214 protein-coding genes and 3 tRNA genes (1 of these 217 only partly in view) are annotated in these 230,686 nt (G+C 32.9%); 90 read left to right on the top strand and 127 right to left on the bottom strand.

Going from position 1 to position 230,686, the window contains the following annotated elements:
• Positions 1 to 147 precede the first annotated feature (147 nt).
• Genes ABD011_RS02550 through ABD011_RS02540 form a run of 3 tightly spaced genes read left to right on the top strand, consistent with a single transcriptional unit; the run spans position 148 to position 1,791 of the window.
• Complete coding sequence (locus ABD011_RS02550) at positions 148 to 699, top strand: GNAT family N-acetyltransferase (RefSeq protein ID WP_343795529.1); 552 nt, start codon at positions 148 to 150, stop codon at positions 697 to 699.
• Positions 680 to 1,030 (top strand): hypothetical protein, encoded by a 351-nt coding sequence (locus ABD011_RS02545; protein WP_131506281.1) that lies wholly within the window; start codon positions 680 to 682, stop codon positions 1,028 to 1,030. Before ABD011_RS02550 ends, ABD011_RS02545 begins: the two co-directional genes overlap by 20 nt.
• A 56-nt stretch (positions 1,031 to 1,086) precedes the next feature.
• Positions 1,087 to 1,791: a hypothetical protein gene (locus ABD011_RS02540; RefSeq protein ID WP_343795526.1), complete on the top strand. Its 705-nt coding sequence runs from the start codon at positions 1,087 to 1,089 to the stop codon at positions 1,789 to 1,791.
• A 1-nt stretch (position 1,792) separates the two neighbouring features.
• Here the strand turns inward: ABD011_RS02540 and ABD011_RS02535 are convergent, their stop codons facing one another.
• Positions 1,793 to 2,260 carry a CBS domain-containing protein gene (locus tag ABD011_RS02535; RefSeq protein ID WP_134198420.1) on the bottom strand — a complete coding sequence of 156 codons (468 nt, stop codon included), beginning with the start codon at positions 2,258 to 2,260 and terminating at the stop codon, positions 1,793 to 1,795.
• Positions 2,261 to 2,375: 115 nt separating this feature from the next.
• On the opposite strand from ABD011_RS02535, the gene ABD011_RS02530 reads away from it, so the two are divergent.
• Both ABD011_RS02530 and ABD011_RS02525 read left to right on the top strand, forming a co-directional pair.
• On the top strand, positions 2,376 to 4,679 hold the full coding sequence (locus ABD011_RS02530; protein WP_343795524.1) for a M28 family peptidase: 2,304 nt from the start codon (positions 2,376 to 2,378) through the stop codon (positions 4,677 to 4,679).
• A gap of 67 nt (positions 4,680 to 4,746) precedes the next feature.
• Entirely contained in the window at positions 4,747 to 5,433 is a 687-nt protein-coding gene (locus tag ABD011_RS02525; protein WP_134198418.1) for a hypothetical protein, read from the top strand.
• A gap of 10 nt (positions 5,434 to 5,443) precedes the next feature.
• Here the strand turns inward: ABD011_RS02525 and ABD011_RS02520 are convergent, their stop codons facing one another.
• Positions 5,444 to 5,974: a hypothetical protein gene (locus ABD011_RS02520; RefSeq protein ID WP_131506287.1), complete on the bottom strand. Its 531-nt coding sequence runs from the start codon at positions 5,972 to 5,974 to the stop codon at positions 5,444 to 5,446.
• 153 nt (positions 5,975 to 6,127) lie between these two features.
• On the opposite strand from ABD011_RS02520, the gene ABD011_RS02515 reads away from it, so the two are divergent.
• Positions 6,128 to 7,087: an NAD-dependent epimerase/dehydratase family protein gene (locus ABD011_RS02515; protein WP_343795521.1), complete on the top strand. Its 960-nt coding sequence runs from the start codon at positions 6,128 to 6,130 to the stop codon at positions 7,085 to 7,087.
• A 57-nt stretch (positions 7,088 to 7,144) separates the two neighbouring features.
• Here the strand turns inward: ABD011_RS02515 and ABD011_RS02510 are convergent.
• The 3 genes from ABD011_RS02510 to ABD011_RS02500 form a co-directional block, all read right to left on the bottom strand.
• Positions 7,145 to 7,218 (bottom strand) — tRNA-Asn (locus ABD011_RS02510).
• A gap of 74 nt (positions 7,219 to 7,292) precedes the next feature.
• Positions 7,293 to 8,636: an RIP metalloprotease RseP gene (gene rseP, locus ABD011_RS02505; RefSeq protein ID WP_343795519.1), complete on the bottom strand. Its 1,344-nt coding sequence runs from the start codon at positions 8,634 to 8,636 to the stop codon at positions 7,293 to 7,295.
• A gap of 72 nt (positions 8,637 to 8,708) precedes the next feature.
• The gene (locus tag ABD011_RS02500; RefSeq protein ID WP_343795517.1) at positions 8,709 to 10,646 is read right to left on the bottom strand and encodes a M1 family metallopeptidase; all 1,938 of its coding nucleotides are present in this window, start codon (positions 10,644 to 10,646) and stop codon (positions 8,709 to 8,711) included.
• Positions 10,647 to 10,741: 95 nt separating this feature from the next.
• Here ABD011_RS02500 and ABD011_RS02495 point away from each other — a divergent pair, with 95 nt between their 5' ends.
• From ABD011_RS02495 to feoB, 3 genes are all read left to right on the top strand, one after another.
• Positions 10,742 to 11,413 carry an SCO family protein gene (locus ABD011_RS02495; protein ID WP_131506290.1) on the top strand — a complete coding sequence of 224 codons (672 nt, stop codon included), beginning with the start codon at positions 10,742 to 10,744 and terminating at the stop codon, positions 11,411 to 11,413.
• A 72-nt stretch (positions 11,414 to 11,485) separates the two neighbouring features.
• On the top strand, positions 11,486 to 11,716 hold the full coding sequence (locus ABD011_RS02490) for a FeoA family protein (protein ID WP_129759668.1): 231 nt from the start codon (positions 11,486 to 11,488) through the stop codon (positions 11,714 to 11,716).
• On the top strand, positions 11,713 to 13,815 hold the full coding sequence (gene feoB, locus ABD011_RS02485; RefSeq protein ID WP_129759669.1) for a ferrous iron transport protein B: 2,103 nt from the start codon (positions 11,713 to 11,715) through the stop codon (positions 13,813 to 13,815). Before ABD011_RS02490 ends, feoB begins: the two co-directional genes overlap by 4 nt.
• A gap of 194 nt (positions 13,816 to 14,009) precedes the next feature.
• Here feoB and ABD011_RS02480 read toward each other — a convergent pair whose 3' ends face one another.
• The 3 genes from ABD011_RS02480 to ABD011_RS02470 form a co-directional block, all read right to left on the bottom strand.
• Positions 14,010 to 14,543: a hypothetical protein gene (locus tag ABD011_RS02480; RefSeq protein ID WP_343795513.1), complete on the bottom strand. Its 534-nt coding sequence runs from the start codon at positions 14,541 to 14,543 to the stop codon at positions 14,010 to 14,012.
• 34 nt (positions 14,544 to 14,577) lie between these two features.
• Entirely contained in the window at positions 14,578 to 16,605 is a 2,028-nt protein-coding gene (locus ABD011_RS02475; protein ID WP_343795511.1) for a S9 family peptidase, read from the bottom strand.
• A gap of 63 nt (positions 16,606 to 16,668) precedes the next feature.
• Positions 16,669 to 17,325, bottom strand: coding sequence for a metal-dependent transcriptional regulator (locus ABD011_RS02470; protein ID WP_343795509.1), 657 nt, complete (start codon positions 17,323 to 17,325; stop codon positions 16,669 to 16,671).
• Positions 17,326 to 17,416: 91 nt separating this feature from the next.
• On the opposite strand from ABD011_RS02470, the gene ABD011_RS02465 reads away from it, so the two are divergent.
• The 5 genes from ABD011_RS02465 to ABD011_RS02445 all read left to right on the top strand — a co-directional run bounded on the left by ABD011_RS02465 (position 17,417) and on the right by ABD011_RS02445 (position 23,864).
• Positions 17,417 to 19,666, top strand: a complete 2,250-nt coding sequence (locus tag ABD011_RS02465; RefSeq protein WP_343795507.1) for a TonB-dependent receptor — start codon at positions 17,417 to 17,419, stop codon at positions 19,664 to 19,666.
• A gap of 132 nt (positions 19,667 to 19,798) precedes the next feature.
• Complete coding sequence (locus ABD011_RS02460; protein WP_343795505.1) at positions 19,799 to 20,710, top strand: metal ABC transporter solute-binding protein, Zn/Mn family; 912 nt, start codon at positions 19,799 to 19,801, stop codon at positions 20,708 to 20,710.
• Positions 20,710 to 21,444, top strand: a complete 735-nt coding sequence (locus tag ABD011_RS02455) for a metal ABC transporter ATP-binding protein (protein ID WP_343795503.1) — start codon at positions 20,710 to 20,712, stop codon at positions 21,442 to 21,444. The genes ABD011_RS02460 and ABD011_RS02455 overlap by 1 nt, the downstream gene beginning before the upstream one ends.
• Before the next feature lie 139 nt (positions 21,445 to 21,583).
• Entirely contained in the window at positions 21,584 to 22,711 is a 1,128-nt protein-coding gene (locus ABD011_RS02450) for a metal ABC transporter permease (protein ID WP_343796770.1), read from the top strand.
• Complete coding sequence (locus tag ABD011_RS02445) at positions 22,704 to 23,864, top strand: metal ABC transporter permease (RefSeq protein WP_343796768.1); 1,161 nt, start codon at positions 22,704 to 22,706, stop codon at positions 23,862 to 23,864. The genes ABD011_RS02450 and ABD011_RS02445 overlap by 8 nt, the downstream gene beginning before the upstream one ends.
• Before the next feature lie 72 nt (positions 23,865 to 23,936).
• Here ABD011_RS02445 and ABD011_RS02440 read toward each other — a convergent pair whose 3' ends face one another.
• On the bottom strand, positions 23,937 to 24,716 hold the full coding sequence (locus ABD011_RS02440) for a TerB family tellurite resistance protein (protein WP_129759681.1): 780 nt from the start codon (positions 24,714 to 24,716) through the stop codon (positions 23,937 to 23,939).
• A gap of 191 nt (positions 24,717 to 24,907) precedes the next feature.
• On the opposite strand from ABD011_RS02440, the gene ABD011_RS02435 reads away from it, so the two are divergent.
• The 4 genes from ABD011_RS02435 to ABD011_RS02420 all read left to right on the top strand — a co-directional run bounded on the left by ABD011_RS02435 (position 24,908) and on the right by ABD011_RS02420 (position 27,241).
• The gene (locus ABD011_RS02435) at positions 24,908 to 25,318 is read left to right on the top strand and encodes a BrxA/BrxB family bacilliredoxin (RefSeq protein ID WP_129759682.1); all 411 of its coding nucleotides are present in this window, start codon (positions 24,908 to 24,910) and stop codon (positions 25,316 to 25,318) included.
• A gap of 87 nt (positions 25,319 to 25,405) precedes the next feature.
• Positions 25,406 to 26,143, top strand: a complete 738-nt coding sequence (locus ABD011_RS02430) for a lysophospholipid acyltransferase family protein (RefSeq protein WP_343795499.1) — start codon at positions 25,406 to 25,408, stop codon at positions 26,141 to 26,143.
• Positions 26,140 to 26,796: an HD domain-containing protein gene (locus tag ABD011_RS02425; protein WP_131506300.1), complete on the top strand. Its 657-nt coding sequence runs from the start codon at positions 26,140 to 26,142 to the stop codon at positions 26,794 to 26,796. The genes ABD011_RS02430 and ABD011_RS02425 overlap by 4 nt, the downstream gene beginning before the upstream one ends.
• The gene (locus ABD011_RS02420; RefSeq protein ID WP_343795496.1) at positions 26,783 to 27,241 is read left to right on the top strand and encodes a GNAT family N-acetyltransferase; all 459 of its coding nucleotides are present in this window, start codon (positions 26,783 to 26,785) and stop codon (positions 27,239 to 27,241) included. Before ABD011_RS02425 ends, ABD011_RS02420 begins: the two co-directional genes overlap by 14 nt.
• On the opposite strand, the gene ABD011_RS02415 is transcribed toward ABD011_RS02420, so the two are convergent.
• Positions 27,238 to 28,119, bottom strand: coding sequence for an AraC family transcriptional regulator (locus ABD011_RS02415; RefSeq protein ID WP_262732377.1), 882 nt, complete (start codon positions 28,117 to 28,119; stop codon positions 27,238 to 27,240). The genes ABD011_RS02420 and ABD011_RS02415 overlap by 4 nt on opposite strands.
• A gap of 211 nt (positions 28,120 to 28,330) precedes the next feature.
• On the opposite strand from ABD011_RS02415, the gene ABD011_RS02410 reads away from it, so the two are divergent.
• Positions 28,331 to 28,942, top strand: coding sequence for a hypothetical protein (locus ABD011_RS02410; protein WP_129759687.1), 612 nt, complete (start codon positions 28,331 to 28,333; stop codon positions 28,940 to 28,942).
• Positions 28,943 to 29,011: 69 nt separating this feature from the next.
• Here ABD011_RS02410 and ABD011_RS02405 read toward each other — a convergent pair whose 3' ends face one another.
• Positions 29,012 to 30,085, bottom strand: a complete 1,074-nt coding sequence (locus ABD011_RS02405) for a PA0069 family radical SAM protein (RefSeq protein ID WP_343795492.1) — start codon at positions 30,083 to 30,085, stop codon at positions 29,012 to 29,014.
• Between the two features lie 222 nt (positions 30,086 to 30,307).
• Here ABD011_RS02405 and ABD011_RS02400 point away from each other — a divergent pair, with 222 nt between their 5' ends.
• The 3 genes from ABD011_RS02400 to ABD011_RS02390 all read left to right on the top strand — a co-directional run bounded on the left by ABD011_RS02400 (position 30,308) and on the right by ABD011_RS02390 (position 32,049).
• Positions 30,308 to 30,658 carry a hypothetical protein gene (locus ABD011_RS02400; protein ID WP_343795490.1) on the top strand — a complete coding sequence of 117 codons (351 nt, stop codon included), beginning with the start codon at positions 30,308 to 30,310 and terminating at the stop codon, positions 30,656 to 30,658.
• An 86-nt stretch (positions 30,659 to 30,744) separates the two neighbouring features.
• Complete coding sequence (locus ABD011_RS02395; RefSeq protein WP_343795488.1) at positions 30,745 to 31,443, top strand: SIMPL domain-containing protein; 699 nt, start codon at positions 30,745 to 30,747, stop codon at positions 31,441 to 31,443.
• A 93-nt stretch (positions 31,444 to 31,536) separates the two neighbouring features.
• Complete coding sequence (locus tag ABD011_RS02390) at positions 31,537 to 32,049, top strand: hypothetical protein (protein ID WP_343795486.1); 513 nt, start codon at positions 31,537 to 31,539, stop codon at positions 32,047 to 32,049.
• A 25-nt stretch (positions 32,050 to 32,074) separates the two neighbouring features.
• Here ABD011_RS02390 and ABD011_RS02385 read toward each other — a convergent pair whose 3' ends face one another.
• From ABD011_RS02385 to ABD011_RS02350, 8 genes are all read right to left on the bottom strand, one after another.
• The gene (locus ABD011_RS02385) at positions 32,075 to 32,857 is read right to left on the bottom strand and encodes an enoyl-CoA hydratase/isomerase family protein (RefSeq protein WP_343795484.1); all 783 of its coding nucleotides are present in this window, start codon (positions 32,855 to 32,857) and stop codon (positions 32,075 to 32,077) included.
• Between the two features lie 2 nt (positions 32,858 to 32,859).
• Entirely contained in the window at positions 32,860 to 34,317 is a 1,458-nt protein-coding gene (locus tag ABD011_RS02380) for a sensor histidine kinase (protein ID WP_131506307.1), read from the bottom strand.
• Positions 34,318 to 34,394: 77 nt separating this feature from the next.
• The gene (locus ABD011_RS02375) at positions 34,395 to 34,943 is read right to left on the bottom strand and encodes a CopD family protein (protein WP_343795481.1); all 549 of its coding nucleotides are present in this window, start codon (positions 34,941 to 34,943) and stop codon (positions 34,395 to 34,397) included.
• Complete coding sequence (locus ABD011_RS02370; RefSeq protein ID WP_343795479.1) at positions 34,943 to 38,032, bottom strand: WD40/YVTN/BNR-like repeat-containing protein; 3,090 nt, start codon at positions 38,030 to 38,032, stop codon at positions 34,943 to 34,945. The genes ABD011_RS02375 and ABD011_RS02370 overlap by 1 nt, the downstream gene beginning before the upstream one ends.
• A gap of 50 nt (positions 38,033 to 38,082) precedes the next feature.
• Entirely contained in the window at positions 38,083 to 39,435 is a 1,353-nt protein-coding gene (locus ABD011_RS02365; RefSeq protein WP_343795477.1) for an MATE family efflux transporter, read from the bottom strand.
• Positions 39,436 to 39,443: 8 nt separating this feature from the next.
• The gene (hemH, locus tag ABD011_RS02360) at positions 39,444 to 40,463 is read right to left on the bottom strand and encodes a ferrochelatase (RefSeq protein ID WP_343795475.1); all 1,020 of its coding nucleotides are present in this window, start codon (positions 40,461 to 40,463) and stop codon (positions 39,444 to 39,446) included.
• A 9-nt stretch (positions 40,464 to 40,472) separates the two neighbouring features.
• Positions 40,473 to 41,069, bottom strand: coding sequence for a hypothetical protein (locus ABD011_RS02355; RefSeq protein WP_129759696.1), 597 nt, complete (start codon positions 41,067 to 41,069; stop codon positions 40,473 to 40,475).
• 45 nt (positions 41,070 to 41,114) lie between these two features.
• Complete coding sequence (locus ABD011_RS02350) at positions 41,115 to 42,014, bottom strand: helix-turn-helix transcriptional regulator (RefSeq protein WP_129759697.1); 900 nt, start codon at positions 42,012 to 42,014, stop codon at positions 41,115 to 41,117.
• Positions 42,015 to 42,207: 193 nt separating this feature from the next.
• Between ABD011_RS02350 and hemA the strand changes: the two genes are divergently transcribed.
• Genes hemA through hemB form a run of 7 tightly spaced genes read left to right on the top strand, consistent with a single transcriptional unit; the run spans position 42,208 to position 49,397 of the window.
• Entirely contained in the window at positions 42,208 to 43,473 is a 1,266-nt protein-coding gene (hemA, locus tag ABD011_RS02345; protein WP_131506313.1) for a glutamyl-tRNA reductase, read from the top strand.
• Positions 43,466 to 45,055 carry a hydroxymethylbilane synthase gene (gene hemC / locus ABD011_RS02340; protein ID WP_343795470.1) on the top strand — a complete coding sequence of 530 codons (1,590 nt, stop codon included), beginning with the start codon at positions 43,466 to 43,468 and terminating at the stop codon, positions 45,053 to 45,055. The genes hemA and hemC overlap by 8 nt, the downstream gene beginning before the upstream one ends.
• Before the next feature lie 54 nt (positions 45,056 to 45,109).
• On the top strand, positions 45,110 to 46,171 hold the full coding sequence (gene hemE / locus ABD011_RS02335) for a uroporphyrinogen decarboxylase (RefSeq protein WP_129759700.1): 1,062 nt from the start codon (positions 45,110 to 45,112) through the stop codon (positions 46,169 to 46,171).
• Positions 46,164 to 46,922, top strand: a complete 759-nt coding sequence (locus tag ABD011_RS02330; RefSeq protein ID WP_262732390.1) for an EI24 domain-containing protein — start codon at positions 46,164 to 46,166, stop codon at positions 46,920 to 46,922. The genes hemE and ABD011_RS02330 overlap by 8 nt, the downstream gene beginning before the upstream one ends.
• 2 nt (positions 46,923 to 46,924) lie before the next feature.
• Entirely contained in the window at positions 46,925 to 47,464 is a 540-nt protein-coding gene (locus tag ABD011_RS02325; RefSeq protein WP_343795468.1) for a GNAT family N-acetyltransferase, read from the top strand.
• A 10-nt stretch (positions 47,465 to 47,474) separates the two neighbouring features.
• On the top strand, positions 47,475 to 48,377 hold the full coding sequence (gene hemF / locus ABD011_RS02320; RefSeq protein WP_343795467.1) for an oxygen-dependent coproporphyrinogen oxidase: 903 nt from the start codon (positions 47,475 to 47,477) through the stop codon (positions 48,375 to 48,377).
• Between the two features lie 27 nt (positions 48,378 to 48,404).
• A complete protein-coding gene (hemB, locus tag ABD011_RS02315) occupies positions 48,405 to 49,397 on the top strand; it encodes a porphobilinogen synthase (RefSeq protein ID WP_343795466.1) in 993 nt (330 codons plus the stop codon).
• A gap of 2 nt (positions 49,398 to 49,399) precedes the next feature.
• Here hemB and ABD011_RS02310 read toward each other — a convergent pair whose 3' ends face one another.
• Entirely contained in the window at positions 49,400 to 50,116 is a 717-nt protein-coding gene (locus ABD011_RS02310) for a GLPGLI family protein (protein ID WP_343795465.1), read from the bottom strand.
• Between the two features lie 83 nt (positions 50,117 to 50,199).
• Between ABD011_RS02310 and ABD011_RS02305 the strand changes: the two genes are divergently transcribed.
• Both ABD011_RS02305 and ABD011_RS02300 read left to right on the top strand, forming a co-directional pair.
• Complete coding sequence (locus tag ABD011_RS02305) at positions 50,200 to 51,321, top strand: CNNM domain-containing protein (RefSeq protein ID WP_129759706.1); 1,122 nt, start codon at positions 50,200 to 50,202, stop codon at positions 51,319 to 51,321.
• On the top strand, positions 51,321 to 51,794 hold the full coding sequence (locus ABD011_RS02300) for a methylated-DNA--[protein]-cysteine S-methyltransferase (protein ID WP_343795463.1): 474 nt from the start codon (positions 51,321 to 51,323) through the stop codon (positions 51,792 to 51,794). Before ABD011_RS02305 ends, ABD011_RS02300 begins: the two co-directional genes overlap by 1 nt.
• Here the strand turns inward: ABD011_RS02300 and ABD011_RS02295 are convergent.
• Complete coding sequence (locus ABD011_RS02295) at positions 51,791 to 52,225, bottom strand: cupin domain-containing protein (RefSeq protein WP_343795462.1); 435 nt, start codon at positions 52,223 to 52,225, stop codon at positions 51,791 to 51,793. The two genes, ABD011_RS02300 and ABD011_RS02295, sit on opposite strands and share 4 nt — an antisense overlap.
• 72 nt (positions 52,226 to 52,297) lie before the next feature.
• Here ABD011_RS02295 and ABD011_RS02290 point away from each other — a divergent pair, with 72 nt between their 5' ends.
• From ABD011_RS02290 to ABD011_RS02280, 3 genes are read left to right on the top strand one after another with little or no spacing between them, the layout of a single operon-like run.
• Entirely contained in the window at positions 52,298 to 52,906 is a 609-nt protein-coding gene (locus ABD011_RS02290) for a TetR/AcrR family transcriptional regulator (protein ID WP_343795460.1), read from the top strand.
• A gap of 44 nt (positions 52,907 to 52,950) precedes the next feature.
• Positions 52,951 to 54,102, top strand: a complete 1,152-nt coding sequence (locus ABD011_RS02285) for a serine hydrolase domain-containing protein (RefSeq protein WP_343795456.1) — start codon at positions 52,951 to 52,953, stop codon at positions 54,100 to 54,102.
• A gap of 3 nt (positions 54,103 to 54,105) precedes the next feature.
• Positions 54,106 to 54,819 (top strand): 3'-5' exonuclease, encoded by a 714-nt coding sequence (locus tag ABD011_RS02280; protein ID WP_343795454.1) that lies wholly within the window; start codon positions 54,106 to 54,108, stop codon positions 54,817 to 54,819.
• Positions 54,820 to 54,882: 63 nt separating this feature from the next.
• On the opposite strand, the gene ABD011_RS02275 is transcribed toward ABD011_RS02280, so the two are convergent.
• Positions 54,883 to 60,654, bottom strand: a complete 5,772-nt coding sequence (locus tag ABD011_RS02275) for a reprolysin-like metallopeptidase (RefSeq protein WP_343795452.1) — start codon at positions 60,652 to 60,654, stop codon at positions 54,883 to 54,885.
• Positions 60,655 to 60,868: 214 nt separating this feature from the next.
• Between ABD011_RS02275 and ABD011_RS02270 the strand changes: the two genes are divergently transcribed.
• Positions 60,869 to 62,560 (top strand): ABC transporter ATP-binding protein, encoded by a 1,692-nt coding sequence (locus tag ABD011_RS02270; RefSeq protein ID WP_343795450.1) that lies wholly within the window; start codon positions 60,869 to 60,871, stop codon positions 62,558 to 62,560.
• A 383-nt stretch (positions 62,561 to 62,943) separates the two neighbouring features.
• Here ABD011_RS02270 and ABD011_RS02265 read toward each other — a convergent pair whose 3' ends face one another.
• The 7 genes from ABD011_RS02265 to trhO all read right to left on the bottom strand — a co-directional run bounded on the left by ABD011_RS02265 (position 62,944) and on the right by trhO (position 70,556).
• Positions 62,944 to 63,597 carry a 3-oxoacid CoA-transferase subunit B gene (locus tag ABD011_RS02265; protein ID WP_131506325.1) on the bottom strand — a complete coding sequence of 218 codons (654 nt, stop codon included), beginning with the start codon at positions 63,595 to 63,597 and terminating at the stop codon, positions 62,944 to 62,946.
• A 2-nt stretch (positions 63,598 to 63,599) separates the two neighbouring features.
• Entirely contained in the window at positions 63,600 to 64,301 is a 702-nt protein-coding gene (locus tag ABD011_RS02260; protein WP_129759713.1) for a CoA transferase subunit A, read from the bottom strand.
• A 72-nt stretch (positions 64,302 to 64,373) separates the two neighbouring features.
• Positions 64,374 to 66,704: a penicillin-binding protein 1A gene (locus ABD011_RS02255; protein ID WP_343795447.1), complete on the bottom strand. Its 2,331-nt coding sequence runs from the start codon at positions 66,702 to 66,704 to the stop codon at positions 64,374 to 64,376.
• Between the two features lie 2 nt (positions 66,705 to 66,706).
• On the bottom strand, positions 66,707 to 67,207 hold the full coding sequence (locus ABD011_RS02250) for a gliding motility lipoprotein GldH (RefSeq protein WP_486323397.1): 501 nt from the start codon (positions 67,205 to 67,207) through the stop codon (positions 66,707 to 66,709).
• Positions 67,191 to 68,363 carry a PSP1 domain-containing protein gene (locus tag ABD011_RS02245; RefSeq protein ID WP_343795443.1) on the bottom strand — a complete coding sequence of 391 codons (1,173 nt, stop codon included), beginning with the start codon at positions 68,361 to 68,363 and terminating at the stop codon, positions 67,191 to 67,193. Before ABD011_RS02245 ends, ABD011_RS02250 begins: the two co-directional genes overlap by 17 nt.
• 117 nt (positions 68,364 to 68,480) lie before the next feature.
• Positions 68,481 to 69,485: a radical SAM protein gene (locus tag ABD011_RS02240; RefSeq protein ID WP_343795441.1), complete on the bottom strand. Its 1,005-nt coding sequence runs from the start codon at positions 69,483 to 69,485 to the stop codon at positions 68,481 to 68,483.
• Positions 69,486 to 70,556: an oxygen-dependent tRNA uridine(34) hydroxylase TrhO gene (gene trhO, locus ABD011_RS02235; protein WP_343795439.1), complete on the bottom strand. Its 1,071-nt coding sequence runs from the start codon at positions 70,554 to 70,556 to the stop codon at positions 69,486 to 69,488.
• A 383-nt stretch (positions 70,557 to 70,939) separates the two neighbouring features.
• Between trhO and recA the strand changes: the two genes are divergently transcribed.
• The 4 genes from recA to ABD011_RS02215 all read left to right on the top strand — a co-directional run bounded on the left by recA (position 70,940) and on the right by ABD011_RS02215 (position 74,568).
• Positions 70,940 to 71,944, top strand: coding sequence for a recombinase RecA (recA, locus tag ABD011_RS02230; RefSeq protein ID WP_131506330.1), 1,005 nt, complete (start codon positions 70,940 to 70,942; stop codon positions 71,942 to 71,944).
• A gap of 108 nt (positions 71,945 to 72,052) precedes the next feature.
• A complete protein-coding gene (locus ABD011_RS02225) occupies positions 72,053 to 72,460 on the top strand; it encodes a membrane lipoprotein lipid attachment site-containing protein (RefSeq protein WP_343795436.1) in 408 nt (135 codons plus the stop codon).
• A gap of 30 nt (positions 72,461 to 72,490) precedes the next feature.
• A complete protein-coding gene (locus ABD011_RS02220) occupies positions 72,491 to 73,033 on the top strand; it encodes an RNA polymerase sigma factor (protein WP_129759721.1) in 543 nt (180 codons plus the stop codon).
• Positions 73,033 to 74,568: a hypothetical protein gene (locus ABD011_RS02215; protein WP_343795434.1), complete on the top strand. Its 1,536-nt coding sequence runs from the start codon at positions 73,033 to 73,035 to the stop codon at positions 74,566 to 74,568. Before ABD011_RS02220 ends, ABD011_RS02215 begins: the two co-directional genes overlap by 1 nt.
• A 77-nt stretch (positions 74,569 to 74,645) precedes the next feature.
• Here ABD011_RS02215 and ABD011_RS02210 read toward each other — a convergent pair whose 3' ends face one another.
• Positions 74,646 to 75,386 carry a lysophospholipid acyltransferase family protein gene (locus tag ABD011_RS02210; protein ID WP_131506334.1) on the bottom strand — a complete coding sequence of 247 codons (741 nt, stop codon included), beginning with the start codon at positions 75,384 to 75,386 and terminating at the stop codon, positions 74,646 to 74,648.
• A 111-nt stretch (positions 75,387 to 75,497) separates the two neighbouring features.
• On the opposite strand from ABD011_RS02210, the gene trpS reads away from it, so the two are divergent.
• Positions 75,498 to 76,466 (top strand): tryptophan--tRNA ligase, encoded by a 969-nt coding sequence (gene trpS, locus ABD011_RS02205; RefSeq protein ID WP_343795431.1) that lies wholly within the window; start codon positions 75,498 to 75,500, stop codon positions 76,464 to 76,466.
• Here the strand turns inward: trpS and dprA are convergent.
• A complete protein-coding gene (gene dprA, locus ABD011_RS02200; protein ID WP_343795429.1) occupies positions 76,463 to 77,566 on the bottom strand; it encodes a DNA-processing protein DprA in 1,104 nt (367 codons plus the stop codon). The two genes, trpS and dprA, sit on opposite strands and share 4 nt — an antisense overlap.
• 105 nt (positions 77,567 to 77,671) lie before the next feature.
• Here dprA and ABD011_RS02195 point away from each other — a divergent pair, with 105 nt between their 5' ends.
• Positions 77,672 to 78,610: an HU domain-containing protein gene (locus tag ABD011_RS02195; RefSeq protein WP_262732411.1), complete on the top strand. Its 939-nt coding sequence runs from the start codon at positions 77,672 to 77,674 to the stop codon at positions 78,608 to 78,610.
• A 56-nt stretch (positions 78,611 to 78,666) separates the two neighbouring features.
• On the top strand, positions 78,667 to 79,176 hold the full coding sequence (locus ABD011_RS02190; protein ID WP_129759727.1) for an acyl-CoA thioesterase: 510 nt from the start codon (positions 78,667 to 78,669) through the stop codon (positions 79,174 to 79,176).
• Positions 79,177 to 79,269: 93 nt separating this feature from the next.
• Here the strand turns inward: ABD011_RS02190 and ABD011_RS02185 are convergent, their stop codons facing one another.
• From ABD011_RS02185 to ABD011_RS02085, 21 genes are all read right to left on the bottom strand, one after another.
• Complete coding sequence (locus ABD011_RS02185) at positions 79,270 to 80,448, bottom strand: murein hydrolase activator EnvC family protein (protein WP_343795425.1); 1,179 nt, start codon at positions 80,446 to 80,448, stop codon at positions 79,270 to 79,272.
• 43 nt (positions 80,449 to 80,491) lie between these two features.
• Complete coding sequence (gene lolB1, locus ABD011_RS02180; protein WP_343795423.1) at positions 80,492 to 81,265, bottom strand: lipoprotein insertase outer membrane protein LolB1; 774 nt, start codon at positions 81,263 to 81,265, stop codon at positions 80,492 to 80,494.
• Between the two features lie 15 nt (positions 81,266 to 81,280).
• Entirely contained in the window at positions 81,281 to 82,645 is a 1,365-nt protein-coding gene (locus ABD011_RS02175; RefSeq protein WP_343795421.1) for a tetratricopeptide repeat protein, read from the bottom strand.
• An 86-nt stretch (positions 82,646 to 82,731) separates the two neighbouring features.
• The gene (locus ABD011_RS02170) at positions 82,732 to 83,748 is read right to left on the bottom strand and encodes a sugar phosphate nucleotidyltransferase (RefSeq protein ID WP_343795419.1); all 1,017 of its coding nucleotides are present in this window, start codon (positions 83,746 to 83,748) and stop codon (positions 82,732 to 82,734) included.
• Positions 83,749 to 83,815: 67 nt separating this feature from the next.
• On the bottom strand, positions 83,816 to 84,130 hold the full coding sequence (locus tag ABD011_RS02165) for a GIY-YIG nuclease family protein (RefSeq protein ID WP_343795417.1): 315 nt from the start codon (positions 84,128 to 84,130) through the stop codon (positions 83,816 to 83,818).
• Positions 84,131 to 84,166: 36 nt separating this feature from the next.
• Positions 84,167 to 84,601 (bottom strand): dUTP diphosphatase, encoded by a 435-nt coding sequence (dut, locus tag ABD011_RS02160; RefSeq protein ID WP_129759731.1) that lies wholly within the window; start codon positions 84,599 to 84,601, stop codon positions 84,167 to 84,169.
• The gene (locus ABD011_RS02155; protein ID WP_343795415.1) at positions 84,598 to 86,028 is read right to left on the bottom strand and encodes an oligosaccharide flippase family protein; all 1,431 of its coding nucleotides are present in this window, start codon (positions 86,026 to 86,028) and stop codon (positions 84,598 to 84,600) included. The genes dut and ABD011_RS02155 overlap by 4 nt, the downstream gene beginning before the upstream one ends.
• Positions 86,029 to 86,080: 52 nt before the next feature.
• Positions 86,081 to 86,539 carry a hypothetical protein gene (locus ABD011_RS02150; RefSeq protein ID WP_134198374.1) on the bottom strand — a complete coding sequence of 153 codons (459 nt, stop codon included), beginning with the start codon at positions 86,537 to 86,539 and terminating at the stop codon, positions 86,081 to 86,083.
• A gap of 24 nt (positions 86,540 to 86,563) precedes the next feature.
• The gene (locus tag ABD011_RS02145; RefSeq protein ID WP_343795412.1) at positions 86,564 to 87,064 is read right to left on the bottom strand and encodes a hypothetical protein; all 501 of its coding nucleotides are present in this window, start codon (positions 87,062 to 87,064) and stop codon (positions 86,564 to 86,566) included.
• 152 nt (positions 87,065 to 87,216) lie between these two features.
• Positions 87,217 to 88,077: an ATP synthase F1 subunit gamma gene (atpG, locus tag ABD011_RS02140; protein WP_129759735.1), complete on the bottom strand. Its 861-nt coding sequence runs from the start codon at positions 88,075 to 88,077 to the stop codon at positions 87,217 to 87,219.
• A 36-nt stretch (positions 88,078 to 88,113) separates the two neighbouring features.
• On the bottom strand, positions 88,114 to 89,694 hold the full coding sequence (gene atpA / locus ABD011_RS02135; RefSeq protein WP_134198372.1) for a F0F1 ATP synthase subunit alpha: 1,581 nt from the start codon (positions 89,692 to 89,694) through the stop codon (positions 88,114 to 88,116).
• Positions 89,695 to 89,723: 29 nt separating this feature from the next.
• Positions 89,724 to 90,260, bottom strand: a complete 537-nt coding sequence (gene atpH / locus ABD011_RS02130; RefSeq protein ID WP_343795409.1) for an ATP synthase F1 subunit delta — start codon at positions 90,258 to 90,260, stop codon at positions 89,724 to 89,726.
• 61 nt (positions 90,261 to 90,321) lie between these two features.
• Complete coding sequence (locus tag ABD011_RS02125; protein WP_129759738.1) at positions 90,322 to 90,816, bottom strand: F0F1 ATP synthase subunit B; 495 nt, start codon at positions 90,814 to 90,816, stop codon at positions 90,322 to 90,324.
• An 81-nt stretch (positions 90,817 to 90,897) separates the two neighbouring features.
• Positions 90,898 to 91,104, bottom strand: coding sequence for an ATP synthase F0 subunit C (gene atpE, locus ABD011_RS02120; RefSeq protein WP_007647348.1), 207 nt, complete (start codon positions 91,102 to 91,104; stop codon positions 90,898 to 90,900).
• Between the two features lie 19 nt (positions 91,105 to 91,123).
• Positions 91,124 to 92,206 carry a F0F1 ATP synthase subunit A gene (atpB, locus tag ABD011_RS02115; protein ID WP_129759739.1) on the bottom strand — a complete coding sequence of 361 codons (1,083 nt, stop codon included), beginning with the start codon at positions 92,204 to 92,206 and terminating at the stop codon, positions 91,124 to 91,126.
• A 123-nt stretch (positions 92,207 to 92,329) separates the two neighbouring features.
• On the bottom strand, positions 92,330 to 92,731 hold the full coding sequence (locus tag ABD011_RS02110; RefSeq protein WP_129759740.1) for a hypothetical protein: 402 nt from the start codon (positions 92,729 to 92,731) through the stop codon (positions 92,330 to 92,332).
• Positions 92,715 to 92,987, bottom strand: coding sequence for an AtpZ/AtpI family protein (locus tag ABD011_RS02105; protein ID WP_343795399.1), 273 nt, complete (start codon positions 92,985 to 92,987; stop codon positions 92,715 to 92,717). The genes ABD011_RS02110 and ABD011_RS02105 overlap by 17 nt, the downstream gene beginning before the upstream one ends.
• On the bottom strand, positions 92,932 to 93,339 hold the full coding sequence (locus ABD011_RS02100) for a bactofilin family protein (RefSeq protein WP_410504191.1): 408 nt from the start codon (positions 93,337 to 93,339) through the stop codon (positions 92,932 to 92,934). Before ABD011_RS02100 ends, ABD011_RS02105 begins: the two co-directional genes overlap by 56 nt.
• Before the next feature lie 37 nt (positions 93,340 to 93,376).
• The gene (gene porW, locus ABD011_RS02095; RefSeq protein WP_343795395.1) at positions 93,377 to 95,920 is read right to left on the bottom strand and encodes a type IX secretion system periplasmic lipoprotein PorW/SprE; all 2,544 of its coding nucleotides are present in this window, start codon (positions 95,918 to 95,920) and stop codon (positions 93,377 to 93,379) included.
• A 105-nt stretch (positions 95,921 to 96,025) separates the two neighbouring features.
• Positions 96,026 to 96,733: an ABC transporter ATP-binding protein gene (locus ABD011_RS02090; protein WP_131506348.1), complete on the bottom strand. Its 708-nt coding sequence runs from the start codon at positions 96,731 to 96,733 to the stop codon at positions 96,026 to 96,028.
• A 12-nt stretch (positions 96,734 to 96,745) separates the two neighbouring features.
• Positions 96,746 to 98,227, bottom strand: a complete 1,482-nt coding sequence (locus ABD011_RS02085; protein WP_343795392.1) for a DUF5687 family protein — start codon at positions 98,225 to 98,227, stop codon at positions 96,746 to 96,748.
• A gap of 102 nt (positions 98,228 to 98,329) precedes the next feature.
• Here ABD011_RS02085 and ABD011_RS02080 point away from each other — a divergent pair, with 102 nt between their 5' ends.
• Positions 98,330 to 99,385, top strand: coding sequence for a 2Fe-2S iron-sulfur cluster-binding protein (locus ABD011_RS02080; protein WP_343795390.1), 1,056 nt, complete (start codon positions 98,330 to 98,332; stop codon positions 99,383 to 99,385).
• A gap of 106 nt (positions 99,386 to 99,491) precedes the next feature.
• Here ABD011_RS02080 and ABD011_RS02075 read toward each other — a convergent pair whose 3' ends face one another.
• Positions 99,492 to 100,517: a glycosyltransferase family 9 protein gene (locus ABD011_RS02075; RefSeq protein WP_343795388.1), complete on the bottom strand. Its 1,026-nt coding sequence runs from the start codon at positions 100,515 to 100,517 to the stop codon at positions 99,492 to 99,494.
• A gap of 25 nt (positions 100,518 to 100,542) precedes the next feature.
• Positions 100,543 to 101,151, bottom strand: coding sequence for a DUF4254 domain-containing protein (locus ABD011_RS02070; protein ID WP_131506351.1), 609 nt, complete (start codon positions 101,149 to 101,151; stop codon positions 100,543 to 100,545).
• A gap of 71 nt (positions 101,152 to 101,222) precedes the next feature.
• Between ABD011_RS02070 and upp the strand changes: the two genes are divergently transcribed.
• Entirely contained in the window at positions 101,223 to 101,882 is a 660-nt protein-coding gene (gene upp, locus ABD011_RS02065) for a uracil phosphoribosyltransferase (RefSeq protein ID WP_129759968.1), read from the top strand.
• On the opposite strand, the gene ABD011_RS02060 is transcribed toward upp, so the two are convergent.
• Positions 101,871 to 102,797 (bottom strand): DUF6427 family protein, encoded by a 927-nt coding sequence (locus ABD011_RS02060; RefSeq protein WP_343795385.1) that lies wholly within the window; start codon positions 102,795 to 102,797, stop codon positions 101,871 to 101,873. The genes upp and ABD011_RS02060 overlap by 12 nt on opposite strands.
• 79 nt (positions 102,798 to 102,876) lie before the next feature.
• Between ABD011_RS02060 and ABD011_RS02055 the strand changes: the two genes are divergently transcribed.
• Positions 102,877 to 103,104: a DUF6341 family protein gene (locus tag ABD011_RS02055; RefSeq protein ID WP_343795383.1), complete on the top strand. Its 228-nt coding sequence runs from the start codon at positions 102,877 to 102,879 to the stop codon at positions 103,102 to 103,104.
• On the opposite strand, the gene purD is transcribed toward ABD011_RS02055, so the two are convergent.
• Entirely contained in the window at positions 103,099 to 104,370 is a 1,272-nt protein-coding gene (gene purD / locus ABD011_RS02050) for a phosphoribosylamine--glycine ligase (protein ID WP_343795381.1), read from the bottom strand. The genes ABD011_RS02055 and purD overlap by 6 nt on opposite strands.
• A gap of 84 nt (positions 104,371 to 104,454) precedes the next feature.
• On the opposite strand from purD, the gene ABD011_RS02045 reads away from it, so the two are divergent.
• Genes ABD011_RS02045 through ABD011_RS02035 form a run of 3 tightly spaced genes read left to right on the top strand, consistent with a single transcriptional unit; the run spans position 104,455 to position 108,025 of the window.
• Positions 104,455 to 105,774: a phenylacetate--CoA ligase family protein gene (locus tag ABD011_RS02045; RefSeq protein ID WP_343795379.1), complete on the top strand. Its 1,320-nt coding sequence runs from the start codon at positions 104,455 to 104,457 to the stop codon at positions 105,772 to 105,774.
• On the top strand, positions 105,771 to 106,865 hold the full coding sequence (gene wecB / locus ABD011_RS02040) for a non-hydrolyzing UDP-N-acetylglucosamine 2-epimerase (protein WP_343795377.1): 1,095 nt from the start codon (positions 105,771 to 105,773) through the stop codon (positions 106,863 to 106,865). The genes ABD011_RS02045 and wecB overlap by 4 nt, the downstream gene beginning before the upstream one ends.
• Positions 106,865 to 108,025, top strand: a complete 1,161-nt coding sequence (locus tag ABD011_RS02035; RefSeq protein ID WP_343795375.1) for a glycosyltransferase family 4 protein — start codon at positions 106,865 to 106,867, stop codon at positions 108,023 to 108,025. The genes wecB and ABD011_RS02035 overlap by 1 nt, the downstream gene beginning before the upstream one ends.
• Here ABD011_RS02035 and ABD011_RS02030 read toward each other — a convergent pair.
• The 4 genes from ABD011_RS02030 to ABD011_RS02015 all read right to left on the bottom strand — a co-directional run bounded on the left by ABD011_RS02030 (position 108,022) and on the right by ABD011_RS02015 (position 112,194).
• Positions 108,022 to 109,383 carry an undecaprenyl-phosphate glucose phosphotransferase gene (locus tag ABD011_RS02030; protein WP_343795373.1) on the bottom strand — a complete coding sequence of 454 codons (1,362 nt, stop codon included), beginning with the start codon at positions 109,381 to 109,383 and terminating at the stop codon, positions 108,022 to 108,024. The two genes, ABD011_RS02035 and ABD011_RS02030, sit on opposite strands and share 4 nt — an antisense overlap.
• A 1-nt stretch (position 109,384) precedes the next feature.
• On the bottom strand, positions 109,385 to 110,371 hold the full coding sequence (locus ABD011_RS02025; RefSeq protein ID WP_343795371.1) for a UDP-glucuronic acid decarboxylase family protein: 987 nt from the start codon (positions 110,369 to 110,371) through the stop codon (positions 109,385 to 109,387).
• Between the two features lie 3 nt (positions 110,372 to 110,374).
• On the bottom strand, positions 110,375 to 111,685 hold the full coding sequence (locus ABD011_RS02020; protein ID WP_343795369.1) for a UDP-glucose dehydrogenase family protein: 1,311 nt from the start codon (positions 111,683 to 111,685) through the stop codon (positions 110,375 to 110,377).
• Between the two features lie 134 nt (positions 111,686 to 111,819).
• The gene (locus ABD011_RS02015) at positions 111,820 to 112,194 is read right to left on the bottom strand and encodes a hypothetical protein (RefSeq protein WP_343795367.1); all 375 of its coding nucleotides are present in this window, start codon (positions 112,192 to 112,194) and stop codon (positions 111,820 to 111,822) included.
• 212 nt (positions 112,195 to 112,406) lie between these two features.
• Here ABD011_RS02015 and ABD011_RS02010 point away from each other — a divergent pair, with 212 nt between their 5' ends.
• The 3 genes from ABD011_RS02010 to ABD011_RS02000 are packed head-to-tail and all read left to right on the top strand — an operon-like array spanning position 112,407 to position 114,960.
• Positions 112,407 to 113,495, top strand: a complete 1,089-nt coding sequence (locus tag ABD011_RS02010; RefSeq protein ID WP_343795365.1) for a glycosyltransferase family 4 protein — start codon at positions 112,407 to 112,409, stop codon at positions 113,493 to 113,495.
• 6 nt (positions 113,496 to 113,501) lie between these two features.
• A complete protein-coding gene (locus tag ABD011_RS02005; protein ID WP_343795363.1) occupies positions 113,502 to 114,317 on the top strand; it encodes a glycosyltransferase family 2 protein in 816 nt (271 codons plus the stop codon).
• Positions 114,286 to 114,960, top strand: a complete 675-nt coding sequence (locus ABD011_RS02000) for an acyltransferase (RefSeq protein WP_262732435.1) — start codon at positions 114,286 to 114,288, stop codon at positions 114,958 to 114,960. Before ABD011_RS02005 ends, ABD011_RS02000 begins: the two co-directional genes overlap by 32 nt.
• An 18-nt stretch (positions 114,961 to 114,978) precedes the next feature.
• Here ABD011_RS02000 and ABD011_RS01995 read toward each other — a convergent pair whose 3' ends face one another.
• The 21 genes from ABD011_RS01995 to ABD011_RS01895 all read right to left on the bottom strand — a co-directional run bounded on the left by ABD011_RS01995 (position 114,979) and on the right by ABD011_RS01895 (position 135,245).
• Complete coding sequence (locus ABD011_RS01995; RefSeq protein WP_338732250.1) at positions 114,979 to 115,806, bottom strand: sulfotransferase domain-containing protein; 828 nt, start codon at positions 115,804 to 115,806, stop codon at positions 114,979 to 114,981.
• Entirely contained in the window at positions 115,775 to 117,001 is a 1,227-nt protein-coding gene (locus tag ABD011_RS01990; protein WP_343795356.1) for an O-antigen ligase family protein, read from the bottom strand. The genes ABD011_RS01995 and ABD011_RS01990 overlap by 32 nt, the downstream gene beginning before the upstream one ends.
• Positions 116,985 to 118,088 carry a DUF1972 domain-containing protein gene (locus ABD011_RS01985; protein ID WP_343795354.1) on the bottom strand — a complete coding sequence of 368 codons (1,104 nt, stop codon included), beginning with the start codon at positions 118,086 to 118,088 and terminating at the stop codon, positions 116,985 to 116,987. Before ABD011_RS01985 ends, ABD011_RS01990 begins: the two co-directional genes overlap by 17 nt.
• On the bottom strand, positions 118,085 to 119,191 hold the full coding sequence (locus ABD011_RS01980) for an O-antigen ligase family protein (RefSeq protein ID WP_343795352.1): 1,107 nt from the start codon (positions 119,189 to 119,191) through the stop codon (positions 118,085 to 118,087). Before ABD011_RS01980 ends, ABD011_RS01985 begins: the two co-directional genes overlap by 4 nt.
• Positions 119,192 to 119,355: 164 nt before the next feature.
• A complete protein-coding gene (locus ABD011_RS01975) occupies positions 119,356 to 120,225 on the bottom strand; it encodes a sulfotransferase family protein (RefSeq protein ID WP_343795350.1) in 870 nt (289 codons plus the stop codon).
• Entirely contained in the window at positions 120,218 to 120,784 is a 567-nt protein-coding gene (locus ABD011_RS01970) for an acyltransferase (RefSeq protein ID WP_343795348.1), read from the bottom strand. The genes ABD011_RS01975 and ABD011_RS01970 overlap by 8 nt, the downstream gene beginning before the upstream one ends.
• Positions 120,781 to 122,094, bottom strand: coding sequence for a flippase (locus tag ABD011_RS01965; RefSeq protein WP_343795346.1), 1,314 nt, complete (start codon positions 122,092 to 122,094; stop codon positions 120,781 to 120,783). The genes ABD011_RS01970 and ABD011_RS01965 overlap by 4 nt, the downstream gene beginning before the upstream one ends.
• 83 nt (positions 122,095 to 122,177) lie before the next feature.
• Positions 122,178 to 122,726 (bottom strand): hypothetical protein, encoded by a 549-nt coding sequence (locus ABD011_RS01960; protein ID WP_343795344.1) that lies wholly within the window; start codon positions 122,724 to 122,726, stop codon positions 122,178 to 122,180.
• Between the two features lie 15 nt (positions 122,727 to 122,741).
• Positions 122,742 to 123,995 (bottom strand): sulfate adenylyltransferase subunit CysN, encoded by a 1,254-nt coding sequence (gene cysN, locus ABD011_RS01955; RefSeq protein ID WP_343795342.1) that lies wholly within the window; start codon positions 123,993 to 123,995, stop codon positions 122,742 to 122,744.
• A gap of 64 nt (positions 123,996 to 124,059) precedes the next feature.
• Positions 124,060 to 124,965, bottom strand: coding sequence for a sulfate adenylyltransferase subunit CysD (gene cysD, locus ABD011_RS01950; RefSeq protein WP_131506372.1), 906 nt, complete (start codon positions 124,963 to 124,965; stop codon positions 124,060 to 124,062).
• Positions 124,962 to 125,561 carry an adenylyl-sulfate kinase gene (gene cysC, locus ABD011_RS01945; RefSeq protein WP_343795338.1) on the bottom strand — a complete coding sequence of 200 codons (600 nt, stop codon included), beginning with the start codon at positions 125,559 to 125,561 and terminating at the stop codon, positions 124,962 to 124,964. The genes cysD and cysC overlap by 4 nt, the downstream gene beginning before the upstream one ends.
• A 1-nt stretch (position 125,562) precedes the next feature.
• Positions 125,563 to 125,991, bottom strand: coding sequence for a DUF2061 domain-containing protein (locus ABD011_RS01940; RefSeq protein WP_262732445.1), 429 nt, complete (start codon positions 125,989 to 125,991; stop codon positions 125,563 to 125,565).
• Positions 125,992 to 126,786 carry a 3'(2'),5'-bisphosphate nucleotidase CysQ gene (gene cysQ / locus ABD011_RS01935; protein ID WP_343795336.1) on the bottom strand — a complete coding sequence of 265 codons (795 nt, stop codon included), beginning with the start codon at positions 126,784 to 126,786 and terminating at the stop codon, positions 125,992 to 125,994.
• Complete coding sequence (gene rfbD / locus ABD011_RS01930; RefSeq protein WP_343795334.1) at positions 126,779 to 127,636, bottom strand: dTDP-4-dehydrorhamnose reductase; 858 nt, start codon at positions 127,634 to 127,636, stop codon at positions 126,779 to 126,781. Before rfbD ends, cysQ begins: the two co-directional genes overlap by 8 nt.
• Entirely contained in the window at positions 127,633 to 128,178 is a 546-nt protein-coding gene (gene rfbC / locus ABD011_RS01925) for a dTDP-4-dehydrorhamnose 3,5-epimerase (RefSeq protein WP_343795332.1), read from the bottom strand. The genes rfbD and rfbC overlap by 4 nt, the downstream gene beginning before the upstream one ends.
• Positions 128,175 to 129,044, bottom strand: coding sequence for a glucose-1-phosphate thymidylyltransferase RfbA (gene rfbA / locus ABD011_RS01920; RefSeq protein WP_262732449.1), 870 nt, complete (start codon positions 129,042 to 129,044; stop codon positions 128,175 to 128,177). The genes rfbC and rfbA overlap by 4 nt, the downstream gene beginning before the upstream one ends.
• Positions 129,041 to 130,105, bottom strand: coding sequence for a dTDP-glucose 4,6-dehydratase (gene rfbB / locus ABD011_RS01915; protein WP_343795327.1), 1,065 nt, complete (start codon positions 130,103 to 130,105; stop codon positions 129,041 to 129,043). Before rfbB ends, rfbA begins: the two co-directional genes overlap by 4 nt.
• Entirely contained in the window at positions 130,086 to 131,138 is a 1,053-nt protein-coding gene (locus tag ABD011_RS01910) for a hypothetical protein (RefSeq protein ID WP_343795325.1), read from the bottom strand. Before ABD011_RS01910 ends, rfbB begins: the two co-directional genes overlap by 20 nt.
• Before the next feature lie 12 nt (positions 131,139 to 131,150).
• Complete coding sequence (locus ABD011_RS01905) at positions 131,151 to 132,845, bottom strand: DUF6909 family protein (protein ID WP_343795323.1); 1,695 nt, start codon at positions 132,843 to 132,845, stop codon at positions 131,151 to 131,153.
• 31 nt (positions 132,846 to 132,876) lie between these two features.
• On the bottom strand, positions 132,877 to 134,379 hold the full coding sequence (locus ABD011_RS01900; RefSeq protein WP_343795321.1) for a GH3 auxin-responsive promoter family protein: 1,503 nt from the start codon (positions 134,377 to 134,379) through the stop codon (positions 132,877 to 132,879).
• The gene (locus tag ABD011_RS01895; protein WP_131506383.1) at positions 134,379 to 135,245 is read right to left on the bottom strand and encodes a M23 family metallopeptidase; all 867 of its coding nucleotides are present in this window, start codon (positions 135,243 to 135,245) and stop codon (positions 134,379 to 134,381) included. Before ABD011_RS01895 ends, ABD011_RS01900 begins: the two co-directional genes overlap by 1 nt.
• A 115-nt stretch (positions 135,246 to 135,360) precedes the next feature.
• On the opposite strand from ABD011_RS01895, the gene ABD011_RS01890 reads away from it, so the two are divergent.
• Positions 135,361 to 135,546, top strand: coding sequence for a twin-arginine translocase TatA/TatE family subunit (locus tag ABD011_RS01890; RefSeq protein WP_129759781.1), 186 nt, complete (start codon positions 135,361 to 135,363; stop codon positions 135,544 to 135,546).
• Positions 135,547 to 135,595: 49 nt separating this feature from the next.
• On the opposite strand, the gene ABD011_RS01885 is transcribed toward ABD011_RS01890, so the two are convergent.
• From ABD011_RS01885 to ABD011_RS01875, 3 genes are all read right to left on the bottom strand, one after another.
• Positions 135,596 to 136,576, bottom strand: coding sequence for a DUF4837 family protein (locus ABD011_RS01885; protein WP_335972984.1), 981 nt, complete (start codon positions 136,574 to 136,576; stop codon positions 135,596 to 135,598).
• Between the two features lie 17 nt (positions 136,577 to 136,593).
• Entirely contained in the window at positions 136,594 to 138,171 is a 1,578-nt protein-coding gene (locus tag ABD011_RS01880; protein WP_343795316.1) for a LysM peptidoglycan-binding domain-containing protein, read from the bottom strand.
• 115 nt (positions 138,172 to 138,286) lie between these two features.
• Positions 138,287 to 139,474: a phosphoglycerate kinase gene (locus ABD011_RS01875; protein ID WP_343795314.1), complete on the bottom strand. Its 1,188-nt coding sequence runs from the start codon at positions 139,472 to 139,474 to the stop codon at positions 138,287 to 138,289.
• A gap of 122 nt (positions 139,475 to 139,596) precedes the next feature.
• On the opposite strand from ABD011_RS01875, the gene ABD011_RS01870 reads away from it, so the two are divergent.
• Positions 139,597 to 140,751: a DNA polymerase III subunit gene (locus ABD011_RS01870; RefSeq protein ID WP_343795312.1), complete on the top strand. Its 1,155-nt coding sequence runs from the start codon at positions 139,597 to 139,599 to the stop codon at positions 140,749 to 140,751.
• Between the two features lie 17 nt (positions 140,752 to 140,768).
• Here ABD011_RS01870 and ABD011_RS01865 read toward each other — a convergent pair whose 3' ends face one another.
• The 9 genes from ABD011_RS01865 to ABD011_RS01825 form a co-directional block, all read right to left on the bottom strand.
• Positions 140,769 to 141,611: a DUF4249 family protein gene (locus tag ABD011_RS01865; protein WP_343795310.1), complete on the bottom strand. Its 843-nt coding sequence runs from the start codon at positions 141,609 to 141,611 to the stop codon at positions 140,769 to 140,771.
• 4 nt (positions 141,612 to 141,615) lie between these two features.
• The gene (locus tag ABD011_RS01860) at positions 141,616 to 143,991 is read right to left on the bottom strand and encodes a TonB-dependent receptor (RefSeq protein WP_343795308.1); all 2,376 of its coding nucleotides are present in this window, start codon (positions 143,989 to 143,991) and stop codon (positions 141,616 to 141,618) included.
• 201 nt (positions 143,992 to 144,192) lie between these two features.
• The gene (locus ABD011_RS01855; protein ID WP_343795306.1) at positions 144,193 to 145,086 is read right to left on the bottom strand and encodes a LytTR family DNA-binding domain-containing protein; all 894 of its coding nucleotides are present in this window, start codon (positions 145,084 to 145,086) and stop codon (positions 144,193 to 144,195) included.
• Positions 145,087 to 145,176: 90 nt separating this feature from the next.
• On the bottom strand, positions 145,177 to 145,692 hold the full coding sequence (locus ABD011_RS01850) for an OmpH/Skp family outer membrane protein (protein ID WP_129759792.1): 516 nt from the start codon (positions 145,690 to 145,692) through the stop codon (positions 145,177 to 145,179).
• 217 nt (positions 145,693 to 145,909) lie between these two features.
• A complete protein-coding gene (locus ABD011_RS01845) occupies positions 145,910 to 146,761 on the bottom strand; it encodes a class I SAM-dependent methyltransferase (RefSeq protein WP_343795304.1) in 852 nt (283 codons plus the stop codon).
• Between the two features lie 71 nt (positions 146,762 to 146,832).
• Positions 146,833 to 147,039, bottom strand: a complete 207-nt coding sequence (locus tag ABD011_RS01840; protein ID WP_343795302.1) for a hypothetical protein — start codon at positions 147,037 to 147,039, stop codon at positions 146,833 to 146,835.
• A 259-nt stretch (positions 147,040 to 147,298) separates the two neighbouring features.
• Positions 147,299 to 149,176 (bottom strand): tRNA uridine-5-carboxymethylaminomethyl(34) synthesis enzyme MnmG, encoded by a 1,878-nt coding sequence (mnmG, locus tag ABD011_RS01835; protein WP_343795300.1) that lies wholly within the window; start codon positions 149,174 to 149,176, stop codon positions 147,299 to 147,301.
• A gap of 63 nt (positions 149,177 to 149,239) precedes the next feature.
• Positions 149,240 to 149,659 carry an rRNA maturation RNase YbeY gene (ybeY, locus tag ABD011_RS01830; RefSeq protein WP_343795298.1) on the bottom strand — a complete coding sequence of 140 codons (420 nt, stop codon included), beginning with the start codon at positions 149,657 to 149,659 and terminating at the stop codon, positions 149,240 to 149,242.
• Positions 149,652 to 153,056 carry a DUF4175 family protein gene (locus ABD011_RS01825; RefSeq protein ID WP_343795296.1) on the bottom strand — a complete coding sequence of 1,135 codons (3,405 nt, stop codon included), beginning with the start codon at positions 153,054 to 153,056 and terminating at the stop codon, positions 149,652 to 149,654. Before ABD011_RS01825 ends, ybeY begins: the two co-directional genes overlap by 8 nt.
• A gap of 119 nt (positions 153,057 to 153,175) precedes the next feature.
• Here ABD011_RS01825 and ABD011_RS01820 point away from each other — a divergent pair, with 119 nt between their 5' ends.
• Positions 153,176 to 154,219, top strand: a complete 1,044-nt coding sequence (locus tag ABD011_RS01820; protein ID WP_343795294.1) for an alkane 1-monooxygenase — start codon at positions 153,176 to 153,178, stop codon at positions 154,217 to 154,219.
• A gap of 52 nt (positions 154,220 to 154,271) precedes the next feature.
• Positions 154,272 to 155,786 (top strand): glutamate--tRNA ligase, encoded by a 1,515-nt coding sequence (gene gltX, locus ABD011_RS01815; protein WP_343795292.1) that lies wholly within the window; start codon positions 154,272 to 154,274, stop codon positions 155,784 to 155,786.
• A gap of 48 nt (positions 155,787 to 155,834) precedes the next feature.
• On the opposite strand, the gene ABD011_RS01810 is transcribed toward gltX, so the two are convergent.
• Complete coding sequence (locus tag ABD011_RS01810; RefSeq protein WP_343795290.1) at positions 155,835 to 156,518, bottom strand: hypothetical protein; 684 nt, start codon at positions 156,516 to 156,518, stop codon at positions 155,835 to 155,837.
• Positions 156,519 to 156,655: 137 nt separating this feature from the next.
• On the opposite strand from ABD011_RS01810, the gene ABD011_RS01805 reads away from it, so the two are divergent.
• On the top strand, positions 156,656 to 157,585 hold the full coding sequence (locus ABD011_RS01805) for an SPFH domain-containing protein (RefSeq protein ID WP_343795288.1): 930 nt from the start codon (positions 156,656 to 156,658) through the stop codon (positions 157,583 to 157,585).
• Between the two features lie 31 nt (positions 157,586 to 157,616).
• On the opposite strand, the gene ABD011_RS01800 is transcribed toward ABD011_RS01805, so the two are convergent.
• The 4 genes from ABD011_RS01800 to ABD011_RS01785 form a co-directional block, all read right to left on the bottom strand.
• The gene (locus ABD011_RS01800) at positions 157,617 to 157,823 is read right to left on the bottom strand and encodes a hypothetical protein (RefSeq protein ID WP_131506399.1); all 207 of its coding nucleotides are present in this window, start codon (positions 157,821 to 157,823) and stop codon (positions 157,617 to 157,619) included.
• A 54-nt stretch (positions 157,824 to 157,877) separates the two neighbouring features.
• Positions 157,878 to 159,032 carry a GNAT family N-acetyltransferase gene (locus tag ABD011_RS01795; RefSeq protein ID WP_343795285.1) on the bottom strand — a complete coding sequence of 385 codons (1,155 nt, stop codon included), beginning with the start codon at positions 159,030 to 159,032 and terminating at the stop codon, positions 157,878 to 157,880.
• A 62-nt stretch (positions 159,033 to 159,094) separates the two neighbouring features.
• Positions 159,095 to 159,577 carry a DUF1761 domain-containing protein gene (locus tag ABD011_RS01790; RefSeq protein ID WP_129759803.1) on the bottom strand — a complete coding sequence of 161 codons (483 nt, stop codon included), beginning with the start codon at positions 159,575 to 159,577 and terminating at the stop codon, positions 159,095 to 159,097.
• A gap of 68 nt (positions 159,578 to 159,645) precedes the next feature.
• Positions 159,646 to 161,649 (bottom strand): glutamine--tRNA ligase/YqeY domain fusion protein, encoded by a 2,004-nt coding sequence (locus ABD011_RS01785; RefSeq protein ID WP_343795282.1) that lies wholly within the window; start codon positions 161,647 to 161,649, stop codon positions 159,646 to 159,648.
• Positions 161,650 to 161,774: 125 nt separating this feature from the next.
• On the opposite strand from ABD011_RS01785, the gene ABD011_RS01780 reads away from it, so the two are divergent.
• The 4 genes from ABD011_RS01780 (at position 161,775) to ABD011_RS01765 (ending at position 163,827) form a co-directional block, all read left to right on the top strand.
• Positions 161,775 to 161,984, top strand: a complete 210-nt coding sequence (locus ABD011_RS01780; protein WP_343795280.1) for a zinc ribbon domain-containing protein — start codon at positions 161,775 to 161,777, stop codon at positions 161,982 to 161,984.
• A 66-nt stretch (positions 161,985 to 162,050) separates the two neighbouring features.
• Entirely contained in the window at positions 162,051 to 162,416 is a 366-nt protein-coding gene (gene folB / locus ABD011_RS01775; RefSeq protein ID WP_129759805.1) for a dihydroneopterin aldolase, read from the top strand.
• Between the two features lie 91 nt (positions 162,417 to 162,507).
• Positions 162,508 to 162,578: transfer RNA gene (locus ABD011_RS01770), tRNA-Cys, on the top strand.
• 199 nt (positions 162,579 to 162,777) lie between these two features.
• Positions 162,778 to 163,827, top strand: a complete 1,050-nt coding sequence (locus ABD011_RS01765) for a T9SS type A sorting domain-containing protein (protein ID WP_343795278.1) — start codon at positions 162,778 to 162,780, stop codon at positions 163,825 to 163,827.
• A 79-nt stretch (positions 163,828 to 163,906) separates the two neighbouring features.
• Here the strand turns inward: ABD011_RS01765 and ABD011_RS01760 are convergent, their stop codons facing one another.
• From ABD011_RS01760 to ABD011_RS01740, 5 genes are all read right to left on the bottom strand, one after another.
• A complete protein-coding gene (locus ABD011_RS01760) occupies positions 163,907 to 164,581 on the bottom strand; it encodes a LysE family translocator (RefSeq protein ID WP_129759806.1) in 675 nt (224 codons plus the stop codon).
• 45 nt (positions 164,582 to 164,626) lie between these two features.
• The gene (locus tag ABD011_RS01755) at positions 164,627 to 165,301 is read right to left on the bottom strand and encodes a head GIN domain-containing protein (protein ID WP_343795275.1); all 675 of its coding nucleotides are present in this window, start codon (positions 165,299 to 165,301) and stop codon (positions 164,627 to 164,629) included.
• An 89-nt stretch (positions 165,302 to 165,390) separates the two neighbouring features.
• Complete coding sequence (locus ABD011_RS01750) at positions 165,391 to 165,690, bottom strand: heavy metal-binding domain-containing protein (RefSeq protein WP_129759808.1); 300 nt, start codon at positions 165,688 to 165,690, stop codon at positions 165,391 to 165,393.
• A gap of 1 nt (position 165,691) precedes the next feature.
• A complete protein-coding gene (rnr, locus tag ABD011_RS01745) occupies positions 165,692 to 167,881 on the bottom strand; it encodes a ribonuclease R (protein ID WP_343795273.1) in 2,190 nt (729 codons plus the stop codon).
• A gap of 160 nt (positions 167,882 to 168,041) precedes the next feature.
• The gene (locus ABD011_RS01740; RefSeq protein WP_343795271.1) at positions 168,042 to 169,871 is read right to left on the bottom strand and encodes a leucine-rich repeat domain-containing protein; all 1,830 of its coding nucleotides are present in this window, start codon (positions 169,869 to 169,871) and stop codon (positions 168,042 to 168,044) included.
• A 667-nt stretch (positions 169,872 to 170,538) separates the two neighbouring features.
• On the opposite strand from ABD011_RS01740, the gene rpiB reads away from it, so the two are divergent.
• From rpiB to ABD011_RS01725, 3 genes are read left to right on the top strand one after another with little or no spacing between them, the layout of a single operon-like run.
• Positions 170,539 to 170,973: a ribose 5-phosphate isomerase B gene (gene rpiB, locus ABD011_RS01735; protein WP_129759810.1), complete on the top strand. Its 435-nt coding sequence runs from the start codon at positions 170,539 to 170,541 to the stop codon at positions 170,971 to 170,973.
• Between the two features lie 26 nt (positions 170,974 to 170,999).
• On the top strand, positions 171,000 to 171,911 hold the full coding sequence (locus ABD011_RS01730) for a cation diffusion facilitator family transporter (protein ID WP_335972942.1): 912 nt from the start codon (positions 171,000 to 171,002) through the stop codon (positions 171,909 to 171,911).
• Entirely contained in the window at positions 171,911 to 172,357 is a 447-nt protein-coding gene (locus ABD011_RS01725; protein WP_343795268.1) for a GNAT family N-acetyltransferase, read from the top strand. Before ABD011_RS01730 ends, ABD011_RS01725 begins: the two co-directional genes overlap by 1 nt.
• A 1-nt stretch (position 172,358) precedes the next feature.
• Here the strand turns inward: ABD011_RS01725 and ABD011_RS01720 are convergent, their stop codons facing one another.
• The 5 genes from ABD011_RS01720 to ABD011_RS01700 all read right to left on the bottom strand — a co-directional run bounded on the left by ABD011_RS01720 (position 172,359) and on the right by ABD011_RS01700 (position 177,767).
• The gene (locus tag ABD011_RS01720) at positions 172,359 to 173,198 is read right to left on the bottom strand and encodes an OmpA family protein (RefSeq protein WP_131506409.1); all 840 of its coding nucleotides are present in this window, start codon (positions 173,196 to 173,198) and stop codon (positions 172,359 to 172,361) included.
• Between the two features lie 68 nt (positions 173,199 to 173,266).
• Positions 173,267 to 174,901 (bottom strand): S41 family peptidase, encoded by a 1,635-nt coding sequence (locus tag ABD011_RS01715; RefSeq protein WP_343795265.1) that lies wholly within the window; start codon positions 174,899 to 174,901, stop codon positions 173,267 to 173,269.
• A 7-nt stretch (positions 174,902 to 174,908) separates the two neighbouring features.
• Complete coding sequence (rnpA, locus tag ABD011_RS01710) at positions 174,909 to 175,283, bottom strand: ribonuclease P protein component (RefSeq protein ID WP_343795263.1); 375 nt, start codon at positions 175,281 to 175,283, stop codon at positions 174,909 to 174,911.
• 3 nt (positions 175,284 to 175,286) lie between these two features.
• Positions 175,287 to 176,891: a S8 family peptidase gene (locus tag ABD011_RS01705; RefSeq protein ID WP_343795261.1), complete on the bottom strand. Its 1,605-nt coding sequence runs from the start codon at positions 176,889 to 176,891 to the stop codon at positions 175,287 to 175,289.
• An 18-nt stretch (positions 176,892 to 176,909) separates the two neighbouring features.
• A complete protein-coding gene (locus tag ABD011_RS01700) occupies positions 176,910 to 177,767 on the bottom strand; it encodes an MBL fold metallo-hydrolase (protein ID WP_343795259.1) in 858 nt (285 codons plus the stop codon).
• Between the two features lie 146 nt (positions 177,768 to 177,913).
• On the opposite strand from ABD011_RS01700, the gene ABD011_RS01695 reads away from it, so the two are divergent.
• Entirely contained in the window at positions 177,914 to 179,734 is a 1,821-nt protein-coding gene (locus ABD011_RS01695) for a cation:proton antiporter (protein WP_129759818.1), read from the top strand.
• On the opposite strand, the gene lepA is transcribed toward ABD011_RS01695, so the two are convergent.
• Positions 179,731 to 181,527, bottom strand: a complete 1,797-nt coding sequence (lepA, locus tag ABD011_RS01690; protein WP_129759819.1) for a translation elongation factor 4 — start codon at positions 181,525 to 181,527, stop codon at positions 179,731 to 179,733. The two genes, ABD011_RS01695 and lepA, sit on opposite strands and share 4 nt — an antisense overlap.
• A 141-nt stretch (positions 181,528 to 181,668) precedes the next feature.
• On the opposite strand from lepA, the gene ABD011_RS01685 reads away from it, so the two are divergent.
• Positions 181,669 to 184,086 (top strand): outer membrane beta-barrel family protein, encoded by a 2,418-nt coding sequence (locus ABD011_RS01685; RefSeq protein ID WP_343795255.1) that lies wholly within the window; start codon positions 181,669 to 181,671, stop codon positions 184,084 to 184,086.
• On the opposite strand, the gene ABD011_RS01680 is transcribed toward ABD011_RS01685, so the two are convergent.
• The gene (locus tag ABD011_RS01680) at positions 184,083 to 185,198 is read right to left on the bottom strand and encodes a TolB family protein (RefSeq protein WP_343795253.1); all 1,116 of its coding nucleotides are present in this window, start codon (positions 185,196 to 185,198) and stop codon (positions 184,083 to 184,085) included. The two genes, ABD011_RS01685 and ABD011_RS01680, sit on opposite strands and share 4 nt — an antisense overlap.
• A gap of 41 nt (positions 185,199 to 185,239) precedes the next feature.
• On the opposite strand from ABD011_RS01680, the gene ABD011_RS01675 reads away from it, so the two are divergent.
• Positions 185,240 to 186,466: a M28 family peptidase gene (locus ABD011_RS01675; protein WP_343795251.1), complete on the top strand. Its 1,227-nt coding sequence runs from the start codon at positions 185,240 to 185,242 to the stop codon at positions 186,464 to 186,466.
• Between the two features lies 1 nt (position 186,467).
• A complete protein-coding gene (dusB, locus tag ABD011_RS01670; RefSeq protein ID WP_129759822.1) occupies positions 186,468 to 187,460 on the top strand; it encodes a tRNA dihydrouridine synthase DusB in 993 nt (330 codons plus the stop codon).
• A gap of 13 nt (positions 187,461 to 187,473) precedes the next feature.
• On the opposite strand, the gene ABD011_RS01665 is transcribed toward dusB, so the two are convergent.
• Together ABD011_RS01665 and rbfA are read right to left on the bottom strand one after the other, a co-directional pair.
• Positions 187,474 to 188,676, bottom strand: a complete 1,203-nt coding sequence (locus tag ABD011_RS01665; RefSeq protein ID WP_343795249.1) for an ABC transporter permease — start codon at positions 188,674 to 188,676, stop codon at positions 187,474 to 187,476.
• Positions 188,677 to 189,069, bottom strand: coding sequence for a 30S ribosome-binding factor RbfA (gene rbfA / locus ABD011_RS01660; protein WP_129759824.1), 393 nt, complete (start codon positions 189,067 to 189,069; stop codon positions 188,677 to 188,679).
• Positions 189,070 to 189,151: 82 nt separating this feature from the next.
• Here rbfA and mce point away from each other — a divergent pair, with 82 nt between their 5' ends.
• The 6 genes from mce (at position 189,152) to ABD011_RS01630 (ending at position 196,882) form a co-directional block, all read left to right on the top strand.
• Positions 189,152 to 189,556, top strand: coding sequence for a methylmalonyl-CoA epimerase (mce, locus tag ABD011_RS01655; RefSeq protein WP_343795246.1), 405 nt, complete (start codon positions 189,152 to 189,154; stop codon positions 189,554 to 189,556).
• 82 nt (positions 189,557 to 189,638) lie between these two features.
• Positions 189,639 to 189,712 (top strand) — tRNA-Ile (locus ABD011_RS01650).
• 280 nt (positions 189,713 to 189,992) lie between these two features.
• A complete protein-coding gene (locus ABD011_RS01645) occupies positions 189,993 to 191,231 on the top strand; it encodes a DUF58 domain-containing protein (protein WP_343795244.1) in 1,239 nt (412 codons plus the stop codon).
• Positions 191,228 to 193,888, top strand: coding sequence for a transglutaminase-like domain-containing protein (locus tag ABD011_RS01640; RefSeq protein ID WP_343795242.1), 2,661 nt, complete (start codon positions 191,228 to 191,230; stop codon positions 193,886 to 193,888). The genes ABD011_RS01645 and ABD011_RS01640 overlap by 4 nt, the downstream gene beginning before the upstream one ends.
• A gap of 9 nt (positions 193,889 to 193,897) precedes the next feature.
• Positions 193,898 to 194,908 carry an AAA family ATPase gene (locus ABD011_RS01635; protein WP_343795240.1) on the top strand — a complete coding sequence of 337 codons (1,011 nt, stop codon included), beginning with the start codon at positions 193,898 to 193,900 and terminating at the stop codon, positions 194,906 to 194,908.
• Positions 194,909 to 194,911: 3 nt separating this feature from the next.
• On the top strand, positions 194,912 to 196,882 hold the full coding sequence (locus ABD011_RS01630) for a hypothetical protein (protein ID WP_343795238.1): 1,971 nt from the start codon (positions 194,912 to 194,914) through the stop codon (positions 196,880 to 196,882).
• On the opposite strand, the gene ABD011_RS01625 is transcribed toward ABD011_RS01630, so the two are convergent.
• Entirely contained in the window at positions 196,883 to 198,709 is a 1,827-nt protein-coding gene (locus ABD011_RS01625; protein ID WP_343795236.1) for a sodium:solute symporter family protein, read from the bottom strand.
• 619 nt (positions 198,710 to 199,328) lie between these two features.
• Between ABD011_RS01625 and ABD011_RS01620 the strand changes: the two genes are divergently transcribed.
• On the top strand, positions 199,329 to 199,520 hold the full coding sequence (locus ABD011_RS01620) for a PID-CTERM protein-sorting domain-containing protein (RefSeq protein WP_129759831.1): 192 nt from the start codon (positions 199,329 to 199,331) through the stop codon (positions 199,518 to 199,520).
• Here ABD011_RS01620 and ABD011_RS01615 read toward each other — a convergent pair whose 3' ends face one another.
• Positions 199,521 to 200,114: a riboflavin synthase gene (locus ABD011_RS01615; protein WP_343795234.1), complete on the bottom strand. Its 594-nt coding sequence runs from the start codon at positions 200,112 to 200,114 to the stop codon at positions 199,521 to 199,523. It lies immediately after the preceding gene.
• A gap of 59 nt (positions 200,115 to 200,173) precedes the next feature.
• Here ABD011_RS01615 and pdxA point away from each other — a divergent pair, with 59 nt between their 5' ends.
• The 8 genes from pdxA (at position 200,174) to ABD011_RS01575 (ending at position 206,947) form a co-directional block, all read left to right on the top strand.
• Complete coding sequence (pdxA, locus tag ABD011_RS01610) at positions 200,174 to 201,220, top strand: 4-hydroxythreonine-4-phosphate dehydrogenase PdxA (RefSeq protein ID WP_343795232.1); 1,047 nt, start codon at positions 200,174 to 200,176, stop codon at positions 201,218 to 201,220.
• Between the two features lie 72 nt (positions 201,221 to 201,292).
• Positions 201,293 to 201,832, top strand: coding sequence for a YceD family protein (locus ABD011_RS01605; RefSeq protein ID WP_129759834.1), 540 nt, complete (start codon positions 201,293 to 201,295; stop codon positions 201,830 to 201,832).
• A gap of 8 nt (positions 201,833 to 201,840) precedes the next feature.
• On the top strand, positions 201,841 to 202,044 hold the full coding sequence (rpmF, locus tag ABD011_RS01600) for a 50S ribosomal protein L32 (RefSeq protein ID WP_129759835.1): 204 nt from the start codon (positions 201,841 to 201,843) through the stop codon (positions 202,042 to 202,044).
• Between the two features lie 181 nt (positions 202,045 to 202,225).
• A complete protein-coding gene (locus ABD011_RS01595) occupies positions 202,226 to 203,221 on the top strand; it encodes a beta-ketoacyl-ACP synthase III (RefSeq protein ID WP_343795229.1) in 996 nt (331 codons plus the stop codon).
• Positions 203,222 to 203,258: 37 nt separating this feature from the next.
• Positions 203,259 to 203,747: an acetyl-CoA carboxylase biotin carboxyl carrier protein gene (accB, locus tag ABD011_RS01590; protein ID WP_131506428.1), complete on the top strand. Its 489-nt coding sequence runs from the start codon at positions 203,259 to 203,261 to the stop codon at positions 203,745 to 203,747.
• Positions 203,748 to 203,838: 91 nt separating this feature from the next.
• Positions 203,839 to 205,191 (top strand): acetyl-CoA carboxylase biotin carboxylase subunit, encoded by a 1,353-nt coding sequence (accC, locus tag ABD011_RS01585; protein WP_131506429.1) that lies wholly within the window; start codon positions 203,839 to 203,841, stop codon positions 205,189 to 205,191.
• 193 nt (positions 205,192 to 205,384) lie between these two features.
• Positions 205,385 to 206,497 (top strand): NAD(P)/FAD-dependent oxidoreductase, encoded by a 1,113-nt coding sequence (locus ABD011_RS01580; RefSeq protein WP_343795226.1) that lies wholly within the window; start codon positions 205,385 to 205,387, stop codon positions 206,495 to 206,497.
• The gene (locus ABD011_RS01575; protein WP_343795224.1) at positions 206,498 to 206,947 is read left to right on the top strand and encodes a 3-oxoacyl-ACP synthase; all 450 of its coding nucleotides are present in this window, start codon (positions 206,498 to 206,500) and stop codon (positions 206,945 to 206,947) included.
• Here ABD011_RS01575 and ABD011_RS01570 read toward each other — a convergent pair.
• From ABD011_RS01570 to ABD011_RS01530, 9 genes are all read right to left on the bottom strand, one after another.
• A complete protein-coding gene (locus tag ABD011_RS01570) occupies positions 206,931 to 207,851 on the bottom strand; it encodes an ABC transporter ATP-binding protein (protein WP_343795222.1) in 921 nt (306 codons plus the stop codon). The two genes, ABD011_RS01575 and ABD011_RS01570, sit on opposite strands and share 17 nt — an antisense overlap.
• A 69-nt stretch (positions 207,852 to 207,920) precedes the next feature.
• The gene (locus tag ABD011_RS01565) at positions 207,921 to 210,323 is read right to left on the bottom strand and encodes an FG-GAP-like repeat-containing protein (protein ID WP_343795220.1); all 2,403 of its coding nucleotides are present in this window, start codon (positions 210,321 to 210,323) and stop codon (positions 207,921 to 207,923) included.
• An 18-nt stretch (positions 210,324 to 210,341) separates the two neighbouring features.
• Entirely contained in the window at positions 210,342 to 211,697 is a 1,356-nt protein-coding gene (locus ABD011_RS01560; protein ID WP_343795217.1) for an Ig-like domain-containing protein, read from the bottom strand.
• 85 nt (positions 211,698 to 211,782) lie between these two features.
• Positions 211,783 to 213,882 carry an FG-GAP-like repeat-containing protein gene (locus ABD011_RS01555; RefSeq protein WP_343795215.1) on the bottom strand — a complete coding sequence of 700 codons (2,100 nt, stop codon included), beginning with the start codon at positions 213,880 to 213,882 and terminating at the stop codon, positions 211,783 to 211,785.
• 24 nt (positions 213,883 to 213,906) lie between these two features.
• Entirely contained in the window at positions 213,907 to 215,013 is a 1,107-nt protein-coding gene (locus ABD011_RS01550) for a hypothetical protein (protein ID WP_343795213.1), read from the bottom strand.
• Positions 215,014 to 215,119: 106 nt separating this feature from the next.
• On the bottom strand, positions 215,120 to 216,109 hold the full coding sequence (locus ABD011_RS01545) for an aspartate-semialdehyde dehydrogenase (RefSeq protein WP_131506437.1): 990 nt from the start codon (positions 216,107 to 216,109) through the stop codon (positions 215,120 to 215,122).
• 136 nt (positions 216,110 to 216,245) lie between these two features.
• Complete coding sequence (gene mscL / locus ABD011_RS01540; protein WP_129759847.1) at positions 216,246 to 216,647, bottom strand: large-conductance mechanosensitive channel protein MscL; 402 nt, start codon at positions 216,645 to 216,647, stop codon at positions 216,246 to 216,248.
• Positions 216,648 to 216,710: 63 nt separating this feature from the next.
• Complete coding sequence (gene alr, locus ABD011_RS01535) at positions 216,711 to 217,817, bottom strand: alanine racemase (RefSeq protein ID WP_343795211.1); 1,107 nt, start codon at positions 217,815 to 217,817, stop codon at positions 216,711 to 216,713.
• Complete coding sequence (locus ABD011_RS01530) at positions 217,810 to 218,457, bottom strand: thymidine kinase (RefSeq protein WP_129759849.1); 648 nt, start codon at positions 218,455 to 218,457, stop codon at positions 217,810 to 217,812. The genes alr and ABD011_RS01530 overlap by 8 nt, the downstream gene beginning before the upstream one ends.
• Before the next feature lie 102 nt (positions 218,458 to 218,559).
• On the opposite strand from ABD011_RS01530, the gene ABD011_RS01525 reads away from it, so the two are divergent.
• Positions 218,560 to 219,294 (top strand): hypothetical protein, encoded by a 735-nt coding sequence (locus tag ABD011_RS01525; protein ID WP_343795209.1) that lies wholly within the window; start codon positions 218,560 to 218,562, stop codon positions 219,292 to 219,294.
• Here ABD011_RS01525 and ABD011_RS01520 read toward each other — a convergent pair.
• Positions 219,291 to 222,680, bottom strand: a complete 3,390-nt coding sequence (locus tag ABD011_RS01520; RefSeq protein ID WP_343795207.1) for a DUF7933 domain-containing protein — start codon at positions 222,678 to 222,680, stop codon at positions 219,291 to 219,293. The genes ABD011_RS01525 and ABD011_RS01520 overlap by 4 nt on opposite strands.
• 91 nt (positions 222,681 to 222,771) lie before the next feature.
• Here ABD011_RS01520 and rsmI point away from each other — a divergent pair, with 91 nt between their 5' ends.
• Positions 222,772 to 223,443, top strand: a complete 672-nt coding sequence (gene rsmI, locus ABD011_RS01515) for a 16S rRNA (cytidine(1402)-2'-O)-methyltransferase (RefSeq protein ID WP_129759852.1) — start codon at positions 222,772 to 222,774, stop codon at positions 223,441 to 223,443.
• A 41-nt stretch (positions 223,444 to 223,484) separates the two neighbouring features.
• Positions 223,485 to 224,057, top strand: a complete 573-nt coding sequence (locus ABD011_RS01510) for a uracil-DNA glycosylase family protein (RefSeq protein WP_343795204.1) — start codon at positions 223,485 to 223,487, stop codon at positions 224,055 to 224,057.
• A gap of 454 nt (positions 224,058 to 224,511) precedes the next feature.
• Here the strand turns inward: ABD011_RS01510 and ABD011_RS01505 are convergent, their stop codons facing one another.
• The 3 genes from ABD011_RS01505 to ABD011_RS01495 are packed head-to-tail and all read right to left on the bottom strand — an operon-like array spanning position 224,512 to position 226,403.
• Positions 224,512 to 225,279: a toxin-antitoxin system YwqK family antitoxin gene (locus tag ABD011_RS01505; RefSeq protein WP_343795202.1), complete on the bottom strand. Its 768-nt coding sequence runs from the start codon at positions 225,277 to 225,279 to the stop codon at positions 224,512 to 224,514.
• Positions 225,280 to 225,290: 11 nt separating this feature from the next.
• Positions 225,291 to 225,803, bottom strand: coding sequence for a hypothetical protein (locus ABD011_RS01500; RefSeq protein WP_134198292.1), 513 nt, complete (start codon positions 225,801 to 225,803; stop codon positions 225,291 to 225,293).
• 9 nt (positions 225,804 to 225,812) lie between these two features.
• Complete coding sequence (locus ABD011_RS01495) at positions 225,813 to 226,403, bottom strand: carboxymuconolactone decarboxylase family protein (RefSeq protein WP_129759856.1); 591 nt, start codon at positions 226,401 to 226,403, stop codon at positions 225,813 to 225,815.
• A gap of 133 nt (positions 226,404 to 226,536) precedes the next feature.
• Here ABD011_RS01495 and ABD011_RS01490 point away from each other — a divergent pair, with 133 nt between their 5' ends.
• The 5 genes from ABD011_RS01490 to ABD011_RS01470 form a co-directional block, all read left to right on the top strand.
• The gene (locus tag ABD011_RS01490) at positions 226,537 to 226,959 is read left to right on the top strand and encodes an OsmC family protein (RefSeq protein ID WP_335972875.1); all 423 of its coding nucleotides are present in this window, start codon (positions 226,537 to 226,539) and stop codon (positions 226,957 to 226,959) included.
• 2 nt (positions 226,960 to 226,961) lie between these two features.
• Positions 226,962 to 228,650, top strand: coding sequence for a single-stranded-DNA-specific exonuclease RecJ (gene recJ, locus ABD011_RS01485; RefSeq protein ID WP_343795199.1), 1,689 nt, complete (start codon positions 226,962 to 226,964; stop codon positions 228,648 to 228,650).
• 308 nt (positions 228,651 to 228,958) lie between these two features.
• Positions 228,959 to 229,882, top strand: coding sequence for an OmpA family protein (locus ABD011_RS01480; protein WP_343795198.1), 924 nt, complete (start codon positions 228,959 to 228,961; stop codon positions 229,880 to 229,882).
• A 58-nt stretch (positions 229,883 to 229,940) separates the two neighbouring features.
• The gene (locus ABD011_RS01475; protein ID WP_131506447.1) at positions 229,941 to 230,300 is read left to right on the top strand and encodes a hypothetical protein; all 360 of its coding nucleotides are present in this window, start codon (positions 229,941 to 229,943) and stop codon (positions 230,298 to 230,300) included.
• A gap of 110 nt (positions 230,301 to 230,410) precedes the next feature.
• Positions 230,411 to 230,686, top strand: the 5' portion of a protein-coding gene (locus ABD011_RS01470; RefSeq protein WP_134198287.1) for an MFS transporter. It continues 1,011 nt past the right edge of the window; the window shows 276 of its 1,287 coding nt (coding positions 1-276); its start codon is at positions 230,411 to 230,413; its stop codon lies off the right edge, out of view.

The following is a 230,686-nucleotide window of genomic DNA, read 5'->3' as shown; positions in this document are numbered from 1 at the left end:
TAATTCGACACTGCAAATATGAAACAGATACCAAAATTTATTCGGTTATTAACTGTTTAAATTCGTTTGTAAATGTTTGTAGTCGTTTGTAAACGAATAATTTGTATATTGTATACAAGCTAAATCGCTATTAATAATCACTTATAAATGAAAGCATTATTAGAAACTGAACGTTTAATTCTAAGAGAGATATTACCTACTGATATTGAAGGTATGTTTGAATTAGATTCTAACCCAATAGTCCACAAATACTTGGGCAATAAACCTGTAAAGACCAAACAGGATTCAGAAAAAATAATACAATCCATTATAAAACAATACGAAGAAAGAGGAATTGGTCGTTGGGCTGCTATTGAAAAATCTACAGGAGATTTTATAGGTTGGTCAGGGTTAAAACTTAATACAGGTGAAAAAGATTCTTTAAACGGAAAACAAGATTTTTATGATATTGGTTATCGCTTTATTCCTCGATATTGGGGAAAAGGTTACGCAACCGAATCGGCTATTGTTGCATTAGATTATGGCTTTAAAGTAAAACAATACAAAACCATTGTAGGAGTTGCTCTTACAGATAATATTGGCTCAAATAAAGTGCTTCAAAAAATTGGATTACAACATATTGAAGTTTTTGATTGTGAAGGCGAAAAAGCCTCTTGGTATGAATTAAAACTAAACGATTATGAAAAAAACTTGTCCTGAATGTGGTGAGAAAATAGTTGGCAGAATTGATAAAAAATTCTGTAGCGATGCTTGTCGGAATTCATATAATAACAGAGTGAATAAAGACAGTAAAAACTTAATACGAAACACCAACAACCGACTTAGAAAAAACTACAGAATTCTTGAAGCACTAAACCCTGAGCAAAAAACTAAAACCTCGAGAGCAAAACTTATTGAAAAAGGGTTTGACTTTAATTACATAACAAGTATTTATACAACCAAAGCAGGTACTGTTTATTACTTTGTTTACGACCAAGGCTACTTACCCATTGAAGGCGACTACTATGCACTGGTAAAGCGAGAAAGTTAAACTGTAACATTTAAAGTAAATGTCCAACTAATAGTGTATTCAATAATTAAATTTTCATGCTTCCATTTTTATCAACCTCACCATTTCTAATTATAGGCATTGTTATTCTTATTCTTAGTATAATTGGAATAACATCATACTACTTCAGTTCAAAACAAACTATACTACGAATTTTAGCAAAGACACCTTATAAACCTGTAAGTAGTTTTAAAAGCAATGAATTTGTTAAGGTAAGTGGTAAAGCGTTGCATGTTCAAAACCCTTTGATTGCTCCACTTAGTAAAAGAAAGTGTATTTTCTATTATATTAAAATTGAACAGAAGAAAAGCAATGGCAAAAATTCGTATTGGAGAACCTTAATTGAAGAAGAGCGATTTCAGGATTTCTTTATTGAGAGTAATGGCAATATGGTTATTATTAAGCCAACTCAACATCCAAAAAACTATAAAAGTCATTTAGTAATTGACAAGAAAACATCTTCAGGTACTTTTAACAATCCTACTCCAGAATTTGAATCTCTTTTAAAAAGGTATAATATAGACTCAACAGGGTATTTTGGATTCAATAAAACGCTTCGTTACAAAGAAGGTATAATTGAAATTGGAGAAACCATAACGGTTGCTGGAATAGTAAAATGGAAAAACCTTAGCGAACCTATTCCTGAATATAACTACTCCAAAATAGCAACTTTAGAAAGTGATGTTAAACAAAAAATTATAATTACAGATTTGCCTGAAACCGTGAACTTTAAAAGACATTAAATTACTTCCAGTTATGTCCTTTTAACTGCATTGCTGCTTTTAAAATATCCTTTTGGCTAATTTGACCTACTAGCTTACCGTTTTCAACAATAGGAAAACGACGCCTTTTAGAATTTAAAAATTTATTAGCAGCATCAAACACGTTCATGTTGCCATCTATAGTCTCAACATCTCTTATCATGCGCTTTTCAACATTGTCTTGAGCCATTGGCATATTGTAATATCTGCTATCACTTATTTGCTTTAGGCAATCTCCTTCTGAAATTATACCTACAAGTTCGTTTTTATCATTAACCACAGGTCCTCCAGAAATCTTATTTCGTATTAAAGATTCGATAACTTCTTCAACTGACTGTTCTGGTTTAAAAGTTATTAAACTGGTTGACATGTAATCGCTCACTTTTAACTGTGTGCTTTCAGTAGCGTTAATTTGTTGCTTTCTGGCACCTTGAAAACTCTTAATTCCCATAACTAATTATTAATAATGTTAGTCTTAAATTTACTGATTTAAAACGACTTAACCTAACTATATTTTTATAGGAAATAATTTTGTAAATTTAGAAGACTAACTAACACGCTTTCCTATGTTTAAAAAAATTATAGCTTTTCTACTCTTAATTATTGCTATTTATTGGAGCTTTTCTGCCCTAATGCCTAACAAAATAAGTCAGCTAGATGCCAATGACAATACCTTTTCTACACAACGTGCATTGGTTCATTTAAAAGAAATATCAAAAGCACCTCATTATGTTGGTTCTCCCGAACACGAAAATGTAAGAAACTATATTATTGAAGAATTAGAAAAATTAGGTTTAGAAACTCAAGTTCAAGACGGTTACAGTTACAATAAAAAATGGGGAAGCTTAACCAAACCTAAAAACATTTTAGCAAGACTAAAAGGGACTGATAACTCCAAAGCGCTTATGCTACTTACACATTATGATAGTAATCCGCATTCATCAATTGGATCTAGTGATGCTGGATCTGGTGTGGTAACAATTTTAGAAGGGTTAAGAGCTTACCTACACGAAGGTAAACAGCCTAAAAATGATATTATTATTTTAATTTCTGATGCTGAAGAATTAGGACTTAATGGAGCTGAACTGTTTGTAAATAATCATGCTTGGGCAAAAGACATTGGTTTAGTATTAAATTTTGAAGCCAGAGGAAGTGGAGGGCCAAGTTACATGCTTATTGAAACCAATGGAGGCAACCAAAATATGGTTAAAGGTTTTATTGAAGCCAACCCTAAATATCCTGTAGCAAACTCACTCGCATATAGCGTTTATAAAAAACTACCTAATGATACTGATCTCACTATTTTTAGAGAAGATGGAGACATTGAAGGCTTTAATTTTGCATTTATTGACGACCATTTTGATTACCATACCGCTTTAGACAATTATGAACGCTTAGATAGAGAGACACTGGAGCACCAAGGCAGTTATTTAATGCCTCTACTCTACTATTTTAGTGATACTAACTTAAATAATTTAAAAAGTGATGTAGATGACGTCTATTTTAATGTACCGCTATTTAAAACTGTAAACTATCCTAATACATGGATTTTTCCAATGCTTATTATTGCCATTGTATTATTTATTGCATTGGTATTTTATGGTATTAAAAAAAGAATGCTTAACTCAAAACATATGCTTATTGGTATTTTACCAGGAATTGCTGCTTTAGTTATTAATGGAGTAATTGGGTACTTTGGATGGAGTGTTTTAAAAGCAATATATCCTCAGTATAATGAAATACTACATGGTTTTACTTACAATGGTTACATCTATATTTTAGCATTTACCTTCCTTTCGGCAGGTGTGTGTATGTGGTTGTACAACAAAGTGTACAAACCCGAAAATACTGCAAGCTTGGTTGCTCCTCCTCTACTGCTCTGGATAGTTATTTCAGCAGTTATGGCTTTTGAACTTAAAGGTGCTAGTTTCTTGATTATTCCTGTGTATTTTGGTTTAGTGAGCTTATTTATTCTTGTAAGACAAAAACACCCTAACTTAATTTTAATGGCACTGTTGCTGTTTCCTGCATTAATGATTTTATCACCTTTTGTAAAAATGTTCCCTGTAGGATTAGGCCTAAAAACTATTATTGCTACTACTCTTTTAGTGTCGCTTATATTTTCACTTTGTATCTCGCTATTTGGGTTTTCTAGATATAAAAATAGATGGTCTTACTTATTGTTTTTCTTAGCTATTTGTTGCTTTATTTCAGCACATTTAAAATCTGATTTTAATGAAGAACGTCCAAAACCAAATAGTTTGGTTTACATCTTAGATAGCGACAAAAACGAAGCTGTTTGGGCTACTTACGACAATATTTTAGACCCTTGGACTGAAAGCTACCTTACTGACAATCCAGACCATATAGATTCACTGTCAAAATTCACCATTGCCAGTAAGTATAAAACTCAATTTACGTTTACTAAAAAAACTAACATTAAACCCTTAAAACACCCTTACATTGATGTTAAAAAGGATACTATTGTAGATGGTAAAAGAGAAATAAAACTATTTATTTCACCTCAACGAAATGTGAATAGATTGGAGCTATTTTCTGATTCTACCAACGTGTTTTTATCCTTTAACGTTAACGGTTACACTATTCCTAAAGCTGAAAGTGAAACCTATGTTTTTGAAAACAGAAGGTTCAATAGGCTATTTAGTTATTTTGTTGCAGATGATAAATTTTTAGAACTTGAGTTTACTGTTCCTGAAAATCAAAGCACAAAAATTGATTTACTTGAAGCCTCATTTGATATGTTAGATAATCCTCTATTTAGAGTTCCAAAACGTCCTGCAGACATGATTCCAAAGCCATTTGTATTAAATGATGCTGTGGTTATTAAAAAAACCATACAAATTGATTAAATATTAGCAAGTTTTTAAGACCTATTCCCATATATTTTTATAGTTTTAACGCTTTAAATTTTATGACATGAAAAAGTTTTTACTTCTATCTATAACAATGATTGCTCTTAGTGCAAGCGCGCAAACTAAGTCTGAGCTTGAAAAACATTTTGAAAAGTATTACAAGCAAATGACAGCACAAGGTGATATTCAAGGCATTATAAATGCCATGACTCATTTAGACGTACTTAACCCTACTCAGGCAAGAAAAGACACATTGGCATACGTTTATGCTTCTGAAGGAAGACACCTAGAAGCATTAAACACTATTGGTATTGATAAAAACCCAACAGACTCTAATATCAATGTAGAAGTAAAAGCATTATCCTTAAAAGCACTTAATCAACCTAAACGCGCTTTAGAGCATTATGAAGTCCTTTTTCAAAGACAAGCAAATGCGTATTTAGCTTATGAAATTGCCGATTTAAAAATTCAGTTAAACGATTTAGCTGGAGCAAAAACAGCTATTGAATATGGGTTAACCAATGCAACTAGCGATATGAAGCGCACTTACTACGAAATGCAAACACCTTATCAAGTATCATTAAGTGCTGCTTTAACTTACTTAAGAGCAATATTAATTTTTAACGAAGACAAAGAAGCGAATACTAATGAGGCTGTAGCTGTATTAAACAGAGCTTTAGCTACTGATCCAAACTTTAATTTAGCTAAAATTAGTAAAGAGGCTTTACAAGCAAGAGCTGCTAAGGAGTAAATAAGTTTTATTAAAGCGGCTTCTCAATATTATTTGCATCCAGTTCAAACTTCTTGTTGATTTGAAAGTTGAGATTGGACATAGCAACCAAAACCTCTTTAATATTCATTAAAACCTCTTCCTTTGGGATATTTGTTAATTCAATTGTATTGTTAAGCTTTAGAATTTTTGTTTCCAAAGCAGTAACTCTAGATTTTATAATATCTGTATCAACATTTTCAGGTGTTTCTTCTTTAAGTTGAAATACAAATGATTTAACTATAGAATCGTTAGCTGAAAAGAAAGACAAATCACCTTTTTTTAAAAACTCAACCTGCGTATTAAGTTCATGAAGTTTTTGCCAATCCATGATTTTAGTTTTAGAAGCATTACTTAAAATATAATCATCAAAAGCTAATGCTTCAATGTCATTTGAGCTTATTTTATTTGTATCTTCTGTTTTTACATCATCTGTTGTTTGTAATTCTTTTTTTGATCTAGAATTACAACTAAGCATAATAACACAACAAATGAGTAATAGTATATGGCTTAAAGCACGCATAGTATTTCTTATAGGTTTTAATGCAACAAGGTGTAAATATAACTAAACTTGATGGTTTAAACATTAGTATAAAATTAGAGAATAATTTTTTGTTTTAAGTTTTAGGTACTCTTTATTCTTATTATTTTTGAACGAACAAATAATTTCAAAAAAATGCCAAAGATTTTAGTAATTGGTGCATGTGGACAAATTGGTTCTGAGTTAACTTCAAAACTAAGAGAAACCCATGGAAAAAATAATGTTATTGCTAGCGATATTAATTACAACAATTTAGATGTTGTCAACTCTGGTGTTTTTGAAATTGTCGATGCCCAAGATTATGCTTCAGTTAAAATTTGTGTTGAAAAACATCAAATAGACACCATATATCTTATGGCTGCTATGTTGAGTGCTACTGGAGAAAAATATCCTATGAAAGCTTGGGATTTAAACATGAACTCACTGTTTCATGTATTAAATCTTGCTAAAGAAGGTTTTATTAAAAGTGTATTTTGGCCTTCTAGTATTGCAGTCTTTGGACCAACAACACCTAAGGACAACACACCTCAATACACAGTAATGGAACCAACAACAGTTTATGGTATTACAAAACAAGTTGGTGAGCGTTGGTGCGAATATTATAATAGCAAATATGGTGTTGATGTTAGAAGCATAAGATACCCTGGAATTATTAGTTGGAAAACATTACCTGGTGGTGGAACAACTGATTATGCCGTTGAAATTTACCATAAAGCAATTACTGACAAAAATTACGAGTGTTTTTTATCTGAAAACACAGAGCTTCCAATGATGTTTATGGACGATGCTATTGAGGCTACGGTAAAATTAATGCAAGCACCTGCTGAAAACATCAGTATTCGTTCTTCATATAATTTAGCAGCTATCAGCTTTACTCCTAAAGACATTTATAGCGCAATTAAAAAACATATTCCTGATTTTGAAATATCATATAACCCAGACTTTAGACAACAAATTGCTGATAGTTGGCCAAAATCTATTGATGACTCTGAAGCTAGAAAAGACTGGAATTGGAACCATACCTTTGATATGGAAAAAATGACTTCTGAAATGATCACCCAACTACAAAAGAAGTATCAGAGTTCTGAAAAATAATTATTAAGAAATAGTATTAAATAAAAAATCCCATCGAAATCGATGGGATTTTTTTTGCTCCTCCTCTTGGGCTCGAACCAAGGACCCTCTGATTAACAGTCAGATGCTCTAACCAACTGAGCTAAGGAGGAGTGTTTCTTTTCGCTTTTGCGAGCGCAAATATATGTTATTTTTTAATTTCAACAAATTTATTTGAAAAATATTTCTATTTAAATAATGCTTTAAAGATATCATTACCGTTAGCAAATAATACTAAAGCAATAAGAATGAAGAAACCAACCATTTGAGCACGCTCTAAAAACTTTTCACTTGGTTTTCTTCCTGATATCATTTCATAGAGTAAAAACATTACATGACCTCCATCTAAAGCTGGTATTGGCAATAAATTTAATACACCCAACATAATTGATAGAAACGCTGTAAGCGCCCAAAAATCTTGCCAGCTCCAAGTGTCTGGGAACACGTCGTAAATAGCCTTAAAACCTCCTACACCTTTATATGCTCCTGTTTTTGGATTGAATATTTTTTTAAGCTGTTCGCCATAACTAGCAACTTGGTCTTTAAACTTTAATAGTCCTGCTCCAAAACTTTCACCAAAAGTGTAATCGGTCTTAACGATATCATAATAGCCTAAGCGTTCTAAGTCATTAAGATCCCCTCCTGCTTTAATTTCAAATTTACCGTCTTCAACCTTAAGCGTCTTTGTTAATTGTTGACCATCTCTTAAAATACCAACATCAATTGTCTTGTGTGTTGCAGTTAAAGAATCCATTATTGCATCATACTGGTCATAATACTTTAAAGATTTTCCGTTTAAAGAAACAATAACATCTTTAGGTTGTAAACCTGCAGAAGCGTTTACAGATGTATCAGGAATTTTTTCTAAGATAAAAGGATAGCGTAACGAGAAAAAACTCTTGCTTTCACTAGAACTGAATTGACCTAAAAAATCTTCAGGAAGCACAACTTCTTTAGTCTCGTTACCACTTAAAATTGTAAGTTTTTCAGCAGAAATAATTTTTCTTCTTATTTGTGATACAGTTTCAATCTCTTCGTCATTGATAGCTATAACCTTATCCCCTGTTTTTATTCCTAAGTCTTTTAATATTGGGTTAGTCACCATGTAACCATCCTTCACACTACTTGATGTAATATCAATATCACCATAAGCTAATGAAATAAATACATAAATAACGTAAGCCAAAATAAAGTTAACCGTTACACCACCAAGCATAATAATTAAACGTTGCCATGAAGGTTTAGATCTAAACTCCCAAGGTTGTGGTGGTTGTGCCATTTGCTCCTTGTCCATGCTCTCATCAATCATTCCTGAGATTTTAACATAACCTCCTAGTGGCAACCAACCAATACCATAAACAGTCTCTCCTATTTTCTTTTTAAATAACGAGTATTTTACATCAAAGAATAAGTAGAATTTTTCTACTCTGGTTTTAAATGCTTTTGCTGGTATAAAGTGTCCTAATTCGTGAAGCACGATTAGAAGTGAAAGACTCAATAAAAATTGAGATATTTTAATTACAAACTCCATGTATCTCTTAAAAAATTAAGCCACAAAAATAACTTTTTAACCGCATTTTGAAAACATTATGTAAACTATTCATTAGTTTTTTAACACAGATTTATTAATTATTCCTTCGTTGGTTTGAAGTTGAACAAAAAGTAATCCTGTTGAAAAAGGAGTTGTGTCAATTATGGAAGTCCATTCGCTATTGTACAATAGTTGACCCAAGGCATTATAAACCCTTACTTCTTCTACTTGTAAAAAGTCAGGTTTTTTTATGTTTAACGTTTCAGAAACTGGACTCGGATAAATAAGTAGTTTATTATTAAAAGCTTCTTCGTTAATGCTCAATGACACTGTATTGTTTCTTGAAATTAAATCGGCTTCAGGATCAAAAATAACAGTATCTACAATAAAATTAACGCTCTCATTGAAGACTTGATTGTTTATTGTGTTATCTAGTACTAAATCAAGCGTCTCACCTTCAGTCCCAATTAATCGAATAGGTACTGGAGCTTCAAAAAACGATACTGATGCATGACTTTGGGTTTGGCTAATTTCAATATCTATTTCTGTAGTTGACTGTTGCGTACAGTTTATGGTGTAACTAGGGTATCCTTCGTTATATAACCAGTCGCTAAAAAACTCTGTTAGGTCTTGCCCACTGGTGGTTTCGATAATATTAATAAAATCTGCTGTTTTTGCATAGTCATAAGCATGGTCTTCATCTACTAAATAAGTTTGAAGTCCTCCAAAAAACTCAGTATCTCCAAGTTTTTTTCGTAGCATGTGCAATACCATTGCGCCTTTATTATAACTTAATCTACCACTAAAAATCCTACCAACAGTTAACGTGTCGGTATCTGATAAATACACAGCTCCATCAGGTGCTGATGTAATGGAATTTGTGCGTTGCTGTTTCCAAGTTCTAAAAGCATCATTACCGTCTAACTCATCAATTATAATTCCTGATAAGTAAGTCGCAAAACCTTCATTAAGCCAAATATCTTTCCAGCTACCACAAGTTATTTTATTTCCAAACCATTGGTGTGCTAGCTCGTGTGCAATAAGATTTCTGCTAAAATTTCCCATAAATGAAACCGTTGTATGTTCCATTCCACCTCCCCAACCAAACTGAGCATGACCGTATTTTTCGTCAGCAAAAGGATATTCTTCAAATAAATCAGAAAAAATATTCATTATATCAACAGTAACTGGAGTACTAGCTTGAGCGCTTGCTAAGTTTTCAGGAAACACATAATTGACAATATCAAATGGGTTACCATTGTTAGATACTGTATGCGAATACACTTCATAATTAGTAACCGCAATTGCTATTAGATATGCAGGAATTGGGTGACGATGCTTATATAGTGTGGTTTTATCGCTTCCGTTTGTGGTTTGACTTATTTCCAAACCGTTTGACACAGCAACATATGCTTCGTTTGAAGGATTAAATTGAGGCGTTGTTAAATACACATCAACAGAGTCTATCTTATCAATTAAATCTTGTTTACAAGGCCACCAACCTTTAGCTCCATAAGGCTCGGATAATGTCCATATTATTGGGTCTCCATTATGAGTTGTTTGTTCAAAAGAACCAAACCCAGAACTTATGGGATTACCAGAGTAACTTATAGTCAAAGAATCTAGCACACCTGCATTTTGTACAGCAGGAAGTGTAATTATGAGTTCATCATCAGAGTTTTGTGTATACGATAATGTATTACCATTATGTAACACTTGCGAAACGGTCATGTTATCAGCAAGGTCAAAAGTAATTTCGGTTAACGCTTCTTTAGCTTCAAAATAAGTGGTGACATCTCCTGAAATAAATGACACCGAAGGGTCAACATTTAATTCTAATCTATGATATTTTAAATCATAATTACCTGTATTGAGATTTGCTCTGTAGAACATTTGGTTGAGCGCTGCTTTGGCTTCAGCTTCTCTAATAGTGTTCAAAGTTTCATTAAAATCTTGCCCAAAAGCAGTAATTGAAAGGACAAAAAACAGGTAAGGTAAAAATGTTCTCATAGCTTTAATTTATCATGTTAAAAATACCACTTTTATGGGTATTGTGTCGTATTTTTGTATTCAAATCTTACGTTTTCACCTCAAAATCAAGCAAAATGCTGTCTTTTTTTAAAGAATACAAATTTTTCGGAATTGTTTTATTAATCGTTTCGGCAATTATAATTTCAATATTCTATTCTATTTTAAAACCTAAAAAAGTACTTCCTATTTATCAACCTGCAATGGTGAATTATGAAATGGTTGACAGCACTATTCAGCACCAAAAAAAGTATCATAAAATTGCAGACTTTTCCTTAACAAATCAAAACGGACAAACCATAACCCAAAACGATTACAAGGATAAAATTTATGTGGCGGATTTCTTTTTTACAACCTGTCAAACCATTTGCCCAATAATGACAGACCATATGTATAAAATACAAAAGGAAATAATTGATGATGATGAAGTAATGCTATTATCGCATTCGGTTACTCCAAAAATTGATTCTGTTGCGCAGTTAAAACGCTATGCAAAACAAAAAGGCGTTAATGACAAAAAATGGAACTTGGTAACAGGTGACAAAAAGCAAATTTACGAGCTTGCTAGAAAAAGTTACTTAGCAGTTAAAACCGTTGGAAGTGGTGATGAGTATGATATGATTCATACCGAAAACTTTATGCTTATTGACAAAAAACGCCAAATAAGAGGTTTTTATGATGGTACAAAACCTGAAGATATTACACAATTATTAGAAGACATTGAAACATTAAAGCAGGAAAAACCTTAGATTTTTGTTAAGCATTTTTTTACCCTGAATATTTCTCTTATTTTTGCTTCTTTAAAATCAATCTAAATAAGCTTGCAACACACTATAGCACATTTAAAACGTGGTCAAAAAGGAATTATAAAAGATGTTTCATCTGTTCATATTCCTTTAAAATTATTGGAGATGGGTTGTTTACCTGGTAATAGTGTAGAGCTGTTACATGTAGCGCCTTTTTCGGACCCAATGTATTTGAATATTAATGGATCGCATTTAGCTATTAGAAAAGAAACTGCTGTTCATATTTTAATTGATATTGTTATATGAGTAAGCAAATTAACGTAGCGCTTATTGGTAATCCCAATACAGGAAAAACATCAGTTTTTAATGCCTTAACAGGACTCAACCAAAAAGTTGGTAATTATCCAGGAATTACTGTCGATAAAAAAGAAGGTGTTTGCAAACTGCCTCGTGGTGTAAAAGCCCATATTATTGACCTTCCTGGAACTTATAGCTTAAACGCCTCTTCACTAGATGAAAATGTAGTTATTGAGCTACTTTTAAACAAAAACGATAAAGATTTTCCTGATGTAGCTGTTGTTGTTAGCGATGTTGAAAATTTAAAGCGTAACCTTTTATTATTTACCCAAATTAAAGACTTAGAAATACCAACTATTTTGGTAATTAACATGTCTGACAGAATGGATTATAAAGGTATTTCTTTAGATATTGAGTATTTAGAAAAAGAGCTTAACACAAAAATAGCACTAGTGAGTACCAGAAAAAATACTGGTATTTCTGAGCTTAAAACGCTCATTTCAGATTATAAAAAACTATCTACAAAGGGATGTTTAAACGCTTCTGAAATTGACAAAGCCTATTTTGAAAACCTTCAAAATGCATTTCCAGATCAGCTACTATACAAACTTTGGTTAGTCATTACACAAGATGTTAATTTTGGCACTGTTGAAAGACAAGAGTTTGATAGTTTAGAAGATTTTAAAACCAAAAGTAAAGCCGATTTAAAACGACTTCAGCAAAAGGAAACCATTAAGCGCTATCAGTTTATAAACAATGTGCTTAAAAAAGGACAAACCATAGACCTTAAAAACGCTAAGGACCTTCGTATTAAACTAGACAGGATTTTAACGCACAAAGTTTGGGGTTATGTAATTTTCTTTGCCATTTTACTATTAATGTTCCAAGCGGTTTATAATTGGGCAGCTTACCCAACCGATTTGATTGATGAAGGGTTTGCTACTTTAGCCGATTGGGTAAAAAACACCTTACCTGAAGGCGTATTCACAAATTTATTAGCCGAAGGTATTATTGCAGGAATAGGTGGTATTATGGTATTTATTCCACCTATTGCATTCCTCTTTTTCTTTATTGCTCTACTAGAAGAAAGCGGTTACATGAGTCGCGTTGTATTTTTAATGGATCGTGTAATGCGTCGTTTTGGACTAAGCGGAAAAAGCGTAGTGCCTTTAATTTCAGGAAACGCTTGTGCTATTCCTGCTGTTATGGCTGCAAGAAATATTGAAAGCTGGAAAGAACGTCTAATTACCATATTGGTTACACCTTTTACAACGTGTTCTGCACGATTGCCAGTGTATGTTATCATTATTGCTTTGGTTATTCCAGACGGACGTTTCTTAGGTTTAAGCTACCAAGCATTAACCCTAATGTCTTTATATATTATTGGTTTTTTAACTGCTATATTTTCGGCTTATATATTAAACAAAGTGCTGAAAATAAAGAGCAAATCCTACTTTGTGGTTGAAATGCCTAGTTATAAATTTCCTTTGTTGAAAAATGTAGGGTTGACCGTTTTGGAAAAAACCAAAACCTTTGTATTCGAAGCAGGTAAAATCATTTTAGCCATTTCTATTGTATTGTGGTTTTTAGCTTCGTATGGTCCTGGAGAACGATTTAACGACGCTGAAAACATAGTAAAAACTGAAAGCCCTCAACTTTCTGAAGACGAATTGAATGATAAAATTGCTGCTCATAAACTAGAGTATAGCTATATAGGTATTGTTGGTAAAACCATTGAACCTGTAATTAAACCATTAGGTTACGATTGGAAAATTGGTATTGGGTTAGTCACTTCTTTTGCAGCTCGCGAAGTTTTTGTGGGAACACTTGCCACGATTTACAGTGTTGGTAGCGCCAATGATAACGAAGATGAAGACACCATAAAAAACAAAATGGCTGCCGAAACACACAACGATGGCACAAAAGTATTCACGCTAGCTTCAGGGATTTCTTTATTGTTGTTTTATGCCTTTGCAATGCAATGTATGAGTACATTAGCTATAGTAAAACGAGAAACTAATTCTTGGAAATGGCCAATGCTACAACTTATAACTATGAGTGCTTTTGCGTATATTGTTGCTTTATTGGCATTTCAATTTTTAAAATAAGATGAACGATACTATTCAAAACATATTGGTTTTTGTTACATTAGGAATCGCTATATTATTTTTGGTCAAAAAATTTATTTGGAAGCCAAAAAAAGCGACAACTAAATCTTGTGGCAACAGCAATTGTGGCTGCAGTTAACGGTCAGTATAAGAAACTTAGAGCAAGTTGATAAGTGCTCTTCGTTTTTGGTTTATTACCTATCTAAATACACATAAGTTGTATCTAATTCGTATTTATATTTTGTTTCATTGAATTTAAACTTTGTAACAGATAGTTTTGATGGGTTATATGGCTCTATTTCCTCATAGGATTTAACACTTATAAAACCATTATTTTCCACTTCAAATTCAGCACCTTTAAGATAATCCATAAAGACCAATTTATAATAGTTCTGATTTTGATTTAAAAAGATACCATAGATACAACCTCCAGTTCCGCAAGCTCCTAAATAAACCATAATATCGTTTTTTCCATCAGCATTAAAATCTTCGTTCTTATAAGGTTCAGTTTTAGCAGTGCTATCTGGCAATTCAAAGTCAGAATTTTTAGGAGGAATAATTTTAACCAAATTTTCACTATTTATCTCATTAAGAGTAAATAAATGCTCATTTTTATTTATGGATTTGTCAGTTTGCTTAAAATTTGAAATATCTGTGTTTTCTTTCTGTCCTTTTTTAGTTTGACAAGAAAATAAAAACAAAAATATTAGTACTATTGAAGTTTTCATTTCTTCTTAGTGTTTTTCAATTATTGCCAACTAACTATTTATTATACTTCTTCAACCACGCCAAAGTATGTGCTACTTTACTAATCAAGTTACTAGGCTTTGCAGCAATATTGTGATACGATTCAGGAATTTCAACCAAAACAGTTTCTATCTTACGTAACTTTAAAGCATGATATAATTGTTTGGCTTCACTAGGTGGTGTTCGTAAATCGTTCATCCCAACCATAACCATTGTTGGTGTTTCAATATTTCCTACTAAAGAAATTGGTGAAAACTTCCAATAGTTTTCAAAGTTTTCCCAAGGATGTCCTGGATAACGTGTGTCTTTGTAATAAAAATAGTTGTCAGCAACCAACGTTTTACTAATCCAATTCATTACAGGTTTTACCACAACCGCTGCCTTAAAACGATTGTTCATTCCTATCATCCACGCAGTCATAATTCCTCCTGCACTTCCTCCAGTTACAAACAATTGGTCGTTATCTGCAATGCCTTTTTCAACTAAATAATCCACACCATCCATCACATCGTTATAGTCTTGTCCAGGATAATTGTTCTTCAATAGATTCCCGAATTCCTCACCATAGCTTGTACTTCCTCTAGGGTTTGGATAAAACACCACATAACCATCTGCTGCGTACAATTGAATTTCAGCTGTAAAACGATCACCATAGTTTAAAATCGGTCCTCCATGATTTTCGACCAATAACGGATAGCTTTTAGAAGCATCATAAAAAGGTGGCTTTACAATCCATCCTTGAATATCTCTTCCATCAAACGTCGATTTGTACCACACTTCCTCTACCTTACCAAGTTGTCTGTGTGCTAAAACATCAGCATTTAAACCAGTAATGAGTTTTGGTGTTTTTTTATTTTGAATTACAGCCAATTCTGCAGGATATTCTGGTCGTGTTTGCGTGTAAGCAATAACACCTTTATTTGACACCGAATACGAACCAGACGCATAAGGTCTTCCTAAAGTTGTACCTCCAACATTATCAGTAAGTTTTGAAATTTTTCCTGAGGTTGTAATGTAACCTATTTTGGTATTTCCTTTTTCATCATACATAAAGTACAAGCCTTTTCCTGAAGTGTCCCAAGTAATATCTGAAACGCTTTCATCCAAGCCAGAAGAAATAATTCTTCGATTGCTTCCATCAGTATTCATTAAATGCAAAACCGTATTTTGATGGTCTTGAACTTTGTCTAAATAGCCTAAAAACGCAACGGTTTTTCCATCAGGTGATACTTTTGGCGAATAATCTGGTCCATCTTGAGTAGTTAAAGCGGTTATCTGTTGGGTATTCACATTCACTTTATAGACTTCGCTATTTCTAAATCTATATTCCCAATCGTCTACTCTATTTGCAGAGAAGTAAATCTCTTTTCCGTTAGGTGAAAACGACAAACTTCCTCCATGACTGTAATCTCCTGATGTTAATTGACGTGCTGTTCCGCCTTCGGCAGAAATCATAAAAATATGTGTAAAGCCTGTTGGCATATAACCTCTACCATCAGCTTCGTGTTTTAATCTGTCTGTAATTCGAGCTGGTTCAGCCCATTTAGCGCCTTTAGGTTTTGATGGCATTTGTGCTACAACAGGTGGTTTTTCATCAACAAACATGGTAAATGCTATTTGTGAACCATCTGGTGACCAAGTTAGGTTTCCTGGTGATTTTTCTAATTGTGATAATTTGGCAATTTGACCAGAACTTACCCAATACATATAAATTTCGGCACCTTCATCGGTAGAACTCACAAACGCTATACGATCTCCACTTGGCGACCATGCTGCTTGTGACTCTCCTACTTCTCTAGAGGTTAATTTTCGATGTGATGTTCCGTCAGTATTAATAATCCAGAGGTTGCCTCTAGAATTATCTTTCATAATATCAAATCCGTTTCTTCGGTAAACAATTTGTGTACCATCAGGTGAAATTTGCGGATCACTAACCCATTCTAATTCAAAAACATCTAAAGGTTGAAATGGTATTTTTTCGTTTTGCGCATAACTAGTGATGATGCTAAACGTCAAGAATAAAAGAAATTGAAGACGATACATAATTAAGTTTTGAAAATTGATTTGTGAAAATACTAATAAAAAAACACTTCCGTAAATACGTGATTAGGCTTGATTTAAAAACAAGTTTTTTGCGACATTTTGAGATACTGTTATTTCTGAAGAATTGAGTCTAATCTTCAAAGAATTATCATAGGTTTCTTTATGGACAACGGTAATTTTTGTACCTAGAGAAATGCCATTAAGGTCTAAATATTTTAAAAAATCAGATGACGAATCATTGACACCTACACATTTATAGGCTTTCCCAATTTGTGCTTGCGATAATAATATTTTTTCAAAATCTTTAAAGTTTCCGTCTTGATCAGGAATTGGATCGCCATGTGGATCGTGTGAAGGAAATTCCAAAAAAACATCAAGCTCTCTTATTAATTTATCAGACTTAATATGTTCTAGTTGCTCAGCAACTTCATGGACTTCGTCCCAAGTGAAATTTAGCTTTTCAACCAAAAACACCTCCCAAAGTCTGTGTTTTCTTATAATGCTAATTGCTACTTTTTGACCTTCTTTGGTTAATGTGACACCTTGGTATTTTTTGTAATTCACATACGCTTTTTCCGATAGTTTTTTCACCATATCAGTCACCGAAGAGGCTTTGGTGTTCATGACTTCTGCAATTGCATTAGTGCTCACATTTAAGGCTCCATTTTCTCCTAAATGATAAATGGCCTTTAAGTAGTTTTCTTCTGTTCTAGTATTCATCTTAACAAAGATAAAAAAAGAATCATTTAATTTTATTTTTAGATTTGTCTAAATTTTATTTTACCTTTGTTTAAAATTAATACAAATACTAATGAAAAAAAATATACTCTGCTTATTTTGCTTGTTTATATCTTTCAATTCATTTGCTCAAAATATCAAAGGAACGATCTCTTCTGAAGGCGAACCGCTTTCATTTGTAAACGTCTATTTAAAAAATACAACCAAAGGCGCTGTAAGTAATGAAAATGGCACCTATACTATTACCAATGTTTCACCAGGAAACTATACTATAATTGCATCATTTACTGGGTTTCGGTCTGAGAGTAAGTCAATAACTATTTCCAATAGTGATGTAATTGTGAATTTTGATTTGAGTCTTTCTGAATCTTTAAATGAAGTTGTTGTTACAGGAACGCTTAAACCTGTAAACCGATTGGAAAGTCCAGTTCCAGTTGAAGTGTATTCTCCTACGTTTTTAAAGAAAAACCCAACTCCAAATATTTTTGAAGCACTACAAAACGTGAATGGTGTTAGACCTCAATTAAACTGTAATGTCTGCAACACTGGCGATATTCATATTAATGGATTGGAAGGTCCTTACACATTAGTGCTTATAGATGGTATGCCAATTGTAAGCGGACTCTCAACTGTTTACGGCTTATCAGGAATTCCAAACTCATTAATTGAACAAGTTGAAATTGTTAAAGGTCCAGCGTCTTCTCTTTATGGAAGTGAAGCTGTTGGTGGTTTAATAAATATTATCACCAAGTTGCCTGAAAATACTTCAAAATTATCGGCAGATGGTTTTGTAACAGGTTGGGGCGAAGCCAACATCGACCTTGGCTACAAAGCTATTATTGGAGAAAAAACAACAATGCTACTAGGGACCAATTACTATAATTACTCCAACCCAATCGATAATAACAACGACAATTTTACTGATGTCACACTACAAGATCGAATTTCAATATTTCAAAAATGGGATTTTAAACGCAGCAACAATCGTAAATTTTCATTAGCAGGTCGCTATTTTTATGAAGATCGTTGGGGAGGCGAAATGCAATGGAATCCAAGTTACAGAGGCGGAAACGACGTTTATGGCGAAAGCATATACACTTCACGCTTTGAGATTATTGGAAATTATCAACTTCCTATTAAGGAAACCGTTAACCTTCAGTTTTCATATTCCGATCATGATCAAAATTCGGTATATGGAGATACTCCATATCTGGCAAAACAGCGCATCGGATTTGGGCAATTGGTTTGGGACACATCTTTAAACCATCACAATATCTTAATAGGTGCAGCAGCGCGATATAATTTCTACAACGACAACACCACAGCAACCCTTAATGCCGATGAAGTAACAATACCTTCAATTTTTGCCCAAGATGAAATTTCGCTTAGCTCAAAACAAAAGTTACTTTTAGGTGCACGTTATGATTACGATAAACGTCATGGCTCTATATTTACACCAAGAATAGCTTACCGTTACAAGCCTACCGAAAATGATATTTTTAGAGTGAATGCAGGAACAGGATTTCGTGTTGTAAACCTTTTCACTGAAGAACATGCAGCACTAACAGGCGCTAGAGATGTAATTATTGAGGAAACACTTAAACCTGAAAAATCATATAACGTTAATCTTAACTACCTCAAAAAATTATACACCAAAAATGGGTTTATATTTACATTTGACGCATCGCTTTGGTACACACATTTTACAAATGCTATATTGCCAGATTATGACACCAATCCAAACCAAATTATATATGATAACCTTGATGGACACGCAACCTCTAAAGGGGCTAGCTTAAACATTGATGCGGTTTTTGGCAATGGCATTAAAGCTCTTTTAGGTGTTACTCATCAAGATGTTTCACAAACCGAAAACGACGAAACCATTGATCAAATTTTAACTGAAAAATTCTCAGGTACTTGGGCATTATCTTACAAACACTATAAAACCAACCTAACTTTAGATTACACTGGGAACATTTATGGCCCAATGCGATTACCAACGTTAGGCGATTTAGACCCTAGAAATGACAAATCACCAACATGGAGTGTACAAAATATTCAATTAACGTATGATGGCATTAAAAACATAGAGCTTTATGCTGGCATTAAAAATCTTTTAAATTGGACTCCAAACAAAGGAGAACCATTCATTATTGCAAGATCACACGATCCCTTTGATGAAAATGTTGATTATAATCCTGACGGAAGTGTTATGGCTACTTCTGAAAACCCTTATGCATTAACATTTGACCCATCCTATGTTTATGCTCCAAACCAAGGACGTCGTTTGTTTTTTGGAATGCGGTTTCAATTAAATTAAAAATTTGAATTGGTAATTCAAGCCACCTGAAGATGACTGCAAACACGACCGCATCATCTTCAGGTTTTTATATACAAAAACACTAATAGCACAATGTTTTCTTAAAAACATATATTTATCTAAATTTAAAAAATGAAAAAGTTAGCACTCTTAATACTCCTACTTATTTCTTTTACAAGCTGTAAAAATGAAAAGTCAACAGATGGTAAACTCAATGTGGTTACCACAACAACCATGATTACCGATTTGGTTAAAAACATTGGTGGAGATAATATCAACCTTCAAGGATTAATGGGAAGTGGTGTCGACCCTCACCTTTACAAAGCAAGCGAAGGCGATGTTACCAAATTGGTAAATGCTGATATTATTTTTTACAACGGATTGCATTTGGAAGGTAAGCTCGTTGAAGTCTTTGAAAAAATGGAACGAAGTGGAAAAACGCCAATTGCCTTAACTGATGTCATTGACAAATCTACCTTAATAGGTTCCGACTATTTTGCTTCAAATTACGATCCTCACGTATGGTTTAATATTGATTACTTTATCAGCTTTGGAAGTGAAGTGTCAAGGGTTTTACAAGAAAAAGATCCTGAAAATGCCCAACTGTATGAGGAAAATTGGCAAAACTACTACAAGCGTCTTTTAAGCCTAAAGTCTGATATCACATTAAAGATTGAGGAATTACCAAGAGAAAAACGCTTTTTAGTAACAGCTCATGATGCCTTTAATTACTTTGGAAGGTCTTACAATTTTGAAGTTGTTGGCCTACAAGGACTCTCAACAGCAACTGAAGCTGGTGTTCAAGATGTTCAAAAATTATCAGCTTTTATTATTGAAAAAGGCATTAAGGCTATATTTGTAGAAAGTTCAGTACCCAAACGTACCATTGAAGCACTCCAAGCCGCAGTAAAATCTAAAGGTCACAATGTGGAAATTGGAGGCACTTTATATTCTGATGCGCTTGGAAATACTGGAACTAATGAAGGTACTTATATTGGCATGTTTGAGTATAATGTAAATACTATTGTTAATGCGTTGAAATAATGAAAAAAATAGCTGTACAAGTCGATGATTTAACGGTTGCTTATAACTACAAACCTGTACTTTGGGATATTGATTTAGAAATTCCTGAAGGTGTTCTTATGGCTATTGTTGGGCCAAATGGCGCAGGAAAATCGACACTCATCAAAGCCATATTGGGTATTTTAAAACCTATTGCTGGTAGTGTTTCCATTTATGGAAAACCTTACGAGAAACAACGTGATTTGGTTGCTTATGTGCCTCAAAAAGGAAGTGTAGATTGGGATTTCCCAACAACAGCTTTAGATGTTGTCATGATGGGAACTTATGGCAGTTTAGGCTGGATAAAACGTCCTGGTCAAAAAGAAAAAAAAGCAGCTCTTGAAGCTTTGGAAAAAGTAGGTATGTTGCCTTTTAAAAATAGACAAATTAGTCAGTTATCTGGAGGACAACAACAGCGTATTTTTTTAGCACGAGCTTTGGTGCAGGACGCTTCCATATATTTTATGGATGAACCTTTTCAAGGTGTTGATGCCACTACTGAAATTGCCATTATCAATATTTTAAAGGAATTGCGAAAAGCAGGAAAAACCGTTATCGTCGTGCATCACGATTTACAAACGGTTCCTGAATATTTTGATTGGGTAACTTTCTTAAATGTGAAAAAAATTGCCACAGGTCCTGTTAAGGATATTTTTAATGATGACAACCTGACTAAAACCTACGGCATTAATTATAAAGTGAGTATACAAGAGTAATATTAAAAACTGTCATCCTGAACTTGATTCAGGATCTAAAATTAATGGATTCCGCATCAATACTTTGACAAGCTCAGTGTGATATTGCGGAATGAAAAAAAACAAAAACTAATGTCTAACCTCTAACAACAAAATCCCAATAGACTTTCTAGAATACATAGAACTCGTAATTAACGATTACACCTTAAGAACCATCACACTTGGAACCGCAATTCTTGGTGCTGTTACTGGTATGTTGGGTAGTTTTGCTGTACTCCGAAAACAAAGTTTACTTGGAGATGCTATTTCCCACGCTGCCTTACCTGGAATTGCAATCGCTTTTTTAATTACTGGAGCAAAAGACAGCAATACGCTCTTGTTAGGTGCTTTAGTAAGTGGGTTACTTGGCACGTTCTGGATTAGAGGTATCATTACCAAAACACATTTAAAATCGGATACTGCGTTGGGATTGATTTTGTCCTTGTTCTTTGGTTTTGGAATGTTATTGCTCACCTTTATTCAAAAACAACCCAATGCCAATCAAGCTGGATTAGACAAATACCTGTTTGGTCAAGCGGCAACCTTAGTGGAAAGTGATGTGTGGTTAATGGCTATCGTGACTGGACTGTGCTTATTGGTGCTTTTACTCTTTTGGAAGGAATTCAAAATATTATTGTTTGATAAAGACTATGCAAAAACATTAGGTTTCAACACCAAAACCATTGACATCCTAATTACGAGTTTTATTGTTTTAGCTATTGTTTTAGGCTTACAAACTGTAGGTGTGGTTTTAATGAGTGCTATGTTATTAGCACCTGCTGCTGCTGCAAGACAATGGACCAATAGCTTGAGTAAGATGGTGCTTTTAGCTGCTATTTTTGGCGCCTTTTCAGGAGTGTTTGGTACTGCCATTAGCGCAAGTCAGAACAACCTATCTACTGGTCCTGTTATTGTTATTGTAGCATCAGTGTTTGTTGTTGTGTCTTTTATCTTTTCTCCAAGCAGAGGATTACTATTTCGACAAATCCGATTTATTGCCAATAGACGCGATTTGGAACAGCAAAAAACCTTGGCCTTTATGTACCATATTGCTGAAACCCATGAAGATATTTCGCATCCACACACAATTAAAATCTTGAATAACTTCCATGGGTTTACACGTAAAACACTGCAAAAACTGGTTGATAAAGACTATGTTACTATAGATGGTACGATGTGGAGTTTAACCCAAAAAGGGTTTGAAAAAGCCGCTAACCTGTATAACCAACAACACAAAACCGATGAATAGCGCTCAAATTGAAATACAGCTCATTGCCAGTTTGGTTGCTGTGGCTTGTGCCATTCCTGGAACATTTTTAGTGCTTCGAAAAATGGCAATGATTAGCGATGCTATCAGTCATTCTATTTTACCAGGAATTGTAATTGGATTTTTCATAACACAAGACCTCAACTCGCCATTGCTCATTTTGTTAGCAGCCATCACAGGAATTATTACAGTAGTTTTGGTTGAGCACATTCAAAAAACAGGTTTGGTGAAAGAAGATACTGCTATTGGATTGGTGTTTCCTGCTTTGTTTAGTATTGGTGTGATCATGATTGCCAAAAATGCCAACGATGTGCATTTGGATGTAGATGCTGTACTTTTGGGCGAATTGGCTTTTGCGCCTTTTGACAGACTTTTTATTGCAGGAACTGATGTTGGTCCAAAATCGTTATGGATTATTGGCGCTATTCTACTTATTACCTTAGGGTTACTTTTTGCTTTTTTTAAAGAACTAAAAATAAGTACCTTTGATGCTGGATTAGCCGCTTCACTCGGGTTTTCTCCTGCTTTAATTCATTATGGACTAATGACTGTGTCTTCGGTAACTACTGTTGGTGCTTTTGATGCTGTTGGTGCTATTTTAGTTGTAGCTTTAATGATTGCACCTGCTGCAGCTGCCTATTTAATAACAACCGACTTAAAGAAAATGCTCTTACTCGCTATAATATTTGGTGTATTTAGTGCTATTTCTGGCTATTGGTTTGCACATTGGTTGGATGCCTCAATTGCGGGCTCAATAACAACTATGCTAGGTTTACTTTTTTTAATCGTGTACTTGTTTGCACCAAGTAAAGGTTTAATAGCAGTAATGTACCGAGAAAAACAACAACGTATTGAAGTGTCTTTACTTACATTTTTACTGCATTTAAAAAACCATGACGATATTGAAGAACGTCATGTCAATCACCTCAACGAACATATCAATTGGCAAAAAGTGCGCAGTAAAACCGTATTGGATTTGGCCCAAAAGAACAATATGATTGAAATTAACAACAAGATTGTTTCACTTACATCAAAAGGCGACGAGTTTACTTCAAAAGCAATTGATTATATTATCACAAACGAAGATGCCCAAATTGAAGACATGAAAGATGATTTCTTTTTGTTTAGAGGTTGATTATCATTTAGAGCGTAGTAAAGAATTACTACTTAAAATCGAAACCGAAAACGAAATCGCTCTTCAATACATTTAAAATCGTTTTTCCTTTTGTAGCTTTTCATACGCTTCCTGTACACGTCTAAACTTCTCTTCAGCTCCTTTTTGGTGTTCTTCTCCTAGATGCGCTACCCTGTCAGGATGGTATTTTTTTGCCATTTTACGATAGGCAGCTTTAATTTCATCAACAGTAGCATCTTTAGTGATTTCAAGTATTTTATAAGCACTATCTGTACTGTTGTAAAACATGGCTTTAATACTTTCAAAATCGCGTGAACTAATGCTTAAATACCCTGAAATGGTATAAATTTGTCTTACTTCATCTTCAGTAACGTGTCCATCAGCTTTTGCTATTCCAAATAAAAAATGAAGTAGTTGCAAACGCGACGCATGATCCATCATACTGCGTATTTGCATACAAACTTGTCTTGTAGAAATATTCTGCTTACTAATACTTTTAAAGAGTCTAAACGCATTATTTGCTCGGTCTTTACCATACATATTGGTAAACTGTTGCCTTACAAAATCCAGTTCTCTTTGGTCTTGGTTACCATCGGCTTTTATAACTATAGACGCTAAAATGAGTAGACTTACTTCAAAATCGCCAGATTGTGTTTGTTTTGGTGCCTTAGTTGGTCTTGAGCTATAACGACCTTGTCTTGTACGTTTTGGTTCACTTTGTCCTAAAAGCGGACCACCATTGCCATTGGTCATAGCATCAACAATACTACCTAAAGCTAAACCTACAATTGCTCCTATTGGACCTCCAACAGACCAACCAATTGAAGCTCCAATCCATTTTGAAAAACTCATATGTGTATTTTAATTTTATAAGGGACTCAAATATACTATAGTTAGTAGTTTTTTAACAGCTTTTGTTACTGAAATTACCCATTGAAAACCTAAATGGTTCTATTTATTCTAACAACTACAATCTGTCGATTGCCTACTATTTTTCCGTATCTTTGCACAATAAATTATTAATCTTATAAAATTTACGATATATGTATCCAGCAGAATTAGTAAAACCAATGCGCGAAGATTTGACCAATGTTGGTTTTGAAGAATTACATACTGTTGAAGCTGTTGATGCTGCTTTAGCAAAAAAAGGAACAACTTTAGTAGTTGTAAACTCGGTTTGTGGTTGTGCTGCAGCAAATGCACGTCCAGGAGCTAGAATGAGTTTACAAAATGCTAAACGTCCTGATCACTTAGTAACTGTTTTTGCAGGTGTAGATAAAGAAGCTACTGATAAAGCTAGAGCTTACATGGTTCCTTTTCCTCCAAGTTCTCCAAGTATGGCTTTATTTAAAGATGGTGAATTGGTTCATATGTTAGAGCGTCACCACATTGAAGGTCGTCCAGCTGACATGATTGCTGACAACCTAGTTGATGCTTATAACGAGCACTGTTAATTTGCTACAACATTAAAGAATTATGAAAAAACCACGATATAGTCGTGGTTTTTTTGTGCATACATTTCATTGAATTACTTTTGTAATATGACAAAACTTTTTGCCTACCCTTTAACGGTTATTTACTTTATACTGTTTGGATTAACGCTAGTTATTTTTCATCCAATACAATGGCTGTGTCTTAATGTATTTGGATATAAAGCTCATAAGATAAGTGTAGATTGGTTGCAGTTTTTCATTATGAGATGCCTTAATGTTTTAGGTACTCGTTTTTCGTTTTCCAATCCGTTTCAAATTAGCAGCAACCAACCAGTTATTATTGTTGCTAACCACCAAAGTATGTACGATATTCCTCCTTTAATTTGGTACATGCGAAAACACCATGTAAAGTTTATTAGCAAGAAAGAATTAGGTAAAGGCATCCCAAGTGTATCGTTTAATTTACGTCATGGTGGTTCTGCATTGATTGACCGAAAAAACCCAAAACAAGCCATAAAAGCTATTGAAGATTTTTCGCACTATATTGAAACCACCAAGCGTGCAGCTGTGATTTTTCCTGAAGGGACAAGAAGTAGAACTGGAACACCAAAACCTTTTCAAAGAAAAGGACTACTTACTTTGTTTGAGCATATTCCTTCTGCAACCATAGTTCCTGTAACCATAAATAACTCATGGAAAACCTTGCGTTATGGTAAATTTCCAATGGGACTTGGAGCTCATATTACGTTTACTGTTCATGAACCTATAATTTTAAGCGACAGTAAAGACCATATTGCACTTATTAACAATATTGAACAGACTATAACTTCTTCAATAAAATCATGACTAATCAACAAATAATTGACGCTACTAAAGCTTATGTAAAAGAGACTCTTAAAAATGCCGAAGGTGGTCATGATTGGTTTCATACCTTAAGAGTATACAACAATGCTGTATTGATTTCTAAAAAAGAACCTGTTGATGATTTTGTAGTACAACTTGGAGCATTACTACATGATATCGCTGATAGTAAATTTCATAATGGAGATGAAACTGTGGGTCCTGAAATGGCAAGAGTATTTTTGTTTGAGTTAAATGTTGATTCTTTAATTATTGAGCATGTTGTAAATATTATAAAACACATTTCCTTTAAAAACTCCCTAAGTGGAAACACTGAATTTACATCTAAAGAATTACAAGTTGTTCAGGATGCTGATAGGTTAGATGCCATTGGAGCTATTGGTATTGCACGCTGTTTTAATTATGGTGGTTTTAAAAACAGACCGTTGTTTGACCCTTCAATACAACCCAACATGAACATGACCAAAGAGGAATACAAAACCTCTGCAGCACCTACAATAAATCATTTTTATGAAAAGCTATTGTTGTTAAAAGACAAAATGAATACCAAAACAGGACAACAAATTGCCTCTAAAAGACATCAATTTATGGAAACCTATCTAGAGCAATTTTATGCAGAATGGGATGGAGAACGCTAAATTTACTTTTAAAACACTAGAAGGCATTCCTTCTAAAAATAACTTAAACGCAATTTTAACCGTTTATAAATCTGTTTTTGAAGACTATAATATCGATTTTTTTAACGACAGAATTCACCAAAAAGAAGACCTATTAACTCTACTTTGTTATCATCAAAAGCAATTAATTGGTTTTAAAATAGGTTACAAGTATAACGCTACTACTTTTTACAGTTGGGTTGGTGGCGTTTTACCAGATCACAGAAAAAATGGTATTGGAAAACAACTATCGCAATTGCAAGAACAAGTTATAAATCGCAAAGGTTATAATACGTTAAGAACCAAATCCATGAATCGTTTTAAACCTATGATGATTTTAAACCTTAAAAATGGCTTTGACATTAAAAGTGTTTACACAAATGAAACTGGTCAAACCAAAATAGTGTTTGAAAAGCAGCTTAATTAATTGTGGATAATACGTTTTACTTCGCCTCTATATTTTGATGCACTTTTACCTGTTACTTCCTTAAAGACTTTATTAAAGTGCGAAAAGTTATTGAATCCGCACTCATAACACACATCAGTAATGCTAATTTGACTTTCAGAAAGTAGCTTGGTAGCATGCACTACTCTATACTCATTAACAAACTTTGTAAAGGTTTTTCCTGTTACCTTTTTAAAGTATCTACAAAACGCAGGTACTGTCATACTCACTTTATCAGCAATTTCATCTAAGCTTATGTGCTCAGTAAAATTTTGATTGACATGTTTAAAAATGATATCAATTTTTGCACTATCCTGAGCTTCGGTTTCAAAAGCAAACCCATCAGCATTTAAAAGTGTATAATCTTCGGCTTTAGCTAAAGTGTGTAAAATTTCAAGTAGAACCAGTATTTTTTTAAATCCTTCCTTTTTAGCAAACCTTTCAATTTTATCGCCTAACTTTTTCTTGGTTTTAACTCCAAACAAAATACCTTTCTTAGAACGTTCAAACAAATTATTAATACGTTCCATTTCAGGAATATTAAAAAAATGTGTTCCTAAAAAATCAGGTTTAAATTGAATTAAAGTTTGTGAACCGTTAATGGTTAAACGGTCAGTAAATCCATTATGAGGTAAGTTGGGACCAATTAACAGTAATTGACTGTTATTAAAATACGATAAGTGATTACCTATATGACGCTTTCCTTTTCCTTTGTTTACGTAAATAAGTTCAATTTCAGGATGAAAATGCCAAAACGGTTTTACTTCTTCTTGAAACGTGTAGTTTTCATGTCGTCTCACAAAAATGGAACTTCCAAATTCTGGACTAATTTTTTCGAGTGTAGGTTTTCGTGTTATCATACCCATAACTTTCAATGCAAAATTACAAGTAATGAAATTAAAAACCTATTTAAAATTACCTCAATTATATACTATTTTAACAACCTATAGTTATAGTGTTGTTAATAGAGTTAATTCTGTATATAAATTGGGAAAAATCGATGTTTTTAAACCTTGCGTTTCAGTGTACTTTTGAAGTGTCCAAAATTATTAACCTAAATATTTATATGTCATGAAAAAAGCAATTAAAAACAGTATCGTTATGGTAGCTATTATTGCTGCCATGGTAACCAACGCAAATGCAACTGCTACTTTAATAGTTGGTAAGGAGAAAAAAACAATGTTAGCATTAGACGATGTTAAACAAGGACAGCAACTATTAATAAAAGATGTTAATGGTATTATACTATATAAAGAAACCATAAACGCAACAGGAACATACAATAATTTGTTTGACCTTACTCAGCTTCCTAATGGAGATTACTTTTTTGAGTTGAACAAGGATGTTGAAATTAATGTCATTCCGTTTAAAGTTGTAGAAAACAGAGTAGAATTTAACAAGAGTTTAGAGTCTAAGGTCTTTAAACCAATTTTGAGAATGGAAGACAACCGTTTGTTTGTATCAAAGTTCTCGTTAAACAATGCGCCTTTAAGTTTAGAAATTCATTATGCAAATAATGAAGCTACTCATAAAGATTTTGAATTAATCTATTCTGAAAACATAGATAGCACTTCTCAAATTTTTGAACGTGTTTATAAATTAATGAAGGGTAACACAGGAGATTACAAAGTTGTAATAAAAACAGATGGAAGAGAGTTTACCCAAACCGTAAAAATGATTTAAATTGATTATTTAAATAATGTTAGAATGTTAGTTAGTAAAGCGGCAAACCTTTGGTTTGCCGCTTACTTTTTAAAACAACTTTAACTGTCCGTCTTTATACTGCTCATGCAGTTCAGTATTCAACTTAGGCATAGCCTTGTCTTTAAAGTATTTTTTTCTTGCTAATCGCACTAGCATATTTATTTGTTCAGCTATTTTGCCCTCTCCTCTCATTCGTGTTCCATAACGCGAATCGTTGAGATTACCACCATGGCAACTTTCAATTTGGTGCAATACTTTATCAGCTCTGTCTGGTAGTGTTTTTTTAATCCAATCGGCAAAAATCTCACCAATAGCTCCATTTAATCGTACAATGGTATGCGCTATAGACAACGCTCCAGCGTCAGACACTGCTTTTGCCAATGGTAAAATTTCATGACTATTTATAGACGGAATTATAGGTGCCAACATCACATTTACAGGAATATTGTTTTGTGATAACACTTTTAACGTTTCCAAACGCTTTTTTATTGTTGCTGTTCGTGGCTCTAAAACGCGTCTTGTAGTTTCTGACAATGAGGTAATGGATATATTAACGTTGATTAGATTGTCTTTTGCCAAGGCTTTTAAAAGTTCCAAATCTCTTAATATTAATGCGTTTTTAGTAATAATTGCCACAGGATGCTTGTATTTTAAAAACACCTCTAAACACTGCTTTGTAAGTTCAAACTCTTTTTCAGCAGGTTGGTAGCAATCCGTATTACCAGACATTACAATAGGATGCGCTTTCCAGCTTTTCTTTTTTAGTAGTGCTTCTAGAAGTTTAGGAGCATCTTTTTTCACCAAAATGCGACGTTCAAAATCCAATCCTGCACTATAACCCCAAAACTCATGACTGTTTCTGGCGTAGCAATAAATACAACCATGTTCACAACCTTGATACATGTTCATTGAAAACGCCATACCAACATCTGGACTCTCAACTTTATTAACGATGGTTTTAGGAAATACAGGTAAGTAAAGTGTTTTGTTTTTATCGGCTTCTTCTCCTTCTCTAGCACAATATTCTAAAAAATCGTCTCGGATTTCATGACTGAGTTCAAAGAATTTATTGTGCACGTTTAGTTGCGCACCACGTCCTTTTATGGTGGGTTTTGGGTTCATATCAGTAAAGTATAAAGTGAGTACTTAAAAAAGTGGTGACTTAAAATTAGGGATTAATTGTCCTTAAAACTGTTAAAACCAAAATGGGTTATTAACAAACAGGAAAAAGAGTATTAAATCACTTATACTCTTGAATTTATAAAATAAATAGTCGAAATTCGTAGAGAAGTGGATAAGAGAACGTAATCTTATCTGTGAGTTATGTTCGATTAAAAAAATCTTATGAGAATATTATTTTTAAAATTATTATTGATTAGTCCTTTAATTGGATTCTCTCAATCTGAAATATCCGAAACCACAATTGATTCTGTTAGTTTTAAAGTCAAGGTAAACCTCAAAAATGCAACTAAAGATGGTATTTATTTGAAAGGTTACGTTGTAAATATCCCATTCGAAGACTTAAAAAAGCTTGATGGAAAAACAATTGAGGTTAATGGAATTGCAACAATTGAGAAGAGGCTAGAAAATGACATAACTCAGTACGACAAAAATGGAAATAAGATAATTAAACAAGGAAGAAGTCGAGATACAAAGCATATCCAAAAGCCAAAATACCATATAATTAAGGAGTAAAACAGTATTTAACCAGAACCTTTAACCAAAAACCATCCTGTATTTATCAATAACCAATAGTTAGTAACCATTAAAACAAAACGCAAATGAAAATTAAGTTAGCATTATTTACTTGTTTAATCTTCTTGGGATTAAATCTTTCTGCACAGGAATCGAAATTTATTGAAGTAACAGGGAGCGCTGAAATGTTAATTGAACCAGATGAATTTATTTTCATTATCGGAATCGAAGAATATTGGAAAGAGGAATTTGAAAAGAATAAAGATTTCGAGGATTATAAAAATAAGGTTAAAATAAGTGAAATTGAGGGACAACTTATAAAGACCTTAAATGATCTAGGAATTAAAACAGAAGATATAAAGTCAACAGAAGTTGGAAATTATTGGAGATACAGAGGGAAAGAATTGTTGATAAGTAAAAAGCTAGAAATTTCATTGACTGATTTTAAGCACATAAACAAGATTATTTCTAAACTCGACAGAAAAGGAATTGACTATATGCAAATTGGAGAACTTAAAAATAAAGAGCTTGTTAAATATCGTAAAGAAGTGAAAGTGCAAGCTTTACTTGCTGCAAAAGAGAAAGCTAAATATCTTTTAGAGGCAATTGACAAAGAACTTGGAGATATAATTTCAATTACTGAATTAAACTCAGATAATTATTTTTGGAGACCTACATTGTCGACAAGTAATGTTATGTTGAATTCAAGTGAAAATCCAGAAGCTGAAAATGACAAAAAAATCAAATTGAGATTTGAAATTAACGCAAAATTTGGAATAAAATAACGGTTGCCAACAACAATGTATGACCACAATCTTTAACCAAAAACTATTGTATATTTATCAATAACCAATAGTTGGCAATAAGCTGAAAAATAAATGAATAAAGTTTATTACGCTAAAAAAGGATTATACGTCGGAATTACTGCAATTATTTGTGCTTTTTATTTTTTTGCACCAACTCTTTTTACTTTTAAAAGTTCACTAATCGAACAAAACGGAGAGATTGAAAATTTAAAAACTTATTATACTCAAGTAGAAGATTCAAGAGGCTCAAAAAGCATTAAATCTGAACTTAAATTCACACTCAATTCGACACAAAGTATTTATATTCTAATGAAAAATATTGGGCAAAGTAGATATTATGAAAGATTCGAAAAATTAGAAAAACAATTAAAGAAATCGGAAAGAGCTACAGTATGGATAAAAAAAAATCAAAAAGAGGATTATAAACCAATAGTTTTTCAAATAGCTGATAGAAATGGAAAAATACTTTATGATTTTGAGGAATCGAAGTCTCATTCAAAATTCGGATTTAGAATTTCTATCGGACTAGGGATTTTTGGAATCGGATTGTATTTAAGACATAGATATATGAAAAAATCTAGCTAACAAAAATCAACTCATTATCACTAAACTACTTCCCAGGAAAATCAGCTTTACGCTTTTCTAAAAATGCGGTAGTTCCTTCGGTGAAGTCTTCGGTTCCAAAGCAGTTACCAAATTCTTCAATTTCAACAGCAAAACCATCAACACCATCTTTAAAATTGGCATTTACAGCTTTAATAGCTTTACTAATTGCTACAGAGGAATTTCGCATAATTTTACTTGCAATTTTTTCAGCTAATGGCAATAAGTCGTCTTGTGTAGTGACATGGTTTACCAAACCATAGTTTAAGGCTGTTTGCGCATCAATCATACCAGCAGTCATTACCAACTCCATAGCACGACCTTTGCCAATAAGTTGCGGTAAACGTTGCGTACCACCATAACCAGGAATAACACCAAGAGAGGTTTCTGGCAAGCCCATTTTTGCATTGTCGCTCGCTACTCTAAAATGGCAAGCCATTGCCAACTCTAGTCCGCCACCAAGCGCAAAACCGTTAACTGCTGCGATAACTGGAGTAGATAGGTTTTCAACAAAATCGAACAATAATTCTTGTCCTTTTTGTGCCAATTTGCTTCCGTTTTCAACATCAAAATGCGCAAACTCACTAATATCAGCTCCTGCAACAAATGCCTTTTCACCACTTCCTGTAACTATAATAACTCTAACTGCTTTATCCTTATCAGCAGCATCAAAAGCCTCGTGAAGCTCTTGTATAGTTGCTTTGTTTAAAGCATTGAGTTTGCTAGGTCTGTTTATGGTTATTTGTGCAATACTGTTATTGACTTGAAAAAGAATATTTTGGAAATCCATGGTTATTGTTTTGGAAAAGACACTTTAAAAGTGGTGCCTTTATTTTTTTGTGTTGTAAAGGTAATATTTCCTTTATAAGTTTCCACAATGTTTTTTACCATTGCTAATCCAAGACCCATTCCGCTTGACTTAGTCGTAAATTTTGGTTCAAAGATTTTCTCTTTATTTTCTTCGGAAATACCTACACCATTATCAGATATTGTGATAAGCACCTGGTCTTCAACCTCTGAAACATTCACCACAATTTTCTTATCCTCTTGCTCTTCAGGAATGGCTTGAGTACCGTTTTTTACAAGGTTTGTAATAACTCTTATAAGTTGGGTTCTATCAAATTTAGCTTTAATAACTTCTTTATCATAACTAAAATGAATGTACTCTTCACTAAAAATATCCAGTGCTAGCTTAGTAATTTCAACCACATTAAGTACTTCATTCTTTTGAGCTGGCATTTTAGCAAAGTTTGAAAACGCCGAAGCTATAGAACTCATGGTATCAATTTGCTGAATAAGTGTTTTACTGTATTCATTCACTTTTTTATCGATATCAGGATCGTTGGCATCAAACTTACGCTGAAAACTTTGTACACTCAAACGCATTGGAGTTAACGGGTTTTTAATTTCGTGAGCTACCTGTTTTGCCATTTCTCTCCAAGCTTGTTCTCGCTCGCTAGTGGCTAGTTTTACTGCACTTTCTTCGAGTTCGTCAATCATACTATTGTACGATTTTACAAGTGTTTCAATTTCTTCGCTAGAGGACGCTATTTCAATTTTTTTGTTTCGCTTTTCCAGTCGTGTTTCATTCATTTTATCACTTATGGTTTTAAGTGATTTTGTAATGTATTTTGACAGCAAATACGCCAATCCAATAGCAATAAGTAGCATAACCAAATAGGCATACGACAAACGCTCTAAAAACTCTCTAAGCTCTTTGTTTAAAAAATCGTCGTCTTCAAGATAAGGTAAATTCAATATAGCTAAAGGCTTGAACTTAGTATCTGTAATGTAAGAGTAAGACGATTGATAATTCTTTCCGTTTTCAACACGTTTAATTACATATCTATGTTCGGCAGTATTAGAAATAGCATTCAGTATTTCAACATCAATACATTTAGTTATAGTATCGTTTTTTGAAAAGCTTTCTTTAGAACTTTTTAGTATAGTTCCATCTAAATCATAAAGGTTAATTTGCAATTTATGAATGGTAGCAATCTCATGGATTTTTTCCTTAAATATCAACGGAATATTCTCAGTATTTACAGGATAAGTAGTTTCTTTAATGGTGAAGTCAATACTACTTTTTATGTTTTCTTCTTTACGCTCTAGTCGTTCTTTGTGATAGTCTTGAGCTTCTTCATTATACTGATAAATGGTAACAATTGCTATTAAAATAGAAGCCAATAATACCAATAGTATCATGGCTATAAAAATTCTAAATCGTAAGGAGAGTTTTTTTAGTTTCATGTAATAGCTTGTGAAGCTAAAGATAACAATAATCGCACCAAACCACCTAAGGTGTTTTAAAAAACAGAAAAATGCATTTAAGTTCTCCTATTTTTTTCTCTAATGCGCTTGTACATTTTAAATCCTAGCATTAAAAGTATTGCTAAAACCACCAAACCTATAACACCAAAAACCCAAGAAATAGCGTTTTTTAAAATGACTAAAAACACCACAGCAAAAAGGATAAATGTTGCTCCTTCATTCCATAATCGCATAAAATTAGAGGTCTTCCTAATATCGTCTTGCTGCAACTGTTTGTAAAACACATGCGTTTTATAATGATAGATAAAGAGCAACACTACAAATGTTAGTTTTACATGCATCCAAGGTTGTTGTAACCAACTTGGTATGAGTATAAGCAACCAAACCGCAAAAATGGTAGCTAAAATAGCTGAAGGCCATGTAATGATGGTCCATAATCGTTTGGTCATTAACTTGAGTTGTTCAGAAAGAATTTCCTTTTCAGGAGATGGTTTTTGAGACGCTTCAATATGATACACAAACAATCTAGGAATGTAAAACAAACCTGCAAACCAAGTGACCACAAAAATGAGGTGTAATGCCTTTATGTAATTATAATATTCCATTAATCTTCAACAAATAGATAATTTAATTGTTTTTCGTTAAACGCTGTATTAAAAGCGCTGATTTCAGTATTTATTAATTGATTAAACGCATCTAATTGTACATTGATTTTTTTAGTCAATTCATTTTTTACAGCTACATCCTGATCAGTTGGTGCAAAATCTCCCATACCAACTAAGGCATTAAGGTGTCCCAGCTTGTTTGTTAGTCTTATTGGGAAGTTTAAAGGGTCTTGTCCACTTCTATTTTGAGTTTGATATAATGCTTCTTCAATTTTAGTAAAGTCTTCTTTTAGTTTTTTGGCAGCTTCTAGCAACTCTTTTAAATCATCATTTCCTTTATATTGCGTTTCAAAGGCTGTGAGCTGTTCTTTTATGTTTCTTATTTTTTTAATGGACTTATGTGCTTTGTCCATAGTTTTATTCACATCAGTAATAAAATCAAACTGTTTTTGCATATCTGCCTGTGAACTTTCAGCTCTTGGGTCAGCAACAATATTGAATGTTTGGGAAGTAACATTGCTGTTTACATTTAAGCTTACCTTATAAGTTCCTGGTATTGCTCTTGGACCATCAAGACTTGCCCACCATAAAATCATATCATCTAGTTTTTCGGCTCCATCGTATGTCATGTCCCAAACAAACTGGTTCATTCCTTCTTTAACTTCTAATGTATTTTTCTTTTTGTTTTTAGTAGAAAACGAATTGATAGTATCTCCTTTTTGATTGAAAAACGTCAAAGACACCTCATCGTTTTCTTTATCATATTTGTTTAAATCAAAATAGGTCATTACTCCATTAGGATGATTTGTTCCTGCTGTTTTACTTCCTGTTCTATAACCAGCACTCATCCTATAGGTGTCTTTTGGTTTGAATAATTTATTTCCTTCGGAAGAAGAACCATACAGTTGATGTAACACTGTTAAATCATCAATAATCCAAAGGCTTCGTCCTTGAGTTGCAACAATTAAATTATTGTCTTTTATCGTCAAATCTGTAATAGGAACGATAGGAAGATTTAACTGAAATGGTTGCCAGTTTTTTCCATCATTAAACGAAATATACATTCCTGTTTCTGTTCCTGCATACAGCAATCCTTTTTGTTTTGGGTCTTCTCTAAGAACTCTGGTAAAATGTTCTGAATTAATTCCATCAGTGATTTTTTTCCAAGTTTTTCCGTAATCGGTTGTTTTATACAAATAAGGTGTGAAATCTCCTGTTTTATACTTTGTACCAGCAACATAACATGTACCAGCATCAAAAGCACTTGGTTCAATACTGTTAATCATCATCCATTCAGGCATTCCCTTAGGTGTAACATTTTCCCAGCTTTTTCCTCCATCTTTGGTAACATGAATTAATCCATCATCACTACCAACCCAAAGCAAACCTTCGGTAATTGGAGATTCTTGAGCAGCAAAAATGGTACAGTAATATTCTACCGAAGTATTATCTTGAGTAATAGGTCCTCCTGAAGATTTTAATTTTTCAGGATCATTTCGTGTTAAGTCAGGACTTATAATATCCCAAGATTGCCCTTCATTTTCAGTAACATGAACATGTTGGGAAAACGTGTATAGTCGGTTAGGATTATGCTTAGAAAACAGTATTGGAAAATTCCATTGAAAACGATATTTCATACCTTCAGCTCCATGTCCCATTGGGTTATCAGGCCATACGTTTATAGCTCTTACAGTACCTGTTTTATGATTTAATCGTGTTAAAAATCCGTCATAACTTCCACCATAAACTATGTCGTTATCTTCTGGGTCTACTGCAATATGAGCCGATTCTCCACCAGCAGTTGACTCCCAATCATCTTCAGTAATATATCGTCCATCTGTTCTATGCGAAATTCTTACTGTAGAATTGTCTTGTTGTGCTGCATAAATACGATACGGAAAATGATTATCGGTTGTAACACGATAAAATTGTGATGTTGGCTGGTTGTGATAGGTGCTCCAGGTTTCTCCTCCATCATAAGTTACCTGAGCTCCTCCATCGTCTCCAATAATCATTCTATTTGGATCTTCAGGTGCTATCCATAAATCATGATGGTCTCCATGTGGTGCATTATGCGAACTAAACGTTTTACCTCCATCAGTACTTTTATGATATCTTACGTTTAGTACATATACCACATCTACGTCTTTGGTATCAGCATAAACTCTAGTATAATACCACGCTCTTTGTCGCAAGTTTCTATCACTATTAACTTTAGTCCAAGTTTCTCCTCCATTATCACTTCTATACAAACCGCCTTGATCTTTATTTTCAACCATAGCCCAAACACGTTGATTGTTTATTGGCGATACTGACACTCCTATAATACCTAAAGTACCTTCGGCAAAGCCTTCATTGATTGATATTTCTGTCCAGGTTTCACCTCTATCAGTACTTTTCCAAAGCGCAGATCCTTCTCCACCTGAACTTAAGCTATAAGGCGTTCGTTGTACATTCCATGTGGAAGCATATAAAATTCTAGGGTTGGTTGGGTCAATCAATAAGTCGACAACTCCTGCTTGGTTGTTAGCAAATAAGGTTTTTTTCCATGTTGCTCCACCATCTGTACTTTTATAAACACCTCTTTCTTGGGTTGGTTTATAGATGTTACCCAACACACCTGCATAAACGATATTATGGTTTGTTGGATCTACAGCAATTCTTGGTATATGACGAGACGTTTTTAATCCTGAAGATGTCCATGTTTTTCCTGCATCAACACTTTTCCAAATACCATATCCTGAAGATACATTACCACGAACGGTTTTTTCTCCTCCACCAACATATATCACGTTTGGGTCACTTTTAGATACTGTAATGGCTCCTATACTTCCACCAAAAAAACCATCGGAAATATTTTCCCAGCTTCGTCCTCCATCTTTTGTTTTCCAAATTCCTCCTCCTGTTGCTCCAAAGTAATATAGATTAGGTTGGTTTGGTACACCTGTTACTGCTGCACTTCTTCCTCCTCTAAAAGGACCGATTAAACGATACTCTAAAGCAGAAAAATCAGATTGTTCAAAATCTTGAGCATTAAAATTTAAGGTTGTAAAAACTAGACATAGCGAAAACAGAAAAGAGCGTTTCATTTTGGTTGGTTTTAATATCAATGTGGACTAAAAATAATAATTAAATACGGTTAATTAGATTCTGACACCAATTTTAACTTGACTTCACGATGTAAAAAATAGGCTGTAACCAAGGTAGATAACACATCAGCAATTGGAAATGACATCCACACACCTAATTCTCCATAAAACTCTGGTAAAATAAATATCAAAGGAATAAAGAAAAAGCCTTGTCGTGTTAAGGTTAATAATAATGCTGGAGTCGCTTTTCCTATAGCTTGAAAATACGCTGCTCCTATCAACTGTACTGCAATTATTGGTGTTGCAGCAAATACCCAACGCATTGCACTAGGTGTTTGCTTAATAACTTCAGCATCGTGCGTAAATAATCTTGTAATAAACTCAGGAAATACCATAAGCAACACAAAAACCATTGTTGCTAAAATTACTGCATATTTAATAGCTGTATTAATGGTTTCTCTAACTCTACTGTAAGCTAATGCACCATAATTATAGCCTGCAATAGGTAAAAATCCTTGTGTAATACCATACACAGGAAAAAGCGCAAACATGAGCATTCTACCAACTATAGCATAGGCTGTTACCGAAGTTTCTCCTCCTAAATTGAATAATATGTTATTCATAAACAAGTAAGTAATACTCACCACAGCTTGTCTTGCTAAAGTGACAAATCCAAGCGAACCAATTTCTGAAATTATATTTTTTTGCAACCTAAAATGTGATAGGTTTATTTTTAATTCGGAGTGTTTAGAAAAGAAAAACCAAATAATAAACCCTAAACATAAAACATAAGATCCTGTAGTAGCCCAAGCAGCTCCTTGCATGCCAAAATCTAAAACATTAATAAATACATAGTCTAGAATAAGGTTTCCAACAGAAGGAATCATCATTGCATACATGGCAAATTTAGGTTTACCTTCTGCTCTTATGACAGTGTTTCCCATCATGCTCAGTGCTAAAAATGGCACTCCATATAGCACAATTGTGTAGTAAATTTTAGCAGGTTCAAAAATAGCTCCTTTACCTCCAAAAGCAGGAATAATACTATCTACATAAGCTAATCCAAAAACTGCTAAAGTTGAAGTAAATAAAAGCGTTAAAGTTATTTGGTTACCAAAGGTTTTTAAGGCTTTTTCTCTATTATCAGCTCCTAACGCTCTTGATATTATTGAAGAACCTCCTACTCCAATACTCATTCCTAGAGCTGCAATAAAAAATGATACAGGCAATACTACATTAATAGCAGCAATAGCAATAGAGCCAATCCAGTTTCCAACAAATATGGTATCTACTAAAATATTTAAAGACATTACCAATATACCTATTGATGCTGGTACAGCTTGTCTAATCAACAGCTTACCTATAGGTTGTGTCCCTAAATCTGTAGCTTTTATTTTAGCCATTCATTGCTTTAATTTTTACTTACCCAAGTATTAATCCATTTAGACAATAGCTCAACAAACTCTTTATCATCGTTTAAACAAGGAATTGTAGTAAATTCTTCGCCTCCCATTTCATGAAAAATCTCTTCACCTTCCATAGCAATTTCTTCAAGAGTTTCTAGACAATCACTAACAAACGCTGGTGTAACAATAGCCATATTTTTAGTGCCTTGTTTTCCCATTCTTTCAATAGTTCGGTCAGTATAAGGTTGCAACCATGGGTCAAATCCTAATCTCGATTGAAACGATGTTAAGTAAGTACCTTCTTTAAGTTGTAATTTTTCAGCAACTAATCGTGTAACTTCCAAACATTGATGTCTATAACAAAACTCATGCGCTTTTGATGGTGTAACACAACAGCTTCCATCAATTTTACAATGTGATTTTGTGACATCTCTTTTTCTGATATGACGTTCAGGAACACCATGATAAGAAAACAATATGTGTTCAGGGTTTTTATCTTTTAAATGAAATTGAATAGAGTTTGAAAGTACCTCAATATAATCTGGCTTATTGTAAAATGCAGGAACAGATTCAATCTTTAAATTTGGAAAAAATTCCTTTTGAAGTTCATCAACCAAAACCGTAATTGTTTCGGTAGTTGCCATTGCAAACTGAGGATACAAAGGAAATAGTAACACCTCATCAACACCTTTATCTACCAACTCTTGCAATCCTTTTTTTATAGTCATACTTCCATAACGCATTGCTAATGCAATAGGAATATCAGTATGCTGTTGAATTCCTTTTTGTAAACGTTCAGAAATTACAATAAGTGGAGAACCTTCTTCCCACCAAATCTTTTTGTAAGCAGCTGCTGATGCCTTTGGTCTTGTTTTTAAAATAATTCCTTTTACTAAAGCTGCTCTTGCAGGATAAGGAATATCAATAACACGTTCGTCCATTAAAAACTCACCCAAATACTTTTTTACGTCTTTTGGGTTTGGACTATCAGGAGAACCTAGATTTACAAGTAAAACGCCTTTCATAAATCAATTTTAATTATTTAGCAATTGTGTTCTAACGGTTTCTGGAACAATTTTGTCCACTAACATTTTAAGTGCATCGTCATTGCCTAAAAACTTCCATCCTTGATATTGAGGATCGTTAATCGCATACATTGTTGCACTCATTTTTATAATTAACGACATAGTGTCTAAATCATCAGTAACATTATCTTCACCAAATTGGGTTTGCATGGTGGATTTCATAAACATTAAAAATCCTTTTTTGTCTTCTTGGGTTTGGTTGTCTTCGGTTAAGAAGGTCATTTTCATTTTACTATCATAAAAAACGGCTGCGTATGCAATATCATCCACTTCCATTTTATCTGAAATTTTAGTAATATCATTAGCCAAAAATTCAATACGCATATCTTTAGCGTTAAACATTTGTTCCATACCTAATTTCATTTGAGCTCTTGGAGCCATATCAAATATTTTTGGATACATGTAGTCTAAAACACCATCAAAATTTTGAGTGGTCATATTGTTGAAATACACATTGACTTCTTTGGTGATTACCTCTTTATGAGATTGAGAAAATGTTGAAAAAGATATAAGGTAAAAAAGGGCAAGCGTTAAAAAGTGCTTCATTATTAAATTTGTTTTTAGCAAAAATACGACAGTATTATTCAAGTTTTAGGTTAATGACATTAAATACTTTTTTGGAGTTGTTCCATACTTTTTCTTGAAAGCTGAAATAAAATGGCTTGCAGTACTGTACCCAACTTTAAGTCCTACTTCGTTAACATTATTGTTTCCTGACTCTAGTAGTTTTCTAGCAACTTCCATTTTATAATCAAACAAAAAACTAAAAACTGAATCACCATAAATTTCTTTAAAACCTTCTTTTAGTTTCTTTAAGCTAAGTTGAATTTCATCAGCTAACTCTTGCAGTGTAGGAGGCTCTGTCATACGAGCAATAATGATATCTTTAGCTTTTCTAATTTTTATCACATTGGTTTCATCTACCAAAAATGGACATTGTTCAATATTTGCATCTTCACTTCTATTGAAATACAAACTTAAAAGTTCATAAGCTTTCCCTTTAAAGTAAAGGTTTTTGATTGACTTATTAAGGTTGTAATGAATAAGCTGAGTTAACACAACAGCCATTGATGGTGTAATTTTTCCATCTTTATAATACTTTTTATCCTTGTTATCATCACTTAGAAACGTAATATAATCGGCTTCTTGAGAAAACAAGCTATGGAATTTTTTAATAGAAATTAAAACCGAAACCAACCAACTATCAGGATTACTTTTAAGGTGAATAGGCAAATCGCGTTGCGGATTATAAAGCAACAACGAATTTTCATCTTTAATCTCTAAGGTGTAATTTCCGTTGTTAAAAATAAAATTACTTGAGCCTTTTAAACAAAAGTGAAATTGTATAAAACTACTATCTATTTCTCGCTCAAGTGTTTCAACCTCATCATTATTGTTTTGATAGGTAAGCACATAAAAATCTTTATCAATTTCAACTTCGTTAAAAGACCCTTTAGCGATATTTTTTATGGTATTAAAACTTGAATTCATTTTAATATTATTTAGATTGATTCTAAACTAAAAGCTTTAAAAGCGCTGTTAATTCTACAAAAATATGACAATTATCACATTTTATTAAAAAACTACGTTAAAAAACCACAAGCGATACTTATTGTTCTTTGAGCGTTATTTTTTTGTCGATGATACTTATATTTTTGTTTTCATATTTTTCCAAATAGATTTAATGGAATACAATAATAAATCAAAGACGACCTACTTTTATGCTATTGGCTTAAGCTACAAAAAGGCTGATGCTGAAATTAGAGGACATTTTAGCTTAGACGAACAAGGTAAGCAAGCCTTGTATCAACAAGCTAAAATCAATGGAGTTGAAAGCTTAATAGTTATTTCTACATGTAACAGAACCGAAATTTACGGTTTTGCTGAACATCCATACCAATTAATAAAATTGCTTTGCGACAACACAAAAGGTACTGTTGAAGAGTTTCAAAACGTTGCCTATATCTATAAAAACACCGAAGCTATTTCTCATATTTTTAGAGTAGGTTGTGGACTGGACAGTCAAATCCTTGGTGATTTTGAAATTATAAGCCAATTAAAAGTTAGCGCAAAATCTGCTAAAAAAGAAGGGTTGCTTAACGCCTATTTAGAGCGTTTGGTAAATGCAGTAATACAAGCCAGTAAACGTATTAAGACCGAAACTGATATTTCTTCAGGAGCAACATCGGTTTCTTTTGCTTCAGTGCAATATATCTTGAATAATGTAAGTGATATTTCAAACAAAAACATATTGCTTTTTGGAACAGGAAAAATAGGTAGAAATACTTGCGAAAACCTTATTAAACATACCAAAAACGAGCACATTACATTAATTAACCGAACAAAAACCAAAGCCGAAGAAGTTGCTGGAAAGTTTAATGTGTTGGTTAAAGATTATGCTAATCTTCAAGAAGAAATAAACGCATCTGACATATTAATTGTAGCAACAGGAGCACAAAACCCAACGGTTGACAAACACTTAATACAAAGCAAAAAACCTTTGTTAGTTTTAGATTTATCTATCCCAAAAAATGTTGACAGTAATGTAAAAGACTTGAGCAATATTACATTAATACACCTCGACGATTTATCTCAAATTACTGACGAAACGCTTGAAAAGCGCAAAGGTCAAGTTCCTTATGCCGAAACCATTATAGAAGAGATTAAAATTGAATTCAATAATTGGCTAGAAACAAGAAAATTTGCACCAACCATAAAAGCATTAAAACACAAGCTCAACGATTTTAAAATTGCTGAACTAGATTCGCAACGTAAAAAATTAGTCGATTTTAATGAAGCACAAGCTGAACTCATCAGCAACAATATTATTCAAAAAATAACCAATCATTTTGCACATCATTTAAAAGATGATGGCATTTCTACCATTGAAAGCCTTGAATTAATTAAAAAAGTATTTCAGTTAGAAGAACCTTCAAAAAACCATGTCTAAACTCATTAGAATTGGAACTCGCGATAGTGAACTTGCACTGTGGCAAGCCAAAACTGTACAACAACAACTAGAACAATTAGGACACAAAACTGTACTTGTACCTGTAAAGTCAACTGGCGACTTAGTGCTTGACAAACCATTGTATGAGCTAGGAATCACTGGTGTTTTCACTAAAACATTGGACATTGCTATGCTTAATGGAGATATTGACATTGCTGTTCATTCTTTAAAAGATGTACCAACAATTTTACCTAATGGTATTGTACAAGCTGCTGTTTTAAAACGTGGTAATACTAAAGATCTTTTGGTATTTAAAAACAACGAAGAGTTTTTATCACAAAAAGAAGGTGTTATCGCAACAGGAAGTTTACGCAGAAGAGCGCAATGGCTTAACCGCTATCCAACTCACAACGTTGTAGATTTAAGAGGAAATGTAAATTTAAGACTTCAAAAACTTGAAGACAACGATTGGAATGGAGCCATTTTTGCTGCTGCAGGATTAGGACGATTAGGGATAAGACCTGAAACTTCAATCAATCTAGACTGGATGATACCAGCTCCAGCACAAGGTGCTATAATGGTAGTTGCATTAGATGATGACGAAGAAACTAAAGCCATTTGCCAACAAATAAACCACGAAGACACTGAAATATGCACCACTATTGAACGTCAGTTTTTAAGACTACTAGAAGGTGGTTGCTCTGCTCCAATTGGCGCATTAGCAGTTATCAAAAACGAAGAAGTTCATTTTAAAGGTGTATTGTTAAGTCCTGACGGAAGCAAAAAAATTGAAGTTTCACGTTCAGAAAAATTAGGCAACCATCATGACATTGCACAATATACAAGCGATTATATTATTGAGCGTGGTGGCAAACGTCTTATGGATGATATTAAACATTCAGGCAAACCTACAAACATATATTCTACCAAGTCTTTAACCGAAGACCAGCGTTTTCTATTTAATGAAAATTTAGTGGTCGAAAGCAACGATGCTATTAAAATTAGCTTGAATAGAATTCCGCCTACTGTTTTAAAATCACCAATAGAAAATGTGATTATCACTAGTAAAAATGCAGTAGAAGCTATTTTAACCAATTGTCCAGCTGAAGAATTAAAATTTAAAAACATTTATTGTGTTGGTCGTCGTACCAAGCGATTAATAGAGCAAAGAATAGGAAAAGTTACCCATTCTGAAAAGAATGCTAAAGCTTTAGCTGAATATATGGTTGAATTTATGAATGGTGCTGAAGCTACATTCTTTTGCAGTGACATAAGACTTGAAGATTTACCAAATATTTTAAGCGAGCACCAAATAAAACTTAACGAAGTTGAAGCCTACCAAACAAAATACGATGCTTTAAAAGTTGATAAGGCTATTGAAAGTGTCATGTTTTATAGCCCTTCAACAGTAGAGAGTTTTGTACAGCAAAACACCGCCGAAGTTGTTGCGTTTTGCATTGGAGAAACCACAGCTAAAGAAGCACAAAAGCATTTTAAAGATGTTCGTGTTGCAAAAGTGCCAACTGTTGAAAGCGTTATTGAATTGGTGAATGAGTATTTCCTGCGAAAGCAGAAATCTTAAAAACATAAAATTACAATTAAACTAAATTCCTGACAATCCAGGAATAACATAAATATGGAAAACAACATTAATAAGATACCTTCTTCCGAAGGTATTCGCAACGATTTATTCTTAAGAGCATTAAAAGGAGAAACTGTTAACCGTCCTCCTGTATGGATGATGCGTCAAGCAGGACGTTATCTTCCTGAATTTATGGAAATAAAAGCTAAGTACGACTTCTTTACACGTTGCCAAACACCTGAGTTAGCAAGTGAAATTACCGTACAGCCTATACGCAGATATGGTATGGACGCTGCCATTTTGTTTTCAGATATTTTGGTTATTCCTCAAGCTATGAACATTGAGGTACAAATGAAACCTAATTTTGGTCCGTATTTACCTAATCCGGTTCGCTCTCAAAAAGATGTCGATAATGTTATTGTTCCTGACGTAACCATTGCATTAGATTATGTTTACCAAGCTATAAAAGCCACCAAAGAAAAGCTAAACAACGAGATTCCTTTAATAGGTTTTGCGGGTTCTCCTTGGACCATTTTATGTTATTGTGTACAAGGTCAAGGCAGCAAAAACTTTGATAAGGCTAAAGAATTTTGTTTTACCAATCCTATTGCTGCGCATCAATTACTTCAAAAAATTACCGACACTACTATTGCTTACTTAAAAGAAAAGGTAAAAGCAGGTTGTAATGCAGTTCAAGTATTTGATTCTTGGGGAGGCATGTTGTCTCCTGTAGATTATCAAGAATTTTCTTGGCAATATATTCAACAAATTATTGACGCGTTAAAAGACGATGCTCCTGTTATTGCCTTCGGAAAAGGTTGTTGGTTTGCGCTTAATGAAATGTCAAAATCTGGTGCTTCGGCTTTAGGAGTAGACTGGACATGTTCTGCTAAAAATGCACGCTACCTAACAGGTGGAAATATTACACTACAAGGAAATTTTGATCCTTCAAGATTATTGTCTCCTCCTGCAGAAATTAAAAAAATGGTGCATCAAATGATAAATGAGTTTGGAAAGGATAAATATATCGTAAATTTAGGTCATGGTATACTACCAAACATTCCTTTAGATAATGCTAAAGCGTTTGTTGATGCAGTAAAAGAATATCATGTTTAAAAATATAGCAAAAGGCATACAAGCATACTTTGGAGCTTTGGGTTTAATTTCAAAACTTAAGCTCTGGAAGTATTTTGCTATTCCTATGGCTATTAGCTTATTTACAGCAATAGTTATAGGACTTTCTGCTTATGGGCTTTCTGATAATTTAGGGTTTTACATCTCAAAAATTTGGGTTTGGGATTGGGGAAAAGAAACTTTTACTACAATTAGTAATGTTATAGGTGGTCTTACTATTATTGTTTTAGGGCTTATTTTATACAAGCATATTATTATGGCATTGTCTGCGCCTTTTATGAGTCCTGTGTCTGAAAAAATTGAAGCTTACTTACTTAATATTGAGGAGCATTCTCATAGAAACACTTCGTTTAAGGAGCAACTGTGGAGAGGTATTAGAATTAACCTCAGAAACCTATGTATGGAACTCTTACTTACCATTCCTATTCTTCTTATAAGTTTTATTCCAGTAATAGGATTTTTGTCTAGTATTATATTGTTTTTAGTACAAGCCTACTATGCTGGATTTGGAAACATGGACTACACCTTAGAACGTCATTTTAAATATGGGGAAAGTTTACGTTTTGTTCGTAAAAATAGAGGTGTTGCCATAGGTAATGGTATTGTGTTTATGCTGTTTTTGTTAATTCCTGTTTTGGGAGTTATTTTGGTATTACCGTTTTCGGTTACAGCAGCTTCAAAAGAGACCGTTTCTATTTTAAAAGCCAATAATCATATTTCATCAAACGCTTAAAAATGGTATTGGTTACTGACATATTTAGATTAGAAACGTTACAACCCTCAGACGCTTCAAACTTAAGCCGATTAATGATTTCTAACGGAAAACGATTTCAAAAGTATTTACCAATAACACTATCTCAGAATATTTCTGAAGACGCTTCAAAAGACTATATCAAAAAAAAGAATAGTGAAATACAGAATAAAACCGAATTCACTTTTGCCATAAAAGACAGAGACTCTAATGCTATTGCTGGCTTAGTGATTTTAAAACACTTGGATTATCAATCTAAATTAGGTGAATTCGCATATTGCTTAGGAAGCAAATATTCTGGTAATGGCTGGATGACCAAAAGCATTAAAGCAGTAACAGATTTTGCCTTTTCAGAATTACAATTAAACACGTTGCAAATAGTAGTACATAAAACTAATACCGAAAGTGTAAATGTCGCTGAGCGTTCTGGATTTACTTGGGTTAAAACCTTACCAAAAGAGTATGTTTCTGGGAAATCTACTCTAGATATGGAACTTTATGAATTGCATAAAGACGCCATTTAAAAGAATAATTATGAAAGATAAATTCTATCAATATATACAAGATTTACAAAATACTATCACCTCAAAACTCGAAGCTATTGATGGTGTTGCTCAATTTAAAGAAGACCTTTGGAAACGACCTGAAGGTGGTGGAGGACGCACTCGTGTTATTGAAAATGGAGCTGTTTTTGAAAAAGGTGGCGTAAATATTTCTGCTGTTCATGGTGCTTTACCAGAGAGCATGCAAAACTATTTTGGCGTAAAAGATGCCGACTTTTTTGCTTGCGGATTGAGTTTAGTGCTTCACCCAAAAAGCCCAATGGTTCCAACGGTTCATGCCAATTGGCGATACTTTGAAATGTATGACCAAAACGGAAATATTGTTGACCAATGGTTTGGTGGCGGACAAGATTTAACACCATACTATCTCTTTGAGGAAGACGCAAAACATTTTCACCAAACTTGTAAAACGGCTTGCGACAAACACAATGCAGAGTTTTACCCAAACTACAAAGCACGATGTGATGAATATTTTTACAACACACATCGTAACGAAGCACGTGGTATTGGTGGGTTATTCTTTGATTATTGCAAAGCAACAGATGAAATGAACATGGAAAATTGGTATGATTTTGTAACCGAAGTTGGCAATAGCTTTTTAAAAGCTTACGTTCCAATTGTTGAAAAACGCAAGCAGCTACCATACACTGAAACTCAAAGAAATTGGCAAGAAATAAGACGTGGTCGTTATGTAGAGTTTAATTTGGTGCACGATAAAGGCACGTTGTTTGGACTAAAAACAAATGGTCGTATTGAAAGTATCTTAATGAGCTTACCACCTCATGTGCAATGGATTTATGACCATCATCCTGAAACAGGAAGTGAAGAAGAAAAACTAATTAAAGTATTACAAAACCCTAAAAATTGGGTTTAAAGAGCTTACAACTTAAAACTTATACTTATGTTCCCACTAAGAAGAAACCGAAGACTTAGAACCAACGAAGCTATTCGAAGCCTAGTTAGAGAAACTATAATTTCACCAAATGATTTTTTAGTACCACTTTTTGTGGTTGAAGGTAAAGGTGTAAAAGAAGAAATTGCTTCTATGCCAAATTACTTTAGGTATAGTTTAGACCTTTTGGAGAACGAGGTTAAAGAACTGTGGCGTTTAGGCTTAAAATCGGTATTGTTGTTTGTAAAAGTTCCTGAAAACCTTAAAGACAACAAAGGTACGGAAGCGTTAAACCCTAACGGACTTATGCAACGTGCTATAAAAACAGTTAAAAACGCTTGTCCAGACATGTTGGTAATGACAGATGTTGCTTTAGACCCTTATTCTGTTTATGGACATGATGGTATAATTGAAAACGGTGTTATTCTTAATGATGAAACTGCTGATGTTTTAGCTGAAATGAGCTTATCACACGCTGAAGCAGGCGCAAATTTTGTAGCACCAAGCGACATGATGGATGGTCGTATTTTAACCATTCGCGAAGCTTTAGAAGATAATGGGTTTACAGATACTGGAATTATGAGTTATTCTGCTAAATATGCTTCGGCATTTTATGGACCATTTCGTGATGCTTTAGATTCTGCTCCTGTGGATATTCAAAATATTCCAAAAGACAAAAAAACCTATCAAATGGATCCTGCTAACCGTTTTGAAGCCATTAGAGAAACCGAAATGGATATTGATGAAGGTGCTGATATTGTTATGATAAAACCAGGTTTATGTTATTTGGATATTGTTCGCGAAATCAAAAATGAAGTGGATGTTCCTGTTGCTGTATATCAGGTTTCTGGTGAATATGCTATGCTTAAAGCTGCTGCTGAAAAAGGCTGGTTAGACCACGATGCTGTTATGATGGAGCAAATTACTGCCATAAAACGCGCTGGTGCAGATGTTATAGCCTCTTATTTCGCTAAGGATGTTGTGAAAATTTTGAATAAGTAATATTATTCTTTAGAAAATATCGCTTTACCTAGTTTTCTGTATTCAGCTTCTTGCATGAGCTCGCCTTCAACTGGTTCTTCTATAATTTCATATTCATTGTTTTCTAAATCGATGTTTGTGGCTTTAATTAAAAACCTATTTCGTTTTGCTTCCAAAACCAATCCAGGTAAACCATTAATTCCTTGTGGTCCATGTTTTACGTTAAGCTCAGGAGCATACCATGCTTCAAGTTTAGAGTCTTCTGATACAGCTTTATAACAAACATATCCTAAAATTTCCTTAGTCTCTTTTGTGAGTTCCCAAGGCTTTTCTTCGTATTTAATACGCTTACGCTCAAAATACACATCTTTCTGTGAAATATTCCAATCCCTACTCCAATCGGTATAGTATAACGATTCTCCTCCTGCAAAAATCCAAGTTAAGTTTAAGTTAGCCTTTGAAATAGTTATTTGACCATCAGTAGTATTCCATCCAGGAATTTCAATTTTAGGCTCTACAGAGTACAACGCAATACTATCGTTAAATACTAAATATGCTTCAACAGGATGCGACCCATGAATGAGTTGTAATGCGTCATATTTAGCTTGGTCTTTTATGTCTTCGGTAGGTTTTTTAATACTATCTTTATTCATAGTAGCCAAATAGGTAACCTTCCCTTTGGTTTGAGATACTATTGCTCCTGAAGTCAAAAACAATAAAATATAAAGCAGGTTTTTCATACTTCAATTTATGAAAAATAATTTAACCCTTAATTTAAATATTCTATTTCGTAACTTCGCATTAATCAAACTAAAACACACTAATGGGTTTACTCATACTTTACGCTCTCGTATCTATTTTCTTTTCCTTTTTATGTTCAATACTAGAAGCTGTGCTTTTGAGTGTTACACCAACGTTTATTAATATTAAAAAGAAAGAAGGCAAAGCCTATGCGCTTACTTTAGAAACCTTTAAAAAGGATGTTGACAAGCCACTTATTGCTATACTTACACTTAATACTATTGCGCATACTGTAGGTGCAATTTTAGTTGGTGTACAAGCCAAAGTTGCTTATGCCGAACTCTACGGAAGCAACCCTAGTACTGTTTTTGGACTAACAATTACCGAAGATGTAATGGTTGGTATTGTATCTTCTATAATGACGGTTTTAATTCTCGTAGCTTCTGAAATTATACCAAAAACCATTGGTGCAACTTACTGGAAACAACTTGCAAACTTTACCGCAAAAGCCTTAAACGTTTTAATTTTTCCATTAAAATGGACAGGAATTTTATGGTTATTACAACTTACCACAAAACTTATTGGTGGCAAAGGTCATGGTAGTGTTTTAAGTAGAGAAGGTTTTCTTGCAATGACTGATATTGCGCACGAAGAAGGTGTTTTTCATGAATCTGAAAGTAAAGTAATTAGAAATCTTTTGACCTTTAAAAACGTAATGGCAAAAGATGTAATGACGCCTAGAACTGTGATTAAAACAGAAAATGAAAACACAACTATCTCGTCTTTTTTTGCTGAAAACCACAACATTCGCTTTTCAAGAATTCCAGTATACACTAACGATCCTGATAATATTACAGGATTAGTTTTAAAGGACGATGTCTTTAAAGAAATGGCCTTTGATAATGGAGACAAAAAGCTGTCTGACATTAAACGAAACATTATTATAGTGGGTCGCAGCCTGCCAATTCCTGATCTTTTTGAAAAACTTATTGAAAGTAAAAACCATATGGCATTGGTAGTTGATGAATATGGAAGTGTAAGTGGTTTAGTAACCCAAGAAGATGTTATTGAAACTTTACTTGGTTTAGAAATAATGGACGAAAGCGATAATGTTCCTGACCTACAATTACTTGCAAGAAAAAGTTGGGAAACAAGAGCAAAACATCTTGGACTTTTTGAAGATACTAAAGACGACAACCAATAATGGAAGCCTGTATCATCAAAACACCTTTGGGTTACACCAAAATAACTGGTAATAATGATGGTATTGCAAGTGTAACGGTTTTAAATTCTGAAGAGCAAATCTCTGATATTATTCCTGAGTCTTTAGAAGACTGCGTGTATCAACTCAACGAATATTTTGAAGGCAAACGACAAGTTTTTGATTTAAACTTAAATCCTCAAGGTACCGATTTTCAAAAAACAGTTTGGGAAGCTCTTTTAACTATTCCGTATGGAAAAACGATGTCTTACCTTGAACTTTCAAAACAACTTGGAGATGTTAAAGCCATTAGAGCTGTGGCTAATGCTAATGGTAAAAATCCGTTATGGATTATTGTACCATGTCACCGAATTATAGGAACTGATGGTAGTTTAACAGGTTATGCTGGAGGACTTCATAGAAAACAATGGCTTTTAGAACACGAAAGTCCTTATAAACAACAATCATTGTTTTAGAGCTTAAGATACATATCAAAATCAGCAGCTTTCTCAATAACTGTTTTAATTACACTTTCAGAAACTGAATCCTTTTGAGCGTTTTGTTTGTCAACTGAAATTCCCACAAATTCAAAAAATCCTCGAAAGCCTTTTGGACTATGGATATTAACCCATTTACAAGTTTTATCTGTTTTATTTGAAAACGTATGAACAGTTTTTGGAGGTAAATCAATTAAATCACCCGGTTTTGCAATTTTAACATCTCCATTCAACATAAATTCCATTTCACCTTCAGTAATTAAAAAAGTTTCTGACAACTTATTGTGCATATGTGGTGGTGGACCTTGTGTATGCGCTGGTGTTTCGCCAACAGAAAAATCATAATCTCCTGTAGTTTCATAATTAGTTACCTTATGCCCTAATACCCAAAACGTTTCAATTGCTTTCATTTCGTGAGATTTTTGTCTCACAAATGTATTTTCTTTTTTTGAGTTTTCAAAATTTTATGAGATATTTGTCTCATGAATAATTTTTCTCTCAATACTGGAAGACAATCTCAAAAGAAAAAGACGCGTCAAAATATTTTAGAAACAACACAAAAATTACTTTCCAAAGGTCAGAAATTCACATTAGAAGATGTTGCTAAACACTCCAACACATCAAGAGCAACTGTATATCGCTATTTTTCTAATATAGATATATTGTGTTCTGAAGCGAGTATTGATATAAATACAAAATCTCCAGAAACTCTATTTGAAGAATGCAAACATTTACCACTAACTAATCAAATTTTATACATACAGGATTACTACAATCAATTGTCTATAGATAATGAAGTGGCTTTTAGAAAATATTTAAGCATCTATCTAAAAGAAGACTTTTCAGATACTAAAAAATCTATTAGAGGAGCTAGAAGAACAGCAGCACTTGAGCTTGTGTTAAACCCTTATAAAAAACAATTAGGTAAAGATTATAAAAATCTAATTGTTTCTGCGACAGCTTTAATGGGAATAGAGTCTTTAATAACAACTAAAGATGTCTGTCTTCTTAAAAATAGTACTGCTAAAAAAACTTTGAGTTGGGCATTAGAAACTTTGTTAAAAAACTTTGACCTTAAAAAATTAGAATAATTATATATTGATTTTAGTATATTTATAATCAATAAAACTTATAAATGAAATTCCTCAAAAAACTCCTTAAATGGGTTGCTATTCTATTTGGCTTACTCATAATTACACTTTACGTCACTGACACTGATTACCTTTTAAAAGCTGTAAGAACCATTTACATGAAAGGTCATACAACCGCATATCTAGAAGATTACAAACATTTCGACAATAAACCTCTAGATATTGGAACACCTCAGCCTTGGCCAAATCACAAAGACTATAACTCAGTAAAAGAAACTGAAACCCTTAAAAATGTTAATGCTCAAAACGGTACGATTGCTTACGTTATTATAAAAAATGACAGTATTTGGTTTGAAAACTATTATGATGGTTTTGATGAAGATTCTAAATCCAACTCTTTTTCTATGGCAAAAAGTTATGTGTCTGCTCTACTAGGAAAAGCGATTATGGATGGTTACATAAAAAATCTTGATCAACCTGTTTGCGATTTTATACCAGAATTTTGTGAAGGCGATGCTGCAAAAATGACCGTTGGTGACTTATCTAGTATGGCTTCAGGAACCAACTGGGACGAACGTTACTACTCCCCTTTTTCAATAACTACTCGTGCGTATTTTGATGACGATTTAACCAAGGTTATGACTGGCTTAAAAGTAGTTAGAGAACCTGGTACATCTTATAAATATGCCAGTGGTGATACTCAAATGCTAGCTATTGCAATAGAACGTGCATCTGGAAAAAAATTATACGACTATCTAACCGAAAGTTTTTGGAAACCTTTAGGTAGCGAAAACCAAGCGCTTTGGCAAGTAGATAGTGAAGACCATGATTTAGTAAAAGCCTATTGTTGTATAGCAAGTAATGCTAAAGACTTTGCAAGAATGGGTAAATTGTATAAAGATCATGGCAAATGGAATGGAAAGCAGTTATTGGATTCGGCATTTATAGCTAAATCTATTACGCCTCGTTTTACTGAAAGCCCAGAGTATGGATATGGATGGTGGCTAAAAACAGTTGGCGATAAACACTTTTTTATGATGCGTGGTCATCTAGGACAATATGTTATTGTTGAACCAAATGATAATGTTATTATAGTTCGTTTAGGACACTCTAAAGGCCCTGGAGATGCTGTAGCGTCTTTTACACCTGATATTTCAGCGTATATTGATGAAGCCTATAAAATGTTAGAACAATAAATTATGATTAGTAAACTAAATCTTGAAAACATTCTCTTTTTGGATATTGAAACTGTTCCAGAGACACCTCGTTTTTCAGATTTAGACGATACTAAGCAAGCTCTTTGGGAAGCAAAATCGAGATATCAAAGACAAGACGAATACACTGCTGAAGAATTTTATGATCACGCAGGAATTTGGGCAGAGTTTGGTAAAATAGTTTGCATATCAGTAGGCTATTTTAAAATGCAAGGAGATGTTAGAACCTTTAGAGTAACCTCTTTTCATGGTGATGAAATCAAAATTTTAAAAGATTTTAAAAATTTATTGATTACTCATTTTAGTCAAAACAAGCATTTGCTTTGTGCTCATAACGGAAAAGAATTTGATTTTCCTTACATAGCAAGACGAATGATTATTCATAATATAGAATTACCCTATAAACTCAACCTTTTTGGGAAAAAACCTTGGGAAGTACCTCATCTAGACACTCTTGAACTTTGGAAATTTGGTGATTATAAAACCTATACTTCTTTAAAACTTTTAACCAATGTTTTAGGTATTCCTTCTCCTAAGGATGATATTGATGGTAGTGAAGTTTACAGAGTGTATTATGAAGAAAATGATATTGACCGAATTGTTACTTATTGTGAAAAAGATACAATTGCAGTTGCGCAAATATTACTTCGATTGCGTGGTGACGAACTGCTGCATGATAACGAGATTATTCACATTTAAAAAATTGTGAAAAATAAAAAAGTCCGAATTTTAAATTCGGACTTTTTTGTTGGTAGACTTATTTTACTCTTTAATAAATCGTTTTACAACAATTTTATCTTCAATAGTAAACCTAACTTGATAAACAGCTCCTTTTAAATTTGAAACGTCAATTTTATTGTTGACTACCTCTCCTTTAGCTACTGTTTGACCAATAGTATTGTAAATTTCATATGCAATATTGTTATGACTAGTTTGAATATTTAACACATTACTTTTTACTGGGTTAGGATACAATTTAATATCATCAAAAACATCTGCTATATCTTCTCCTTTTGAAGTCTCAGTTTTAGCACTTGTTGCTGTTGTTAAATTAATAGCATCTATTGCTAAATCGGCTTGCCAAGTACTAGCTACAAATCTGTTAAAGCGTAATTGAATACTTTCACCAATATATGCAGATAAGTTTACCGTTTGCGATTGCCAAGAGTTACCTTGATTACCTGATTGACTCCATAGACTAGTCCAACTAGCTCCATTGTCATTACTAACTTCTAAGTCAATAGTTCCCATATCAGCAGCTCCATACATGTGATATTGAAAACTAAACGAAGCTGATACAACTGCACTTAAATCAAAACAAGGTGATGTAATAATTGCTCGTTTATTAGGGTAACCCGTATTTTGACCCGAAGCCTCAACATAGATATAGTAAGACCCTTGAGCAGCACTTGATGGTCCTGTACCACTAGATGGAGTTCCATTTGCATCAACTGTCCAATCTAAATCGTCAGAAGAAGATTGACTCCAAGCTCCAATTGTGTTTTCAAAACTTTCAGAATAAGGATAAGAGCTAATACCACTAACACAACCGTTACCTCCTGTGCTTCCACTTTCAGATAAACTAACATCATCAACAGCAACATCAGCTTGCCATGTTCCGCCCACAAAACGATTAAAACGTAATTGAACTGCTGAACCTACATAACTTGAAAGGTCTACACTAGCAGTTTGCCATGCATTTCCTTGGTTTCCTGATTGATTCCAAATACTACTCCAAGAATTTCCACTATCAGTACTAATTTCTAAATCAAGAGTTCCCATATCAGCAGCTCCATACATATGATATTTAAAACTAAACATAGCATCAGATAAACTACTTAAGTCAAAACAAGGTGAGTTTAATATTGCTCGTTGATTTGGATAGTTAGGGCTAGAAGCCTCAACATACACATAGTAAGATCCTTGGAAAGCGCTTGAAGGTCCTGTATTGCTTGACGGTGTTCCATTTGCATCTACTGTCCAGTTAACATCATCGTTAGTTGATTGTGTCCATGCACCTAAAGTATTTTCAAACCCTTCGGTATAAGGGAAAGACGAAATTCCTCCTGAACAGCCATCAGGTGCTTCGGTTACAGTAACAGTTCTAGTAACTTCTGCAGCGGCATTACCTGCAGCATCACTAACATTATACGTTACTACATAAGTACCAACAGAACTTGTATTTACCACATCTCCTCCAATAACAATATTTGCTGTAATATCGCCATCAACATTATCAGTAGCAGTAGCTCCTAACTCACTATATGTTGAACCCTCAACTAGATTAATTGCTGAAGCTCCATTAAGTGTTATAACAGGCGCAACTGTATCTGGTCCTGAACCTTGAATCACAACTGTATAATCTTCAACTTCACCATAGGTAAACGACTCACATGCAGTTGGAACTCCATTATATTTCATAGACACACGCATTCTTGTTGCGTTTTCTACTGCATTTGTTGGAATAGTAAATGTTCCCGAAACTGGTGTTGTTTGTGTTGGCGATTGTGTCCACACTTGTTCTCCTGCATCATTAAAATCTCCATCTCTATTGTAATCTATCCATACCGAATATGCTTCGTTATAGGTTGTTCCTGTCCAAGTTGGTGTTACAGTAATTGTATATTGACTTCCTTTAGTTAAGGTTGTTGATATACTTGTAAAATCTGAATAGAACTGAGCACCTGAGCTATTGTCAATTGTGTTTAGCTGTACTCTACTTATGTATTCATCGTTTACATTTGTACTTGCAGAGGAACAGTATGTAATCTGTACATCTTGAGTAGTAACATTAACTGTATTACTTTGCGAAGACATATTTCCAGCTGCATCTAACGCAGTAACATAAAACGCATACGTTGTGTTAGGACTCAATCCATTTGCTTGATAGCTTGTTGAAGGCGTAGATGCTATTAAACTTCCATCTTGATAAACATTGTAAGCAGTTACACCTACATTATCTGTTGAAGCATTCCAGCTTAAATCTGTTGATGTGTCAGTTGTATTTGATGCAGATAAACTTGTAGGTGCTGTTGGTGCCTGAGTATCTGGAGGACTTAAAGTAGTTACATTTGCTGTATTACTAGCACTAGATTGATTACCTGCTAAATCAAAAGCAACCACATAAAACGTATAAGTTGTACTAGCTGTTAATCCTGTAACTTGATAGCTTGTACTAGTAACTGTAGCTATTACACTTCCGTCTTGATACACATCATACCCTGAAACACCTACATTATCAGTTGAAGCATTCCAACTTAAATCTGTTGTAGTTTGAGTTGTATTGGACGCTGTTAAACTTGTTGGTGCAGTTGGCGCTTGAGTATCTGGTTGTACTAACGTTGTTACATTAGCTGTATTACTTTGTGAAGAGGTGTTACTTGCAGCATCAAATGCAGCTACATTAAAACTATACGATGTTTCTGGTGATAAGCCTACAGCTTGATATGTAGTTCCTGAAACTGTTGCAATATTAACTCCGTCTTGGTATACATAATATCCAGTAACACCAACATTATCAGATGAAGCGCTCCAGCTTAAATCTGTTGTGGTTTGTGTTGTATTAGAAGCTACTAAATTTGTTGGAACTGTTGGTGCTTGTGTATCTGGTGGGTCTAAGGTAGTTACATTAGCTGTATTACTATTATTCGATTCATTTCCTTCAGCATCAAAAGCAACCACATAAAACGCATAAGTTGTACTAGCCGTTAATCCTGTAACTTGGTAATTTGTACCAGTAACTGTTGCTATTACGCTTCCATCTTGATAGACATCATAACCTGTAACTCCAACATTATCGGTTGAAGCATTCCAGCTTAAATCTGTTGTAGTTTGAGTTGTATTGGACGCTGTTAAACTTGTTGGTGCACTAGGAGCTTCAACATCTGGTCCTGAACCTTGAATCACAACTGTATAATCTTCAACTTCACCATAGGTAAACGACTCACATGCAGTTGGAACTCCATTATATTTCATAGACACACGCATTCTTGTTGCGTTTTCTACTGCATTTGTTGGAATAGTAAATGTTCCTGAAACTGGTGTTGTTTGTGTTGGCGATTGTGTCCACACTTGCTCTCCTGCATCATTAAAATCTCCATCTCTATTGTAATCTATCCATACCGAATAAGCCTCATTATACACAGTTCCTGTCCAAGTTGGTGTTACAGTAATTGTATATTGACTTCCTTTAGTTAAAGTTGTTGATATACTTGTAAAATCTGAATAGAACTGAGCTCCTGAGCTATTGTCAATTGTGTTTAGCTGTACTCTACTTATGTATTCATCGTTTACATTTGAACTTGTAGATGAACAGTAGTTTAATTGCACATCAGTAGTTGTGAAATTAATAGTACTACTATAAGACGATGTAGCGTTATCAGGACAGACACTTCTTAGTCTTGCATCATACTGCGTTAATGTAGCTAAACCAGATAAGTTAGTAGATACTCCATTTACAGATAAGGTTGTCCATGTTGACGCTCCAGTTTCCCTATACTGAACATCGTAAGACGCTCCAGGAACTGCATCCCAGCTTAATGTTGCTGAGTTAGAGCCTATATTTGATGCTGATAACCCAGTTGGAACTGTTGCATTACAAACCACTTGTCCTGCAATTGTAAAGTTGCTGTTTGAGATATCAAAAAATATATTATTTGAGCCTCTAACCATAACTCTGTTTTGATTTCCTTGGTTATTAGGAACTATAATATCATGTGAACCATCGTTTGGAACACCAGATGCTAACGAAATTGGATAAGTGTCTCCGCCATCAGTAGATAAGAAAATATCAACATTAGCAGCATTAACTCCGTTTCCGGTTGTACCTGCAACATCCCAAGTTACAGTTTGAGTTGTACCTGCATTCCATGTAACATTTGTATTTGGTGAGTTAACCACAAATGGTCCTGCGTTACTGTTTACAGAAACAACCATGTCGTCACTATTATTAGTTCCTCCTCCTATTTGATTATCTCTAACGGTCAATCTAAAATTTAAAGTTCTTGCTACATTAGGTACCGCTTCCCATTGCCACGATGTATTACCTGCTTTTATGGTAGATAATCTTGGAAAGTATCTTTTATTGTCAGTTGTTGGGTTATATGATCTAAACGCAACTCCACTCGTTGCATTAACACTTGGATAAGTTGTAGATGCATTGTTTTCATCATACTGTTCCCAGCAATAGGTTAGTACATCTCCAGAATCAGCATCGGTTGCTGAACCTTCTAATACAAATGGAGTTCCTCTTGGAATAGTATAATTAGCTCCCGCATTTACAACCGGAACAGCATTACCTGTATTTGTATTTGTTTGGCAACTTGTAGATTTAATATAGTCTGTCACCTGCTCAATTGAAACTGCATGGAAATAAGGGTCGCTATTTGATTGTACGTCTGTTGCACCTGTAATTCCTGCATAACCCATAATTGTTGAACCACTTCCTGGTTCCATTTGTGCATTTGTGCCTTCATTTCCATTGAAAGTCCAAGTGTGATTTGCTCCAAACTGATGTCCAATTTCATGAGCAACATAATCAATATCAAAAGGATCTCCTTCAGGATCAGTTCGCGATGTAAATGCACTACCTTTTTGACCATTTACACAAACACAACCTATACATCCTGCGTTTCCATTATTAGAAGCTCTTGCAAATAAGTGACCTATATCATAATTAGATTCTCCTATTACACTAGTAAGGGTAGACTGTAACTGACTGTTATAACTTCCATTACTATATGGGTCAGTATTAGCGTTTGTATAGATTACGTCATCATTATTGCCAATTAAAACCATATTGACATTAAAATCGTTTTCAAAAACACCATTAACTCTAGTCATAGTTGCGTTTATTGCTGCCAATGCTGAAGCCTTTGTTCCACCATGATATTGTGTGTACTCTCCAGTAGCAGAAACCGCAAGCCTATACGTTCGTAGTATACCATCATCGGCATTTCTCATAGCCATTTGAGGGTTTTGACCATTTAAACTAGAGTTCATTTGTGCTGTAACTTCACATTCAAAATCATCTGAAAAATCAATTTTATCTGCTCTTTTATAAACCGTATAATATGATAAATCGTCAGTTATAGCTTCAATAAATGTTGCATATTTATCAGCAGCTAATCGCATAGATTGAAAGCCTAAATGAGAAACACTAAATCGTATTGTTAAAGAAGGATCCTCAACACCTTTTCCTATATAAGATTTAATGTTAGGATACTTTGCAGCTAACTCTGGACTAAAGACAGGAGCTTCAAATATTTTAAAGCGTTCGAGTTGTCCTTCAGAATTAGGAAAAGATAAAACAACACTTGATGAATTTAATGAAGAAGACCTTAATGGTGCTCTTTTAAGCGCATGTTTTAAACTTTCAATGTCTAAAACATAGCTATTTGCTCTAGGCAAATTTGCTTTTGAAGGTTTGATCTTTTCACTACTATTAAGTGATTGTTTTTGCCATAAAGATTTGTTTTGAGCCATAGCAATGCTCATACTCATTGTAAAAATGAGCAAAAGTAATTTTACTTTCATCATTTAGGGATTTAAGGGTTATTGACAGAATTTTTGTTAATTATTTATTAAAAGTAATATTTAAATTCAAAAATTTAACTGTTTTGTTGATAACTTCGCAATAAAAGTTGATTTTTACGGTTTTTCCGTAATGCATCACAAGAAATGTCTTACATATTTCAATATGCAATCTTAAACCTCAAAATTTCATCTTAAAATTTGATTACATTTACACATGTCCAAATCAAAATTACTTTCGGTTAACGACTTGTCTATCTCATTTTCTTCAAATTCAGGAGAAAAAGACATTATCAAACACATTTCGTATACGCTTTATGAAAATGAAATTTTAGGAATTGTTGGAGAGTCTGGTTCTGGAAAATCAGTGTCTTCTCTAGCTATTTTAGGGCTTTTGCCTAATAAAATATCAAAAATAACTTCTGGTAAAATTGTATTTAACAATCTTGATTTAACACAATTAAAACCTAAAGCTTTTGAACATATTAGAGGCAATGATATTGCTATGATTTTTCAAGAACCAATGAGTTCGTTAAACCCTTCTATGACTTGTGGCAAGCAGGTTTCTGAAATTATTTTAAAACATACCTCTCTTTCAAAAACTGAAGCTAAAGCAGAAACTTTATCTCTTTTTGAAAAAGTAAAACTGCCATTACCTGAACGTGTGTATAGCGCATATCCTCATGAAATTTCTGGCGGACAAAAGCAACGTGTAATGATAGCCATGGCTATTGCATGTAAACCCAAAATACTTATAGCTGACGAACCTACAACAGCTCTAGACGTTACTGTTCAAAAAGAAATTATTAAACTCTTAAAAGAGCTTCAAAAAAACGAAGGCATGAGCATTATTTTTATTTCTCATGATCTCGCTTTGGTCTCAGAAATTTCGAACAGAATTGTTGTTATGTACAAGGGCGAAATTGTTGAGCAAGGTGATGTTAATACAGTCTTTAAAACACCAGAACACATTTACACAAAAGCGTTAATAAATTCTAAACCTTCATTGGATGTTAGACTTAAAACCCTACCAACCATTAGCGATTTTATTAATAAAACTACTGATTATACAGTTGTATCTACTGAAGAAAGGCAAAAAACTCACAAGAATATCTATTCAAAACCTCCATTGCTTGAAATAGTTAATTTGGAAAAAGAGTATTTCTCAAAATCTGGATGGTTTTCTAAGCCTACAGCATTTAAAGCGGTTAATAATGTAAGCTTTAAATTGTACAGTGGAGAAACTTTGGGACTTGTTGGAGAATCTGGTTGTGGCAAGTCAACATTAGCAAATGCCATTTTATTATTAGACAAAGCATCAGCTGGTAAAATCCTATATAATGGAGTTGACATTAATACCTTATCAAAATCTAAAATCAGAGCTCTTAGAAAAGACATCCAAATTATTTTTCAAGACCCTTATGCTTCGTTAAATCCTAGACTACCTATTGGTAAAGCCATAATGGAACCTATGAAAGTGCATCGTATAGGAACTTCAAATAATGAAAGGAAAGAGAAAGTAATGGACTTGCTAGAAAGGGTTGGTTTAGATAATGATTCTTTTTACAAGTATCCACATGAGTTTTCTGGTGGGCAACGTCAACGAGTAGGTATTGCAAGAGCTATAGCATTACAACCAAAGTTAATTATCTGTGACGAATCGGTTTCGGCTTTAGATATTTCGGTTCAAGCACAGGTGTTAAATCTTTTAAATGAGTTGAAAGAAAACTTCAACTTTACATATATTTTTATTTCGCACGACTTATCTGTAGTGAAATATATGTCAGACCAATTAGTGGTTATGAATAAAGGTGAAATAGAAGAAATGAATGATGCTGATGAAATTTACAACTCTCCTCAGAAAGAGTACACAAAAAAATTAATTCATGCCATCCCTAAAGGGTTATAGCATGAATATTTTTTTGGTTAACGCTAAGATGCTTCTCATTAATCTTAACGTGCTTTGAAAGGTTGAAAAAATCTTGCTTTCAAAAAAAGTAGGTCTTGGTAGATTTGGGGCTACATTTTTCATAAGTAGAAATTTATGATAGATTTGGGGAAAATCATAAATTAAGTTTATGACAGATTTGGTTAATTATTTAGTTTCGATTTGGTTTTGCTAATATGAAATAAACTTTTGAATAAATCGGCTTAAATACATAAAAAATCGATAAAAAGCATGAATTTTTAACATTTAAGCGATTGTATGAAGATTTTTCTTACAAATATAAGTTGTAAAAAAATAAAGCCACTTAAAAAAGTGGCTCAATTTATTATAGTTTATATTGAATTTTAAACGTCCATTTCAGGAATATCTCCTTCAACAATTAAACGACCTTCGGTTGCATTTTTAATAGCTTCAACCGAAACACCTGGAGCTCTTTCTAAAAGTTTAAAACCTTCATCAGTTACTTCTAAAACAGCCATATTGGTCACAATCTTTTTTACGCATCCCACACCTGTTAGCGGTAATGAACATTTTTTTAGAAGTTTAGATTCACCTGCTTTATTAGTATGCATCATTGCTACAATAATATTTTCGGCACTTGCAACAAGATCCATTGCGCCTCCCATACCTTTTACCATACGTCCAGGAATTTTCCAATTGGCTATATCTCCATTCTCAGCAACTTCCATAGCACCAAGTATTGTTAAATGAACGTGCTTACCTCTAATCATTGAAAAACTAGTAGCAGAGTCAAAAAAACTAGCTCCTGGTAGTGTGGTGATAGTTTGCTTTCCAGCGTTTATAATATCAGCATCTTCATCGCCTTCAAAAGGAAAAGGACCCATACCTAAAACACCATTTTCACTTTGAAATTCAACCTCAATATCATCTCTTACATAATTGGCAACCAAAGTTGGTATTCCAATACCAAGGTTAACATAGTAACCATCTTGCACTTCTTTTGCTATGCGTTTTGCAATTCCGTTTTTGTCTAACATAATTAATCTCTTTGTCTTACTGTGCGTTGCTCAATTCGTTTTTCATAGTCTTTTCCTTGGAAAATGCGCTGTACAAAAATTCCAGGGATATGTATTTGGTTTGGATCCAATTCTCCAATAGGTACCAGCTCTTCAACCTCAGCCACAGTTATTTTGGCTGCACCACACATTACTGGGTTAAAGTTTCTTGCTGTACCTTTAAAAATTAAGTTACCAGCCTCATCACCTTTCCAAGCTTTTACAAAAGCAAAATCGGCTTCAAAGGCTTGTTCTAGCACATACATTTTTCCATTAAACTCTCTTGTTTCCTTGCCTACAGCAACTTCGGTTCCATAACCTGCAGGAGTGTAAAATGCAGGAAAACCAGATTGAGCAGCTCTACAACGTTCAGCTAAAGTGCCTTGAGGAATAAGCTCAACTTCGAGTTCTCCAGTTAGCATTTGGCGTTCAAACTCATCGTTTTCTCCTACATAAGAAGACACCATTTTTTTTATTTGATGTTTTTGAAGTAATAATCCCAATCCAAAATCGTCAACACCTGCATTGTTAGAAATACAAGTCACACCTTTTACATTGCGTTTAACCAATTCAGAAATACTGTTTTCAGGAATACCACAAAGCCCAAAACCACCAAGCATAAATGTCATATTATCAGAAACACCTTTGAGTGCTTCTGTGACATCTGCAACTTTTTTATTTATCATTTTTAAGAATATTTTCTACCGAAAAATACAAAATAAAAAAGCCATTCTAAAATGAATGGCTTTTGATTTTTTTTAAAAGTTTATGACTCCATCTAAATCCTCATCAATGGACTGACTTGCGCCTTCATCGGGTTGATAATTGTCACAATCAACTTGTATGGATAATTCATTAGGTTTTTCAAAATTACCTTTAGAAATTCCTAGCTCAGGATTTTCATAACAACTCTTCATATACAATCCCCAAATTGGTAATGCCATAGACGCTCCTTGACCATAAGTAATAGTTCTAAAGTGAGCTGCTCTATCTTCGGCACCAACCCAAACACCTGTTACTAAATTTGGGACCATTCCCATAAACCAACCATCACTTTGGTTTTGTGTAGTTCCTGTTTTTCCTGCAATTGGGTTATCAAAGCCATAAGGATAACCTGTGATTATTTCTTTATATACTTGAGTATTTCCTGCCCAAGTATGTCTTAATCTAGTACCCGAACCACCTTGGGTAACTCCTTCCATAAGATTAACGGTTACATAGGCTACCTCTTCACTTAAAACGTCTTTAGACTCTGGAGTAAACTGAAATAATACTGTGCCATTTTTATCTTCTATTCTGGTCACCAAAACAGGCTTGTTATAAACTCCTTTATTTGCAAAGGTTGAATATGCTGCAACCATTTCGTAAACACTTAAATCTGGTGTTCCTAACGCAATTGCAGGTACTGGTAGAATATCTTCTTCAACGCCTAAGTTTTTTGCCATATCAATAACTGGTTGTGGACCAACTTTATCCATTAGTCTTGCAGTAATAGTGTTTGTAGAATTGGCTAAAGCGTTCTTTAATGTTTTAAAACCTCCATATTTTCCATCAGAATTTTTAGCAGTCCAAGGCTCTGGATTTCCATACTTATTAGCTTCTATTGTAATTTGGGTATTTGGAAGCGTGTCACAAGGTGAAAGGTGCAATTGGTCAATTGCTGTAGCATATACAAAAGGCTTAAACGTTGAACCTACTTGACGCTTTCCTTGTTTTACATGGTCATACTGAAAGTGTTTATAATTAACTCCTCCAACCCATGCTTTTACATGTCCTGTTTGAGGATCCATAGACATCATACCTGTATGCAAAAATGATTTGTAGTAACGCATAGAGTCTATTGGTTTCATGATGGTATCAATTTCTCCTTTCCATGAAAACACTTCCATTTGGGTAGGTTTATCAAAAGACTCGATAATTTCTTTATCAGATTTTTTCAAATCATACTTCATGTGTCTCCATCGTTCAGACTGACGCATACTACGTTTCATTAAAGCATCAATCTCATCCAAATCTAATTCTAAAAAAGGAGCTGTTGGGTTTCTATCTGGTGTGTTTTGATGGTCAAATTCAGCTTGCAGCCTTGGCATGTGCTTTTGCACAGCGTCTTCGGCATACTGTTGCATTCTGGAATCTATTGTGGTATAAATTTTTAATCCGTCGTTGTATAAACTCCACTTTTCACCGTCTGGTTTTGGATTATCTTTAATCCACTGCTTCATAAAATCCCTTAAATATTCTCTAAAGTAAGTCGCTATTCCTGCATTGTGGGTTTCTGGAGTATAATCTAAATCTAATTCTGTTTTTTGTAATGAGTCCTTTACTGTTTCATCAATAAACTCATATTTATTCATTTGAGCTAAGACTACATTACGTCTATTTTTAACTCCAACAGGATTTCGCCTAGGATTGTACAATGATGAGTTTTTGAACATTCCAACCAACATTGCAGATTCTTTAAGGTTTAAGTCTTGTGGCTCTTTTCCAAAATAAATTCTTGATGCACTTCTTATACCATCAGCATTATTACCAAAATCATAAATATTGAAGTATTGAGCGATGATTTCTTCTTTAGTATATTGACGTTCTAATCTTGTAGCAATTATCCATTCTTTAGCTTTTTGCAATACACGCTCTATAATGTTTTTTGAACCTTCTCCATGAAATAACTGTTTCGCTAATTGCTGCGAAATTGTACTTGCTCCTCCTCCGCTTCCAAGTTTTATTGCAGCCCTTAATGTTCCTCTAGCATCAATCCCTGAATGGTCATAAAAACGCGCATCTTCGGTTGCAATTAAAGCATCAACCAAGTTTTTTGGTAGCTCGCTATAATCAACAGGTGTACGGTTGTCGTCAAAATAGAATTTACCTAGGGTTTTTCCGTCAGAAGAAATAATTTCGGTTGCTAAATTTGTTTTAGGGTTTTCTAAAACCGTATGATCAGGCATTTCACCAAAAACGCCCCAAGATGCTAATAGAAATATTAAACCTATTGAAAGGATTCCTCCTAAAAATACGATCCAAAACCAACGTATATACTTTGAGAAATCGTTCGTTTCTTGCTTTTTTGAAGCTGCTTTTTTAGCCATAATCAATTAGTATTTGAATGTTCTATTCTAAATCCTACTTCAGTAATTCCTTCTAGGTTTTCAACTCCATCAACTTTACCGTTTTCTCTCATTGCTTGCTGAATTTTAACCGTATATTCTCCTACTTCATTAAATACAAATGGTTTTTCATAACCTTTATACCAAAGTTTATTTTCTTTAACATCGGTAAATCCTTTTCCTAAAAAAGTGCCATCTGGAGCAGTCATATCATACTCTAGAGTATCTTTTTGAACCTTACCGTTTGGGTAGTTCATTTCAACAATGAGAAATAAATTACTGTACTTATAACTATTGTTGTTTCTTAAATTAAGAAATAGATTATAAGTATTGCTTGAATCTGGAGGTGTTACATTAAACGAAACTACTGAGTCTTTATTCCATTGGTTAGGTACGGTTTGGTACTCATCAAAAACAAGGTTAGAATCGCATGAGTAACAAAGGATACTCATTATAAGTGCAATACAACTATTTTTTAGCATTATTTCGAGACTTGTTATTTCGTTTTTGTTTCCCTCTATTATTTCTACGTTTCTTTTTGCATTTTGGACTATCAAAGCGTGTTAAACTATCTTGACCAACAACGTTTTCAAAAGCAACTTTAGTATCTTCAAGTAGCTCAACCGCATATTCTTCAAGGCTTGCAACCTTTTGCTTTTTCTTATTTTTTTCTATGATTTCATTGGCTTGGTCAGTAGTGAGCTTATGCCAATTCATCCATTCGCCTTCATAAGCATACCACATATGACCTTTAAAAATATCCGTTTTTTGGCAAACTGCTGTTCCTTTTTCTGTATGAAGTTTAATTTCAGTTTTAGGAAATTGCTTAAGCGCTTCTAGATAAGCGTCTAATTCATAGTTTAAGCAGCATTTTAACTTTCCGCATTGTCCTGCTAATTTTAGTGGATTAAGCGACAACTGTTGGTAACGTGCTGCTGAAGTACTTACAGACCTAAAATCTGTCAACCAAGTTGAGCAGCATAATTCTCTACCACAAGAGCCAATACCTCCAAGTCTTGCAGCTTCTTGACGAAAACCTACTTGTTTCATCTCAATACGTGTTCTAAACTCTTTAGCAAATACTTTTATAAGTTCTCTAAAGTCCACACGCTCTTCAGCAGTATAGTAAAACGTAGCTTTACTGGCGTCTCCTTGATATTCGATATCAGAGATTTTCATTTTTAGCTTTAAGTCAATCGCAAACTGTCTTGCTTTAACTTTCATAGCTTCTTCTTTATCTCTTGCAGAAGACCAAACATCAATATCTTTTTGGTTAGCTTTACGGTAAATTTTTAAGACTTCTTCTTCGTCATTAATGTCTACCTTTTTTCGCTTCATTTGAATTCTTACCAATTCTCCTGTAAGCGTTACCATACCTATATCGTGTCCTGACTTAGCTTGAGTGGCAACTATGTCTCCAATACTTAATGTTAAGTTCTCAGTGTTTTTATAATATTGCTTTCTTCCATTTTTAAACCGAACCTCAACACCAATAAAAGGTTCTTCTCCATTAGGTAAAGACATGTTTGCCAACCAATCAAAAACAGTTAGTTTATTGCAGCTATCTGTTCCGCATGTTCCATTATTCTTACATCCTTTTGGTTGACCATCTTTACCAGTTGAGCAACTGTTACAAGCCATATTTTTGAGTATATATTGATTCTGAAAAACACGTTCTTCAGAAGGAAATTAAAAAATCGTTTAAGTTGTAAATATAAGATTATTATATCGACTTAAAAAGCACTATTTAACTGAGTTTTAATTAAACTCAATTTCGTAGTTAAGTCTATTAGACAGTGACTTAAGTTGTTTTTTAGACCTAAAAATATTTGAAAACAGTGTTTGACTCCAGTTTATTTGTTTAGAAAACTCATTAAAACTTACTTCTCTCCAATTAAAGCCTTCTTTCCAAAATTTTTGAGGCGAAATGTAGCAAAATGTATAGTCAAACACAAAGCTAGATTGATTTTCAGAATTTAAACCCGTTAGAGTATTAGGTGCTAATAGAGTTATGTTATTTGTTTTACAAACCTCTTTTATGCTAGCTATTACCTCAGGATAGTCCTGAGTTAATGATGAAATATCAAAATCATTATACTCTGTATTTCCTATTTTTTGAATAGGTCGTATTTGAAGAATATCAAAACTATTTGGATTAAAGTGATTGAAAAACTCTTTTAGCTCGTAAAAATTATCTTTATTGAATGTATAATTAATTCGAACCTTAAAATTATATTTAGTTTTCAACTTAGCAAAAGCCTTAAATGCATTGTGAAACTTTTCATAGCTAGCTTTTTTCATAAAGCCTTCATAGGTTTCTTTAGTGACTCCATGCAATGAAATAGTAAACTCATTTAAGCCTGCTTTAACAAGTTCTTCAATCTTTTCTTCGGTCAATAAATTCGCATTTGTAGTTAACGAAATATAAGGTACATTATATTGTTTACCCAATGCTACAATTTTTGGTAAATCCTTAAAAAGTGTTGGTTCGGTTCCACAACCTATTTGAAGTTTTAAAGCTCTATTAAAAATTGTGTCTGCGACAAGCTTTAAGTCTTCTTCCTTAAATTGGCCTTTAAGAGTTTTTACATAGTCGGCATCTGTAAAGTAGCACATTTTACAACGTAAATTACAAGCCATTACAGGGTCTAAATTGACAGCCAAATAACGTTTGTTAAATTTATGCAACAGAAAAAGTCCTAAAAACTTTATGCGATGGCTTTTAATTTTTCTGTTGAGTTGTAAAAGTTTGTATATGTTCATTTATGACTTTTTCCCTATAGTCTCAAAAATATTTCGCAAATCTTTTTTAAACGGTAAATGGTCTGCTCTTCCTTTTTTGAAAATATCATTGCTATTGCCTTGTCCTTTACGTAATGCTTTTTGTTCTTCTTGTGGTAAACGGTTTATTTCCATACATGTTGTAGAACAGCAGTTTTCCATTTTTTCTTTACAAGCATCACATTGAATAAATAGTAAATGACAAGCTTCATTAGCACAGTTAGTGTGCATGTCAGCAGGTTCACCACACTGATGGCATTGCGCTATAACATCATCACTTATACGTTCTGAACGTCTTTGATCAAACACAAAATTTTTACCAATAAACTTATTTTCAAGCCCTTTTTCTTCAACTTGTCTTACATAATTTATAATACCGCCTTCTAACTGATAGACTTGCTTAAAGCCTTTATGTTTGTAATATGCACTAGCTTTTTCACATCTAATTCCACCAGTACAATACATCACTAGCTTTTTATCTTCCTTGTGCTCTCTTAAATCTTCTTCTATTAGGTCTAAAGACTCTCTAAAGGTATCCACATCTGGAGTAATGGCATTTTTAAAATGTCCTATTTCACTTTCGTAGTGGTTACGCATGTCTACCAAAACAGTATTAGGGTCTTCAATAAGCTCGTTAAACTTTTCAGCTTCAACATGAACTCCTTTATCAGTAACATCAAAAGTATTGTCGTTTAATCCATCAGCTACAATTTTGTCGCGTACTTTTACCTTCAGCTTTAAAAACGCATAATTATCGTGTTCAATTGCAATGTTTAAACGCACGTTTTCAAGAAAAGTGATGGTATCTAAATGCGTTTTAAAAGCATCAAAATTATCTGCAGGAACAGAAAGTTGTGCATTAATACCTTCGTGTGCAACATAAATTCTTCCCAAGACGTCAAGATCGTCCCAAGCTAAAAACATGTGATTTCTAAAAAGTTGAGTGTTGCCAATTTTGGCGTATTTGTAGAAAGAGATCGTTAAGCGTTCTTTTCCCGCTTTTTCAATAAGTTCTGCTCTTTCTTTAGCACTTAAGTTATTGTACAGTTGCATGCTATACTATTTTTTTAAGGTTAAAGATTAATTTTGGGCAAAGGTACTATTTTTTAAGGATTAGCCTTATTAAAATGCAAAAAGCACTTTATGGTTTTCATAAAGTGCTTTTAGTAGACTAACTCGTTATTAATATTTTTTCATTTAAAAATCCAAAATATAACACGAGTTAACCTCCATCGGCTTTACAGTTACTATTTATATGTATAGCAACTGAAACACCTAATGCATTGTTTACAATTGTTTTTTTAAAGAATTTCATAGCAAGATTTCCCTTAATTATTAAGTAGATGCAAAAAGTGTAAAAAGGTTGCGTCGTATGATTGAAAAAAATGAAAAGTTATCGTATTTTAGCATGATTAATTTAAGAAAACACTGTGTAGATGAGTACTGAAAAAGACGCTAAATTAAAAGCACTTAAGCTTACTTTAGATAAACTAGATAAAGCCTATGGAAAAGGGACTGTAATGAAAATGAGTGACCAAGCGGTTGCAGATGTTGATTCTATCCCTTCTGGTTCATTAGGACTTGATATTGCATTAGGAGTTGGTGGTTATCCAAGAGGTAGAATTATTGAAATTTATGGTCCGGAATCTTCTGGTAAAACAACCTTAACGTTACATGCTATTGCTGAAGCTCAAAAATCTGGAGGTATTGCTGCTTTTATTGATGCTGAGCATGCTTTTGATAGATTTTACGCTGAAAAATTAGGTGTTGACTTAGAAAATTTAATCATTTCTCAACCTGACAATGGTGAACAAGCACTTGAAATTGCTGACAACTTGGTGCGTTCTGGAGCTATTGATATTATTGTAATTGATTCTGTTGCGGCTCTTACACCTAAAAGTGAAATTGAAGGTGAAATGGGTGACTCTAAAATGGGACTACACGCACGATTAATGTCTCAAGCACTTAGAAAACTTACAGGCTCTATCAGTAAGACTAATTGTACAATGATTTTCATTAACCAATTACGCGAAAAAATTGGTGTTATGTTTGGAAACCCTGAAACTACAACTGGTGGTAATGCTTTAAAATTCTATGCTTCAGTTAGATTAGATATTAGACGCTCTACTCAAATTAAAGAATCTGACGGAAATGTTTCTGGTAATAAAACACGAGTTAAAGTGGTTAAAAATAAAGTAGCTCCACCGTTTAAAACTGCTGAATTTGATATTATGTATGGAGAAGGAGTTTCAAAAGTTGGTGAAATCTTGGATATTGCTGTTGAACATGAAATTATAAAGAAAAGCGGTTCGTGGTTTAGTTATGATGACACCAAACTAGGTCAAGGTAGAGATGCTGTAAAAAACCTAATTAAAGACAATCCAGAACTTATGGATGAACTCGAAGAGAAAGTTAGGAATACTATTAAAGAAGCTAATTAAAACTTAAAAATCCCTTAAAACGGGATTTTTTTTATTTTTTAACGCAACCTTTTTACACTTTATGTATCTACCTTTTGAAAAAGGTATTACCCAAAACCAAATTTAACTATGAAAAAAATATTATTTCTATTTGTTTTTATCCTATCACTAACGTCATGTTCGTTAGAAGATGATGCTCCCTCATTTTACTATGAGATATTACCTGTAGAGAGTGTGGATATGCCAGAAGAATTTGTATTAGGTGAAACTTACACAATATATGTAAGCTACTACAAACCATCAGGCTGTTATGTGTTTAATGACTTTTATTACGATAGTGAGTTAAACCAACGAACTATTGCTGTCATAAACACAGTATACCCAGAGCAAAGCTGTACCCAATCAGCTACTTTAGAGGAAGTATCCTTTAACTTTATGGTAAACAGTAATGGTACTTATGTGTTTAGATTTTGGCAAGGTGAAGACGAAAATGGTAACGATTTGTACTACATAGTAGAAATTCCTGTTGTTGAGTAATTAATTTGGACTAACTAATACCTTTATAATGTGAGTTTAGAGCAACTCATAGAACATTGTAAAAAAAATGATACTAAAGCTCAAAGTCAACTATATAAGCTCTATTCGAGCAAACTATTTTCGCTTTGTCTTAAGTACTCAAGAAATTATGTAGAGGCAGAAGACAATCTGCAAGATGCTTTTGTGACTATTTTCAACAAAATATCACAATATAAAAGCAAAGGTTCTTTAGAAGGCTGGATGAAACGAATAACCATTAACACTGCGTTACAAAGGTATAGAAGTGTTGGTGTTTTTGATATTGTTAATGAAGAGCAAATTGAAGATGTTAGTGTAGAAATTGATGAAGACGCAGTAACTATTGACTTTTTACTAAGCATTATTCAAGAGTTACCAGATCGTTATAGGTTAGTATTTAACCTTTATGCTCTAGACGGTTATTCGCATAAAGAAATAGCAGAGATGCTAAACATATCAACAGGAACCTCAAAATCTAATCTTGCCAGAGCACGATTGATTTTAAAAGAAAAGATTGAACAATACAAGGCGAGCATAAACTCGCAAACATTATAATGAGTGAAAAAAAGAACATAGACAGACTTTTTCAGGAGAAGCTCAAAAACTTTGAAGCCACTCCTAATGATGCTGTATGGGAAAACATTCAGGCTAACTTAAATAATAAAAAACGTAAACGCAGAGTTATTCCTATTTGGTGGAAAGTTGCAGGTGTTGCAGCATTGTTAGTGCTGTTATTTACTGTAGGTAATAGTATTTTGTCAGATTCTGGCACTACAAACACACCTTCTGAAATTGTAGATACTGAAACTCCCAATGGAGCTTCAAACAACGAAGATTCTAACAAAGACAATAGTAATTTTGAAAACAACAACAACACCTCAATAAGTAATACCACTGAAGTTGCAAATGAAAACACCAGTACTTTTGAAGAAAATAAAAATAAAACATCAAAAGGTATAAGTGATAACTCATCAAATTCAACATCTAAAGTAGCAAGCTCCAACACTACCAAAGACATCAATTATAAAACTCAAGAAAATCAAAAGCATTTTTCTAAAAATCAAAACAACCCAACTACCAATCCAAATAAAGCAACTACAGTTGCCCAAAATGATACTAAATCATCAAATAGCAATCAAAAGCCTGAAAGTCATTTGAAAAACAAAGAAGATTTAGACGATCTTATAAAAGGAGCTAAAGATTCTGAAACGACTGTTGCTCAATCATCAACTAAAGACAATAATGGTGATACAACAGAGGACAATGATCCTAAAACTAATGCTATAGATGAAGAAAACGAAAATACAGAAGACAAAACTATAGAAGACGCTATTGTTGAAGCTAATAATACAAATGAAGAAGAAAAAGAAGAATCGAAACTAAACAGGTGGAACATTTCTCCAAATGTGGCGCCTGTTTATTTCAATTCACTAGGTAAAGGTTCAGCAATTGACGAGCAATTTGTGGACAACTCCAAAACTGGTGAAATCAGTATGAGTTATGGTATTAACGGTAGCTATGCGTTTAACGATAAACTAAAAGTAAGGGTTGGTGTAAATAAAGTAGATTTAGGTTATGGCACAAACAATGTTATTGCCTACCAAAACATTGACTCTATGAGTGCTAGGTTAAGCAATGTAAAACTTAACAACAGTGCTTCTAACAATACACTAATAAGCGCTCAAAGTTTAAACAATGTTCACTCACCAGAACTTATAAAAGCTCAAGCAAATAGTTCAATCGATCAGCAATTTGGGTTTATAGAAGTTCCTATTGAACTGGAGTATACATTGTTAAATAAAAAGGTAGGAATTAATGTTATTGGTGGTTTCAGTACGTTGTTTGTAAACAAAAATGAGATTTATGCTATTAATGAAAATGGTAGAACTCTTATAGGTGAAGCTACTAATATAAAAGACATGAGTTATAGTGCCAATTTTGGATTAGGAATGAACTATAACTTATCAGAAAAAGTAAAAATAAATCTTGAACCTATGTTCAAGTACCAAATAAATACGTTCTCTAACAGTTCAGGTGATTTTCAACCTTACTTTATTGGCGTATATACAGGTTTAAGTTATAAGTTTTAGGTTTTTTTAGTTGGTTAGATTAGTTATTGCAAACTCGCAATGATGACTAAAAGCTGCTCTGTGCCAAGGGCAGCTTTTTAGGTTTTATGATACTTTGATAACTGATTTAAAATAATGCTATGCGCTTTAGAATTCAATGGTTTTGTTGCGTCAACTTTAAGTCCATTAGTGATTAAAAACTTATGTACTTTAACTCTCATTTTCCCGGGTCCTCCACTAAAAAAAGTATAAGAAAATCGTTTTTTATTATCAGCAAAAGTTAAAGGTACAATTGGTATTTGATGGTTAATAGCCATTCTAAAAGCACCATCTTTAAATTCGTCTAAAACAATACTTTCATCAGGAACACCACCTTCAGGAAAAATACAAATACTCATACCTTGTTTAAGTCTTCGTTGCGCTCTTAAAAAAACTGCTTTTCGGCTTTTTTCACTACTTCTGTCTACTAATATACTTGTACGTTTATAGAAAAATCCAAACAAAGGTATTTTAGCTAATTCAGCTTTTCCAACAAACACAAATGGATTTTTAACAGCCACTAGCATTAGCATAATGTCTGTCATAGAGGTGTGGTTAGCAATAAACATATAGCTTTTTCCTTTTTCAGGTGTTTGCTCTCTTTCAATTTTGTAATTGAAACCCATCCCAATTAAAATAAACTTAGCCCAAATGCGTGCTAACTTAAAAAAAAATGGATACCAAGACTCTTTTAAGATAGAAATTAAAAGTACAGGAAAGAGCACAATTATAGGTAGTGCTACTAAAATGTAGAACCAAATCCTGTATAAAACCCAAAAAATGTACTTAAAAATTTTCATAAGCCTCAAAACTACTCAAATTAATTCAACAATTCTACTAAAAAAATTACCTTTGCTGACGATATAATCAAGTTTAATTTAATGAGATTCTCCCTTAAGAGGGAAGTTGATATGGCAAGAATTTTAACAGGAATACAAAGTACAGGAACTCCACATTTAGGCAATATTTTAGGTGCAATTATACCTGCAATAGAAATGGCAAACGATCAAAAAAACGAATCGTTTTTATTTATTGCCAATTTGCATACACTAACACAAATAAAGGATGCTGAGGAGTTACGACACAATACCTACTCTGTTGCAGCAACTTGGTTAGCGTTTGGGTTAGATGTTGAAAAAACCGTGTTTTACAGACAAAGCGATGTACCTCAAGTAACCGAACTAGCTTGGTATTTAGACTGCTTTTTTCCTTATCAACGTTTAAAATTAGCGCATGGTTTTAAAGACAAAGCTGATAGACTAGACGATGTAAATGCTGGTTTGTTTATGTACCCAATGCTTATGGCTGCTGATATTTTATTATACGATGCCAATATTGTTCCTGTTGGAAAAGACCAATTACAACACCTTGAAATGACACGTGATGTAGCGACTCGTTTTCATACTAAAATGGGTGAAACTTTTGTTTTACCAGAGGCTAAAGTTCAAGAAAGCACCAAACTCATTCCTGGAACCGATGGTGAAAAAATGAGTAAGAGTAGAGGTAATTTTATCAATATCTTTTTAGCTGATAAAAAGTTGCGTAAACAAATTATGTCTATTGAAACTGATAGCACACCTCTTGAAGAGCCAAAAGACTGGAAAGCTTGTAATTGTTTTGCGATTTATAGCTTACTAGCTACAGAAAGTCAAATAGAAACCATGAAAGCCAATTATGAAAAAGGTGGTTATGGTTATGGACATGCTAAACAGGCTTTGTTTGAATTAATTATTGAAAAATTTGCGAAACAACGTGAGCAATACAACTACTATATGAATAACCTTAGCGAAATTGATAAAGCACTTGCTTTAGGTGCTGAGAAAGCCAAAGTGGTTGCTGACGATGTTTTAAAAAGAGTTAGAGAAAAAGCTGGTTATTAAATAACCTCAAACAGCTTTCCTGGTAAAGGCCTTATTACGCCTTTTAACTCCATATTTAGCAAGGTACTGCTTACTTTAAAAATAGGTAAGTTGCAGTTAATGGCTATGACATCTAGTTGTTGCTTTTCGTTTTCTTTTAGGTAATTATATATTACTTTTTCTGTAGTATCGAGTTCAACAAACAATTGCTTTTGTACAGCTGGCTTTTTTTCGCCTTCTAACTGCCAATTTAATATGTATGGAATATCTAATGGTGTAGTTAATGCGTGCGCCTTTTGATATTTAATCAAATTATTGCAACCTACACTTTGCAAATCGGTAGTTCTTCCAGGAACAGCAAATACATCTCTGTTATATGAGCTTGCAATATCAGCAGTGACCAAGCTACCTCCTTTTTCTGCAGATTCAATAACTACAGTAGCTTCACTAAGTCCTGCAATTATCCTGTTGCGTTTTAAAAAATTGGTTCTGTCAAAAACGTCAGTACTCCAAAAATCGGTAAAAAACCCTCCATGCTTCTCAACATCAACCATATATTTTTTATGGGTTTTAGGATAAATTTGATTTAAACCATGAGCTAAGCAACCTATGGTTTGCAAATTATGTTGTAATGCTGCTTTTTGGGCAGTAATATCTGTTCCATAAGCAAACCCTGAAACGATTACAAGATTAAAAACAGCTAATTCTTCAACCAACTTTTCGCAAAAGGCTATACCATATGTAGTAATTTTTCTTGCTCCAACAATGCTAATAATGCGTTTTTCTTTAAGGTTGATATTTCCAGACTGAAACAACACAATTGGTCCATCAATACAATGTTTTAACCGTTCTGGATAATCGTTATCCATAAAATATAAGCAAGCAATATTGTTGTCTTCAATAAATTTAATTTCATTTTCAGCAGCTACAATATGCGATGAATTAAACAAATCGCTAATTGTAGCACTACCAATACCATCTATTTTTAAAAGGTTTTGCTTCTTTTCTTTTAAAACTGCTTCAGCAGAACCACAACTTTTTATAAGCTTCTTAGCGGTAATATCACCAATATTTGGTACGTGTTGTAACGCCAATGTATAAATTAATTGTTCGGTATTCATAACTATTACGCTGGTTTTGAACCTACAATAAACTAAATTTTAAAGTGTTAATAAATAGTTAAGCCGAATTTTTATTCGCATACAAAAATTTTTAACTTTGTTTTTATGCAATTGGAAACCTACATAAGTGATTTGTTATACAGATATGATTGTGTAACTATACCAGAGTTTGGAGCGTTTTTAACCAAAAGCGTTTCTGCAAAAGTACATGAGTCTACTAACTCATTCTACCCTCCAAAAAAAGTGTTGTCTTTTAACGAGCAACTACAACATAATGATGGTTTATTATCATCTTATATTGCTGAGGTAGAAAAAATCCCTTATGAGGTTGCTTCTCAAAAACTAAACAAGCACGTTAAATCTATTAAATCGTATTTGGTTCAAGGTGAAACCTTAACCTTTGATAATATTGGTGAATTGGTTTTAAATGCTGAAGGAAAAATTGTTTTTGACCCTTCTTATCACATCAATTACTTAACTGATGCTTTTGGTTTATCTCAATTTGTATCAAATCAAGTTACTAGAGAAGTATACAAAGAAGACGTTGAAACTATTGAGAACGTCATTCCAATTACCGTAACTCCTGAAAAACGTAAATCTAGACCATATTTAAAATATGCTGCCATTGCTGTTCTATTTTTAGGTCTTGGTGGTTTTGTAGCTTCTAACTACTACATTAATGAAATAGAATCTCAAAATCAATTAGCACAAGAAGAAGCTAACACCCAACTAGACAACAAAGTACAAGAGGCTACGTTTGTAATTGAAAATCCTTTACCTGCTGCAACACTAACTGTTGAAAAACAACAAGGCAACTACCACATTATTGCTGGTGCTTTTAGAGTTGAAGAAAACTCTGATAAGAAAGTAGCACAGTTAAAAGCACTTGGTTATAAGGCTAGAAAAATTGGTGTTAACAAATATGGCTTACACGAGGTAGTATATTCTAGTCATGTTGATAGACTTGAAGCTCTTAAAACCTTGCGTGACATAAAAAGAACCCATAATCCTGACGCTTGGTTATTAGTAAAAGCATTAAACTAATATTTTCTTTCTTTAGTTTTTAAAAGCACCTTACCTTTGCATTCAAATTCATAGACATGAAAGCAAAGACACCCAATGCATCTAAAACTGTAATGACCGACTTGGTACTTCCAAGTGAAACCAATCCATTAAACAACCTTTTTGGAGGAGAGCTTTTAGCTCGTATGGATCGTGCTGCAAGTATTGCTGCAAGACGCCACAGCAGACGTATTGTAGTTACTGCTTCGGTTAACCATGTGGCTTTTAATAGGTCAGTACCATTAGGGAGTGTTGTGACTGTTGAAGCTAAGGTATCAAGAGCTTTTAAAACATCTATGGAAGTTTATATTGACGTTTGGATTGATGATAGAGAGTCTGGAATTAAAACCAAAGCTAACGAAGCTATATACACTTTTGTAGCTGTAGATGAAACTGGAAGACCTGTATCTGTTCCTGAGATTGTTCCTGAAACCGATTTAGAAAAAGAGCGCTTTGATGCTGCCTTAAGACGTAAACAGTTGAGTTTGGTACTTGCAGGAAAGCTAAAACCAAACGACGCAACTGAACTTAAAGCATTGTTTGAGTAATTTGTTTTTAGGGTTCCCTATCGTGTAAGGAATAATAGAGTTTTCAAAATGCTATCACATTTTGTAAATCCTAAAATAGTTTTCAAAATGCTATCACATTTTGTAAATCCAGCTTGCAGGATTTTGAGTTTGGGAGTCTTTGTAAACTCCAAAACCTAGCATAGTTTCACCTGTATTTTTATTGGTAAACACCTCTCCTATTTCTTGTTTGGTAGTAATCTTATCGCCTTTTTTGACGTAAATTTTTGATAGGTTTTTATAAACTGTAATGTAGTTACCATGCCTAATCATAATTACAGGATTAGCATTTGGTATAACTAAAATTTCAGAAACTTCACCATCAAAAACCGCTCGCACTTTTGCTCCTTGTTCGGTTGCAATTCTAACTCCAGGACTATTAAACGTTACAGTTCTATCAATTGGTGATGGTTGGTTACCATAGCGTACTTTAACAACTCCTTTTTCAACAGGCCAAGGTAATTGTCCTTTGTTAGATTGAAAGTTAGCAGCCAACTGTTTAGCTTCAGCTGTTAATGCAAACCCTTTAGATGTAGTGGATTTTCCTGCTTTTTTATTAGACGCAGCAATAGCTTCTTTAATTAACCTGTCAATCTCTTTGTCAATTTTATCTATTTCCTGCTGCTTTACTTTTATTTGAGACACATATTTACTCATGTTTTGGCGTATAGAAGCCATAAGTGTTTCGTGCTCTTTGAGTTCTCCTTCCAACTGCTTTTTGGCAATTCGGTTTTCTTCAATAAGCTTTTGCTTGTCTTCTCTTTGTTGTATTAAAGACGTATTTAATTCTTGTAAACGTGCAGTTTTTGATTTAATCGCTTCGCCTTGTTCTTCTTGGTAATTTCTATATTGCTTTAAGTATTGTAAACGCTTATAAGCTTGCTGAAAATTATCTGCCGATAACAGAAACATGATTTTACTTTGCTCTGACTTGCTTTTATAAGACTTTACAATCATTGCAGCATAATCTGCTTTAAGCTGTTTTAATTGCTCTCTAAGGCTGGAAATTTCATTTTGGTTATCGTTGATTTCCCTAGTTAATAAATTGGCTTGGTCATTAGTAATTTTAATCAGGTTTTTTCTAACATTTACCTTGTAGTTAAGGTCTTCTACCAATGAAATTACTGACTTTTCCTTTTTCTTATCAGAAAATAGCAAGGCATTTAATTGCTTTAATTCATTTTGATATTTCTTACGTTGGGCTTCGAGTTCCTTTTGCTTATCACTTTGCGCAAAACCGAAACCAATGTTCATAAAGAAACATATCATTACTATTAAGGTTGGCTTACTATACATGTTATAACATTATTTCTTTAAACCCTGTAGGTATTTTAAATGGAAAACGTACTTCTTCATTAAGTGACACTGATTTGTACTCCAAATCAATAGTAACTTCACTGGTTGATTCAACAGCAGAAATGTGTATGTTTTCTGGAACTATTTGTCGTTGTACTTCCTGATAGGATTTATAATCTACTTGCAACATACGTTGCTGTAATGGTTGATACAGTTGTTGAGAATCCATTTTAAAATGTCCTGGATTAATTAAGTAAAACAGCTCTAATACTGCTTTTTGGTTTTTAGGCTCAAGCACATAAGATTCTTGATGGGTTGATGCTTTGTAGGTGTCATCTTTTAGATTATAAATAGCTTCTCCCACAAGTAGGTTTTGAACCTTTTTAAAATCTAATTCTACTCCTAAAATATTACTTAGCAAGGTGTAGTCACCATCAAAATACTGATTGTTTATTTTGTCGTAAAACTGAACTCTATCTGGTGTTATCATGGCTCTAGCTAAACCCAAAGTAGCACTCAACCAGATGGTTTCATCTTTTTTTATTCTAAGGTTTACTGTATAGCCTTGAGAGTCGTCACCTTGAGTATAGTCTATTTTTACTTTGGCTTGCAAGGTTTTAAATCGGATTTCCTGTTTAGAATTTTCTCTAATAAGTTGTTTTGCAGTAATGCTTGTATTGAGCGTTCCAGTGTCAGTAACGCTTTTGGTAGATTTACATCCATAAACAGCACATACCACAACTGTAACAACTAATATTTTAATTTGCTTCATCATAGATTTTCAGGAACATTATTGTTGACCACCAGCAATAGCTTGGGCTTTTTTAGCAAACGTTTCAGATTTTGATATATTATTATTCAATTTATATGCAGTGCTTAACTGCGTGTAAAAATCGGCTTCCATTTTAGGATCATCAATAATATAATCTAATCCTGTTTCTAAACTTTCAATTGCTTGCTTTGGTAGCTTTAGCTTATTGTTTGCAACACCATTTATAAGGTAAAATATGGGTTGTGCAGGATAAAGTTCTAACGCTTGATTACTCTTAACAACTACTTTATCATTTTGATTAAGTTCTAACTGAAGTAACAATACATCTTTAATAATGTTGTAGTTGCTAGGCTCTTGCTTTAAAGCTTCCTCATAGTAGCTTAGTGCTTTGGTTTTGTCTCCAGATTTTAAGTAATACTGACCTAATTCTAATAGTGTTTTTTTGCTTTTATCATTATCCACCAAAGCTGTAACATCTACTAATTGCGATTCGTACTCAGGATGCTTAGATACAAACTCTACAAAATCGTTAAATACTTTTGTTTTTGCCTCAGGATTAATCGATGCACTTGTAAGTACAATTTTCATAGAGTTAATGGCATTTTGAGTGTCATTATCATTTAAATAAAACTTATACAATGCAAGATGAACCAATTGCGATTCTGGATTGATCTCCAAAAGACGTTGAGCTGTATCAAACGCTTTTTGTGTGTCTCCTATTTCGCTATATCTGTACACGAGTTTTAAATAATTGTCTTCGTTTTGAGGATTGTTTTTTACTCGGTCTTCAAGATTTTCAATGCGATCGTCATCATTCCCTGTTATGTTATAGATTTGATTTCGCATATAATCTCTATTCTCACTAATCCCAAATTCTTCATCTAACTCATCAAGAAGTTTTATAGCGTCTTTATACTTTTCGGCTTTTATGTATAATCCTGCTAGGTCTTCTTTGTAGTCTGGATGGTATTTAACAAGCTGCTTAACGGTTTTTACAGCTTTGTCAACATCATTCTGCTGAATGTAAACATCATAAAGCTCGTCCATGTACCACTCGTTTTCTGGTGACTTTGAAATGGCTTTTCTTAGAGCATCTTCAGCAGCTCCAAAGTTTTTAAGCTTATTATAGTTTTTACCCAACTCGAAATACAAAGCAGCATCAGAATCGTCAATTTTTATGCATTTTAAAAGAGCATCTACTGCACGTTGGTAGTTTTCAATACCTTTTTGCTTTAGGGCTTCAAAAAATAATTCTTGATATGCGTCTTCGACATTACCTAAATCATCGTCTGGTCGTTTGTTAAAATCGACTTGAGCAATACTAGTTTGTGGAATAAAAAATAGTCCAAATAGTATGGCAACGATGTAGGTATTGTATTTCATTATTAGTGTTTCTTTGCTTTGTCTTGAATGCTATTGCAATTGTTATTCCAAACTTAGGTTTAAAAGATTCCTGTTTTCACAGGAATTTATTCCAAAACCGAATAATCTCCAATACTAATGGTTTTAAAGTTTCCGTCATAGGAAACATGATTACCAATCATAGCATCCTCTAAATTAGCATTTTTAACGGTTGTATGCGTTTGAATTAAGCTATTTTTAACGGTTGAATTTTCAATAACGCAATTATTGCCAATAGAAACGTTTGGACCTACTGTTGTATTGTTTAATACCACATTCTCTCCTATAAAACAAGGCTCTATGATTTTTGAATTGTGAAGTGTCACAGAATCGCTAATTAGGTGCTCACCATCATTTTTAAGAAAATTGAGCATTTTACTATTGGTTTGAACCGTTACAGGTTTGTTACCACAGTCCATCCATTCATCAACAGTTCCTGTTTTAAAGACTTTTCCTTCTGCCATCATGCGTTTTATACCATCATTTATTTGGTATTCGCCACCATTCATAATATTTTCATCAAGGACTTCTTGTAGTTTGCTTTTTAAAACGCCTACATCTTTAAAATAGTAAATACCAATAACCGCTTGGTCACTAACAAATTCTTGAGGTTTTTCAACCAGTTCAATAATTTCGTTGTTAGTGTTAAGTTTTACAACTCCAAACGCTTGAGGGTTTTCAACCTGTTTAGTCCAGATTACAGCATCAGCTTCTGGATCTAAATTAAAATCGGCTCTTATTAATGTATCAGCATAGGCAATAACTGCAGGTCCTGAAAGTGATGCTTTAGCGCTCATTATAGCATGTCCTGTTCCTAAAGGTTGGTCTTGCCTATAAATTGACGCTTTAGCTCCTAAATCAGTCGCTAATGTAGTTAAACTATCTACAACATCGTCGCCAAAAAAAGCAGGATCTCCTAAAACAAAAGCGACTTCTTCAATTGGTTGTTTTAAAATTTTAGCAATATCTTTTACTAATCGATGTACTATTGGTTGTCCAGCAACAGGAATTAATGGTTTTGGAACTGTTAATGTGTGCGGACGAAGTCGAGAACCTCGACCAGCCATTGGTACTATTATTTTCATATTACTGCCTGCGAAAGCAGGTATCTTTATTGTGTTAAACTTAATTCCTATAAAAGTAGGAATCTCTTTATTCTCTTAGTTTGCTAAAATTTAGATTCCAATTGGCACTAATATCTATCCAATTAGGATTCATTTCTTCTATCAATTCAATTTTCCAATTTCTTTTCCATTTTTTGAATTGCCTTTCTCTCTTTTCAGCATCTTTTCCATTTTCAAACTCTTCAAAATAGACAAGCATAGTACAATTATACTTGGCTGTGAAAGATTTTGGGTAAACTTTTAGTTTATGTTCTTTTACCCTTTCTTCAATATTATCAGAAACACCAATATACAAAACTCCATTAGCTCTATTGCTCATTATATACACATACCACAGTTTCATACAATTGCTAAAAGAGATTCCTGCGTTCGCAGGAATTTATTTCGTCCCTGTACTTCCAAAACCACCTTCACCTCTTGAGGTTTCAGAAAGTTCTTGAACTTCTTCCCATTCTGCACGTTCGTGTTTTGCAATAACCAATTGTGCAATACGTTCACCATTTTGGATAGTAAAATCTTCATTAGATAAGTTTACCAAAATAACTCCTATCTCTCCTCTATAATCAGCATCAATAGTTCCAGGAGCATTGAGTACTGTAATTCCTTTTTTGGCTGCTAAACCACTGCGTGGTCTTACTTGAGCTTCATAACCAATAGGAAGTTCCATAAATAACCCTGTACCTACAATGCTTCTCTCTAATGGTTTTAAGGTTCTAGATTCAGATAAATTAGCACGTAAATCCATTCCTGCAGAAGCAATGGTTTCGTAGTTAGGTAAAGCGTGATTGGATTTGTTAATGATTTTTATGGTCATTGTTTTCTTTTTAAGAGTTGTTTGATTTGTTCTTTTTCAGAAACAAATACTATCGCCAAAAATAATAAAACTAAGCCTGTATTTAGGTAATAGTTGCTATTGGTTTTTAATACTAGTATTGACATTACTATTGCTAGAATTAAGTATAGAGCTATCTTTTTTAAATCATACGGAACAGGGTAATGCTTTTGTCCTAAAACATATGACAATAACATCATAACAGTATAAGCTGCTAGAGTTGCCCAAGCGGAAGCCATGAACCCAATTTTAGGAATCATTATATAATTGAACCCAATTGTGATTATAGCTCCTACGATTGATAAATACATTCCGTAGCGCGTTTTATCAGTTAACTTATACCAAATAGCAAGGTTGAAATAAATACCTAAGCAAAGATTTGCTAAAAGCACTATAGGAACAATATCTATTGCTATCCAGTAACTTTCATCTCTAACAATAAGTTCTTTGAATATATTGAGATAAGCTACTATGAAGACCAACATGAAACTTCCAAAAATCACAAAGTATTTCATTATAGTCGCATAAGTTTCTTTTGCATTGTGTTCTTTAGCATGATTAAAAAAGAACGGTTCTGCTCCTAACCTAAATCCCTGAATAAAAATGGTCATAAAAACTGCAATTTTATAGCAACCACTATATGCTCCATTAATATCTTTTCCTAACAATTCTGGTAAAAGCCATTTATCAAAATTCTCATTAATTACATACGCTAGTCCAGCAACCATTATTGGCCAACCATAATTAAGAAGTTGTTTAAAAACTGTCGTGCTAAATTGAAGCTTTGTTTTAAAAAAGTAAGGTGACAGTAACAATAGCGTTACTATGCTCGCTACAAGGTTAGCAATGAATATGTACTTTACTAAGCTGCTACTGTCATAACCAGAAAACTCTATTCCAAACTCTGGTATTGCCCAAAGAAAAAAGAAGTTTAGCGCAACATATATGAGTATATTAGAAAGTTTTATTGAAGCAAACCTTATTGGTCTTCCTGTTGCTCTTAAATACGCAAAAGGCACTACAACAAGTGTATCTAATACCAATACTCCTAATAACAAATTAAAGTAGGTTTGGTCTAAATTTACTAGCTCTGAAAGTTGTTGATTAAAACTAAAGACAACTGCAAAGAACAAGACAGTAGAAACTACTAAACTTATTAATGCAGTAGAAAAGACCTTGTGCTTTTCTTCACTTTTACTAAAAAACCTTAAGAAAGCAGTTTCCATACCATAAGTTAGCAATACATTAAAAAAAGCAGCATACACATAAAACGTTGTGTTGTCAGAATAACTTGTGGTTTCTAAAGTATCTGTATGTAGTGGCACTAAAACAAAGTTCATTAATCTAGGTAAAACTGTTGCTAAACCATAGATAATAGTGTCTTTAAAAAACTTTTTTAATGCGCCCAAGAGTGATTTTTTACTCTGCTAAAGATACTGTTTTAAAAAAGGAAATGCAATGTCAATCTGATTGGGAATTTGGAGGTCCATTTTCATAATAAATACCTTCGTTTTCTACAAGGTTACTTATTTTAAAATATTTTTTTTCTCCATTTTCTCTATAGCTTACCACACATTCTCTATTAGAAATTTTAAATGGAAATTCCTTAATTAATGCTAGTTGATGACCTTCTGAAATTGGGTTGCGTTTAATTAATCTAGAAACGTATTTTCCTTTAACAGGTGTTAATGCTCCTTTTAAGTTTCTAAAATAAACACTATCAATAACTACATTATTGTTAGGCGTTAAGTTGGCAATATGAAAATCGATACCTTCACTTCCTATTTTAATATTGGATATCCATACCTGATAATAGGCTCTGGTATACTGAAAAGGTGCTTGCTTTTGTAACTTATAAGCATTTGAGCATCCCATTAAGGTAATAATGAGAAACAAAAGGATTGGTTTAAAAGGTCTCATAGGTTAAGATTTTAAGATTTGGGATTAGTCCTTTTTGGGAGGAGGACTTGGGTAATTTAACGTAGGTTTTTCAATAATATTTGAAATCTTATAATAGTTTGTCTTTTCGTGTTGTTTGTAAGTTATAACACATTCGTCATTTTCAAGTTTAAAAGGCAGTTGAGATGGTAAATAAGGCAATTGGTTTTTATGCTCTTCGTCCATTTCGCTACTTAATACAATGTCTTTGTTTTGTATAGATTTAAACCTGCCAACATAAACTAAAGCGTCTTTCTCAAAACGTTCAAGCTTTACTCCTTGTCCCCTAAAATAGATACTGTCAAATACTATTTTATCTTCTTTTACAGTGATAAAAACGTTTGTACCTGATCCTCCTTCTTTTACACCAGCATTCCATGTTTGATAGTAGACCTCTCCAAAGTTAACTGGAGCCTTTTCTTGCAGTTTTTGTGCACTAGAACATTGATAGAATCCTAACATAACTAATAAAGCTATTAAATATAAAGTGTGTTTTATTAATCTCATTTCTAAAACTTAACGATTATAAAGATACTATTTCAAAATCAATGCCATAAAAAAACCTCACCGATTTGGTGAGGTTTCTTTTGTATTATGAGATGCTGAAACAAGTTCAGCATGACAGTATTTAGTTTTATTCAAAACACATTTGACTGCGTCTAATTGTTTAATGCTTCAGCACCACCAACAATTTCAAGGATTTCGTTGGTAATTGCAGCTTGACGTGCTTTGTTATAAGTTAACTTTAATTGATCTCTTAACTCAGTAGCATTATCAGTTGCTTTGTGCATTGCAGTCATTCGTGCTCCATGTTCAGACGCAAATGAGTCTCTTACACCTTTATACAACTGTGTTTTTAATGACTTAGGAATTAATTGTTCAACGATTTCAATTTTTGAAGGTTCAAAAATATAATCTAAGTTTACATTAGCATCAGCTTCAACAGGAACAATTGGTAAAAACTGTTCAGTCATTACTTCTTGCGTTGCAGCATTTTTAAACTTGTTGTAAACAATATCAATCTTATCATACTCTCCTGCTACGAATTTATCCATAAGCATTTGAGCTATCTCAGCAACGTTATCAAAAGTTAAATCGTCAAAAACTTCACTCTTATTAGCAATAACTTTATTGGTCTTTTTAAAAGCATCATTTGCTTTTTTACCAACAGCTACATAAGATACTTCTTGATTTGCATACGTTTCAGAAGTTAGTTTGCTTACAGCTTTAATGATATTTGAGTTGAAAGCACCACACAAACCTCTGTTTGAAGTAATAGCAACGATTAATACTTTTTTAACTTCACGTTGATCAGAAAACTTGCTTCCTGAATCTGCATCTAAAGTTGCACTTAAACTTTGTAAAAGTTCAGTTAACTTATCTGCATAAGGTCGCATTGCAGTAATAGCATCTTGTGCTTTCTTTAACTTTGCAGCAGATACCATTTTCATAGCACTAGTAATCTGCATCGTTGAAGATACCGAAGATATTCTATTACGTATTTCTTTTAAGTTTGCCATATTGTAAATATGAACTCACTTGCGTGAGCGTAATTATTATGCTTTATATTTAGCTGATAATTCTTTTGCTACAGTACTTAATGTATCTGTAACCTCATCAGTTAATTTACCTGCTTTTAAAGTAGCTAACACATCGCTGTGTTTTGCTTTTAAGAACTCAATATAATCAGTTTCAAATTCTTTTACTTTTTCTACAGGAACATCTCTTAGTAAGTTTTTAGAACCTGCATAGATGATAGCTACCTGATCTTCTACAGTAAATGGATCGTTTTGAGCTTGCTTTAAGATCTCAACGTTACGTTTACCTTTTTCAATTACATTAAGAGTTGCAGCATCAAGGTCAGAACCAAACTTAGCAAATGCTTCTAGTTCACGGAACTGTGCTTGGTCTAATTTTAATGTACCTGCTACTTTTTTCATTGATTTAATCTGAGCCGAACCACCTACACGAGATACAGAGATACCTACGTTAATTGCTGGACGCACACCAGAGTTGAATAAATCAGACTCTAAGAATATCTGACCATCTGTAATAGAAATTACGTTAGTTGGGATATATGCTGATACGTCACCTGCTTGAGTTTCAATAATTGGTAATGCTGTTAAAGAACCACCTCCTTTTACGATTGGCTTTAACGACTCTGGTAAGTCATTCATGTCCTTAGCAATAGCATCATCAGCAATTACTTTAGCAGAACGCTCTAATAAACGAGAGTGTAAGTAGAAAACGTCTCCTGGGTACGCCTCACGTCCTGGTGGACGACGCAATAATAAAGATACCTCACGGTAAGCTACCGCTTGCTTAGATAAATCGTCATAGATAATTAAAGCTGGACGACCAGTATCTCTAAAATACTCACCAATTGCAGCTCCTGCGAAAGGTGCATATACTTGCATTGGAGCAGGATCTGATGCGTTTGCAGCAACAATTGTTGTATATGCTAAAGCGCCTTTATCTTCTAAAGTTTTAGCAATGTTTGCTACAGTAGATGCTTTTTGACCTACAGCAACATATATACAGTATACAGGCTCACCTGCATCATAAAATTCTTTTTGATTTAAGATGGTATCAATACAAACTGTTGTTTTACCAGTTTGACGGTCACCAATTACAAGCTCACGTTGTCCACGACCTACAGGAATCATTGCATCAATAGATTTGATACCTGTTTGTAATGGTTCGTTTACTGGCTGACGGTAGATAACACCAGGAGCTTTACGCTCTAATGGCATTTCATAAGTATCACCAGAGATAGCACCTTTACCATCAATTGGGTTACCTAAAGTATCAACCACACGACCAACAATACCTTCACCTACGTTAATAGATGCGATACGTCCTGTACGCTTTACTGTAGAACCTTCTTTGATTACTTTAGAAGGACCTAATAATACGATACCTACGTTATCCTCTTCAAGGTTTAGTACAATACCTTCTAATCCGCCTTCAAATTCTACTAATTCTCCGTATTGCGCATTTGAAAGTCCATAAGCACGTACAATACCATCACCAACAGTTAATACTGTTCCTACTTCATCTAATGAAGCACCTGCTTCAAAACCTGAAAGTTGTTGTTTTAAGATTGCTGATATTTCAGCTGGTTTTACTTCTGCCATCTTATTATTTATTTAAGATAAAACTATCTTTAGTTTAATGTAAATTCTCTTTTTAGTTTGTTTAATTTATTTGCAATACTTGCATTGTATTGAATGTCTCCAACACGTAAGACAAAACCACCTAAAATGCTTTCATCTACAATATTTTCAACTTCAACTTCTTTTCCTGTAAGTTCTTTTACTTTAGCTAAAACTTTTACTTTTAAATCATCAGTAATAGGTACAGCAGTTGTAACTTTTGCAACTTGTGTTCCTTTTAACTCGTCGTATAACTGATTGTATTTAGAAGCTGTTTCGCCTATAAGAGAAATTCTTTTGTTAGCAATCAGTGTATCAATTAAATTACTTGTAACTGAGTTTGTGTTTTTAAACACCTCTAACAATACTTCTTTTTTTACCGAAGACCTTACAATAGGACTTTGAAGCATGTTGCTTAAATCTTTGTTTTCTGCAATAGTGTTTACTATAAGCTTCATATCATTATTTACAGCATCTGCTGTGTTTTGATCTGATGCTAAGCTTAAAACTGCTTTTGCGTAACGTACTGCTGCTCTTGCTCCTGCCATTTTCCTAATACTAAACCCTTTTTTTAAGGAAAGGACTTTTATTGTTTAGTTAATACTTGTTTTAGTTTAATGTTGCTTCACCTAACATAGACTCAACTAACTGTAATTGTTTGTCTTTGTTAGATAGTTCTTCACGAACTACTTTTTCTGCAATTTCTAATGATAAACCTGCAACATGGTTTTTAAGCTCTGCCATTGCAGCTTTCTTTTCGCTTTCAATTGCAGCTTGTGCTTGCTCAATCATTTTGCTAGCCTTAGCTTGTGCATCTTCTTCAGCATCTGCAATAATTTTGGCTTTAATCTCACGTGCTTCTTTTAACAAAGCTTCACGTTCGCTACGAGCTTCTTGTAAGATGCGCTCATTATCTGCTTTAAGGTTTTCCATTTCCTTACGAGCGTTTTCAGCTGATGCTAAAGCGCTTTTGATACCTTCTTCTCTATCTTCTACTGCACCAAGAATAGGTTTCCAAGCAAATTTTCTTAAAACAAAAAGTAAAATTACAAATGTAATTAACGACCAAAATACGAGTCCAAAATCTGGTTTTATTAAATCCATGGTTTTATGTCTTTATAACTTAAATTTTAAAATAAACTACAAAAGCAGCCAACCGCTACTTTTGTAGTTTCTTGTTAATCATTAAACGATTAATGCTGCAACAACACCAAATAAAGCTACTGCTTCTACGAAGGCTGCTAAGATTAGTGCTGAAGTTTGGATTTTTCCTTGGATTTCTGGTTGACGAGCCATAGCATCCATAGCTGATCCACCGATTCTTCCAATTCCCATTCCAGCTCCAATTGCTGCTAAACCAGCTCCAATTGCTGCGATTCCTGTAATAGTCATAATATAAAATTTAAATTAATTAATGTGCTTCTTCTGTTGCCATACCAAAGTATAGCGCTGATAATACTGTAAAAATATATGCTTGTATTGCAGTTACTACAATTTCTATAATCCCAATAAATAATGAGAACGCTATAGATACTGGTGCAACAGCAATGGTTTCAAAAATGAATATTAACGACATTAAAGCTAGTATAATAATGTGACCAGCAGTAATGTTTGCAAACAAACGAATCATTAATGAAATTGGTTTTACGAACATACCTACAATTTCAATAGGCATTAAAAATATTTTCATTGGCACTGGTACACCAGGCATCCAGAAAATATGTTTCCAGTAATGTTTGTTTCCGCTAAATGTTGTTATTAAAAATGTACAAAATGCTAAAGAGAACGTAAACGCAATGTTACCACTAAGGTTAGCACCATTTAAAATTGGAATTAAACCGAAAATGTTGTTAATCCATATAAAGAAAAATACAGTTAACAAGTATGGCATAAAACGCTTGTACTTGTGCTCACCAATCATAGGTTTTGCAATCTCGTCTCTTACAAATACAATAAGAGGCTCCATGAAACTTGCAATTCCTTTTGGCACGTAGTTACCTGATTTTTTGTACTGTTTTGCAGTAGTAAGGAAAATGAAAAGCAATACAATAACTGAAACCCACATCATAAAAACGTTTCTTGTTATTGAAAAATCCCAAGGACGTTCAGCATTAATAGGATGATGTTCTGCATCGTATTTTACTGTTGTTTCACCATCATTTAATCGGTAAATTTTTTCATGAACATTTACAAAACGTTGCCCATCTTTTTCAACAACTACTTCTCCATTATAATCGTGGTGAAACTCTGAAGACATAAATGTTGTTAATCCACTATCAGTATAAAGTATAATAGGAAGTGGGATAGAAATTGGGTGTCCATTGATATCTATGATGTGCATACCGTAAGCGTCTTTTACGTGATGCAAAATCATCTCTTTAGGATTGAATTCCTCTTTGTTCTCAGAATGAGCATCTTCTGAAGCATAACCAAAAAATGATACGGTTAAAAACAGAACAGAAAATAGTGCGCTTTTAAAGGTGTTTAATGTCATTGTGTATTACTTAAAAATACCTTGCTTTAAATTCCGTGCAAATGTACGTACATTATATTAATTGTCCAACACTATTTTAAGGATTATTTAAACCCTAGATTTTTTCGGCGAAACAACTCATTTTTAAGGGGTTTTCTGAAGAAACTTTGTAAGTGAAAATACTTCAAAAAATAAATACAGAAAGTAAGGAATAAAGAAATTGAAAACATCGGGTTGTCTATTCTCTTTATCAGAAAGCAGAAGAGGTAATAAAAACACAATGGCTAATATCATTTTTAAAAATGTACTCATCATAAACACATTAAAAACCTCAGTCTTTCCACTAGAGTATTTATAGTTTATTACTGTATAAAGCAACGTAGTGATAACAAAATGAAATACATAGATTTGCCAAACAGGGAAGAAAAAAGAAATGTCTGTTGCAAAATATGATAATAGATAGCTATGTAACCCAAAAAGTACTAGCGTAAAAATTATGTTTTGTACTAAAAAAGAAAGTTGCCTAGATTTAAAAGCTGAATTCATAACTTAATTGTCTTTTGAGTATTGCAATAATACGTCTTATTACAAAAACAATTGATACAATTACAGATACAAATGATAATACAATTGTATAAAGGTTGTGTTCGTTTGGGAATTTTTCGTCGAGTTTGACACCACAAAAAGTTCCTATTGCAATAATAGCAGCCATTTGAATAACTAAACCTGAAAGTTTAGCATAAGCATTAAGCTGATTGCCCTTGTCCTTGCTTTTCTTGTGCTGGTCGTTGTAACTCGCCACCTTTACTTAATTCTTTAATTGCTCCTTTCATTGCACATGTAGCATTAAAAGTAGCTCCAGGTTCTACAGCAAGTTTACCAACCTCAACTTCACCTTCTACAAAAGCAGAGGATTTTAATGATAAGGTGTCTGAAAGAATAAGCTTTCCTGAAAATTTCCCTTCAATATCTGCATTAGAACTTTTTAGAGTTCCATTGATAACTCCTGTTCTTCCTATTACAACTTTACCAGGTGTTTTAATATTACCCTGAACAGTACCTTCAATCCTAAAGTCACCATCGCTAATAATATCACCTGTAATTGTGGTGCCTTTAGCAATGCTATTTTGTTGTGAAATTGTTTCTGTTGCCATCCTTCCTCTTTTTTGATCCGAAAACATAGGTTGAATTTTATTGAGATTCTAGGTATTCATTTATGTTTTTGTGCATTTGTACTATGGCATAGTTAGGCGAAGATATTGCAAAGTGCTCTTTTACAATTTTATGCTTGTTTTCTTCAAGTATTTCGGCAAAACCTGAAGCTCCTTCAACGCTTTTTAAACCATGAACTACTACAAATTTAGTATTTTCATCATAAACATCAACTGATGTGGTTAAATCAAAATAACTAATATTTGACACAGCCTTGTTGAGTTTTTCAACAAACTCCTTAATGTCCTCATCGGCATTAAACTTGTAAATTACATTAAAGTTTTTAGCTGTTGCATTATCTACAAACTCCTTTTTAGACAGCACAGGAATTACTTTGGTCATTATTTCTTGCGCTTGTTTTCCTTCTTCGGAATTTGGATAATTAAGCGATACATAATTTACTCCTTCTTTATAAGCTTCAAATCCATAAAGCCTACCTCTTGCAGATGCTTTAAGTAATTCAAACTTAGGCACTATAATATCGCCTTCAAAAAGCTTTATATTCTCTTCACAGCCACTGATGACCTCAGCATATTCTTGTTCTGTAAATAATTGATAAAGGCTCTCATATAAACTTTCAGGACTATTCTCGTCTTTTGAAAATTCTGACTGCGGATTCAGCAGTATTTCAGCATATCTAGAGTCAGGATAATTAGCAATAATATCGTTTTTAGCTATTTCGGCTTCATCGTTTAAATTTAGCTCTTCGTAAATTTTATATAAATTATACTTAGAAGGTAAAATCAATCGTTCTTCAGGATTGTTTTTCAGCAATTGTTGAAGCTTGTCTTTTGCTAATACATATTCCTTGAACTTTTCTTTATAGATTATTCCTAATTGATAGTATGCAAAATTGCGTTCCTTAGCTAAACTATCTAATACTTTTTGATCGGTTGGAATTTTAGCAATGTAAAACTCAGGATTGTAAATTTCTTCTTCTGAAGCGCCTTGAGTTATGTCGATATTTTGTTGCGAAGTTGTTGATGCGCCAATTCCTGCTGATAATCTCCAATTATCTTTAAGTGTTCGGTCTCCCCAAGTTTTTGCAAACTCACTTTTTCCATAAGCCACAGTTGTGGAATTGTAAAAGTAAAAAGTTTCTCCTCCACTTTTATTTGTTGCAAACTTGCTGTTTGATGATTTTGAATTAAGATCGTTTGAAGCTGCTGCTGCAGATAATTTTCGTTCAGCAATTTCTTTTCTTTCGGCTTCTTCCTCTGCTTTAGCTTTTAAGTCATCAGTAAATGCCTTAAAAAGTACTAGTCTATCTTCGTCAGACATATTTACTAAATCCAGAATACTGTCATTGCGTTGCGCAATATCTTCGTAATTAATAACGTCTTCAAGGTTATCTCTCTTACGTTTAATAATTCTGTAAGGTTTAGAGTTTAATACCATATTATTCATGGTGCTGTCATAATATGCTCCTGCAATACTATACTCTGCTCTATCGAAACTCATGTCTCCTAAAATGGAATAATCAAATGCTTTTAGCTGCTTGTCTTGACTGTTGGTTCTAAGCGATTTATTATAGTAGGATTCTGCAATACTATCAGAAGTTTTTCCTCTGTAATACTCACCAATATAATAATAGATTTTATCTAAAAAAGGCCTGTTTTCTCTGTTTTCTTCTAAGTCGACCAAATACTCTTCAAACTCTAATACATTTCCTTCGTTAGCATCAAAATTCTTTATTTTTTCCAAATGCGCATTTATGTAATACGGTCTTGGAATTTTCCTGTGCATATCAATGATTTTGTCAAAGGCTAAGTTTGCACTATCCTTTTTTCCAAATTCATTATATAACTGCCCTACAATGTAACTGTAACGTGCTTTTTCGTTGTGTTTTTTTGCTATTTCAGCTGCTAAATTCAACCTTGTTAAAGCACTGTCTTTAGCTTTAATGTTTATGTAAGCTTGCCCAAGTATTGCATTAGCATCAGCTAAATCTTGGTCTTCTAATTCTTCTTGTTCTAAAAGGCGTTTAAGGTTTTTTATTGCTAGCTCATTGTTTTCTAACCTTATGTTAGCCTTTTCGCGCCATATTTTTGCAGTATTGATTTTATCACTAGCAGGATACTTGTAGAGAATATAATTAAAGGCTTCTAATGCAGGTACAAAACGCTGATCAAAATATCTTGCTTTTCCTAGCAATAAATATGCTTCATCAATTTGCGGATTGTATTCTTTTCCTTGAATATTCATTCCGTGTTTTTGAATTGCCTTTATGGCTTTTTCTTCGGCACGTTCAAAATCCTGATTTTTAGATTGACCAGGAAGCACCACTTCTTCAAGGTCTTCCATACGTTCTACCTGAAGGAGCTCCCAATAATTATCAGTAAAAGCATTATCGACACTTTCTCTACCTTTTTCTAGAGCGATGTCACCATTGTAAAGAATATTGTACTTTGTTCCTAGTGCATGAAAGTTTCTGTTTAAAAACTTATTTTTTTTACGAGAACAAGATGTTACAAGTAATACTGCACAACATAGGATCAATATAGTTCTAAAAGATGTGTTCAACGTTGGTTGTATTTGGTTTATAGATAACTAAAAACAGCTACATATATTATGTATTGCTGTAAAAATAAGCATCTTTTTGAATTATATTGAAAAAACGGACGGTTTTTAAACGGTTTCCGAACCCGAGAAATGTGCTTCCAGCTCTTTTAATGTGGCTTCACTAGTAACTAAGTCTTTCACTACTTCTCCTTTTTCGAGTACAACTATACGTTCGCAAACATCGGTAACATGAAGTAAATCATGACTAGAGATTAAAACCGTAATACCTTGTTTTTCGGCTAGGTTTTTAACTATAGCTTTTAGTCTTATTTGTGTTGTTGGGTCAAGGTTTGCAAAAGGTTCATCTAAGATAATAACTTCTGGATTGCCTATTAAAGCAGCAACAATACCAGCTTTCTTTTGGTTTCCTTTACTAAGGTCTCTTAAGTATTTCTTTTGGTTAAGTATTTCACCATGAAAGAAGTCTTCAAATTGTGCCACCAAAGCATCAACATCGGCTTTGTTTTGACCACGAAGTTCGCCAATAAAATAAAAGTATTCTTCTGGTGTTAGGTAGCCTATTAAAAAACTTTCATCAATAAATGCCGAAGTAAAAGGCTTCCAGTCTTCGCTTTCATTTACTTTTATATTATTGTTTTTTATGTAGCCTGTAGTAGGTTGAATTAAATCTAATAGCAAACTGAAATATGTGGTTTTACCTGCACCATTATTACCAACCAAACCAAAACTTTGACCTTTTGGAATATTTAAATCAGCAATGTTTAAAACAGATTTGCTACCGTAAGATTTTGAAAGATTAGAAGTTACAATCATAGTTTTTAGTTTTTAAGAATCTTGACTAAATGCGTCAATCATTTTATATTTTGAAGCCAAATATTTATCGACTATTAATTTCATTAATTTTTGATGGAAAACAATTCCCACAACACCTATAAGTGCTAATATTAAACAGGCTATTTCAAAGTTGGTCAACCAGTAAGAAATTCCAAAAATGACTAATGGCAATAGCATAAGCGGAAGCCCAATTAACCACTGAACAGCTCCTGTTCCTTGATAATTAAACGCAGCACGTTGATTGAGGTCTATCTTCTTTCTGTTAAACGAACCTCCTAATAAAATCACGTGTGTGTTTACACCAATGTTATATATTGCTGCAGCTACATGTGCTAACAGAATATTCCACCCAAAATACACATAAGGAATACTCAATACAAGCATAACAACCACACTAAAAGCCATTAAATTAAACTTAGATTTAAGGTATTGTTTGTATTGAATATTTTGACTCATTAACATTTTGTAATAGCCACTATCCCAAGCAGGAACGAATTGTCCAAAATTGATTAAGAAAATTCCCGTTACAAAAATGCCTACAAAACCAAAAATCCAAGGCATTTCGCTATAGGTTGGATTTGGATAGAAAAACAACCCATACAACAATCCAATAATTAAAATAAATACCGAAGAACGCGGACGCTTATTTCTCCAAATTAAACGTAAATCTAACTGCATAAAAGGTGCTGAGTCACCAAACTTTCTGGTCCACTCCAAATTAGAAGAATTTACTTCTTTAACATTTGATTTTAATGAGCTATCTAAAAACAGTTTTTTTCTTAGCATTTTAAAGTTTACAACATACAATGCTATCAAAATCAATATCGGAACTAGCAATAAAACAGGATTGTTGTAAACACCATTTACTGCTTGCGCTACTAAATCGGTAAACGAAATAATGTTGAAATAGTTTAAAGCAAATAATCCTCCTGAAATTGCAATTACCGGAAGAAAAGACAATTCGGTTTCAGCTGAAAAACTTTCTAAAATAAAATTTAGAAAATTAATAATTAGCGTTATACAAAGTATGGTTAGCACCCACACTATAACTGAAACTGTTGGGTAGTCGTTTATTAACAGCATTATCCCAAAAGGAATAATGGCAAACATTGGTAAAAAGTTGAAAAAAGAAAAAGCAGATTTCCCCAACACATAGTTTACCACCTTACTGCGTTTAACAGGCAATGTCAATAAAGGTTTAACACTCATTACTGGTAGTTTCTGAAAAAAGAACCTCATGAGTACATCAACAATAATCCAATAAAAAATATAACTATTAACTATAAATAATGGGTCTTGATCTGGAAATTGGTCTTTTAAAATCGGATAAATTGCTACTCCTAATATCAAAAACATTACTACAAAGTACAAGGCAAAAAACACAAGTAAAATATTTAACGCCATACTTTTTTGCCAATACGATGACCTAAAGTATTGTTTCCACTCAAGATTTAAAAAGTGTTTTAATTTCATTTTTTAAAGATTGGTTTAAACTGTTAGTAATATTAAAACACTTTTTGTTACAATCAAAACTTAATTCCTAACAGCTTTTCTTACTTTTGTAAAAAATAGAATATGGCGCAATTTCATAAACTCACAATAAAAGATATACAAAGAGAAACTGATAAATCTGTAACTATTAGTTTTCATATTCCTGAAACATTAAAAAGCGAATTCTCGTTTACGGCAGGACAGTACATTACGTTGAGAACTACCTTAAATGGTAACGAAGTACGTCGTGATTACTCCTTGTGTTCGTCGCCTAAAAGTGGTGAGATAAAAGTTGCCGTAAAAGAGGTAAAAGACGGTACATTTTCTGCCTACGCAAATAATGTTTTAAAAGCAGGAGATACTATAGATGTTGCACCACCAAAAGGACATTTTACATTTGTTCCTAATGATAAAAAAACCAAAAACATTGCTGCGTTTGCTGCTGGAAGTGGTATTACTCCTATATTAAGTATTATAAAATGTGCACTAGAAGAAGAAGTTCATAGTGAAGTGATTTTGGTTTACGGAAACAAAACCACACAAGAAACCATGTTTCTAAAAGAACTTTTAGAACTACAGCATAAATACAGCGAGCGTTTTTCTATCCAATTTGTGTTTAGTCAAGCTGATGAGGACGATGCTATTTTTGGTAGAATAGAAAAAAGCACAGTGAATTATGTTATGAAAAACAAACATAAAAACATAGATGTTGATGCTGTGTATTTATGTGGTCCAGAAGCTATGATTCACACCGTTAAAGATGTATTAACCGAAAACGGAATAGCAAAAGACCGAATTTTATTTGAACTTTTTAAAGCTGCAAAACCTACCGAAGTTGATAATAGTTCAATTGGTGAAGGACAAACAAAAATCACAGTAATTGTTGATGATGAAGAAGCAACTTTTGAAATGTCTCAAAAACAATCTATTCTTGAAGCAGCTTTAGATGAAGATTTAGACGCACCATATTCTTGCCAAGGCGGAATTTGCAGCAGTTGTTTAGCGCGAATTAAAGAAGGCGAAGCTACCATGCGCCAAAATAATATTTTAACCGATAATGAAGTTGCTGAAGGTTTAATTTTAACGTGTCAAGCGCATCCTACAACACCAACAATTGTTGTGGATTATGATGATATTTAAAAAATTCCTACGAAAGTAGGAATCTCTTAATTTCTAAAAAACTCATAGTTACTTCGAGTGATTTTGAGGTGCAAAAAATTGTGTCGAAAAGTTTTTGATTCCTTGCCTAAGCAGGAATAACTGACTGTATTTTCTCTACAACTGTTTTAACAGGAATACTTCCTGCGGCATTTTTATAGTCTTCTGGGAATTTATTACCGTAAACCGACGTTGGAATTTTTGGGTATTGTGTTCTATCTGCTAATAAGCAAAAATCTTCTGGTTGGTTAAAAGGAGTAAAACCAGCATACGGATGTGTAACACCCCAAATCGTCATGGTTTTTACACCTAGCATAGCAGCAATATGAGCGTTACCAGAATCCATAGAGAGCATAACATCTAAATTTGAAACAACATCCAATTCTTCATCAAGTGTTAATTTTCCTGCTAGATTAATAATGCCTTTTTCTTGAGATTCAAAATAGGTTAGTGTTTGTATTTCTTTTTTTCCGCCACCAAATAATAAAACAGTATACTTTTCAGCAAGTTGCTCTATCACTTCTTGCATTAAATCAAGCGGATACATCTTACTTTCGTGTGCAGCAAAAGGCGCAATACCAATGCGCTTTTTTTGCGCATTCCCAATAGTTTCAATTACTTTTTTACTTAATGGCTTCTTTTCAGGAAAGTTAGGATTTGATAAATCTATCGGAAATCCTAGTGTTTTAAAAACGTCGGCATATCGCTGATGTGTTGTTTTAAGTTGCTTAAATTCCTGCCCTGAAACAAGGGCTTTCTTTTCAGCACGACCTTTATCTATTTGTACGGTTTTTATTCCGAAGAGAAACGTTTTTAAAACACTAGAACGCAACACATTATGCAAGTCGGCAACAGCATCTATTTTTAATGCTTTTAACTCTTTAGACAATTTATAGAGCCCTAAAATGCCTTTGTGTTTATGTTTTACGTCAGCATAAAACACGCTAACATTTTTTAAATCTCTAAAAAAAGGTTTAAAAAAAGCGCGTGTTAATACGGTAAGTTTTACATCAGGATATTGCTGTGTAAACGCACGTAACACATTTACTGTCATAGCAACATCTCCCATTGCTGAAAGACGAATAACGAGTATGTGTTTAGGCGCATCTTGCATTAGATTGCTTTACTAGCAATGCTGTTTATTTACTAGCGCGAAGAACTGGGTTTAGCTCATCGTCGTTATACATTTTCATTTGCTTATACACTTTCATGTACTTGTCTCCGTTTTCAATATCTTTTAAAAGTGTATCAATTGCGGTAGAAAGATCTACACGTTGCTCTAAAAGTACGTCTAACTTCTTTTGGCAAGCTGCTCTGTGCGCATCACTAGCGTCAGTTCTTGTTGCCTCTACATTCATGTGATAAATTTTTAATGCTAAAATTGACAATCTATCAATTCCCCAAGCAGGACTTTCGGTATTTATCGTAGCGTCTGCTTTTGGAGTAACATCTTTATATTTATCTAAAAAGTAGCTGTCAATATATTCAACAGTATCAGTTCTATCTTGGTTTGAGGCATCAATTTTACGTTTTAAAGCTAATGCATCAACAGGATCGATATTTGGATCTCTAATAATGTCTTCATAAGCCCATTGTACAGTATCAATCCAACATTTTCTGTATAATAAATGTGCAATGACATCTTCGTTTTTATCATACTTGTTAGTAAATGGTTGATCTACGGTATTTTTAATTTTGTAAGTGTTTATAGCATCTTGAAAAATGCTGTTGGCTTTATCTGAAAACATATTATGGTATTTTTATGACTGCAAATATAAGCCTATTTAATAACTTTACAGTTGTAAAAACACCAAAGCAGATGCACATCCATAATTTATCACTTCAAAATTCAATACTCAACACATTTATCTCTGAGATGCGAGATGAAAACATTCAAAAAGACCCATTGCGATTTAGAAGAAATATTGAACGAACAGGAGAAATTTTGGGTTACGAATTAAGTAAGTCTCTTAATTTTAAAACACAATCTATCACTACTCCATTGGGCACTTCAGAAACTATGTTGATTAATGATGATATTGTGTTATGCTCTATTTTAAGAGCTGGTGTGCCATTGCATAATGGTTTGTTAAACTATTTTGATAAAGCTGAAAACGCATTTATTTCGGCTTACAGGCATCATAAAGACAACCCTGAAAGTTTTGAAATTATTGTAGAGTATTTAGCATGTCCAGACCTGGAAGGCAAAACACTTATTTTAGCAGATCCTATGCTTGCTACAGGACAATCTATGGTTGCAACTTTTGAAGCTTTGAAACCTTTTGGTACTCCAAAAGATGTGCATTTAGTTAGTGTTATTGGCGCTCAAGAAGGTGTTGATTATGTTTCACAACATTTTAATATTAACACGCATTTGTGGATTGCTACTATTGATAAGAAACTAAACGAAAAAGGTTATATTATTCCTGGATTAGGAGACGCAGGAGATTTAGCTTTTGGAGCAAAACTACAGCACTAGACTTATAAAAGGCGTGATTATTAATATCCAAATTAATACTTCTTTAAACCATTTTTCAGAAGATACTTCAATATAATTTGTGAGTACAATAGACAATGGAGCAAAAAGGAAAATAAACTCTGCTCCTGTTTTAATAGGTGAAATGATAATGATAATAGCTGCAAGAAGTGTAGCTATTAAGATTAAAAAATATGATGGTTTTAAACTTTTTGCCTTGTTTTTAATATTTCGAACGTAGTAAAACAAAGACCAAACAAAATAAGACAGAATAATAGTTGAAGCGATTATAATTTGACCCGAATTTAAATTAGTGAAGTCTAAGCTTATATCGTAATCTATAGAGGTCACATAGTTGGAAATGTCATAACCTGTTGCTATTAGTACACTGGCAACTATTACTGCAACTGTTAGCACTCCTATTAATGGAATAATCCAGTTTTTAATATCGGTAATTCTAAAAAGAAATAATGCTGCAAATATTAACACATAAAACAAACTCGACCAAAAAAAGAGCAACGTTGCTAGACTAATCCAGAACGCAGCATCAAAAAGTTTCTTTTTCATTTCTTTTTGACTTCGTAAGCTAATAATTCTTCTTAGTGCAAGTAAGACAAACAAATTAGCAATCAATATACTAGAGTTTAAAAATGTTTGAGGAACCATTATCATAAACAACGTAAAGAACAAAATCCGATAGCTGTTTTTTTTAGTAAGATTGTTTTTGCTTGTAACAAAATCAAACACAAAAACCGATAACAAAACAACTCCAAAAAGTAGCAATTGCTTTAAAATAGCAACAAAATTTCCTGAAATATTAGCCATAAAAACTTTTGCTAGGGTAAAAGCCAGCAATAGTATGACACTTATAACAGCAAAATGTATTGGTTTTGCTTTGCTAAAAAAACTTGAAATCATTTATAATGTTTGTATATTTGCCTTGTAAATATATTGATAATCCTTTTTAAGCTTATATAAGAGCATTAATTTATACACAATGAAAGATTTTTTTTACGCAATACAAGATTTATTTGTAAATGTATTATTTACTCCACTTGATGGTTTAAGAGCACTTGAATTAGAAAATTGGTGGGCTGTAAATGGTCTTAACTGGATTTTTATGGTAATTTGTTTTGTAGCATTTGTTTACTGGATGGGTCAGCTTAAAAAATTCAACAATAACAACGAAGAAGACAAAAGCGTTACAGCTCACAGATATTTATAAATCGAAACCAATATCTTTTCGATAATACATCTTATCAAAATGTAGTTTTTCTATATTTTGATAAGATTTTTTTATGGCCTCTTGATACGTGTTTCCATAAGAAGTTATTGCCATAACTCTACCTCCTGAGGTTACCACTTTTTCATCTTTTACAGTTGCTCCAGCATGAAAAGGTATTGAATCAGTAATAGCTTCAATTCCTGTGATTTCTTTTCCTTTTTCATAACTTTCAGGATAACCACCAGAAACCAACATTACAGTTGTTGCTGCACGCTCATCTATTTCAATATCTATTGTATGTAATGTCTCGTTTGAAATAGCTTGGAAAATTTCAACTAAATCATTTTTTAATCGTGGTAAAACTACTTCGGTTTCAGGATCTCCCATGCGTACATTGTATTCAATGACTTTAGGATCATCACCAACTTTAATCAAGCCAATAAAAATAAATCCTTTGTATGGCAAATTATCTTTTTGTAATCCTGCAACAGTTGGTTTTACAATACGTTCTTCTATTTTATTCAAAAACTCTGGTGTTGCAAATGGTACTGGAGATACTGCTCCCATTCCTCCTGTATTTAAACCTGTATCACCTTCGCCAATACGCTTGTAATCTTTTGCAGTTGGTAAAATCTTATAGTTTTTACCATCGGTTAGTACAAAGCAACTCAATTCAATACCATCAAGAAACTCTTCGATAACCACTTTTGAACTTGCGTTACCAAATTTTGCATCAACTAACATGTTTTTTAATTCGGCTTTAGCTTCGTTCAAATCATTTAAAATCAAAACACCTTTACCTGCTGCCAATCCATCTGCTTTTAATACATAAGGTGGATTTAAAGTTTCTAAAAACGCATAACCATCCTCAACATTACTTGCATTAAAACTTTGATAAGCAGCAGTAGGAATGTTGTGACGCATCATAAACTCTTTTGCAAATTCCTTACTGCCTTCAAGCTCAGCAGCAGCTTGTTGAGGTCCAATTACAGAAATATGTTTAAGTGCTTCGTCATTTAAAAAAAAGTCATGAACGCCTTGTACCAATGGGTCTTCAGGACCAACAACAACCATGTCAATTTGTTTTTCTAAAACTAAGGTTTTAATAGCAGAAAAATCGGTAACTCCAATGTTTACATTTTGAGCAATTTCAGCAGTTCCTGAGTTACCAGGAGCTACATAAAGTGATTTACATAAAGGACTTTGGGCTATTTTCCAAGCGAATGTGTGTTCTCTTCCTCCAGAACCTAGGATTAAAATTGTCATAGTTTGTGTTGTTTGCCGCAAAAATAATTGCTTTTACGCTCAAAAAATAATTATTTTACAGAAAACATCTAATATGCTTTTCGTTTGAATTTATTTGACCTTTCATTACAACTCAACGGTTTTCCTATTAAAAAGGCAAGAGCTGTTTTAAAAGCTGTTCAACAACAAAATGACAACGAATTTAAGGCTTACATTGAACAAGAAAAACGAAACATTGTTAGCTATCATTTAAAGCATAATCCCTTTTACAAGAATTTATCCAAAACCGCAACTATTGAAGACTGGAATTCAATTCCTGTAATGACTAAAAGTGATTTGCAGCAACCCTTGGAGCAAAGACTCTCAAACGGTTTTAGTAAAAGTAATGTATACATTAATAAAACTTCTGGTTCTTCTGGAGACCCTTTTGTGTTTGCTAAAGATAAATTCTCACATGCGTTAACATGGGCTGTTATTCAAAACCGATTTGGATGGTTTGGTTTAGACTTCAACAAGTCCAAGCAAGCGCGTTTTTATGGTATTCCGTTAGATAAAAAAGGGTATTATAAAGAACGATTTAAAGACTGGTTAGGGCATCGTTATCGGTTTTCGGTTTTTGATTTAAGTGATGGTGCTTTTGAAAACTGCCTTAAAAAATTTAAAACATCCTCCTTTGATTACATTAACGGTTACACGAGTTCAATTGTTCAGTTTGCAAAGTTTTTAGAGCGAAAACAATTGGTTTTAAATACAGTCTGCCCAAGTTTAAAGGCTTGTATTGTAACTTCTGAAATGCTTTTTGAAGATGACAAAACACTTATTGAAACGCAGTTCGGTGTTCCTGTAATTAACGAATATGGCGCTTCTGAATTAGATTTAATTGCTTTTGAAAATAAAAACAACCAATGGCAGGTTAATAGTGAAACCTTGTTTGTTGAAATTTTAGATGAAGAAAACAACATATTACCAAACGGAAATGAAGGTAGAATAGTTATTACCTCATTATACAACAAAGCACATCCTTTTATTCGCTATGATATTGGAGATATTGGCATCCTTTCAAAAGAAAGCACAGCTAAAACACCTATTTTAAAACAACTTATTGGAAGAACCAATGACATTGCGATTTTACCAAGTGGTAAAAAAGCTGCAGGATTAACTTTTTACTACATCACCAAAAGTATTATTGAAGATGATGGCAATGTAAAAGAGTTTATTATTGAGCAATTGCAACCTGATACCTTTAAAGTTATTTACGTAAGTAAAACCATTTTATCGGCTAAAAAAGAAGCGATAATTAAAGTAGAAATGGAGACTTATCTTGAAAAAGGGCTTCATATTATTTTTGAACGACAAGACGTTTTAAACCGCACAAAAAGTGGTAAATTGAAACAGTTTTCGTCATTTGTAAAACATAACACATGAACATTACCATAGTTGCTGGAGCACGTCCAAATTTTATGAAAATAGCACCAATAATTGAGGCTATCAAACAAAAGAAAAACAAAGGTTTTAATATAAACTTTCGTTTAGTGCATACAGGTCAACATTACGATAAAAATTTAAGCGATACGTTTTTTGAAGAATTAAACATCCCTTTTCCTGATGTTAATCTAGAGGTAAAAAGTGGCTCACAGGCTGAACAAACTGCAGGAATAATGATTGGTTTTGAAAAAGAACTAGCACAACACCCTTGTGACCTCGTAATAGTTGTTGGTGATGTTACCTCAACAATGGCTTGTACTATTGTTGCCAAAAAAGCTGGCATTGATGTCGCGCATGTTGAAGCTGGAATTCGATCGGGTGATATGGCAATGCCTGAAGAAATCAATCGTATAGTAACCGATAGTTTAACCGATTATTTTTTCACAACCTCAACAAGAGCTAATGATAATCTTAAAAATTTAGGTGTAAAAAATGAGCAGATTTATTTTGTAGGCAATGTGATGATTGATACGCTTAGAAAAAACGAATCGCGCTTAAAACAACCCAACATTTGGAACGAACTGGGTTTAAAAAACCAACAATATCTTGTAATAACGCTTCATAGACCAAGTAATGTTGATGAAGAGCAACAATTAAAATCAATCATTACCCAAATTGTAACTCTAGGAAAAGACTATCCAATTGTATTTCCTGTTCATCCAAGAACAAAAAAGCTATTGGAAGGTCTCAATTTAAACTTTGAAAACTTGCATTATATAAGTCCTTTAGGGTATTTGGAATTTAATTACTTAGTGAAACATGCTTTGGGAGTATTAACAGATTCTGGAGGAATAACCGAAGAAACTACAGTTATGAATATCCCTTGTATCACGCTTCGCGAAAACACTGAGCGACCTGAAACCTGTGATATTGGAACTAATGTGTTGGTTGGCAATGACCCTGAAAAAATTGAAACTGCGTTTAAAACCTTATTGTCTAACAACTGGAAACAAGGGCAAATTCCTGAACTTTGGGATGGGAATGCAGCACAGCGAATTGCAAATCATATCATTGAAATTTATAATTTATAGTGTCAGATATTCTTATCATAACAAGTTATTTTCCACCTGAGACAGGAGCTGCTTCTAATAGAATTTTTCATTTGGCAAATGGCTTAGAACAGCATCATTTTAATGTTTCGGTAATCACACCTTTACCTAATTATCCTAAAGGAAAAATTTTTGACGCGTATAAAGGTAAATTCAGGCATACTTCAACCGAAAACAATATCAAAATTCATCGTTTATGGATTTATGCAAGCAACTCTAAAAACAAGATTCTACGTTTATTTGCAATGCTATCGTATAGCTTTAGCTTAATCTGGTTTTTTATAAGCAATAAAATCCCAAACAAAGTTATTGTACAGTCTCCTCCTTTACTTGTTGCGTTTACATGTATGTTCTTTTTGCGTCGAAAAAAAAGAAAACTGATATTAAACGTAAGCGATTTATGGCCTATTGCAGGCTTAGAATTAGGAGCTTTTAAAAAGAATTTTAGTTATAGAATTTTGGAACGAATTGAGTATTTCAACTATAAGAAAGCCGATTTAGTTTTAGGCCAAAGCAATGAGATTTTAAAACATGTTATGTCTTTATGTCCTAGTAAAAATGTTTTCCTTTATAGAAATTTTCCTGATTTTAATCCTCCAACAATTGAAGAGGCTGTTTCTAATGAAAAAATAAAAGTGGTTTATGCTGGTTTGCTTGGGATAGCCCAAGGTATTTATAAATTATGTGAACATCTAGACTATAGCAATATTGAGTTTCATATTTATGGTGCAGGGGCTGAAAAGGAAAAGATTGAAGCTTTTATTTCAAAAAACCCTAACCTGCCAATAACCTATCATGGAGAAATATCGAGAGAGTTACTTCATAAAGAGCTTTTAAAATACGATTTAACCATTATTCCTTTACTTAATAGGATTTATGGGTCAGTGCCTTCCAAAATATTTGAATATGCTCGCTTAGGGCTTCCTATGGTTTATTTTGGTGGTGGTGAAGGCGAAACTGTTATAAAAAGCTATAACTTGGGTTGGGCAGCAGAATCTAGTAATTATAAAGATTTAAACTCTGTTCTAAACAAGATTAAAAAAGAAGATTTGACAATCACTTCTAAAACAATAATCCAAAAAACGGCATTACAGCATTTTAATTTTAATAAGCAATTAAATGAATTAATAGTTATAGTTTAATATGCTTTTTCTTCACCTTGAATTGCATTCATAAAGGTTTTGAAAATAATTTTAAGGTCTAAGAAAATAGACCAGTTTTCAATATAGAAAATATCATATTTAACTCGTCCTATTATGTCTTTATCTGTTTCTACTTCTCCTCTAAATCCACTTATTTGTGCTAAACCAGTAATACCTGGTTTAACAAAGTGACGAACCATAAATTTGTCAATCTTTTTCGCATACATGTTTGTGTGACTAACCATGTGAGGTCTTGGTCCAACTACTGACATGTCTCCAAATAACACATTAAAAAATTGCGGTAACTCATCAATACTTGTCTTTCGAATAAAGCGACCTACCTTTGTTACTCTCATATCATTCTTTGTTGCCTGTTGCAAATGAGCATCTTTATTTGGCATCATAGACCTAAACTTATAGCAATCAAATTCTGTATAGTTAAACCCATTTCTTGATTGTTTGAAAAAAACAGGACCTTTAGACTCTAGCTTGATAAGTAATGCTATTATTGGTGTTAACCATGATAAAATAAATATTATAACCAAGCCTGAAAAAACAATATCAAAAATGCGTTTTATAACCATATTTATTGATTCTTCTAGTGGAATATTTCTTAACGAAAGAATTGGTATATAATCATAATATTCATATTTAAGTTTTTTAGCGTAAATCTCTTTATTGTCTGGTAAAAACTTAAGTATTTTAAGGTTATTGTCAGCAAAGTCAATTACTTCTCCTATTTGGTTATTACTTAACTCAGAAATTGAGCAGTAAATCTCATCTACACCTTCTTGAAGAATGAATTCAAAATAGTTTTCAAGATTAACTTCTTTTTTATCTTTAAAAGAAAATGTCTTTTTATGAATGTAACCATACTCAGGGTTTTTATTGAAAAAATTTTCAAGAGCTAAAGTCTTTTTATTAACCCCAAAAATCACTGTTTTTCTATAATTACCACCAAAAGCAGTACGATACTTTTGAAGTAAATAATATATAGTAAATTTAAAAAGTGTTATTAGAAAAAATACCGACAAAGTATATTTGATTACAATAGAAGGTTTAATTCCCAAGTGATTATTATAACCAAAATAAGCAAAGACAATAAGTAAGAAAAGTATTGATTGCCTGATTATCATTGACAGCATTGTAACCTCTCTGGTGTATCTATAAACATCATAAAATTTTGATGAAACTGATAAAGTTACCCAAGCAAGAGAAATTGTTAAAGCAAAATCCTGAGAATCAATGACTCCTTTAAAAAAATATGATGTCGCCAACCCATTGATTATACTTAAATCAATTAAGTAAGAAATTGGTCTTAAATACCCTGAATATCTACCTTGCTTAAACGTACTCAAATTATCGCTTTATATGTTTAGAAAAGTCTTTATGTTCACTTTTATACAGCTCTTCTTCTGTAAGACCTTTAAAATAATTAAATGTTAGTTTCATCCCTTCATTCCTATCTACTTTTGGCTCCCAATTTAGTGTTTTCTTAGCTAAATCTATGTTAGGTTGTCTTTGTAGTGGATCATCTTGAGGCAATGGTTTATAAACTATTTTTTGATTTGTTCCTGTGAGTTTTATTATCTCCTCGGCAAAATCTTTAATTGAAATTTCATTAGGATTACCAATATTTACTGGATACACATAGTCGCTAAACAATAGCTTGTAAATTCCTTCTATTTGGTCGGATACATAACAAAACGAACGTGTTTGAGAGCCATCTCCAAAAACCGTTAAGTCTTCACCTCTTAACGCTTGTCCTATAAATGCAGGTATTACCCTTCCGTCATTTAATCGCATTCGCGGTCCATAGGTATTAAATATCCTCACAATGCGTGTTTCTAAACCGTGAAATCTATGATATGCCATTGTTATAGATTCTTGAAAGCGTTTTGCTTCATCATAAACACCTCTTGGGCCTATTGTGTTAACGTTGCCGTAATAACCTTCAAATTGGGGATGTACCAATGGGTCTCCATAGACTTCAGAAGTTGATGCAATTAATATTCTTGCATTTTTAGCTTTAGCTAATCCAAGAAGGTTATGTGTTCCTAAAGAACCGACTTTTAGAGTTTGTATTGGAATTTTTAAATAATCTATTGGGCTTGCTGGTGATGCAAAATGAAGAATATAATCTAACTCACCTGACACATGTACAAACTTAGAAACATCATGATGATAAAACTCAAAATGTTCTAGAGGAAATAAATGCTCTATATTTTTTAAGTCTCCTGTTATAAGATTATCAATTCCTATAACGTGAAATCCTTCGTTTATAAATTTATCACAGAGATGCGAACCAAGAAAACCTGCAGCTCCTGTTATTAATATTCTTTTCATAAATTATTTAACAGTAACTCTGCCAATTGAGTTATAGTAAAACCCTTCTCCTTTCATTTCATGAATATCATATAGATTTCTACCATCAAAAATAACAGGACTATTCATGTTTTTTTTAAGTTTATTAAAATCTGGTGTTCTAAATATACTCCATTCTGTACAGATAATCAATGCATCTACATCTTTTGTTGCATCATACATGTTATTTGCATAATTTAAAGTGTCTCCAAACTTTCTTTTAATATTAGGCATCGCTTCTGGGTCAAAAACATTAAGCTTTGCTCCTCCAGCAAGAAGTTTTTCCATCACGTAAATAGAAGGTGCTTCTCTAATATCATCGGTTTCTGGTTTAAATGCTAATCCCCAAACAGCAAAAATTTTACCGTTTATATCATTATTATAATATGATTCAATCTTAGGTATTAAGATTGTTTTTTGGGTATTATTAACACTAATAACCGAATTAAGGATATCAAACGTATAATCACTGTCTTTACCTGACTTGTGAAGTGCCTTTACGTCTTTTGGAAAACAAGAGCCACCATAACCTATTCCTGGAAAAAGGAATCGCTTACCAATTCTAGAGTCGGTTCCCATACCACGTCTCACCATATCAACATCTGCTCCAACTTTTTCACAAAAATTGGCAATTTCGTTCATAAAAGTAATTTTAGTAGCCAAGAATGAGTTAGCAGCATATTTAGTAAGCTCAGCAGACTTTTCGTCCATTACTATAATAGGGTTGCCAGATCTTACAAAAGGTTTATAGAGCTTTTGCATTAAAGCTGTTGCTCTTTCTGAGCTTGATCCAATTACAATACGCTCAGGTTTTAAAAAGTCATCAACTGCAAAGCCTTCTCTTAAAAACTCTGGGTTTGATACTACATCAAAGTCAACGTTAGTTTCTTTTGAGATAACCTCAGTCACCTTATCAGCTGTACCAACAGGCACTGTACTTTTATCTACTATAACCTTATACTCTTTTATAAGTTTTCCTATATCTTTTGCTGCACCCAATACATATGAAAGATCTGCAGAACCGTCTTCATCTTCAGGTGTTGGTAATGCTAAAAAGATAATATCTCCATGCTCAATACCTTCTTCTAGTGAAGTTGAAAACTTAAGTCTTTGGGCTTTTATATTTCGTTCAAAAAGCACGTCTAAATGCGGTTCATAGATTGGAACTATACCTTCTTGCATTTGTTTTACTTTTTCTTCGTTTATGTCTATACAAAGAACTTCGTTACCTGTTTCTGCTAAACATGTTCCTGTAACTAAGCCAACGTATCCTGTTCCTATTACTGATATTTTCATTTAATTAATTTACTATTAGCAAAAATAGAAATTATTTAAGTAGAATGTTCTTTTTGCGATTTATATTAATTTTAAGTTTGGATAATACGTTAAGTTAAAAAGAAGCTATTTGTAAAGTAAACAATTTTAAAAACTTATAGTGCCAATCTTTTTTTTAGTCTAGAAATTAAGCTTTTTCTTGAGCTTAGTGTTGGTTTTAATTGAATAGGTGTGCCTTGAAGGAAACTGTAGGAGTATTCCTCGTTGTTATATCTCATTCCTTTATTTGGGATAAAATATGAATGAATCATGTTTTTTTCAATAAACATTTGGTTGTCCTTATTCTCCAAAAGGAGACTTTTTATGAATAGTTTTTCTTTTTTTAAATTTCCTTTAAAAGTGAATTGAATGTCTATAGGTTCTGCGTTTAAGCAAAACTCAACAAAATCCCCATCAGTTATGGCTTTTGCCCTTTGTGTTTTGTTATTTTTATCTGTAAAAAATAATTCTATTGTTTTTTTTTGCTGCATTAAAACCTCTAATCTAATTCTAAACTTAAAATCCTCTCCATTACAACAGTCAAAACAAGAGGTTGTACTAAGAGAAATTATAAATAACAAAAAGTAAACTTTAAATATATGCTTCATAAAAAATGCTCAAATATATGAATTAAATATACTAATAATGTAGTACTAAAATTAATCTTATTACTTTAGCAATCAAATTAATTTGATTGAAATCAATGAAAATTGGAATAGATGCCAAGTGGTATTTTAATGGACACCCAAGCGGAAAGGTTGTTGTAGAAAACCTTGTAAATAAGATTGTTGAGATTGAACCCTCTAACGATTATTATCTTTTTTTAGACAAAAAAGACAAAAACCTTATATTTCCTTTCAGACAAAGCAATGTACATCTAGTTTATGTACCTAATATAATTAATGCATTTACAAATTTTTTTATCCTTCCATTTTATACTAATAAGTATAAACTAGATGTATGCTTTTATCAAAATTATGCTCCTTTGTTTGGGGCAAAAAAAAGAGTTAACTATGTTCATGATGCCTTATTCATGGATTTCCCAGAATATTTTACTTTTTTCGAAAGGGTTTATTTTTGGCCAATGAAATATCTATCTCGGCTTTCAGATCATATAATAACCATTTCTAATTCTGAAAAAGAAAGGATGGCAACTCATGGGTTTTCAAAAAAAGAAAAAATAAGTGTTGTCCACCATGGTTTAGGTTTATCAAAAGAAAATAGCTCATTATCTAAAGACGTTGATGTATTTAAAAAGTATAAACTTCCTAAAAGCTATATTTTATATCTCGGAAGATTAAATGTTCGTAAAAACATACAATCTCTTTTAAAAGCTATGCCCAACATAGATGATAATACTGCTTTGGTAATTGTTGGTAAAGATGACCATAAAACAATTGATTGGGATTCGCTTATAAAAAAATTAAATATAACAAACCGTGTTTATAGGTTAGGTTTTGTTCCTGAAGAAGACATTTCTTTTTTGTATAAAAACGCTAGTGTTTTCTGCTTCCCTTCTTTTGCTGAAGGTTTTGGATTGCCGCCTTTAGAAGCTATGTATTATGGAACTCCTACGGTTGTTTCCAACACAACATCTTTACCTGAAGTTTGTGGTAATGCTAGTCTTTATGTGAATCCTAATAATGAAGAAGAAATTGCTAAACAAATAAATAAAGTGCTATCAGATGAGTCTTTTAGAGAATCTTTAATTTTAAAAGGAAGGTCGCGAATAAAGTCATTTAGTTGGGAAAAAGCAGCTAAAGAAGTTTTAACTATTTTAAAATCTATTTAATTCTTTATGGATTTATCAATTATCATTGTTAATTATAACGGAGAAAAATATTTATCTGACTGTTTAGAGTCTATTGAAAAACAATGCCAAGGTTTTTCCTATGAAATTATAATTTGGGATAATGACTCTAAAGATAATTCTATTGAATTTTTACAAGACAATTACTTTGATAAAATAAAGCTTATTGCTTCAAAAGATAATTTAGGGTTTGCGGGAGGAAATAATGCTGCTGCAAAATACGCTAAAGGAAAATATTTACTATTGTTAAACAATGATACTATTTTACTAAAGTCTCCTAAGCTTGCAATAAAATTGATGGAAAAAGAAAGCAATGTTGGGGTCGTGGGAATGAAAATGTTAGGCAGTGAAAAAGAATATAGGTATTCTGCAGGAAGGTATCCTAACCCAATAAGATTATTAAAATTGTCTCTTTTGTTTGAAAAAAGAGGGAGTTTTAAAACTGGGCGTTTTAAAACTAAAACACCAAAAACAATCGATTGGATTGAAGGTTCTTTTTTATTAACTAAAATAGATATTTGGAAGAAATTAAAAGGACTAGACGAAAGGTTCTTTATGTACGCTGAGGATATTGACTATTGTAAAAGAGTAAATGATCTAGGTTATTTATTAAAATACATTCCTATAAGTGGTTATATTCACTATGGTGGATATGGGGACAGTAGGCAACATATGCTAAAAAAAAGCTTAAACCTTTATGTGGATATACATATAAATGGAATAAGTAAAATTTTATCTAAATTAGCATTAATTATTAATTTTAAGTTCAAAGATGCTAAAAGGTCTTTTAAAAAAAATTCTTGAGAAAAACGGTAAAAATTATACACCAGATCCTAATCTATCAGATAAATTTATTCTACAAGTGTTTAAATCACGTTTTATAATGCTTGTAAGAGGTCTTTACTTTTTTCAACATAAGATTTTTATTGGTAAAGCTGTAAAAATAAAAAATAAAAGCAACTTTAAATTTGGGGCAAATTGTACACTAGAGAAATATGTTTCAATTGATTGCTATGCTAAAAATAGTGTTGTTTTCGGAGATACAGTTAAAATAGGAGCTTACTCTACAATAGGTGTTACTAGCCATATGTCCAAATATGGTTTAGGCTTGAAGATAGGTAACAATAGTGGTGTGGGTGAATATTCTTTTTTTGGTTGTTCAGGAGGTGTTGTAATTGGAAACGATGTTATTATGGGTCCTTATGTAAGTTTTCACTCAGAAAATCACAACTTTTCAGATAATTCTAAACTTATTCGAGAACAAGGTGTAACTTCTGAAGGGATTGTACTTGGTAATAACATTTGGGTAGGAGCAAAGTCTACTTTTTTAGATGGTTGTGAGATTGGCGACAATTGTGTTGTTGCTGCAGGCTCTGTTGTAAGAGGCTCTTTCCCAAAAAATGTAGTTATTGGTGGAGTTCCTGCTAAAGTTTTGAAATCAATATAATATGTGTTTATAGCCTATCTAGTCGTAGCCATAATTCTTTATTTGAGCCTTAATAGAAGTATTAAGCCACTCTTTTTCTTCATCATTCAAAACATTTTTCCAATTTCCTATTTTTCCTTTGTTAAACGTCGAGCTTTTTGAAGAGAAAATATTGTCACAAATGTTATTTAGTTCTTTATCTTCAATTTCAACTGAAATGAATTGAGATATTTTATTTACAGCCTCTATTTGTTTTTGTTTGTCCCCACCTCCATTAGGTCCAATAAGATGCTCGAATTTCACACACAAAACTTCTTGTTGATCCTTCCAGGTTTGAAACTTATTTAACACTTCAGGAAAAGGTTCTAATACGTCTTTATTTCCTTCAATCATTGCTTTTAGCTTATCTAACCTGGTATCATATTGCTTAATAAATTTGTGAGACTTTTGTGTCGTATCCATTTTTTCTATGTAGTTCAAATGAGATAAAAGTACATCTCTTGGGTCTCGTACAAGGTGAATTATTTTTACATCATTGTTGTTTGCTGTTTTTAATATAGAATCATGATATTGCATATGAGACAGCAAAAATTGTCCTTTTTTTAATGATGATATAGTTGGTAGTTTAGACTCTATTGGATTTTGTGTTTCTATTTTAAGTGTTCTTTTTCCACAATGCCTCATTAATGGTAATTGGAAAAACAAACTCTCTAGAAGGTGTGTTCCTGACTTAGGTAATGAATTTAATACAACTTTAGGTCCAATTTCTCTTCCTAATTTTTGAGATTTTTGTAATCCATGTAAAAAGATTTCCTTTTTCTTTAAAATATAATATTTATATTTTTGATATTTGTTGCTTGCCTTCATTACAATTATTTATTGACATTATTAAAATATACATTAATCCAAAAAACATAATTCCTCTTTGCCTCCATAATACAGACTCTGTAAAAAACAAAGCTATAGTAATAACGGTAAACGGAAAAACAAAATTAAGGTATGCGCTTTTTTTTACTAAAATTATCAAAACTAATACAAACAAAATAAACCCTATTAAGCCTAATTCTGTTAAAACCTGTATATATTGATTGTGGAAATTATAAGATTGAAAAACTTCAGGTGTATTTAGGCGTTTATGTATTACTTCTATCTCTTTTTCTGAAGCATCAAGACCAACACCAAATACATATTCAAAAGGTCTATCAACAATTTCTTTGAACACTCTAATTTGAAGAAGCCTAGCTTCAAGCCCTGTATATACTCGTCCTTTTTTAAATGATTCATTTTTGAAAATCTCGATATAGGAAGTACCAAACTCACTCGTAAATCTATTTTGAAGCGGCTTAACAAAAACAAGAGCGCTTAAAGTTAAAAGCACTACCACCAATAAACTCAAAGCCTTTAAAAACTTACTTTTTATTCTAAAAAAAATAATTCCCAAACTGGTCAAAATAGTAGTAAAAAGTATCGTTTTTGAACTTAAAAAAACCAAGAAAATAAATAAAAAAGATACGATAGTAAAATCTTTAATGCCTTTTCTTAATGTATTTAATTTAAACAAAAAAATTGAAGAAATAATATATGAAACATAGATGGCGTTTAAATTTAAAGGAGATACCAAATCATGATAAAACAGGAAATTTCTATATTGGTATTTTTGGTACTTTAGTATGGCCATTAAGAACAGTATAACTCCTAAAACACATAATAAAACAGCATATTTTTTAAGCATTAATCGAAATTTTTGTTCTGATATCTCAGGTAAAAAAACACCAACAAGGGCAAACACAAATAAAGGAAGTTGCCTGCCAATACCATGCAATGTTGAGCTCAAATCTTGAGACCACAACAAAGAGATAAAAAAGAGAACAGAAAAAAACAACAAAGGTAAAGCTAGCTTATTGAAACTAAACTTTCTTTCTTTTATAATCCAAACAAAAGAGTATATAGCCCAAATAACAAAAGTTAGGCTACTAAAAAAATACCCAAATGGAATAGAAACAAGCAATAACAAACTCACTCCAAAAAACCCTGAATCCCAAGATTTAGTTATGTTGATCATTACGACACTGAATTAAATAGTCTAAATACTGCTCATTTATTATTGGCCAATTATATTTTTCTCTAATTTTAGAAATATTGTTCTCTATTTTAATTAGATTATCTTGTTTGTTAATTGATGTCATTAAATTTGATACCTCATCTGCAGATTTAAAATAGAATGCGTCTTCTTCTAAAATAGCTTTGTTGAATACATTTTTATGTGCAGCAATTAAAGCTCTAGAACCCATAGCCTCTAATAAAGATGGGTTTGTACCTCCAACTGAATGGCCATGAAAATACAACTGACAGTAACACCTTAAATGATTTAAAAAATTTAAATCATATACAGCTCCTATAAAACGAATGTTTTTGTTTTTAGAAAACTTCTCTTTTAAATATCTTCCAAAAATAGTTGTTTCGGCATTACCTACTACACAAAAGGTTTTTTTAGAATTGCTTTTCACAAAACCATCCAATATCATTTCTATATTGTTTTCAGGTTCCATTCTTGCTATTAACACAAAATATTCATTAGGAATCAAATCATAATTAGCAATAATTTTTTCATTTGAAGGCGAAAAGATACTAGAACCGTAGGCTATAAATTTAGATGTTACATCATACTTTGTCTTTATATAATCTTGAATTCCTATTGAGTCTGAAATTAAATAGTCACTTGTTTTAATAGCCCATTTTTCAGCATACATTAAAAACTTTTGAACTTTTTTAGAATATTTGCTTCTTTTCCATTCCAAACCATCCATATTTGTAACTATTGTTGCTTTTTTAGGAAGAAACCTTCCCCAAACCGAACTACTCGTATACCCTAATTGCAATATAATGTCAAAGTTTCTTTTTCTTGCATCTTTTATGCAGTTTAAGTCATAAATAAACTGTCCTACTGTTCCTATTTTGTTTTCTGGATCATAACAATGAATTAAGGTAACGTCCTTATATTTTTTTTCTTGATACGGATGGTTATGAGAGTTATATACAAATACATCATGGCCTTCTTTTTGAGCATAAACAGCAAAAAACTCCGCAAACTGTTCAAAGCCACCATGATGATTAGGTATCCCTCTTGTCCCTAAAATCCCTATTTTCATATATGCTTATTCTTTAAAAGTAAACTTTCCTTTTTAATCTTTAACCCAAGCATTAAACCTAATAAAATGGCTAAGGTATAACCCATATTATAAATTCCTGTTATTACTAACGTAGAAAAAGTAAGATACATACCCAATCCTGAAATTATCCTATTAAACATTATACTCTCATAAGCAGGTGTGCTTTTATAAATACCTGCATATAATGAATGTAACCAGAACAACAAAAATAAAAGACCTAATACACCTGATTTAAAAATCACATATACATAGCCATTATGGATATGGGGAATAAATTGTAAATCCGATTCTCCTAATGGAGCTTCAAACCCTAAATCTACTAATCCTCCTAAACCCATTCCGGAAATGTAAGGTAACAGGCTACCTTCGTTGCCCATCGTATCAAATGCTTTTTTGGCTTCGTAAGCCCTCCAACCATCCCAAAGCTGGCTGTGGTCAGAAGTATCTATTTCAGAATCAAAAATCTCTGAAGGAGCCATTTGTAGTTTATAAAAAAAAGATTCGATTCCTGTTGCTTGTCGATCAATATCCATAAACTGTAGGGACACCATAAATGTCACAAAAAATGCAAACACTCCGATTAAGTAAATGACTTGTTTTTTATTTATTTGAGTAAATCCATAAAAAGATATTAAAAAGATAGCCAAAGCAATAAATGTAGTTCGAGATAAGTATAGTGTGATTGAAATAAAAACAACAACAATAAACCACCTTTTAAATCTTTTAGAAAACAAATCAAACTCTTTCTTTCTCAGAAAAACTACAAAAACACTAAAAATAAAAGCCTCAAAATCACTACCCTTCCCTCCAATATATCTAATTAAAGCTGTATCCCATTCTCCTTTTAAAAATATTATGATAGTTAAGATATGAATAATGGATGTAATAAAACAAATAAGCACTAAGGCTTTTAAAATAAATCTTTTATTATTGAACATTTGCACAAAATAACACCCAAAACAAATAGCTATTATTGGCTTTGTTAAATATAAGGTGTCTTTTATAATATCATAAAATTGAGGATTGTAAAACACTGAGCTAAATAAAGCTATAATAAAAATAGCTATCAGTGGTAATATCATATTTAAAAAGTCAGTATATACCTTAAATCTTTTTAAAAAAAAGTAGGCGCTAAAAAAAAATAAGACTATAAATTTTAATTCAACTCCTGTTTTTGAATTAAAAAAATACAGTAATAAAAAAAACATTACTGCTAAAAGTTTATCTTTTGATATTTTAATACTCGTTATTCTTTCCAAATTGATAAGTTTAATTCAAGCTTTTTTTCTAGCATTTCAACTTCTTCAATATAGTACTTTGAAAAAAATTCTTTCTTACTTTCTAAAGATAATCTATCTTTTTTTCCCTCTTTTAAGTTAAGTGACTCTAAAGATTGCATAATTTTTCTTTTAAAATCTCTAGATTTTATAAACTTTCCTATTAATTTCTTAATGACATTATCTTTATATATAAACTTTTGTATTTTTTTAAATCTAGGAGATGATGCAGGGTTACTTATTCTACTAGTATCATAAGAATACTTTGGAAGCCCTATAAAGTCAGAAATCTCGTTAATACTTTTCTCTGTATTCTTGATAAAGTCTTCAAAAAGTACTATTTTAATATTATCAATGCCGAAATATTTTTCAAAAGCTAATATTTGATTTAAATAATAACCCCTAGAAAGATAACTATAATGCATCGCATCTGAATCGGTTTTTATACGATCTTTTTCTAAACTTAAGGCTTTTTCAAAAGTTAAGCTTTCTAATCCTCTTCTTTTAGTCATAAGATAATGAGAGTATGCTCTATCTATAGGGTTTCTAATTATAAATAGAATTTTAGTCTGACCAAAAGTTTCATATATACGCTTAGCAGAGTCTTTGAAGTAAGAATACTCTGGGTCAACCTCTCCAATGAACTTTGATTCGTCCCTTTCTTTAAAATAGTTATTAATATAATAGTCTTTACCTTTAGCATAAAAACTTTCATTTGAAAAAAAATGAGTTTCTTTTTTACTTGGTAAACATAAGTCTGGATGCTGGCTTAATATGTCATGAAGCGTTGTAGTCCCTCCTTTTTGTGTGCCTATACAGAAAAAATCAATTTTATTCATCTCTATATTTTATAATTTTAGCAGGCACTCCTGCAACGATTGCGTTTTCTGGAACCTCCTTGGTTACCACAGAATTAGCCCCTATTATTGCTCCTTCATTTATTATAACTCCCTTAGTTATAACAACTCCATACCCTATCCAAACATTGTTCTTAATAAAAACTGGAGAAGTATTAAACCCTTGTTGAATCATAAGTTTTTGGGTGTTAGAAAAATTATGATTAGTGTCTCTTATTGATACACCATCAGCAATCATAACATTATCGCCTATCTCAACATGTTCATTAACGCCAATTACTGAATAAGAACTTATGTATGAATTCTTACCTAAAACTAACTTACCACTACCTTGAATTATAACATCATGTTTGATTCCTGCATTCTCTTTTAAGTGGATAAATAGCTTTTCATTTTCTAAATAAAATGGTTGAGCACTAACTCTACAATCAACATAAGCTCCTTTTTCTAATTTAACTAAACCATAATTAAACACCTTAAACCATAAAGTATTCAATCTTCTCTTTAACTTAAATCTTAGTTTATGAGTGAAATATATCATAATTTAAAAAAGGCATAAAATCCATATTTTCTTTTAATATAAATGATGCATAGTATATTAATTATCATACTTGATAATAGACTAGCTATCGCAGCGCCTTTAATACCTGAGCTTTTTATTAAATAAAAATTTAATATAACATTTATAAATGCACTAATTAATGTAAAGTTTCTAAACTGTTTTTGATTATTTGTCATATTCAACACTTGACCAACACTTCCTGACATTGCATTAAAAAGCATTCCCAGTGAAATGATAACTAATGTTTGACTTCCTATTACAAACTCATCTCCAAAAAGTAATAAGATTTTTGTTCTAAACAAAATTAATATCATTACTAATGGAAACGCTACCCATGTAATTAATTTTGTTGCTTTTTGAACTTCTATTTTAATTCCTTCTATATTATTATCTGAAAATAATTTAGCTATTTTTGGCGCAAGAACAGTGTTAACGGAAGCAATTATTATAAGAGCTAAAGACGCTAGTTTAAAAGCAACATTATAAACCCCTAACTCACTCTTACTTACCATAGCGCCTAACATAAAAGTGTCGGTCCAATTTGAAATAAACAAAAAAGAAGCACTAATCATCATTGGCATAGATAAATTTAGAATTGACTTATAACTAATATTCTTTTTTATATTTAATGGTATATTAAAAAAAGAAAAAAGTAGAATTAACCCAAATATACCATAAGAGAGTAAAAACCCTAATATTATATAATAACCAGGAAGTTTAAATTGGTATGCAATTAATACACAAATTAAAATTAACAAGTTTGGAAAAAAGAAATAGTAGTTTCCAAATTTTGTGAACTTTTCTTGTACTGTCAAAAAACTAGCCGTTGTTTTATGTAAAACAAACATAAAAAAGAAAATACTTATATAAAGTAAATAGTTTGAAAATTTTTGATTGTTAAATACTTTTATGGCAATTAAATCTTTAAAAAAATAAAGTAAAACACCAAAGATTAATGATGCTACAAAAGTTAAGATAATAGACTTCTTTAAAAAGTTAGACTGAAGTACCCCTTTAAAATAGTGATCATGGGTTGACCCTAACTTAACAATTGCTGTGTCCAACCCTAAACCAAAAAACATTGCCCCAAAACTAATAAACATTTGCCCTAAAGATACCAACCCGAAGACTTCAGCTCCAAATAGATTTGTGGTTAGCATTATCCATAAAAAACTTAAAACTAAACCTAAAACTCTTCTTAAAAATACATTTCCAGAATTGACAAAAAGCTTTTCTAAATCAAATATTGCAAGAAGCTTATTAGCTTTGTTTTTTATTTTAGTTATCATAGTAACTATCAGTTAACTCTAAAAAAATACAGCTAACTAAAAGAACATATTTCTTTAAAGGTTTAACTGTAAAGTATCTTCTTTTAGAAAAAATTAAGATCAATTTTATTCTCTAAAGCCTTTCTTGAAAAAAACATTGGTTTCTGTTTTTCGTTTTTAATTGCTTTAATAGAGTTATTCTCTTTGTTATACAATGCTGCCTTATTATGTGTAAAAAACTGGTAGAACAAACTATCAGGTACATCTATTTTATTATCCCCATAGCTTAAAGATACTTTGTTTATTTTTAAGACTTGATCTCCATTCTCTCCAAACTTCACTAAAATTCTCGTTGGAAGGATTTCTTCTGGTAAATTGAAATTTATTGATTGATTACCATTTGAGCCTAAAACTTCTTTTTCTAACGACTGCTTTTTAGATATTTGTTGGGTTTCAGGAGTTAAGTAGTAAAAAACTATTTTGTCATCACTTTTAATTTCAGCATCTAACTTAAAAGAAAAAAAAGGTCTGTCTTTTTCTTTTGTAATCTCTTGAGAAGGACCTACATCTTCTTTATTCGACTCTTTCTTTTCTTTACAAGAAAAGATGACTAAAAATAGAGCTGTTACAATAGTAAATATTCTTTTATTCATAATTCATTTATTAGATTAAACTATCATTCCTGCAGCAACGGTCTCATTTGTTGCATCATCTACTAAAATAATACTTCCAGTAGTTCTGTTTTCTCTGTAAGCATCAATCATTAACGGCTTTGTAGTACGTATTTTAACTTTAGCAATATCATTCATTGCTAAATCACTATCTTCACTATTACGTTCTAAAGTATTTATATCGTATTTGTAAACCACTTCTTTAATCATCGCTTTTTGATCGTTAGAAGTATGCTTAATAGTATATTTTGCTCTAGGTTTAGCTGCACTATTATTTAACCAGCATAACATCACCTCAATGTCCTGAGAAGGCTCTGGTTTATTGTTTGAACGCACAATCATATCACCTCGACTAATGTCTATATCGTCTTCTAAGGTAATAGAAACTGACATTGGTGCATAAGCTTCTTCTAATTCTTTATCATGAAGATTGATACTTTTTACTTTTGAAGTAAAACCTGAAGGCATCACAGTAACCTCATCACCTTTTCTTAAAATGCCACTTGCTACACGACCTGCATAACCTCTATAATCTATAAACCCTTCACGTTGTGGTCTTATTACAGTTTGTACAGGAAAACGTGCATCTACTTTATTAATATCACTACTAATATGCATAGTTTCTAAAGTATGTAGCATTGGTGCTCCTTGATACCAAGGCATATTTTCTGATTTGTTTACTACATTATCTCCTAACAGAGCCGACATTGGTATAAAACGAACATCTTTAACGAGCATTTTTGAAGATACTTCTTCAAACTCAGAAACAATTTTATTGAATACGTCTTCAGAAAAATCAACCAAATCCATTTTGTTTACACAAACAATAATGTGTGGTATTTGCAATAACGACGCAATAAATGCGTGTCTTTTAGTTTGCTCAATGACACCATGTCTTGCATCAATTAAAATGGTTGCTACGTTAGCTGTTGATGCTCCAGTAACCATATTACGTGTATATTGAATATGTCCTGGTGTATCAGCAATAATAAATTTACGCTTTGGTGTTGTAAAATATCTGTAAGCAACATCAATGGTAATACCTTGCTCTCTTTCGTCTCTTAAACCGTCTGTAAATAGTGCTAAATCTACACCTTCATGACCTTTTTTCTTACTTGTGTTTTCAATAGCTTCAAGTTGGTCTTCAAAAATAGATTTAGAATCGTATAGCAAACGCCCTATTAATGTACTTTTTCCATCATCTACACTTCCTGCAGTTGTAAAACGTAATAATTGATTGTTGTCTAACATGTTATTCTTTATATGAGATGCCAAATGTAATTGGCATGACAGTTAATGTTTTATTTAATTTTGATTAAAAGTAGCCTTGACGCTTACGGTCTTCCATAGCAGACTCTGATCGTTTATCGTCACTTCTGTTTCCTCGCTCGGTATTTCTCATACCAGCAACTTCAGCCGCAATCTTCTCTAATGTATCTGCATCAGATTCTACACCGCCAGTAATAGTAATATCACCTAACGTTCTAAAACGTATCTTTTTAGTCACCACCTCTTCATGGTCTTCTAGTACTAAAAATTCAGAATTTGGAATCCAAGAGTCTTGTCTCCAAACTACTTCACGCTCATGTGCAAAGTATAATGATGGAATAGCAATATTCTCGCGTTTTATATAGTTCCAAACATCCATTTCTGTCCAGTTACTTATTGGAAATGCTCTAAAGTGTTCTCCTTCAAAATGCTTTCCATTGAAGATATTCCACAGTTCTGGTCGTTGGTTTTTAGGATCCCATTGCCCAAAATCATCTCTATGAGAGAAGAAACGCTCTTTGGCTCTTGCTTTTTCTTCGTCACGACGTCCACCACCAATAGCACAATCTATCTTATTGGCCTCAATAGCATCAAGAAGTGTTGTAATTTGAAGTGCATTACGCGTAGCATTTTTCCCTTTTTCTTCAGCTACACGACCTTCGTCTATAGATTCTTGTACAGAACCAACAATAAGCTGCGCGCCTAATTCTTTAATAATATCATCTCTAAACTGAATGGTTTCTGGGAAATTGTGACCAGTATCAACATGCATTAATGGAAATGGTATTTTAGCAGGATAGAATGCTTTTTTTGCTAAATGCGTTACCAAGATAGAATCTTTTCCTCCTGAAAATAAAATTACTGGGTTTTCAAATTGTGCCCATACTTCGCGTAAAACAAAAATTGCTTCACTCTCTAATTCATCTAAATAATTTAAATAATACTTACTCATTGTTGCTTTGACAATTTTGGTGTTATGTAATCTACAATTCGTTGCGTAGCTGCTTCAACTGATTCGTTTTCTGTTTTTATTTCAATATCAGGGTTTTCTGGCGCTTCATAAGGCGCTGAAATTCCTGTCATGTTTTTTATTTCTCCAGCTCGAGCTTTTTTATAAAGCCCTTTTACATCACGTCTTTCACATTCTTCAACGCTGGTATTAACAAATATTTCGACAAAGTTAACATCTTTAACGATACTTCTAATGTTCTCTCTATCTTTTTTGTAAGGTGATACAAAAGCTGCAAGTGTCACTAAACCAGCATCAACCATTAAATTGGCCACTTCTGCAATTCTACGGATATTTTCAGTTCTATCTTCTGGAGCAAAGGTTAAGTCTTTATTAATTCCTTTTCTGATGTTGTCACCATCTAGCGTAAAGGTTTTAATACCGTTCTGATGCAATTTCTGTTCAACCACATTAGCGATGGTAGACTTACCTGATCCTGATAATCCTGTAAACCATAATAAAAAAGAATTGTGTCCATTTTGCTTTCGTCTATCTTCTATGGATATTTGATAATCATGGGGAATAATGTTCTCTTTCATCTTATTCTTTTTTTCTTTTACTTAAACCAAAGTTTATTTTATACCAAACACGCTCATGTAAATAATACAATATCATTTTAGTAATCACTTCAGCGAAGCCTATTTGTAAAGCAGCAAGTGGATTACCCGAAATAATCCAAGCTAACGTCATAGTATCTATTGTTCCTATAAACCTCCACGTAATGGTTTTGGCAATATGTCGTTTTCTACTTTCAAGAAGAACACCATCCTTCGATAAATTAATTTTGTACCAAACACGTTCGTGTAAGTAGTATAATACTGATTTTGTTGTGACTTCTGCGAATCCTATTTTAAGACCTGCCAAAGGGTCTCCAGTAACTATCCAAGAGAGAATTATTGTATCTATTGTTCCAACAACTCTCCATGTAATGGTTTTGGCAATATGTCTTTTGTAAGAAACGTCTGCCATTTACTTACTGACTAAAAAGTAGCTGTTTAATAGGTTTTCTTTATTGTATGCTAATGGTTTATTTGTTTCTTTAGAAATAACCTGTAACCCAACAGCGTTACAAATGGCTTGTCCTGCAGCAGTATCCCATTCCATTGTTGGTGCATATCGTGGATATACATCGGCATTTCCTTCGGCTACCAAACAAAACTTTAAGGAGCTTCCTTTTGATACAATCTCAACCTCTTTACCATCTGCTTTCAAGCTTTCTACAAAATCCATCGTGTCTTGGTTCATGTGCGAACGACTACCAACAACCTCAACTTTATCCGAATTGTTATTCTTTGGTTGTAATGGTTGGGCTAATTCTAATATCGTTTCAACAGCAGCATCATGAGACTCTAAATCTACCTTAAAGGCTTCGTTGTTTTTTACATTAGCAAAATAGATGGTTTTTACTGCAGGCACGTAAATAACTCCTAAAACAGGTTTTCCGTTGGTTACTAACGCTATGTTAACAGTAAATTCCCCGTTACGTTTTATAAACTCTTTAGTGCCATCTACTGGATCTACAACCCAGCACGTTTCCCAAGTTTTTCTAACAGCATAATCTGTTTGTTTGTTCTCTTCTGAAATTATTGGAATTCCCGTAGGAATCAGGTACGAATTAATGACATCATTAGCTTTCTTATCTGCCTCTGTTAAAGGTGATTTGTCGTCTTTTATTTCTACATCAAAAGCTGTATCATATACTTGCATGATTACTTTTCCTGCTTCTAATGATGCTTTTATAGCTGTTTGTAACTGTTTATTCATTTTTTATATTTTGTATTGCAGCTATTAAACTATCTCTCCAATAAGGTATTTCTAGTTTAAATGTTATTTCTGTTTTTGTTTTATCTAAAACACTAAAGTGAGGTCGTTTTGCCGGTGTAGGGAATTGAGCAGTAGTAATATTATTTAACTGAATGCTTGAGTTAGTAATATCAAAAATGGCTTTTGCAAAATCATACCAACTAGCAACCCCATTATTACTATAGTGGTAAATCCCATAATCGGAAAGATCATTTTCAATAATGTGTAAAATTGCTTTAGCTAAATCTTTAGCATAGGTTGGTGTGCCTATTTGGTCGCCTACAACACCTAGTTGATCTCTATCTCTAGAAAGCCTAAGCATTGTTTTTAAAAAATTATTTCCGTGTTCTGAATATAACCAAGAGGTTCTTATTATAAAGTGCTCATTTAAAATTTTAGCAATTTCATTTTCTCCATCTAATTTGGTATCTCCATATGCTCCAATAGGGTTTGTGTCATCAACCTCTTTATAAGGCTTGTTGGATGCTCCATCAAAAACAAAATCAGTTGAAACATGTACCAACTTTACTCTATATTCCTTACAAGATTCTGCTAAGTTTTTTGCTCCTTGAACATTAACCTTAAAAGCTGTCTCGTAATCGGATTCTGCTTTATCAACTGCTGTATAAGCCGCACAGTTAATACACCAATCAAACTTGTTTTTTTCGAAGAAACATTCAACTTGCCTCTTGTTTGTTATGTCAAGTTCCGAGGAGTTTACATATTGAATATTTAACAAACCTTCATCTAGGTCTTTAATACACTTTCCCAATTGTCCACCACTTCCAGTAACTAGTATTTTAGGAATCATTTAAAATATGCTTCTATAGTTGGTAAAATTATGTCCTTATCAGACAATTGCGCTTCTTCTAGTTTTATTTTCCAGTCAATATTTAATGAGGGATCATTATATAGAATACCAGCTTCAGACTCTTTATTATAAAAGTTGTCGCATTTATATGAAAAGATTGCCGTTTCACTAAGCACTGAAAAACCATGGGCAAAGCCTCTTGGAACAAAGAGTTGCTTTTTGTTTTTTTCTGTAAGTTCTACTGAAATATGTTGACCAAATGTTGGGGATTCTTTCCTTATGTCTACTGCAACATCCAATACAGCTCCTTTTACAACTCGAACAAGTTTAGCTTGAGCAAACTCTCCTTTTTGAAAGTGAAGCCCTCTTATTACACCTCTTGACGAAAAAGACTCGTTGTCTTGCACAAAATTAACAGACTTTCCTATTAACTTATTAAATGCTTCTTGATTAAAACTTTCAAAAAAATATCCTCTATCGTCTTGAAAAACGCGAGGCTCAATAATAAAGCAATCTTTAAGTTTTGTTTTAGTTGCTATCATTTTTTGTTTTTTATTAAGCCTAATAGATTTTTTCCATAACCACTCTTCATTAGTGGTTTCGCTAAAGCTTTAAACTTTTCTTCTGTAATATATCCCATTTCGTAAGCTGCTGCTTCAATAGAGCCAATTTTTAAACCCTGTCTATTTTCTATTACTTCAACAAATTGCGATGCCTGCATTAAGGATTCAAAAGTTCCTGTGTCTAACCACGCTGTGCCTCTGTCTAAAATACTAACACTTAATTTATTTCTTTTAAGGTATTCTTTATTAACATCAGTAATCTCTAGTTCCCCACGGCTACTAGGTTGAATGTTTTTAGCAATATTTACGACTTCATTGTCATAAAAATAAATTCCTGGAACAGCAAAATTGGATTTCGGTTTTTTTGGTTTCTCCTCTATAGATATTGCTTGTCCATTTTCATCAAATTCAACAACGCCATAACGCTCTGGGTCATGAACCCTATAAGCGTAAATAATACCTCCATCAGGATTATTGTTGCTTTGTAGAAGTTTTGAGAGACCTGTTCCATAAAATATATTATCACCTAAAATTAAGGCAACTTTGTCATTGCCAATAAATTTTTCACCAATAATAAAAGCTTCTGCAAGGCCATTTGGCGACTCTTGCACAGCATATTCAAAAGTACAGCCATACTTTTTACCGTCACCTAATAAATCTTTAAAAAGCGGTAAATCCTTAGGTGTTGAAATTATTAAAATTTCATTAATGCCAGAGTACATTAAAGTAGACAATGGATAATAAATCATTGGCTTATCGTATACAGGCATTAATTGTTTGCTTACAGATAGTGTTAAAGGGTGTAATCTAGTACCAGAACCTCCGGCTAGTATAATTCCTTTCATTGATATTGTTTTTTATAATATGATTGATATTCTCCAGTCGTAACACGGTTTAACCATTCTTGATTGCCTAAATACCAATCGATTGTAATTGACAATCCTTGTTCAAATGTAACGGATGGTTTCCAACCAAGTTCTTTATTTATTTTATTAGCGTCTATAGCGTATCTTAAATCGTGCCCTGGTCTATCTTTTACATAAGTTATAAGTTTCTCAGAAGTGCCTTTTTCTCTCCCAAGTTTTTCATCCATTTGTTTACACAGTAATTTTACAAGGTCTATGTTCTTCCACTCATTAAAGCCTCCAATGTTATATGTCTCCTCATTTTTTCCCTCATGAAAAACTAAGTCAATAGCTATAGCATGATCAACAACATACAACCAATCTCTTGTGTAATTACCATCGCCATAAACAGGTAATGGTTTGTTATTAATTATATTATTTATAAAAAGAGGAATAAGCTTTTCTGGAAATTGATTTTGTCCGTAATTATTAGAACAATTCGTGATTACATAAGGCAAATTATAAGTTTCCCCATACGCCCTAACAAAATGGTCTGAACTTGCTTTAGATGCTGAATATGGTGAGTTTGGGGAATAAGATGTTGTTTCTGTAAATAACCCTGATTCTCCTAAAGTTCCATAAACCTCATCTGTACTTACATGATAAAATCTTTTACCTTCAAAATCATCATTCCACAACTTTTTAAAGGCATTTAAAAGATTGATGGTGCCAATAATATTTGTTTTCACAAATGCTAAAGGATCTTTAATAGATCTATCTACATGAGATTCCGCAGCTAAATGTATAACACTATCAAATTGATGTTCTTGAAAAAGACTATCAATTGTTTCTTCATCATTGATATCGGCCTTAATAAAGTGATAATTCTCTTTATGCTCTACATCCTTCAAATTCTCTAGATTGCCTGCGTAGGTTAAACTATCTAAATTAAAAATATTGTAATTAGGATACTTGTTTACAAACAACCTAACAACATGTGAGCCTATAAAACCAGCACCTCCTGTAATTAATATACTTTTATCACTCATAAGAATTGACATATTTAATGATTTTAACAGATTGATAAATTATACACATTACCAAAAAAGCCAATAGAGGAAAAATCAAAGAATATCTCTCCCAAATTGTTGTATATTTTGCTCCAACGTCTTGGAAACTAGATAAAGTATCAAAAAAGACATCCTCTTCAACCTTTTGTGACTCTAATTCACTTAATTCCCTTCTTAATTTTATTTCTTCTTGAAGAAGATCATACTCTCTTGTGTTTGTTTTCTCTTGAATGAATGACAATCCATCTCTAGTAGTATAAGAGCCATCTTTGGATTTTGACTCTTCTTCCATTACATTCACATATACCTGTTTTAATGAATCAACAACCCTAATAGACGACAAAATTCTTTGCTTCTTAATAGCAATCAAAGAATCTCTCTTTTCCATCTTCTTGATTGAGTATGTGTTGGTAAAAGTTGAGTTTAGTCCATCTTCTAATGACCTGAAAATATCCTTTTTAAATGACTGAACATTAATTTCAAATATATCTCCTGAATAAATACTTCTATTCTCTAAAAACTCCTCAAACTCTACTTCTTGAGCTCTAATACTATCTAGTCCTTTTAAAAAGGTATCGTATTGTTTTATTTGGTCGTTTTCGTTTTCAGGCCCTGGGTGAATTTCAAATTTTATTAATTTTTCAGCATCTTCACCTTTTATACCAAATATTTCAGTTAGTTGCTTATGATCACGCTCTCCAATAAGTGCATTATAATAATTTATATTGGTTACTAACTGAAATTTAGAGTCAAAATAGGGTTTAACTAACATCTGAGACGTATAAACATCAGGTCTTGTTTTTTCTAATGCAAATCCAATAACTCCTGAAATTACTACAACAATTGCTATAATTTTAAAGTTAACTATTATAGCTCGAAGGGCGTAAATAAAAATAGAAAAAATTGACTTAAAAATTGACTTTATAAAGTTATACAGCCTACTAAAAAGTCCTCCAATCATATTAAAGATTTGAATTAAATCTATTTCTTCAGAAGGTGTATGCTCTGGTAAATTTTTACTCATTTGATGATATGATTAATTAAATATTTGTTTAATAATTTGTCTTGTGATTAAGTATGTTGGTTTAACTCCTGAGGTTCCTAACCCACCTGAAGCTAATGTACTCCCTGTTTCTAAAGGATTATCACTAGCATAATAAGCGTACCTTACTTTAACATTAGGTCCTATATTTCCTCTAACTTTTGAAGCTGCTTGGATAGCCTTTTGGTAGTGAGCTCCTTCCATTTCTAAGCCTATTACATTCCATGTAGAATTAAAGAAAAACTTTAGTATCTCTTTGTTTTGTAAAGATGTTCCTAAGACCGTAATCATAGATCCTTCATAAACATCTATATCATTACCTTCTAATTCGGCCTTACTTAATTCATTTTTAAAAGGGTAGTTATCTGCTGTACCTTCAAAAATATGCGCAGAAGGTATCATTATATCTCCTTTTTTTCCTTCTAAAATTCCTGCTTTACCCATTAAAGATATTGAAGCTACATTAAGGTGTGTGTTTGTTGCTCCTACTTTTAAAGGTTTTAAAAGCTCATCCATAGTTTCGTAAGCTTGTTCTCCAAATGCATAATCCATTACAATTATAACAGGCAATTCGCTAGTCTTAGATACTTTTTCTTTATCCACATCTATGTCTAGATTTGAGAAATCAATCTTAGAGGTGTCAAAAATTTGCACATCAATATTAGCTCCTGAGTTATCTGGAATGTAAATCATTCCATTCTGCAACGCAACTTTTTCTACTTTATTGCGTAATGCCTTATTCTCTTTTTGACTTAAAGCTTGGTATACATCAAAAATGTCTTTCTTAGCTGCAAACGTTTTTAACGCTTGAGGCATAAATAGAGAGTTCATAACACTGTGCATATTAGCACTAATAACATGAATCTCGCGATCTAGTAAATTGTTGCTCTTTAATACATTTTTTATGTTATCAGCCCAAATTTCTCCATGAATATGATGTCCTAATCTTTCTCTTAAAACAGGACTAAAAGTTACAGTTCGTTTGTTATTATTAACTGTCTCTTCTATTGCTAGCTTACCCAACCAGTATACTATATGTAAAAATCGTTCTGGTTGTGTAGTTATAGAAAAACTATCGTAGATAGACATTAGCTCGTTAAACGTTCTGCCTAAAATATTTGCCGTATGAGTTACAGCTATTTCTCGTTCTTTTTGATCTAACTTACTACTTTTTAAAACTGCTTTTTCAAGCTTTATCCAATCTCTTGTTGTTGTTCCTTGTTCGTCTATTAAAACACGGTTGCTTATTTTGTGAGACTCTACAAAAAGAAATGTAAGATGTGTAAGAATATCGTAAATCTCTGAACGACCTCTAGTGATTTCAATATTCATCTGCTCATCATCAATCCTGTAGCAATTTCTTCTTCGTTTTGGAGGAATTATGGGTTTGAAATGCGAGTTTGCATAACCTTCATCGCTTGTTAAGTTGATAAACGTACATTCTTCAATACCTTGAGGTAATCTATCAATTACATACAGAAGTCCTTCAAGCTCTGCTTTTTCTTCTGAAATAGAACCGTAAATTTCTGGTCTAAGTAGCAATAACGACTCTCGAAGTGTTTCACCAGAAACTCCCATAGGCTTATAAAATCCTCTATTAAAGAGATGCCTCATGGTAATGTACATCCTTTCTATAGCATTCGAGCTTTCTTGAGCTCTCGTTCTGTCATGGCGTTTACTTTTGTTCATACTAACTATTTGGCGAGCAAATATAACACTATTATTTAGTTAAATTAAGCTTTATTAAACTAGTAGCAATATCTCTTCCGTTTGAAAGTCTAGGCAATTTGTTTTGACCGCCTAATTTTCCTATGCTTTTCATGTAGTTTTTAAACCCATCTTTTTTTATTAGAGTGATTTTTAACGGTCTAAGCACTTTTCCTTCGATTAAATCAAAATAATAACTGTTCTGTTTTTGTAATGATTTATCAATCTTTTCTTCTAATTCAAGAAGGTTTTCAGGCTCGTTTTCAAACTCTATAAACCACTCGTGATATGGTAGTCCTTCAGTTGGGTTAATTTGAGGTGCAACTGTAAATTCTGTAACCTGAATATTGGACCCTTCAACAGCTTCTTGTAATGCTTGTTCAACCTCTTTACCAATGACATGTTCTCCAAAAGCAGAAATAAAATGTTTTATTCTTCCAGATACAATTACACGATACGGTTTTATTGAAGTGAACTCAACTGTATCTCCTATATTATAAGCCCATAAGCCTGCATTGGTGGAGATAATCATAACATAATTTACACCAACCTCAACATCTTTAATCGTAATTCGTTTGGGACTCTCTTCAAAAAACTCATCAGCTTTAATAAACTCATAAAAAATTCCTGAGTTTAATTGCAGTAGCATTCCTTTTTCGTTTTGTTTATCTTGAAAAGCAAAAAAACCTTCACTTGCTGGATATAGTTCAATACTGTCAACCTTTCTGCCAATAAGACTTTCAAATTTAGCTTTATAAGGTTCGTAGTTTACACCTCCAAAAATGAATAAGCTGAAGTTTTTAAAGACATCTCCAACGTTTTTATTGGTTTTTTCTTTAATCTTTTCAAAATACATTTGAACCCAAGACGGAATACCAGAAATAACCGTCATGTTTTCTGGCAAAGTTTCGTCAACAATAGCATTTACCTTAGTTTCCCAATCTTCAATGCAATTGGTTTCCCATGATGGCATTCTGTTTTTTTGAAGATAATTAGGCACATAATGTGCTACAATTCCTGAAAGTCGTCCTAGCTCTATGCCGTTTTTCTTCTCCAAAATTGGACTTCCTTGAAGAAAAATCATTTTTCCATCAACAAACTTACTGTTTCCTGTTTCGGCTATGTACATTAAAATAGCGTTTCTAGCAGCTTCAACATGAGTTGGCATGCTTTCTTTTGTTAATGGAATATACTTTGCGCCTGATGTTGTACCTGAGGTTTTAGCAAAATAAATTGGTTTCCCTTTCCAAAGTATATCTTCTTCGCCAGCAACAACTCGTTCTACATAAGGCTTTAGGTCTTCATAATCTCTTACAGGAACCGCTTTTACAAAATCGTTATGGTTATTAATTCCAACAAAATTATGGTCTTTACCAAATTGCGTAGCTGCTGCAGTACTTATTAGTTCTTGAAACACTTTTTCTTGTGTTTCAATAGGGTTATTAGCCCATTTTAATATCGACTTTTTTACTCTTTTGGCAAACGGTTTAGCAAGTGCAGATTTTATTGAAAACATTACTTAAAATCGATAAAATTAGTTGGATTTACTGGATAGCCTCTATTCCAAAGTTCAAAATGAAGGTGAGGTCCTGTTGTAAATTGTCCTGTGTTTCCTGCCATAGCAATAACTTCGCCTGCTTTTACTAAATCGCCTTGTTGCTTAGTTATTGATGCGTTGTGCTTGTAAACAGATATAAGCTCATAGGTATGCTCAATAATAACAACATAACCTGTTTCGGCTGTCCATTCAGCAAAAATAACTGTACCATCAGCAGTGGCTTTAACAGGTGTGTCTTTTGCAACAACTATATCTACAGCATAGTGTTTGTCCTTTACATTATACTCTTCAGAAATTGTTCCGTTAACAGGAGGAAACAATACAAAATTTGATGCAGAAATAGCAGATTCAAATAGATTATACTTATCTTCTTTATCTACTCTTTCTCGTAATAATGAATCTTCTTTACTAGGTGTTAAGTTTATATCATTAAGGTCTTTGTTTACAGCTTCAATAATAGAATCTTTATTGAAATCGACCGTTTTTACATCTCCTGTAAGTACTTTTTTAATAGACTCGAAATAGCGTTCATTCATATGAATCACTTGCTGTAACGAATCAGTTTTATAATTAAGCTCAGTAGCTTGTTTTTTTAATGCTGTTGAAGAGTAACCAGGTATGTACTCTCTTAAAGAGGTAAATGCTATTAAAAGAATGGTTCCTGTAATTAATAATATTGTTGAAAGCGCTACAATAACAAAAACATTAAGTCTTGTTAGTTTTATAGCAAAACGTTCTTCAAAAGTATCCTCGTTTAAAATAACTAGCCTATACTTGTGAAGCAGTTTTTTAGCGAATTTTTTTTCTTTCTTTTTTTTAGCCATTGCAAAGCAAAATTAATTAAAATAAACGCAAGTTATAATGCTATTTCTTAAAGTTTGCTTTTAAACGCTTAAATTGAACTTTAATTATTAAATTTGCAATTCAAATTAAAATGTTATGATAGCAGCAAGTATATTTTTAGCTCCAGGACCATGGCAAATTGTTTTAATAGTTGTAGTGGTATTATTATTATTTGGTGGTAAAAAAATCCCTGAACTTATGAGAGGTTTAGGAAGTGGTATTAAAGAATTTAAAGATGCCAGTAAAGAAGACGAAAAAACACCTTCCGACAAGAAAGAATAAACTTGATATATTCTAATTAAAAAAGCCAACTTAAAAGTTGGCTTTTTTCTTATTTAATTTTTGTGGATCGTATTATCGATTCTAGTTCAAAAATGTAATCTCTTTTATTTATTGAAGGCGCAAAAACATAACCTTCAACTACAATATATCTTTTGTTAATTTCATCTTCAATAGCGTAATTGATAAATGGTCCAGACATAAAGTCGTTTTTAACTTCCCAAATACCTTTTGTTTCTATTGTAGGTTTATTATCAATAATGGTTTCAAAAATATAAGGTGCATACGCCTTTTCGGTAATCATGTGTGTGTTTTCCAATCGTCCTTGAATGTGTTTTTCTCCAATAGAATCTCGCATCCTTACAATATCAATTACTGCACTATCGCCTTTTCTTATACGATCAAGAGGCACTTCATATATCATTAAATCCATATTTCCTGTTTGGATGTCTTTACGAATCCAAAAGAAATCGTCTGTTGCTGTAGCAATTCTATAAACTGATGGAAATTTAATAGACACTCCCAACTTATCTTCTATAGGTTTTGAGTCGAAAAGCGAAAGATTAATTCGTCGTTGTTTTTCTTTAATTTCCTCCTTTTTAAAGGCATCAACAATTTTATCAGCATTAGTTTCTAATTGCTCAATAATTTCTGCATCTGTTTGACCAGAAACAACAATAACGGTTTGCGGCTTTGCAAACACATCATGTGCAATTTTAGTTCCTGCAGCTTTGCCTTTTTCAATTTTTAAAATGGTTCTGTTTTTTGTTGTAAAGCCAGAAAATACCTGAGTAGGCATTTGACTAATAGAAAACAGTGGTTCGTCTTGAGACAAACCGTGTACTGGAGCAGCTAGTATGCCTCTAATGCTTTCTCCAACACTGTCTTCCCATAATAAATTGTCGGCAACAACCAAAAGTTCATTGATGTTTCCTGACGAACTTGGAACAATACGTTGTCCTTTAGATTTTTTTTCATCGCATCCTACTAGGACAACAAATAAAAGTAGTGCTAATGTGGTTAGTTTTTTCATTGTGTAACTTTAGTTTTTTAGTTTGAAACTATAAGAGTCATTCCTATTTTCAACTTTGTACCACTAATACCGTTCCAATCTTTAATATTTTGAACAGAAATTCCAGGAAATTTTTGAGAAATACTCCACAAAGAGTCTCCTTTTTGAACTTTGTATGTCTTTTTATTAGCAACATCTACCGTTTTAGTAACTGTTGTGGTAGGCTTTGGGCTACTTGAAACCGAAGGGTTTCGAGGGTATATTGTTAAGCGTTGTCCTATTCTTAAATTATTACTTCTTAAACCATTCCATTGCTTTATTTGGCTAACTCTTACTCCAAATTTTCTCGCAATTTTACCTAAGTAATCACCACTTTTAACTCGATATACTGTTTTGGTATCTGCATTAAAAAACTGTGGTAAAGGTTTTTCTCTTTTGTCAAATTCAGCTTTTGCATAACCATAAATTTGCTCTTCGTTAGCCACAAAAGATCCAACTGCTTGCCTTGGAAGGCGCAAGTAATAATCTTTACCTTCAATATGTGGTATGATGTCTAGTTTATAAGAAGGGTTTAAAAACTGAAGCTCTTCAATTGGCACTTGAGTAACTTCAGAAACCTGATCGAGCGTTATCATTTGCTTTACTCTTATCGTATCAGTTTCTACATAATGAAACTGAGGTTTTTCGGGTTTAAAACCATGCTCTTCGGCAAACTCAAAAATGTACATTGTAGCTAAAAACGCGGGAACATAACCTGCTGTTTCACGAGGAAGATTGTGTCTTATATTCCAATAGTTTTCATAACCTCCAGAACGTCTAATCGCTTTTGAAACATTTCCTGGTCCTGAGTTATAGGCTGCTAAAGCTAAATCCCAATCACCAAAAATTTCATATAATTTTGAAAGATAAGTAGCTGCAGATTTTGTTGATTTTATTGGATCGCTACGTTCGTCTACATAACTACTTACATCTAACCCATATTGCTTTCCTGTGGCAAACATAAACTGCCATAAACCTGTTGCTCCTACTCTAGATTTTGCTCTGGGTTTTAAAGCTGATTCTACAATGGAAAGGTATTTCATTTCCAAAGGAATGTTGTAGTTATCAAACTCTGCTTCAAACATTGGGAAATAATAATGGCTTAATCCCATGAGTCTTTCAAAAGAGTTTCGTCGGTGTTTTAAAAAACTCTTTATAACGCTTTCTAACGAAGTATTATATTCAACATTAAAAGGTGTTCTGGCGTTTAGCTTTGCTAATCTTGCTTTAAGCGTGTCTGTTGAAAGTTCAGGAAAATCAATGTCTTTGTAATCTAGCTCAGAAACCGTTTTGTAAATGGTATCAAACAGCGTGTTACTGTACAATTCCTCAAGCCATTTTTCGTCAAGTTCCAATGCTAATTCATGATCCTTAAGCTCTTTTATGGATAATGAATCTTGTACAGGAGAAATTGGTTTTATAGGAATAGTTTTTCCATCTACAACCGAATCTATCACTTTTTCAGTTGTTTTAACCAAAGTGTCTTTTGTGGTTTTTGTTTTAGCCTTTTCTTGGGAAAAACAAATAGCACACAACAACAATGCGCCTAGTGTTAGGGTTTTTAGTTTAGGTTTCATCGAAAACATGTATTTATCTACCAACGGCAGATAAGCTAAAATCGTATTTTTTTATCTAAAATGAAAGATAGCAATACTTTTTTAACAGAAATTCAATGTACAGCAAAAAACTGTGTTATTCTAAAATAGCAGCAATACCTGGTAAGGTTTTTCCTTCTAAGCTTTCTAGCATAGCTCCACCACCAGTACTTACATAACTTACTTTGTCTTCGAACCCAAATTGTTTTACAGCAGCAACAGAGTCTCCTCCACCAACAAGCGAAAAGGCGCCATTTTTAGTAGCTTCAGCAATATAATCGCCTAACGCAATAGTTCCTTTAGAGAAAGTTTCCATTTCAAATACACCTAAAGGTCCATTCCATAAAATAGTTTTACACTGTAAAACAACCTCTTTGAAGTTTTCTAATGATTTTGGTCCAGCATCAAGACCTTGCCAACCGTCAGGAATTTTAGTTACATCCATAATTTGTGTTTCGGCAGTATTACTAAATGCATTTGCAGCAAGCACATCAACAGGTAAATGAATTTGAACACCTTTTGCTTTGGCTTGTTTTAAAATATCTAAGGCTAAGTCCATTTTATCATCTTCACAAATAGAATCTCCTACGCTTCCGCCTTGAGCTTTAACAAAGGTAAATGTCATACCACCACCAATTATTAAGTGGTCAACTTTATCTAAAATATTTTCTATAATGGTAATTTTAGAAGATACTTTTGCGCCTCCAAGTACTGCTAAAACTGGTTTTTCACCAGACGTCATTACTTTATCAATACTTTCAATTTCTTTAGCCAATAAACTACCAAAGCATTTATTTTCAGGGAAAAACTCAGCCACAATAGTTGTTGAAGCATGCGCTCTATGCGCAGTACCAAAAGCATCGTTTACATAAACATCTCCAAGTTTAGATAATTGCTCAGCAAACGCCTTGTCGCCAGCTGTTTCCTCAGCATAAAAACGTAAATTCTCTAACAACACTACTTCTCCTGGTTGAAGGTTTTTTACAACTTCCTCTGCCTCTGCTCCAACACAATCAGGCACAAATTTTACAGCAACACCTATGGTTTCTGAAACTTTGTCAACAATATGCTTTAATGAAAACTCTTCTTGAACACCTTTTGGCCTTCCTAAATGCGACATTAACACACAGCTTCCTCCATCTTCTAAAATTTTAATAATTGTAGGTTTAGCTGACACAATTCTAGTGGTATCTGTTACCTCAAAAGCGTCGTTTAAAGGCACATTAAAATCTACACGAATTAAAGCTGTTTTGTTTTCAAAATTGAAGTCGTTTATTGTTTTCATTGGTTGTTTATTTTATATCCTAATAGCACAAATGTAGTTAATTAAATTACTCCAAAAAATCGGTTTTTCAACGAAAACGATTTCATCTTAAAAGAAGTATTAAAAAACATATATTTGCTGATATGTTGTTTACAGAAGTTATAGGACAGGAACATATTAAAAATCATTTAACCACAAGTGCCGACAATGGTCGTATCTCGCATGCGCAATTGTTTGTTGGACCAGAGGGTTGTGGTGCTTTACCAATGGCAATTGCCTATGCGCAATACCTTTTGTGCAAAAACTTAAATGGTGAAAACACAGGCGGAAATGATGCTTGTAACTTAAAATTTAAAAACTATTCCCATCCTGATTTGCATTTTGCTTTTCCTGTTGCTGCTAACGACAAGGTGAAAAAACACCCTGTTTCGTCTCATTTTTTAGAAGAATGGCGAGAATTGTTAAAAGAGCAACCTTATGGCAATTTATTTGATTGGTACAAAAAACTAGGAATTGAAAACAAGCAAGGTCAAATAGGTGTTGATGAAGCACAAGATATTGTAAAATCTTTAGCCTTAAAATCTTATGAAGGTGGTTACAAGGTAATGATTATCTGGATGGCTGAAAAAATGAATACTTCGGCTGCTAATAAGTTGCTTAAGCTTATTGAGGAACCACCAGAAAAAACCATTTTTATTCTTATTGCTGAAGACGAAGAGCAAATTATAAATACCATTTTATCACGTTGTCAAGTGCTGCATTTTCCGCCATTAGCTGAATTGGATATTAAAAACGCACTGCTACAACAGTTTGATATTGCTGAAGCAGACGCTACTAAAATTGCACATCAAGCTAATGGTAATTACAACAAAGCTTGTGATTTAGTGTATCATGATTCTGAAGACATTCAGTTTAAAGAGTGGTTTGTATATTGGATTCGTTCGGCATTTAAAGCCAAAGGAAACAAAGCCGCAATACACGATTTGATTTCTTGGAGTGAAACTATTGCCAAAACTGGTCGTGAAACCCAAAAGCAGTTTTTACATTTTTGTATGGACTATTTTAGGCAAGCTTTATTGTTAAATTATAATGCACAAGAGCTTGTTTTTGTAGAACCAAAATCAGAAAGTTTTAAGCTAGAAAAGTTTGCGCCTTTTGTTCATGGTAATAATATTATGGATATTTCCAACGAGCTGCAAGATGCTATATATCATATAGAACGAAACGGAAATGCCAAAATTATTTTAACCGACTTATCAATAAAACTCACACGTTTATTACATAAAAAAGCCAGCTAATAGCTGGCTTTTATTTTTTATTCAAAAGTGTAAGCAGCAGTATCTACTTCGGTAACCCTAAAGTAACCAAACGCATAATTATCTGGGTTGGTTGGGTTAATACAATTTCCTCTTATTAAAGCTGCTGTAGAGCTAAATGGGTCGCCTTGACTACCATGTTGCTCAATTAACAAACGTATAAAATTGTAGTACTGTTCAGAAATTCCGTAAAGGCTAATGTTAACCACATCTCCTGCTTCAAAAGGCGTTTCTTCACTGTCTTCATCATCGTCTTTTTCAAGGAAATCATGAATTTCGTTACCATCAGTAAACTCATCTGACACATCTTCTAAATACGGAAACAAATCACCTTCAACATCATACTTTATTAGGTAGAAGTTTTCAATATTAGCAGGATCTGTAAAGTATAAATTGAGTTCTAGTAGCTCGTCGTCAAATCCGCCTTCAATGCTTTGATTAACTTCATTAATATCTGAAACTGACATCAAGGTTTCAGTTGCTTCATACGTTTCACCATCATAAACAATTTCTAGGTGATACGTATTATTTAAAATAGGAACAAAAGTACTTGTTGAATAGGTTCCGTCATTGTTGTCATCAAAAGGAAAAACCTCTCCAGAGTCTTCATTGGTAACAGTTACAATTGCTCCTGTAACACTAGTGTCTTGGTTTGTATCAAAAAAAGGTGTTGACATACTTAATGAAATGGACTGCACATTTCCTGTTGTTCCTTTTTCCCAATCTAATGAGGCTTCTACCACTAATCTGGCTTGTGCTGTTGGAACATCTACGTCTATAGTGTCTTCGCAAGACGTCAATAAAAAACCTAGGGTAAATACTATTAATATATATCGTTTCATGGAATTAAAATTTAAAGTTATAAGTTATTGAAGGAATAATGCCAAAAATGGAAATTCTAGATGCTTCGTTTAAGCCTGTTTCCCTATTTTGACTAAAGCTAATTGAGGCTGCATTTTTTCGGCTGTACAGATTGTAAATACCAAAAACCCATTCTGATTTCCAGCGTTTATCAGGATTTCTGTTTGGTTTATAAATTGCAGAAACGTCTAATCTGTGATAAGCAGGTAAACGGTCTTCGTTTCTGTTTGAATAGGTTGCAACTGATAATCCTTCGTAGTTGTACTGCCCATTAGGATAAGTTACAGGACGTCCTGTTTGGAACACAAAATTTGAACTGAAACTCCACTTGTCATTCAGCTTATAAACTCCTGTTAAAGAAATATCATGAGTACGATCATAAGGCGTATTGTACCAATCTCCATTGTTAATTCCTGGTCCACCAGCATTTCCACCAATAGCACGTTGCTCTGACTTTGAAAGCGTATAAGCCAACCAACCTGTGAAATCACCTTTGTTTTTCCTAAGCAATACTTCCAAACCGTAAGCTCTAGCTTCACCATTTAATATTTCAGTTTCAATATTATTGTTTCCTATTAAATCAGAACCGTCTATATAATCAATTCTATTATCAACATGCTTGTAATAGGTTTCCAACTCCAAAGCATAAGTATTGTCTTTAAAGTTCTTGTAATAACCCATAGCAAACTGATTAGAAATTTGAGGTTTTATATACTTTCCACTTGGTGTCCAAACATCTAATGGTGTAACTGACGACGTGTTGGATAGCAAATGCAAGTATTGCGTTGACTTGGTGTAACTCGCCTTAATGGAAGACGCATCGTTAAGTTGATAAGATACGCCTAGTCTAGGTTCAAAATTACCAAAGGTTTTAATGCTTTCGCTTTTACTATACGCTGTTTCGCTTTCTGCTTCACCACGTTCGTAAATTCCTAAATCGCTATTGTAAACCACAGGTTGATTGTTAACATAATTAGTCATGCTTTGTCCACCAAGTCTAGAAAACGCACTGTAGCGTAACCCATAGTTAAAGGCAAGTTTATCAGAAATTTGATGTTCCGCACTTATGTAAGCAGCACCTTCAAAAGCACGTTTTTCATCTAATTTTAGAGGATTAATTGGTGATGTTTCTGAAGATGGTCTTACTTCTCCAGGATTAACATTGTAGGTTAATCCACTAATACCAAAATCTAGTGTAATGTCATTATTTACGTAGTAACCTAAATCGTATTTCACATTAAAATTAGTAATGTCTGCATCCCAATCTAGTTCAATAAAATCTAGTACAATGTTGTAATCGTATTTGCTATAAATAAAAGACAGGTTTGAAAACAGCCTATCGTTAAACACATGATTCCAACGTAAGTTACCAGTTGCATTACCATAGTTGTTTTCTATAATTTTTGATAGATTAAATACGTCGCGACCAAAATAACCAGACAAATACAACTTGTTGTTTTTATTAATCTCATAATTGGTTTTAAGATTAAGATCGTAAAACGAAATTTTATCGTCCTTTACATTTTCAATAAGTGGCATAAATAGATGTGCATAAGATGCTCTACCAGCAATTAAAAACGAGCCTTTATCTTTAAATAAAGGTGATTCGGCTGTTAGCCTACTAGAGATTAAACCAATACCTCCCGTAAGTCCAAATTGTTTGCTATTTCCGTCTTTTTGTCTCACATCAAGTACAGAGGACACACGACCACCATACTTTGCAGGAATGTCTCCTTTGTAGAGTTTGATGTTCTTTATAGCATCTGAATTGAATACTGAGAAAAACCCAAAGAAATGTGACGTGTTATAAATTATAGCTTCGTCTAAAAGCACTAGGTTTTGGTCTGCTGCTCCACCACGAACATGAAATCCAGCTGAACCTTCTCCATTATTGGTTACACCAGGAAGCAATTGAATAGATTTTACAACATCAACTTCTCCTAAAACCGCTGGCATTTGTTTTATGGTTTGCGCATTAAGTTTTGAAACGCTCATTTGTGGTTTTCTAATGCTTACTACTTCAGATTCTTCTGCTACAATAATTACTTCATCTAATGCAGTTGCCGATTCTTGTAACTCGAAATCTAGTTTTTGATCAGCATTTAAGGTTATTTCTTTAGTTACGGACAAATACCCAACGTAAGAAATAACCAAAGTGTAACTCCCTTTTGGAGCAGTTAAAGAGAAAAAACCATACTCGTTGGTTGTAGCTCCATAATTGGTGTCTTTTAAATAAACGGTTGCCCCTAAAAGTGTTTCGCCATTAGTAAGGTCTTTAATGGTACCGCTAATACTGTATTGTTCCTGTGCTTGACACCATAGGCCAGTAAACAGGAAAAGGACTAAACATAATTGTTTCATTAGTTTTTGTTCTGTTTTTTAATTGATAAAATTAAGGTTTGAAATAGGATAAAAATCGATTTTTACTTTATGGATTTGTTAACGCAAAATAATTTCAAATATTGATGAAATCCATATTCTAGACGACCTTTTGGAGTGAATTGTTACAGTTTTGGAGTGAATTGTCCTAGTTTTAAAATCAATTGTAGCAATACAAAGTGTTTAATTGTCCAAATCCTTCTTTATAGCTTCTAAAAAAGAGTTGGAAACTGGGATTTTTAACCCCTCAAAATTGGTGTTAAGCACTAAAAACGCTTTTCCGTTTTTTCTGGTTAAATGTTTCACGTGAATTAAGTTTACAGCAAACGACCTATGGCATTGTTTAATTGGTAAGTTTTCGGTTTGAGACAATATGTGTTTTAGTCTATTTCTTACAATGTGCTTTTTGATAGTATTGTTTTTTATAAAATTAACTACAACATATTGATTGCTAGATTCTATGTATACAATCTCATTTATAGATAAAGCAATGTCTAATTGATTATTCTCATCTAATAAATTCAATGTCTCTTTTTGCTTTGTTTTATCGTATTTGTATTTAAATGTAAGTAGTTGCTGATCTAGTTCCTTTACTTCGGTTTGAAGTCGTTTTATGGCTATGTAAATGACTGTTCCAAAAAAAGGAAAAATTAAAATCAATAACAGCTTAGGATACATTTTTACCTGAAACCAAACGTTTAGCTCTTCTTCAAAATCGTTACCTAAATCAGGAATAATAAAAGACATTCCAAAGTTTATAAACAGCAAAATTAAAGCCTCAATCAACAGCCAAAATAAATATTTTTCAACTTTAATGTTTTGAAAACCAAACAGTTGTCTAAAAAAGAATTGTGAAAGTGTTAATGCTAAAAACGTACTTAATGCAATGGAAAAGAAAAACAAAAACTTATTAAGCGTACTGTTAACAGGGTTTGACATTTCTTCTGAAATACCGTAAGGCTGAAAAATAATAAGGAATAAATGAGAAAATACAATAGCACTTAATATGTAAAGCCATTTCGATTTCTTGTCATCAAAATAATCAAAAGGTTCTTTTAAATACTCACGTATTTGCATGATGTATGATTGGTAGTTAAACTAAAAAAGCTAGACGGAATCCATCTAGCTTTACAATAACGTTTGTTATGTCAAAATTATTTTAGTCGCTTACTCTTCTTTTTTATAATCTGCGTTTAACGCATCAATAATTGTTTGAGAAAGGTCTTCTGAACCATAAAGTACACTTGCTGCAGTATCACTAGTTCCAAAAATGTAAGAATATTGGTTCTTTTTACCATAATCGTTTACAAAGTTTTTTACTTTAACGATTAATGAATCAATATCAGTTTGAAATGCTTTTTGCATTTGTTGTTGCTCCATTTGAATTCTTTGAGTTAACAACTGTTCTTTTTGCTGAATTTCTTGAGATAATTTTTGAAGATTAGCCTGAGACATATTTTTAGCTTTTAATTGAGCTTCTTTTAACTCTAATTGATAATTGCTAATCATACTATCTCTTCTTTTTTGAAAAGCTAAATCTTTTTGCTCGTACTTTTTCTCTAAATCAATTTTTTCTTGATATTCATTAATTACTTTTCCGTTATCAATAAAAGCTAATTTTTGCTGTTCTTGACAAGAAGAAAAACTTAACGCTGCTACAAGTATTAAAACTAGGTATTTCATTTTTTAAAGTTTTTAATTTTTTGCAAATGTAATAAAGTTGAGACCTGAAATCTTAAAAAATGAACATATTAATAAAAATAATACTTCATTAACGATTAATTCATTTTAGTTATAAAAAACGGCTTTATATAAAAGCGTGTAATAACGATTTAAAAAAGGGCTAATAAACGACAAGGAAACAAATAACAAAAACGCTTAAAACGCCTTAAAATGCGTTTTAGCTCTTTTTTAGCACATAAATAAGCGAAGAATACTCTCCAGTGCGTTTTGCTTTTAAATTAGATTGTAATCCTACCCAAAAAGCTGTTAATGGATTTTTGGATCCTGATTTATATTTCTCAGAAAGTAAACTTACATAAAATGCATCAAACGTCATTGGCAAGGTTTTTTCAATTTCTAAATTGTTTTTTGAAAATAATTTTGAGATTGATGTTTGCGAAAAATGCCAAAGATGTCTAGGCACATCATAAGCTGCCCAAAATGCATTGTAATGTTTTGCATCATAACTTTTAAAATTTGGAACCGCTATTACAAGTCTTCCGTTTGGTTTTAAAAGTCTATTTAAGTTTTGTATTTCGGTTTCTAAATTTGGTAAATGTTCAAGTACATGCCAAAGCGTAATAACATCAAAAGTTCCTGATTCAAATTCTTGCAAAGTATTAGTATCAAAAACTTGATTTTTTGTTTTTGAATTTGCAATGGCTCTTGCCTTTTCGTTTGGTTCAATACCATAAACATTCCAAGAATTGTTTTTTGCGGTTTGCAAAAAATCTCCTGTACCACAACCAACATCTAAAATAGTTTTTCCTGAAACTGAAAACGAATTGATCAACTTTAATTTTCGTTTCAAAGCCATTCCTCTTACAAAATGATATGCTTTTTCAAACCAATTTCTTTTAGAATCGGTATGCGAAATATAGTCTTCACTTTTGTAATATTCAGAAAGTGTATTTGCACTAGGTTGAGGAGTTGTTTCCAACATATCCAATTCTTCATTATGCACTAATTGAAAATCTTCACCAGAAACCGAATAGTCTTTTACAGTTAAATATGTTGGTTTTTTATTCATTTTAAAATAGATTCTGAATCAAGTTCAGAATGACAAAATAAAGAAATTAATAAAAGTGTTCCACGTGGAACTTAAATTAAAGTGTTATACAATTCAACATTTAGCATATTAGATAAATCTTTACCTAAAGTTAAAACTTCAGCTTTATTAAAAGATTTAAAAATGGTTTGGTTTCCTTCTTTATTGAAAAATTTAATTGAATACATTTCAAACTTATCTTCTCCAAAAGGTGCGTGAAAACCAAAACCCATTACAGTTTTATATCGCTGCTTAAACATTGAAATATATTCCGGTTGAATGATTTTTCTCTTAAGTTTGACAAGCCTTAAATTGAAAAACCCAAACCTAATATAGCTGTCAAAATTCGCTTTTATTAAGTAGTCATAATTAAATACAAAAAGCAAAACTCCTATGATAATTGCAAAAGAAAACATAGGGTGGAAGATTGATAAAACAACAGATACAAACAAGAAAGGAATTAAGAATATAACTTTTGATACAATAGAAATATGTTGTTTTAATACAATTTCTCTCATTCTATCTACCCATATAAACTAAAAGCACCGAAATATCACTAGGAGAAACTCCGCTAATTCTTGAAGCTTGAGATATGGTTACAGGCTGAATTTTATTCAACTTTTCTCTTGCTTCCATACTCATAGATTTCAGTTTAGAATAATCAAAATTAGCTGGAATTTTAATCCCTTCTAGCCTATTTAATTTGTCAGCATTGTTCTTTTCTTTCTCTATATATCCTGAATATTTAATTTGAATTTCGGCTTGTTCAATTACTTCATTATTCAAATTATGTTCTTGGATGTATGCTTCAACAGCTTCAAATTGACGCATGTCTTCAATAGTAATATTTGGTCTTGAAAAGATTTTAAACATCTTATCTGACTGTTTCATCAACGAAGAATCTTTAGCCTCAAGTACAGGATTAGCTTCTTCAGGCTTTACACTAGTTTCTCTAAAAAACGATACAAAAGCTTCAGATTGCTCCTTCTTGTTTTCCATCTGCTTCATGCGTTTTTGAGTTGCTAAACCAATCTCAAATGATTTAGGAGTTAACCTAAAATCGGCATTATCTTGTCTAAGTAGCGTTCTATATTCAGCTCTTGAGGTAAACATTCTATAAGGCTCTTCAGTACCTTTTGTAATTAAATCGTCAACCAAAACACCTATATAAGCTTCACTTCTACTTAAGGTAAAAGCATCCTTTTCTTGAACTTTTAAAGCAGCATTTATTCCTGCCATTAACCCTTGCGACGCAGCTTCTTCGTAACCTGTGGTTCCGTTAATTTGTCCTGCAAAATATAAACCACTTACCAGCTTAGTTTCTAACGTATGTTTTAATTGCGTAGGTGGAAAATAATCGTATTCTATAGCATAACCTGGTCTAAAGAATTTGACGTTTTCAAAACCAGCAACCGAACTCAACGCTTTAAATTGAACATCTTCTGGCAGTGATGTAGAAAACCCATTTACATACACTTCAACAGTATTCCAACCTTCAGGTTCAACAAATAATTGATGACGATCTTTATCTGCAAAACGATTTATTTTATCTTCAATTGAAGGACAATAACGAGGTCCTAAACTTTTAATTCTACCATTAAACATTGGCGACCTATCAAAACCTTCTCGTAACAAATCATGAACTTCAGGACTTGTATATGTCATGTAACAAGAACGTTGTTGTGTTAATGGTTTTGTAATATCTAAATACGAAAACTTATCAGGATTATCATCTCCAGGTTGCTCAATCATTTTTGAATAATCTAAAGAACGACCATCAACACGAGGAGGTGTTCCTGTTTTCATTCTGCCAGAATCAAAACCTAAATCAACCAGCTGTTCTGTAATTCCTGTTGCAGCACGTTCACCTGCTCTTCCTCCTCCAAAATTTTTATCTCCAATATGGATAAGTCCGTTTAAAAAAGTACCATTAGTTAGCACAACGCTTTTAGCTTTAATTTCTAAACCTAAAGATGTTTTTACACCAACAACTTTATCTCCTTCCATTAACAAACCAGACACCATCTCTTGGTAAAAATCTAAATTAGGAGTTTGCTCTAACAGGTTTCTCCACTCTTCAGCAAAACGCATTCGGTCACTTTGAACACGTGGACTCCACATTGCAGGTCCTTTTGATTTGTTAAGCATTTTAAACTGAATAGCTGTACGGTCGCTAACAATACCACTATAACCTCCAAGCGCATCAATCTCTCTTACAATTTGCCCTTTAGCTATTCCTCCCATTGCGGGATTACAAGACATTTGGGCAATGTTTTGAAGGTTCATAGTAACCAATAAGGTTTTTACACCCATATTGGCAGCAGCAGCAGCAGCTTCACTACCTGCATGACCTGCTCCTACAACTATAACATCATATGTATCTTTAAATAAACTCATAGTGTTCCACGTGAAACAATTTAGATTCTGTTCAAAATTTTGGGATGCAAATATACAGCGAAATTATTGTAAATCAACCAATACCTTCATGTACTGTTCTTCCTTTGCTCGCATTACCTTGGCGTCTTCATCAGTCTTATCTTTGTAACCACAATAATGAAGTATACCATGAATTATCACTCTAGACAATTCTACATCAAAATCTACTTTAAAATCCTTTGCGTTATCTTCTACTCTTTCTACGGAAATATAAATATCGCCATGTAGCTGTTTTCCTACTGAATAGTCGAAGCTAATAATATCTGTTAGCGTATCGTGATCCAAAAATTCTACATTAATTTTATGCAAATAGTCATCGTCACAAAATATGTAATTGATATCTCCTAAGCTGCAACCTTCGTTTTGTATCGTTTCTTTTATCCATTGTTCAAAAATGGTTTCTTTGGATAATTGAAACTGGGTTTCATAGTTAAAACTAATCATCTGATTTTTTAAAGTACTCTTGAACTTTCTTTTTATAAACTTGATGCAAAGGTAATGCTTGTCGGTTTAAAATTTCAGTAGTATTAAAATATTCTTTAGCCTTAGGAATTTGGTCTGTAGTAGTGTTGTTAAACTGTTTGTCGTTAGTTTCAGATTTTCGTTTATTATCCTGACCTTGAGTAAATGTAGCATCTTCTAACTTTAATAATTGATGCTGCAAATCCATCATTTTTTGCAAGGTTTGATTGGTGAATCCTTTGTTTAATAAGTCCAATTCAATCTCTTCCATCTTCTCCAACAAATCTTTTCCCTGACCTTGTAAACCGTCTTTAGCTAGTTTATCTTGTAACGCTTGCCTTAATTGTTGCTGTTGCTGATAAATTCTAAACAACTCACCATTTAACTCTTCACTATTCCCTTCGCCATCGCCTTCTTGACTTCCTTGTTGACTTCCGTTTTGTTTGCCTTGGTCACCTTCCTTCCCTTCATTTCCTTCTTTACCCTCATCGCCTTCTTTAGATTTTCCTTTCTCACCTTTTTTCATGCCTTCTTCCATTTCTTTATTAAGCTCCTCTTGACTCTTAATAATATCTGGTAATTGCATTTCTTGTCCGCCACTTCCTGATTGACCAGAACCTTGTCCTGAACCTTGACCAGAAGAGGAATTCATTTGGGCTTCCATATTGTCTAAAACATCGCTTAAAAAACTAGACAGCTCATTTGTTGCTGTTATGGTGTATTGTTGCGTAGAAACACCTTGATAAATTTGATTTTCCGAAAGCTGAGACATAGACTTATCGATGTTAAAAAACACATCAGTAATTTGTTTATTTACTTGTTCGGAAAGCATTGGTTGGCGCAATGAAAGCGCAAATAAACTATCGTCAATATGTTCAAAATGTTCTCTTAAAGTGTTCTGCTTACGCAAGTGTTTACCATATTGATTATGGTTAATGTCGATGCTTCTAAACTGATTCATTAAGTTTTCTTGATCGAATGAAAACAGCACTAAGTTGTCTAAAATTTGACGAAGCATTGCCGCATCTTCTGAAAGCTGCTCTCCACTACCAGACATCATAGACTGCATCATTTTTGCACTCATTTGCTTCATTTTTTCTGAAGCTTTCTTTTGGCTTTGTTGTGCATTATTTTGATTTTCTTGTGAGTTTTGTTTATCGCCTTGTTGTTCGTTTTGTTCTTGCTGCTCTAATTGTTCAGAAGCATCTTGTTGGTCTTTTTTAATGCTTTCTTCAGTAGCTTTATCATCAGGAATAGCAAATGGTTTTTTAAGGTCTTCGTTTTCCTTTTTCAATTCTTCCAACTCTTCTTGAAACTCTTCAAAAGCTTTATTTAATTCATCTTGAGCTTCTTTAGTGTTTTCATCATCTTGCTTAGATAATTTATCTTGCTCTTCAGCAAGATTTTCCAATTCTTTTTGAAGTTTCTCGGTTTTTTTAGCCACATAATAGCGCTTGGTCAACTCCAAAAGTTGTTCTAAGCTTCGTTGTTTATTTTTGTTTTGCTTAGCGAGTTCTTCTAGTTTTTCTGTAAGCTCTTCCTTTTGAATTTTGTCCTGAAGCTTTTCTAACTCTTCAAGTAATTTTTCATCTTCCTTAAGTTGCTGCTCGTTTTCGTCTAAACGTTTTTGAAGGTCTTCTTTAAATTGATCTTGTTCTTCATTTTGAAATTCCTCAAGGTTGTCTTGAAGTTTTTTGTTGAAGTTTTGCATCAATTGCTCCTGCTCTTTTTGACGTTTTAAAAAGTTTTCGAGTTTCTTTTTATCGTTGAAATTGAGCTCTTCTTTTTCCTTTTGATTTTTTGAAATTTCTTCGAGTTTCTTATCCTGATCTTTCAGTTTTTCAAAAGAATTATTTAAGTCTTTTATGGTTTCGTTTTGCTCTTCTAATTGTTTTTGCTCTTCTTCATCTTTAGTCAACTTTCTGTAACTAAACACCGAACTTTTAGTGCTTTTGTAGTTATGGATTGCATCATTATCAAACACCTGAAAATATAGCTCATAATCTACACCTTCGGTAAGTTGTAATTGATTTGGGAACGCACTTACAAATTCATCAAAATTAGATAAGCTAACAGGAATAGTTTCGGTCTTTTTATCACTGTCATCATTTGAAGGATAATACACCAACTGCAATTTGCTCAATCCATAATCGTCACTAACTTGTCCGAAAAAATACAAGGATTGGTTATCAATTGAATCTTTTTCAACCTTTATGGTTAACTCAGGATAATCGTCTTTAATCACATTAATTGAAAACGCTAAATTTTCGTAATCTTTTAGCGCATCATTACTTGTGCTAATACTGTACTCTAAATTGCTGTACAAGCGTTTATTCGCTTCAAAATTTCCATTGTCTAAAGGCTTAAACTGTATAGTATCTTGCGCGTAGAGTGCTACTGTATTTGTGGACTTAGTATTGACTTTCCAAGTAACGTTAGTCCCTTCTGGAACTGTTGTAGAACCTGTACTTTTTAAGGTTTCATCAGCTTTTTTGGTATGCGAAGGATAATCTAAAACCATTTCAAAATTCACCAGCTTAGGGATGTTTACCACATTTAAACTATACATTTTAGAGTTAACATTATTTGCCGATAAATTAAACTCTATTTTATCCTTTGGTTGGGTAAACACATACTCAAATTGTCCTGGAGCTGTTTGCTGTAAAAAATAAGTTTCGTTGTTGTATTTTATTTGAGCGTTTTCAGGGATTACTTTTCCTGTAGTAGAAACCAGAAGTTTAAAATCTTTGTTTTCAATAGCGTTTAAATCTTCATTAACAACAAAAAACTGAAAAGGTGCAGGTGGCTCATAAGCCACATTATAATTCACAACACGTTCATAACTATCGCTAAACCAATTTAGTTTTCCTGTTGCGTAAGAGAGTAACAAAATAACAATTGGTATGGCTGCATATTTTAGATATTTGGCGTTTTTCTTGAAATTAACTGCCATTTTAAACGGAATTGGGCTCAATTCGGCAGATTTTTGTTCAATACTAGCCAATAGTAATTCAGAGTCTGCGGCATGCTGTTTAAGCTGAAGCACGTTAAGCAACTTATCGTTTACTTCAGGAAAATGGTTTCCTATAATTTTTGAAGCGTCTTCATAGTTAATACCTTTTTGAAGTTTAAACAGTTTCGCTAAAGGAATAGCAATAAACTTTGCAAAAAGTCCAATCTCTACCGCAACAAACAACCAAAATAAAACGGTTCTTGCTGTAGGGTTCAGCCAAAGTACATATTCAACAAAAAGGGTAAATAAAAGGTACAACAAGCCAATGGCAAAAAATAAAATAATGCCTTTTAACAACTCATTAGTATAAAATCGTCTAATAAATTGCTCTAGCTTAGCTTGTATTTCTTTAAAATGACTTGCCATACGGTTAAATAACTTACTAATATAAAATTTATTTTGGTCTGTAAATGCTTAAATTTTGGTAAGATTCTGTTAATTTCGAGAAGATGTATTAAATTTAAGACTAACATTTTGTTTTTGTTATGAAAGATTTAAAATACTTAGCTGCTTTTTCAATTCCAATTGTTGCGTGTATTGGCATCTACGTAAAAGGATATTTTTCTTACTTAACTCCTGTTTTTGCCTTTGTCATTATTCCTTTGCTAGAGCTAGTGTTTCCTGTTGATACGCATAATTTATCTTCACAAGAAGTTGATAGTAAACTAAAACGCAAACTTTTTGATTGGTTACTGTATCTTAATCTTCCTTTGGTATATGGCCTACTCTTTTTTGGAATTTATGAAGCGACAACCTCAACAATTGAAACTTATGAATTTGTAGGTTTAACACTCTCAGTAGGTATTGTTTTGGGAGTTAATGGTATAAATGTGGCTCATGAACTTGGTCACAGACAATCCACCAACGAGCGTTTTATTGGAAAAGCCTTGTTGTTACCTTCATTGTATATGCATTTTTATATTGAACACAATTTTGGACATCATTTGCATGCAGCAACTCCTGAGGATCCTGCAACAGCAAGATACAATCAAAGCGTGTATTCGTTTTGGATTACTTCAGTATTTAGACAATATGGCAATGCATGGAACATTCAACTAAAATTGCTAAAAAACGGCAAAAAAGGGTTCTTTTCGGCAAAAAACGACATGTTTTGGTACATTTTGCTTCAAATAGGCTATTTATTTACAATGTTTGCGTTGTTTGGAACTTTAGGTTTAATATTTGCGTTTTCGGCAGCAATTATAGGTTTCATACTTCTTGAAACGGTTAACTATATTGAACACTATGGATTGCTGCGATTAAAAACTAAATCTGGTAGATACGAGCGCGTTAAAGAAATTCATTCCTGGAACTCCAATCATGTTATTGGAAGAATTGTGCTTTATGAACTCACAAGACATAGTGATCATCATTTTAAATCTTCTAAAAAATATCAAGTATTAGATTGCCATGATGAAAGTCCGCAAATGCCTTATGGTTATCCAACCTCAATGGTTTTGGCAATGCTGCCTCCACTTTGGTTTAAAATTATGAATAAACGTGTTCCACGTGAAATGATTTTAGCTTAACTATTTCTATTCCTAAATATCGTTTTATCTTTGCAGCCATAAACTAAAAACAATGTCAAAAAACGTTCGTGTGCGATTTGCACCAAGCCCAACAGGACCTTTACATATTGGAGGTGTAAGAACTGCACTTTTTAACTACTTATTTGCCAAAAAACACAATGGTACTTTTGTATTACGTATTGAAGATACTGACCAAAACCGTTATGTTGAAGGTGCTGAAGACTATATTGTAAAATCTCTTGAATGGTGCGGAATTCCTTTTGATGAAGGTCAAGGAAAGAATGAAAAATTTGGTCCTTACAGACAAAGCGAACGCAAACATTTATATAAAGAATATGCTGACAGATTAATTGCTGAGGGAAAAGCTTATTATGCGTTTGATACAGCTGAAGAATTAGATTTTCATAGAAAAGACCACGAGGCTAAAGGCAAAACATTTATCTATAATTGGCATAACAGGCTAAAATTGAGTAACTCTTTATCACTTTCTGAAGATGAAGTAAACGCAAAATTAGAAGCTGGAGACGATTATGTGATTCGTTTTAAATCGCCTCAAGATGAGACACTTCATCTAAAAGATATTATTCGTGGTGATATTAAGATAGACACTAATATTTTAGATGATAAGGTATTATTTAAAGCTGATGGTATGCCAACTTATCACTTGGCAAATATTGTAGATGACCATTTAATGGAAATCACTCATGTTATTCGTGGTGAAGAGTGGTTACCTTCTCTTGCTTTACATATTCAACTTTATGATGCTTTTGGATGGGAAGCTCCAGAATTTGCTCATTTACCTTTAATTTTAAAACCAACCGGAAAAGGAAAATTAAGCAAGCGTGATGGAGATAAATTAGGTTTTCCTGTGTTTCCTTTAGAATGGAAAGACCCTAATACAGAAGATGTATCTAGAGGTTATAAAGAAGATGGTTATTTTCCTGAAGCTGTGGTAAACTTTTTAGCCTTTTTAGGTTGGAATCCAGGAACAGAACAAGAAATTTTCTCTTTAGAAAACTTAACTCAAGCGTTTGATTTAGCTAAAGTTAATAAAGCTGGTGCGCGTTTTGATCCTGATAAAACCAAATGGTTTAACCACCATTATATGCAAGAACAAGACAACTATGATTTAGCTGTTGCGTTTAAAAATTCTAAAACTGAATTATCTGAAATTGACACACAGTATATTGAACTAGCAATAGGATTAATTAAAGAACGTGCCACTTTTGTGAGTGATTTTTGGGATTTGAGTCATTTTTTCTTTGTAACTCCTACTGAATATGATGAAAAATCAGCTAAAAAAGCATGGAAAGAAGATTCATTAGACTTAATGAAAGAGCTTATTCTTGTTATAGAATCTGTTGATGATTTTACAGTTGAAAACCTTCAAACTGTTATAAAAGGTTGGATAACTTCAAACAATATTGGTTTTGGAAAAGTAATGATGCCTTTACGACTAGCTCTTGTTGGTGCTTTACAAGGACCTGATGTGTTTGATATTATTTACATGATAGGTAAAAACGAAACTGTACAGCGTATACAAAACCTTATCAATAATTTAAAGTAAAAAAAAGCGAGTTGTAACAACTCGCTTTTTTATTTTATTCTTTATCGTTTAAAAAACAATAATAGCTGTAAAAGCAAGCATAGATTGGTTTCCTTTAAACTTGTTGTTTCCTCCAGTTGTGTCTAAATCATTATTGTTATTAAGTTTATTGAGCATGTTTGTAAACCCATAAATGTATTGTGCTCTTAACTTAAACCCTTTAAAACCTGCTGTAGCTCCTACTGCTCCATTGACATTAAACTGTGAAATTCCTGTAATATCTTTAGCTAAAAGATTGTTATAGCTTCCAATAATGTAATTTTCGTGGTTGTCATCTTTTAATTCCAATTCGCTATTGTATTGAATCATTGGTCCTACATCAACAGTAATGTAGTCTTGTAAGACCTTTGCATGAAACAAAAAAGCCACTTGAGCTGTAAATAATTTATAATCTATTTCTTCTTCATTAGCAATTACATTTGATGGTCTAGCAAAAACACCAACATTATTTTCAGATAATTGAATGTTATAACTAACTGTGTACCACTTATGAGGTAAATCGACTGTTGCGCTTAAGCCTCCTAACCAGCCTTCGCCTTTTACTGTTTGAAAGTTGTCCGTAATAATATCAAATTGGGTAAGTCCACCATATATTCCTATACCATTTTTTATAGAATATCTTTGGTGTTGTGCTAATGCTGTTGTAACAAAAACTATACTAAATGCTACTAATAAGAAAAGTTGTTTTTTCATGATTTTATTTTTTGAGGGATAAACAAACCTAATCATTTTTTGATTTAAACTTTGGTAATTCGTAAAAAATATGGTGCTTCATTAAAATATAACTTAAATTAGTAACCAAATATTTCCTAACCATTAAAAAACTTGTCATGGATAAATTTTTCATATTTCCGATTATTTTCATAGCAATAGTCATTTTAATCTCTTCCTTCTTTATTGTTAAGCAACAGTCAGCTGCCATTATTGAACGTTTTGGTAAATTTCAAAGCATTCGTCATTCTGGACTTCAAATGAAAATCCCTTTAATCGATAGAGTAGCTGGTCGTTTGAGCTTAAAAATTCAACAGCTCGATGTGATTATTGAAACCAAAACATTAGATGATGTTTTTGTGCGCTTAAAAGTTTCGGTTCAGTATATGGTAATTAAAGATAAAGTTTACGATGCGTTTTATAAGTTAGATTATCCACATGATCAAATTACTAGTTATGTATTTGATGTGGTTCGTGCCGAAGTGCCTAAAATGAAACTAGATGATGTATTCGTTAAAAAAGACGATATCGCCATTGCTGTAAAAGCAGAATTAAATGATGCAATGTTAGAGTATGGTTTTGACATTATTAAAACCTTAGTGACTGATATTGATCCTGACTCTCAAGTAAAAGCTGCAATGAACAGAATTAATGCTTCTGAGCGTGAAAAAATAGCTGCTCAATACGAAGGTGATGCAGCACGTATTTTAATTGTTGAAAAAGCAAAAGCAGAAGCTGAAAGTAAGCGTTTACAAGGTCAAGGTATTGCTGATCAAAGACGTGAGATTGCTCGTGGTTTAGAAGAATCTGTTGAAGTTTTAAATCGCGTTGGTATTAACTCACAAGAAGCCTCTGCATTAATAGTTGTAACACAACATTACGACACTTTACAATCGTTAGGAGAAGAAACTAATAGTAACTTAATTTTATTACCAAACGCACCTCAAGCAGGAAGTAATATGCTTAATGATATGGTGGCTAGTTTTGCTGCAAGTAACCAAATTGGTGAAGCTATGAAAGAAGCTAGAAATAAAAAGAAAGAAGACTAATTATTTATATTATAAAGTAAAAGCCTCAAAGTTATTTTGAGGCTTTTTTGTGTTTATTAATTAGTTGTTTTAAACTTTCTAAATAATCCTCAAGTGCTTTGTTATTAACTTTTGGATGCTCCATATTAGGAATAGTCATTGGGTTTTCATCCAAATGCTCATAAATTTCAGGATAATTGGTTTCAATTTCTCTCGTTAATACTGATATTTCTGTTATTAAATCTTTTGCAGTTTCCATACTATTTGAGTTTATCTTAAAATACAAAAAATATAACCCAAACAGTATTAAGGATTAGTTAAAAGGATGGCGTTCTTCCCAATCTCTTGTTGGATTCATTAGGCTAAAAATCAATTTTAAAGCAGTATTTAACAACACGTTTGTATGCCTTAAGTATATGAACATGTTTTTAGGTTTTGCACCTACCGAACTCTTTATTTCCATAGCTGTTCTGGCATAAACAGTATGTTCAAATTTGTTGTTTATAGCAAATTCTGCCATGTCGTACAGCATATTCAAATACAATTGATGGTTGTATTGATGTGCACTATCATAACCAAGAAAATAGGTTTCAAGCACCTCATTATTCAGAATTAATGTATAAAAACCTACAATAGTACCATCAAGATAATACGCAAAGACTTTAAATTGGTCTTTAAGTTCTTTTTTAAGCGTATAGAAATGGTTTTTAGGAAGTATAAAAGTATTTATCCTTGCATTATCAGAAACGTTCTTATAAAGGCTAAATAACAATTCAGAATGAGTTTCAATAGCATCAAGATTTAATTCTTTCTTTTGAATAGCACTCGCCTTTTTACGAGCAGTTTTTAAACGTCTTCGATATTTTTTATTTAAACTGGTTTGATAATCGTTAAATGTATTCCAATTCTTATGCGTTGGCATAATCATATTGGGTTGAACCGAGACTTTTCTGAATGTATTTGTTTTAAACAATTCTGAATACGAATGAATAGAATCATCTTCAAAATAGTCTTTAAAAATTAAGGTTCTTATGGTTTTTCCTTTTGATGATTTTATGTCTTTTTTCAACTGATAAACAGCCTCAAAAATACAAGAAAGAAAATCACATTCTGATATGGCTTCAGCATTAAAATATAAACCGTGTTGTCCTGTATGCATAAGGTTTCCAACAACCAAAACATTTCCTTTAAGTACTTTAGAAACATAATGTTTTACGCGTTCTTGAAAACAAGAATCTTTATGGTTTCTAAAAATATCTTCAACATACAATTGCACTCGCTGAATGATAGCAATACCCACTAAATTTTCAGCATTAAAAACACCTACATAATACCATGACATATTATTTGGTGAGGCGTTTTCAACAGCAGTTAAATAGGGTTTTTGAAGAAATACATCATGCGTGGTTAGTACTTGCCACGAATCAGGTAAATCGTTTTGAGAATTGTATATTTTAAAGTGTATCAATGTAAAAAGAAAAAGACTGAACGCTTATGTCAGTCTTTTTATGTTATAATTCATTACAAAATTTATTGCCATCCGCAAACAATGCCTCCCATGATTGCCATAGTAACAATCCAATAGCCAGCATTAATAAAAATGTATTTTGCGCCTTTTCTTTCAAACAACGCATTGGTTCCAAGAATTGGTAATGCAATAAAGATTCCTGCAATTGTACCATGTAAAGCACCATGTTTAAAAGTTCTAAAAGCAGTACCATAATCTGCCATAAATGCTTCAAAAGATGGTTTTGCAAGACTAGGATCGCCTCCAACCATACCTAAAGCACCAGTTTGGTGAATGGTTAAAAACTGTAAAGCAAAAGCTAATAAGAACGCAAAAATAAATGCAAGGATAAAAATTTTAGCCATATTGGCGCCTTGCATTTTTTCTTCGGTCATGTCTGCAGCTTTCATCCAAGCTGTACCAAATACTTTTGGATTGTACCAAATTGCACCAATTATCAATGCAGAAACTGCAGCTGCTAAAAGTGCTAAAAAATTGATTTCCATAATGAAATGTTTTAGTTAGTGTAATAAAGATAGTAATTATTGAAATACAATTTCTGTTTTATCATCTATTAAAGCGCTTTAGCTTCTTCTACCAACAATGCATTTTTATCTTCTAAAGCTTTTTCTATAAACTCATTAATAGCATCGTTTTTTTCTAAACCATTTGCTAATAAGACTTTTAAAGTAAGCATAGCAGCAATACGTGTTCCAACCTTTTTTACAGCAGTTCCAAATAAAGGTTCTAACTCATCATAACTAACCTCATTGGCTAATTCAAGAATTTCAGCCTTTACTTTTACTTGCTTATCTTCTGGGTAATTCGTGTACTTTTTTCCTAATTGCTGAATAACATTAATTGCTTTACGCTGTTGTTGCGGTTTAGGTTTGTTTTGTTGTTGCGGCTTTTCTTGTGGTTTTTGTTTTTCCCAAGTATCTCGCAATCCAACAGTTTTATTAAATACTAAAGCATTAGATGTAGAATCGTTATCAACATTAAAATATCCTAAACGTTGAAATTGGAACCTATCTCCTACTTTGGCTTCTTTTAAACTAGGCTCAACAAATGCTTTGGTAATGTTTAATGAATTAGGATTTAAAAATTCCATAAAATCTTTGTCTTGATGACTATCTGGAGCTTCATCCATAAACAAACGATCATATTCTCTAACTTCAGCTTCAACAGCATGCTTAATTGATACCCAATGTAGTGTTCCTTTTACTTTTTTAGACGTATCAGTATCATAAGTACAATGTACTTCGGTAATATTTCCGTTAGCATCTTTTACAACCTCATTTGCTTGAATGATGTAAGCGTTTTTTAAACGAACTTCACCACCAAGTTTTAACCTGAAAAACTTACTTCCTGCTTCTTCTTTAAAATCAGCTTTTTCAATATATATTTCTTTTGAAAAAGGAACTTCTCTAGAACCTGCTTGTTCGTCTTCAGGATTATTTTCAGCCTCTAACCATTCTACTTTATCGTCTGGATAATTTGTGATAACCACTTTTAATGGATCTAAAACTGCCATAACACGTGGTGCAGTTTTGTTTAAGTGATCACGAACACAAAATTCTAATAAAGACACATCAATCACATTCTCGCGTTTTGCAACACCAACACGCTCAATGAAATTTCGGATAGATTCTGGTGTATAACCACGACGTCTTAAACCAGAAATAGTAGGCATTCTAGGATCATCCCAACCGTTTACAATACCATCTTCAACCAACTTAAGTAGCTTACGCTTACTCATAATGGTGTAACTTAAATTTAAACGTGCAAACTCACGCTGTTTAGGAAGCATTGGATAGGTGTTTTTTGAATACTCATACACTTGCTCCTTAAACCAGTCGTAAAGCTCTCTATGCGGCTTAAATTCAAGCGAACATAAACTATGCGAAATTTGCTCAATATAATCACTTTCACCATGTGTCCAATCGTACATTGGGTAAATACACCAATCGTTTCCTGTTCTATGATGTGCTTTTTTAAGAATACGATACATGATTGGGTCACGCATTAACATATTAGGATGTTGCATGTCAATTTTTGCACGTAAAATATGATCGCCTTCGTTAAATTCACCAGCTTTCATACGTTCAAATAACTTTAGGTTTTCTTCAACCGAACGATTGCGATAAGGACCATCAACTCCTGGTTGTGTTGGTGTTCCTTTTTGTTCTGCCATCGCTTCGCTAGATTGCGAATCGACATAGGCTTTACCTTCTTTTATTAATAAAACAGCCCAATCATATAATTGCTGAAAATAATCTGATGAGTATAATTCATTTTCCCATTGATACCCTAACCACGCTACATCTTTCTTAATAGCATCTACATATTCTTGCTCTTCTTTAGCTGGATTGGTATCATCAAAACGAAGATTTACAGGTGCATTGTATTTTTCACCCAAACCAAAACTAATACCTATGGCTTTAGTATGCCCAATGTGTAAATAACCGTTTGGTTCTGGTGGAAAACGAAAACGTAATTTAGAAGTTTCTAATCCGTTTGCTAAATCTTCTTCTATAATATGCTCAATAAAATTGAGTGATTTTGTTTCTTCTGACATAATCTATTTTACCTTCAAAATGAGAAATACAAAATTAGATAAATTTATACGAATTTAATGTTGCAATAGCTTATAAAATGTAACATATCAATTGTTTTTACTACCTATAAATAAAACCAAAAACCATGCAACATAAAAATTACGAATGTCCAAAATGTCACAACAAAACATATAAAGTAGGGCAAATGCGCGCTACTGGTGGAACATGGTCTAAAATATTTGATGTTCAAAATCAGAAATTTACAGCAGTAACCTGCGAACGCTGTACGTATACAGAATTTTATAAAACCAAAACTAGCGCAATAAGCAACGTATTTGATTTCTTTACTAATTAACTTTATCGATACAAATTTCTTTCAGAAATTTACCCGAAGTGACTAAAGGTGTCTTATTTTTGTTTTATGGGAATTATAAAAGTTGAAAACATAAGGATTTATGCACACCATGGATGTCTTACAGAAGAAACAAAAATTGGTAGTGATTATAGAGTAGATTTAGAAGTTGAAGCTAATTTAAAAGAATCTGCTAAAACTGATGCTTTAAGTGATACTGTAGATTATGTGTTTTTAAACAGAATTGTAAGAGAGGAAATGGGACAACCATCTCACCTTCTTGAAACTGTTGCTAAACGCATCATTAAGCGTATTTTAAAAGAAGATAAAAAGGTTAAAAAGGTTACTGTTTGTGTAAGTAAATTAAACCCTCCAATAGGTGGTGACGTAGAAATGGTAACGATAAAAATGACAGAAAGACGAAAAAATAAGTAGTAAATAGTGTAAAAACTTTATTTTTTTTACATTTGCCAACTCTTATTTTCTATTTAAGAAAATTGAGAGTTCTGCTTTCGCAGAAATAATTGGCGTCATGGCCGAGTGGCTAGGCAGAGGTCTGCAAAACCTTCTACAGCGGTTCGAATCCGCTTGACGCCTCAAAAAACCTTCAAGTATTTGCTTGAAGGTTTTTTTTATTATAATAACCTTTAGTTTTCATTCCTGTCCTTTTTACCTTACATCATTAGTGCTTTCTAAAAACTATTTGCTAATGAAGTTGTAAAAAAAATACGACAAATTACGTATTGATGGCAATACAATATGATTATATTTTTACACTTCACAAAAATTAAAAACTATGAAAAAAAATTACATATTATTTATGCTAGCTATACTTTGCTTCTTTAAGATGCATAGTCAAGTAAATCAAGTTGTAAATGGCTTTAATGGTCCAACTGAAATGGTTTTGAATGGCAACGATTTATATATCGCTGAATTTTATGGAAATAAAATATCTAAGGTTGATCTTTCTTCTAATTCTCCAACTCCTGTTACAGTTTTAAGCAATGTTAATTCTCCTTATGGTCTTGCACTAAATGGGAACGACTTATATATTGCTGAAAGTGCTTCCAACAGAATCATTAAAATAGATATAACACAAAATAATCCAGTAATTACAACTGTTGTTACAGGTGTGAGCGTGCCTTATGGTTTAGCTTTAAATGGTAATGATCTTTATATTGCTGAATTTAATGGTAATAAAGTCTCAAAAATAAATATTACCGACTACTCACCTACTCCTGAAACTTTCGTTTCTGGATTAACAAATCCTTCTAGTCTATTGATGCATAATGATGAATTGTATATTTCAGATTATAATGGTGGAAAAGTTGTAAAGGCAGATACATCTATAAACAACCCAACAGCATCAAATGTTATTGCTGGTTTAAATTATGTATTTGGGTTATTTATTGATAATAACCTATTATACATTGCTGATAGTACTGGTCGAATTTCTAATGTGGATATTAGTCTTACTTCCCCTTCTTTGAATGTGATACAAACAGGATTATCATATCCCGTTGGTTTTGCTAAATATAACAATGAATTGCATATTACTGAATTATTAGGTAATAGAGTCATTACTTTAGATGCAATTACATTATCTATGGAAGGTATTTCATTAGAAAACAATTTGTCTATATGGCCAAACCCTGTTAAAAATGAACTAAAAATTAAAGGTCTAAAAATTGAAACTTCATATTCTATAGTAAACATGAATGGCGTTGAAGTTCAATCTGGCAATGCTATCAAAACGATTGAAACCAATAATTTAATACCTGGAATGTATATTTTAAAAATTAAAAATACTTCGGAAATGTATTATAATAAGTTTATAAAAAATTAATTAAAAACAGTCAGTTTTTCGAATCCACTTGGTGTCTAAATAAGGGTTGTCTGGAAAGTGTCATTCAAATAGCCTGTTTTTATAGTCTATGTTCAATTTCTTCTTGAATGCGTTCTTTTCCTTTAGGAAATATACCTTGAACTAATAATAATACACCAAAACCTAAAATCACTAAAGCAATGATTTTTTTAGTTTTGTAAATGAGTCTTGGTGTTAATTTGTTACGTAATCTTTTTGCGATAGCTATTTTCACTAAATCTACAAGAAAATAAACGGTAAGCATTGTAGCTATAAAAACTGTAACTCCATTTTCAGATTCGGTAATAGAACTTCCTATAACGATAAATCCTAACCATCCTAAAAGTACTCCTATATTGATAAAATTGAGTAAAAATCCTTTAATGAATAATTTACCATATGCATTTTTAGGCATTTCAACTTTATGATATTCTCTAACAATTGTACGGAAGGATTTTGATGTTTTTATAAAAGAAATAACACCATAAACCACTAAAAGAGCACCACCAAAAATTAAGAAATTAGGATCGTCTTTTATCTTATCGATAAGCTTATTAGTACTATAAAAAGCGACTAGGATAAAAACAATATCAGCAAAAATAACTCCAAAATCAAATACTAAAGCGCTTTTAAATCCTTTGGTAGCACTAGTTTCGAGCAGTACAAAAAATACTGGACCAATAGTGAATGCTAGGATTATTCCAAAGGGAATTGCAGCTAAAATATCATCAAACATATAGGAAATAAGTTTCCTACAAAGCTAATAAAAAAGACGTATTAATTAGTTCATACGTTTAATTCTTCCACCTAACATTGTGTCTTCGTTTACTGTAGCAGGACTTCCATAAATATTTACATCTCCTCCTGCTCTAACTTTAGCATCAACTAATTTAGATGCATTAACATCTGCTTCACCAGCTGCTTTAATACTTACAGTAGTATTTTGGGTCTCGAAAGCTTTACCTTCATAAACACCTCCTGTGTTAAGTACTATATCTTGAGATTCGGCTTTACCTCTGGTTTCAACTACTCCACCAGAAACTGCTTTGATGTCAACTTTTTTAACATCCAATCCTATTTTAAGTCGAGCACCTTCTTGAGATTTCAGTTCTATATAATCTTGTTTTATAAGCTCATTTGAAGAAATAAAAGCACCTTCGTTACCATCAATAATATCTAACTTTGTGTAATGTACAGCAACAAATGTTCTGTCACCATTAAAGATTTTATTAAACTTCATTCTTATTTTAAGTTTTCCATCTTTATTGATAACTTCTACATCATCAATATCATCTCCTGTGATTTCAACTTTGTTAACGTCTGATTTAACTAAATTCACTTCTATCCTATCAAAAACTTTTACTTCGGTAAAATCTCCTACTCCTTTTTCTTTAGGATTTTGTGCTGTTATAATTGAAGTTAATGCTATAAATGCAATGGTTATAAACGTTTTCATGTGTATGTGTTTTATTATATTTACGTGTACTATTATAGTAAAGATGTTATAAAAACGTTATTGTTACAGTAATTGTACCAAAAATTGAATTAAGCCACAGAAACTGCGGTTCCTGTTACTGAAACTATTATGGCTGTTGTGTTAGGAAAAGTTTCTATGTCTAAATGTATTCCAACTACAGCATTTGCTTTTAAATTGATTGCATTTTGTTGTAATTTTTGAAAAGCATCTTCTTTAACCTCGTTAATACTTTGCTCTAACGAGTTATAAAATTTATCCATACTAAACGTAAATGATACTTTTTTACTGTTTACGCCTACGCCAGTGACTAAACCTAAATAATCTATAATTTGATGTCCTTCAATGGTATTTGTGGTTGTTAAAATCATATTACTCGTGTTTTCCTATTAATGTAAAATCTAAATGCTTTTTAACTAAATCGGTTTCTTTTACTTTTACAATCACTTCATCACCTAATTGATACATGTTTTTGGTTTCACGACCTACAATAGCGTATTGACTTTCGTCAAACTCGTAATAATCGTCTTTTATATCACGAATTCGAACCATACCTTCGCATTTGTTATCAATAATTTCTACATAAATTCCCCAATCTGTCACTCCTGAAATAACGCCTACAAATTCTTCGTCTTTATGATCTTGCATAAATTTAATTTGCATGTATTTGATACTATCACGTTCAGCTTTTGTGGCTAAATATTCCATATTACTGGAATGTTTACATTTATCTTCATAAATAGCTTCATTAGCGCTTTTTCCGCCATCTAAATAATGTTGTAGTAAACGATGTGCCATAACATCAGGATAACGACGTATAGGCGATGTAAAATGACTATAATAATCAAATGCTAATCCGTAATGACCTATGTTGTGCGTGGTATACTCTGCTTTACTCATACTGCGTATCGCAAGCGTATCAACCAGGTTTTGCTCTTTTTTACCAGCAACGTCTTTTAATAAATTGTTTAATGAAGCTGTTGTACTTTTTCGGTCTTTAAAATTGAGTTTATAACCAAAACGTCCAACAATATTTTGTAAAGCTGCCAATTTACTATCGTCTGGTTCGTCGTGCACACGATATATAAAGGTTTTTTCTGGCTTTTGCTTTCCTATAAATTCGGCTACTTTTTTATTTGCTAACAACATAAATTCTTCAATTAACTTGTTAGCATCTTTTGAAGTTTTAAAGAACACACCAACCGGATTATTGGTTTCATCTAGGTTGAACTTCACTTCTACTTTATCAAAAGAAATAGCACCAGAACGCATACGTTTAGAACGCATTTTTTTAGCCAATTCATCAAGTTTTAATGTAGCATCGGCTATTTTTTGATCGGTTTTATAAGCTTTTCCTGTTAAAGATACTTCGGCAGGAATTTCGTTTGTTTTAGATTCTATAATGGCTTGCGCTTCTTCGTATGCAAAACGTGCATCACTATAAGTGACTGTCCTACCAAACCATTGGTCTTTAACTTCAGCTTTATCATTAATTTTAAAAACGGCTGAAAAGGTATATTTTTCTTCATGTGGTCGTAGTGAACATGCATTGTTAGATAGAATTTCGGGTAGCATTGGTACCACGCGATCTACTAAATATACTGAAGTAGCACGCTCATAAGCTTCGTCATCTAAAACTGTATCAGGTTTTACGTAATGAGATACATCGGCAATATGAATACCAACTTCATATAAACCATCATCTAACACTTGAAATGATAAGGCATCATCAAAATCTTTAGCATCTTTAGGATCGATAGTAAACGTCAGTACATCTCGCATATCACGACGTTTAGCAATTTCTTCTTTCGTGATTGAAGTATCTATATTATTGGCATAATTTTCTACCTCATACGGGAATTCGTAAGGCAAACCATATTCAGCTAAAATGGCATGAATTTCGGTATTATGATCTCCTGGTTTTCCTAGAACTTTTATTACTTTTCCGTAAGGAGAATCGGCTTTTTCAGGCCAATCTTCAAGAGATACTAGTACTTTGTCACCATCTTCAGCTTTAAAGGTTTTATTAATTGGTACAAAAATATCTTTGTACATTTTATTGCTATCAGGAACCACAAAAGCATAGTTGCTATGTAATTGAATGACACCAACATATTCGCTTTTTGCACGTTTTACAATTTCGGTAATTTCACCTTCAAACTTACCACGTTTACGACGTTTATAAACATAGAATTCTACTTCGTCTCCATCTAACGCTTTATTTATATTATTTGAAGCAATGTAAACGTCTTCATCAAAATCGTCACAAATAACGTAACCTGAACCTTTTGCGTTTAAGTCTAGAATACCTGTGTGATATTCTGCAGTAACAATGGCTTTAAATTTACCACGATCTACTTCTTCTATTTCTTGTTTCGCTTTAAGTTGCTGAAGTTTTTTTATAATTTGATTTCTGCTACTGGCATCATTTACACCAAGTTTAGCAGCTATTTGTTTGTAGTTAAACGTTTTATTTTTCTCTTTTTTTAAAATACTTAAGATTGTATTAGTAAGGTTGGAAATCTTGTTATGTGAAGGTTTCCTTTTTTTCTTTCTTGCCATGTATTATGTAATCATTTTCATTTCCTAATTAAAGATAGGAATCTGTTATTTTATAACCTAATAAAAGTGAAGTACTGGTTATAAATTTACTACAAAGCTAAGGTTTATATATTAATTGAGTATTTTAATAAAGTTAAATAATAAAAAGCCTATAATTTCTCTATTCAATAATTAGTTTTTTAGTAGCGCTTCCTTTTGATGTAAAAATTTTAACTATATAAGTACCACTAGATAATTTTGAAGTGTTAATATTGGTTTCTTTAGAAGTTAAAATTGATTGACCTAATGAATTATAAATTTTTACTTCTTTCAAAACTGAAGAATCATTTAAACTTATTGTAAATTGATTTTTAGTTGGGTTTGGGTATAAACTTAAACTTAATAAAATATTTTCATCTAAACTTAATGCGTTATTAACTTGATTTATAATAAATTGTATTTCAGCAGCTGTTGGATTATTTGCATCTATATATGTTCCGCTTTGTAAAGCTATTGTATAGTTTACACCATCAATTGCTCCTGAAACCCCATTTATACTATTAAGTTGTTCAGCAGAAACATTTAAACAGTTAGAATTACCTAAAATATCATCTATAACTTCTAAAAAAGCAAGATCAGAAGAAGGTAATTGTTCTAAAATTGGATTAAAATTTTGCCATTGAGCGGTTGATTGATAAACTGGCACAGCTCCAACTGGTACATATAGTGTGATATTTTCAGTAGGTACAAAATTAAAAACAGAATTATCAATTGTTAAAGGTGTACTATTATTTACTGTAACACTTTCTAGACTGTTACAATTATTAAAAGAAAAATAATTGATACTTGAAACAGATGCAGGGAAGTTAACACTAGTTAATTCTACACAATCTGCAAAGGCAGAAATACCAATTGTTGTAAGAGAGTTTGATAAGTTTATATTTATTAATCCTGAACATGCTTGAAAAGTACCATTGCCTAATTCAGTAATTGAGTTTGGAAAAGTTATACATGTTAAACCTGTACATCCTAAAAATGTTTGATTTCCAATACTAGTGAGAGAGTTTGGAAGATCTATATTTGTTAATCCTGTACAATATAAAAACGTTTGATTTCCAATACTAGTAAGAGAATCTGGAATACTTATACTTGTTAATCCTGAACATGAACTAAAAGTATAGTCTCCAATGCTAGTAAGAGAATTTGGAAGATCTATACTTGTCAATTCTGAACAACCCACAAAAGTACTATTTCCAATGCTAGTAAGAGAATTTGGAATACTTATACTTGTTAATCCTAAACAATTTGAAAAAGTATAATCTCCAATACTAGTAAGAGAATCTGGAAGATCTATATTTGTTAATTCTGTACATGAACTAAAAGTATAATCTCCAATGCTAGTAAGAGAATTTGGAAGATCTATATTTGTTAATCCTGAACAACCCTCAAAAGTACTATTTCCAATACTAGTAAGAGAATCTGGAAGATCTATACTTGTCAATCCTGAACATAAATGAAAAATACCATTTCCAATACTAGTGAGAGAATCTGGAATACTTACACTTGTTAATCCTAAACAATATGAAAAAGCTCTGTTTCCAATACTAGTAAGAGAGTTTGGAAGATTTATACTTGTTAATCCAGTACAAGAACTAAAAGTATTACTTCCAATACTAATAAGGGAATTTGGAAGATTTATAGTTGTTAAATCTTCACAATAATAAAAAGCATAATCTCCTATGCTAGTGAGGGAGTTTGGTAAAGTTACATTTACTAATTCATCACAATAATAAAAAGCGTAGTTTGATATACTAGTTACAGTATAAGTAACACTATTATTAGTAATTGTTTCTTGAATAGTTAAATTACCTATAGGGCATATATCATTTAACTTATTTACAGATACATTTAAACCATCAGTAACAGTGTATTCTAAAACACCATCATTAAAGGTTTGAGATAAACATAATGTACAGTTTAGTAAAAAAATAACAATAACTATCCTCTTCATAATTTAATATTATATTTTAAAATACAATTATAACTTAAATATCCAATATCATAAAATTATCTTAGTTATTTAAAAATCAATCTTGTTAACACATATATTCATATTATCTTTTCTTTTTAAAAATTTAAAAAAAATATTAATGATTATTATTGTTTGTTAATAGCTGGAATAACTTTTTTAAATTTTATTTTGAAAACACGTAGTTTACATTCTATTGATATTTAGTTAACATTAGAAACGCATCTAATACATTCATTTTTAGAACTATTTTAAAAGCTATTAACAGCTGTTAATAACTCATGTTAATAACCAAATATTGATAATATTTTCAAATTTCTATGTTTATAAACGTAAAAAAAATGGCTTAAAAGTCAGCTAAAAAAAGCGAAGTTATTTTTTGGTTTATTGGTTTCAATTTTTGTTTGTAAATAAAATTGAGATTTAAAAATATTTCTTTCAGAAAGAAGTAAACAGTTATTAACAAGTTATGAGCTACTATTTGATAAACTATTAACAATGCTAATTAATTGTTAACTATTACCTACATAACATAAGTGTTTATAAGGACATTTTGTACCTTTACTCCATAATTAAGATAGTAATGTTTTAAGTTTATTTCAACATTATAATCTTATGTCTTTTACAACAACAACAACACAACAAAAACATGAAATTATCAATTGGTAACGACCACGCAGGTCCAGATTACAAAAAAGCTATTGTAAACCATTTAGAATCTAAAGGGTATTCTATTACAAACTATGGTACAGATACTGAAGATAGTGTAGATTATCCAGATTTTGTACATCCTGTAGCTAAAGATGTTAATAATAAAGAGGTAGATTTTGGAATTCTTATTTGTGGTAGCGCAAATGGTGTAGCTATGACAGCAAATAAATATCAAAATGTAAGAGCTGGCGTTTGCTGGACAAGCGAAATTACTGAACTCACACGATTACATAATAATGCTAATATTATTTGTATTCCTGCGCGTTTTACATCAATACCACAAGCTATAAAAATGGTAGATGTATTTTTAAATACAGCTTTTGAAGGTGGTCGTCATCAAAACCGTATTGATAAGATTCCTTTATCTTGTTAATTACCAATTTTTTAAGTTGGTAAACTATGAGTCATTCGCATGCACATAACCACGATCATAAAGATTTAAAAGGCCGAAAGCTTTTAATTACCATATTACTTAATACTGTAATTACAGTTGCTCAAGTAATAGGTGGTTTGGTTTCTGGTAGTTTATCGTTGTTAAGTGATGCGCTGCATAATTTTAGTGATGTACTGTCTTTAATTGTAAGTTATATAGCTTCAAAATTATCAAAGCAAAAAGCATCAATAAATAGAACTTTTGGTTATAAACGTGCCGAAATTTTAGCGGCTTTTGTAAATGCTGCAACCTTAATAATTGTTGCAGTAATACTTATAAAAGAAGCTGTTGAGCGTTTTCAAGATCCACAAAATATAGAATCAAACCTTGTTATTTGGTTGTCTCTTATTGCAATAGCTGGTAATGGTTATAGTGTGTTACTGCTAAAAAAAGATTCTGATAATAATATTAATATAAAATCGGCTTACTTACACTTATTAACAGATATGTTAGCAAGTGTGGCAGTATTGATAGGTGGCTTATTAATGAAGTATTTTCAGCTGTTTTGGGTAGATAGTTTACTTACCTTTTTAATAGCTGTGTATTTAATTTTTGTTGGCTATCATTTATTAAAAACATCTACTAAAATGCTGATGCTTTTTACACCAGAACATATAGATATAAAAGCTGTGGTTCGTGTTGTTAATAAGCTTCCAAAAGTGAATAAACTACACCATGTGCATATATGGAATTTAAGTGATGACGAACTGCATTTAGAAGCGCATTTAGATTTAAAAGAAGATATTTCAACATCAGAATTTAATGACCTATTATTAGAAATTGAAAACCTATTACATGACGAGTTTAATATAAACCATGTAACCATACAACCAGAGTTTAATAAAGAAGATCCTAAAGAAGTTATCGTACAAGACTAATGCTAGATATTACAACCAAAACATTTCAAGAATTAACTACTCAAGAATTATATGATATACTACAATTACGAAGCGAAGTTTTTGTTGTAGAACAAGATTGTGTATACCAAGATATTGATGGAAAAGACCAAAAAGCACTTCATGTTTTAGGTTATAAAAACAATGTTGTAGTAGCTTACACACGTATTTTTAAACCAGGAGATTATTTTGAAAAAGCTAGTATTGGTAGAGTTGTAGTTGCTAAAAAAGAACGCCAGCATAAATATGGTTATGATATTATGGAGGCTTCTATACAAGCTATAAAAGAACACTACAACGAAACTGACATAAAAATATCAGCGCAATGTTACTTAAATAAGTTTTATAATAATTTAGGGTTTAAAGCAATAGGAGAAGACTATCTTGAAGATGGTATTCCGCATATAGCAATGGTTTACAAAGTGTAAACTAGTTATCTTGACCACCAACGTAGGTTACTAAAATTTCCACACGTCTATCATATTTTGGTTCGCCACCAAGCGGAAATTTACGACGCATACCAACATATTTCATTCGGCGTTTATCCACACCTTTTTTAGCTAAATAGTCATAAATATATTTAGCTCTAGCTACAGAAAGATTTCGTTTTTTTGTTCTTCGGTCAATAGCATCTCTACTATTTTGCGTACAACACACATGACCTTGTATTGTAAAGTAAATGTCATCGCGTTCAACAAGTACTTTAGCAATGTCTTCTAATGTTTTTACCGATTCTGGAAGCAAATAGCTATAACCTGTTTTAAATAAAATATTGTCTAAAGTAAATTTATCACCAGCTTTAAGTTCGCCTTTTAAAGCATCTTTTACATCTTGTTTTTTAGGTTCTTCAACAACAACTCTAGGTGGATCATAAGGATGCACAATAATTTGAACTTTACGATTTAAACCACGTATTTTATTAATGTCTTCTTCTTTAACAAGTTTTAATAATACTTCTCCTTTTCCATCAACATTTGTAATGACAGACTCGTCAAACTCGTTATTTGAAAATATTTCTTTGATAGAATTTGCCCTTTGCTGTGATAAAACCAAGTTGTAATCATCACTACCTCTATCATCACAAAAGCCATAAATGGATATTTTTTCAATATCTAACCCTTCAATTTTTGATAAAAACATTAATAGTCTACTATGCTCAGTTTCAGGAACATCATATTTATCTGTTTCAAAATACACTTCGTGAGTAAGTTCTTTTTGAGCACAAACAAATTGAGATATTAAAAAGAGTAAGACTATTAGTTTTTTCATTTTTCTTTAAAAAAGGGGAATTAAAGATAAATTATTTTTATTTTTTAACATAAAATACAGTCAAATAATTAATTTAAATAACTTGAATATGTTGAAGGATTTTTAAGAATTTCCTTTGCTTTTTGAATTTCAAGGTTGTTAGCTAAATAATATTCATACAGTCCTTCTCTATAAAAATAACGTTTTACAATTTCATCAGATAAAAGCGATAGTAACTGATCTTTATTATTATCTACAGCTCTATTTTTATAGGTATTTATGGTATTAATTAAGTTAGTGTATTCGGTATTTATAGCAGCATAAATTTGCTCGTCATTAGCAACTTCAAGAGCCTCTTCAAAAGCTTTTTCGGTTTTGGTCTCAAAGTTGAAATTATTCTTATCTAAAAAGGCTTTAAAATTATTGAAATCACTATCTGAAAGTTTAAACGATTTTAAATCAGTAACACTATTCTTGTAGTAATATTCAGTAGCATAATTAAATATTAAGTTGTCATTTAAAATAGCGTTTGTAATTGGGCTATAAACCGATTCTACTAATTCCAAGTCAGGTTGAATTCCGCCACCATCGTAAACGGTTCTTCCTTTTTTAGTTTTAAATGCACTATAGTTTTCTTTTTTAACTCTAGTTGCTTTACCATTTTCATCTCTATTCCAGTAATCTAAAGCTTGTATACATCTACCAGATGGTGTGTAATATCTAGAAATGGTTATTTTCATTTGAGTTCCGTAAATAAGCGGTTTTGGTCGCTGTACAAGACCTTTTCCAAAACTTCTTGCACCAACAACAACTGCTCTATCTAAATCTTGTAAAGCACCTGATACAATTTCGCTTGCTGAAGCACTTCTACCATCTATTAAAACCACTAATGGAATTTCGGTATCAATAGCTTCACGTTGTGTGTAATAGGTTTTGTTGTATTTTTTAACTTTAGATTTTGTAGTAACTACCAACTGGTTTTGAGGTACAAAAATGTTAACAATATTTACAGCTTCACTCAGTAAACCACCAGGATTTCCTCTTAAATCCAATATTAATTTTTCGGCACCTTGGTTTTTAAGACTTCTTATAGCGTTAATGGTTTCGCTAGAGGCTTTATCATTAAACTTTCTTAAAACAACATAACCTGTTTTATCATTAATCATTGAAAAATGAGGAACAGCATGAATTTCTACTGCTTCACGTTTTATAGCTGCTGTTTGTGTTTTTCCTTGTCTTACATAAGTTACATTTACTGTTGTACCAGAAGCACCTTGTAATAAATTACCAGCATCATCTTTAAAATCGGCAACAACCACATTTTCAACTTTTATAATCTCATCACCAGCTTTTAAGCCTGCTTTATCTGCAGGATAATCTTTGTAAGGCTCTACAATTACCAACTTGTCTTTAAGTGTTAAAACGCTTGCTCCAATGCCTGTATAATCGCCAGTATTGTTTATACGAGCAGCTTCAACATCTTGCTCATTCATAAAATTGGTATAAGGATCAAGATCTTCTAACATACTTTTAATGGCAGTATCCATTAAATCTCCAGGATTGGTTTCATCAACATAATTCATGTTAAGTTCCTTAAATAGCGTCGTGAAGATTTCAATTTGCTTTGCTATTTCAAAAAACTCACTTTTAAAAGCACTTGTTGTTACAAAAATTGAAAGTGCCAAAACAGGAATGAATATTCTTTTTCGTAGTAATGTTTTCATCTTAAGTTTAGTTATTTGAGGATGCGTTTAAGAATTTGTTCAGTAAAACCTTCATTTTAGTGTCCAATACCTCAAAAGTTATACCATCGTTACCAATGTATAAAATCATTAACGCATATTGTGTTGTAATGTTGTTAAAAATTACAGCCTTGTTTAATCTATAGGCTTCTCTCATTAATCGTTTGATACGATTTCTATCAACAGCATTTTTAAATTTTCTTTTGCTAACAGTTACACCTGTTTTTAATAAAACCGAATCATCAAAATCAACAGGCAAGTATATAAGCTTAAGTGGATAAGCTGAAACCGATTGTCCTTCTGCAAAAAGTTGTTCAATAAGCTTTTTACTCTTTAATTTTTCTTTTTTGTTGTAGGTGAACATTAATTAGTTGTTGTTTAGTTTAGAAGCTTCTAATAATGCGTTGTAGGCATTTAATAGTTTACCAGATTTTGACAAGGTATCAAAAGACTTTATATCTCCAATATTTCCGCCAACAATTACTTTGGTATTAATTTCTAAACCAGAATTTAAAATAGCTTTTTTTACTTGTGATGCTGTTAAATTAGGGTATTGCGAACGAATTAATGCTGCAACTCCTGTAACCAATGGAGCAGCCATTGAAGTTCCTCCTTCAGACTCATAAGAATTATTAGGAACTGTGGAGTAAATACTAGAACCAGGAGCAAAAATATCAACATTTTGTTTTCCGTAGTTAGAGTAATCTGCAACTAGGTCGGAACCATATCGATAATACGTTGCACCAACATTTATAAAGTTATCCGCAATTTCTTTTCCATTATCAACATCAGTAGGAAAATTAAGAGAAGAATCTAAATTTAATGCATCGTTACCTGCTGCGTGAACAATGAGTACATCATTGCTTGCTGCATATAAAATGGCATCTTTAACCCACTCTTTATGAGGTGAAAAGTATTTACCAAAGCTCATATTGATAATTTTTGCTCCATTATCAACAGCATATCGTATGGCTAGAGCAATGTCTTTATCGTATTCATCTCCATTAGGTGTGTTACGAATAGGCATAATTTTTACATTGTTTGCAACACCCTTTATGCCTTTGTTGTTGTCTCTTTTAGCTGCTATTATACCTGAAACATGAGTGCCATGGGTTTCTTCAGCATCATGAGGTTTTACATTATTATCTCCATAACCTATATCGTTTATATCGTTAGGATTGTCTTTAGTTTTTCTGCCTTTTAGGTTTTTATTTAAATGAACTGTTAATCGCTCGTTTATTAATTTCAAATCTTTATTTAAAGCTGCTTTAATGGCATCAACAGTTTCAAAATTGTAAGTGTAAACAGATCTCATTATTGAAACCGCTTCCAATACATTTTGGTCTTCAGTTCTAATAGCAAATACGTCTTCTTTGGTATAGTTTTTTTTCTTTAGATAACTTGAAATTCTATTATCTGCAGTAGTTACTTGTTGAATAAGATTCTCAGTATTGGTTTTTGCTTCAGTGTATTTTTGATACTGCTTTTGGTATTCAAAAAGCGCATCAGCATATCGTGGGTTGGAAGAATCTCCACTTACAATTAATCTTACAAACTCAAATTGCTCGTCATAAGTATCTCCTATAAAATTCCAACCGTTAACATCATCTATAAAGCCATTATTGTCATCATCTTTTCCATTGTTTGGAATTTCTTTAGTATTTACCCAAATAGAACTTGAAAGGTCTTCATGGTTTATATCTACTCCAGAATCTATAACAGCAACTATGGTTGTAACACCTTTATTGGTTTTAATAATTTCGCTGTAGGCTTTTTCAAGGCTTATACCTGGAATTGTGTCTTTTGTTAAGTCTAAATGACTCCATTTTTTTAGTTCACTTTCAGATAAATTAGAGATTTTTAAAGGAATGTTGTCAATATTCTCTTCAGGTGTTGAGATAATTGGAGACGACCCACAATTATGCAGTAACACAAGTAACAAGCAAAAAAATAAAGCTTTAATTGTTTTCATGTTTTACAATTACGTTTTTTAGAACAAATCACTACAACTATAAACGTCTTTTAGCCTTACACCTTTTTCGGTATGCTGTACAGTTATAATCTCATTGTGAGCGTCGTGTTCTAAAAATAGGTAAAAATTGTCATTTGCTGCAAGATTTAAAAAGGCTTCTTTTTCATCTAAGGTCAATAGAGGTCGTGTATCGTATCCCATAACATAAGGTAAAGGCAAATGACCTGCAGTTGGAAGTAAATCGGCCATAAAACATATTTTCATATCCTTATAAGTAATTATAGGAATCATTTGTTTATCAGTATGTCCATTTGCAAAAAAGATATCAAAACCTAATTCAGAATTCTTTAAAATTTCGGTTTCAGGTAGCGATACAAAGTTTAGCTGACCACTCTCTTCCATAGGAAGAATATTTTCTTTCAAAAACGAAGCTTTTTCACGATTATTAGGTTGAGTTGCCCACAACCAATGGTCTTTATTGCTCCAAAAAAGTGCGTTTTTAAAAGCAGGCTCATATCCTGTTCTATCTTTATTCCATTGTACACTACCTCCACAGTGGTCAAAATGTAAATGCGTCATAAATACATCAGTAATATCATCTCTATGAAAACCATATTTTTTTAGAGATTTATCAATAGTGTCATTTCCCCATAAGTAATAATATCCAAGGAATTTGTCGCTTTGCTTGTCTCCCATTCCTGTATCGATTAAAATCAACCGATTTCCATCTTCAATAAGCAAACAACGTGCAGCAATATCTATCATGTTATTAGCATCGGCAGGATTGGTACGATGCCATAACGATTTTGGTACAACACCAAACATAGCACCACCATCAAGCTTAAAATTTCCAGATTCAATAGGATATAATTTCATAACATTTTATTTTTATGCAAATTAAAAAAATACTAAGGAATTTAAGTGATTGAAGCGCACTATAATACTTTTAAAAACCAATTATTTTACCGTTGAGTAATGGATGGTTATGGTTTTTATTAGTATTTTAACAAAAAATAAAATACATGATTGAACTTTCAGGAATTGTAATTTTAGGAATATTAGCACAATGGGTTGCATGGCGATTTAAAATACCTGCAATTTTACCCTTAATATTAATAGGATTATTTGTTGGGCCAATTTCTACATTACTATCTCAAGATGGCTCAAAATGGATTGAACCTGTTTGGAACGGAACCAAAGGACTCTTTCCTGGTGAAAGCCTCTACAGCTTTGTATCTTTAGCAATTGGTGTCATACTTTTTGAAGGAGGTTTAACCCTTAAGCGCAATGAAATATCCAAAGTAGGACCAGTAATTTTAAAATTGATAAGTGTTGCAGCTGCTGTTACATTTATTGGTGGAGGAATTGCAACTCACTTTATTTTTGGCTTAAGCTGGAAAATTTCATTTCTATTTTCAGCATTAATAATAGTTACAGGACCAACTGTAATTGCACCAATTTTAAGAAATATTCCGCTTAAAAAAGACGTTTCTGCAGTTTTAAAATGGGAAGGTATTTTAATTGATCCAATAGGTGCTTTAGTAGCGGTTTTGGTTTTTGAGTTTATAAGTATTGGTGATGATAGTGGTTACACATTACAGGCTTTTATTGAGTTTGGGAAAATTGTAATTGTTGGATTTTCTTTTGGTACAACAGCAGCATTAGCATTGTATTTTGCTATTAAAAAACATTTAATTCCTCATTATTTATTGAATGTTGCAGCATTATCAGTTGTCCTTTTAGTGTTTGTAGAGTCTGATGTTTTTGCACACGAATCTGGTCTTTTAGCTGTTGTGGTTATGGGAATGGTGTTAGGTAACAGCAAACTTCCTAACCTTAAAGAATTATTATATTTTAAAGAGTCGTTAAGTGTTTTGCTTATTTCTATACTCTTTATTTTGCTATCTGCCAATGTAAATATTGAAGATTTAGAAATTGTTTTCAATTGGAACACTGCCATATTAATGGCAATAATCATTTTTATTCTTCGTCCATTAGGTGTGTTCTTAAGCACCACAAATTCTAGGTTAAAAGTCAACGAAAAACTATTTATTAGTTGGGTTGGACCAAGAGGTATTGTAGCTGCAGGTATTGCTTCTTTATTTGGTACAAAGCTAGTTTTAAAAGGAGAACCAGGAGCTGAATATATTACTCCTTTAGTGTTTACAACAGTTTTAGTAACCGTATTACTTAATGCTACAACAGCACGATCTTTTTCAAAATGGATAGGCGTTTACTTAAAATCAAGCAACGGAATTTTAATTATTGGAGCGTCTGAAGCGTCTAGAATTATTGCAAAATACTTGATTGATAATGGACGACATGTGGTGTTAATTGATAGTAACAAAGAGAATATCGATAAAGCCAGAGCAAAAGATATTGACGCAATGGAAGCTAATGTGTATTCTGAAGACTTATCTAACGATGTTGAGCTAAGCGATATTGGATATTTACTTGCACTTACAGGAAGTGATGAGGTAAACAGACATTCTATCAATAAATTTCAAAAGCATTTGGGAGAATCTGGAGCGTATCGTTTAATTTCTGCTGAAGAAATAAAGCATCCTGAGTCTATTCCAACTGATATTATTTTTTCTAAGAAAGACGATTACTTAAACTTTAGTGAAGTTGCAAGAGATTATCCTGTAGTTAATGAAATAAATATAGAGTCTAAAGAAATGTATTTAAAGACCATTGAGCGCTTAAATTCTGAACAAAAAGCAATACCTCTATTTATAAAAGATCTATCAGGAGAGCTACATATACTTTGCTCTTTAGATAAGAATTTTGAAATAGAAAAAGGCTTTCAGTTAGTATACTTAGGAAAACCCGAAGGACTTTAATCGTTAAGCTTTAATACAGCCATAAACGCTTGTTGAGGTATTTCAACATTACCTACTTGACGCATACGTTTTTTACCTTTTTTCTGTTTTTCTAAAAGTTTACGTTTACGCGAAATATCTCCACCATAACATTTTGCAGTTACATCTTTACGAAGTGCTTTTACAGTTTCTCTAGAAATAATTTTAGCTCCAATTGCAGCTTGAATAGGAATATCAAACTGTTGTCTCGGGATAAGTTCTTTTAACTTTTCACACATTTTTTTACCTATGGTGTAGGCATTATCGGCATGAATTAATGCTGAAAGCGCATCAACTTGTTGTGCGTTTAATAAAATATCAACTCTTACAAGTTTTGAAGCACGCATTCCAATAGGAGAATAATCAAACGAAGCATAACCTTTTGAAACCGTTTTTAAACGATCATAAAAATCAAAAACAATTTCAGCTAAAGGCATATCAAAAGACAGCTCAACACGCTCAGGTGTTAAATATGTTTGATTGGTGATGACACCACGTTTTTCTATACACAAGCTCATTACAGGACCAACAAAATCGGCTTTAGTAATAATAGTTGCTTTTATGTATGGTTCTTCTACTCGGTTAAGTGTAGAAGGTTCAGGTAAATCGGTTGGGTTGTTAACAATGATGATTTCATCAGGGTTTTTGTTGGTAAACGCGTGGTAGCTTACGTTAGGAACGGTTGTGATAACTGTCATATCAAACTCACGTTCTAAACGCTCTTGAATAATTTCAAGATGCAACATTCCTAAAAATCCACAACGGAATCCAAAACCAAGAGCCGCAGAACTTTCAGGAGCAAATACTAAAGAAGCATCGTTAAGCTGAAGCTTTTCCATAGAGGCTCTTAAATCTTCATAATCTTCAGTATCTACAGGGTAAATACCAGCAAATACCATTGGTTTTACGTTTTCAAACCCTTCAATAGCGTTTTTAGTTGGCTCTTTAGCATCAGTAATAGTATCTCCAACTTTTACCTCTTTAGCCTCTTTAATACCAGTAATTAAATACCCAACGTCACCTGCGTTAATAACTTGCTTTGGCTGTTGTTTAAGCTTTAAAGTTCCTACTTCATCAGCAAAATACGTTTTGCCAGTTGCAATAAACTTAATGTTTTGCCCTTTTCTAATTTTACCATTAATAACTCTAAAATAAGTTTCAACACCTCTAAAAGGGTTGTAAACAGAGTCAAAAATTAAGGCTTGTAATGGTTCGTCTGGATTACCACTAGGAGCAGGTACACGCTCAATAATTGCAGATAAAATATTTTCAACACCAAACCCTGTTTTTCCACTAGCATGGATAACTTCAGAAGGGTCGCAACCTAATAAATCTACAATATCATCAGTAACTTCTTCAGGATTTGCACTAGGTAAATCTACTTTATTCAACACAGGAATGATTTCTAAATCATTTTCAAGTGCTAAATATAAATTAGAAATAGTTTGCGCTTGTATACTTTGAGCAGCATCAACAATTAAAAGCGCTCCTTCACAGGCAGCAATGGAACGCGATACTTCGTAAGAAAAATCTACGTGACCAGGAGTATCAATAAGGTTTAAAACATATTGTTCGCCATTGTGCATATACTCCATTTGGATAGCATGCGATTTAATAGTGATACCTCGTTCACGCTCTAAATCCATGTTATCCAAGAGCTGATCTTGTTTTTCTCTGTCGGTAACCGAACCAGTAAAATCTAACAGCCTATCAGCAAGAGTACTCTTGCCATGGTCGATATGTGCTATTATACAAAAATTTCTAATGTTCTTCATAGTGCAATTCTTCATCCTAAGATTTTGCAAATATAATCGATTTATTAAGGTTTATAGTTTTTTCTTTTATACACGTTTACGGTTTTTCAGTAAAAAAAATTCTAAAACAAATAGTATATTGCAATATTAAATTATAAAAATTTGAATTTTATTCAACGAATTATAAAATTATTACTGTTTTTTATCCCATTACTTAGCCTAAGTCAAGAGTTTACTATTTCTGGTCGTGTACTAGATATTGACAACAACCCTGTGTCCTACGCTAATGTAATATTAATGACTAGTGATTCAACTATTGTTAAAGGTGTTTCCTCTAATGATAAGGGAGCTTTTAGTTTTTTTGATATAGAGAGTGATATTTATCTCTTAAAAACGAGCTTTATTGGTTACAAAGACAATATTATAACTATTGTAGTTAATGGAGATCTTGTTCTTGAAGATGTTATTTTAGAAGAAAAACAAGAATCTTTAGACGAAATTACACTTACCTATAAAAAGCCAACAGTAAAAAAAGAAGCAGATAGAGTCGTTTTTAATATTGAAAACTCTGCATTAACTGAAGGTAATATGCTTCAGGTTTTAAAAAGTACACCAGGAGTTTTGGTATTAGACAACAACTTATTGGTTAAAAACACAGAGCCAACGGTTTATATAAACGACAGAAAGGTACATTTAACTGCTGCAGAACTAAGTCAATTACTGGAAGGTGCATCGGCTAATAGCATAAAAGCTGTAGAAGTTATTACAAATCCTTCGGCAAAATATGATGCTGAAAGTGGAGCTGTTATAAATATTGTAATGAGTAAAAACCTTATTACAGGGTATAGAGGTAATGTGTTTGCTAATTATACTCAAGGTGTTTTTCCTAGATATAATGCAGGAACAAGCCACTTTTTTAAATCTGAAAAAATAAACTTCTCTGCAAACTACAGTTATACGCAGAATAAAATTAATAGAAACAATAGAGAAGAGGTTAATTTTTTAGATGATAACTTAGATATTGAAGAGACTTGGAAATCTGAACTTAATCGAAACACATGGTCAAAAACCTATAATTTCAACTTCAATTTTGATTATAATATCAATGAAAAAAACACGTTGAGTTTATCTTCTACAGTACTTTGGTTGCCTGATTTTAAGTATAAGATAAGCAACCTTACCAATGCTTTTGATAATACTGAAAGCTTAATGTTTTATTATGATTCCAACAGTTTATCATCAGATGAAAAGCATAATATTGGATTGGATTTAGACTATACTCATTTATTTAAAAACCCTGGAGAAAAGTTGTCTTTAAACGCACATTATACCAACTATGATTACAATAGGTTACAAGATGTGTTGAGTAATTATTACAATGCTGACGATTCTTTTATTGAATCAACGAGTTATAACACAAATAACAACCAAGAGACTGAAATTTTTACTTCAAAAGCTGACTATACATTACCAATTAGCGATTCTTCTCTTTTTGAAGCAGGAGCAAAGGCTTCGTTTATAAACACCAATAGCGATATTACACAATACGATATTGTAGGAGGTAGTGAAGTTTTAAACCCAGAAAATACTGATGCGTTTGATTATGAAGAGGCTATTTTAGCAGCTTATGTAAACTATTCTCAAGATTGGGAAAAGTTTAGTTTAGCTCTTGGGTTAAGAGCAGAACAAACTAATGTTACAGGAGTTTCTATAAGTAACAACGAAACTAACAAACAAGACTATTTAGAGTGGTTTCCAACAACAAGTATAAACTATATAATATCTGACAACCTTAGTTTTTATACTAATTACAAACGAAGCATTCAAAGACCAGATTACGAAAGTTTAAATCCGTTTCACTTCTTCATTAATGACAATACAGTTTATTTAGGAAATCCTTCTCTTAGACCAGTTATCGATAATTATGTAGATGCAGGATTTACTTTAAACGACAGCTATACTATTCAAGCCTATTATAAGAAATCAAAAAACAATATTTATGAGTTACCAATACAGGATAACGAAACTAATTTAGTATCGTATGTTCCTGTTAACTTTGACAACACTGTTGAGTATGGTTTTGATTTTATTCTTAGCTCTTATATTACCGAAAGATGGTTTTTATACGGAGTATTTTCAGTTTACAATATTGAAGATACCGAAACGTTTGATACTGAGGTTTTAAAGCGAAATATGTGGTCTACATATAGTGTTTTACAAAATGATTTTACCTTTTTGAAAGACAAAACGCTCAACCTTAACTTAACCATGTATTGGGTTGGAAAAAATCTTCAAGGACTTAGAGAGGTTGATGGACGCTTAGCTTCAAATTTGTCAATTTCGAAATCTGTTTTCAATAAAAAAGGAGTCATTTCACTTTCAGCTGAAGATTTGTTTAACCGACAAGATTTTACTGATAGATCACGTTACTTAAACCAAAACAGTAAACTTTTTACTGATGTTGATAACCGTTATATTAAAATAGGGTTTAGATACATGTTTGGAAACACTAACCTAAGCTCTAACTCTAGAACCAGTAACCTCCAAGAGCGTAACAGGTTGCAGTCTGAAAGCAATTAGTCTTGCCATTCGGCAATAAATAAGTTGGTATCACGACCACCTCCATTATTTCGGTTTGAAGAAAACGCTAAATATTTTCCATCATTTGAAAACACAGGAAACGCATCAAATGTTTCGCCATGAGTAATGCGTTTAAGGTTTTTACCATCAAGATCAATCATGTATAAATTAAAAGGAAATCCGCGTTCAGCTTCAAAGTTTGAAGAGAACAACACTTTTTCTCCACTAGGATGAAAAAACGGACTCCAGTTGGCATTTCCTAAACTAGTTAGTTGACGCAAATCGCTACCATCAGCATTACAAATGTACAGTTCCATTTCAGTAGGTTCTACTAAACCTTCTGCTAAAAGCGCTTTATATTCTTTAATTTCTTCTTCGGTTTTTGGTCTTGAAGAACGAAAGATCAATTTAGTACCATCAGGAGAGAAGAAAGCACCTCCATCATAACCCAATTCGTTGGTAATTTGTTTAACATCAGTTCCGTCAATATTCATGGTGTATAATTCTAAATCACCACTTCTGGTAGATGTAAATACAATTTTATCACCTTTAGGAGACACTGTTGGTTCAGCATCATAACCAATTTCGTTAGTCAATTGCTTTACAATATTTCCATCTAAATCAGCTACAAAAATGTCGTAACTATCATAAATTGGCCAAATGTACTTTCCGTTTTTACGCAAAGGTGTTTCAGGGCATTCTTCATTACCCAAATGTGTTGAAGCATAAATAATATGTTTGTTATCAGGAAGAAAATAAGAGCATGTTGTTCTGCCTTTTCCTGTACTTACCATTTTAGGCGCAATACTATCAGTAAACGTGTCTGTAGCATTCATTAAAAACATTTGATCGCAACCAACATTCCAGCCTTTGTTGTTAGATTGAAATACCAATTGCTTGTCGTCAAAACTCCAATAGGCTTCAGCATTATCACCTCCAAAAGTTACTTGACGAAGGGATTTAAAATGTGTTTCTTCAGGATATATTAAAGACTCTTTTTGCTCCTTTTCAACAGCAACAGTTGTATCTTGTCTGTCGTTTGTAGTGGTTTTGTTTTCGTTTTTACAACCTAAAAGGGCTAAAGCTAAAATTGAAAGTAATGTGTATTTCATACTATTATTGACTAAATTTGCTCAAAAATAAGATTATTATCATGAAGAGAATATCGCTACTAGTTTTTTTTGTATCGTTATTAGGTTGCAAACAAACCGAAACAATAAGTAGTAAAATTAAGGATGATGTTACTTTTTTGGCAGATGATGCGCTTGAAGGAAGACAAACAGGAACCGATGGTGAAAAAGCTGCAGCTGAATATATTGCTCAAAGGTTTGAAGATTTAGGACTTACAGCTAAAGGAACCGAAGGGTTTTACCAAGCGTTTTCTTTTAAACCAAAAACAGATCCTCACCAAGAGGTTAATTACACTGTTAAGGATGGAGACAGCTCTATAACAGGAACTAACGTTATTGGGTTTTTAGATAATAAAGCAGAGAATACTATTATTATTGGAGCACACTATGACCATTTGGGGTATGGAGCAGAAGGATCGTTATACAGAGGAGAAACTAATGAGATTCATAATGGAGCAGACGACAACGCAAGTGGTGTAGCAGTATTGCTTGATTTAGCTAGAAAACTTAAAAGCGTAAATACAGGAAACAACTATTTGTTTATGGCTTTTTCTGGTGAAGAAATGGGATTACTAGGATCTAACTACTTTACAAAAAACCCGACAATAGATTTACAAAAAGCCAATTACATGCTAAACATGGATATGGTTGGTAGACTTAAGCAAGATAGTACGCTTGCGGTTTATGGTGTTGGTACGTCTCCTATTTTAAAGCAAGTTGTAAAAGCAAACAATTCTAAATTTAAAATCATTGAAAATGAATCTGGTGTTGGTCCAAGCGACCACACCTCTTTTTATAATAGCGATATTCCTGTGCTGCATTTTTTTACAGGTCAGCATGAAGACTACCATAAACCAGGTGACGATACTGAAAAGTTGAATTTTGAAGGTATGGAAACCATTTCAAGTTATATTTTTGATATTATTTCAGACCTTGATGATAACGGAAAATTAGCCTTCAGAAAAACTAAAAATGAAAGCGAAGAAACACCACGATTTAAGGTTGGCTTAGGTGTAATTCCTGATTATTTGTTTGATGGAGAAGGTATGCGAATAGATGGTGTTAGCGAAGATAAACCAGCGCAAAAAGCAGGGCTTCAAAAAGGAGATATTGTTATACAATTAGGGGATAGCTTGGTAACAGATATGATGAGTTATATGCGAGCTTTGTCAAGTTTTAACTCAGGCGATAAAACCAAAGTGACTGTAAAAAGAGGAGAGGATAAAGTAGAAGCAGAAATAGAGTTTTAGTATGGTAAAAATAGGTGATATAGAACTTCCAGATTTTCCGCTGTTGTTAGCGCCAATGGAAGATGTAAGCGATCCTCCGTTTAGAGCATTGTGCAAAGAACAAGGAGCAGATGTGGTATATACAGAGTTTGTATCTAGCGAAGGGTTAATTCGTAATGCGGCTAAGAGCGTCATGAAACTCGATATTTATGAAAAAGAACGTCCTGTTGGTATTCAAATATTTGGCGCCAATTTAGATAGCATGCTTCAAACTATTGATATCGTTGAAAAATCTAACCCAGACATTATTGACATCAACTTTGGTTGCCCTGTAAAAAAAGTAGTAAGTAAAGGTGCTGGAGCAGGTATTTTAAAAGATGTTTGCCTTATGGAAAGCTTAACTGCCGAAATGGTTAAACGTACGAATTTACCAGTTACAGTAAAAACCAGATTGGGTTGGGATCATGACTCTATAAAAATAGTTGAGGTTGCAGAGCGTCTTCAGGATGTTGGTTGTAAAGCCATTTCTATTCATGGTCGTACAAGAGCACAAATGTATAAAGGAAATGCAGATTGGAAACCTATCGCTCAGGTAAAAAACAACCCAAGAATGCACATTCCTGTATTTGGAAATGGAGATGTAAACTCTCCTGAACGTGCTATGGAAATGAGAGACGATTACGGATTAGATGGTTGTATGATTGGTAGAGCTACTATTGGAAACCCATGGTTTTTTAAGCAAGTAAAACACTTTTTTAAAACAGGAGAACATTTAGCACCAATTAGTTTAGAAGAGCGCGTAGATGCTGCAAGACGTCATTTGCAAATGTCAATCGACTGGAAAGGGGAGAAGTTAGGTGTTTTTGAAACTAGACGTCATTACACCAACTATTTTAAAGGCATTCCAAACTTTAAGGAGTATAGAACCAAAATGGTAACTAGCGACGACCCTAAAGATGTATTTGATACCTTTGATGAAGTATTAGATAAGTTTGCTGACTACCAGTTTGTGTAACTTTTTTAACTTCTTAAAAATTATTTACCAGCGCTTTATTTATTCTGCTAGACGCAAGTTTTGAAGCCAATATTCCTAAAACAGTTATAGTAACTAGCACTATTACAAAATTGATAGGTTTTATAGCGACAGGATAAGGTAACGACGGAGTTAGCATGACAAGTTCAAAAAGATATTGAAACAGCACAATTAAAAAGCCAATAACTAAACCAAGAATACCTCCTAAAACAGTCATTAAGCTACCTTGAAGAAAGAACACATTTTTAATTTGCGATACATCAACCCCAAGGTTAAATAAAGTATTTAACGATTCTTTTTTGTCTAAAATCATCATGATTAATGCACCAATAACGTTAAATAAGGCTATAATGATTACTAAAGTAAAAATAAGGTACACAGCCATATTTTCGGTATTGAGCATTTTGTTGAGAGAATCGTTAAGCTCATTTCGGTTTTTAATTTGAAAACGATTTCCAAAAGCAGCAGTTAAAGCGTCTCTAACAGTAGCTTCATTAGCATTTTCAGTAAGTTTAAGCTCAATACTACTAATTTGATTATCGTTATAATTCATAAGGTATTTAGCAGTGTTTAAATTGGAATACACATACTCATTGTCTAAATCTTCGTTAATGTGAAACACGCCTGTGTTTACAGCATTTATAGAGTTAAACGCACCTCTTACTGAGCTTATTTGTCCTTTACCTGGTTTAGGAACATAAATAGTAAGACTTTTACCATAATCTAAAACACCAAAAGACAATGTATTTGAAATTCCCCAACCAGAAACAATTTGGTTACTATCGGTTAACCAAGAACCACTTACAACCATAGTATCAATAAACGTTACACGCGTGTAATTAGCATCAACACCTTTTATATTTGCGAGTTTTTGTTTTCCGTCAAATTCCAGAATAACGCGTTCTTCAATGGTCTTTGAGTAGTATTTAATATCTGAAATATCAGCAAGTGCTAACGAATCTTTTTCAGAAAACACAAACGATTTTCCTTCAACAGGAGTCAATTTTAAATCAGGATCGACAAACGAAGAAAATTCAAGGCTAAAGTTTTTTAAACCCGCAAAACCAGAAAGCACAATAAACAATGCAGCTGAGGCTATAACAATACCTGAAGCCGCAATAACAGTCATAATATTTATAGCGTTGTTACTGCTTTTAGAAAACAGATAACGTTTAGCTATATATAAAGAAACATTCAATTATGACTTTTTTCTTTTATTAAGAAGATCAGGGTTGCTAATAGGGTTTTCTTTTCCTTTAAGAGACTTTTCAATTTGGTCAATATATTCCAAAGAGTCATCAATAAAAAATTCTAAACTAGGCATTCTTCGTAATTGATTTTTGGTACGTTGTGCTAGTTCGTGCCTAATTAATGGTGTGTTTGAGCGAATTCCTTTTAAAAGTTCCTCGCCTTTATCATTAGGAAAAATGCTTAAGTAAACTTTTGCAATAGATAAATCTACAGTAACCGAAACTTTGGTTACTGAAATGATAACACCTCTAAGACCACCTTTAGTTGCTGCACCTTGAAGCACATCTACTAAATCTTCTTGTAAAACGCCACTTATCTTTTTTTGTCTGTTGCTTTCCATGATGCAAAAATAGTTGATATTTAAGGATTATTTTATTTTTGAATACACAAAATTTATGCCTTAGGCACAAAACACCTTAAAAATGAACAAAATAGAGCATATTGGTATTGCAGTAAAAAACCTTGACGAGTCCAACAAACTGTTTTCAAGCTTGTTTGGAGAAGCACATTATAAAATAGAAGAGGTTTTAAGCGAAGGCGTAAGAACCTCATTTTTTAAATCAGGACCTAATAAAATAGAGTTGCTTGAAGCGACCAACAGCGATAGTCCTATTGCAAAATTTATAGAGAAAAAAGGAGAGGGAATTCATCATATAGCTTTTGCGGTAGACGATATAAAGTCAGAAATTGAACGCTTAAAGACAGAAGGCTTTATCGTTTTAAACGAAGAACCTAAACGAGGAGCCGACAATAAATGGGTTGCGTTTTTGCATCCTAAATCTACAAATGGTGTTTTAATTGAGTTGTGCCAAGACATAAAGGATTAAAAATTCTTGTAGAGTATTAAAATAAGTAGTAATATTGCACACTCTTTTTTAGAAGAGGTTAATAATTAGCGTTAAGCTAATGGGTCCTATAACTCAGTTGGTTAGAGTATCTGACTCATAATCAGAAAGTCCCTGGTTCGAGCCCAGGTGGGACCACAAAACAAACCGTTTCAAATTATTGAAGCGGTTTTTTTGCTTTTAACAATTATCATAATACATAAGTTGTTTATACTAAATAACACTTAAATTAAAATATATTTTTAGTTGCTAGATACTTACCTATTTTTTGTAGATTGAGCCTTTGTAAACCAAATGTCCATTTCAAACAAATTTCACTTTGAATTTTAGCCTTAATAGAATTATTAGTTACCTACCTTTTAAAAGAAATGCAATAATTTTTGCTTTAGTACTAATAACAGCAATCTATTTTGTTAAAATGGAGTTCTTCACTGAAAACACTAACATTGCTTTATATCTTAAGCTGTTTGCGTGGGTAATTGGAACGTTTATATTGATTTTAATTGGTATAGGTTTTTTATACACGTTGGTTTGCTACCTGTATTTTGTCATCAATAAGAAAACCATTAATCCTAAAATTGATATAGGATTAGATGGTAACATAAAAGGAGTTGCAGGACAAGTACCTGTTTTAATTTCTTTACCGAAAGCCATACTTCCGTTATTGGGTTACATCAAAATAAAGATAGAATTTGAAAATGGAAAACTCTCTGACACTGTAGTCATCAATAAATTTTCTCAAGGGTTTGAAAAACTATTGCCAAAAGAAGGTTCAACTTTAATTTGGTTACCAGACAGAAAGCAATATCACGTTAAAGGGTTTGTTATTAGTTTTATTGACTATTTGCAGTTTTTCCGTTTTACAACGTATAAAAAATCAAAAAACGCATTTTACCTTCATTCTTCTGAAATTGAACTTTCCGTTGATGATATTAACCCTTCAAAAACCAAAGAAGAAAAAGAAAAAATAAAGACGTCTCGTAAAATACAAGGTGATTATCTCAACTATAAAGATTTTGAAGTTGGAGATGATGTTCGCCGAATTGTCTGGAAAATTTTTGCTAAAAACAGAGAGCTTGTCATTAGAACGCCTGAGGTTATAAACCCTTATGCTTCGCACATAAAATTTTACACAAGTTTTTATAACGTTTTGTCTAAAGATCTTACTTCGGTATATGCGGTTAGTATGCTTAATTATTACAAAGATATTGTGTACAACATTTGCTTAAACATTAAGAAAAAAGACAGAAAAGTAGAATTCAATATTGACCAAGCTGTAAACGAATTTATATCGGTAAACGAGAATGATCGTGTTGGTTTTCAGCTAAGTTCGGCAAGTTGGCAAAACAACTTTTCGGTAAACGAACTGAAAGCCTCTGGAGAATCTATAATATGTGTGTCGACCTTAATTAGCTTAGAAGAGCTTACTACCTTAATTGAAAAAGGAACTTCAAACATTATTATTGTAAAAGCATCGCGACATTTAGACCATCAAAACGTGTTTAATTTCAAAAACCTATTTTTAAGACAAGATCAAAAAAGCGAACTTAACAAGCTAGCTTGGATATTTTCGGCAACACGAAAAAAACTAAAAAAGAACGAAGAAAGTATAGAAAAATTAGTGTCTAACTCTAATTTTACAGGACAGATTATATGAGAAAAATAGACTACAAAGAACTTACACTTGGGTTACTGTTTTTAATCCTTCCTACGATACTTATAATGTATCCGTTGCTCGATTTTCTGTCAGAGTATTACTCATTGCTTTTTGTCAACAAGCATGTATTAATTGGTGTTTTTTCAGCAGGAATTATCACAGCATATTTATTGCATAAAACCAAAATTCGATTTCTAATTATTTTTGGTTTACTACTGCTCATTATTAATATTCTTTACAGCTCTATTAGTGCATCGTCCTTTAATGAGTTTGATGCCTATTATGTGGCAAATCGGTTTAAAATAAACACTAGCATTTTTGTGTTTGGATGGTTTTCGGGCTTTGCAATATCACGATGGAGGTATTATTTAATAGTGTTTTCAATACTATTAACAACACTGTCAGTAATTCTCATTTCAGATATGGAAATGTCTAACGTAAACGAAATGATATGGCTTGTTGCACCAACTGTACTCTACTTGTTTTACGTACTGTTTGTAAAAGAATTGCTTAAAACTATTCAAAAGCAAGAAAAAACCAATTACGTTATGGTGGTTGGAAGAATTTTGTTGTTTTCGTTAATAGCGTTGTTTTTGTTTTGGTCAACAATACAGTTATTAGACTCAAAGATTGACCATATTCAAAACGAGATTACACAAGGTCAAAGTGATGAAAGCGATGAAGAAGATTCTGATGGCGAAAATAAGGACAAAGACAAAGACTCCAAAGATGATGATAGTAGTTCTGGTGCTAAGTTTAATTTAGATGATTATTTAGGACTTAGAGATCGATTAAACGTTTCAGAAGAACTATTGTTTTGTGCTAATATTGATAACTTTATCAACCCTACAACACCAAATCCGCAGTACATTACGCTGTATCATTTAAATCAGTACAATCCAACTTTAGAGCAATTTGAAGTTGATCCAGACAGTATTGTTCGCGATTTATTTTTACCAAACCCAACAAAAATTCCTCAATATTTCACTCAAGTAAACGACTCTGTATTGGTTTATGACAAAATGGAACGCGCTACCAAAGAGGTAAAAAGCACCATTTATATTGCTGGTCTTAGTCCTGAGGTTTTTGTGGCTCCAAGTACAGCTTATGCATGTCAACCAATTTCAATTGAAGAAGAATTTAAAAAAGACTATAAATTTGCTTACAATGTGTTTTCAGAAGTATCAGAACTTAACAGCGCTTATTTTGTTTACAATACCCAAGACGAATCGATTATTAATTATCAAGAAAATCGTTATCGCACCTTAAGACGCGCTAAAAGTTATGAAGGCGAAAACGAACGGTTTATGGACTATTATACCGAAGTTCCTGAAGGTGAGCTCTATAATAAAATAGGTCATTTGGCAGATAGTCTTACCAAAGGAGACAATACAACTATTGATAAAATATTAAGCATTCGTAACTATTTCTTATCAAAAGATGAAAAAGGAGATCCTTTATATGTCTACACTTTAACACCAGGAAAACCAACAGACCCAAACATTCCTAACGCAAGTATGTTAGATGAATTTATGTTCAACACACATAGAGGTTATTGTACTTATTTTGCAACGTCATCATTGTTTATGTTACGATCTTTAGGAATACCAACACGTGTAGCTGTTGGATTTATGACGGTTGATAGAAGTCATAAAACTCCAGGTTGGTATTGGTTTTATGGAGATCAAGGTCATGCTTGGACGCAAGTTTACATACCAGAATACGGTTGGCTAGATTTTGACATGACAGTAAGTAATACAGATGCTGAACAATCGCCACAACCTGATGGTACACCTCCAACGCCTCCAACAAAAGAAACTTATGTAGGTAAAGGTGTAATTACCGAAGTAGATACCCTAAGCAAAACAATGCAAGTTCGTGTTGATAAAATGATTATCAACGATAATGGTATTGCTCTAGACAGTACCAATCTTTTAGACATGTCGTTTGATGTTAACCAAGCCAAAGTGTTTGCTGGCGAACAACCAATTGCTTTAAAAAATGTAAAACTTGGTGACACAGCTGTAATGGTGTCTTTTGATTATAAATTAGGACGAATTCGGAAAAAATACAATAGCGAGACTATTGAAAATTACATGAAACTTTTTCCAGACCCAATTACAATTATGGAAGTTCATGTTCCTAAAATTGAAGAGGAAAAGCTAGACGACGCTACTAAAGAAGAGGAAGATAGTGCAATGAAAACCATAACAGATTGGTCAATTTATGTGCTTGCTGCAATTCTGTTAATATTATTGGTGTTAATGTTGCTGCCAATATGTTATTACTTGTGGTTGTCTAAAAAAGCTAAAAACCACAGTTCTATTACAAAACTATCTGAAGCCAATTATAAAAACGCCCACTTTATACTTAATCAAATGGGTATTCCAAGAGACCACCAAACACCTATGGTTTATGCACGAGATGTCGTTGACCCTAAGTTTGGAACTCACTTTGAGGCTTTTGTTAAAACCTATCAAAAATTAAAATATAGCGAAGACCAACTTACTAATGCTGAGGTTGATTTAATTAAAGAGTTTCATTCTGATTTTAATCAAAAAGTGTTTTCAAAGTATAGTAAGTCGCAGCGCTTTTTCAATTTTATTAAACCAAACAAATGGATTCACTACATGCTGAATCTTAATCTAAAAAAATAGTGTATTATTATGAGTCAAGACCTAGAACATACAAGCCCAAACCACACGCAAACCATTGCTGAAGATACTTCAGAAAAAAATATAGATGTATTAATTGAAAACATTGGAAAGGTTGTAAAAGGACATAGAGAGCAGATTATTCAAATTATCACTTGTCTTATTGCTAAAGGGCATATTTTGTTAGAAGATAATCCAGGTTCTGGTAAAACGGTTATGGCAAAAACCTTAGCACATTCGTTGTCTGGTGAGCAAGCACATTCCGATTTTAAACGTATTCAGTTTACTCCAGATTTGTTACCAATGGACTTGATTGGGTCGCATTTATACGATGAAAGCAACAAAGACTTCATTTTCAAGAAAGGACCTTTATTCTGTAATATTTTATTAGCAGACGAAATTAACCGAGCATCACCAAAAGTACAGTCGGCTTTATTAGAATGTATGGCAGAAAATCAAATTTCTATTGGAGATCAAACTTATAAGCTCGAAGACTTGTTTTTTGTAATAGCTACACAAAACCCAATTGAAATGGAAGGAACGTATCCTTTGCCAAATGCGCAATTGGACCGTTTTTTTATGAAGATTAGTTTTGGGTATGTAAGTGAAGACATAGAGTTAGAAATCTATAAAAAACAATTAGAAATACAGCGATCGCAAGATACTGTTGAAGCAGTGTTGAATATGAAAGATATTTTAGCACTTCGTAGTAAAGCAGAAGAAGTTCATGTTGACGACGAAATTATTAAGAGTATAAATAACATTGTTAGAGGTACGAGAGAACATTCAGGAATTATTTTAGGTGCATCAGTTAGATCTGGAATTATTCTTTTAAAATGTTTAAGAGCTTATGCTGTAATTCATAAACGAAACTATGTAATTGAAGATGATTTGGCAGCTTTGGTAAAACCAGTACTTCAGCATAGATTATTATTTAAAAACCTTAGTGCTGAAGGTAGCGCTATTGACAGTATAGTAAAAACTGAAATTTCGCGTTTGTCAAGACTTAATTTAAAAAAGTAATTTGTGAATAGTACAAGCACTAAAATACGCTTAACTTTTATATGCTTCTTTTTGGGGTTAATGACGCTCTTTGCGCAACGCATTGAAATTGACCGATTGGAACGAGAGTTTAGAGGAAGTTATAGTGGTCGTAAAGCCTATGAGCTTTCACAAAAAATGATTCAGTTAGATAGTACGTACTATGTTGGTCATTTTTTTGAAGCAAATTACAGGTATGACAGAGCTTCGGATAAAAGAGGATATGAGTCGGCAATAAAGTCGCTTGTAAAAGCTGTTGAGCTGCTTGAAAAAGATTTTTATAGAGAACTAAGACGAACTACCGATATTAGAACATATATTGACCGTTATCAATACCAAAGAAAGTATGCTATTCTCATTTATTACTTGTCAAAAAGTTATGAATATATAGATAAACCTGGTGAAGCGATTAAGGCGGTTAAACGACTTCAAAAACGCGACTTTGTATTCAATTTCGGTATTAATCCGTATAGCAATATTTCATGGATTTACTTGCGTAACAGGATGTACAGTCCAGAAAAGTATCCGTTTTTAAAATCTACAATTGAAGAAAATCTTCAACTAGCCTCTAAATATGCCGATTCTATTAAAGACAGAGACAAAAACAACCAATGGTTTATAAATACTTATTGGCCAGATTATGGAAATGGAGCGTTGCTAAGTTACTATCACTATAAAAACATTATTTACTCCCATCAACTTAAGACAGATTCTGCCGAATATTTCAGCAAACAATTAGAAAGATATGATAGGTTGTCGTATAACAACTATGGTAATCTTCAGTTTATACAAGCAAAGTATGATGAGGCCGAAGAAAGCTACGAAAAAGCACGTAAAAACGATAACTACGAAGAGAAAAGCGTAAAAGAGTTTGACTATATGCAATCTGCGGTTAAGATTTTTAAAAACGATTTATCGGCAGCAAAAACAATTATTGATAGGTCTATTAAATATCTTGGTCCATCTCCTGGTTTTGGGTGGAATAATATTGCATTAAGTAGAGCTTATTATTACTCAGGAGATTTAAAAAAGTCTAAAGAATTTCGTGATAAAGCAGCAAACTTTAAAGAAATACACGTTAACAGTACTTGGGGAGAAGTGTCGTATAATCGTAACACGCTTTTATTTAAATATTTATACCATAAAAAATCTATAAAAGAGCTAAAGTTTAGAGACAAAGGCTATTGGTATAAACCTAAAACGCTGTACGAGATTTCAAAACATCACTTTAAACAAGAAAATGCGCATTTGTTGTTAACTAGTGAATTATCTGCAGATCCTGAACGATTTATAGGCTATTACAATTTATTTGCTTCGGAAAACAATTTGTTTTTTGATGAGATTTGGGAGCTTATAAAGTATTTTAATCCTGAATACTTCATCAATATATTTGAGAAAAAATTACAAGAAGACGAGCGTGAAAACGTGCACAAATACTTTAACTATTTTATAGGACAATTTCATTTAGAAGATGGAGAATATGACTTAGCGATTGAAAAACTTGAAGGCGTTTTAAAAGACGAGCATCTTAATGCTACTAATGAAAAATTACTGATAGCTAGAGTACATGAAGCATTAAGTAAAGCCTATCTTGAAAAGGATAATATAGCCTTCGCGAATGAGCATTTGTTAGCGTTTTATATGAATTTTCCTCAGTTAGTGCCTTATTCGGAGCTTGAAATGAAGTTTAATTTAAAGATAGTCAATACAAGTTTAACACCAGAACAGGAGGCTATAGTTGAGGAACTTAAAGACAGCAATATTGAATGGGTTGAAAATGATTTAAGTTGGCCTACTTTAAAAATTAATATTACTGAAAAAGACAATGAACCTACAGTAGATTATGAAGTCTTAATTGATAACGACACAAAACTTGAAGGTAGTTTAGAGTTAAAATCTATTGAAAACCCAGGACAGTTATTAGCTTTTAAAGCTTTTGGTATCAACCTAGAATAGTTAAAAAACCACAGCCTTTATCTTCTTCCAAAGATGTTTTAAGGCAAAAGCAGATACAAGCGCAACAAAAGTTAAAATAGTAGCTTTTGTGTATTGTCCATAAATCCAATAACCTGTTGCAAACAACACGCTATATATTGTAACACATCCAACAATTGTTGCTAAAACTCCTGAAGGCACATTCCATTCTTGTTTGTTAAGGTTGAGGTCAACACCTTGGTCTTGTGCTTTTTTGACAGTGTGTTTCCAACCTGGTCCACCAGGTTGTATTTTTTTGTAAAATGAAAACAGAGTGTCGTCTTTTTCAGGCTTAGTTAAAAAAGTAACTAGCAACCAAACTCCTGTTGTTACTATAACAATAAAAGGATAAGTCATCCAACTAGGCATTAAGCCAATAGTATTTTCATTGCCAAATAACCAAGCAGATAGTGCAATTGATTTTGAATTCAGCAACAAAGAAATAATCCCAGAAACAAACATTGCCGAAATTTCACTCCACGCATTAATGCGCCACCAAAACCAACGAAGTATAAAGATTAATCCTGTGCCAGCACCAAACATTAGTATAATATTGAATAGCTGAAGCGCATTGTTAAGCAACAAAGCAAGTATAGCAGAAACAGCCATTAGAATAACTGTTGATATTCTTCCAACATTTACCAATTCTTTTTGAGAAGCATTTTTGTTAACACGTTGCACATAAAAATCATTAACGATATAAGATGAACCCCAATTAAGATGCGTAGAAATAGTTGACATATAAGCTGCAATTAACGAGGTAAGTACAACGCCTAAAAGTCCACTAGGTAATTTGGTTAACATTGCAGAATATGCAATATCATGACCTAATTTATCATCAGTAATATTTGGAAAGGCATCTTTAAGGCTTATTAAATCAGGATAAATAACTATTGAGCAAAGCGCTACAATTATCCAAGGCCAAGGACGTAATGCATAATGAAGTATGTTAAAGAAAAACGTTGCACCAATAGCATGGTTTTCGTTTTTGGCAGCCAACATACGCTGAGCAATATAACCACCACCACCAGGTTCAGCTCCAGGATACCAAGCGCTCCACCATTGTACAGCTATTGGAATAATTAAAAGCGTAATAAGCGCTTCTTTATTATTGAAATCTGGTAAAATATTTAGTTTAGAGGCTACAGTTTCGTTCTCAATAAGTGCGCTTAAACCACCTATTTCAGGCAAGTTTACACAGTAGTACGCGGCACCAATTCCGCCACACATTGCTACAAAAAACAAGATGAAATCGGTGTAAACCACGCCTTTAAATCCACCAACAGCACTAAAAATAACTGTTACAGCACCAGCAATACCTACAGTTTGTAATGCAGTAAGCCCAAGCATAACTTGCCCTATTTTTATAGCAGCCAATGTAACCGCTGCCATGGCAAGAATGTTAAAAATAATACCAAGATAAATAGCTCTAAAAGAACGCAAAAATCTTGCAGGTTTGCCACCATATCTAAATTCGTAAAACTCAATATCTGTTGATACTCCTGACTTTCGCCATAATTTAGCATACACAAAAACAGTTAATAAGCCAGTAATTAAAAATGCCCACCAAACCCAGTTTCCAGACACGCCATTAGTTCTAACAATATCAGTAACAAGGTTGGGAGTATCTGTTGAAAACGTAGTCGCCACCATTGAAACACCAAGTAACCACCAAGGCATAGTACGACCCGAAAGAAAATATTCAGCTGGATTTTGACCTGATTTTTTTGATACCATAAAGCCAATACCCAAGGTAATTGCGAAAAACCCAAAAATAAAAACGTAATCTATTGTGCTTAAATTTATCATGTACTGATTTGTATTAAATTTAATTATCTTGAAATTTAGATTAAAATATCAAGAATGAGAATTTTTAGTAGTAGTTTCTAATAAAATGATATTTAAAAATGTTTATAAATTAAGTTTAAAAACACATGTTGTCATGTGAAAAATGTAGTTTGTGGAAAATTGAAGTCTTTTTCTTACAAAAAATATTGTTTTCTGTTAAGATTGCAAATAATAAAACTGCTTTTATAAAAAATACGTATATATTAAAAATTATTGATAAAGCTCCAAATAACAATAAGTTAATGAAGTTTTAAACTTAGATTTTGTTTTAAAATAAGTTAATTATATTATATTTGAGTGCTATTAAAGTAAGTGAAAAATATATCTTTTGGCGATGCATTTCGTCGATGATTTTTGCATTTTAAAGAATGTTTGTTGGGATTTTATTTTGTTAACTCGCTTTTTTTTATACATTTACAACTTAAATTAAAATATGCTGTTAATAATAACAGTATATGTGTTCAAGTTTGAATACTTTTATTTAGAAGCGATTAAAAATTTTGTTGACACTATAGTTTTATAAATCATTACTTTTAAAATAAGGGTTAATAACTTACTTTTTATACATTAAAAGTAAAAAATGGGAATACAAAACAGGAAAATTTTAGCCTCAATCTTATTTGTATTAATAAGTTTTGTATGCAACGCTCAAGTAGATGGAACACCTCCTCCTCCAATCCCTCCACCTCCACCAGGACTTCCTATTGATGGTGGTATTGCTTTTCTGGTAGCTATAGGTTTATTTTATGGAATAAAAAAGAAAATAAAGTAATTACTCTTGCTTTAACTCGTGAAGCCTAGTTATATATTTGCCTAAAACATCAAACTCTAAGTTTACTGTATCACCAACCTCTATTTGTTTGAAAGTTGTATGTTCATAAGTGTAAGGAATAATTGCAACACTAAATTCATTTTTTTTAGAGTTTACAACCGTTAAACTAACACCATTAACAGTAATAGAACCTTTTTCTATTGTAATGTTGTTAAGTGAATCATCATACTTAAAAGAAAATAACCAGCTTCCGTTTTGCGATTCTTTAAAAGCACAAACTGCTGTTTGGTCAACATGACCTTGAACAATATGACCATCTAGTCTATCACCAAGTTTCATTGCTCTTTCAAGGTTAACACCTTCGTTTAATTTTAAACCACCAAGATTAGTTTTTGCTAATGTTTCTCTTATAGCAACAACGGTATGTTCATTATTGCCAATGCTTGTTACGGTTAAGCATATTCCGTTATGAGATACACTTTGGTCTATTTTAAGTTCAGATGAAATATTACTTTTTACTGTAAGAACTAGGTTTTCATCTTCATGGCTTAACTTGGTAAGGGTACCTATTTCTTCAATAATTCCTGTAAACATAATGTCGAATAAATGGTTAAATTTGTAACTGTAAAAATACACACTAAGAAAGTATTTTAATGAAAAAAGAAGAAAAAATTACAGTAGGAATTTCTATAGGAGACTTAAACGGTATTGGGCCAGAAATCACATTAAAAGCATTTGAAGACTCTCGAATGCTTGATTTTTGTACGCCAGTTGTTTTTGCTTCAGTAAAAGTGATGTCCTTTTTTAAAAAACATTTCAATAGTAGTATAAACTTTCATGGTATAAATAATTTAGACCAAATAGTTGAAGGTAAAGTAAATGTCTTTAATACATGGAAAGATAATGTCAATATTGAGTTTGGTAAGGAAGACCCAAAAATTGGGCAATTTGCTATAAGGTCTTTAGAGACTGCTGCATCAGCACTTAAAAGTGATAAAATAAACGTTTTGGTTACAGCACCTATTAATAAACATAATATACAATCTGATAAGTTCAAATTTCCTGGACACACAGATTATCTTGCTAAAGTTATAGGTGGTAAAAGCCTCATGTTTATGGTAACTGATTCGTTAAAAGTAGGCTTGCTTACTGATCATGTTCCTGTAAAAGATGTGCCAAATCATATTACGCCACAACTTATCGAAGACAAAATACATACGGTTTATACCTCACTTAAAAAAGACTTCAGAATTAATAGGCCCAAAATTGCAGTTTTAGCAATAAACCCTCATGCAGGAGACAATGGTGTTATTGGAAATGAAGATGATAAAGTGCTTGGACCAACACTACAAAAAATTAAAGCATCAGGAAAATTGGTTTTTGGACCATATTCAGCCGATAGCTTTTTTGGTTCAGGCAACTATAAAGGGTTTGATGCTGTGGTAGCTTCCTATCATGATCAAGGATTAATTCCTTTTAAAACTATTGCCTTTGGAAATGGTGTAAACTTTACTGCTGGCTTAGCTAAAATAAGGACATCGCCAGATCATGGAACAGCTTATGAAATAGCAGGAAAAGGTATTGCAGACGAAAGTTCTTTTAAAGAAGCCATCTTTACAGCATTAAAAATATTTAAGAATAGAACTGAATATAACGAGCTTTCAAAAAACCCATTAAAAAAAGCGCCAAAAAAGATATAAACAAAAATTGTTTATAACATCGGCTACTTAATAAAAAATTTATATATTTGCAGGCTCAAAATGAATGTGGATATGAAGTTGTTAAAAGAGTATACAATCCCTTTTGTAGGATTAAAGCTAGGGAAACATCATTTTGATTATCAAATTGATAAAAAGTTCTTTGAGCATTTTGAGTATGATGAGTTTAATGATGTTAACGTAAAAGCAGAATTGCTTTTTGAAAAAAAAACAACCTTTTTAGAATTACATTTTAAAATAAAAGGAGACGTTAACGTTAATTGTGATGTGTCAAATGAGCCTTATAACCAAAAGGTAAAAGGTACTTTTGATTTAGTTGTAAAGTTTGGCGAAGAGTATAATGACGAGCATTTAGATGTGCTTATTATTCCTCATGGCGAATACGAAATCAATGTTTCACAATACATCTATGAACTAATAGTATTATCAGTTCCAGCAAAAAGGGTTCACCCAGGAGTTGAAGATGGTACACTAGAGTCAGAAATGCTTAAAAAGTTAGAAGAATTAAGCCCTAAAGCTGAAGAAAATAAAACCCAATCAGAGGAAATTGATCCTCGTTGGAATACATTAAAAAAACTATTAACGGATAAATAATATAGAAAATGGCACATCCTAAGAGAAAGATTTCTAAAACTAGAAGAGATAAAAGGAGAACACATTATAAGGCATCAGTGCCTCATATTGCAACATGCCCTACAACAGGAGAAGCTCATCTTTACCATAGAGCTCACTGGCACGAAGGTAAATTGTATTACAGAGGTCAAGTACTTATAGATAATTCTGAAAAAGAAGAAAATTTAGCATAACTATTATGCGCGCATACAATAAAACGCTCTAAACAGAGCGTTTTTTTTATGATTAATTTTTGAAAGTCTTAAAAACAACTTAATTTGCATAATATTTGACCAAAAAAGTGGTGATTTTATACAAAAGTTACTTGTTTTTGACACTTTTACCACCTTTTTTGAGATAACTAATTAATAAGCAATGAGTAAAATCACAGCAGCAATAACAGCTGTAGGAGCTTTTGTGCCTGAGTTTGTACTATCAAATAAAGTCTTAGAGACTATGGTAGACACAAATGATGAATGGATAACAACCAGAACAGGTATAAAAGAACGCAGAATACTTAAAAAAGAAGGCGAAGGCACTTCTTACCTTGCAGTTAAAGCAGCAGAAAACTTAATAGAAAAAAAGCAAATCGATCCTAAAGAAATCGATTTGGTAATTGTTGCTACAGCTACACCAGATATGCCTGTAGCATCTACAGCAGTTTATACAGCCACTAAAATAGGAGCTACCAATGCCTTTGCATACGATTTGCAGGCTGCATGCTCAAGTTTTCTTTACGGTTTGTCAACAGCATCTAGCTATATAGAATCAGGAAGATATAAAAAAGTGCTACTTATAGGAGCAGATAAAATGTCTTCAATTATAGACTATACTGATAGAGCAACATGTATTATTTTTGGTGATGGAGCAGGAGCTGTGCTTTTAGAGCCTAATACTGAAGGCTTAGGTTTTCAAGATGAATACTTAAGAAGTGATGGCTCAGGAAGAGAGTTTCTTAAAATAGAAGCAGGAGGTTCAATATTGCCTCCAAATGAAGATACTGTAAAAAACAAACAACATTTTGTACACCAAGATGGTAGAACAGTGTTTAAGTTTGCTGTATCTAATATGGCTGATGTTTGCGAAAAAATAATGCAAAGAAACAACCTAACACATGATGATGTGTCTTGGTTAGTGCCACATCAAGCTAATATGCGAATCATAGACGCTACAGCAAGTAGAATGAATTTAGAAGATTCTAAAGTACTTAAAAACATTCATAGATATGGTAATACAACATCTGCAACATTACCATTACTATTAAGTGATTTCGAAGACAAACTAAAAAAAGGAGACAATTTAATTTTTGCTGCTTTTGGAGGTGGATTCACTTGGGGATCAATATATTTAAAATGGGCATATAATTCCTAACTAATAAAACCAATTTAATTAACTAATCTAATTTATTATGGATATAAAGGAAATTCAAAACTTAATCAAATTTGTTGCCAAGTCTGGAGCAAGCGAGGTTAAATTAGAAATGGACGATATAAAAATCACCATTAAAACAGGAAGTGACGATAAAGGAGAAGCAACAACCATTGTACAACAAATTCCAATGGCTCAAACACCAGTTGCTCAACCAGCAGCAGTTGCTGCAGCTGAAGTTGTAGCATCAACTCCTGTTGCACCAGCAGCTTCAAATGAAGATTCAAAATATGTAACTATAAAGTCTCCAATAATTGGAACATTTTACCGCAAGCCTTCACCAGACAAACCTGTTTTTGTTGAGGTAGGAAGCACTATTAAAGAAGGTGACGTATTGTGTGTTATTGAAGCGATGAAATTATTCAATGAAATTGAATCTGAAATTTCAGGAAAAATCGTAAAAGTACTAGTGGACGATGCATCACCAGTTGAGTTCGATCAACCATTATTTTTAGTAGATCCATCATAATTCGAAGTTTAAAGTTTACAGTTAAAAGTTCAAAACTATTTTAGCTAGAACTCTAAACACATAAACCATAAACTTTTAAACTCATCTAGTTATGTTTAAAAAAATACTGATAGCCAATAGAGGAGAAATAGCACTTCGTGTTATTAGAACCTGTAAAGAAATGGGCATTAAAACGGTAGCTGTTTACTCTACAGCAGATGCTGATAGTTTACATGTAAAGTTTGCTGACGAAGCCGTTTGTATTGGTCCTGCACCAAGTACAGAGTCTTACCTAAAAATGTCTAATATAATTGCCGCAGCCGAAATTACTAACGCTGACGCAATTCATCCAGGATACGGATTCTTATCTGAGAATGCTAAGTTTTCTAAAATCTGTGAAGAGCATAATATAAAATTTATTGGAGCCTCAGCTGAAATGATCTCTAAAATGGGAGATAAAGCAACAGCTAAAGCTACAATGAAAGCTGCAGGAGTACCATGTGTACCAGGTAGTGAAGGTATTATTGCCGATTTTGAAGAATGTGAAAAACTTGCAAAAGAAGTAGGTTACCCAGTAATGCTTAAAGCAACTGCTGGTGGTGGAGGAAAAGGAATGCGTGCTGTATGGAAACCAGAGAACCTTAAAGCAGCATGGGAATCGGCTAGACAAGAAAGTAAAGCAGCCTTTGGAAATGACGATATGTATATGGAAAAGCTTATTGAAGAGCCAAGACATATCGAAATACAAGTTGTTGGTGACTCTCGTGGAAAAGCATGTCATTTATCTGAAAGAGATTGCTCGGTACAACGTCGCCATCAAAAATTAACCGAAGAAGTACCATCGCCTTTTATGACTGATGCACTTCGTAAAAAAATGGGTGAAGCAGCTGTAAAAGCAGCAGAATTCATAAAATACGAAGGCGCAGGAACAGTAGAGTTTCTTGTAGATAAACACAGAAACTTCTATTTCATGGAAATGAATACTCGTATTCAAGTTGAGCACCCAATTACTGAACAAGTTATTGATTTCGATTTAATACGCGAACAAATTTTAGTAGCAGCAGGTGTGCCAATTTCTGGTAAAAACTACACGCCAAATCTACACTCAATTGAATGTAGAATTAATGCCGAAGATCCATTTAACGACTTTAGACCATCTCCAGGTAGAATAACTACATTACACGCTCCAGGAGGTCATGGTGTACGTTTAGATACTCATGTTTATGCAGGATATAGTATTCCGCCAAACTACGATTCTATGATCGCTAAGTTGATTACTACTGCTCAAACAAGAGAAGAAGCCATTAATAAAATGAAACGTGCTCTAGACGAGTTTGTTATTGAAGGTATTAAAACTACAATACCTTTCCACAGACAACTTATGGAACATCCTGATTATTTAGCAGGAAACTATACCACTAAGTTTATGGAAGATTTTGTAATGGAAAAACAAGTTGAAGAATAAATAATAGAACTCCGAATGAAAATTCGGAGTTTTTTTATGGTGTTCCTTTTGCTATTTCATGCGCAAAAGTCAGGCTATTCACTATATCTTTTTTCTTCGTTCCTCAAAAAAAGGATGCCGTTTCTATCCTTAACACAAGTCAAAAATACTACTAAAAAATAAGTACATTTACGGTAATAAACCTTTCGTCTTTTTGAATTTTAGTTACTGGGAAATAAAAACATGGTTAAGCACTATCGATTTTACTATTGTTGGTAGTGGTATTGTTGGTTTAAACTGTGCACTACACTTAAAAAATAAATACCCAAAAGCTAAAATTTTAATTTTAGAAAAAGGGATTTTACCTCAAGGCGCAAGTACTAAAAATGCAGGATTTGCTTGTTTTGGTAGCTTAAGCGAAATTCTAGATGATTTAAACACACATACAGAAGAAGAGGTAGTAAACCTTGTAAAAAAACGTATTGAAGGATTACGATTATTGCGAGAAAACTTATCTGATAAAGCGATAGATTATCAGCAATTGGGTGGTTATGAGCTTTTCTCTGAAACAGACCATGAATTATATGAAGATTGCTTGTCCAAGCGAGAATCAGTAAACAGCTTGTTAAACTCTATTTTTAAGGCTGATGTATTTGGTTTAAGAGGTAACGACTTTAAGTTTAAAAACATCAAAGACAAGTACGTTTTTAATCCGTTTGAAGGTCAAATAGACACTGGTTTAATGATGGAAGCTTTACTAGAAAAAGTGTTGCATAAAGGCATTAAAATACTTAACAACCTTACACTAGAAGCATTTGAGGAAGCAACTGCTTCGGTTCATCTAAAAACCAATGCATTTGAGTTTAAAACCAAAAAGCTAATAATAGCCACAAATGGTTTTGCGTCTCAATTATTAGATGAAGATGTAAAACCTGCAAGAGCCCAGATTTTAATTACAAAACCCATTGAAAACTTACCCATAAAAGGAACGTTTCATTTAGATAAAGGCTATTATTATTTCAGAAATATTGATAATAGAATCCTTTTTGGAGGTGGCCGACATCTTGATTTTAAAGGCGAAGAAACAACAGTATTTAATCAAACCAAATTAATTCAAGACCAACTAGAGCTGTTATTAAAAACCACCATTTTACCTCATACACCTTTTGAAATTGAACATAGATGGAGTGGTATTATGGGAGTTGGTAATCAAAAGAAAGCTATTGTTAAACAAGTGTCCAATAATGTATTTTGTGGTGTGCGTTTAGGAGGTATGGGAGTTGCAATAGGTAGTAGTATAGGTAGAGAATTATCAGAGTTAATTTAAGTGAGTATCAAGCAAGAACTATACAGTCAGTGTTTAAATTTTGTTGAAAACAGAATTGAAGCTATCAAACGTAACATAGAAGAAATTCAACAATCATTACTTTCTGAAACCAAAAGTAGTGCAGGAGATAAGCACGAAACAGGACGAGCTATGATTCAGTTAGAGCGAGAAAAAGCAGGTGAACAACTTAGAGAAGCTGAAGCTTTAAAAGAGGTTCTTTTTAAAGTAAATCCTTTAAGTACAACTTTAAAAATTACCTTAGGAAGTGTTGTTTACACTAGCGATTTAAATTATTTTATAGCAATAAGTACTGGTCAAATACGTATTAACGGAATAGCTTTTTTTGCAATTTCTCCACAAACACCAATAGGTCAAAAACTAACAGGGAAAAGGATAGGTGATGAGGTTGTTTTTAGAGATAAAACCTTTAAAATCAATAAGGTCGAGTGACAACTTCTAAACACACGTTTGCTCTTTTTTCTAGTTTGGTATGGTGGTTAAAAAATACCGAACTTCCATTGTATATAGCTTCAATTAAAACATGTGTTCCCTTAAAGTAAGACTGTTTTACGGTAACATTCAGCTTAGAGTTTTCAACCACTTTTAATTGATGTGCGTAGATAATTTGACCACCAATAGTATTAAACTCTCCAAAAAAAGAAGCAATTAAAGGTTCTTTAGGATTTTTAAAAAGAGCTTCAGGTGTGTTGTTTGCAACAATTTTTGAATCGTTTAAGACTAAAATTCGATCAGCATATCCTAAGACGTCTTCTTTATCATGTGTGGCAACAACGCAAGCAATGTTTTTTGCTTTTAAATAGTTAAAAAGATTTCGTCTTAGACTTTGTTTTTTAAAATTATCAATATGGCTAAAAGGTTCATCTAGCAACAATATTTCAGGTTGTTTTGCAATAGCTCTAGCTAACGCTACACGTTGTTTTTGACCTCCACTAAGCAGTTTTACTTTAGTTTTGGCAAAGTCATTTAATTCAACTACTTCAAGAAGTTCATTAACGCGTTCTTTTTTCTCTTCTGGAAAAAAATTAGATAGGAATGCGCCTATATTTTCTTCAACAGAAGTAAAAGGCATTAAATCGAATTCTTGCGATACATATTTCATAAAGGGATAGCCAACAACAAGATTATACTTAGGGCCTAAAATTTCGGTCGTATTCCAAAACAGCTGTCCTTTGGTGCAATCCAATTCTCCGTAAATAAGCTTCAGCAGTGTTGATTTACCTGAACCACTTTCGCCAATAATTGAGATATGTTCTCCTTTTTTAACAGTGAAGTCAATATCTTTAAGTATAAAATCTTTACTGTATTTAAATGAAATGTTCTTTACGCTTAGCATGCTGCAAAAATACCATAAAAAAATCGCTCATTTACTTGAGCGATTTTAGAAATTTTATATAAAAGTATGTTACTGTTTTATAAATTTTTGAGTTTTAATTGAATTTCCAGAAATGATTCTTAAAACATAATTTCCTGAACTTAAGTAGGATACATCTATGATTGAACCATCTAATTTAGCATTGCTAACACGTTTACCTGAGATATCGAAAATAGTGTAAATAGCACTTTCAAGGTTATCAGCAGGAAGAGAAATATTCAAAAAGTCTTTTGTAGGGTTAGGGTAGATAATTAAGTTATCTGTTAGCGTATCGTCCAACCCAAGAGTTTCTCCTTCAACAACAACTACACTAGTATTTATTGTTGGGTTTTCAACAATATCTATAATACCAGAAGGCCAATAAATAGTAATATTATTAATACTTGTTTGAGAGCCTAAACCAAAGTGAGTATTAAGTGTACTCATGTATTTAAAGCCTTCACCACTTCTTACGTCTCTTATTTGAGTACCAGAATCTGTATGAATTTCAACTCTGGCTCCAATACCATGAATATTGCTAACTGTACCTACAGTATTAATTGTTATCCAGTTGTTAGGTGTTGTATTGTTCCAGTATATGGTTTCGTTGTAGTAAGCATCTATAAAACCATCATTGTTTAAGTCTCCAAACGATCCGTTGGCGTAACTCAATTGCGCATTATCTATATCTTCAAATGTGAGGTCTCCTTTTCCATACATAATTGTACCATTACAAGCAATGTCTAAAAAACCATCATTGTCAAAATCATAACTTACGTTTTCATGACCAGTAGGAGCAGTACTTACACCTGCTCCAGAAGTTACATCGGTAAAAGTACCATTACCATTATTTCTCATTAACTTGTGACTTCCTGAACTTGCACCAACAAACACATCCATGTCTCCATCGTTATCATAATCTCCCCAAGTTGAAGACCATGTCTGCATTGGGTCGTCAAGTCCTAAGGCAGTAGCGTTTTCAGTAAAAGTGCCATCTCCATTATTGGTTAACATTTGATTGGTTCTTCTCGCAACTTCTCCTCCGCATTTAGCAATAAACATATCAATATCTCTATCGTTATCATAATCAATCCAGATAGAGCCATAATTACCACCAGATGAATAATCGCCTAATCCACCTTGGTTAAATGTTAGGTTGCCATTTCCATCGTTAATATAGAAAACGTTAGGAGCAACATCATGACAAACAAAAGCGTCGAGATGCCCATCGTTATTGATGTCAACAAAGTTTGTGCGTTGAGAAAATACGTCTTCAGGACCAGAGATTTCAGTAAAAGCAGTACCTGTATCATTTGCCTTCATAAAAGTAACTCCAAATGTATTTCCATAAACTAGGTCTGTATATCCATTAGCATCAAAGTCTGCTGCTGCCATACTCCACCCAGGCATAAAGTCAGCTTCAGGTGTCGGTAAATTAGCTTCATTAAAACCTCCAGTACTTAATTGGTAATGAATATTTACATTAGTATTTGATACAGAAACGATATCGTCTAAGAAGTCATTGTTCATGTCTACAACAGTTAAATCGTAACCAGAGGCAACATCTATTGGATCTTGAGTAAAGTTAACTCTAGATAATACAGGTGTAGTAAAGTTAACAGGACCTATCCAATTGCTATAATCTCCACCTCCACAATTTCCTCTAACATAAACTTCATAAGTTGTATTGTCTAATAGGCTACTAGCCTCATAAGGATTATTATAAGTTGTGCTTTCTCCTGAACCTGTTGGCACTCCTGTTCCAGCCAATTGAATAGCTATTTCCCAAGATGATTCTACATCACCTGCTTGCCAAAAAATATCTGCAGAATCATAAGAAACGTTACTCACACTAAGGTTAGTTATATTAGGACAAGCAGGAGGCATTTGAGAGTAAATGGTTGGTGAGGTAAGACAAAATCCCCAACCCCAAGAACTATTATCATTATAATGAATTCGATATTGAAAGTTTGCCAGTTGGTTGGCAGTAAAAGCTGAAATGTTTAAATGACCTGCATTTAAGGCTTCAGGTGGACCAGCACAAAAATTGCTGTTTGGCGCACCAGATGAATTAGAGGTAATAGGAGTTCCCCAACTAATCCAACTCGAAGCGTCATCGTCCCAATACTCTAAACTTAAAGATTCATCTTGATAAATACTAATAACGTAATTAGCGTCTACTAGTATCCATGTTTCCCCTGCATTATAAGCATTGGTTAGATTAATTACTGGAGAAACAGCAGCAATATTATTTATAGAGTTATCACCAGCTTCGTCTTCATCAAATGAAAATGTTGATGAATCTACTGTTGGGTTTTCTACAAAAATTAATGGATTACTATCATAGGTTCCTGATAGTGTCCAGTTGGTATTTGGCCAATTGGCTGATTGATTTAAAACTTGAGCACTTAAGCAGCTCGAAATTAAAAATAAAACTAGAGTAATTTTTTTCATATCATGATTAGTTTTAATTTATTGGCAATCTGTATTTAAGGAGTTTATCCATTCTTCTATTAATCTAACGCCTTCAACATGTTTTAAAGTTCTACCTAGTAAAGGCATTCTATATTGATCTTGCACAGAATTAATTCTAAAGTGTAGTATGGATTCGTTAAAGTTGTTTGGTGTTACTATTGTTGTTAGCCCTTCGACTTGCGTATCAGCATCAACACAAACACCCATGTTTTCTTGGTTGTCGTTTTCGTTAAAAGCAAAACGCATTGACCTGTACTCACAATAACTCTCGTCTGAGTGACAATGCGCACAGTTTATATCAATGTATGACCTAGCTCTAATTTCTAAAGGAAGCGACCCATCTTCCCAGTTAACAGTTGATACGATGTTGGAAGGTATGGTGTTTTCTAGGTAACCAACCTCAATCCACTTGTTTAATTGATTCTTTAAACCTTCGGAGTAATTGTATTCTTTATTTATATTTTGCGGTTTAGGACCAATAGGAAGTGGAGTTCCAAATTTGTTATGGCAAGTGAAACATTCATTTTTGGAGGGTATTCGGTAATTAACCGTTTTAAGTTGTGAGTTTTCTATCCACTCGATACTTTTAAAGCTGCCATCATCTGTAAAAGTCGCTTCGGTTTGTTCATCATTCCAAACATATTTTGCAAAATCCCAACCTTCATCAGTCATGTACATTAATCGGGTTTCAATAAGTACGGTTGTATTTGTTGGTTGAACATTTTCGTAATAAAAATTTTTAATCAGTACTGTACCAACAGGAAAATCGAAAGGACTGTGATCATTAACATATTGAGCAGAAACATTATTAGGCATCCATAAAAAACGTTTTTTATGAGCATAATCACTAAAAAGAGGAGAACTAAGATCGTAAGGAACAACTCCTGAACTAGGATTTAAGTCTTTTAAAGTTCCAGTAAAAAACCCATACTCCGATAAGTTTTGATAAGGTATTTCGTTAAGGTTGAAGCTTACGGTTGAGGCTGAAGTCACAGTAATAGATACAGTTTCAGTAACACAGATTGAAGAGTTTTCATTTTCACAAACTGTGTAAGTAAAGGTGTCTTGACCAGTAAAGTTTGGACTTGGAGTGTAAACCACAAGGTCATCTAAAATAGTTTGCGTGTTATTGTTTAAAATTTCCACAAAACCATTAGAAGCAGTAGTTATTGTTAAAAATCCTTGTTCGGGAATATAACCATCGTTTTCAAAAATAGCTATTTGAACAGAAACAGACTCTTGAGTTGAAGCAGTATCAAGACTTGTTTCAATTTCTCTTGAAACGTAATTATCGTCTGAACCACAAGAAAAGCAAACAAGTAATATTCCTAATAACAGAGCTTTTTTCAACATAAGTAAGAAAAGAAGCCTAATATAAGAAATATATCTGCTTAAAGCTAAAAGCTTTTAAAATATGATGTGTTTATTGTTAAATGGTTTAGTATTTGATAAATTTTTGGGTTTTAATTGATGCGCCATATACTACTCTTAAAATATAGTTTCCTGAATTTAAATGTGAAACATCAATAGAGTTTTGGCTAAGTTTAGCATTTACTACACGTTTGCCAGTAATATCAAAAATGGTGTAAAAGGCATCTGCTAAATTGTCTATTCTTCCTAAGTTTAAAATGTCTTTAGTTGGGTTTGGATAAAGAATTAAATCATTAACCATTGAATCTTCTAGTCCTAATGTATTAGCTCCTTCTACAATTGTAATACTTCCGTTAATTGAAGGGTTGTTAACTTGATCGATAATTCCTGATGGCCAATAAATTCTTATATAGTTTATAGAGCTATCTGTACCAATACCAAAATGTGTATTTAATGTACTCATGTGCCTAAAACCAGTTCCGCTTTGAACATCTCTAATTTGAGTTCCTAAAGCAGAATTAATTTCCACTCTAGCTCCAATACCATTAATATTACTATAACCACCAGCTTGATCTCCAATGGTAATAATTTTTATCCAGTTATTACTGTTGCCATCATTTACATAAACGCTATTAGTAAAGACATCTAAGAAACCATCATTGTTTATATCGCCAATTGAGCCACTAGGAGGACCACTATATACATTAAATTTTAATGTGCCATCACCAAACAAAATAGATCCATTTGAAAGCACATCTAAATACCCATCATTATCAAAATCACCTGCAACACACTCTATTCCTTGATTAGCGCTACTTATACCTGATCCTGCAGTAACATCAGTAAAAGTACCATCATTATTGTTGCGCATTATTTTATGGTCGTTTGCAGTACTTGAGCCAATGTAAATATCCATATCTCCATCGTTATCAAAATCACCCCAAGCCGAAGACCAAGTTTGCATTATATCGTCTAAACCAGCTACAGTTCCTACTTCGGTGTAAGTTCCATTTCCGTTGTTTCTGTACAACTGGTTTGTTCTTCTTTCGGTACTACCGCCACATTTAGCCATAAACATATCTATATCTCTGTCGTTATCATAATCGACCCAAATAGAACCATAGTTTCCACCCGAAGCATAATCTCCTAATCCATTAGTGTTTTCATAGATGAGATTATTAGAACCATCATTAATATAGGATACGCTAGGAGCCGTGTCATGACAAACAAATGCATCTAAATGACCATCATTATTAATATCAACAAAGTTTGAACGTTGTGAAAAAACATATTCAGGACCAGAGATTTCGGTATATGCAGTTCCTGTTGAGTTAGCTTTCATGAATGTTACACCAGAGTTCCCACCATATAAAAGATCATTGTACCCATTAGCGTCCCAATCTCCTGCAGCTAAACTCCAAGACGGTTTATAATCAGGATAAGAAGTAACTATTTTGGTTTTTTGAAATGCTCCTCCAGCTAATTGATAACGAATAAAGATATAAGGTTTTTCAACAGTTGTGTAAATAGGGTCACCTTCAATATCATATCCTGAAACGTAAGTTGAATCGGTATTAACGGCAACTAAATCGTCTAGAAAATCACCATTCATATCTACCATACCTCTTTTGTAAGAACCAGACATTCCAGAAGCCTGAGTTGTAAATGTAACAGGAACAGGAGGAGTTGGAGGATTTTCGGTTAATTCAAAGTCAAAGTCATTACTATCTGTATACTTGTTGTCCCAAACAATGTAGTACGTTTGATTTGCAGTTACCTCTACTGTTAACACAGATAAATACGAACCAGTATTTGTTCCTGTAAATGTACCTGAATCATCATCACCACCAACACAAGTTAAACTTCCACAGGTTCCTGTGTAAATGTGTAAGCGAGTGTCTTTATTTCCATTAACAGGAAGGTCAGAACTCACCGTAATTGAATAATCAGCAGTTGGCACATATTTAACCCACTCAGCAGCAGTAACACTTGAGCTACTACCTGTTATACAAAAATCACTTGGTTCATCGCCATCTATTGTTCCTACAGAGTAAGTTCCGGCAGTAATTGTTGGAGCATTAAACGCATCAGTACATGAGTTATAACTTTGAGCGTTTACTGAAACAGTAACAAAAAAGGCAAAGATTGATATTATTATAGGTTTCATAATTAAGTTATATAAGTAGTATTATTATTCACATATAGTATTTAGCGAGTTTATCCATTCTTCTATTAAGTCAACACCTTCTTTGTGTATTAGTGTTCTTCCTAATAGAGGCATTCTCAAGGATTCCTCTGTTGTATTTAATCTTGTTGGTATTACAGAGCGTTGTATGTTTCCTGGGCTTACAATATAAGTTAACGCAGGATCAATAACTGTATGAGGTTCAACACAAACGCCTAGGTTGGTAATATCTTCTGATTCATTAAAAGCAAATCTTACAGGTCTATAATCGCAGTGTCTATCGTCTGAATGGCAATGGGCACAATTAATGTCTAGATAAGATCTAACACGAAGCTCTAGAGGCTCGCTTTCATTACTCCAGTCAACAACAGAGTAGATGTTTTGAGGAACACTTCCTGTTAAATAACCCATTTCAATCCATTTTTGAAGTTGGTTTTTTGTGCCATCTTCATAAGAAAAACTTTTGTTTAAGTTTTGTGGTTTAGGACCTATTGGAATTGAAGTGTCACTAGATGATTTATGACAGGTTAAACATTCTGCTTCTGCAGGAATACGATAATTTACATTTCTTTCAATATTGTTTTCAGTAAAACTGAAAGCTTCAAAACTTCCGTTTAAATCAAAATTAGCTTCAGTTTGTTCTTCGTTCCATTTGTAATTTGCAAATACCCAACCTTCTTCCTTTAAAATCATTAACCTTGTTTCTAGAATTTTGGTTTGCGAACCAGGAGAAACAGTATCAAAATAGAAGTTTTTGATGAGAATTGTTCCAACAGGGAAGTTAAGAACAGAATGGTCATCAACATAGCTAGCACTTACATCTTCAGGCATCCAAACAAATCGTTTTTTGTGAGCATAATCTGAAAACAGAGGAGAAATTAAATCATAAGGTAAAACACCATAAACAGGGTTTAGGTTTGATAAGTCTCCTTCAAAGAAATTATATTCAGAAAGTGTTTGATAAGGAACAGACTCAATGTCAAAAACCACAGGAGACGTTTCAATAGGGTCTTCGTCTTGAGGCAAAGAAATGTAATTGTCGTCTTTGGCACATGAAAACTGTACCAAAACCAACATAATCAGACCGATACGCTGTAAGTAATTTTTTAGCATTTACAGTAAAATTTGGACACCTAAGATAACTATTCACGTAAAGCAAATAGAATTAATTAGTTGTACTACACGTTTTTACTGTTTATTTGAGTTAAAATGCTATTTTTTATATTAAATTTTCTTTAATCAAGTACTCAGCAATTTGAACTGTATTTGTAGCTGCCCCTTTACGAAGGTTATCGCTTACAATCCAAAGGTTTAAGGAATTGGGTTGTGAGCCATCTCGTCTTATTCTTCCAACAAAAACATCGTCTTTACCGTGTGCATTTATTGCCATTGGGTAAGAGTTGTTTTGTAAATCATCTTGAACCACAACACCATCAGTGTTTTCTAAAATATTTCGTACTTCTTTAAGGTCAAAATCATTTTCAAACTCTACATTAACTGCTTCACTGTGACCACCAGCTGTAGGTATTCTTACAGCAGTAGCAGTGACAGCAATAGTTCTATCATCAAGAATTTTTTGAGTTTCTCTTACGAGTTTCATCTCTTCTTTTGTGTAACCGTTTTCTTCAAATACATCGCAATGTGGAATGGCATTTCGGTGGATTTGATATGGATAAGCCATTTCTCCTTCTACTCCTGCCATTTCATTTTCTAGTTGTTTTACAGCTTTCACACCTGTTCCAGAAACGGATTGGTAAGTAGAAACTACAATACGTTTTATTTTATATTTTTTATGAAGAGGAGCCAACGCTAAAACCATTTGAATTGTAGAACAGTTAGGGTTAGCTATAATCTTATCGGTTTTTGTAAGTGTGTTAGCATTAATTTCTGGAACCACTAGTTTTTTATCAAGATCCATTCTCCATGCCGAAGAATTATCAATAACAGTTGTTCCTACTTCAGCAAATTTTGGAGCCCATTCTAATGAGGTTCCTCCACCAGCAGAAAATAAAGCAATATCAGGACGCATTGCAACAGCATCTTTTAGTCCAACAACAGTATAGTTTTTACCATTAAACAAAACCGATTTTCCTACAGAACGTTCTGAAGCTACAGGAATAAGTTCGGTTAAAGGGAAGTTACGCTCGCTAAGAACATTTAACATTACTTCTCCTACCATACCTGTTGCACCAACTACAGCTACTTTCATTTTTTAATGCTTTTATAAATTAAGTTAACAAAGCTAAGTATTAATTCCTTTGTATTGAATGAAAAAAGCCTTCGTTTTTTCATCAACAAAGGCTTTTTAACAATAAATTTTCAATTGTTAAATTATTAACAAGAAACTACTTTTTTAATAAGTCTCTAATTTCTGCTAATAACTCATTATCTGATGGTCCTGCAGGAGCTGCTGGAGCAGGTTCTTCTTTCTTCTTCATTTTGTTAACTCCTTTTATAACCATAAACATTACAAAAGCAACAATTACAAAGTCGATAACGTTGGTTAAGAAATCTCCCCATAATACAGCAACTTCACCAACGGTTTCACCTGCATCATTTAAGGTGCCTTCGGTAATGATCCATTTTTGGTCTTTGAAGTCTGATTTGAAAATTAATCCAATTAAGGGAGAAACAATTCCGCCTGTAAACGAACTTACTACTTTGTTAAAAGCAGCACCCATTACAAAGGCAACAGCAATATCTACCAAGTTACCCTTCATTGCGAATTCTTTAAATTCTTTAAGCATAATAAATTGTTTTATAGTTAGTATGTTACTAAAATAACTAAAAAAATATTACAACACATTGAGTTAATCAATAAAAGTTCTTTTGATGCGTTGGGATATAGCAGTTAAAATTTCGTAGGAAATGGTACTTGCCGAGGAAGCAAGGGCTTCAGCAGTATATGTATTATCAAACACAATAACCTCATCTCCTTCTTCGCAGTCAATAGTTGTAACATCTACCATAATCATGTCCATACACACATTACCAAGTATGTATGCACGTTGATTGTTTATGGTAACAAACCCTTTTCCTTTACCATATTGTCTTCCAATACCATCAGCATGCCCAACAGGTATTGTTGCGGTTTTAACTAGGTTTTTGGCGACAAAACCTCTATTGTAACCAAGGCTTTCTCCTTTATTAATATGATGAATTTGCGAGATTACAGATTTTAAACTTGCAATGGGTTTTAAGTTTTTGTTTTGTTCAGCTGAATTACCAAAACCATACAAGCCAATACCACTTCTAACCATATCAAAATGTGCTTCAGGGTAATTTAAAATACCAGAAGTATTGCACATATGTTTTAAAACAGAATAACCTAGATTGTTTTCAAAAACGGATATGATGTTTTTAAAACTTTGTATTTGAGATAGTGTAAATTCTTTTTCGTTTAAATCTTCACTAGCTGCCATATGCGAAAAAATAGATTTCACTTTAACAGCATTAGTTTTTTTTAAGGTGTCAATAATCTCTTTGCTGTCATTCTCATTAAAACCTAATCTATTTAAACCTGTATTAAATTTAATATGAATAGGATATTGCTGCTGCTTTTCTTTTTCAGCTTCAGCAATAAATGCTTTTAAAACTTTAAAGCTATATATACTTGGTTCTAAACAGCGTTCAATAATTGTTTTAAAATTTGTAGGTTGAGGATGAAGCACCAAAATAGGTTTGGTGACACCAGCATCTCGTAATGTTATACCTTCTTGTACATAAGCTACCGCAAAATAATCAGCATTTAAATCTTGAAGTTTTAATGCAATTCTACTAGGATCACTTCCGTATCCAAAAGCCTTAACAACAGCAAGAAACTTAGTGTTTTCTGAGGTTTTAGAAGTAAGGTAATTATAATTGTGCTCTAAAGATTTTAAGTTAATCTCAAGCGTAGTTTCTTGAACTTTAGGCATTGTCGTCTTGTGGTTTATTAGAAAGATCCTCAGGATCATTAACCTTCATGTTTCTTACCTTATCACGCAACATGGTTTTATAAAAAGCAGCTCTACTTAAAGGTTCGTATTCTTCAACTTCACCTAATAATACAAGATTATCATTTTTAGATTTTCTATAGCTGTACTGAGCCAGATTTCCTGTTTTTGTGCATATAGCGTGTACTTTTGTAACATATTCTGCAGTTGCCATTAAATAAGGCATTGGACCAAAAGGATTACCTTTAAAATCCATGTCTAAACCTGCTACAATAACTCGAATACCTTTGTTAGCTAAGTCGTTGCAAACTCTTACAATTTCATCATCAAAAAATTGAGCCTCATCAATACCTACAACATCACAACCATCAGCCAAAATAGGAATGTTGGCAGCAGCAGGAACAGGAGTTGAGCGAATTTCGTTAGAGTCGTGCGACACAACTTTTTCATCGTCATAACGTATGTCAATTGCAGGTTTAAAAATTTCTACTTTTTGTCTTGCAAATTGAGCTCGTTTTAATCTGCGAATCAATTCTTCGGTTTTACCCGAGAACATTGAACCGCAAATAACTTCAATCCATCCAAATTGTTCTTTATGATTTACTGTATTTTCGAGAAACATTTTGTAATTTTAACACTAAAACAGGGAAAATTCCCGTTTGCATAAAGGTGGCGTAAATTTATTAAAAATCAAAAGTATAATTTGGATTAAATTTTAAAAGTTATGAAGAAGAAATTGGAATCAGAATTAATTAGCATTGCGCATCGAATTCTTAAACTAAAAGGAAGAGAAGATGTTGATAAAATGCATGCTGAAGTATCTGCTCTGTATGAAAAACTTACCGTTTTAAAGTTTGCCCAAGAAAACTTTGAAGATGATATGCCAACTATAGGTGGAGACTCGTCGTTTTTTGGAATGTTGGATGTTGCTTTCAATAATAAAGTAAGTGACAATATTGAGGTTGAAGACAAAATTTACATAAACCTTGACGATGTTGAAGACGATGGCATTATGGAGCCAGTAATGGAAAAGATTAAGGATATTGTTGCCCAAATGCCTGAAGAAACCCAACAAATTGACGAAGTGTTTGAAAAAGCGATTCCTAAAACCAATTATCATAAAAACGATTTAGAAGAGTTAACAGCTGATTTTAAAGAGATGCCAATTTTTGAACCTGTTGCCGAAGCTAAACAAGACATAAAGAAGTCGCTTAACGATAAGCTAAAGCGAGGAGGAATTACTATTGGTTTAAATGATAAAATTGCATTTATCAAGCATTTGTTTGATGGTAAAAATGAAGATTACGACAGAGTGCTTTCTCAAATAAATACATCAAGCTCTTTTCAAGAAGCGAGTAATTTAATTCAAAATATCGTAAAACCTGATTACAACCAATGGGAAGGAAAAGAGGATTACGAAGAACGCTTCATGGAAATTATTGAAAGTAAGTTTGATTAATAATTTAAGTACAACCAACCCATAATAGGTTTTTGTAGTTCTGGTATTTCTAGTATATAATAATATGTGCCAACAGGTAATAAGCTAGAGGTTTCTGGGAATCCCATATTTGGTTTTCCATCCCAATTATTTCTGTAGTTATCACTTTGATAAATTTGAACTCCTAAACGGTTAAAAATCTTAATTCGGTTTTCAGGATAATCTTCAATACAAGGAATTACTAAAAAGTCATTTGAAGAATCATTGTTAGGAGAAATTCCTTGAGGTATTTCTAAGCAATTGTTTACAGCAACTTCGGCATTATCGCTATTGTTTGTATCGTCCCTATCAGTTTCATTTACTGTGCCCAATAAAGCAATGTTTAATAGGTTTTCAGAGGATAAAACACGAGCAGTAATCGTTAATGTTTCTAATTGACCGGAAGTAAGTGAAGCAATTGACCAAGTAAAGCTTGATGCATCAAAAACGCCTTCAGAAACAGTTGAAGATATGTACTCATAACCACTAGGTAAATTGTCAATAACCTCAATAAGTGTAGCTGTAGTTTGACCTAGGTTACTTGCGGTAATTGTAAAAATCACCTCTTCACCAATAGAAACTTCTTCTGGCGAAACAGATTTTAAAATTTCAATATCTACATCAGTAGTGTCTTGTAAAACCGTTAACTCAGCATAGGTTTGCGAAGTGTCAATATTGTTTTGGTCGCTAAAGTTAGAACTGTCATTAATGTGAGTGCCAATGCTACTAGATGTCACCGAAACTGCAAAAGTACAGCTTGCAACACCTTCAGGAAAGGTTAGGTTAGTTACGCCTACAAAGGTGTCTCCAATTGTTCCTGTAAATGTTGATGTACAACCATTGTCTTCAACCCAATAGGCTTCTCCAGAAAGTACTACACCAGCAGGTAAATTATCGGTAAATGAAATGTTGGTTTGCGAAGGGTTTGAAGCAATATTGTAAACTGTAAAAGTTAAAGTGCTTTCTTGACCTTCAAAAATAGTATCAGGATCAAACGCTTTAGTTAAAGTAGGTGCAATAACTTGTACGTTGCTTATTGAAATATTTGTTTCAGGAGTTAACTCATTATTTTCAGCAATATCTGGAGTTGCTTCGGCAGTATTGTTAAAAGCTCCACCAAAACTTGGTGCAGTAACAGGAATTCGTATTCTAACAGTTGAACCAGATTCCATATTAGGAATTACACCCGAAATAGTATTTCCGGTTACCGAAAAGCCACTCATGCAAGTAGCAGTACCAGCAGTAACGCTACATGTTGGAGTTCCAACAACTGTAAAGTTAGTGTCTAATATGTCTTCAAAAAATATGTTTGTAGCGTTAGAGCTTGTTGTGCTATTACTTATGTCAATTATCCAATCAAAAGGCTGGTTAACTGTAACTTGAGTGAATTCAGGAAAGGTTTGTACAATTAAATCTACACAAGGTGCTAAATATGAAGTTACTTGAGAACTGTTATTTGAAGGACTTGCATCAATAATATCATCACCAATATGATTTGCTGTAACATTATTTATAACAGGAATAGCAGCGCTTGAACAACCAGGTTGCCAATTTACAGTTGCTTGAAATGTTACTGAACTTTGCGCAGGTAATTCCCAATTGTCTTCAACGGTAATTCCCCAAAATTCATCAAACTCACCATCTTCTGGTTCACCATCAAAAACCACATCTATGTTTGCGTTTGTAATAGTAAAACATTCAGCAGTACCAGTTGTTGAAACACATTCAACAGAAAGTAAACTAGCAGAAACAGGTATGCTTCCAGCTAAAGTCATATAATCTGAAAGCTCGATAAAAGTGTCTACATCACCAGCATTTGTAACGGTTATTTCATAAGTGATTGGTCCCCAATCTGTAGTGTTGTTAATGTCTCCACCTTCAGGTAATTCTGGTGCAATTTGTGTTTTTATAACTTGTATATCAGATGCAGGACAAGATGCAGTAGGAGGTAATGTAACAAAATCACTTTGAGCGCTATTTTCAATATTTGAATCAAAAAGCTGACTTTGCATAATGTTGGTTCCGCTTCTTACATGAGCAAGTGTATTTTGTGTACTTGTTGAGCACTCTGGTTCTAGGAAAATTACTGTTGTTTCAATAGTAATGGTTGCTCCAACAGGCATAGTAAACGTATCACTAGCCCACAACGTATCCATATCAGTAATAGTAAAATCATCACATGTTACATCTCCTGTTGTGCCTATACAGGTTATACTTATTATATCCCAAGTTACTGTAGTAGATAGGTTTTGTAGAAAGAAAACAATAGGAGCGTCAAGAGGTCCATTATTACAAACTGTAGTTTCAAAGGTGACTTCTTCTCCCCAATCAACAATGGTCGAAACATCAGGATTTGTTTGAATAGTATCAATACAAATATCAGTAACATTACATAATTCTGCAGTCAATAAATTAGTTTGAACTAAATTAGAACTATCCGAAGATTCATTAACGTGGTTTAGCTCAATATTAATATAACTATCTACAATTATTTGCTGTGGATCAAAAGCACAACTAGGTTGTAGAAATTGATAAACAACCTGAAAAGTTATTGAACCGCCTGAAGTAAACACATGAGGTGTGCCATAACTAAAAATAGCTGACGTTGTATTTACAACAGTTAATGTACCATTTACAGTAGAGAGATCTGGACACTCTGTTCCGTTGGTTGAGCCAACACATTCTATAGATTGTAATTGTACAACTGGTTGACCATATTCAAAAGGAGATTGCAATGTCATAAACCCAGTTATTCCATATAAAGGGTAAGAAACACTACTATTATTGGTGATTGTAAATTCATAAGTTACAGTATCGTTCCAGGCGCTAATTCCTGTTCCTTCAGCAGGACTTATTTGAGAATATATTACCGAAAAATCAATAGGTATGTCAATAACATCAATAGAAATTATAGACTGGTTGTTTGATGTATTGGTGTCGGTAGTGCCTGATGGAGGAGAGACTAATGCATCAAAAGCAATTCCTCCAATATCTGTAGGCGCATTAACATTAATTCGTATTTCAACGCTAGAGTTATTGGGTAAACTAGCAACACTTCCTGTGAGGACGTTATTGAGTTCAAGGTTGAAATTTTCGGCATCACTTGCACCTCCTAAATTGTTTTGCGAAACATAAGAGTTAACAACAACGTCATCATTAAGGTTTAAAGAAAAAGTAGCATTACTTACCGCATTTCCAGAATTTATAATTGTAACTATGTACTGAAATTCTTGGTAGATTTGAACCTGAGAAACATCGGTTCCGCTTAAGTTTTGAGCCTCTACAACTACGGCTAAATCTGTCGTTTGAGCAGATAATTTTAAAAAACAGAGACAAAAAATAACGAGGCTTAAAACGCTTTTGTACATAGGTTGGTTTTTACAAATAGATGTCAAATAATAAAAATGGTTGTGTGAAGATAGTTTAAAAGATTGTAAATTTGACTGTTACTTAGCATTTATGAGCAAACTTTATATTGTACCCACACCAATAGGAAACCTAAAAGACATGACTTTTAGGGCTGTTGAAGTATTAGAACAAGCCGATTTGATTTTAGCTGAAGACACACGTACTTCAGGGAAATTACTAAAGCATTTTGAAATCACTACTCCTATGCAATCGCACCACATGCATAATGAGCATAAAATGGTTGAAAGTTTAGTAAATAAACTAAAAAGCGGAACAACTATAGCACTTATAAGCGATGCAGGAACACCAGCAATTTCAGATCCTGGATTTTTATTAACGAGAGCTTGTGTTGAAAACGCTATTGAAGTAGAGTGTTTACCAGGAGCAACCGCTTTTGTACCTGCTTTAGTAAATAGTGGTTTGCCTAACGATAAATTTGTGTTTGAAGGCTTTTTGCCTGTAAAAAAAGGTAGACAAACACGATTGACTTTTTTAGCAGAAGAAACCAGAACCATGATTTTTTATGAAAGCCCTCATAAACTTATAAAAACGCTTACTAATTTTTGTGAGTACTTTGGTGAAGATCGCCAAGTATCTGTTTCTAGAGAGTTAACAAAACTCTATGAAGAAACTGTTAGAGGTACTGCAAAAGAGGTTTTAGAACACTACACAAACAAGCCACCAAAAGGCGAAATTGTAATTGTGGTTGCTGGAAAGAAGTAATTTGAAATTCTGAAATTGGATTCAGAATTAAAAACTGTTTAATGCAAGAGCTACTAAACAACATAAAGCAATGTACTATTTGTAAAGACCATTTGCCACTTGGTCCAAACCCAGTGGTTTCAGCACATAAAAACTCTAAAATTGTAATTATTGGTCAAGCACCAGGAACCAAAGTACATGCGTCTGGGATTCCTTGGGATGATGCTAGTGGAAAGCAACTTAGAACATGGCTTAATGTTACTGACCAAGAGTTTTACAACCCTGAATATTTTGCCATTATACCTATGGGTTTTTGTTATCCAGGAAAAGGGAAGAGTGGCGATTTACCTCCACGACAAGAATGTGCTCCACAATGGCATGAGTTGTTGTTACAGCAAATGCCCAAAGTAGAACTTGTGATTTTAATAGGTATGTATGCGCAGAAGTATTATTTAAAAGAGAAGGCGAAGCAAACACTTACCAAAACAGTAAAAGACTTTAAAACGTATTTGCCACACTATTTTCCGTTACCTCACCCAAGCCCAAGAAACCGATTTTGGCTAAGCAAAAACCCTTGGTTTGAAGTTGAGGTGTTGCCTGAACTTCAGAAAAGAGTTAATAGCATTTTAATATAATCAAGAAATCTATTTAGTTTATTATCAGACTTTTGTTTTGTAGCTTTTCTGTATTTAGCAATTGCAAATATTTGTTTTGGATTTAAGTTCTTAAAACTTTCAATAACATCAAGTTCATGTTTTTGTTTTCTTCTCATTACAAAATAACACGGAACAAATATGATTATAGCGATTAAGACAATAGCGAGTATAATTTGCAGGGGAAAAACGAACATAATTTTATTCTTTAAAAACTAAATTAAACTAAGCTGATAAATACAACTGTGACAAGGTTTAAGCTGTCATATTTATATAACGAAAAAGCATATTTTCTGTTTGAAATTCAAATCAGACACATTAATATCTAAGATTACAAGTAGCCTTGTAAAGACTAATATATATCTAGGAAATCAATACAGCAGCAAACAAAGTTGTATTTGATTTTAAAAAGAAATTAAGTGAAGAATCAGTTGTTTTATAACCCAATAAAATACTTTTGGTATTCTAATAGTTCTTGTGGGTTTTCTTTTGCGTTTAAACGTTTTATCTCGTTGCCATCTTCATCAAGTTCAATAAGGTAAGCTGTATCACCATCTTCAAAAAATCGTAAAAACTTAGCAAGACTTCCGTCTTCATTATAAAATTTGGTGGCTTCAAAGCTGTCGTAATTGGAGTTAATCTGCTCACTATATACTTTACCACCTCTTATGGTTTGGGTAATAGTTCTACCGTCTTTTATAAAGGTTTGCGATACAATATTTCCTAAAATATCATAAGCTGAAGACTCTACAGATTTTCCGTCTTTATAAGTTGCTTTAGTGGCAACTTGACCGCTTTCAAAATACGTTTCAACAGTTCCAGTTATCACATCATTGGCATACATAACGGTTTTTTTCAACGTCCCAGAAGGGTAATACGTTTTTTCAGCTCCATGCTTTTTACCTTTAGAATAAATGGCATGAGAGAAGATTTCACCATTATTATGAAAAAGTAAATAATCACCATCTAGCAAGCCTTCTTTTACACTAAACTCTTCCCATTTGGTAAGTTCGTTTCCCACAACATAGTAACCATCCATTATTTTTTTATTCTTTTTATCTCTGTAAATAGAATGACCATTATAAGAATCGACCACATACTGTCCTTGCTCAATAAAAGTAAAAGACTTATCTGTTTTTTCAGTTTGGTTTTTACAACCAATAACCAATAGCAATAAAAGAAGAAGGCATAGTGTTTTTTTCATTTTTGTGTGGCTTATTTATCTTTTAGATAATTATACTTTTTCTTCAGCTTTTGCTCATCAAATGAGAGTGCTAAACCATATAATAACGAGGCAACAATGACTATTTTCCAAAGAATTCCGCTATACAAATACATTGGGTCGTTTAGATACAATAAGAGATAATAACCTAAGATTAATGCAAGAGACAGTGAAATAAACAGTATGGGTTTTTTAGGGCATAAATAACCAAAGATTATCAAAATAATACCTAAAACACAATAGAAAATAACATCTTCAATACTGTAAAGTTTTCTATAAACTAAAAACGCATTTAAAAATTGGAATGCAGCAATAATGTATAGTATTTTTTGAACTCTGTTTTGAGAATCTTTAGCGTCTCCAATTTTCGTTTTATTGGTGATTTGTTTTCCAATGAAGATGGCTTTTTCTTTTTCAGTTCCTGATAAAGGATATCCACAGTTAGAGCACTCAAATTCTATTTGTGAAACAGTCTCTTTGCAGTTTGGGCAGTTTAAATCTGTCATTGTCAATTTTTATATATGTTTTCCCTTATTCCAACCGTGTTTTCCTAAATACTGTTCACCACTTTCAACAGCTCCATTTTCAATACTTGTTCCCATGCTATCATTCCAACGGTTTAGGTAACCAAACAACGAAATGACACCTAACATCTCCACAATTTCACCTTCGTTCCAATGCTCATACAATCGTGTTTTTATGGAGTCGTCAACAGCATTTGGTACTTGACTAGCAGCCAAACTAAAATCAAGAGCTGCACGTTCAGCTTCAGAAAACGCAGGATGCGTTCTGTACTCCCAAATATTATCTAGTTGCTCCTGTTCTGCTCCATAGCGTTCCGCTGCTCTTATAGCATGCGCTTGACAATAACGACAACCTGTAGCGTTACTACTCACCCAAGCAATCATACGTTTTAAGGCCGAAGTAACTCTACCTTCATTAGCCATAACTGCTTTGTTGAGGTTGATAAATGCTTTTGAAATGTCAGGACGACGTTGCATAGTTAATACCGAATTTGGACAAAACCCTAAGGTTTCATTGTAAAAATCGGCTAGTTTTTGAGTTTCAGCATCGTGGTCTGGAGATAACGGAGTGACTAATGGCATAATCTATTTTTTAGTGGTATTTTTGAAGTAATAAGACACCTCTTTTTTGTAATTTAATGAAATTTTAAGAGGTCTTTTACGTCTTAAGTAATTAAAAATTTATTCATTACAATAAACAAAAAAATCTTCAAACATGACAAATAAAGTCTCTACACATTGGAAAGGAAATTCGCAGTTTGAATCTGATAACCCAAGCGGAAAAACCCTATTTATGGATACTTCGGAAGAACATGGAGGGCATAATTCAGGATTACGACCAAAGGCAATGATGTTATCGTCACTAGCAGGATGTTCAGGTTTAGACGTGGTATCTATTTTAGATAAAATGAAAGTGAAAATCTCTGATTTCAGAATTGACACTTACGGAGAATTGACCGAAGAACACCCAAAATATTACCATACTGTTTCAGTTGAATATCATTTTTATGGTGATGATTTAAACGAAGACAAAATAAAGAAAGCGGTAGATCTATCGGTTGAAAAATACTGTGGTGTGATGGAAATGTTTCGCAAATTTGCTAATGTGAAAACGGCAATTCATTATCACAATTCATAAATATGCGCTGGACTTTAAAGCCAAAACCAGATACTGAAAAATTAAAACAACTACAAGAAGCACTTCAGGTTGATGGGATTGTTGCTACACTATTATTGCAACGAGGCATTGAGACTTATGAAGCAGCTAAAACCTTTTTTCGCCCAAGCTTAAAAGATTTGCACAATCCATTTTTAATGAAAGATATGGATAAAGCGGTTAATCGTATTGAGCAAGCATTGACTAATAACGAAAACATTTTGGTGTATGGCGATTATGATGTAGATGGAACGTCTTCGGTGGCTTTAATGAGTTCATATCTTAAAACAAAAACCAATCAGGTGGCTACATACATTCCAGACCGTTACGACGAAGGTTATGGAGTGTCTTTTAAAGGTATCGATTTTGCGCATGACAATGAGTTTTCACTTATTATCGCTTTAGATTGTGGTGTAAAAGCTATTGATAAAGTAGCTTACGCTAAAGAAAAAGGAATTGATTTTATTATCTGTGACCATCACAGACCAGGTGATGAGCTACCAAATGCTATTGCTGTTTTAGACCCAAAACGAGACGACTGTGAGTATCCTTACAAGGAGCTTTGTGGTTGTGGTGTAGGCTTTAAACTCATACAAGCATTGGCTTCAAAAGAAGGAAAATCTGCAGAGGGTTTAACTGAATATCTCGACTTGGTCGCAACAGCAATTGGCGCAGACATTGTTCCTATTACAGGAGAAAATAGGACTTTGGCGTATTATGGATTGCAAGTGATTAATGAAAATCCTAGACCAGGAATACAAGCTATTATTGATCAAGTAAAAAAAGAAGAACTTACTATTACTGATGTTGTATTTATTGTGGCTCCTCGTATTAATGCTGCAGGACGAATGCAACATGGTGATTATGCTGTAGCGCTTTTAACAGAAACCAATTTTAACCAAGCCAAACAATACGCTGAAGAAATTGAAGCGTTTAATACTGATAGGAGAGAAGCAGATCAACAAATAACAGAAGAAGCACTTCAACAAATAAAAGCGCATAATGAAGAGGAGCGTTTCACAACAGTTGTATATCATAAAGAGTGGCACAAAGGTGTAATAGGTATTGTTGCGTCTCGTTTAACCGAAACCTATTACAGACCAACACTAGTGTTTACTAAAAGTGGAGATAAGCTTGCAGCTTCAGCACGTTCGGTTTCTGGATTTGATGTGTATAATGCACTAGAGGCTTGTAGCGCACATATCGAGCAGTTTGGAGGACATAAATATGCAGCAGGACTTACCTTAAAAGAAGAAAACTATGAAGCCTTTAAACAAGCCTTTGAAGACGAAGTTTCTAAGACAATAGATAAAACCTTGTTGGTTCCTGAAATAAAAGTAGATATGCAAATTAGCTTACCTCAGGTTAATGATAAATTGTGGCGTATTATTCGTCAGTTTGCACCTTTTGGACCTAGTAATATGACACCTATTTTTATGAGTGAGAACCTTAAAGATACTGGCTATGGAAAATGTGTGGGTGAAGAAGATAAACACTTACGTATTACAGTAACTCAAACAGGACAAGAAAAACTTGTAGGTATAGGTTTTGGTTTAGGAGACAAATACGATTTAATTACGAATAAAAAACGGTTTAAGGCAGTGTATTCCATAGACGAAAACCATTGGCAAGGACATGTGAGTTTACAGTTAAAGTTGAGAGACATAAAATAAAGCTTTGTCATTCTCAACTTGATTCAGAATCTATACAATGAATTTCGTGTCGTAGTATGGGAAGACAAGGTTAAACTAAAATAATTTCTTTCAGTTTCCGTTTTTCTAAAATGAAGTATAAACTACTCACTTTTTCCCTTTTGTTTCAAACAATTCTTTTTTCACAAAACCTGGTTAAAAATCCAAGTTTTGAACATAGAAAGAGAGACAAGTGCTTTGTGTTTTTGGGAGACTTTGATAGTCAAACTTTAAATTGGTCGAAGCCCAACAATGGAAGTACAGATTCTTTTCTAACCTGTAGTTCTAACTTGGGAACGAAAAACTACAACGGTCAGCAAAGTCCTAAAGAAGGAAATACATACTGTGGCATTTATACATTTTCTCCTTACAGTAATTACAGAGAGTATATTCAAGGAGAATTAAAAGAGCCTTTAATTGCAGGAAAAACGTACAAAGTAAAATTCTATGTAAGTCTTGCTGATATGGCTACGCATGCCATTAAGGAACTTCAAGTGTTATTTACTGAAGAAAAAATAAAAAGCTGTTTTGATAAAAATAGTTGTGAAAAAGTAATAGTTCCTAAAAGAGCAACTACCCAAAGGTTCATGTTACACTCTTTGAAAAATGAAGGCTTTTTAGAGGAAAGAAGTACATGGGAAGAACTGTCTTTTGAATTTGTTGCTTCAGGATTTGAAAACTTTTTATCCATAGGAAATTTTAATAAAGATGGTAAAACAGAACTAAAGGAAATATTAACGGTTAGCCGAAAAGACAATAAGTTTTCTTACTACTATATTGATGAGGTTTCAGTTGAAGCAACTGAGAAATCAACTGAAGAAAAAACGACTTCACACACTAACAACACTACTAAAGAGTCATTTAAAAACAACACAACCTATGTCTTTAAAAATGTGTTGTTTGATTTTGATAAAGCCACTCTTTTAGAAACTTCTAAAGTAGAACTTAATACTTTGTATGACTATTTAAAAGAACATTCTGAACTCCATATAGAAGTTTATGGACATACAGATGCTGTTGGTACAGAAACAAGAAATGAAGAATTATCAAAGTTACGAGCAGAAGCTGTTTCCAATTTTTTAGTTGAAAAAGGGTTAGAAAGTCATAAAGTAAAATGGTTTGGGTTTGGAAGCTCTAAACCAAAAGTAAGTAATGATACAGAAGCAAATAGAGCAATAAACCGACGAGTAGAGTTTAAACTTATCAAAAAATAAATTCTTTATTTAGATTTATTCTAAATAATTTTATCTTTGTAGTACAAAACCACTTCTCATGGAACAAGATATCTACAAAATATACCATAATAATTTCGGAATTTCTTTTAAATGGATTAACCCTCAAACCGAAAAGGTAAAAGGAAAAGTGCAACTTATATTTAGAGATATGGGTTTTTATCTTACACATAACGAGATAAAACAGTTTTATAATTGTGTTTGTGCCGCAAAAAACACGCAACCTTGTAGTTGTTGTCAATCAAACATTGATAGTAAAAATATTCTGCTTAAAACACCAAGTAATAAAATAGATATTGCAGTTAATGAAAAGGAATTATCTCAAGTTGAAGATTTAATAAAAGGCACATTATTTCAGTTAGATTTAGAGTATTATTTAGAGACACTTTGCAAAAATTAAAATAAGAAACTTGGATGTTTTACTTTTGTGTCAAAATCTAAACCAACAGTTTTTGAGAGGTTATCATCTTGAAAAACCTCTTTAAATTCCTGTTTCCATAGGAAATGAATATGGCAAAAAAAGACCCTTACGCAGCACTTCGATATAAAGAGTTCAATTTATTTATACTAGTTCGTTTTGCTTTGGTTTTTGCATGGTCAATGCAATTTATAATTATTGAATGGCAAGTCTATGCACTCACCAAAGATCCATTATATATTGGTTTAATTGGACTTATGGAGATTATTCCTGCATTAGGAATGGCGCTTTTTGCAGGACATATTGTAGATCAAAAAGAAAAGCGGAATCTTTTAGCTCTTTGTATTGCTCTGTTTTCAATTATTAGT

Source organism: Gaetbulibacter jejuensis (assembly GCF_039524015.1).
GTDB lineage: Bacteria > Bacteroidota > Bacteroidia > Flavobacteriales > Flavobacteriaceae > Gaetbulibacter_B > Gaetbulibacter_B jejuensis.
This window is presented reverse-complemented; position numbering and strand designations above follow the sequence as displayed.

Coding starts and splice junctions, on each gene's coding strand:
- ABD011_RS02550 (WP_343795529.1), top strand. CDS start 148: ATGAAAGCATTATTAGAAACTGAACGTTTAATTCTAAGAGAGATATTA.
- ABD011_RS02545 (WP_131506281.1), top strand. CDS start 680: ATGAAAAAAACTTGTCCTGAATGTGGTGAGAAAATAGTTGGCAGAATT.
- ABD011_RS02540 (WP_343795526.1), top strand. CDS start 1,087: ATGCTTCCATTTTTATCAACCTCACCATTTCTAATTATAGGCATTGTT.
- ABD011_RS02535 (WP_134198420.1), bottom strand. CDS start 2,260: ATGGGAATTAAGAGTTTTCAAGGTGCCAGAAAGCAACAAATTAACGCT.
- ABD011_RS02530 (WP_343795524.1), top strand. CDS start 2,376: ATGTTTAAAAAAATTATAGCTTTTCTACTCTTAATTATTGCTATTTAT.
- ABD011_RS02525 (WP_134198418.1), top strand. CDS start 4,747: ATGAAAAAGTTTTTACTTCTATCTATAACAATGATTGCTCTTAGTGCA.
- ABD011_RS02520 (WP_131506287.1), bottom strand. CDS start 5,974: ATGCGTGCTTTAAGCCATATACTATTACTCATTTGTTGTGTTATTATG.
- ABD011_RS02515 (WP_343795521.1), top strand. CDS start 6,128: ATGCCAAAGATTTTAGTAATTGGTGCATGTGGACAAATTGGTTCTGAG.
- rseP (WP_343795519.1), bottom strand. CDS start 8,636: ATGGAGTTTGTAATTAAAATATCTCAATTTTTATTGAGTCTTTCACTT.
- ABD011_RS02500 (WP_343795517.1), bottom strand. CDS start 10,646: ATGAGAACATTTTTACCTTACCTGTTTTTTGTCCTTTCAATTACTGCT.
- ABD011_RS02495 (WP_131506290.1), top strand. CDS start 10,742: ATGCTGTCTTTTTTTAAAGAATACAAATTTTTCGGAATTGTTTTATTA.
- feoB (WP_129759669.1), top strand. CDS start 11,713: ATGAGTAAGCAAATTAACGTAGCGCTTATTGGTAATCCCAATACAGGA.
- ABD011_RS02480 (WP_343795513.1), bottom strand. CDS start 14,543: ATGAAAACTTCAATAGTACTAATATTTTTGTTTTTATTTTCTTGTCAA.
- ABD011_RS02475 (WP_343795511.1), bottom strand. CDS start 16,605: ATGTATCGTCTTCAATTTCTTTTATTCTTGACGTTTAGCATCATCACT.
- ABD011_RS02470 (WP_343795509.1), bottom strand. CDS start 17,325: ATGAATACTAGAACAGAAGAAAACTACTTAAAGGCCATTTATCATTTA.
- ABD011_RS02465 (WP_343795507.1), top strand. CDS start 17,417: ATGAAAAAAAATATACTCTGCTTATTTTGCTTGTTTATATCTTTCAAT.
- ABD011_RS02460 (WP_343795505.1), top strand. CDS start 19,799: ATGAAAAAGTTAGCACTCTTAATACTCCTACTTATTTCTTTTACAAGC.
- ABD011_RS02455 (WP_343795503.1), top strand. CDS start 20,710: ATGAAAAAAATAGCTGTACAAGTCGATGATTTAACGGTTGCTTATAAC.
- ABD011_RS02445 (WP_343796768.1), top strand. CDS start 22,704: ATGAATAGCGCTCAAATTGAAATACAGCTCATTGCCAGTTTGGTTGCT.
- ABD011_RS02440 (WP_129759681.1), bottom strand. CDS start 24,716: ATGAGTTTTTCAAAATGGATTGGAGCTTCAATTGGTTGGTCTGTTGGA.
- ABD011_RS02435 (WP_129759682.1), top strand. CDS start 24,908: ATGTATCCAGCAGAATTAGTAAAACCAATGCGCGAAGATTTGACCAAT.
- ABD011_RS02430 (WP_343795499.1), top strand. CDS start 25,406: ATGACAAAACTTTTTGCCTACCCTTTAACGGTTATTTACTTTATACTG.
- ABD011_RS02425 (WP_131506300.1), top strand. CDS start 26,140: ATGACTAATCAACAAATAATTGACGCTACTAAAGCTTATGTAAAAGAG.
- ABD011_RS02420 (WP_343795496.1), top strand. CDS start 26,783: ATGGAGAACGCTAAATTTACTTTTAAAACACTAGAAGGCATTCCTTCT.
- ABD011_RS02415 (WP_262732377.1), bottom strand. CDS start 28,119: ATGATAACACGAAAACCTACACTCGAAAAAATTAGTCCAGAATTTGGA.
- ABD011_RS02410 (WP_129759687.1), top strand. CDS start 28,331: ATGAAAAAAGCAATTAAAAACAGTATCGTTATGGTAGCTATTATTGCT.
- ABD011_RS02405 (WP_343795492.1), bottom strand. CDS start 30,085: ATGAACCCAAAACCCACCATAAAAGGACGTGGTGCGCAACTAAACGTG.
- ABD011_RS02400 (WP_343795490.1), top strand. CDS start 30,308: ATGAGAATATTATTTTTAAAATTATTATTGATTAGTCCTTTAATTGGA.
- ABD011_RS02395 (WP_343795488.1), top strand. CDS start 30,745: ATGAAAATTAAGTTAGCATTATTTACTTGTTTAATCTTCTTGGGATTA.
- ABD011_RS02390 (WP_343795486.1), top strand. CDS start 31,537: ATGAATAAAGTTTATTACGCTAAAAAAGGATTATACGTCGGAATTACT.
- ABD011_RS02385 (WP_343795484.1), bottom strand. CDS start 32,857: ATGGATTTCCAAAATATTCTTTTTCAAGTCAATAACAGTATTGCACAA.
- ABD011_RS02380 (WP_131506307.1), bottom strand. CDS start 34,317: ATGAAACTAAAAAAACTCTCCTTACGATTTAGAATTTTTATAGCCATG.
- ABD011_RS02375 (WP_343795481.1), bottom strand. CDS start 34,943: ATGGAATATTATAATTACATAAAGGCATTACACCTCATTTTTGTGGTC.
- ABD011_RS02370 (WP_343795479.1), bottom strand. CDS start 38,032: ATGAAACGCTCTTTTCTGTTTTCGCTATGTCTAGTTTTTACAACCTTA.
- ABD011_RS02365 (WP_343795477.1), bottom strand. CDS start 39,435: ATGGCTAAAATAAAAGCTACAGATTTAGGGACACAACCTATAGGTAAG.
- hemH (WP_343795475.1), bottom strand. CDS start 40,463: ATGAAAGGCGTTTTACTTGTAAATCTAGGTTCTCCTGATAGTCCAAAC.
- ABD011_RS02355 (WP_129759696.1), bottom strand. CDS start 41,069: ATGAAGCACTTTTTAACGCTTGCCCTTTTTTACCTTATATCTTTTTCA.
- ABD011_RS02350 (WP_129759697.1), bottom strand. CDS start 42,014: ATGAATTCAAGTTTTAATACCATAAAAAATATCGCTAAAGGGTCTTTT.
- hemA (WP_131506313.1), top strand. CDS start 42,208: ATGGAATACAATAATAAATCAAAGACGACCTACTTTTATGCTATTGGC.
- hemC (WP_343795470.1), top strand. CDS start 43,466: ATGTCTAAACTCATTAGAATTGGAACTCGCGATAGTGAACTTGCACTG.
- hemE (WP_129759700.1), top strand. CDS start 45,110: ATGGAAAACAACATTAATAAGATACCTTCTTCCGAAGGTATTCGCAAC.
- ABD011_RS02330 (WP_262732390.1), top strand. CDS start 46,164: ATGTTTAAAAATATAGCAAAAGGCATACAAGCATACTTTGGAGCTTTG.
- ABD011_RS02325 (WP_343795468.1), top strand. CDS start 46,925: ATGGTATTGGTTACTGACATATTTAGATTAGAAACGTTACAACCCTCA.
- hemF (WP_343795467.1), top strand. CDS start 47,475: ATGAAAGATAAATTCTATCAATATATACAAGATTTACAAAATACTATC.
- hemB (WP_343795466.1), top strand. CDS start 48,405: ATGTTCCCACTAAGAAGAAACCGAAGACTTAGAACCAACGAAGCTATT.
- ABD011_RS02310 (WP_343795465.1), bottom strand. CDS start 50,116: ATGAAAAACCTGCTTTATATTTTATTGTTTTTGACTTCAGGAGCAATA.
- ABD011_RS02305 (WP_129759706.1), top strand. CDS start 50,200: ATGGGTTTACTCATACTTTACGCTCTCGTATCTATTTTCTTTTCCTTT.
- ABD011_RS02300 (WP_343795463.1), top strand. CDS start 51,321: ATGGAAGCCTGTATCATCAAAACACCTTTGGGTTACACCAAAATAACT.
- ABD011_RS02295 (WP_343795462.1), bottom strand. CDS start 52,225: ATGAAAGCAATTGAAACGTTTTGGGTATTAGGGCATAAGGTAACTAAT.
- ABD011_RS02290 (WP_343795460.1), top strand. CDS start 52,298: ATGAATAATTTTTCTCTCAATACTGGAAGACAATCTCAAAAGAAAAAG.
- ABD011_RS02285 (WP_343795456.1), top strand. CDS start 52,951: ATGAAATTCCTCAAAAAACTCCTTAAATGGGTTGCTATTCTATTTGGC.
- ABD011_RS02280 (WP_343795454.1), top strand. CDS start 54,106: ATGATTAGTAAACTAAATCTTGAAAACATTCTCTTTTTGGATATTGAA.
- ABD011_RS02275 (WP_343795452.1), bottom strand. CDS start 60,654: ATGAAAGTAAAATTACTTTTGCTCATTTTTACAATGAGTATGAGCATT.
- ABD011_RS02270 (WP_343795450.1), top strand. CDS start 60,869: ATGTCCAAATCAAAATTACTTTCGGTTAACGACTTGTCTATCTCATTT.
- ABD011_RS02265 (WP_131506325.1), bottom strand. CDS start 63,597: ATGTTAGACAAAAACGGAATTGCAAAACGCATAGCAAAAGAAGTGCAA.
- ABD011_RS02260 (WP_129759713.1), bottom strand. CDS start 64,301: ATGATAAATAAAAAAGTTGCAGATGTCACAGAAGCACTCAAAGGTGTT.
- ABD011_RS02255 (WP_343795447.1), bottom strand. CDS start 66,704: ATGGCTAAAAAAGCAGCTTCAAAAAAGCAAGAAACGAACGATTTCTCA.
- ABD011_RS02245 (WP_343795443.1), bottom strand. CDS start 68,363: ATGGCTTGTAACAGTTGCTCAACTGGTAAAGATGGTCAACCAAAAGGA.
- ABD011_RS02240 (WP_343795441.1), bottom strand. CDS start 69,485: ATGAACATATACAAACTTTTACAACTCAACAGAAAAATTAAAAGCCAT.
- trhO (WP_343795439.1), bottom strand. CDS start 70,556: ATGCAACTGTACAATAACTTAAGTGCTAAAGAAAGAGCAGAACTTATT.
- recA (WP_131506330.1), top strand. CDS start 70,940: ATGAGTACTGAAAAAGACGCTAAATTAAAAGCACTTAAGCTTACTTTA.
- ABD011_RS02225 (WP_343795436.1), top strand. CDS start 72,053: ATGAAAAAAATATTATTTCTATTTGTTTTTATCCTATCACTAACGTCA.
- ABD011_RS02215 (WP_343795434.1), top strand. CDS start 73,033: ATGAGTGAAAAAAAGAACATAGACAGACTTTTTCAGGAGAAGCTCAAA.
- ABD011_RS02210 (WP_131506334.1), bottom strand. CDS start 75,386: ATGAAAATTTTTAAGTACATTTTTTGGGTTTTATACAGGATTTGGTTC.
- trpS (WP_343795431.1), top strand. CDS start 75,498: ATGGCAAGAATTTTAACAGGAATACAAAGTACAGGAACTCCACATTTA.
- dprA (WP_343795429.1), bottom strand. CDS start 77,566: ATGAATACCGAACAATTAATTTATACATTGGCGTTACAACACGTACCA.
- ABD011_RS02195 (WP_262732411.1), top strand. CDS start 77,672: ATGCAATTGGAAACCTACATAAGTGATTTGTTATACAGATATGATTGT.
- ABD011_RS02190 (WP_129759727.1), top strand. CDS start 78,667: ATGAAAGCAAAGACACCCAATGCATCTAAAACTGTAATGACCGACTTG.
- ABD011_RS02185 (WP_343795425.1), bottom strand. CDS start 80,448: ATGAACATTGGTTTCGGTTTTGCGCAAAGTGATAAGCAAAAGGAACTC.
- lolB1 (WP_343795423.1), bottom strand. CDS start 81,265: ATGATGAAGCAAATTAAAATATTAGTTGTTACAGTTGTGGTATGTGCT.
- ABD011_RS02175 (WP_343795421.1), bottom strand. CDS start 82,645: ATGAAATACAATACCTACATCGTTGCCATACTATTTGGACTATTTTTT.
- ABD011_RS02170 (WP_343795419.1), bottom strand. CDS start 83,748: ATGAAAATAATAGTACCAATGGCTGGTCGAGGTTCTCGACTTCGTCCG.
- ABD011_RS02165 (WP_343795417.1), bottom strand. CDS start 84,130: ATGAAACTGTGGTATGTGTATATAATGAGCAATAGAGCTAATGGAGTT.
- dut (WP_129759731.1), bottom strand. CDS start 84,601: ATGACCATAAAAATCATTAACAAATCCAATCACGCTTTACCTAACTAC.
- ABD011_RS02150 (WP_134198374.1), bottom strand. CDS start 86,539: ATGAGACCTTTTAAACCAATCCTTTTGTTTCTCATTATTACCTTAATG.
- ABD011_RS02145 (WP_343795412.1), bottom strand. CDS start 87,064: ATGAGATTAATAAAACACACTTTATATTTAATAGCTTTATTAGTTATG.
- atpG (WP_129759735.1), bottom strand. CDS start 88,077: ATGGCAAACTTAAAAGAAATACGTAATAGAATATCTTCGGTATCTTCA.
- atpA (WP_134198372.1), bottom strand. CDS start 89,694: ATGGCAGAAGTAAAACCAGCTGAAATATCAGCAATCTTAAAACAACAA.
- atpH (WP_343795409.1), bottom strand. CDS start 90,260: ATGGCAGGAGCAAGAGCAGCAGTACGTTACGCAAAAGCAGTTTTAAGC.
- ABD011_RS02125 (WP_129759738.1), bottom strand. CDS start 90,816: ATGGATTTAATAAAACCAGATTTTGGACTCGTATTTTGGTCGTTAATT.
- atpE (WP_007647348.1), bottom strand. CDS start 91,104: ATGACTATTACAGGAATCGCAGCAATTGGAGCTGGTTTAGCAGCAATT.
- atpB (WP_129759739.1), bottom strand. CDS start 92,206: ATGACATTAAACACCTTTAAAAGCGCACTATTTTCTGTTCTGTTTTTA.
- ABD011_RS02110 (WP_129759740.1), bottom strand. CDS start 92,731: ATGAATTCAGCTTTTAAATCTAGGCAACTTTCTTTTTTAGTACAAAAC.
- ABD011_RS02100 (WP_410504191.1), bottom strand. CDS start 93,339: ATGGCAACAGAAACAATTTCACAACAAAATAGCATTGCTAAAGGCACC.
- ABD011_RS02090 (WP_131506348.1), bottom strand. CDS start 96,733: ATGATTGTAACTTCTAATCTTTCAAAATCTTACGGTAGCAAATCTGTT.
- ABD011_RS02085 (WP_343795392.1), bottom strand. CDS start 98,227: ATGAAATTAAAACACTTTTTAAATCTTGAGTGGAAACAATACTTTAGG.
- ABD011_RS02080 (WP_343795390.1), top strand. CDS start 98,330: ATGGCGCAATTTCATAAACTCACAATAAAAGATATACAAAGAGAAACT.
- ABD011_RS02075 (WP_343795388.1), bottom strand. CDS start 100,517: ATGCAAGATGCGCCTAAACACATACTCGTTATTCGTCTTTCAGCAATG.
- ABD011_RS02070 (WP_131506351.1), bottom strand. CDS start 101,151: ATGTTTTCAGATAAAGCCAACAGCATTTTTCAAGATGCTATAAACACT.
- upp (WP_129759968.1), top strand. CDS start 101,223: ATGCACATCCATAATTTATCACTTCAAAATTCAATACTCAACACATTT.
- ABD011_RS02060 (WP_343795385.1), bottom strand. CDS start 102,797: ATGATTTCAAGTTTTTTTAGCAAAGCAAAACCAATACATTTTGCTGTT.
- ABD011_RS02055 (WP_343795383.1), top strand. CDS start 102,877: ATGAAAGATTTTTTTTACGCAATACAAGATTTATTTGTAAATGTATTA.
- purD (WP_343795381.1), bottom strand. CDS start 104,370: ATGACAATTTTAATCCTAGGTTCTGGAGGAAGAGAACACACATTCGCT.
- wecB (WP_343795377.1), top strand. CDS start 105,771: ATGAACATTACCATAGTTGCTGGAGCACGTCCAAATTTTATGAAAATA.
- ABD011_RS02025 (WP_343795371.1), bottom strand. CDS start 110,371: ATGAAAAGAATATTAATAACAGGAGCTGCAGGTTTTCTTGGTTCGCAT.
- ABD011_RS02020 (WP_343795369.1), bottom strand. CDS start 111,685: ATGAAAATATCAGTAATAGGAACAGGATACGTTGGCTTAGTTACAGGA.
- ABD011_RS02015 (WP_343795367.1), bottom strand. CDS start 112,194: ATGCAGCAAAAAAAAACAATAGAATTATTTTTTACAGATAAAAATAAC.
- ABD011_RS02010 (WP_343795365.1), top strand. CDS start 112,407: ATGAAAATTGGAATAGATGCCAAGTGGTATTTTAATGGACACCCAAGC.
- ABD011_RS02005 (WP_343795363.1), top strand. CDS start 113,502: ATGGATTTATCAATTATCATTGTTAATTATAACGGAGAAAAATATTTA.
- ABD011_RS02000 (WP_262732435.1), top strand. CDS start 114,286: ATGCTAAAAGGTCTTTTAAAAAAAATTCTTGAGAAAAACGGTAAAAAT.
- ABD011_RS01995 (WP_338732250.1), bottom strand. CDS start 115,806: ATGAAGGCAAGCAACAAATATCAAAAATATAAATATTATATTTTAAAG.
- ABD011_RS01990 (WP_343795356.1), bottom strand. CDS start 117,001: ATGATCAACATAACTAAATCTTGGGATTCAGGGTTTTTTGGAGTGAGT.
- ABD011_RS01985 (WP_343795354.1), bottom strand. CDS start 118,088: ATGAAAATAGGGATTTTAGGGACAAGAGGGATACCTAATCATCATGGT.
- ABD011_RS01980 (WP_343795352.1), bottom strand. CDS start 119,191: ATGATATTACCACTGATAGCTATTTTTATTATAGCTTTATTTAGCTCA.
- ABD011_RS01975 (WP_343795350.1), bottom strand. CDS start 120,225: ATGAATAAAATTGATTTTTTCTGTATAGGCACACAAAAAGGAGGGACT.
- ABD011_RS01970 (WP_343795348.1), bottom strand. CDS start 120,784: ATGATATATTTCACTCATAAACTAAGATTTAAGTTAAAGAGAAGATTG.
- ABD011_RS01965 (WP_343795346.1), bottom strand. CDS start 122,094: ATGATAACTAAAATAAAAAACAAAGCTAATAAGCTTCTTGCAATATTT.
- ABD011_RS01960 (WP_343795344.1), bottom strand. CDS start 122,726: ATGAATAAAAGAATATTTACTATTGTAACAGCTCTATTTTTAGTCATC.
- cysN (WP_343795342.1), bottom strand. CDS start 123,995: ATGTTAGACAACAATCAATTATTACGTTTTACAACTGCAGGAAGTGTA.
- cysD (WP_131506372.1), bottom strand. CDS start 124,965: ATGAGTAAGTATTATTTAAATTATTTAGATGAATTAGAGAGTGAAGCA.
- cysC (WP_343795338.1), bottom strand. CDS start 125,561: ATGAAAGAGAACATTATTCCCCATGATTATCAAATATCCATAGAAGAT.
- ABD011_RS01940 (WP_262732445.1), bottom strand. CDS start 125,991: ATGGCAGACGTTTCTTACAAAAGACATATTGCCAAAACCATTACATGG.
- cysQ (WP_343795336.1), bottom strand. CDS start 126,786: ATGAATAAACAGTTACAAACAGCTATAAAAGCATCATTAGAAGCAGGA.
- rfbD (WP_343795334.1), bottom strand. CDS start 127,636: ATGATTCCTAAAATACTAGTTACTGGAAGTGGTGGACAATTGGGAAAG.
- rfbC (WP_343795332.1), bottom strand. CDS start 128,178: ATGATAGCAACTAAAACAAAACTTAAAGATTGCTTTATTATTGAGCCT.
- rfbA (WP_262732449.1), bottom strand. CDS start 129,044: ATGAAAGGAATTATACTAGCCGGAGGTTCTGGTACTAGATTACACCCT.
- rfbB (WP_343795327.1), bottom strand. CDS start 130,105: ATGTCAATTCTTATGAGTGATAAAAGTATATTAATTACAGGAGGTGCT.
- ABD011_RS01910 (WP_343795325.1), bottom strand. CDS start 131,138: ATGAGTAAAAATTTACCAGAGCATACACCTTCTGAAGAAATAGATTTA.
- ABD011_RS01905 (WP_343795323.1), bottom strand. CDS start 132,845: ATGAACAAAAGTAAACGCCATGACAGAACGAGAGCTCAAGAAAGCTCG.
- ABD011_RS01900 (WP_343795321.1), bottom strand. CDS start 134,379: ATGTTTTCAATAAAATCTGCACTTGCTAAACCGTTTGCCAAAAGAGTA.
- ABD011_RS01895 (WP_131506383.1), bottom strand. CDS start 135,245: ATGGCTAAAAAAAAGAAAGAAAAAAAATTCGCTAAAAAACTGCTTCAC.
- ABD011_RS01890 (WP_129759781.1), top strand. CDS start 135,361: ATGATAGCAGCAAGTATATTTTTAGCTCCAGGACCATGGCAAATTGTT.
- ABD011_RS01885 (WP_335972984.1), bottom strand. CDS start 136,576: ATGAAAAAACTAACCACATTAGCACTACTTTTATTTGTTGTCCTAGTA.
- ABD011_RS01880 (WP_343795316.1), bottom strand. CDS start 138,171: ATGAAACCTAAACTAAAAACCCTAACACTAGGCGCATTGTTGTTGTGT.
- ABD011_RS01875 (WP_343795314.1), bottom strand. CDS start 139,474: ATGAAAACAATAAACGACTTCAATTTTGAAAACAAAACAGCTTTAATT.
- ABD011_RS01870 (WP_343795312.1), top strand. CDS start 139,597: ATGTTGTTTACAGAAGTTATAGGACAGGAACATATTAAAAATCATTTA.
- ABD011_RS01865 (WP_343795310.1), bottom strand. CDS start 141,611: ATGAAACGATATATATTAATAGTATTTACCCTAGGTTTTTTATTGACG.
- ABD011_RS01860 (WP_343795308.1), bottom strand. CDS start 143,991: ATGAAACAATTATGTTTAGTCCTTTTCCTGTTTACTGGCCTATGGTGT.
- ABD011_RS01855 (WP_343795306.1), bottom strand. CDS start 145,086: ATGCAAATACGTGAGTATTTAAAAGAACCTTTTGATTATTTTGATGAC.
- ABD011_RS01850 (WP_129759792.1), bottom strand. CDS start 145,692: ATGAAATACCTAGTTTTAATACTTGTAGCAGCGTTAAGTTTTTCTTCT.
- ABD011_RS01845 (WP_343795304.1), bottom strand. CDS start 146,761: ATGAATAAAAAACCAACATATTTAACTGTAAAAGACTATTCGGTTTCT.
- ABD011_RS01840 (WP_343795302.1), bottom strand. CDS start 147,039: ATGTTTAAGCAGCGATATAAAACTGTAATGGGTTTTGGTTTTCACGCA.
- mnmG (WP_343795300.1), bottom strand. CDS start 149,176: ATGAGTTTATTTAAAGATACATATGATGTTATAGTTGTAGGAGCAGGT.
- ybeY (WP_343795298.1), bottom strand. CDS start 149,659: ATGATTAGTTTTAACTATGAAACCCAGTTTCAATTATCCAAAGAAACC.
- ABD011_RS01825 (WP_343795296.1), bottom strand. CDS start 153,056: ATGGCAAGTCATTTTAAAGAAATACAAGCTAAGCTAGAGCAATTTATT.
- ABD011_RS01820 (WP_343795294.1), top strand. CDS start 153,176: ATGAAAGATTTAAAATACTTAGCTGCTTTTTCAATTCCAATTGTTGCG.
- gltX (WP_343795292.1), top strand. CDS start 154,272: ATGTCAAAAAACGTTCGTGTGCGATTTGCACCAAGCCCAACAGGACCT.
- ABD011_RS01810 (WP_343795290.1), bottom strand. CDS start 156,518: ATGAAAAAACAACTTTTCTTATTAGTAGCATTTAGTATAGTTTTTGTT.
- ABD011_RS01805 (WP_343795288.1), top strand. CDS start 156,656: ATGGATAAATTTTTCATATTTCCGATTATTTTCATAGCAATAGTCATT.
- ABD011_RS01800 (WP_131506399.1), bottom strand. CDS start 157,823: ATGGAAACTGCAAAAGATTTAATAACAGAAATATCAGTATTAACGAGA.
- ABD011_RS01790 (WP_129759803.1), bottom strand. CDS start 159,577: ATGGAAATCAATTTTTTAGCACTTTTAGCAGCTGCAGTTTCTGCATTG.
- ABD011_RS01785 (WP_343795282.1), bottom strand. CDS start 161,649: ATGTCAGAAGAAACAAAATCACTCAATTTTATTGAGCATATTATAGAA.
- ABD011_RS01780 (WP_343795280.1), top strand. CDS start 161,775: ATGCAACATAAAAATTACGAATGTCCAAAATGTCACAACAAAACATAT.
- folB (WP_129759805.1), top strand. CDS start 162,051: ATGGGAATTATAAAAGTTGAAAACATAAGGATTTATGCACACCATGGA.
- ABD011_RS01765 (WP_343795278.1), top strand. CDS start 162,778: ATGAAAAAAAATTACATATTATTTATGCTAGCTATACTTTGCTTCTTT.
- ABD011_RS01760 (WP_129759806.1), bottom strand. CDS start 164,581: ATGTTTGATGATATTTTAGCTGCAATTCCCTTTGGAATAATCCTAGCA.
- ABD011_RS01755 (WP_343795275.1), bottom strand. CDS start 165,301: ATGAAAACGTTTATAACCATTGCATTTATAGCATTAACTTCAATTATA.
- ABD011_RS01750 (WP_129759808.1), bottom strand. CDS start 165,690: ATGATTTTAACAACCACAAATACCATTGAAGGACATCAAATTATAGAT.
- rnr (WP_343795273.1), bottom strand. CDS start 167,881: ATGGCAAGAAAGAAAAAAAGGAAACCTTCACATAACAAGATTTCCAAC.
- ABD011_RS01740 (WP_343795271.1), bottom strand. CDS start 169,871: ATGAAGAGGATAGTTATTGTTATTTTTTTACTAAACTGTACATTATGT.
- rpiB (WP_129759810.1), top strand. CDS start 170,539: ATGAAATTATCAATTGGTAACGACCACGCAGGTCCAGATTACAAAAAA.
- ABD011_RS01730 (WP_335972942.1), top strand. CDS start 171,000: ATGAGTCATTCGCATGCACATAACCACGATCATAAAGATTTAAAAGGC.
- ABD011_RS01725 (WP_343795268.1), top strand. CDS start 171,911: ATGCTAGATATTACAACCAAAACATTTCAAGAATTAACTACTCAAGAA.
- ABD011_RS01720 (WP_131506409.1), bottom strand. CDS start 173,198: ATGAAAAAACTAATAGTCTTACTCTTTTTAATATCTCAATTTGTTTGT.
- ABD011_RS01715 (WP_343795265.1), bottom strand. CDS start 174,901: ATGAAAACATTACTACGAAAAAGAATATTCATTCCTGTTTTGGCACTT.
- rnpA (WP_343795263.1), bottom strand. CDS start 175,283: ATGTTCACCTACAACAAAAAAGAAAAATTAAAGAGTAAAAAGCTTATT.
- ABD011_RS01705 (WP_343795261.1), bottom strand. CDS start 176,891: ATGAAAACAATTAAAGCTTTATTTTTTTGCTTGTTACTTGTGTTACTG.
- ABD011_RS01700 (WP_343795259.1), bottom strand. CDS start 177,767: ATGAAATTATATCCTATTGAATCTGGAAATTTTAAGCTTGATGGTGGT.
- ABD011_RS01695 (WP_129759818.1), top strand. CDS start 177,914: ATGATTGAACTTTCAGGAATTGTAATTTTAGGAATATTAGCACAATGG.
- lepA (WP_129759819.1), bottom strand. CDS start 181,527: ATGAAGAACATTAGAAATTTTTGTATAATAGCACATATCGACCATGGC.
- ABD011_RS01680 (WP_343795253.1), bottom strand. CDS start 185,198: ATGAAATACACATTACTTTCAATTTTAGCTTTAGCCCTTTTAGGTTGT.
- ABD011_RS01675 (WP_343795251.1), top strand. CDS start 185,240: ATGAAGAGAATATCGCTACTAGTTTTTTTTGTATCGTTATTAGGTTGC.
- dusB (WP_129759822.1), top strand. CDS start 186,468: ATGGTAAAAATAGGTGATATAGAACTTCCAGATTTTCCGCTGTTGTTA.
- rbfA (WP_129759824.1), bottom strand. CDS start 189,069: ATGGAAAGCAACAGACAAAAAAAGATAAGTGGCGTTTTACAAGAAGAT.
- mce (WP_343795246.1), top strand. CDS start 189,152: ATGAACAAAATAGAGCATATTGGTATTGCAGTAAAAAACCTTGACGAG.
- ABD011_RS01645 (WP_343795244.1), top strand. CDS start 189,993: ATGGAGTTCTTCACTGAAAACACTAACATTGCTTTATATCTTAAGCTG.
- ABD011_RS01640 (WP_343795242.1), top strand. CDS start 191,228: ATGAGAAAAATAGACTACAAAGAACTTACACTTGGGTTACTGTTTTTA.
- ABD011_RS01635 (WP_343795240.1), top strand. CDS start 193,898: ATGAGTCAAGACCTAGAACATACAAGCCCAAACCACACGCAAACCATT.
- ABD011_RS01625 (WP_343795236.1), bottom strand. CDS start 198,709: ATGATAAATTTAAGCACAATAGATTACGTTTTTATTTTTGGGTTTTTC.
- ABD011_RS01620 (WP_129759831.1), top strand. CDS start 199,329: ATGGGAATACAAAACAGGAAAATTTTAGCCTCAATCTTATTTGTATTA.
- ABD011_RS01615 (WP_343795234.1), bottom strand. CDS start 200,114: ATGTTTACAGGAATTATTGAAGAAATAGGTACCCTTACCAAGTTAAGC.
- pdxA (WP_343795232.1), top strand. CDS start 200,174: ATGAAAAAAGAAGAAAAAATTACAGTAGGAATTTCTATAGGAGACTTA.
- ABD011_RS01605 (WP_129759834.1), top strand. CDS start 201,293: ATGAAGTTGTTAAAAGAGTATACAATCCCTTTTGTAGGATTAAAGCTA.
- rpmF (WP_129759835.1), top strand. CDS start 201,841: ATGGCACATCCTAAGAGAAAGATTTCTAAAACTAGAAGAGATAAAAGG.
- ABD011_RS01595 (WP_343795229.1), top strand. CDS start 202,226: ATGAGTAAAATCACAGCAGCAATAACAGCTGTAGGAGCTTTTGTGCCT.
- accB (WP_131506428.1), top strand. CDS start 203,259: ATGGATATAAAGGAAATTCAAAACTTAATCAAATTTGTTGCCAAGTCT.
- accC (WP_131506429.1), top strand. CDS start 203,839: ATGTTTAAAAAAATACTGATAGCCAATAGAGGAGAAATAGCACTTCGT.
- ABD011_RS01570 (WP_343795222.1), bottom strand. CDS start 207,851: ATGCTAAGCGTAAAGAACATTTCATTTAAATACAGTAAAGATTTTATA.
- ABD011_RS01565 (WP_343795220.1), bottom strand. CDS start 210,323: ATGAAAAAAATTACTCTAGTTTTATTTTTAATTTCGAGCTGCTTAAGT.
- ABD011_RS01560 (WP_343795217.1), bottom strand. CDS start 211,697: ATGTTGAAAAAAGCTCTGTTATTAGGAATATTACTTGTTTGCTTTTCT.
- ABD011_RS01555 (WP_343795215.1), bottom strand. CDS start 213,882: ATGAAACCTATAATAATATCAATCTTTGCCTTTTTTGTTACTGTTTCA.
- ABD011_RS01550 (WP_343795213.1), bottom strand. CDS start 215,013: ATGCTAAAAAATTACTTACAGCGTATCGGTCTGATTATGTTGGTTTTG.
- ABD011_RS01545 (WP_131506437.1), bottom strand. CDS start 216,109: ATGAAAGTAGCTGTAGTTGGTGCAACAGGTATGGTAGGAGAAGTAATG.
- mscL (WP_129759847.1), bottom strand. CDS start 216,647: ATGCTTAAAGAATTTAAAGAATTCGCAATGAAGGGTAACTTGGTAGAT.
- alr (WP_343795211.1), bottom strand. CDS start 217,817: ATGCCTAAAGTTCAAGAAACTACGCTTGAGATTAACTTAAAATCTTTA.
- ABD011_RS01530 (WP_129759849.1), bottom strand. CDS start 218,457: ATGTTTCTCGAAAATACAGTAAATCATAAAGAACAATTTGGATGGATT.
- ABD011_RS01525 (WP_343795209.1), top strand. CDS start 218,560: ATGAAGAAGAAATTGGAATCAGAATTAATTAGCATTGCGCATCGAATT.
- ABD011_RS01520 (WP_343795207.1), bottom strand. CDS start 222,680: ATGTACAAAAGCGTTTTAAGCCTCGTTATTTTTTGTCTCTGTTTTTTA.
- rsmI (WP_129759852.1), top strand. CDS start 222,772: ATGAGCAAACTTTATATTGTACCCACACCAATAGGAAACCTAAAAGAC.
- ABD011_RS01510 (WP_343795204.1), top strand. CDS start 223,485: ATGCAAGAGCTACTAAACAACATAAAGCAATGTACTATTTGTAAAGAC.
- ABD011_RS01505 (WP_343795202.1), bottom strand. CDS start 225,279: ATGAAAAAAACACTATGCCTTCTTCTTTTATTGCTATTGGTTATTGGT.
- ABD011_RS01500 (WP_134198292.1), bottom strand. CDS start 225,803: ATGACAGATTTAAACTGCCCAAACTGCAAAGAGACTGTTTCACAAATA.
- ABD011_RS01495 (WP_129759856.1), bottom strand. CDS start 226,403: ATGCCATTAGTCACTCCGTTATCTCCAGACCACGATGCTGAAACTCAA.
- ABD011_RS01490 (WP_335972875.1), top strand. CDS start 226,537: ATGACAAATAAAGTCTCTACACATTGGAAAGGAAATTCGCAGTTTGAA.
- recJ (WP_343795199.1), top strand. CDS start 226,962: ATGCGCTGGACTTTAAAGCCAAAACCAGATACTGAAAAATTAAAACAA.
- ABD011_RS01475 (WP_131506447.1), top strand. CDS start 229,941: ATGGAACAAGATATCTACAAAATATACCATAATAATTTCGGAATTTCT.